The organism is Zestomonas insulae (assembly GCF_016901015.1).
GTDB lineage: Bacteria > Pseudomonadota > Gammaproteobacteria > Pseudomonadales > Pseudomonadaceae > Aquipseudomonas > Aquipseudomonas insulae.
The window spans coordinates 504,869-728,826 of the sequence record NZ_JAFEUP010000003.1; the positions used below are offsets into that span (position 1 = coordinate 504,869).

A 223,958-nucleotide genomic window follows, 5' to 3' on the forward strand; every position below is an offset into this window, starting at 1 on the left:
TGCACGGCGGCCTGGCTGACGGCGCGCCGCGCGGCGGCTGGCTGGCCTGGCACCGCCATGAGCTGCTGTTCGGCTTTGCCGGGGCGATCATTGCCGGCTTCCTGCTCACCGCGGTGCAGACCTGGACCGGCCGCCCCGGCCGCCCCGGCCTGTCCGGCACGCCGCTGGCGCTGTTGCTGCTGCTCTGGCTGCTGGCGCGAGTGGCCTGGTGGTGGGGCGGGGCGGGCCTGCTGCTGGTCAGCAGCCTGGCGTTCTTCGCCGGCGTGGCGCTGGTCATGGCGCGCACGCTGTGGGCGGTGCGGCAGACGCGCAACTACCCGATCGTCGGCGTGCTGCTGTTGCTGATGGCGGCGGACGGCCTGAGCCTGCTCGGCGTGCTGCAGCACAACGACGCCTGGCAACGGCAGGGCGTGCTGGCGGCGATCTGGCTGGTGGCGGCGATGATGGGCCTGATTGGCGGGCGGGTGATCCCGTTCTTCACCCAGCGCGGGCTGGGCCGCGAGCAGGCCGTGCAGCCCTGGGCCTGGCTGGATTGGGCGGTGCTGCTGGGCAGCGTGCTGCTCGCCGTGCTGCACGCCAGCGGCCTGGCGCTGCAGCCGCGGGCGTGGCTGGGCGCGTTGCTGCTGGCCCTCGCGGCGGCGCACGGCGTGCGCCTGTGGCGCTGGTTCGATGCGCAGCTGCTGCGCATGCCGCTGCTGTGGTCGCTGCACCTCGCTTATGCCTGGCTGCTGGTCGCCTGCCTGGGCCTGGCGCTCTGGCACCTGGGGCTGTTCGCCGGCTTCAGTCAGGCGCTGCACGCGCTGACTGTCGGCAGCATGGGCGGGCTGATCCTGGCCATGCTGGCGCGCGTCTCGCTCGGCCACACCGGACGCCCGCTGGAGTTGCCGCGCGGCTTCGCGCTGGCCTTCGCGCTGCTCAACCTGGGCGCGCTGGCGCGGGTGTTCGGCGTATCGCTGGCCTACCTGCCGGCGCTGTGGCTGGCTGCCGCCGCCTGGACCCTGGCGTTCGCCGCCTACCTGTACTGGTACGCGCCGATGCTGCTGCGCGGGCGGATCGACGGTCGGCCGGGTTAGCGGCGCGGCGGAAACTCGGCGAGTAGCTCGGCAACGCCCTGGTCGAAGCGCTCCTGGGTCAGCTGCGGATCGTGCAGCTGACGGTTGATCTGCGCCTGGAACAACACCCGTCCGTCGCGGCTGTCGAGGATGCGCAGGGCCAGGCGCGCGTTGTCCTCCTGGGTCATCTCGATCTGGCTCCAGGCCGAGCCCTCGGAGGTGATCAGCGGGCGCTGGGCGACGTTGGTCTGGCTCTCCAGGCCGAGCGCGTAGATCACCTTGAGGTCGGCGATACCATCGCTGAACTGGTAACCCTTGGCTTCCAGGGCGCGCCGCACGGCATGGTCGAAGCGTTCTTCGAGGTCCTGGCGATGGCCGGCGACGCGCACCGGCTCGATGCTGAAACTGGCATAGCTGCGCGCGCTGGCGGTCGGCGACAGTTCGACCTGCGGGCCGTCGGGGCTGGCGCAGGCGGCCAGCAGGAGCACACTGGGGAGTAGCAGGGCGTGGCGCATCGACGCCTCCATGCGGGGGTTTTCCCCAGCCTAGTCGCTGCCCGCCGGCGCCGCGCCCAACCAGAGATGGGCGAACGGCGCGAACAAAATCGATTTTGGCCGGTCTTTGCAGAGCAGGGTCTGTTGACGCGTGGGTGCGGCCGCGGCCACGCGTCAACGGATCCTGAGCAGGAGGCAACGGTAAATGATCTTCGCGCGAATCATTCTGGCGATTCAGGTGGTGGTGCTCGGTGGGCTGGGGTTGGCCTACTGGCTGCAACCCTACGAAATGGCCAACCTCAACGGCATGTTGCTGATGGAGAGCATCTCGGTGATCAACACCCGGGTGTTCTACGGCGGCTTTCAGGTCGGCCTGGCGCTGTACCTGGCGTGGAGCATGGGCGACCGCGTGCGGGCGCGCGGCGGGCTGATGCTGCTGGTGCTGCTGCAGTCGATGCTGGCTCTGGCGCGCATCTCGGCGCTGTGGCTGGACGGCGGCGAGTTCCAGTTCGCCGACCTGTCGTCGCTGCTGCTCAAGGTGTTCACCGCCTTGCTCGCCGCGCTGGCGCTGTGGCGCCTGGACCGCCAGGCCAAGGCCGAGGTGCTGGAGGCGGCCGAGTGGGACGAGTTCCACGGTGCCCACGAGGTGCCGCAAGCGCAGCGCCGGCGCAGCCTCGACACCTCGCTCGACGAACCGCCGCAGGCGCCGCCCGCGGCCTGATCGAGGCAAGCGCCGGAACAACCACTCACCGTCACTCCCGCGTAGGCGGGAGCCCAGGTGCCGCTGGCTTTCTGGATTCCCGCCTGCGCGGGAATGACGACTATTTCAGACCGTTCCTAGAACGAGGCAATCAGCCGGCCGAGCAGCGCCATGGCCTGCTCGCTCTGTGCCGTCCACGGGTGGCCGTAATTGAGGCGCGCGCAGTTCTCGAAGCGCCGCGTCGCGGAGAAGATCGGCCCTGGCGCCAGGCTGATGCCCTGTGCCAGGGCCAGGCGGAACAGCCGCAGCGAATCCACCGTGGCAGGGAATTCGAACCACAGGAAATAGCCGCCGGCCGGGTGGGTGACCCGCGTGCTCGATGGAAAGTGCCGCGCCGCCGAGGCGAGCATCGAACCCTGCTGCGCCTCCAGGGCATGCCGCAACTTGCGCAGGTGGCGGTCGTAGCCGCCGTGCTGCAGGTAGTCGGCGAGCGCCGCCTGGGCCGGCACCGAGGGCGAGATGGTGGTCATCAGCTTGAGTCGCTGGATCGCCTCGGCGTAGCGCCCGCCGGCCACCCAACCGACCCGGTAGCCCGGCGCCAGGCACTTGGAGAACGAGCCGCAGTGCATCACCAGGCCGTCGTCGTCGAAGCTCTTCACCGGCTTCGGCGGCTGGGTGCCGAAGTACAGCTCGGCGTACACGTCGTCCTCGATCAGCGGCACCTGATGCTGCTTGAGCAAGCGGTACAGCGCCTGCTTCTTCGCCTCGCTCATGCTCGCGCCGAGCGGGTTCTGCAGGCTGCTCATGAACCAGCAGGCTTTGATCGGCAGCTCGGCGAGGCGGCTGGCGAGCACCTCCAGGTCGATGCCGTCGCGCGGGTGCACGGGGATTTCCACCGCTTTGAGCTTGAGCCGCTCGAGCACCTGCAAGGTGGCGTAGAACGCCGGCGCCTCGATGGCCACCAGGTCGCCCGGCGCGGTGACGCACTGCAGGCAGAGGTTCAGCGCTTCCAGCGCGCCGTTGCTGATCACCAGCTCCTCCATCGGCAGCTGCACGCCGCTGATCATGTAGCGCAAGGCGATCTGCCGACGCAGGTTGGGGTTACCGGCGGTCATGTCGGTGATCACCGCCTGCGGCGACATATCGCGCACGCTCTGCGCCATGCTGCGCGCCAGGCGCGGCAGGGGGAACAGCGCCGGGCTGGGGAAGGCCGAGCCGAACGGCACGGTGTCCGGGTCCTTGAGCGAGTCGAGCACCGAGAACACCAGTTCGCTGACGTCCACCTCGGTGGTCTGCGCCTGGCTGCGCGCGGTCTCCGGCTCGTGCAGCGGGCGCTGCGCGTGCTCGCGGACGAAGTAGCCGGAGCGCGCGCGGGCGACGATCAGGCCGCGGTCCTCGAGCAGGTAGTAGGCCTGGAACACGGTCGACGGACTGACCCGGTAGGTGCGGCTGGCGTGCCGCACCGAGGGCACCTTCTCGCCGGGGGCGAGCACGCCGCTGCGGATCAGCCCGGCGATCTCATCGGCGAATTTCTCGTAGCGCTTCATCTTGTCCTGGCTCAGCGGCGCGGGCGCGGGAAGCTGATACTCTACGGGGCGTTCGACCTGCACGGCCATCCTCAGCGATTACGCGGAGCGACGAAGGTGCTGGTGGCGGCGACCCGGCTGCTCGGCGCGTCGACATCCAGCACCTCGAAGCGCAGCGGCGTCGAGGTCGCCGCGGCACGCTCGGCGGTCAGCGCCACGCTGACCGGGAAATCGACGATCTCCTCCGGCTGCAGGGTCAGTTCCTGACGGCCGTGCAGCGCGAAGTCGGCGGCGTCGGCCAGCTGCACCCGGTAGCGGCGCGGCTGCTGGGTCTTGTTGATCAGCTTGAGGCTGTAGACGTTCTCGATCTGGCCGACGCTGTTCTCGCGGAACAGGCCGCGGTCGCGCGTGACGTCCAGCGACAGCGTTGGCCGCGCCTGCAGCGCCCAGCCGAACGCGGCGATCATCAGCAGCAGCGCGGCACCGTAGCCGACCAGGCTCGGCCGCCAGTAGCGCGTGCGCCCGCCGGCCAGTTCGCGCTCCGAGCTGTAGCGCACCAGGCCGCGGGCGTAGCCCATCTTGTCCATCACGCTGTCGCAGGCGTCGATGCATGCGCCGCAGCTGATGCAGTCGAGCTGCAGGCCGTCACGGATGTCGATGCCGGTCGGGCAGACCTGTACGCACATGGTGCAGTCGATGCAGTCGCCGAGACCGGCGGCCTGCGGATCGACGTCCTTCTTGCGCGCGCCACGGTTCTCGCCGCGTGCCGCGTCGTAGGAGACGATCAGCGTGTCCTTGTCGAACATCACGCTCTGGAAGCGCGAGTAGGGGCACATGTGCAGGCAGACTTTCTCGCGCAGCCAGCCGGCGTTGACGTAGGTGGCGGCGGCGAAGAAGAACAGCCAGAACGCGCTGCTGCCATCCAGCTCGAGGTGCAGCAGGTCGCTGGTCAGCGCGCGGATCGGCGTGAAGTAGCCGACGAAGGCCAGCGCGGTGAGCAGGCTGACGCCCAGCCACAGGCCGTGCTTCGCGCTGCGCCGGGCCAACTTGGTCAGCGACCAGGGCGCCGCGTCGAGCTTGATGCGCTGGCCGCGGTCACCCTCGGTGACCTTCTCGGCCCACATGAACACCCAGGTCCATACGCTCTGCGGGCAGGTGTAGCCGCACCACACGCGGCCGGCGAACACGGTGATGGCGAACAGGCCGAAGGCGCAGATGATCAGCAGCGCCGAAAGCAGGGTGAAATCCTGCGGCCAGAAGGTCGTGCCGAACACATGGAACTTGCGCGCGCCGAGGTCCCAGAGCACCGCCTGGCGACCGTTCCAGTTCAGCCAGGCGGTGCCGAAGAACAACAGGAACAGCGCGCCGGCGCCGTAGCGCCGCAGGTTGCGGTACAACCCGGTGAAGCTGCGCGTGTGAATCGCCCCGCCGGCCTGTGCCGGGGTCAGGCGCAGCGGCCGGCTGGGGTCGATGGTTTCCACGATCCGCGCGGGAATGCGTTCGCTCATGACACTTGCCTCATCAAACTTTCTAGGAATGCGGCAAATGTTCCTCGCGTCGCTGCGTGCGTAACAGATTCAGGTTGTCGAATAAAAAGCGGATCAGATGGGTTGCATCTAGCCCATCTGATCCGCTTTTTGTCGGCCGATCTGAGTCTGTTATGGGGGCAGCCCGGCACGCCATAGTCGCCGCACTGGAGCCCGCAGGGGCGGGTGGCTGACGAGGTGGTGGGGATGTATCAGTACGACGACTATGACCGGGCTTTGGTGCACGAGCGGGTCGCACAGTTTCGCGATCAGGTCGAGCGGCGCCTCAGCGGCGCGCTGAGCGAGGAGGAGTTCCTGCCGCTGCGCCTGCAGAACGGCCTGTACCTGCAGAAGCACGCCTACATGCTGCGCGTGGCGATTCCCTACGGCACCCTGGCGGCCAGCCAGCTGCGCGTGCTGGCGCGCATCGCCCGCGAGTTCGACCGCGGCTACGGGCACTTCACCACCCGGCAGAACATCCAGTTCAACTGGATCGAGCTGCAGCGCGCGCCGGACATCCTCGCGCTGCTCGCCGAGGTCGACATGCATGCGATCCAGACCTCCGGCAACTGCGTGCGCAACATCACCACCGAGGCGTTCGCCGGGGTCGCCGCCGACGAGCTGCTCGACCCGCGTCCGCTGGCCGAGATACTCCGCCAGTGGTCGACGATCAACCCGGAGTTCCTCTACCTGCCGCGCAAGTTCAAGATCGCCCTGTGCGCCGCCAGCGAGGACCGTGCCGCGGTGGCGGTGCACGACATCGGCCTGCAGCTGTACCGCGACGAACGCGGCGAGTTGCTGCTGCGCGTGCTGGTCGGCGGTGGCCTGGGGCGCACGCCGATCATCGGCCAGGTACTGCGCGAGGGCCTGCCCTGGCAGCACCTGCTGTCTTACGTCGAGGCCATCCTGCGCGTATACAACCGGCATGGCCGGCGCGACAACAAGTACAAGGCGCGCATCAAGATTCTGGTCAAGGCGCTCGGCACCGAGGCGTTCGGCCGCGAAGTCGAGGCCGAGTGGCAGCATCTGAAAGACGGCCCGGCCGAGCTGACCGCGGCGGAGTACGCGCGGGTCGCCGCGGCCTTCAGCGCGCCGACCTACCAGCAACTGGACGCCACCGACCTCGACTTCGGCGCGGCGCTGGCCCGCGAGCCGGCGTTCGCCCGCTGGGCGGCGCGCAACCTGCAGGCGCACAAGGTGCCGGGCTATGCCGCGGTGGTGCTGTCGACCAAGCCGGGGCTCAGCGCACCGCCCGGCGATGTCACCGCGGCGCAGATGGACCTGGTCGCCGACCTTGCCGAGCGCTACGGCTTCGGCGAAATCCGCATCGCCCACGAGCAGAACCTGGTGCTCCCCGATGTGCGCAAGGCCGACCTGTTCGCGCTCTGGCGGGAAGCCGAGGCGGCCGGACTGGCAACGCCGAACATCGGCCTGCTCAGCGACATCATCGCCTGCCCGGGCGGCGACTACTGCGCGCTGGCCAACGCCAAGTCGATTCCCATTGCCCAGGCGATCCAGGCGCGCTTCGAGGACCTCGACTACCTGCACGACCTCGGCGAGCTGAGCCTGAACATCTCCGGCTGCATGAACGCCTGCGGCCACCACCACATCGGCAACATCGGCATCCTCGGCGTCGATAAAAACGGCAGCGAGTGGTATCAGATCACCATCGGCGGCAGCCAGGGCCACGACGCGGCGCTGGGCAAGGTGATCGGCCCGGCGTTCGCCGCCGAGCAGGTGCCGGGGGTGATCGAGCGTCTGGTGGCGACCTTCGTCAGCCACCGCTCCGGCGACGAGCGCTTCCTCGACACGGTGCAGCGCATCGGCTTGGAGCCGTTCAAGCAGCGCGTCTACCACGCGGCGGAGGCGACGGCATGAACAACCTGATCAAGCTGGTCGACGGCACGCCGCAGATCGTCAGCGATGACCCCTGGACGCTACTGCGCGAGGGCGAGGCGACGCCGGCTGGCGCATTGATCCTTCCGCTGCCGCTGTGGCGGCAGAGCTGCGCCGAGCAGGGCGGGCCGCACGCGGTGTGGCTGGGGCCGGACGACGAGCCGGAGCAGCTGCAACCCTGGCTGGCCAGCCTGCCGCTGATCGCCCTGGACTTCCCCAGCTTCCGCGACGGTCGCGCCTACAGCCAGGCCTACCTGCTGCGCAGCCGCCTCGGCTGGCGCGGCGAGCTGCGCGCGGTCGGCGACGTGCTGCGCGACCAGCTCAGCCACATGCGCCAGTGCGGCTTCGATGCCTTCGCGGTGCGCGCGGACAAGCCGCTCGACGACGCGCTCAAGGGCCTGGCCGGCCTCAGCGTGCAGTACGGCCGTTCGGTGCTCGAGCCGCGCCCGCTGTTCCGGCGGCGCGGCTGAGGAACTTTTGCAAAAAGCCACTCACGTCACTCCCGCGCAGGCGGGAGCCTAGGTGCTGCGGGCCTCTGGATTCCCGCCTGCGCGGGAATGACGGTCGTTCAGAGCACCTAAAGCACCGCTTCGAACATAGCGTTCTTTGCGCGGTGCAAAACGGTCTTAAAAGCGACTGGCGCGCGGGCGAGGCTTTGCTAGCTTCAAGGGGGTAGGTGAAGACGCAGACTGATGCGCAACAGGATAGCGAGGAGACGCGGGGCACGTTCCCAGGGTACACGGCCGCTCGATTCAGGCCCCAATAGCCGTGTGAAGCAGCCGAGCAAGTGCTCGGACTGTCAGACGCCCGAGACCTCGTAAGCCGGAGACCAGCACCGGCCACCTACTCTTGTTACTCCACCCTAAAGCCCGCCTCGCGCGGGCTTCTTAATGCCCGCGAGAAACCCGCCGCGCACCGGCATGTGGCCGCCCGCTGCGCGCCAGCTAGGCTGTGCAAGGTCGGCCCACGCGGTGGCGCGCGGTCGGCATGGCTCTCAACCCAGCGAGGTGTGCTTCATGAGGAAGATGATGGTGGGCGTTGCCCTGGGCCTGGCCACCGGCGCGGCGCAGGCGGGGATTCCGTTGCTCAACTACGACTGCCCGATGAACCTCTCGGTGCATGCCGACGAGGGCGGGCCGGTGTACATCAACGGCAAGGAGGCCAAGTTGAAGAAGTTCAACGACAACGCCTACGAGGCGCGCGGCCAGGGGGTGATCATCTCGATCACCATCACCCCGGATGGCGGCACGGACGTGTCCTACACCGGCAAGGGCGGGGCCAACGGCGTCTGCCAGCCGGCCGAGAGCGAGTGAGCGGCGCCGGCGCTCAGCGCCGGGTCAGCAGCACCCCAGCTTCCATGTGGTGGGTGTAGGGGAACTGGTCGAACAGCGCGCAGCGGCTGACCTGGTGGGTGTCGTGCAGTTGGGCGATGTTCTGCGCCAGGGTCTCCGGGTTGCAGGAGATGTACAGGATGCGCTCGAAGCGCCGGGTCAGCTCGCAGGTGTCCGGGTCCATGCCGGCGCGCGGCGGGTCGACGAACACGCTGCCGAATTCATAGCTTTTCAGGTCGATGCCGGCCAGGCGGCGGAACGGCCGCACCTCGTTGAGCGCTTCGGTGAGTTCCTCGGCGGACAGGCGCACCAGGCGCACGTTGTCGACGCCGTTGTCGTCGAGGTTGGCCAACGCGGCGTTCACCGAGGTCTTGCTGATCTCGGTGGCCAGCACCTGGCGCACTCGGGTGGCCAACGGCAGGGTGAAGTTGCCGTTGCCGCAGTACAACTCGAGCAGGTCGTCGTCGCGTTCGCCGAGGGCGTCGTAGGCCCAGTTGAGCATCTTCGCGCAGACCACCCCGTTGGGCTGGGTGAACGCGCCTTCCGGCTGGCGGTAGCGGAAGCTGCGCCCGGCGACCACCAGTTCCTCGCTGACGTAATCCCGGCCGATGACGATGCGCTTGCCGCGCGAACGCCCGACCAGGCTGACCCCCAGCTCGGCGGCGGCCTTGGTGGCGGCGGCCTGCCAGGCATCGTCCAGCGGCCGGTGGTAGCACAGGGTGATCAGCGCATCGCCGGCCAGGGTGGTGAGGAACTCGACCTGGAACAGCTTGAAGCCCAGCGCCGGGTCGGCCCAGGCCGCCTTGAGGCGCGGCATCAGCTCGTTGATGCGTTGGCTGGCGATGGGGAAGTCGTCGAGCAGGATCGGCGTGTGCTTGTCGCCCTGTTCGAACATCGCGTAATGCCGCGTCTCGCCTTCGCGCCACAGACGGAACTCGGCGCGCAGCCGGTAGTGCTCGCGCGGCGAGTCGAACAGCTCGGGTTCCGGGGCGTTGAACGGCGCCAGCAGCTCGCGCAGGCGGGCGGCCTTGGCGGCCAGCTGGGCGTCGTAGGTGGCGGGGTCGAAGTGCGGACGGCTCATGCGGAAACTCGTGTCGAAGCGCGGCGGGCGCGCATTGTAACGCCAAGGGAGCGGCGTTGCGCCGCTCCCCGCCAGCCGGGTCAGGCGTTGAACCAGCCGAGCTTGATGACGAAAAGCACCGAGAGGATCACCAGCGCCGAGTTCAGCTCGCGGAAGCGTCCGGAGAGCAGCTTGCAGGCGGTCCAGGTGATGAAGCCGAAGGCGATGCCGTTGGCGATCGAGAAGGTCAGCGGCATGGCCAGCGCGGTGACCACCACCGGGGCGGCGACGGTCAGGTCGTCCCAGTCGATCTCGGCCAGGCCGGAAGTCATCAGCACGGCGACGAAGAACAGCGCCGGCGCGGTGGCGAAGGCCGGCACGTTGCCGGCCAGCGGGGCGAAGAACAGCGCCAGCAGGAACAGCAGGGCGACCACCACGGCGGTCAGCCCGGTGCGCCCGCCGGCGCTGACGCCGGCCGCCGATTCGATGTAGCTGGTGGTGGTCGAGGTGCCGAGCAGCGAACCGAACATCGCCGCGGTGGAGTCGGCGATCAGCGCGCGGCCCATCTTCGGCATGTGGCCGTCCTTGCCCATCAAGCCGGCGCGCTTGGCGACGCCGATCAGGGTGCCGGAGTTGTCGAACAGGTCGACGAACAGGAAGGCGAAGATCACGCTGGTCAGGCCGATGTCCAGCGCGCCCTTGATGTCCAGCTGCAGGAAGGTCGGCGCCAGCGACGGCGGCATCGACACGATGCCACCGAACTGGGTGACGCCCAGGGCGATGGCGGCGAAGGTGATCAGCAGGATGCCGATCATCACCGCGCCGGTCACCCGCCGGGCTTCCAGGGCGACGATGACGATGAAGCCGAGGATCGCGAGGATTGGCTCTGGCTTGGCCAGGTCACCCATGCCGACCAGAGTCGCCGGGTTGGCGACGACGATGCCGGCTTCCTTCAGCGCGATCAGCGCGAGGAACAGGCCGATGCCTGCGGCGATCGCCGAGCGTAGCGACAGCGGGATGCTGTTGATGATCCATTCGCGGATGCGGAAGATCGAGATCAGGAAGAACATGCACGCCGAGAGGAACACTGCACCGAGCGCCACCTGCCAGGTGTGGCCCATGTGCAGCACCACGGTGTAGGTGAAGAAGGCGTTGAGGCCCATGCCGGGGGCGAGGGCGATCGGGTAGTTAGCGATCAGGCCCATGATCACCGAGCCGATGGCCGCGGCCAGGCAGGTGGCGACGAACACCGCGCCCTTGTCCATGCCGGTTTCGCCGAGGATCGCCGGGTTGACGAAGATGATGTAGGCCATGGTCAGGAAGGTGGTGACCCCGGCGAGAATCTCCGTGCGAACGTTGGTGTTATGGGCTTGCAGTTGGAATAGTCTTTCCAGCATGACGGGCTCCGCGGCGTGGGTGTCAGACAGAAGCTAAGCACAGCGCGGTGCCGCTGCCTGCCGGCAAAGGGCGCGCATCATACCAGCCGCCTGGAAATCGGTGAATTTTGTTGGCGACATGGTCAGGAATCGACCCTGCGCCGTTTGCCTGCCTAGAAGAAGGAAACTGCCATGACTGCACGCGCCCTGATCGCCGTCGCCGACGGTTCGCAGGACCTGGAAACTATCACCCTGCTCGACGTGCTGCGCCGCGCCGGCGTCGAAGTGGTGCTGGCCAGCATCGAGAACCGGCGCATGGTCACCCTGGCCCTCGGCACGCGGCTGACCGCCGACGCCATGCTGATCGACGTGCTGGCCCAGGATTTCGACCTGATCGCGCTGCCCGGCGGCATGCCCGGCGCGCAGCGCCTCGGCGAGCACGGCCCGCTGTCCGAACGGGTGGTGCGCCAGGCCAAGGCCGGCAAGCTGTTCGCGGCGATCTGCGCCGCCCCGGCGTTCGCCCTGCAGCCCTACGGTGTGCTGCGCCAGCGGCGCATGACTTGCTACCCGGCGGCCAGCGAAAAGCTGTCCGGCTGCACGTACGTCGACCAGTCGGTAGTGGTCGACGGCAACTGCATCACCGCACAGGGCCCGGCCAGCGCCCTGGAGTTTGCGTTGACCCTGGCCGAGCAGCTGGTGGGCAAGGCCAAGCGCAAAGAGGTGGAGCAGGCGATGTTGGTCAAATAAACGCTGGGCTGAGCCTGTAGGAGCGAACTCATTCGCGATTGGGGCAGCGCGGAGTCGCCTGCATCGCGAATGGATTCGCTCCGACAGGGCTTGTTAGCCCCGTAGGGTGGACAATAAATCCACCATAAACCTTTCTTGTAAGTCGCGCAGAGGCTGGTGGACGACGCTTCGCGGTCGTCCACCCTAGGTACTCCGTCCTACGGATGCGGCTCGTGCATCCGATCGCGCTTGGCCAGGCTCGGGAACAGCTTGATCCACACCCCGGTGACCAGCAGCGTGCCGACCCCGCCGATCACCACCGCCGGCACCGTGCCGAACCAGTGCGCGGTCAGCCCCGATTCGAACTCGCCGAGCTGATTCGAGGCGCCGATGAACAGGCCGTTCACCGCGCTGACCCGGCCGCGCATCTCGTCCGGGGTCTGCAGCTGCACGAAGGCGCCGCGGATCACCATGCTGATCATGTCGGCCGCGCCGAGCACGGCGAGCACCGCCAGTGAGAACCAGAACGAGGTGGACAGGCCGAAGGCGATGGTCGCTACGCCGAAGATGCCCACCGAGGCGAACATGATGCGTCCGACCTGGCGTTCGATCGGGAAGCGCGCCAGCCAGAACGACATCAGCAGCGCGCCCACCGCCGGCGCCGAGCGCAGCAGGCCGAGGCCCATCGGTCCGGTGAGCAGGATGTCCTTGGCGAACACCGGCAGCAGCGCGGTGGCGCCGCCGAGCAGCACGGCGAACAGGTCGAGCGAGATGGCGCCGAGCACGTCCGGGCGGCTGCGGATGAAGCGGATGCCGGCGAGCAGCGATTCCATCGACGCGCGCTCCTGGCGCAGTGGCTGCTGACGCGCCGGCAGGCCGAGCACCAGCGCGCAGGCCAGCACGTAGAGCACTGCGGTCGGCGCGTACACCCACAGGCTGCCGAAGGCGTACAGGAAACCGCCGAGCGCCGGGGCGACGATGGTCGCCATCTGCATCGCCGACGCCGAGGCGGCCACCGCGGCGGGGAACAGCGCGGTCGGCACCAGGCTCGGCAATAGCGCCTGGGTCGCCGGCATCTCGAAGGCGCGTGCGGCGCCGAGCAGGAAGGCGAGGACGAAGATCGCCTCGCGGGTGATCTCGCCGCTGCTGCTGCCGAGCACCAGGGCGATGGCGATCAGCGCCTGGGCGGCCTGGCACAGCGCGGTGACCTTGCGCCGGTCGAAGCGGTCGGCGACGTGGCCGGTGTGCAGCATGAACAGCACACGCGGAACGAACTCGACCAGGCCGACCAGGCCGAGGTCGAGCACGCTGCCGGTGAGTTCGTAGATGTGCCAGCCGATGGCCACGGTGAGCATCTGGAAGCCGCTGGCGGTGCACACGCGGGCCAGCCAGAAAGCGAGGAACGGGCGTTGGTGGCGGAGCAGGAGCTTTTCGTGAGTGGACATGCGCGGACCTGGGTACTTAGCAGGCTAATAGTCTGCCAGCCGTATCCGCGCGATGTAACCGGATGTTTCGCTGATCGCCCGGTTTTTTCTGACCGATAGGACAAGAAAAACTTGTCCTGCCGTTCTGTCTGGATAAAATTGACCTGAAAGTCAGTTTAATCCCTCGACTATCCTTATTTCTGCCCCTTCAGCCTGAGGGGTAGGCGTGTCTCATTTTTCCAACATAACGGGACAGGGTCGCTTGCCAGCCATCCGCCGCCGCAGCGCGCGAGGTCACGGCGGCAGGCCCACTGTCCTGAGGATTCGCCATGTCCAACCGTGAATTCTCCCGGCGTCGCTTCCTGCAAGGCAGCGTGATCGCCGGTATCGGGGTGTCCTTTGCCCCGCTCGGCAGCCGCGCGCTCGCCGCGCTGTTCGAGGCGCAGGTGACCACTACGCCACTGCCCTGGTACACCGCCGCCGGTCAGGCGCGCGGACGCATCGACGGGGTGGCCAAGGCCTGCGGGGCGAAGGTCTTCGCCCGCGACATCCGCGCCAAGGACATGCCCGGCTGGCCGCAGCAGCAGGCCCATGCGCTGCTGCTCAAGGCGACCCGCGCCGACCACCTGTACCTCGGCCTCGACCTTTCGGTGCTCGGCGCCGAGCTGCAGCCGGATCGCCTGGTCACCGCCGCCGACCTGGTCAAGGACGGCATTGCCTGGCCGGAGTCGCATGGTCCCGATCCGTTCCTCCCGGAAGGCCAGGTGCCGATGTTCATCGGCCATCCGGTGGCGCTGCTGATCTGGAACGATTTCGAGCGCTATCGTCAGGCCAAGATCATCCTCAAGCGCGACCAGAAGGCGATCCGCTACGGCGCGCAGGCCGAGCTGTACCAGCGCGACCCGTACGGCAGCTTCCGCTTCGTGCGGGTCGGCGGCGCCACGCCGTTCGACGACGACACCTTCTCCAGCCTCAAGGACAGCATGCTGTTTCCGCTGATCCGCGGGCGCAAACCGGTGTGGGGGCAGGGCAAGATCAGCGGCGACCTCACCGAGCAGGGGCTGTTCTACGCCGAGCGCATGCAGCAGCAGTTGGCCGCGCCGCCGGACGACTGGCTGGTGTTCGATCAGCGCTACACCACCCAGTCGATCGAGCCGGCCGCCCTCGAGGCGGACAACGGCAACGGCTGGTACGACCCGCAGACCCGCACCCTGCACTTCGTGGTTGCCACCCAGTGCCCGTTCGAGGTGGCCGAGCAGACCGCGCACATGCTCGCGCCGTCCAGCTTCGGCGTGGCCAAGCTGAACATGCACCCCGGCTACACCGTCGGCTACGGCTCGAAGGACAACAACATCTTCGTGTTCTACGCCGCGCTCGCCGCGATGTACGGCAACGGCATCCCGGTGCGCCTGGCCAATGACCGCTACGAGCAGTTCCAGAGCGGCATCAAGCGCCACCCGTTCGACATGCACTACCAGCTGGCGGTGAACAAGCAGGACCACAGCTTCCAGATCTTCCGCGCGCACATGGACGTCGACGGCGGCGGGCGCATCAACTACAGCCCGTCGGTGGCGGCGGTCGGCGCCACCGCGGCGCAGTCGATCTACTACCTGCCGCAGAGCGACCTGGCGGCCACCGCCTACCATTCGCGCGGCGTCGAGGCCGGCTCGATGCGCGGCTACGGCACCCTGCAGACCATGGCGGCGACCGAGATGATGGTCGATGAAGTGGCCGCGCAGCTGGGCGTCGATGCCATCGCACTGCGCCAGAAGAACGTCTTCAAGTCGGGCATGAAGAACACTCAGGGGGCGATCCCGGCCGGTGCGCTGCGCGTCGACGAGATTCTCGCCAAGGCCGCCGAGCACGAGCTGTGGAAGGACCGCGAGGCGCGCAAGCAGCGTTTCGAACAGGAGCATCCGGACTTCTACTACGGCGTCGGCTTCGCCATCTGCCAGAAGGACTTCGGCACCGGTTCGGAAGCGCCGATGGCCAGCCTGGAGTTCAGCGCCGACGGCCAGGTCAGGCTGCGCCACATCGCCATCGACATGGGCACCGGCATGGCCACCTCGCAGGCGCTACTGGCCGCCGACTACCTCGGTCAGCCAGCGCACGAGATCCGCACCGGCGAGACCGACTGGCCGGAGCTTGCGCTGACCACCAGCGGCAACCCCTACATCATCAGCCAGGCCGAGCAGGACGCCGCGCTGCAGAACCCGCGCTGGGTCGGCAAGCTCGCCTCGCCGTCCTCGGCGACCAACTCCGCTTATTACTCCGGGCATGCCACCCGCGAGGCCGCGCGCCTGCTGTTCAACCACGGCCTGTGGCCGGCGGCGCTGCAAATCTGGGGGCAGGGCATCCAGGGCGGCCTGGCCAATCCCTATGTGGTGCGTCGCGAAGACGCCCACTGGGTGGAAGGCAAGCTGAGCGCCGGCGGCCTGCCGCCGATTCCATTCGCCCTGCTGGCGCACAAGGCACATGAGCTGGGCCTGGTCACCGGCGTCAGCGTGCACGGCTTCAACCGCTGGAGTTGGGCCGAGGCCGAGTTCGACATCAACGGCGAGCGCGAGCGCGTGCCGCTGGATGCGGTGGCGGTGAAGTACGGTGATGGCGCCGACATGGCCAAGCAAAAGCGCATGACGCAGCACGGCTTCCACCTGCTCGACCGGGTCAGCGTGCACTACCCGGACACCCAGCTGAACAACGCCATGGTCACCTACTACAGCCCGGTGGCGACCCTGGTCGAGGTCAAGGTCAACAAGGGCAGCGGCGAGGCGCAGGTGCTCAACCACCACTCCTGGCTGGAGTGCGGCCGGGTGATCGTCCCCGAGCTGGTGCTCGGCCAGCTGGAAGGCGGCATCGCCATGGGCATCGGCCACGCCCTGCTGGAGGAGATGCCGAAGTACGAAGGCGGTCCCGGCGAGGGCAGCTGGAACTTCAACCGCTACGTGCTGCCGCGTGCCAAGGACTGCGCGGTGTGGCAACAGACGGCGGAAATCCTCCCGCCGCTGTCGCCCAGCGACCCGGCCAAGGGTATCGCCGAAGTGGTGATGATCCCGGTGGTCGGCGCCATCGTGAACGCCGTGGCGCACGCCACCGGCAAGCGCCTGCGTGACCTTCCCCTGACTCCCGCCCGCATCAAGGAGGCCCTCCATGGCTAAGCGCGCACTGAGCCTGACCATCAACGGCCAGGCCGTCGGCCCCATCGAGGTGGCGGACGACCTGATGATGATCGACTTTCTTCACGAGTACCTGAACCTCACCGGCTCGCGCCTCGGCTGCGGCCAGGGCATCTGCCATGCCTGCGTGGCGATCCTCGACAAGCCCGACGGCAGCAGCGAGGAGATCCGCACCTGCATCACCGGCGCGCATTACTTCGCCGGGCAGAAGGTGCGCACCATCGAGGGCCTGGCCAAGCGCGACAGCAACGGCGAGGTCAGCGAGCTGAACCCGATCCAGCAGAAGTTTGTCGACAAGTTCGCCTTCCAGTGCAGCTACTGCACGCCGGGCTACGTCAACGCCGCCACCGTGCTGGTGGAGAAACTGCAGCGCCAGCCGATCAAACGCAGCGAGCTGGAGGCGGAGATCGAGGGCGCGCTGGGTCATCACATCTGCCGCTGCACCGGCTATGTGCGCTACTACAGCGCCGCGCGCGATGTGGTCGAGTCGCTTGGCCTGGTCAAGGAGGGTTGAGCATGCGCGCACTCCTACTCGCCAGCCTGCTGCTGCCGCTGGTGGCCCAGGCCGCGGACGACGCGTTGCTCAAACGCGGCAAGTACCTGGCGCAGGCCGCCGACTGCGTGGCCTGCCACAGCCTCGAGGGCGGCGCCGAGTTCGCCGGCGGTCTGCCGCTGGAATCGCCGTTCGGCACCATCTATGGCACCAACATCACCCCGGACAAGACCCACGGCATAGGCAACTACACCGCCGACGACTTCTACCGCGCGGTGACCCAGGGCGAGCGCGCCGACGGCAGCAAGCTGTACCCGGCGATGCCCTACACCTCCTACCACCTGCTCAAGCGCGAAGACTCCGACGCCATCTACGCCTACCTGATGAGCCGGCCGCCGATCGCCAAGCCGAGTCCGCAGACCGACCTGGCCTTCCCGTTCAACCTGCGCTTCGGCCTGGCGTTCTGGAACCTGCTGTACAAGAACCGCGTGCAGCTGCAGCCGGCCGACGGCAAGAGCGAACAGTGGCAGCGCGGCCAGTACCTGGTGGAAGTGCTCGGCCACTGCGGCGAGTGCCACACCCCGCGCAACGCGCTCGGCGCCCTGCAGCAGGAGCAGCGCCTGCGGGGCGGGGTGATCGCCGGCTACCTGGCGCCCAGCCTGCTCGCCGACGACCTCGCCGCGCGCGGCTGGAGCGCCGAGGACCTGACCACCTTCCTCAAGCACGGCATCAGCGCCCAGGGCTCGGTGTTCAACGAGATGTACCCGGTGCTGCACCACAGCAGCCAGTACCTGCCGCTCGACGACCATAAAGCGATGGCCACCTACCTGCTCGGCGACCAGCCGCCGCCGGCCAAGCGCATCGCGGCGCGTCCGCTCGACCAGCTCAGCGCCAGCGCCCAGCAGGGTCGCCAGGACTACCTGAACGTCTGCGCCGGCTGTCACGGCGCGGAGGGGGAGGGCATCGCCCATGTCGCGGTGGCGATGAACGGCAACACCATCGTGCGCCTCGATGACCCGCGCAACCTGCTGCGGGTGATCGACGACGGCATCAAGGAGCAGCAGTTCACCGGCTTCGAACGCATGCAGCCGATGCCCGGCTTCCACGACAAGCTGAGCGCCGAGCAGATGCGCAACCTGCTCAACTACCTGCGCCAGACCTGGGGCGGGCTGCCCGACGATCTGCCTGCCGAGACGGTCGCCGCGCTGCGTGGCGAGGCCGGGCACTGAGCCCGGCGGGAGAGCGTCCATGCAACATCTTGATCTGATGGTGATCCGCCGCGCGCTGGACTGGTCGCGCGCCGGCCAGCGCCTGTGGCTGTGCACCGTGCTGACCACCTACGGCTCGGCGCCGCGCGCGCCGGGTGCGTTGCTGGCGGCCAATGAGCGCGGCGAGTGGATTGGCTCGCTGTCCGGCGGCTGCGTCGAGGACGACTTCCTCGAGCGCCTCGCCGAGGGCGCCTTCGTCGAGCCAGTGGCACTGGTGCGCTACGGCGACGGCAGTGACCCGCGCTCGCGCATCCAGCTGCCCTGCGGCGGCGTGCTCGAGGTGCTGGTGGAGAACCTCGCCGCCAGCTGCGACAGCCAGGCCTACCTGCGCGAACTGGACAGCGCGCTCAGCGGCCAGCGCCGCCTGGTCCGTGAGATCGAGCTGCCCGAAGGCAGCCGGCGCCTGTACGACGACCGCGCGCACGGCCCGCGGGTCGAGCGCGAGGCGCGCCAGGTACGGATTCGCGTCGGCGCCGCGCAGCGCCTGCTGCTCGCCGGCTACTCCAGCGTCGCCCAGGTGTGCGCGGAGTTCGCCCAGGCGCTGGGCTTCGAGGTGCTGCTCTGCGACCCGAGCGAGGAAGTGCTGGCCGGCGTCGAGCTGCCCGGGGTGGAAATTCGCCGCGAGCTGCCCTCGGAAGTGATCCGCCAGGGCGGCTGCCACGCCGACACCGCGGTGGTGGCGCTGACCCACGACCCGCGCATCGACGACCTGGCGATGCTCGAGGCGGTGCGCACCGAGGCGTTCTACATCGGCGTGATGGGCTCGCGGCTGACCAGCGGCAAGCGCCGCGAGCGGCTGCACCGGGTCGGTGGGCTGAGCGAGGCGGAGATCTCCCGCATCCACGCGCCGATCGGCCTCAACCTGGGCAGCAAGACCCCGGCGGAAATCGCCCTGGCGGTGCTCGCCGACATCCTCCGCGTGCGCAACGGTGTGGCGCGTGACGCGGTGTAGCGCGGTGCTTGGCCAACCGCAGGGCTGGATCCCCGCCTGCGCGGGGACGACGGGGGAGGCGCCGCGTTATCTCCCGTCACTCCCGCGCAGGCGGGAGCCCAGTGCACCGGCCACGCAGCGCAGAGGCGAGTGCGGCGATGAGTGAGGCGAGCAACCCTAGCCCGGCTCGCCTGCAATCGGCCGACTACGACCTTCCCACGAACCGAGCAGACGTACGAGGCCACCGATGCCTGAGGTGATCGCGCTGCTCCTCGCCGCCGGCAGCGCCAGCCGCTTCGGCAGCGACAAGCGTCGCGCCCGTCTGACGGATGGCTGCACGCTGCTGGCTGCCAGCCTGACCAGCGCGCGGCGGGTGTTTGCCGAGGTGTACGTGCTGCTGCGTCCGGAGGACGACGCGCTGGCGCTCGGCCTGCCCGCCGATTGCCCGTTGCTGCGCTGCCCCGACGCCGCGCTGGGTCTCGGCCACAGCCTGGCCGCCGGGGTGCAGGCGCTGGCCGCGCAGCCGGCGGAGGCGATCGCCGTGCTGCTCGGCGACATGCCGTGGCTCGCCGAGGCCAGCCTGCGCCAGTTGTGCGCCGCCGCCCACCCGGAGCGCATCGTGTTCCCCCTGTACCAGGGCCAGCGCGGCCATCCGGTGCTGTTCGGTCGGGCGTTCTGGCCGGCACTGCAGCAACTGCGCGGCGATCAAGGCGCCCGCGCGCTGCTCCAGGCGCACTCCGAGGCCTGCCACGGCGTGGCGCTCGACGACCCCGGCGTGCTGCGCGATGTCGACACCCCGGCCGACCTGGCCTGAGCCGCGCGGCGCTGTGGCACACCGTCGCGTGACAATCGGCCACAGCGGCAATCAACCACAGCGGCAGGCACCGGCCGACGCGCTACGCTTGCCCTATCTATTGATCCACGTCAAAACCGCCGCTTGGTTTTGCGTGCAGGCCGGCTTGGCCTGACCCCCGCAACCGAACTCCGCCGTAGAACAATTCCCCCGGCACGCCACTCCAAACCCTGGAGTGCCTGGCCTGTGCGCGTGCGCGCCAGGTCAGCGTTCAACCTGATCGAGGAGCTTCCATGTTCGGCCTAGATGCCCTGGACCTGGCGCGAATACAGTTCGCCTTCACCATCTCCTTCCACATCGTGTTCCCGGCCATCACCATCGGCCTGGCCAGCTACCTGGCCGTGCTCGAAGGCCTGTGGCTGAAGACCGAGCGCGAGGTGTACCGCGACCTCTACCACTTCTGGTCGAAGATCTTCGCCGTCAACTTCGGCATGGGCGTGGTCTCCGGGCTGGTCATGGCCTACCAGTTTGGCACCAACTGGAGCGCCTTCTCCGACTTCGCCGGCTCGGTCACCGGGCCGCTGCTGACCTACGAGGTGCTCACCGCATTCTTCCTCGAGGCCGGCTTCCTCGGCGTCATGCTGTTCGGCTGGAACCGCGTCGGCCCCGGCCTGCACTTCTTCGCCACGCTGATGGTGGCGATCGGCACGCTGATCTCGACCTTCTGGATTCTCGCCTCGAACAGCTGGATGCAGACGCCGCAAGGCTTCGAGATCATCGACGGGCGGGTGATCCCGGTGGACTGGTTCGCGGTGATCTTCAACCCGTCGTTCCCCTACCGGCTGATGCACATGGCCACCGCGGCGTTCCTCTCCACCGCCTTCTTCGTCGGCGCCTCGGCGGCCTGGCACCTGCTGCGTGGCCGCGACAACCCGGCGATCCGCCAGATGCTCTCGATGGCCATGTGGATGGCCCTGCTGGTCGCACCGATCCAGGCGGTGATCGGCGACTTCCACGGCCTCAACACCCTCAAGCACCAGCCGGCGAAAATCGCCGCCATCGAAGGCCACTGGGATAACAGCAGCGGCGAGCCGACCCCGCTGATCCTGTTCGGCTGGCCGGACATGCAGCGCGAGGAAACCCGTTTCAAGGTCGAGGTGCCGTACCTCGGCAGCCTGATCCTCACCCACAGCCTGGATAAGCAGGTGCCGGCGCTCAAGGAGTTCGCCAAGGAAGACCGGCCGAACTCGACCATCGTGTTCTGGAGCTTCCGCATCATGGTCGGCATGGGCCTGCTGATGATCCTCGCCGGGGTGTGGAGCCTGTGGCTGCGCTGGCGCGACCGGCTGTTCCAGTCGCGGCCGTTCCTGCATTTCGTCTTGTGGATGGGACCGTCCGGGTTGATCGCGGTGCTCGCCGGCTGGTTCACCACCGAGGTCGGCCGCCAGCCGTGGGTGGTCTACGGCCTGATGCGCACCGCCGACGCCTCCTCCGGGCACAGCCTGGGGCAGATGACCCTGACCCTGGTGCTGTTCGTGCTGGTGTACTTCTCGGTGTTCGGCGCCGGCTTCAGCTACCTGATGCGCCTGGTGCGCAAGGGGCCGATCACCGACGAGGGCAAGGAACAGGGCATTGGCGGCCCCGGCCAGACCCGTACCCCGGCGCGGCCGATGTCGGCGGCGGACGAGGGGATGGATGACGACGACAGCCACAACGCACCGGCCGTGAGGAACTGACCATGGGCATCGACCTTTCCCTGATCTGGGCAATCATCATCGTGTTCGGCGTGATGATGTATGTGGTGATGGATGGCTTCGACCTCGGCATCGGCATCCTCTTCCCGTTCGTCAAGGACGACGGCGAGCGCGACATCATGATGAACACCGTGGCGCCGGTGTGGGACGGCAACGAGACCTGGCTGGTGCTCGGCGGCGCCGGGCTGTTCGCCGCCTTCCCGCTGGCCTATTCGGTGGTGCTCAGCGCGCTGTACCTGCCGCTGATCTTCATGCTCATCGGCCTGGTGTTCCGCGGCGTGGCCTTCGAGTTCCGCTTCAAGGCGCGCGAACACAAGCGGCATATCTGGGACAAGGCGTTCATCGGCGGTTCGCTGGCGGCGACCTTCTTCCAGGGCGTGGCGCTCGGCGCGTTCATCGAGGGCATTCCGGTCGAGGGCCGGCGCTTCGTCGGCGATTCGCTCGGCTGGCTGGCGCCGTTCCCGCTGTTCAGCGGCCTCGGCCTGGTTGCCGCCTACGCGCTGCTCGGCTGCACCTGGCTGATCATGAAGACCGAAGGCCGCCTGCAGGAGCAGATGCACGACCTGGCGCGGCCACTGGCGCTGGTGCTGCTGGCGGTGATCGGCATCGTCAGCATCTGGACGCCGCTGTCGCACGCGGAAATCGCCGCGCGCTGGTTCAGCCTGCCCAACCTGTTCTGGTTCCTGCCGGTGCCGCTGCTGGTGCTGGTGACCTTCTACCACCTGCTGCGTTCGGTGGCGCGTTACGACAACATCAAGCCGTTCGTGCTCACCCTGATCCTCATCTTCCTCGGCTACAGCGGCCTGGGCATCAGCCTGTGGCCGAACATCGTGCCCGGCTCGCTGACCATCTGGCAGGCCGCCGCCCCGCCGCAGAGCCAGGGCTTCGCTCTGGTCGGCGCGCTGTTCATCATCCCGTTCATCCTGGTGTACACCGCGTGGAGCTACTACGTGTTCCGCGGCAAGGTCACCCCCGAGCATGGCTACCACTAGGAGGCGGGCGATGACCGTGGATAAACCGGCGAAGAAGCCGCTCTGGCAGCGCCTCGGCTGGCTGCTGCTGATCTGGGCCGGCAGCGTGCTGGCCCTCGGGGTGGTGAGCTACGGCTTGCGCCTGTTCATGAACGCGGCGGGGCTGAGCACGCCGTAATTCGGGCAATCGCCCTTACTTGCGTGCGCGCAGCACCACGAACTTGGGATTCGCCGCGACCTGCTCGACGCCGCGGAACAGGCGTTTGAGCTTGGCGTGATAGCCGAGGTGGCGGTTGCCGACGATCCACAGCTCGCCGCCGGTGACCAGCGCCGCGCGGGCCTGCTGGAACATGCGCCAGGCGAGGAAGTCGCCGACCACCTGCTGCTGGTGGAACGGCGGGTTGCACAGCACCACCTCCAGCGAGTCCGGCGCCTGCCCGGCCAGGCCGTCGCCGGCGCGGATCTCCACCGGGCGGGCGCCGAGCGCCGCCTGCCAGTTCTCCTGCGCGGACTGCACGGCCATGAACGACTCGTCGACCAGGCTCAGCTGCGCCTCCGGGTTGGCCAGCGCGCAGGCGATGCCGAGCACCCCATTGCCGCAGCCGAGGTCGGCCACCCGCGCGCGGCCGAGGTTGCGCGGCAGGTGCGGGAGGAAGGCGCGGGTGCCGATGTCCAGGCCGTCGCGGCAGAACACGTTGGCGTGGTTGAGCAGCTCTAGCGCCGGCTGGTCGAGGCGGTAGCGAGTCGGGTAGGGCGAGTGCGGCGCGGCCTTGTCTGCTGGCGTGGCGAACAGCAGGCGGGCCTTCTTCACCGCCAGCGAGGCCTGCACCGAGCCGATGTACTGCTCGAGCAGGTCGCCGGCGGCGCGTGGCAGGTGCTTGATCATCGCCGCGGCGATCACCTGCGCACCGGGCGCCAGCTGGCCATGCAGGCGGATCAACTGCTCCTCGAGCAGCGCCAGGGTCTTCGGCACGCGGATCAGCACCCGGTCGAACGGCCCCTGCGGCGTGGCGCTGGCCGGCACGAAGGTCACACTGTCCGCCGCCAGGCCGTTGCCGGCGAGGTTCTTCTGCAGGGCCAGGGCGCCCAGGAAGGAGTCGCCGCTGCTGGTCACCTGGGCGTATGGCGCCAGCGCGCAGGCCAGCGCGCCGAAGCCGTCGTTGAGCACCAGCACCCGCGCACCCGCGGCGAGGCCCTGCGCATGCAGGTGCTCGAGCAGGTACTCGTCGGCGGCGTCGAAGGCTTGCAGCGGCTCGTTGGGCTGTTCCGGCTGGCGGACGAGGTCGAGCTGGGCGAAGGGGCTGATGAACAGTGGCATGTCGATTCGGGCGTGGTGGCAGTGCGTTGGCCGGCATTGTCGGCGCAACCGGCGCAAAAGTCTCGGCTGCGACGAATAGCCCCGCAGCTCGCGGGTGTTTCTCGCCGGCCGATTGCGGGACACTGAGAACCTGCGTCAACACGAGTCCGCACCATGTCCGCCAGCGAAGAGAAGTTCACCCGTCAGCGCGTCTATGACATCCAGACGCTGACCCCCAACCTGTTCACCTTCCGCGCCAGCCGCGACCCCGGCTTCCGCTTCCGCGCCGGGCAGTTCGCTCGCCTGGGGGTGACCAAGGCCGACGGCAGCGTGGTGTGGCGCGCCTACTCGATGGTCTCCTCGCCGTTCGACGAGCACCTGGAGTTCTTCTCTATCGTCGTTCCGGGTGGCGAATTCACCAGCGAACTGAGCCGCCTGCGCGAGGGCGACACGCTGTTGATCGACAAGCAGGCGTTCGGCTTCCTGACCCTCGACCGCTTCCCCGACGGCCGCGACCTGTGGCTGCTCGGTACCGGCACCGGGCTCGCGCCGTTCCTGTCGATCCTTCAGGACTTCGAAGCCTGGGAGCGCTTCGAACGCATCAAGCTGGTCTACAGCGTGCGCGAGTCGGTCGAGCTGGCCTACCAGGAGCTGATCGCCGGGCTGACCCAGCGCGACTACCTGGCCGAGTACGCGCACAAGCTGCAGTACATCCCGGTGGTGACCCGCGAAGACCACCCCGGCGCGCTGCGCCAGCGCATCACCACGCTGATCGAGAGCGGCGAGCTGGAACGCGCCGCCGGCTTGGCGCTCGATCCTGAGCACTCGCGGATCATGCTGTGCGGCAACCCGCAGATGATCGAAGACACCCGCGCGGTGCTGAAGACCCGCGGCATGCGCCTGGCGCTGACCCGCAAGCCCGGGCAGATCGGCGTGGAGAACTACTGGTAGTGAACAACGCCTGGTAGGCCGCGGGTACACGATTGGAAAAGATTCGCGGCTTAAGTCGCGCGGCGATCTGGCCTAGGATGGCCGTCCGTTTTTTCCACCCGGATTCCGATGGACAGTCATAGTTGCCAGCCACCCGCGCCCCGCTCGCGGGTGGCGTTCCCCCTCCCTGGCGCCGCCGCGTGGCGCCTGCTCGTTACCTCCCTGCGCACCTCTGCTGGCTCGTGCCGCCGCTTCGGCGAGCACCGTGCGGCGCCGCGTGCCCGCGCTGAGCGGAGGACCGCCTGATGCTCTTCGAATGGCTGGCCGATCCCACGGCCTGGTTGGGCTTGCTGACCCTGATCGTCCTCGAACTGGTGCTTGGTATCGACAACCTGGTGTTCATCGCCATCCTCGCCGACAAACTGCCGCCGCATCAGCGCGACCGTGCGCGGCAGATCGGCCTGGGCCTGGCGTTGCTCATGCGCCTCGGCTTGCTGGCCAGCATCTCCTGGCTGGTGACGCTCACCGCGCCGCTGTTCGAGGTGGCCGGCAAAAGCTTCTCCGGGCGTGACCTGATCATGCTGTTCGGCGGCCTGTTCCTGCTGTTCAAGGCCACCATGGAACTGCACGAACGCCTCGAGGGGCGGGTGCACAAGAGCGGTGGCAGCCGGGCCTATGCGCTGTTCTGGCCGGTGGTGGCGCAGATCGTGGTGCTCGACGCGGTGTTCTCGCTCGACGCGGTGATCACCGCGGTCGGCATGGTCGAGCACCTGGAAGTGATGATGATCGCGGTGATCGTCTCGATCGGCCTGATGATCGTCGCCAGCAAGCCGCTGACCGCCTTCGTCAACGCCCATCCGACCGTGATCATGCTGTGTCTGGGCTTCCTGATGATGATCGGCTTCAGCCTCACCGCCGAGGGCCTGGGCTTCCACATTCCCAAGGGCTACCTGTACGCGGCGATCGGTTTCTCGATCCTCATCGAACTGGCCAACCAGGCGGTGCGCTGGAAGCGCAAGCGCCAGCTGCAGGATGGCCGCGGGGTGCGTGAACGTACCGCGCATGCGGTGCTGCGCCTGCTCGGCGGCAAGCTCGAGGCCGACGAGGTGGGCGAGGAGATCGCCGACCTGATCGGCAGCGCGGAGGGCGGCGACGGCCTGTTCGACCGTCGTGAGCGGGTAATGATCAGCGGCGTGCTGCACCTCGCCGAGCAGCCGATCACCGCGGTGATGACCCCGCGCACCGCGGTCGACCACCTCGACCTTGACGGCAGCCGCGCGCAGGTCCACCAGGCGCTGCTCGCCTCGCCCTACTCGCGGCTGCTGGTGATCCGCGCCGGCCAGGTCGACGAACCGCTGGGCTACGTGCACAAGAAGGAGCTGCTCAAACAGCTGCTCGACGGCCAGCCCGCGGCGATCGAACCGCTGCTGCGCGCGCCGCTCAACCTGCCGGACAGCTGTTCGGTGCTCAACGCCCTGGAGCAGATGCGCCAGGCCTCGACCCACGTGGCCTTCGTGGTCAACGAGTTCGGCGGCTTCGAGGGCATGCTGACGCTGACCGACATCCTCGAGGCGATCGCCGGTGAGTTACCGGACGCCAACGAGGTGGACGGCCTGGATATCGAGACGGTGGCCGGCGGCTATCGGGTCAGCGGTGCGCTGAACCTCACCCTGCTGCGCCAGCGCCTGGGCTTCCGGGCGCCGCCGACCGACGACTATCAGACCCTCGCCGGGCTGGTGATGAGCCTGCTCGACCGCCTGCCGCTGATCGGCGATCGCCTGGAACATGCCGGCTGGCGGCTGACCGTGGTGGAGGTCAAGGAACGTCGAGTGGCGCGACTGCTGCTGCAGCCGCTGGGCGCGGCGGATTAACGCAAAACGGCGCCCGTGGGCGCCGTTTTTCTGCGTCAAGATAGCTCAGGGTAGGCGATTCTGCTGCTGGTTCTTGAGCAGGTCGCGGATCTCGGTGAGCAGCGTCTCTTCCGGGGTCGGGGTCGGCGGCAGGGTCGGCTCCGCGGCTTCTTCGCGCTTGAGTTTGTTGATCGCCTTGACGCCGAGGAAGATCGCGAAGGCGACGATGATGAAGTCCAGGCAGGTCTGGATGAATTTGCCGTAGGCCAGCACTACCGCGGGCACATCGCCCTCGGCGGCCTTGAGCGTGACGGCGAGGTCGGAAAAGTCGACGCCGCCGATCAGCAGGCCGATCGGCGGCATGATGACGTCGCCGACGAACGACGAGACGATCTTGCCGAACGCCGCGCCGATGATGATCCCCACCGCCATGTCGACGACGTTGCCTTTGACCGCGAAGGCCTTGAACTCGCTAAGCACACTCATGGATTCACTCCCTGTTTTTCACTGAACTGCAGGCAGTGTAATCCAGCTGCGGCGCGGCTGCGGCGCGAATCCCCGGCAGCCAGCGGCGGCGAGTGTGAGTTTCGTCGGTACAGGCGTGCCGGCTGCCCTGGCTGGTCTAGCCTAAGGGAACACTTCCCCGCTGGAGGATCGACCGATGCCGCTCGAACACCATCCCCTGACCCGCGAATTCCCCCAATACCAAGGCCAGCTGCGTTCGCTGATGCAGAGCGACGCGCACTTTTCCCGCCTGGCCCAGGAATACCAGGCCATCGACCAGCAGGTGTATGACGTCGAGGATGGCCGCCAACCTCTGGACGATCTGGCCCTGCAAGGGCTCAAGCTGCAACGCGTGGCGTTGAAGGATCAGATCGCCAGGCTGCTGCAGCAGGCCGGTGGATAGGCGCGCTTGACCAGGGTCAAGAAGCGGCGGCGCGCCGCCCGGTAGTCTGGCCATACCTGAAACCTTTCCGGAGCCGCACCGTCATGGCCCACAAGCTTCGCACTTTCGACCGCCTCGACAACTTCACGGACAAGGCGCAGAGCCGCCGCAACGAGCGCATGGCGCGCCTGATGAACCAGTTGGTGGCCGTGGACAGCCATATCTTCCGCATCGAGAGTGGTATCGAGCGCCCGGAAAGTCTCAGCCTGTCGGCGCTGAAGCTGCATCGCAGCGGCCTGCTGGAGGGCATCCGCCGCATGCGGGACTGCTGAGAAGGGTGGGAAGAGCCGGCTGCCAGGCACACCGGCTCGTAGTTGGCTGCTAGGACACCCAGAAGCTGTCGCTGTTGAGGTCGGGTGCGCCCTTCACGATGGCAATCTGGATCGCCTTGCCGGCACCCGAACCGTCGGCATCGTAGTAAAGCTTCTGGCCTGTGGTGTCGTAGACGAGATAGTCGTTGGCGTCCTGGGCGACGGCCTTAGGACCTGACACCAGGTGGCCGGCGGGGTTGGTAATGCCTGCCAGCGAGGTGAATACAGTGCTGTCGAAGACCAGTTGGTCTCCCTCGCCGACGCGGAAATCCATGATGGTATCGAAGCCGCCGGTCGCCAGGTTGTCGAACACGAAGCGATCGGCGCCGAGGCCGCCAGTGAGCTTGTCGGCGCCTTCCCCGCCGATCAGCACATCGTTGCCACTGCCCGTCACCAGCGTGTCGCGACCGCCCCCGGCATCGATCACATTGTCTCCATCGCCGGCTTTGATGGTGTCGTTGCCGCTTCCCGTGAGAAGGATGAAATCATCGCCGGCGCCGGTGGTAATGCGGTTGTTGCCGCCCTCATCGAAGACAAAGTTGTGCCCAGTCAGGTCCACGATGGTGTCATTGCCCGCGCCGCCGTCCAGATAGTCGTCGCCGTCGCCGCCATTCAGCTGGTCATTGCCGGCGTCGCCGTACAGTTCGTCGTCACCGCCATTGCCAAACAGCTTGTCGTTACCCACGCCGCCGTCGAGCACGTCGTTCAGGGCGCCACCCGTCATCGTGTCGTTGCCGGCGAAGCCATGCCAGGCGCGGCTGTTGTCGGCGACGTTGAAGACGTCGTTCTTGCTGAACAGATCCTGGCGATCGAACAATTCGCTGAGGGTGGTAACGGGTTGGTTCTGCAGCGAGGCCTGAGAGATGGAGCCGTAGATGCTGACCTTGTTGCCGGTCAGGTCGGCGTAAGAGAGCTGGGTGTATTTGCCCGAGGCTCCCGACAGCGGGAAGCTGCCGATCATATCGCTGATGAGGCCGTTGTACTCGCTGTGAATCGATTTCAGGCTGCCGCTGCCGTTCGACTTGATGCTTCCCTGGAGGATGAATCGTTCGGAGCCGCTCTCGTTCCACATTGCCAGCGAGTTGATGGTTCCGGATGTGATCCCGCCCCGAGAGATGGACCAGGACATCTTGCCCGACATGTCCCAGTTGTAGCTGTCGCCGTCGTACTGGATGCGGCTGATCGAGCCTGCACTGCCGGTAAAGCCGGAGCCCTGAGCGGTGATGGTACCGCGGGGAGCATACATGTAGGTGGAGTAGGAGTTCGGCGTGACGTTGAACGGGTTGTCATAGCCGGAGAAGACCTTGTCCGCGGCCGCCCCGAAGGAGTAGTCGAACTGGTTCATGTGGTTCTGCAGCGCCGATTCCATGCCGACAGCGTTTGTGCTCAGACTGGTGTTCAGCAGGTTGGCGAGATTTCCGGTAGTCGTGACCGTGGCCATATTGAGTCGTCCTTGTCGTTCTGGTTATGGGGGCAGCGGCTGGCCCGATGATATTGCTTGCCCAGGCAAATTTCATCCCCCGTTGTCGTGATCGTTGGCTGGGCGGGGACGTTTTTGTCGGGGCGAGTTCAACTATGATGCCGGCTCCTAATCTCGAGGAGTTTTCCGCACATGGCCAAAGCCAAACGCATCTACGGCTGCACGGAATGCGGCGCGACCTTTCCCAAATGGGCCGGACAATGCGCTGACTGCGGGGCCTGGAACACCCTGGTGGAAACCCTCGATCCCGGCACCAGCGTGTCCGAAGCGCGCGGCGGCTGGGCCGGCGAGCAGGCGCAGATCAAGACCCTCGCCGAAGTCAGCGTCGAGGAAATGCCGCGCTTCTCCACCGCCTCGGCGGAACTCGACCGCGTGCTCGGCGGCGGTCTGGTCGACGGCTCGGTGGTGCTGATCGGCGGTGACCCCGGCATCGGCAAGTCGACCATCCTCCTGCAGACCCTGTGCAGCATCGCCCAGCGCTTCCCGGCGCTGTACGTCACCGGCGAGGAATCGCAGCAGCAGGTCGCCATGCGCGCCCGCCGCCTGGGCCTGCCGGAAGACAAGCTCAAGGTGATGACCGAGACCAGCATCGAGGCGATCATCGCCGCGGCGCGCCGCGAGCAGCCCAAGGTCATGGTCATCGACTCGATCCAGACCATCTTCACCGAGCAACTGCAGTCCGCCCCCGGCGGCGTCGCCCAGGTGCGCGAGAGCGCCGCCTTGCTGGTGCGCTATGCCAAGCAGAGCGGCACGGCGATCTTCCTGGTCGGCCACGTCACCAAGGAAGGCGCGCTGGCCGGGCCGCGCGTGCTCGAGCACATGGTCGACACCGTGCTGTATTTCGAGGGCGAATCCGATGGCCGTCTACGTCTGCTGCGCGCGGTGAAGAACCGCTTCGGCGCGGTCAACGAACTCGGCGTGTTCGCCATGACCGACAAGGGCCTCAAGGAAGTCTCCAACCCCTCGGCGATCTTCCTCACCCGCGCCCAGGCTGAAGTGCCCGGTAGCGTGGTGATGGCCACCTGGGAAGGCACCCGGCCGATGCTGGTCGAGGTGCAGGCGCTGGTCGACACCAGCCACCTGGCCAACCCGCGCCGCGTCACCCTTGGTCTCGATCAGAACCGTCTGGCCATGCTGCTCGCCGTGCTGCACCGGCATGGCGGCATTCCGACCCACGACCAGGACGTGTTCCTCAACGTGGTCGGCGGGGTCAAGGTGCTGGAAACCGCCTCCGACCTGGCGTTGATGGCCGCGGTGATGGCCAGCCTGCGTAACCGCCCGTTGCCGCACGATCTGCTGGTGTTCGGGGAGGTCGGTCTGTCCGGCGAGGTGCGCCCGGTGCCCAGTGGTCAGGAACGCCTCAAGGAAGCGGCCAAGCACGGCTTCAAGCGCGCCATCGTGCCCAAGGGCAATGCGCCGAAGGAGGCGCCGGCCGGTCTGCAGGTGGTGGCGGTAACGCGCCTGGAGGAGGCGCTCGACGCCTTGTTCGAGTAGCGGCGGGGCGGCTGCGTCTAGCGCAGCCGTCGAGGTGAACTCAGTGCTCTTCGCCGAGCGCGGCGAGGTCGCGCTCGAGCAGGCCTTCGTCGCCGAGGTTGAGTTCGACCAGGCGGCGCAGGTGACTGATCGAGTCGAGGTCGATGTGCAGGATTTCGAAGCCGAGCAGTTGGTCCTGGACGCGGGTCAGGTGCACTTCGGTGTTCACTTGCACGTCGCTGGCCAGCTGAATGGTGGCGTTGAACGGCTGTTCGGCGTCGCCGTCCCAGCCCGCCGGGCGCTCGACCAGCAGGCCCTTGAGCGACAGATCATGCAGGGTGACCGGCCAGCGCCGTTCACCTTGGCGCAGCTCGGTGGTGGCGTCGAACGCGACGCGGTGGAAACGGCGCCGCTCCTGGTGGGACTGGGTCATGGTCGAGCTCCTGATTGCGTGTTCCCACTATAGCTGAGCTACAGCCAGCGCCGTACCCGGCGGCGATAGCGTTGATAGCTGTCACCGAACAGGTGCTCGAGCACCGTCTCCTCATGCACGATCACCCCGCGATCCACGGTCAGGATCAGCAGCGGCAGGATGATCCACGCCCACCAGCTGCCAAGCAGCAGACCGATGCCGCAGTAGATCAGATTGAAGCCGAGGTAGATCGGGTTGCGCGAATAGCGGAACGGTCCGCTCTGCAGCAGGCGCTTGGGTTTACGGTACGGGTTGATGGTGGTCTTGTGCTGCGCCAGGGCCAGCGCCGACCAGGCGGCGAGCAGGATGCCGAGGTCGATCAGGCCCCAGCCGAGGTAGCGTGTCCACTGGTTCTCCGCGATGGGCAGTGGCACCAGTCTGGCCAGTAGCCAGGTCAGGGCGACGAAAATCAGGTAGATCAGGGGCGGGGCGAGAATGATGCGGCCGCGGCGTGTGGACATGCTGCCTCCTGGCGGAAAACACACTGGCAGTGTAGCGCCATCGCCGCTCGCGGTTTGACAGCTGGGGAAGTGTCGCCAAAGCTGCTAGAGCAGTTTTTCAGTCATTTCCCGCGGAGCGCAAAAATGGATAAGCGACTGCTGAGTAAAGGTTTGATGATCGGTGCACTGAGTTTGGCCAGCGTGGCCGCTCAAGCCGCACAGGCCGGTGGTGGGGGTTGTGGTTGGGGCAACATGCTGTTCGAAGGCCAAAGTGGCCTGTTCCCGCACCTGATTGCCACTACCACCAACGGGACTTCGGGTAACGCCACCTTCGGTCTCACATCCGGCACCAACGGCTGCGATTCGAGCGTCAAGCTGGGCTACGGCGGACGTTCGCTGCTGGCCATGAATGGCATGCTCGACTCGATTGCCGAGGACATGGCGCAAGGCCGCGGCGAGGCGCTGGACGCCTATGCAACGCTGCTCGGCGTGGAGAAGGGCGACCGCGAGCATTTCGCCAAGGTCACCCAGCAGAACTTCAGCACCATCTTCAGCAAACCGGACGTGACCAGCGAGCAAGTGCTGACCGCGACCCTCGACGTGATGAGTCGCGACGCGCAGCTGGCCCGCTACGCCAAGCAGCCGGCCTAAACGTTCCACGGCTGTGACCCCAAGCCGGGCTCTGCCCGGCTTTTTCATGGGCGGGCGCTGCAGACTGGCGGGGCAGACGGTTGAGCACTTATGCCGTTATCCAAATACCTCGCGAGCCCTCTAGACCAACGTCTGATAGCCGTTTGCGCTGGACGGGCTAAGCTTACGCGGCAGCCTGTCTGTCCATCTGTTTGGAGTAACTCCATGAATAATAACAACAGCCTCATGCGGCACGTTCCGTGGGTGGTGCTGGCGATTGTCGGTGCCTGCGCGCTCGGGGTCGTGGCGCTACGTCGTGGCGAAGCCATCAACGCCTTATGGATCGTGGTCGCCGCGGTGGCCATCTACCTGGTCGCGTACCGTTACTACGCGCTGTTCATCGCCACCAAGGTGATGCAGCTCGACCCGAATCGCGCCACGCCGGCGGTGTTGAACAACGACGGCCTGGATTACGTACCGACCAACAAGCACGTGCTGTTCGGTCACCACTTCGCCGCGATCGCCGGTGCCGGTCCGCTGGTGGGCCCGGTGCTCGCCGCGCAGATGGGCTACCTGCCGGGCACGCTGTGGATCATTGCCGGCGTGGTGCTGGCCGGTGCGGTGCAGGATTTCATGGTCCTGTTCATGTCCACCCGCCGCAATGGCCGCTCGCTGGGCGAGATGGTCCGCGAGGAAATGGGCCAGATCCCCGGCACCATCGCCTTGTTCGGCTGCTTCCTGATCATGATCATCATCCTCGCGGTGCTCTCGCTGATCGTGGTCAAGGCGCTGGCGGAGAGTCCGTGGGGGATGTTCACCGTGATGGCGACCATCCCGATCGCGGTGATCATGGGCGTGTACATGCGCTACATCCGTCCCGGGCGCATCGGTGAAATTTCCATCGTCGGTGTGGTGCTGCTGCTCGGTTCGATCTGGCTGGGTGGGGTGATCGCCGCCGATCCGGTCTGGGGGCCGCGCTTCACCTTCACCGGCGTGCAGATCACCTGGATGCTGGTCGGCTACGGCTTCGTCGCCGCCGTGCTGCCGGTGTGGCTGATCCTCGCGCCGCGCGACTACCTGTCGACCTTCCTGAAGATCGGCACCATCGTGGCCCTGGCGATCGGCATCCTGATCGTCAGTCCGGACCTGAAGATGCCGGCGCTGACCCAGTTCGTCGACGGCACCGGACCGGTGTGGAAGGGCACGCTGTTCCCGTTCCTGTTCATCACCATCGCCTGCGGCGCGGTGTCCGGCTTCCATGCGCTGATCTCCTCGGGGACCACGCCGAAGCTGCTGGCCAACGAAGGCCACGCGCGCTACATCGGCTACGGCGGCATGCTGATGGAATCCTTCGTCGCCATCATGGCGATGGTCGCCGCTTCGGTGATCGAGCCGGGCATCTACTTCGCGATGAACAGCCCGCCCGCGGTGGTCGGCGCGGATGTCGCCAGCGTGGCGGCGACCGTCAGCAGCTGGGGCTTCACCATCACCCCGGAACTGCTCGAGGCCACCGCGCGGGATATCGGTGAGCACACCATCCTGGCCCGGGCTGGCGGTGCGCCGACCCTCGCCGTGGGCATCGCGCACATCCTCCACCAGGTGCTGCCGGGTGAGAACACCATGGCGTTCTGGTACCACTTCGCGATCCTCTTCGAGGCGCTGTTCATCCTCACTGCGGTCGACGCCGGTACCCGTGCCGGGCGCTTCATGCTGCAGGACCTGCTCGGCAGCTTCGTGCCGGCGTTGAGCAACACCGAATCGTGGGGCGCCAACGTGGTGGCTACCGCGGGCTGTGTGGCGATGTGGGGCTGGCTGCTGTACCAGGGGGTGATCGATCCGCTCGGCGGCATCAACACCCTGTGGCCGCTGTTCGGCATCTCCAACCAGATGCTCGCCGGTATCGCGCTGATGCTCGGCTGCGTGGTGCTGATCAAGATGAAACGCCAGCAGTACGTCTGGGTGACCCTGATCCCGGCGCTGTGGCTGCTGATCTGCACCACCACGGCGGGGCTGATCAAGCTGTTCGACCCGAATCCGGCGGTCGGCTTCATCGCCCTCGGCAAGAAATACAGCGATGCCCTGGCCGCCGGCCAGGTTCTGGCACCGGCCAAGGACATCGGCCAGATGCAGCACGTGATCTTCAACGCCTACACCAACGCGACGTTGACCGTGCTGTTCCTGCTGGTGGTGCTGAGTATCCTGCTGTTCGCCATCAAGGTCGGCATCAAGGCGCTGTCCAAGGAAGAGCGGACCGACCGCGAAGCGCCGTTCCAGCCGATTCCGGAAGCGTAATGGCTGCGGCACCCGCCAGCTGGCGGGTGCCAAGGCTCCATGAGGTGACCTGATGTTCAATGATCTGAGTCGGCTGGGTAAGTACCTCGGCCAAGCGGCGCGGTTGATGGTCGGCATGCCGGATTACGACAACTACGTCGAGCACATGCGCACCAATCATCCGGACCAACCATGCATGAGCTACGAGGAGTTCTTCCGCGAGCGCCAGGAAGCGCGTTACGGTGGCGGCGGCAAGGGTCGTCCGATCCGCTGCTGTTGAGTGCGCACCGCATCCAGCGCCACGCTTAGTCGTGGCGCTGTTCATTTCGGCCCCTGCCTTTTCCGCGGCGTAACCGCCCGGCGAACTACTGTTCAGGATCTTCCATGCCCCATCTACCGATTCCCGTCACCGTGCTCAGCGGCTTCCTCGGCGCTGGCAAGACCACCCTGCTGCGCTATCTGCTCGAGGCCGAGCACGGCCTGCGCATCGCCGTGATCGAAAACGAGTTCGCCGAATCCGGCATCGACAGCCAGTTGCTCGGCGAACAGCCGGTGGAGGTGGTGACCCTGGCCAATGGCTGCGTGTGCTGCAGCATCCACGGCGACCTCGAGCGCGCCCTGCTGATCCTCCTTGAGCGTCTGGATAACGGCGAGATCGCCTTCGACCGGCTGGTTATCGAGTGCACCGGGCTGGCCGATCCGGCGCCGGTGGCGCAGACCTTCTTCGTCGACGAGGAGCTGCGCGAGCGCTACATCCTCGACGGGGTGATCACCCTGGTCGATGCGGCGCACGCCGACATCCACCTGCAGCAGGCGATCGCCCAGGCGCAAGTCGGTTTCGCCGACCGGCTGCTGGTGAGCAAGCGCGACCTGGTCGACGCTGCGCAGTTCGACGCGCTGTGCGAGCGGCTGACGCGGATCAATCGGCGCGCGCCGATCCGCGTGGTCGAGCATGGGTGCATCGATCTCAGCGAGCTGCTCGATGTGCGCGGCTTCAACCTGAATGCCGACCTTGCGCTGAGCCCGCGCCCGCTGACGCCGGCCAACCCGGCCGCCGACCGCATCAGCAGCCTGGTGCTGCGCAGCGAGCAGCCGCTGGATATCGATCGTCTCAGCGAGTTCATGAATCAGTTGCTGGAGCAGCACGGTCGCGCGCTGTTGCGTTACAAGGGCGTGCTGAGTATTGCCGGCGAGCCGCGCCGCCTGGTGTTCCAGGGCGTGCTCAAGCTGTATGGCTTCGACTGGGATCGCGAGTGGGGCGTCGACGAGCCGCACGAGAGTGTCGTCGTGTTCATCGGCGACGAGCTGCCGGAGGAGGAGATCCGCGCCGGTTTCGCCGCCGCGGCGGCGCAATAAAAAAAGGGAGGCTTGCGCCTCCCTTTTCGTTGTTGCTGGCCGTCGGCGTCAGTCGAACACGCCGAAGGTCATGTAGCTCCACCAGGAACGATCGCCGTCATTGTTGCCTTCGGCTTCGTGTTCCTCTTCCTCGACGGCTTCCTGGTTTTCCGGCAGCAGCTCTTCCGGAATCGCTTCCTGCGCGTCTTCGTACTGTTTGATCACGTCCTGGCTGGCGCGGGTCTCGCCCGGTGGCATCGGCGCTTCGCTTTCAATCAGGCCCAGGGTGGCCTTGCTCAGCCAGGAGCGGTTGTCGGCTTCGTCTTCCTGCGGGACGAACTGGCCGTCGACCAGGCTCGGGTGCTCCGGGTAGTTGAGCTTGAGGGTTTCCAGGCTGCTCGCGGCCAGGTCGTCGAGGTGCAGACGCTGGTAGGCCTCGGTCATGATCGCCAGACCGTCGCCGACGGCCGGGGTTTCCTGGAAGTTCTCCACCACGTAGCGACCGCGATTGGCGGCGGCAACATAGGCCTGACGCTTCAGGTAGTAGTGGCCGACGTGCACTTCGTAGGCGGCCAGCAGGTTGCGCAGGTAGATCATGCGCTGCTTGGCGTCCGGCGAGTAACGGCTGTTCGGATAGCGGGTGGTCAGCTGGGCGAACTCGTTGAACGAGTCGCGCGCGGCGCCCGGGTCACGCTTGGTCATGTCCAGCGGCAGGAAGCGCGCCAGCAGGCCGCGGTCCTGGTCGAACGACGCCAGACCCTTGAGGTAGTAGGCGTAGTCGACGTTGGGGTGCTGCGGGTGCAGGCGGATGAAACGTTCGGCGGCGGATTTGGCGGCCTCCGGCTCGACGTTCTTGTAGTAGGCGTAGATCAGTTCGAGCTGCGCCTGCTCGGCATAGCGGCCGAACGGATAGCGCGACTCCAGTGCCTTCAGCTTGTTCACCGCGCTGGTGTAGCTCTTGTTGTCCAGGTCGGCTTGCGCCTGCTGGTACAACTCGGCCTCGCTGAGGTTCTCGTCGACCACATCCTTGGACGAACACGCGACGTTGAGAGCGAGGATGGCGATCAGCAGCAGGTGTTTCACTTGCATATCGGCTTGCGTCCCTGTGACGGCCGGCTGTCTTGGCCTGGACCGTCCTGTTATGATGAGGCCCCGGTGAGGCCGGGACAAAAAGACGCCGTATTTAACCACAAGCGCGCCGCCGAAACCAAAGGCCGCGCCCCCGCCGTAGCCGCGCATGTCCAGCATCGAAAAACAGCTCATCCAACTCAGTGCCGAAGTGCCGTCCGATCTCGGCGGGCAACGGCTCGACCAGGTCGCCGCGCAACTGTTCGGCGAATATTCCCGCTCGCGTTTATCCACCTGGATCAAGGATGGCCGTCTGAAAGTCGACGGCGCTGTGCTGCGCCCGCGTGACATCGTCCATGGCGGCAGCCAGCTGGTGCTCGACGCCGAGCAGGAAGCGCAGGGCGAATGGATCGCGCAGGACATTGAGCTGAACATCGTCTACGAGGACGAGCACATCCTGGTGCTGGACAAGCCGGCCGGGCTGGTCGTCCATCCCGCCGCCGGGCATCAGGACGGCACGCTGCTCAACGCACTGCTGCACCATGTGCCGGACCTGATCAATGTGCCGCGTGCCGGCATCGTGCATCGTCTGGACAAGGACACCACCGGCCTGATGGTGGTGGCCAAGACCCTGCAGGCGCAGACCAAGCTGGTTGAGCAGCTGCAGGCACGTACCGTCAGCCGCATCTATGAAGCCATCGTCATCGGCGTGATCACCTCCGGCGGCACCATCGATGCGCCGATCGGCCGCCACGGCACGCAACGCCAGCGCATGGCCGTCACCGATGGCGGCAAGCCGGCGGTCAGTCATTACCGGGTGCTCGAACGCTTCCGCTCGCACACCCATACGCGGGTCAAACTGGAGACCGGGCGCACCCACCAGATTCGCGTGCACATGACCCATGTCGGTTTCCCGCTGGTCGGCGACCCGCTCTACGCGGGGCGTTTCCGTATTCCGCCAGCGGCCAGCCAGACCCTCGTGCAGGAGCTCAAGGGTTTCCCGCGGCAGGCCCTGCACGCGCGTTTCCTCGAGTTGGCGCACCCGGCCACCGGCCAGCGCATGAAGTGGGAGTCGCCGCTGCCGGACGACTTTGTCTGGCTGCTGACCCTGCTGCGTCAGGATCGCGACTCCTTCGTCGGTTGAGCGGCATGCACGACTGGCTGATTCCCGACTGGCCGGCGCCGGCCCGAGTGCGCGCCTGCGTGACCACGCGCTGCGGCGGGGTCAGCGTGGCGCCCTTCGACAGTTTCAACCTCGGTGATCACGTTGGCGACGCGCCGGCGGCGGTGGCCGCCAATCGCCAGCAGCTCACCGCAGCCCTGGGCTGTCAGCCGGCCTGGCTGAGCCAAGTGCACGGCGTCAATGTGGTGGCGGCCGATCCGGCGCGCGTCAGCGAAGCCGATGCCAGTTGGAGCGCAACCCCTGGCGTGGCCTGTGCGGTGATGACCGCCGATTGCCTGCCGGCGCTGTTCTGCGACCGCGCCGGCAGCAAAGTCGCCGCCGCCCACGCCGGCTGGCGCGGGCTGGCCGCCGGCGTGCTGGAAGCGACCCTCGATGCCCTGGCGTTGCCGGCGGAAGAGGTGTTGGTCTGGCTCGGCCCGGCGATCGGCGCGCAGGCTTTCGAGGTCGGCGCGGAGGTGCGCGAGACCTTCGTCGCGCAACATCCTGCCGCTCAGGATGCCTTCGTTCCCAGTGCCAATCCCGGCAAGTTCGTCGCCGATATCTACCAGTTAGCCCGCTTACGTCTGGCCGCTCGCGGCGTCACCGCGGTGTACGGCGGCGGCTTCTGCACGGTCAGCGACGCGCGGTTTTTCTCCTACCGGCGTGCCGCCCGCACCGGTCGCTTCGCCAGCCTGGTCTGGCTGCAAGACTGAGCGTCTGCCGCCCGCTGCCGGTGCGGCGCAACCGCTGATCCACGCCGCGACGCTTGAATCGCGAAAATCTGTCCTCATCTAGTCTTCATCTCGCGGGCTTCCGTCGTAGGGGCATTCATCTCCCCGGCCCGTTTCAACAGGAAGGACAGATCAATGCGAATAGACCGTTTAACCAGCAAGCTGCAGTTGGCCCTTTCCGATGCGCAATCCATCGCCGTCGGCCTCGATCATCCGGCCATCGAGCCGCTGCACCTCATGCAGGCGCTGATCGAGCAGCAGGGCGGTTCGATCAAGCCGCTGCTGATGCAGGTCGGCTTCGATATCCCGGCCCTGCGGCAGGCGCTCAACAAAGAGCTCGACCAACTGCCCAAGCTGCAGAATCCCACCGGCGACATGAACCTGTCGCAGGACCTCGCGCGCCTACTCAATCAGGCCGATCGGCTGGCCCAGCAGAAGGGTGACCAGTTCATCTCCAGCGAGCTGGTGCTGCTCGCCGCGCTGGACGACAGCACCCGGCTGGGCAAGGTGCTGCTGGCCCAGGGCGTGTCGAAGAAGGCTTTGGAAAACGCGGTGACCAACCTGCGCGGCGGCGATGCGGTGAACGACCCGAATGCCGAGGAGTCGCGCCAGGCGCTGGACAAGTACACCGTCGACCTGACCAAGCGTGCCGAAGACGGCAAGCTCGATCCGGTGATCGGTCGTGACGACGAGATCCGTCGGACCATCCAGGTCCTGCAGCGGCGCACCAAGAACAACCCGGTGCTGATCGGTGAGCCCGGTGTCGGCAAGACCGCCATCGTCGAGGGCCTGGCCCAGCGCATCATCAATGGCGAAGTGCCCGATGGCCTCAAGGACAAGCGCCTGCTGTCCCTGGACATGGGCGCGCTGATCGCCGGTGCCAAGTTCCGCGGCGAGTTCGAGGAGCGCCTCAAGGCGGTGCTCAACGAGCTGGGCAAGCAGGAAGGCCGGGTCATCCTGTTTATCGACGAGCTGCACACCATGGTCGGCGCCGGCAAGGCCGAGGGCTCGATGGACGCCGGCAACATGCTCAAGCCGGCCCTGGCGCGCGGCGAGCTGCACTGCGTCGGCGCTACCACGCTGGACGAGTACCGCCAGTACATCGAGAAGGACGCCGCGCTGGAGCGGCGCTTCCAGAAGGTACTGGTCGACGAGCCGAGCGAGGAGGACACCATCGCCATCCTCCGCGGGCTCAAGGAACGCTATGAGGTGCACCACGGGGTGAGCATCAGCGATGGCGCGATCATCGCCGCGGCCAAGCTCAGCCACCGTTACATCACCGACCGCCAGTTGCCGGACAAGGCGATCGACCTGATCGATGAGGCGGCCAGCCGCATCCGCATGGAGATCGATTCCAAGCCGGAGGCCCTGGATCGCCTGGATCGTCGCTTGATCCAGCTGAAGATCGAGCGCGAGGCGCTGAAGAAGGAAGACGACGAGGCGACCAAGAAGCGTCTCGCCAAGCTGGAGGAGGACATCGGCAAGCTCGAACGCGAGTACGCCGACCTCGAGGAAATCTGGAAGTCGGAGAAGGCCGAAGTGCAGGGCTCCGCGCAGATCCAGCAGAAGATCGAGCAGGCCAAGGCCGATCTCGAAGCAGCACGCCGCAAGTCTGACCTGCAGCGCATGGCCGAGTTGCAGTACGGGGTGATTCCCGACCTGGAGCGCAGCCTGCAGATGGTCGATCAGCACGGCAAGCCGGAAAACCAGCTGCTGCGCAGCAAGGTTACCGAGGAAGAGATTGCCGAAGTGGTCTCCAAGTGGACCGGCATTCCGGTGGCGAAGATGCTCGAGGGCGAGCGCGAGAAGCTGCTGAAGATGGAAGGTCTGCTGCATCAGCGGGTGATCGGTCAGCACGAGGCGGTGGTGGCGGTCGCCAACGCGGTGCGCCGCTCGCGCGCCGGGCTGTCCGACCCGAACCGGCCGAGCGGCTCGTTCCTGTTCCTCGGTCCGACCGGGGTCGGCAAGACCGAGCTGTGCAAGGCGCTCGCCGAGTTCCTTTTCGATACCGAAGAGGCGTTGGTGCGCATCGACATGTCGGAGTTCATGGAGAAGCACTCGGTTGCTCGCCTGATCGGCGCGCCGCCGGGCTACGTCGGCTACGAGGAGGGCGGTTACCTGACCGAGGCGGTGCGTCGCAAACCCTACTCGGTGGTGCTGCTGGATGAGGTCGAGAAGGCCCACCCGGATGTGTTCAACATCCTCCTGCAGGTCCTCGAGGATGGCCGCCTGACCGACAGTCACGGGCGCACCGTGGATTTCCGCAACACCGTGGTGGTGATGACCTCCAACCTCGGTTCGGCGCAGATCCAGGAGCTGGTCGGTGATCCTGATGCGCAGCGCGCAGCGGTGATGGATGCGGTGAGCAGCCACTTCCGTCCGGAGTTCATCAACCGCATCGACGAGGTGGTGGTGTTCGAGCCGCTGGGCAAGGAGCAGATCGCTGGCATCGCCAAGATTCAGCTGGGCCGTCTGCGCAAGCGCCTGGCCGAGCGCGAACTGAGTCTGGAGTTGTCCGACGAGGCCTTGGACAAGCTGATCGCTGTCGGTTATGACCCGGTGTACGGTGCACGGCCACTGAAGCGGGCCATCCAGCGCTGGATCGAGAACCCGCTGGCGCAGCAGATCCTCGCCGGCCAGTTCGTGCCCGGCGCCAGCATCGCCGCCAAGGTGGAAGGCGAGGACATCGTCTTCGTCTGACCCTGCAATAAAAAAGCCCCGCCATGGCGGGGCTTTTTTGTGGGCGCCTGGCTCAGAGATGGCGGAGCAGGTTGTCCAGATGTGCTGCCTGGTCTTCGGCCAGGTCAATGATGTGAAAGCCGGCCCAGCAATGCCCGTCATCGGCGCCCGGGCGGCTCCACAGGCAGTCGGCGCCGAGCTTCACTTCTTCGAGGCCGTCCAGTGGAGGGGCGGGAACCAGGCGGCATTCGATGACGCTGTCGACGTCGACCGGCGTGTCGCTGAATAGCATGAAACCATCGATGGACAGGTCCACCACACGGCCCAGGCGCTGGCCGCTGTTGAGGTCGAAGACTTCCAGCTGCAGCTCGGTGTTTTGACGGCTGTGCTGACGACGATCGTCCATTGGCGCTCCTTAGTTCGGCTGGTTCGTGCGACCGGTGAAGCGCTGCAGCACGCGATATATCGCGGTGAGCGCACGGTCCACCAGCGGTGCGTTGCGTTCCGGCGGAACCACGCGCGCCAGACCCTGCTCCATCTCGCTGGCCAGCAGGGTTAGCGGCTTGATCGCCACCCGCTGGCCGGTGTGGTCGACGAACATGTAGTTGTGCGTAGTCGGGCTGAACCACGACAGCTTGAGGCGACGCACCTGGTCGCCGACGATGAAGTCGAACCAAGTGCCGAACTCGAGGTGGGCCAGTTCGCGGGCGATGATCTGCGCGCGCGATGACAAGCCGGAGGCCGGTGCGGTGTTGAGCAGTTGCGCATCCTCGCCGAGCATCGCGCCGAGCGGGCTGGCCGGCAGCTTGGCTTCCAGGCGCGCGGCGACCTCCGGCTGCTTGGCCTGCACCGCGTGCTGGCAGGCCACCAGGTCCTGTAGCAGGCGGCGGATGCCGTCTTCGCGATAGCCGCCGAGTAGTTCCAGGCCGCCGCGCAGGTTCTCCAGCAGTTCGACGCGCAGCTGCTGCAGCTGCTCGCGGTCCTCGGCGCTCAGCGGCGTACCGCTCCAGGCCAGGCGCTCGGCCGACTCGCCGGCGCGCTGCCATTCCACACTGCGCTGGCCATGACGCAGCTGGATGAATACCAGCACGTCGGTCCAGGTCAGCTCGAGGAAATTGCGGATGATCGCCGGAACCTCGCGATTCTGCAGGCTGCGGGCGATCACATCCATCGCCTGCTGCCGCGCGTCGAGCAACTTGTCGCGACCCTTGGCAGCTTCCACGGCGCGGCGCTCGCGCAGCTCTACTTTCTGCCGCAGGGTGGCGACGAACTCGGTGAATTCATCGTGGAGCGTGTCGAACAGCGACAGCTCGCCGCTGTAACCTTGAATCACCCGCTCGATCACCCAGTGCATCTTCGCCAGCAAGCCGCGGGTGTCGCCCTCGCTGCCGTACAGCACTCCGGCCTGGGCCATGGTGTTGAGTAGCCGGCGCGCCGGGTGGTGATGCTGGGTGAACAGCTCCTTGTCCTGCAGCGCCACTTTCAGATACGGGGTGTGCAGGTGGGAGAGGGCGGTCTTGCAGATGTCCGGCAGGTTTTCATCGTCGAGGATGAAGTCGAACAGCATGCCGACCAAGTCGATGACGTCGGCTTCCTGCTCCGACAGCTTTTGCTGGCCGGGCAGGCTGCTGTGGGTTTCCAGTTGTTCTTGCAGGTCGGCCTTGAGCTCTTCGACCGGTTGCGGGTGCTGCAGGCGCTGCGCCAGTTCCTTGGCCGACTTTTCCTGCAGGCGATTCAGCGCTTCGAGCAGATCACCGGCGCTGTAGGTGCGCGTCGCCCCGCGCGGGGCGAAACTGGCGATACTGCGGGTCGGCCCGAGCATGGCATCGTCGCCCTCGCGGTGCCGGTACTCGCTGAGCAGTGCCGCGAGCCCGCTGAACAGCACATTGGGATCGCTAGAGGGTGGGGCACTGAGGTCGGGTGGCCCGACGGGGCCGGTGGCTGCTCCGCCGGTCGACGGCGTGGGTGCCGCCGCAGGTTGTTGTCCCTGGCTGCCGGCAATGGGAGTCCCGCTTGCTGACGTAGCCGAGCCTGGCATGGTCGGTGCGGCACCGGAGCTTGCAGGGTGGCTGCTCGCTGACTCCTGCGGCGCGGCTTGCGTCGGTGCCTCCGTGGCCGGTTTGGCGCTCTCTTGCCGGCGTTGCACGCTGTACTTGAGGTTCGGCAGCACGCCGGCGTCGATCAGGCGCTTGTTCATCGCCTCGTACATGCTGTCGAGGCTCTGCATCACGTGGCGATCGAACAGCATATAAAGGATGGTCTTGATGCGCAGCGGGAACGGGCTGGGGGCGAGAGCGTCACGGAACGCCTGGGCGATTGCCTGCGGGCCGAAGGGATTGCTGTCCTCGCCAAGCTTGTGCCCGTTGTTGAGGACCGCCAGGCGCTGCTCCAGGGCAAACAGCTGCTGCGCGCAGCGCGATTTGACCCGACTGACCATATTGGTCACCTGCAGGCTTTCCTCGTAATCCTCGTTCTGCATGAGCGTCAGCTCGTCGACGCTCACCTCGTCCGGCTGCTCCGCATCCTTGAGCTTGCCTTCGAGGAAATCGTTGAAGTTCTGCGCGATCTGCTGGTGGTAGCTGCGCTCGATGCGCGGGCGCTGGCGGCGGATTTCCCGCATGTTGTCGAAGAACAGCGTTTGGACCTGGTTGTTTTCGGCCTTCTCCGCACACTCGAACAGCGTGTCGTCGACTTGGCCAAATACCCCGGTCAGGTGCTCCGCCAGGCGATTCATCGCCAGCTTCCGGCAGTTCTGCACCAGCTCACCAAAACGCGGCTGGATCACCCGGCTAGCGACGGTCGCTGCGGGCTTTGCCTTGGGTGGCGGGTTGTCCTGATTGTTATTCATGGACGGTCCTGAGCGACAGCCGAACTGGCCGGCACATTCCATTGTGAACGGATAAGGGAAACATATAGCAGCGCATCGCGTGCCTGCAAATCATTGTCCTAAAAGCGCTTTAGAGGGTTGACAGCGGCGCCGCGAAACGTAAAATGGCGCGCCTCTGAAGCGCGAATCCGGTTTAACCGGTCAGCTAAAGAGATGGAAATGCCCAGTTCCGCGATAGCTCAGTCGGTAGAGCAAATGACTGTTAATCATTGGGTCCCTGGTTCGAGTCCAGGTCGCGGAGCCAATTTCCTTACGGGGTATAGCGCAGTCCGGTAGCGCGCTTGCTTTGGGAGCAAGATGTCGGGAGTTCGAATCCCCCTACCCCGACCATTTTTGGGTCGTTAGCTCAGTTGGTAGAGCAGTTGGCTTTTAACCAATTGGTCGTAGGTTCGAATCCTACACGACCCACCATATTCTCTCCTGTTGTATCTGATCCCCTCCAGGCGCAAGCCTCGAGGGGATTTTTGTTTGTCTGCGATTTTTAGTTTGGCGCTGAAGCTGCTAGTGCAGCTTCAGGCGCGGTTCGGTGCTGCGGCCAATGCGGTCGCTGAGCATCAGCAGGGCAGTGCGGAACGTGCCGTACAGCGCCATCTGATGCATGCGGTACAGGGAAATGTAGAACATCCGCGCCAGCCAACCCTCCAGTTTCACGCTGCCCATCAGGTTGCCCATCAGGTTGCCGACCGCACTGAAGCGCGACAGTGAGATCAGCGAGCCGTAGTCGCGGTACTGATAGTGCGGCAGCGCCTGGCCGGCGAGCCGTTGGCGAAAGCTTTTCACCAGAAGTGAGGCTTGCTGATGCGCTGCTTGTGCGCGCGGCGGTACGTTGCGTGTTGGATCGTCCGTCTGCGGGCACGCGGCGCAGTCGCCAAAAGCGAAGATGTCGTCATCGCGGCTGGTTTGCAGGGTCGGGCGCACCACCAGTTGGTCGAGGCGGTTGGTCTCCAGCCCGTCCAACTCACGGAGGAATGCGGGCGCGCGGATGCCGGCGGCCCAGACCTTGAGGCTGGCGGGGATGATCTGCCCGTCGCGCGACCGCAGGTGCTCTGCAGTCACCTCGCTGACCGCCGTATTGGTCAGCACGGTCACGCCGAGCTGTTCCAGGCTGCGGTGTACCGGTTGGCTGATGCGCTCCGGCAGCGCCGGTACCACCCGCGGCCCGGCCTCGATCAGGGTGATGCGCATGTTCTCCGGGCGAATGCGGTCCAGGCCGTACGCCGCCAACTCGCGCGCTGCATGATGAAGTTCGGCGGCCAGTTCGACGCCGGTGGCGCCGGCGCCGACGATGGCGACGTTGATCCGCTCTTCATCGCTCTGCCCGGCATGGGCGCGCAGGTAATGGTTGAGCAACTGACGGTGAAAGCGTTCTGCCTGCTCGCGGGTGTCGAGGAACAGGCAATGCTCCGCGGCGCCGGTGGTGCCGAAGTCGTTGGTGGTGCTGCCGACGGCGATGACCAGGCTGTCGTAGGTGACGTCCCGTTCGGGCACCAGCGTGGCGCCGTTCTCGTCGAGCGTGGCGGCCAGGTGCACGCACTTGCGCTGGCGGTCCAGGCCGGCCATGCGCCCGAGTTGGAACTCGAAGTGATTCCACTTGGCCTGGGCGACATAGTTGAGCTCGTCTTCCGACGAGTTCAGCGAGCCGGCGGCGACTTCGTGGAGTAACGGTTTCCAGATATGGGTGAGGTTGGCGTCGATCAGCAGCACGCTGGCCAGGCCGCGCTTGCCCAGGGTTTTACCCAGGCGGGTGGCAAGCTCCAAGCCGCCGGCGCCGCCGCCGACAATCACAATACGATGGGACATGGGAACGTCTCACAAGGCTTTTAGGGATTCTGGAGGGCGCCGAATAGGCGAGCGCGAGGCAGCTCATAGCACTAGACGGCTGAGGAGGCGGCTGAGGAGGCCGAGACCGATGACGGAGGCGAGGATGATCGCGAGCAGGAACCAGGGACGAAACGGTTTGCGTTCGACCTGGTGTTGCGGCGCACTCAGGTAGTGGTCGACACGTGCTTGGTCGTCGGGACTGAGTCGGCTGGCCATAGGGACCTCGCTGGGATTTTGTTCATTCTAGTCGGCGCCTTCGCCGCGACTCAATGCAAAGCTGGGATTCGACGGCCGGATCCGGGCGGTTACAGCCCCATTCCCAGATCGAACAGCACACTGCGGCCGAGGTTGTCGCGCAGAAAGTCCGGAGCGCCGCTGTGGGCGAACAGCACACGGGCGAAGGTCGGCCCGACAAGCGAAAGCGAGCGCCAACCCTGGCGCAGGTACTCACTCGGCGGGGGAAAGCTGCTGTTGAAATCCGGCACGGCGCGCTTAAGGTTGACGTAGGCGAGCATGTCCAGTTCGCCCAGTTCGATGCCGCGCTCCTGATAGTTGTGCGACTTCTTGCGCAGGGTTGGGGCCAGCAGATTCTGCAGTTCGGTGGCGGAAATGCGTTTGGGGCGGGGTTCGCGGCGGACCAGCTGGCTCAGCGAGAACGCTTGGCGGCGCCGCTGCAGTTCGGCGCGCCACTCCTCGTTGAGGCGCCGGCCGGCGTCGAGGACGAAGAACACTTCGATATTGGCATCGCGAAACAGAACGTCCGGGGGCTCCTGGCCGGTGCTGAAATCGTCGTTGCTGTAGTCGATGTTCAGGGCCTGCAGCAGGCGCTGGCACACCCAGCGTTCGCGTTCCCATTTGCGGGCATTGGACAGCAACAGGTTGGCTTGTTCGGCCTGGTAGGTCAGCAGGCGCAGGTAGTCGGACTCTTCCATCCGTTCAGCTTAGACCGGGGCGGCCGGTCGGCCAGTGCTCGGCTCGGTGTAGACTGGCGGCGTTTGTCAGGGAGTTGCGTGATGATTGCGATCCGCCCCATTCGCCCCGAAGACCACTCAGCGCTGCTGGCATTGTGGCGCCGCACCGCAGGTATCCAGCTGCGTCCAGAGGATGACTATGACCCCTTCTGTGCCTACTTGCAGCGCAATCCCGGGCTGAGCCTGCTGTGCGAACGAGCGGATGAGCTGCTCGGTGCTGTTCTGGTCGGCCATGATGGGCGGCGCGGTTATTTGCATCATCTGGTTGTCGACCAGCCGTTTCACGGGCAGGGCCTGGCCAGGCGCCTGCTCCACCAGGCACTGGCGCAGTTGGCCGAGTTGGGTATCCATAAAAGTCACGTGTTCGTGCTGGGCAACGCGGAGGAGGCGCTGGGGTTCTGGCGGGCGCAGGCGGGCTGGTCGGCACGCCACGATATCCAGGTTTTTTCCAGCACCGGGTCGCCCGAATGATTGCTGCGAGCCTGCTGTCGCCGACGAGCATGGTCGTGGGTTGGTGCCTGTATGTGCCGGTCGTGCTGTGGGCAGTCTGGAGGGCGCCCTGGTTGGAGCTGTTCAGCGACCGGCGCCGACAACACCTGTTGTTTGGCACTATGCTCGCGCTGTTCGTGCTCTGGCTGGTTCGTCGCGACTTTATGTCGGGGCTGTCTTACCACTTCATCGGTATGACCGCGGTCACCCTGTTGCTCGATTGGCCGCTCGCAGTGTTGGCTGGCGCGGTCGCGCAGTACGGGTTGCTGCTATTGGGGCGCCAGGACCTTGCGGCGCTAGGACTAAATGGTGTGCTGCTGGTGCTGTTGCCGGTGCTGATCGCCGAGGTGTGCGCCCTGCAGGTCGAGCGTCGCCAGCCGCGCAATCTCTTCGTGTACATCTTCGGTTGCGGCTTTTTTCCGGCGGCGCTGACCGCGCTGTGCTGCCTGCTGCTCGCGCTCGGCGTGCTGTGGCTCGACGGGCGTTTCCCCATGCCGCCGTGGCTCGACGAATTTGCCGGCTACTTGTGGCTGATCATGTTTCCCGAGGCCTTCATCAACGGCATGCTGATCAGCGCGCTGGTGGTGTTTCAGCCGGAATGGCTGGAGACCTTCAACCGCACGCGCTATCTGCAGGCGCCCTGGAAGGACGACGAGCCGCGTCGCTGAGTCAGTGCGTGTGTGGCGGCAGATCGTCGGAAAACAGGTCGTCTTCCTGCGGGTTGCCGGGAATCGCATGCTCTTCGGCGGCCCAAGCGCCGAGGTCGATTAGCTTGCAGCGTTCGGAGCAGAACGGTCGACTCGGGCTTTGCGGGCCCCATTCGACGGGGGCGCCGCAGGTGGGGCATTCAACGAGGGTGGGCTGGCTCATGTCTGTCCTCCGCGCAGAGTCAGGTAGAAACGGTGCAGGCGCGAGACTTCGCTGTGCAGCCAATCAAGGTCACGATCGTTGACCAGTATGTCATGGGCATGCCGGAGACGCTCCTCGCGGCTGGCCTGCACCTTGAGGATCGCTTCGACCTGCTCGGCGGACGTGCTGTCGCGCAGGATGGTGCGCTGCACCTGCAGCGCCTCTGGGGCGTCGACCACCAGAATGCGCTGCGCTAGGCGATGCTGGCCGGACTCCACCAGCAGCGGCGACACGAGGATGGCGTAAGGCGATTCGGCGCGGGCCAGATTGTCGCTGATTTCCCGGCCGATCAGTGGATGCAGCAGCGCTTCCAGCCAGCGCCGCTCACTTTCGTTCTGGAAGATTCGCTTGCGCAGTTCGGCGCGGTTCAAATTGCCGTCGGCGAGCAGCACATCATCACCAAAGTGCTCGGCAATTTGCGTCAACGCAGGACGCCCCGGTTCGACGACCCAGCGCGCGGCGTGATCGGCATCCACGGCATGTACGCCGAGGTCGATAAAACATTGGGCGACAGCGCTTTTGCCGCTACCGATACCGCCGGTAAGGCCGAGAATCCAGGGTTTGCTCATCGAAAACCAGCGATCTGCAGGTAGGTCGCGGTTATTTGATCACCCCAGAGCAGCGCAATCCAGCCGGCAATGGCCAGATATGGGCCGAAGGGAATCGGCGTGCTGGTCTCGGCATTGCGCAGGCGCAACAGGATCAGCCCCAGCACCGCGCCGACCAGACTCGAGAGCAGGATTGTCAGTGGCAGCACTTGCCAGCCGCCCCAGGCGCCGAGCATGGCCAGCAGCTTGAAGTCCCCATACCCCATGCCCTCCTTGCCGGTGAGCAGCTTGAACAACCAGTACACCGACCACAGGCTGAGATAGCCCGCAACCGCCCCCCAGAGCGCATCACTGAGGCTGGCGAACAGGCCGAAGTTGTTGAGGATCAACCCCAGCCAGAGTAACGGCAGCACCAGGGCATCGGGCAGCAACTGGTGGTCGGCGTCGATCAGGCTCATCGCCAGCAGGCCCCAGGTCAGCAGCAGCACTGCGCCGGCCTGCCAAGTGAAGCCGAAATGCCAGGCCACGTAGGCGGAAAGTAGCCCGCAAGTCAGCTCCACCAGCGGATAGCGCAGGCTGATATGCGTCTTGCAGGCCGAGCACTTGCCGCGTAGCGCCAGGTAACTCAGTAGCGGGATGTTCTCCCAGGGGCGAATTTCGTGGCCGCAATTTGGGCAGCGGGAGTTGGGTAACACGAGGTTGAAAACTTCAGTACTTTGCTCAGGTGGTAGTTCTAGTACTTCCGTGGCCTGAACTTTCCAAGCCCGGAACATCATCTTGGGGAGGCGATGCACCAGCACATTTAGAAAGCTGCCCACCAATAGGCCGAGGATTAATGCGCATGCAACAAAGGCCAGCACGTCGCTGGCCAAAAGCTCGACCACCTGCATGATTAAATCACGGAGCCAAGCTGGAAGATTGGTAGATACATTGCGATTACGAGGCCGCCAACCAATACGCCGAGCACAGCCATGATTAACGGTTCCATCAGGGCGGTTAATCCGTCCACCATGTTATCTACTTCGTCCTCGTAAAATGTCGCTACCTTGCCCAGCATTTCATCGAGGGCGCCAGACTCTTCGCCAATTGCTGTCATTTGTATGGCCATTGATGGGAAAACGTCGGTGGTACGCATAGAGAAGTTGAGTTGCATGCCCGTTGAAACGTCACTTTTTACCTTATTGGTGGCTGTGCGGAATACTACGTTGCCAGTTGCGCCGGCCACTGAATCCAATGCATCGACGAGAGGCACGCCGGCAGCGAATGTAGTCGATAGGGTTCGGGCGAAGCGAGCTATTGCTGACTTGTAGAGGATGTCTCCAACAATAGGGAGTTTCAGCAGTGTGCGATCTACCCAGTTTCTGAATTTCTCTGAGCGTTTAAGTGCTTCTTTTAAGAAGTAGGCTGCACCAATAAGTGCAATGAGTACGAGAAACCACCACTCTTGAAGAAACTCGGAGAAGCCAACGACCATGAGGGTGAATGCGGGTAAGTCTGCGCCAAATCCTGCGAATACCTCTTTGAATTGCGGGACTACTTTGATCAGCAGAATGGCAGAAACAATCATTGCTACCGCAATTACTGCCAGTGGATAGTTCATTGCTTTTTTGATCTTTGCTTTTAGAGCTTCGGTTTTTTCTTTGTATGTGGCGACTCGATCTAGCAGGGCTTCTAGGGAGCCCGATTGCTCGCCCGCGTCCACAAGGTTGCAATACAAATCGTCGAAGTACTCCGGCTTTTTGCGTAGTGAGGTTGCGAAGCTGTTGCCTGCTGCTACCTCTTGTTTTAGCTCATCGACCAGCTTGCGCATGGCTGGGTTATCAAAACCTTCGCCGATAATGTCGAAGCTTTGCAGCAGCGGTACGCCCGCCTTCATCATTGTCGCCATCTGTCGAGTAAACAGCGCGATATCCATGGGTTTGATTTTTTTGCCGAAGCTGATCAGCGAAACAGACTTTTTGCGCACCTTGGTCGGGTTAATACCCTGCTTACGTAGTTGCGCTTTGACCAAGGCAGGGTTCTGGCCGCTAAGCTCACCTTTGATGCGAACGCCTTTCCTGTCAGTCCCTTCCCAGGCAAAAACACTGTTCTTTAATGCCTTCTCAGCCATTTTTTCGCCCTAGCGGTAGCGCCTGTTTTGCGGTCTAGACAGGCTGGTTTTTGGTTTTTATCGTGAATTCGGTCAGTGCATCAGTTGGCTGCGCCGTTCGTTGCGGTAGGCTGAAGCGCGTACAATCTCCTGCCTGTTAAACCGCTTAGTCTTTGGTGACGCGGTTGACCTCTTCCAGGCTGGTGATGCCATGCATGGCTTTCAGTAGGCCAGAAGCGCGCAAGTCATTGAAGCCATCCTTGCGCATCTGGACCGCAATATCGATGGAGTTCCCTTCCTCCATGATAATGCGCTGCAGTGCTGGAGTGTTTTTAACTACTTCATAAATACCGACGCGTCCCTTGTAGCCCCCCTTGCAGCTCTCGCATCCGACGGGGCCATAGAGCTTGAAGGTGCCGAGCTTGTCTTCCGGAAAACCTTCATGAATAAGAGCCTCGGTCGGGACCTGCACTTCCTTTTTGCAATGGCTGCAGAGCTTTCGCGCTAGACGTTGGGCAATGATCAGGTTGACCGAGGTCGCGATGTTGAAGGCCGGTACACCCATGTTGCGGAGGCGGGTAAGGGTTTCCGCAGCGCTGTTGGTGTGCAGGGTCGACATCACCATGTGTCCTGTTTGCGCAGCCTTGATGGCAATTTCCGCAGTTTCCAGGTCGCGAATCTCGCCGACCATGATGATGTCCGGATCCTGGCGGAGGAATGCGCGCAGGGCCTGAGAGAAGTCCATGCCTTGCTTCGGATTAACGTTGACCTGGTTGATGCCCTCGAGGTTGATCTCCACTGGGTCTTCGGCCGTGGAGATATTTACGTCGATGGTGTTGAGGATGTTCAGGCCAGTGTAGAGCGATACGGTCTTGCCAGAGCCGGTCGGGCCGGTAACCAGAATCATGCCTTGAGGTTGCTTCAGGGCGGTCATGTACAGATCTTTCTGGCTTTCCTCGTATCCTAGGGCGTCAATCCCCATCTGTGCGCTGGTTGGGTCGAGAATCCGCATAACGATCTTTTCGCCCCACAGGGTGGGGAGGGTGTTGACGCGGAAGTCGATGGCCTTGGTCTTGGAGACCTTCATCTTGATCCGGCCGTCCTGTGGTTTGCGTCGCTCGGAAATGTCCAGCGCGGCCATTACTTTCAGACGTGCAGAGATACGTGGCGCTAGTTGAATGGGAGGGCGGGCTGCTTCGTGCAAGATGCCGTCGGTGCGGAAGCGCACCCGATAGACTTTCTCGTATGGCTCGAAATGCAGGTCCGACGATCCGCCTCTGATGGCGTCGAGCAGCATCTTGTTAACGAATCGCACCACTGGCGCGTCGTCAGCTTCCTGGCCTGTCACGACATCCTTGCTGTCGTCATCGACCGACTCAATATCCAGCCCGTCGAGATCGACATCGGCAAGGTCTTCCAGGCCGCTATTGGCGGAATCGAAGAATTTTTCGATAGCCTCGCCCAGTCTGTCGTCCTCCACCAGAATGGCTTCGGTAGTCAGGCCCGTGCTGAATTGGATGTCCGTTACTGCCTGGTGATTGCTGGGATCGGACACGGCGACAAACAGCTTGTTGCCACGTTTCCAAAGAGGCAGCGCACGATGCTGCCGGATCAGCTTCTCGCTGACGATATCCTTCGGTTGGCTTTCTTTGTCGATGCTAGTGAGATCGACGAAAGCAATGCCAAACTGCTCGGCTGCTAGCTCTGCCAGTGCCCGGCTCTTCACCAGTTTGTTCTGCACCAGATAAGTCACCAGCGGCAGCTTGTTTCGTTGAGCTTGCTGTTGCGCTTGCAGGGCGCTTTTTTCGTCGAGTAGTTCGGCGAAGACAATCTGTCGGGCGAGGCCGGAAAGGTTGACGGTATCGTTCATGTTGTCTTTACGGGCAGAAGGGTTAGCGCCGTTTATAGCGTATAGGCGCGACAAAGCCCAATGCTCGCGCAGGTGGTGACCAAAAATGTCAGTTGCTGACCTTTGTTTGGCGGAGGCAGGTGGCCCTTGTGCGCCAAAATCTCTGAATATGAGGGTTTTGCTGCTTGGCACAGAATCTGCGTAGGCTGGAATAGGTCTTCGACCTTAACCACAATAGGAGTTGTTCTTATGAAATCCATCAAGAAACAAAAAGGTTTTACCTTGATCGAGCTGATGATCGTGGTTGCAATCATCGGAATTCTTGCTGCTATCGCTATTCCGCAGTTTAACGAGTATCGTGCAAAATCGAATGATACCGTATCGCAGGCTGACGCTAAGAATATTGTTACTGTTATGGCTGCGGCTCAGCTCTAACTTTTAAAAATTTGGGTTACGGAGATATAAAATGAAGAAAATTATTTCTAGCTTGATTGTGGTTGGGAGCCTGTTTGCAACTTCGGCTTTTGCAGTTGAGTTTTCGTCTGGTGAAAAGGCCACTCAGGCTACGTGCGAGCTTCTTGGTCAGGATGTGGTTTTGAATCTGTCCAAAAATGTCTATGGCGGTTATGGTTGCTATAAAGCAAACAATGTTATCAAAGTGGCCACCTGTCATTCCGCTGGTAGTCGCAAGCAGGAAACTATCCAGTGTGCACAAACTGGGACAAATCCGGACAATACTCCGATTTATAACAACTCCGGCTGCCAGGGGACTACTCCTACCGATACCTTCGTGTCTACCCAGTACGGAAAGGCTTTCGTTGCAACCACTTCTGGTGGTGGGGTTGGCGCTTCTAACTTGACAGCTTATTGTGAAAGTGCGGCCGTGCTTAATAGCTTTGTCGCTCAATAATATTTGTAGCTTGCATTGTTGTAAAGAAAACGCCCTTTGAAGGGCGTTTTCGCTGCTTTGCTATAAAGTCCTCCCCCCCCCTTTGAGATGGTCTCGAGTCCAAGCATATGATTTCCAGAGCTCAAGGGTTTACATTGATTGAACTAATGTTGGTGGTTGCTGTGATTGGTGTCCTCGTGGGGGTGGCTATACCTCAGTTCAATGAGTATCGAGCTAAGGCGAATGATGCTAGCGCGCAGTCGGATGCGCGTAATGCTATTGGTGCGTTTAGAATAGATAAATCTTACTGATGGTTTGATTTTATGTTTTTGAATTTTCTTCGTGCAGAGATTGTTCTTGGTGTCGTTCTGTCTTGGAGGGCTTATTACGCGCGTTTAATTATTTTCTCGCTTTCTTTTCTTTTGATTTCTGCGCTGTTAAGTGCTCAGTTTAGTGGGCGTCAGCCCGCTACAGTCGCTTTGGATATCGGTTTGTCAGTTGTGCGCCTGCTGCTTCCTATTATAACGGTGTTGTTGGTGCAGGAGCTGGTTTCTAAGGAGTTCGATCGGCGTTACTATCTGGGGTCTTTGTCGTACCCCTGCCCTCGGCAGGTGTTTATTTTGGGGCGTTATATTTCTATTGCGATATTGATTTTTGGTTTGTTGTTGTTGTTGGCCGTGGGGTTGGGGGGGGTGGTTTGGTGGGGTGAGATGGATTATGTTCAAGGCACTCCGGTGGATTTGGGGCGTGGGTATGCGATTGTTCTTGGTTTCATATATGTTGATTTTCTAGTTGGTGCTGCTGTGGCTAGTTTTTTGGCAATAGTGGCCTCGACCTCTAGTTTTGTCCTGATTGGGACTTTAGGCTTTATGCTTATCGCTCGATCATTCTCCTCCATAGTTGAGTTGCTAGTGCGAGATGCTGGCGTGGTTAGTGCGCCGGAGGCCTATCGCGCTGGCGTTGGTTTGTTAGGTTACTTTTTGCCTGATTTGGGAGCCTTAGACGTTCGATCAATTGCTCTTTACGGGAAGATGGAAGCTCTGCCCGCGGATTGGCCATTATTGTTATCTTCTTCGCTGATTTATGTATTCTCGCTGTTGGCGTTGTCTGTCTGGATGCTGCAGCGTAAGCGGTTCTCATAAATATGCGTCGAGCCAGATACGTCTCCTTGCTCGTGGCGCTGCTGGGTGGCGCAATGTTCATAGGCGCGGCCTATTGGCGCGCACAAGAATCTGTTCGAATTGGATCGCAGCAGTTTGAGGGCCGAGTAGTGATTAGCGCGCCTGTTCTGGTTGCCCTCTATGGTGGCGATCGTTTTCTGGCTGCTAATCTCGAAGTCATTCGTCTTGCTGCTACAGGTATGGATGACGGGCATGTCGATGCCGGTTATCTGATTCGCGCGCAAGGGGTGGCCGCTGAGCTCAATGCTTGTCATGAAGACAACTACTTCCTAGCAAATGGCCTTCTCGCATGGGGGGGGGCGGTTCGTGAGGGCAATAAAATATTGCGCCACGCTATGGCTTGCCGTTTCTGGGACGGTGTTCCTCCATTCTTCTATGGGGTTAATAAGTCGTTCTTCGGTCGAGACTCCGAGGCGGCGGCTCGTGCATTTGATCTGGCTGCCGAACGTTGGCCGGAAAACGCTGCTGCGATGCGTAAGCTTGCAATTATGACGCGTACACAAAGCTTCGCCGACGAACGCCTGGCGCTGCAGTATCTAGAGCGGCAGCGTGACAACAGTCGCGATTCCAAGCTGCGCGAATTGTTGGCCAAGCGGGTCGTGCGTCTTCAGGGGTTAGTGGCGCTGCGCGCGGCCCAGCGCCGATACGAACAGGCTCACGGTGCGTTGACTGATTTGCAGCAGCTGCTGACTTCCCACGAGTTGCCGGCACTGCCGGAAGACCCGCTCCGTCTCGGCTACGAGCTGCAAGGCGGGCGCATTCAACTGAAAAATTTAAAGATTGTCGGTGTGGAGGATCAGCCTTGAGTGCTGCGTTAGAGTTCAAGGGTGTGAGTCAGACCTTCCAGGCAAAAGGAAAAAAGGTCGTGGCGCTGCGCGGCATTAGCTTCAGTTTGGTGGAGGGTGAAGTTTTCGGTTTCGTCGGCCCCAATGGCGCCGGCAAGTCCACCACCATCAAGGTGATGCTCGACATCATCAATGACTACCAGGGCGAGGTGACGCTGTACGGCGTCGATGCTCATCGAGCGGAGGCGCGCCGGCATCTCGCGTATGTGCCGGAGGCGCCAGCGCTGTACGAACAGTTCACGCCGCTGGAAATCCTGCGCATGGGGCTGTCCATGCATGGCATCAAGCGCAAGGATGCCGATGCCTGGTGCATGCAGTGGCTCGAACGCTTCTCTGTGGGGATGAACGCCAAGCGGCGTATCCGCGAGCTGTCCAAGGGTAACGTGCAGCGTGTGGCGCTGGCGCATGCCATGGTGGTGCAGCCAAAGTTGCTGGTGCTGGATGAGCCGCTGTCCGGGCTGGATCCGGTTGGGCGCAAGGATGTGGTGGATATCCTCACCGAATACAAGCAGCAGGGCGGGGCGATCTTTTTTACTTCCCACGTGTTGCACGACGTTGAGCGAATTGCCGACCGTTTTGGCTTCATTAACAAGGGCGAATTGCTCACTGTGCGTTCTCCGCGCGAGTTGGTGGCGGAACGCGCGGATCAGATGATCGTGCGTTACAACGCCGAGCAGCCCATTGTCGCTGACGCCAAAGCGCTGCGAGTCGGCGAGTACGAATGCGAAGTGGCGCAGGAAGCGCTGCCGGCCTTTATCGCGCAGCTCAACCAGCTTGGCGGGCATCTGCTGACCATCAAGCCGGCGGTATCCTTGGAAACCGTGTTCTTCAAGATTCTCGAAGAGTCCGCTGCTCAGCCGGCTTGAGCGAGCGTCCTGCCATTGGATGCTGGTGTTGCAATAGTGGGCGCGGACGCCTCTGCCGAATAGCGTTCTGCGCTCCCGGGATTACAGCGCCAGGCGCATCGACAAATCCACCGCCTTCACATCCTTGGTCAGGCCGCCAATCGAGATGTAGTCCACCCCGGTTTCGGCGATGGTGCGCAGGGTGCCTTCGTTGATTCCGCCAGACGCCTCCAGCTTGGCGCGGCCGGCGCTGATCTGCACGGCGCTGCGCATGTCTTCCAGGCTCAGCTCGTCGAGCATGATGATATCTGCGCCCGCATCCAGGGCTTCCTTCAGTTCAGTCAGGCTTTCCACTTCGATCTCCACCGGCTTGCCGGGGGCGATCTTGTGCGCGGCAGAAATTGCGTCGGCGATGCCGCCGCAGGCGGCGATGTGGTTTTCCTTGATCAGGAAGGCGTCGTAGAGTCCGATGCGGTGGTTGTGGCAGCCGCCGCAGGTCACTGCGTACTTCTGGGCCAGGCGCAGGCCGGGCAGGGTCTTGCGGGTGTCGAGCAGTTTGACCTGGGTGTCGCTGACCAGGTCGGCGTAGTAGCGGCACTTGGTCGCGACGGCGGAGAGCGTCTGCAGGAAGTTCAGCGCACTGCGCTCGCCGCTCAGCAGGGCGCGCGCCGGACCTTCAAGGGTGAACAGTACCTGGTTGGGCTGCACGCGCTCGCCATCGACGACCTGCCAGTGCACCGCAACGCGCGGATCGAGCTGGCGGAACACCGCATCTACCCAGGCGGTGCCGCAGACCACCGCGGCATCGCGGGTGATGATGCTGGCGTGGGCCAGGCGTTCCGCCGGAATCAGCTGCGCGGTGATATCGCCGCTGCCAATGTCCTCAGCCAGCGCGCGACGCACGTTCGCTTCGATCTCGGCGCTCAGGTCGGCAAGGGTGAGGTTGGGCATGGCGGACTCCGTGAGAGGTCAGGTCTGACCGAAAGGCTGGCTGTGCGAAAGGGCATGACACATCAAGGATGGCCCCAGGCGGCCGATAGTGAAAAGGACGGCCCGAGGCGCGGCGATTATAAAGTGCAGCCGACGGCTGGTGGCAGCCTGATCGCCCGCTGCCATGGTATTTCTGTGGTCGGAACCGGGTTGCACCTGTCGGCCGAAGGCTTTTCATCTGTGAAGAGCGTCATGTCTGGAAGAAATGCTTGCCTGAACGAGGCGAATTGCTCTTTATAATGGCTTTACATTTTCGAATATTGACGCCAGACATTTGACGTTAAGGATAACGCTCCGCTGATTGTTATGCAGGCTGCGCCACTGAAGCGCGCTGCGGGAGACTCGCAATGACCGACGCGAAAGTGGTTCACCTCAACAAGGTAGCCCCTGAGCACTCGCCGAACTCGCCGGTAGGAAGACTGCCCGTGGCGTTGATTCATGTGCGCGACAAAGCTGCGCAGCAGCTCAAACAGGCATTGCAAGCCCTGTTCGACAATGCGGACGACACGTTGTTCGAGATGGCGGATCGTGCCACCAGCAACGCCGAGCAGAACACCTTCTTCGAAGCGATGCGCGACCTGCGCCTGAAGCGCAAGAATATCGAGCGCAGCTTCCTGCAAAAGCTGTTCGAGACCTTCTCCGCGCTCAATCAGTACGAGATCGGCAAGTCCGCCCAGCTGGACACGGTGTCCTTCGAGACCCTGGCGCTGATTCAGAACGACGAGCTGGAGCAGCGCGTCGCCGTCGATTCGATGGTGGCCAAGGCCCTCAGCCACGATGCGCAACCGCTGGCGCACCTGACCACGCGCCTGAACGCGATCATCACCAAGAAGCTTGACGAGAAAACCACTCCGCTCGGCCCGGAAGCCTTGTGTGGGGCGTTCCTCGACGCCTGCAGCAGCCTCGGCGTGGAGATCAAGGTCAAGCTGATCATTCTCAAGCTGTTTGAAAAGTACGTGCTCAGCGGCCTTGGCCCAATGTACGACGAAGCCAACCAGCTGCTGGTCGCCGCCGGCGTACTGCCGGAGCTGAAGTCGACGCCGATGCGCCGGCGCACCGCTCAGCAGCCGGGCGTTAGCCGCGCAGCGCAGGGCGAGGCGCCGGTGATGGGCGCGGCGCCGTATGCCGACGATGAGGTGCGGGAAGTCTTCGGTGCGCTGCAGGAGCTGCTGTCGCAGGTGCGTGGCGTGGCGGTGCCGCGCCGCGAATTGCCAGCCGATGCGCTGCCGATTTCCAGCCACGACCTGACCCGTCTGCTGTCGCACCTGCAGCAGCGCATGCCGATGCAGGCGGCGGACGACATCGACCTGCGCCGCCAGCTCGAGCAGCTGCTCAGCCGCGCCAGCGCCAAGAGCGGCAAGACCCGCGTGGTGGGTGAGGTCGATGAAGACGTCATCAACCTGGTGTCGATGCTGTTCGAGTTCATCCTCGATGACCGCACGCTGCCGGATTCGCTGAAGGCGCTGATCGGCCGCATGCAGATTCCCATGCTCAAGGTCGCGGTGCTGGACAAGACTTTCTTCAGTCGCGGCAGCCATCCAGCGCGGCGCCTGCTCAACGAGATCGCTTCGGCGGCCTTGGGCTGGGGCGAGCAGGATGATGCGCAGCGCGACAGCCTGTACCAGAAGATCGAGCAAGTGGTGCAGCGTCTGCTCAACGACTTCGTCGACGATCCGGCGATCTTCTCCGAACTGCTCGCCGAGTTCCTCGCCTTCGTCGGTGACGAGCGGCGGCGCAGCGAGCTGCTCGAGCAGCGCACCCGCGATGCCGAGGAGGGCAGCGCCAAGGCCGAACTGGCTCGCCGCCAGGTGGAGCAGGCACTGAACGAGCGACTGCTCGGCAAGACCCTGCCGGAAGTGGTGGTGCGCCTGCTGCAGGAGGCGTGGAGCAAGGTGCTGATGCTGACCTGCCTCAAGCACGGGGTGGAGTCGAGCGAGTGGCAGATGGCGCTGGCGACCATGGATGACCTGGTCTGGAGCGTCGAGCCGCATGAAGGTGTCGAGGCGCGCCAGCAACTGCTGGAACTGGTGCCGGGCCTGCTCAAGGCCTTGCGCGACGGCTTGACCAGCGCGGCGTTCGACCCGTTCGCCACCGGTGATTTCTTCAGTCAGCTCGAGGCCCTGCACGTGCAGGGGCTGCAGCGATTCAAGCGCAGCCTGGTCGAAGCCGAGGTGGAGCAGCCGGTAGAAGCGCTGGCAGAGGGTGAAGTTGCCGAGGGCATGGCGGAGATGCCGTTGCTGGTGCTCCCGGAGCCCGAGCCCAAGGTGGAGGCGGCAGTGATGGTTGCCGTGGTCGAGGAGATCATCCTCTCCGCACCCGGCGAGACCCAGCCGAGCGAGCCGGAAGCGGTCCTGCCGGACGACGATGAAGCACTGCTGCAGGTGGACAACCTGCGCGTCGGCAGCTGGGTCGAATTCCAGGAAGACGAAGAGCACAAGCTGCGCTGCAAGCTGGCGGCGGTGATCAAGCCCACCGGCAAGTACGTGTTCGTCAATCGCACCGGCATGAAAGTGCTGGAGAAGACCCGCATGGGCCTGGCGGTCGAGTTCCGTCGCGGGGCGATTCGCCTGCTCGACGATGCGCTGCTGTTCGATCGGGCGCTGGAGTCGGTGATCGGTAACCTGCGGCGTCTGAAGAACGCCTGAGTCGTCTCATGTGTCGCACAACGCCCGGCTTGTCCGGGCGTTGTCGTTTCTGGGCGTGGCGTGCGGCCGGACCATGTGGGTGAAGGCTTGGCCCTGCCGCCCCGGTGCTCTAGAGTGGAAGCCCCAACAGGAGTTTCCCCATGCAGCTGGATCCCCGCACCGGATGGTGCCAGGGCATTCGCCATTGTCCATCGGTCAACTTCAACGAGCGCCCGCAGGGCGAAGTAGTGTCGCTGCTGGTCATCCACAACATCAGCCTGCCGCCGGCGCAGTTCGGCACGGGCAAGGTCCAGGCGTTCTTCCAGAATCGCCTCGATGCCGAGGAGCACCCGTACTTCGCCAGCATCGCGGCGATGCGCGTGTCGGCGCATTTCTTCATCGAGCGTGATGGCGCGGTCACCCAGTTTGTCTCCTGCCTGGATCGTGCCTGGCATGCCGGGGTCTCGCAGTTCGATGGGCGCGAAGGCTGCAACGATTTTTCCCTGGGCATCGAGTTGGAGGGCACCGATGATCTGCCGTTCACCGATGCGCAGTACCTGGCCCTGAGCGCGCTGACTCGCCAGTTGCGGGCGGCCTTTCCGGCGATCAGCCCGGCGCGGATTTGTGGGCACAGCGACGTCGCGCCGGGACGCAAGACCGATCCGGGAGCCTGTTTCGATTGGCCGCGCTATCGCGGGGCATTACACGAGCAAGGGAGTGGCACATGAGTTTCCTGGTTTTGTTGCTGGTGCTGTGGGTGGAGAAGTTCTCCAGCTGGCGCCGGCATATCCAGCACGACGGCCCGTGGTTGCGTCTGCTCGCGCGCGTCGAGCACAGCGGCACTGGCGCGTGGGCGGCATTGGTGGTGCTGGTGTTGCTACCGGTGGCGCTGCTCGGCCTGCTGCTGGTGGTGCTTCAGCCGCTGGCGCACGGGTGGCTGGCCCTGCCGGTGCACTTGCTGGTGTTGATCTACAGCCTCGGCCGCACCGATGTGCTGGCTGCGCTCGGGCCGTTTCGCGACGCCTGGCGGCGCGGTGACAGCCAGGCGGGCTATCACGTTGCCGAGCGCGACCTGCAGCTGGCCGAAGTCGACGAAGAGCGCACGCTGCTGCAGCGTGTGCAGGCCTACTTGCTGTGGCAGGGCTATCAGAGCTTCTTTGCGGTGATCTTCTGGTATGCGCTGCTCGGTCCGCTGGCGGCCCTGGCCTATCGTCTGCTCGCGCTGAGTGGCGAGCAGGCGCAGCAGCCGGCCCTGCGCGAGCAGGCTCTGCAGCTGCGCCATGCCCTGGACTGGCTGCCGGTGCGTGTGCTGGCGGCGAGCTTCGCCCTGGTCGGCAACTTCATGGCGGTGACTCGTGTGGTGCTGCACGAGTTGTTGAACTGGGACATCCCGGCCGCGCAGCTGGTCGACAAGGCCGGGCATGCCGCGGATGACCTGGCCGAGCCGGCTCCCGGCGAAGCCGGTGTCGCCAGTCTGGACACCCTCTGGCAACTGCTGCTGCGCGCGGCCGTGCTGTGGTACGCGGCCTTTGCGCTGTGGGCGCTGTTCTTCTAACTAGCGCGGCCACAGCCAGGCGGCGCCGCGTACCCCGCTGGAGTCGCCAAATCGGGCGGGCAACAGACGGGTGTTGAGACGGTCGGCGAACAGGTAGCCGGGCAGCAGCTCGGGCACCCGCCGGTAGAGGCGGGCGATGTTCGACAGGCCGCCGCCGAGCACCACTGCGTGCGGATCGAGCAGGTTGATCACCGAGGCCAACGCCCGTGCCAGTTGATCGCAATAGCGCTCCAGCGCCGCATTGGCTGCTGCATGGCCTTGCATGGCGGCTTCGGCCAACGCCCGGGCGTCCAGGCCGAGCGCGCTGCGCGCCGCCCAGGCCGGACCGCAGAGAAAGGTTTCCAGGCAATCGTCGAGTCCGCAGTAGCAGCGCCGCGTCGCGCCATCGGCGGCCGAGCGCCAGGGCAGCGGATTGTGCCCCCACTCGCCGGACACCGCGTTCGGGCCGCGTAGCGGGCGACCGCCGATCACGATGCCGGCGCCCACGCCGGTGCCGAGAATCACCCCGAAGACGATCTCTGCGCCGGCTGCTGCTCCGTCGGTGGCTTCGGACAGGGCGAAGCAGTCGGCGTCGTTGGCCAGGCGCACGGGGCGCTGCAGACGCTGTTCGAGGTCGCCTTGCAGGTCCCGGCCCACCAGGCATTGCGAGTTGGCGCGGGCCACACGACCGCCGTCGGCGGCGAGGATGCCGGGAATGCCGACGCCGAGACTGCCGCGCCGGCCCAGTTCGTGTTCGGCGTCCAGCACCAGGCCAACGATGCTCGCCAGAGTCGCGGCGTAGTCATCCTGGGGTGTCGGCAGGCGCCGGCGTAGACGCTCGCGACCGTCTTCGAGGGCGATGATCTCGATCTTGGTGCCGCCCAGGTCGACGCCGAGGTGCAGGGGTGCGGGCATATTTAACCTTAAGTTACACAGGGTCCGGCCGATATCGGGTATACAGGAGCCTTGCGCCGATTCGTGCATTTGTGACCTTGGTCACGCCAGTTCGTCCACTGAAACCAGCCAGTCGACGACGCACCGAACGGCCACGCAGAGTGGTGCGGGCCTGCCTTCGTACCGTAATGGCCGCTCTGCCGCTGGGCCATAACAATAATGCAACGCGAACAGGAGACATCTTGTGAAGACCGTGCTGTATCCGGCCATCGCCCTGATGAATCGTCTTAGTTTTGGTATGAAATTCAGCCTGATCAGCGTGCTGTTTTTCCTGCCGATGCTGGTTACCAACTTCTATCTGGTTCGCGACTCTTACGACGAGTTCGTCGCAACTCGCGCCGAGCTGGAAAGTATCGGCCTGCTCGGTGACAGCCTCAAGCTGCGCCGTGGCCTGGAAGATCTCGGTGACCTGCTGCAGATCAACGCGCTGATCGGCCAGTCCGGCAAGGCCGGCGACCTCGAGGCGCGCATCAAGCAGCGCCTGCAGGAGGCCATCACCCTGCTCGAAGGGCTGGAGCCGGTGGTGACCGATGCCGAGCAGGTCGAAGCCTTCAAGACCCAGCATGATGCGTTGCTCGCCTCGCTCCGCGCAGTCGAGGCGGAAAGCTCGCTGCAGAGCAAGATGGCGATGGTCGAGAAAGTGGTCGCCCACGCTCAGGTGTTCATGCAGCTGATCGTCGGTCAGGCCGGCTTCCCGCAGGACAGCGAGGCCGAGGTGCGCCAGCTGTCCGACCTGGTGACCACGGTAACCACGCGGGTGACTTCGGCACTCAGTGTTGGCCGTTCGGTCGGTGCCTCGGCGCTGGGTCAGGGTTTCCTCAACTCGTCGTCCAGCGGCAAGCTCGATGACTTGCTGATCACCTTGGAAAAGCTCAGTGCCGAGTACGGCCAAAGCCTGCAGAACGCGATGTCCGGTAGCCCGGCTGCAGGCACTGCCCTGCAGGCAGCGGCCGACGCCAGCCGTGCGACCCTCAAGGACAGCGCGGCGATGATCGAGGAGAAGGTCGTGGTGGCCGACACTCTCGACCTGCCGTGGCCTGACTACTACAGCCAGGTCAGTGCCTCGATGGACAAGACCTATCAGTTCAACGACGCGGTGCTGACCTTCCTGCAGCAGCAGCTGGAATCGCGCCTGCAGCAGAAACAGGTGCAGATGGTTGCCCTGGTGGTCGCCCTGGCGGTGGTGTTCCTGCTGATCTTCTACCTCTACGGCGCGTTCTACGTGTCGACCCGCTCGACCCTCAAGGCGCTCGGCGAGGTGATGGACAAGGTTGCTGCCGGCGACATGACCGTCAGCTTCCACACCCAGAGCCGCGACGAGCTGGGCGAGCTGGGCGACGTGTTCAACGGCACCGTGGCGAAGATCCGCAACCTGATCGAGCGTGTCGGCCGCACCGTGGTCGAGGTCGAGCACCAGGCCGGTCGGGTCGAGGTGGTCTCCGGCGAGAGCAACCAGGCGGTGGCCGGGCAGCGCAGCCAGATCGAGCAAGTCGCCACGGCGATGAACGAAATGTCGGCCACCGCCCAGGAAGTCGCGCGCAGCGCGGCGGCGGCAGTGGGTAGTGCGCAGAGCGTCAACCAGGAGACGGTCAGCGGCCGCGCCCTGGTGGAGTCGCAGGTCGGCGCGATTCAGCGCCTGGCCGACGAGATCGACCAGTCGGTGGCGGTGATCAACCAGCTGGCCAGCGACAGCGCCTCGATCAGCCAGGTGCTCGACGTGATCAAGGGCATCGCTGAGCAGACCAACCTACTGGCACTCAACGCCGCGATCGAAGCGGCGCGTGCCGGCGAGCAGGGGCGCGGCTTCGCGGTGGTGGCGGACGAGGTGCGCAACCTCGCCAAGCGCACCCAGCAGTCCACCGAGGAAATCGAGAAGATGATCGCCAAGCTGCAAGGCGGCGTCGGCGCGGCGGTGAAGACCATGAACGTCAGCCACCAGATGGCCGATGGCACGGTCAACGAGTCGGGCAAGGTGCAGCAGGCGCTGGAGAACATCCTCGGCGCGGTCAGCCAGATCGTCGATCAGAACCAGCAGATCGCCGCGGCGGCCGAGCAGCAAACCGCGGTGGCCCATGACATCGACCAGAACATCGTCGAGATCAATCGCGCTGGTGAGCGCACCGCCGAGGGCGCCAATCAGACCGAGCAATCCAGCCGCGAGCTGAGCGGCCAGGTGGCGCAGCTCAAGCAGCTGATCAGCGCGTTCCGCGTCTGATCCATGCTGATAGTGACAAGGCCCGCCAATTGGCGGGCCTTGTCGTTTGTGGGCCGGCGCCAGCTACCAGCCGAACAGCGTGCGGGCGTTGGCGGTGCTGGCGGCGGCCAGCTGCTCCGGGCTGATCTGCATCAGCTCGGCCAGCGCGGCGCAGATGCTCGGCAGGTACTCGGGGCTGTTGCGCTGTTGTGGGTACATGGCTGGCGCCATGTCCGGCGCGTCGGTTTCCAGCACCACGCCATCGAGCGGCAGGCCGGCCACCACCTTGTGCAGGCGCTGGGCCTGCGGCCAGGTGGCGGCGCCGCCCAGGCCGAGCTTGAAGCCGAGCTTGAGGTATTCCTTGGCCTCCTCGGCGCTTCCGGCGAAGGCGTGGATCACTCCCGCGCGTGGCAGGCGAAAACGCTTCAGCGTGGCGATGGTCGGCGCATGGGCGCGGCGTACATGCAGCAGCACGGGCAGGTTGAACTCGGCCGCCAGAGCCAGCTGTGCCTCGAACAGCGCCTGCTGCCGCGTGCGGTCGAGGTCGGCGAGGTAGTAGTCGAGTCCGAATTCGCCGATTGCGCAGAGCTTGGGGTGCCCGGCCAGGCGCTGCAGCCAGTCGCGCAGCGCGCCGAGGTGCGCGGGCTGGTGCTGCTCGAGGTACACCGGGTGCAGGCCGAACGCCGCATACAGGCCGGCGTGCTGCTCGGTCAGCTGCCACAGGCGCTGCCAGTTGTCCTCGAACACGCCGAGCACCACCAGCCGTTCGACGCCCAGCGCGTGGCAGCGCGCCAGCAGCGCGTCGCGATCGGCGTCGAAGTCGGGGAAATCCAGGTGGGTGTGGGTGTCGATCAGCTGCATGACCGGGGCCGCGAGGGATGGAGGCTCAGCATAGCCCCGAGCGCCGCGCGGCCCAACCCTCTCCCGGCGGGAGAGGGCGGCGAGGGTCTTAGTGGTGCTCGCGGGTGGCGCGGAATTTCACGTCCGGCCAGCGCTCTTCCATCAGGCTCAGGTTGACCCGAGTCGGCGCCAGGTAGGTGAGGTGACCACCGCCGTCCACGGCGAGGTTCTCGTAGGCCTTGTCCTTGAACTCCTTGAGCTTCTTCTCGTCGGCGCATTCGATCCAGCGTGCCGACCAGACGTTGATCGCCTCGTAGGCGCACTCGACCTTGTATTCCTCCTTGAGGCGGCTGGCGACCACATCGAACTGCAGCACACCGACCGCGCCGAGGATGATGTCGTTGTTGCGCTCGGGGAAGAACACCTGGGTGGCGCCTTCCTCGGCCAGTTCCTGCAGGCCCTGGCGCAGCTGCTTGGACTTCAGCGGGTCCTTCAGGCGCACGCGGCGGAACAACTCCGGGGCGAAGTGCGGGATGCCAGTGAAACCAAGGTTCTCACCTTCGGTGAAGGTGTCGCCGATCTGGATGGTGCCGTGGTTGTGCAGGCCGATGATGTCGCCGGCGAAGGCCTCTTCCAGCTGCTCGCGCTCGCTGGAGAAGAAGGTCAGCGCATCGGCGATGCGCACGTCCTTGCCGAGACGCGCGTGGCGCATCTTCATGCCCTTCTCGTACTTGCCCGAGCAGATGCGCATGAAGGCGATGCGGTCGCGGTGTTTCGGGTCCATGTTCGCCTGGATCTTGAACACGAAGCCTGAGAACTTCTCCTCGACCGGCTCAACCACGCGCTCGTGGGCGGCGCGCGCCAGTGGTTGCGGCGCCCAGTCGACCACCGCGTCGAGCACGTGGTCGACGCCGAAGTTGCCCAGCGCGGTGCCGAAGAATACCGGGGTCAGCTGGCCGGCGAGGAACTCGTCGCGATTGAACTCATGGCAGGCGCCCTGCACCAGTTCCAGCTGCTCGATGAAGCGCTCGTACTCGTCGCCGAGGTGCGCGCGGGCTTCGTCGGAGTCGAGGTGCTGGATGATCTTCACCTCGGTGCGCTCGTGGCCGTGGCCTGGGGTGTAGACGATGATGTAGTCGTCTGCCAGGTGGTAGACACCCTTGAAGTCGCGGTAGCAGCCGATCGGCCAGGTGATCGGCGCGGCCTTGATCTTCAGCACCGCCTCGATTTCGTCGAGCAGTTCGATCGGGTCGCGGATGTCGCGGTCGAGCTTGTTGATGAAGCTGACGATCGGCGTGTCACGCAGCCGGCAGACGTCCATCAAGGCGATGGTGCGCGGCTCCACGCCCTTACCGCCGTCGAGCACCATCAGCGCCGAGTCCACCGCGGTCAGGGTGCGGTAGGTGTCTTCGGAGAAGTCTTCGTGGCCGGGGGTGTCGAGCAGGTTGATCATGTGCTCGCGGTAGGGGAACTGCATCACCGAGGTGGTGATGGAGATGCCGCGCTGCTTCTCCATTTCCATCCAGTCGGACGTGGCATGGCGGTCGGACTTGCGCGACTTCACCGTGCCGGCAACGGCGATCGCCTTACCCATCAGCAGGAGCTTCTCGGTAATCGTGGTCTTACCGGCGTCGGGGTGGGAAATGATCGCGAATGTGCGGCGTTTGCCGACTTCGATGGCCTGGGTGGTCATGGATGCGTGCCTGGCTGGATACGGTGACGGGCCGCAATGGCCCGAAAAGCGCGGGATTATAGCCGGATTCGTTGAGCCGATCAGGCCGGCAGTCCGAGCAGGGCGGGCGAGGGGCGCGAGCGGCCTGTTCCGGCCGGTGTGGAGAGGGGGCGGCGAACCCCGTGCAAAGCCCCGTTTTGTGCAGCATTCCGGACGTTTTGTTAAGGATAAAAAACGTTCAACCAGGCAGGCGACAGCAGGCTACAAAACAGCGGCAATTTTTGATTGATCTCATGGCTATGTGGTCCTAAAGTTCGCGCCCGAACGTCCATGCTGGCAACGATCCATCCGGCTCAAGTACTGACGACGAGAGGTTATCCCCGCTGGGGGTGATCCTCGGCGACATGCCTTGGGAAGTAGGCGAACCAAAGTGGGGAAACTGATCAGGCGTTCGCGGTTCCAACTGTCATGGAACCACTCCACCTTCCTAGAAAATGTTCAGCCATCTGGAGTCCCGCGCATGTCGATCAAGGTCGAAGATTATTTCGCACCCGCCACCTTTCAGCGCATGAAGGCGCTTGCCGATCAGCAGCAAACCCCGTTCGTGGTCATCGATAAACAGACCATTTCCGATGCCTACGACCAGTTGGGCACCTGCTTTCCGTTCGCCAAGATCTACTACGCGGTGAAGGCCAACCCGGCCATCGAGATCACCGAGCTGCTGCGCGACAAGGGGGCGAACTTCGACATCGCCTCGATCTACGAGCTGGACAAAGTGATGAGCGCCGGCGTCGGCCCGGATCGCATCAGCTACGGCAACACCATCAAGAAAGCCCGCGACATTCGTTACTTCTACGAGAAGGGCGTGCGCCTGTTCGCCACCGACTCGGAAGCCGACCTGCGCAACATCGCCAAGGCGGCGCCGGGCGCGAAGATCTACGTGCGCATCCTCACCGAAGGCTCGACCTCGGCCGACTGGCCGCTGTCGCGCAAGTTCGGCTGCAACCCGGACATGGCCTTGGACCTGCTGATCCTCGCCAAGCAGCTGGGCCTGGTGCCGTACGGCATCTCCTTCCACGTCGGCTCGCAGCAGCGCGACATCGACGTGTGGGACGCCGCGATCGCCAAGGTCAAGGTGATCTTCGAGCGCCTCAAGGAAGAAGACGGTATCACCCTGCAGATGATCAACATGGGCGGCGGCTTCCCGGCCAACTACATCCAGCGCACCAACGACCTGGAGACCTACGCCGAGGAAATCACCCGCTTCCTCAAGGAAGACTTCGGCGATGACCTGCCGGAAATCATCCTCGAGCCGGGCCGCTCGCTGATCGCCAACGCCGGCATCCTGGTCAGCGAAGTGGTGCTGGTCGCACGCAAGTCGCGCACCGCGGTGGAGCGCTGGGTATACACCGACGTGGGCAAGTTCTCCGGCCTGATCGAAACCATGGACGAAGCCATCAAGTTCCCCATCTGGACCGAGAAGAAGGGCGAGATGGAAGAAGTGGTGATCGCCGGCCCGACCTGCGACAGCGCCGACATCATGTACGAGAACTACAAGTACGGCCTGCCGCTCAACCTGGCCGCTGAAGACCGCCTGTACTGGTTGTCCACCGGTGCCTACACCACCAGCTACAGCGCGGTAGAGTTCAACGGCTTCCCGCCGCTGAAGGCGTTCTACATCTAAGCCCTACTGCGATAAGAAAGCCCCGCCGATGCGGGGCTTTTTTTTGCCCGGGATTTCGTACGCCAGTTCCATATACGAATTATTTACAAATGTGAACGCGTAGCATTGTGGATATAAATGCAAGTCATTATCATCCGCACCCGATTAGTCATCCCACTTGCCCCTCGGGCAAATCACAACTCTGCACGGGATGGCACTTCCAGGGGATAAGGATCGATGACCATTCGCAGCAGGAAACACCAGAAGACCAGCCAGCTCGCCGCGCTGATCGCCGCCGCCGTGCCGACAGTGGGCTTGGCCGCGCAGGGCGACAGCGCCAAGGACGAAGTCAGCCTGACGCCCACCAGCGTCAACTCGGTCGCCGACGTGCCGTACAAGGCGACCCGCAGCGCCAACAGCAAGCTGACCGAGCCGCTGCTGGATACGCCGAAGACCATCCAGGTGATCAAGAAGGAAGTGCTCCGCGAACAGGGCGCGACCAGCCTGATGGAAGCCCTGCGTAACACCCCCGGGATCACCATGCAACTCGGCGAGAACGGCAACACCTCGGCCGGCGACACCTTCATGATGCGTGGCTTCTCCACCCAGACCTCGACCTTCGTCGACGGCATCCGCGACCTCGGCGCGGTCAGCCGCGACGTGTTCAACCTGGAGCAGGTCGAAGTGGTCAAGGGCGCCGCCGGCTCGGACATCGGCCGCGGCGCGTCGGCCGGCTACATCAACCTGATCTCCAAGCTGCCGACCCTCGAAAGCCAGGTCTACGGCACCCTGGGTTACGGCACCGCGGACAAGAGCAACCTCACCGCCGACATCAACCAGCAGATGAGCGACACCTCGGCGTTCCGCCTCAACCTGATGCGCCGCGATGGCGATGTCGATGATCGCGACTACGTCGACAACAGCAGCTACGGGGTAGCCCCGTCCCTGGCCTTCGGCCTGGATACCGCCACCCGCCTGTACGTCTATTCCCAGCACGTGCGCCAGGACAACACCCCGGACGGCGGCATTCCGACCATCGGCTGGCACGGCTACTTCAACGCCAACGCCAACATCAACGCCGGTGCCAAGGTCGATCGCGAGAACTACTACGGCTCGCCGCACGACCAGGAGAAAATCGATGGCGACATGCTCAGCGTGAAGCTCGAGCACGACCTCAACGACGTCACCACGCTGCGCAACATTTCCCGCTGGGGGCAGAGCAGCAACGACCGGATTCTCACCGGGGTCAACGCCATCAGTGCGCCGAACGGCAACCCGGCGAACTGGACGGTGGCGCGTACCCGCCAGCTGGTCGATCAGGAAAACGACATCCTCGCCAACCAGACCAGCCTGACCACCCAGTTCGACACCTTCGGCCTGCAGAACGACCTGTCGACCGGTCTCGAATTCATGCGCGAGAAGCAGCGCAACGAGAGCGCCGCCACCGCCGCCCAGGTGATCAACGGCGTGGCCTTCCCGGCGGTGGCGCTGCCGCCGGCCAATCTGTACAACCCCAATGCCCATGACGTGCTTGGCGATCCGTACAAGACCGGCGCCTTCACCGACGGCGAGACCAAGACCGCCGCGGTGTATGCCTTCGACACGCTGCACCTGAACGAGCAATGGCTGCTCAACGCCGGCCTGCGCTACGAGCACTACAAGACCGAAACCGACAGCGCCGCGCTGGTCGGCACCAGCCCCAACTTCACTCTGGTGCCGTCCAGCGCGGACGCCTCCGACGAACTATTGAGCTGGAACAGCGGCATCGTCTTCAAGCCGCTGGAGAACGGCAGCATCTACCTGTCCTACGCCAACTCCAAGACGCCGCCGGGCAACGGCAGCTTCGCCCTGTCGAGCAGCGAAAGCTCGGCGGACAACCCGGCGTTCGACCCGCAGGAAACCGAGCACGTCGAACTGGGCACCAAGTGGGATGTGCTCGACGAGCAGCTCAGTCTGACCGCCGCGGTGTACCGCACCGACAACGAGAACCAGGTGTCCTACGACTCGTTCACCGGCACCTACTTCCAGGAAGGCAAGACCCGTGTCGAAGGTGTCGAGCTGGGGTTGGTCGGGCAGATCACCAGTTTCTGGCAGGTCACCGCGGGCATCTCGAAGATGAACACCAAGCAGATGGACCAGGCCAGCATCAACAACTCAGGGGTGGTCTCGGAAACCAGCGGCGTGCGCTGGTCGCCGGACCTCACCGCGACGCTGTGGACCTCGTACACCTGGGGCGACCTGACGGTTGGCGGCGGCACCCGTTACATCGGCGAGCAGGACCGCTTCGTCACCGCTGGCAGCGATGCCGGGCAGAGCATGCCGTCGATTCCTTCCTACTGGGTGGCCGATGCGATGGCCGCGTACCGGGTCAGCGAGAACGTGAACCTGCGTCTGAACATCTATAACCTGTTCGACGAGGAGTACATCGAAACGCTGAACAACGGCGGCTCGCGCATGCGTCTGGGGGCGCCGCGCTCGGCGCTGTTCACCACCGAACTGTCGTTCTAAGCCGGTCTCAGTGGCTGACGAAGCCTGCGCTGATGCGCGGGCTTCCGGCCGTGTGAAGGAGTCGCCATGCTGCTGCATATTCCCCAGGTACTGAGCAAGCCGGAGGTCGCGCAGCTGCGCGCGCAACTGGCGAGCGCCGCCTGGGTCGACGGGGCGCACAGCGCCGGCGCGCAGGCGGCGCAGCGCAAGCGCAACCAGCAACTGTCCACCGATTCGGCGACCTGGGCCGAGTTGTCGCAGCGGGTCGTCGCGGCGCTGCGCCGCCATCCGCTGTTTGTCTCCGCGGTGCTGCCGCGGCATATCCTGCCGCCGCTGTTCAACTGCTACAGCGGCGGCGACCAGTACGGCGATCACGTCGACAGTGCGCTGCAGCGCGACGCCGGCAACGGCGAGCAATACCGCACCGATGTCTCGACCACCCTGTTCCTTTCCGAGCCCGAGGAGTACCAGGGCGGCGAACTGATCCTCGAGGACACCTACGGCGAGCACGAGATCAAACTGGCTGCGGGCGACGCCATCGTCTACCCGGCGACCAGTCTGCACCGGGTCGAGCCGGTCACCGCGGGCACGCGCCTCGCTTCGTTCCTGTGGAGCCAGAGCCGGGTGCGCGATGCCTGGCAGCGCAAGATGCTCTTCGACCTGGACATGACCATCCTCAAGCTGCGCCAACAATTGGGCGACAGCGAGGAAGTGCTGAGCCTGACCAGCACCTATCACAACCTGCTGCGGCAATGGGCGGAATGATGCGGCCCGCGCTGACCCAGATTCCCGCCGACCTGCTCTGCGCCGGCGACTACGAGCGTTATGCGCTCGAACGCCTGGACTGCAACGCGCTGGCTTACCTGCAGGGTGGCGCGGGCGACGAGCTGACCTGCGCCGCCAACCTGCGCGTGTGGCAGGAGCTGGCGATCGTGCCGCGCATGCTGCGCGACCTGCGCGGCGGGCATACCCGTTGCCAGCTGCTTGGTGACGAGTTGCAGCATCCGATCCTGCTCGCCCCGGTTGCCTACCAGCGGCTGTTCCATGCCGATGGCGAGACGGCCAGTGCGCTGGCCGCCGGCACCTTGGGCGGTGCCGCGGTGCTCAGCAGCTTCGCCTCCTGCACCCTGGAGGCCGTTGCCGTCGCGGCGCCGGGGCCGCTGTGGTTCCAGCTGTACTGGCAGGGCGACAGTGAGCGCACCCTGGCGCTGGTCCGCCGCGCCGAGCAGGCCGGTTACCGGGCCCTGGTGCTCACCGTCGACGCGCCGGTCGCCGGGCTGCGCAACCGCGAACAGCGCGCCGGCTTCCAGCTGCCGCCGGGTATCGCGGCGGTGAACATCGACGCGCCGCCGCCCCTGCCGGCGCTGGGCGCCGACGCCAGTCCGGTGTTCGACGGGCTGCTCGCCGTGGCGCCGGGCTGGGCCGAAGTGCAATGGCTGGCGCAGCGCACCCGGCTGCCGCTGCTGCTCAAGGGCATCCTGCACCCGGACGATGCGCGGCGCGGGCTGCAGGCCGGCGCCGCGGGGCTGATCGTCTCCAACCACGGCGGCCGCGTGCTCGATTCGCAGTGGCCGGCGGCCAAGGCGCTGCCGGGGATTCGCGCGGCAGTCGGCGCCGAGGTGCCGCTGCTGGTCGACGGCGGTATCCGCCGTGGCACCGACGTGCTCAAGGCCCTGGCCCTCGGCGCCTCAGCGGTGCTGATCGGCCGGCCGTACATCCATGCCCTGGCCACCGCCGGCGCGCTGGGAGTGGCGCACCTGCTCAGGCTACTGCGCGAGGAGCTGGAGATGGGCATGGCGCTGAGCGGCTGCCGCACCCTGGCGGACATCCAGCCCGAACTACTGCGCCGGGTCGATGACTGGCCGTGAACGGCGGCGGGGCGCCGCATAGTAAAGGGTGTGTAAACGCCTGCTGCCCGCCACCCTGCGCGAATATTTCTCAAATAGAATTGTCTCTCGTCTAATCGCCCGACTGGCGGCCACCGTCCTGCCGACGCCGCCCTGCACCGCAAGAGTGATGCTTCGTGTTCAAGAAAATCCTGTTCCAACTGCACTGGTTCTTCGGCATCACCGCCGGCCTGGTGCTCGCCCTGATGGGCGTGACCGGCGCGCTGTATGCCTTCGAAGGCGAGATCACGCGCGCGCTCAACCCCGAGGTGCTGCGCGTGCAGGTGCGCGACAGCGGCGCGCTGCCGCCGGCGCAACTGGTGCCCAAGCTCGAGGCGGCGACCGGCAAGCGGGTCAACGGCCTGTGGGTCGACAGCCGCGACGACAGCGCCGCGCGGGTGTACTTCACCCCGCCGCCGGGCGAGCGGCGCGGGCCGATGCGCTACTTCGATCCGTACACCGGCGAGCTGCTCGGCCAGCCGCACGGTGAAGGCTTCTTCAACCTGATGCTGCAGCTGCACCGCTTCCTCGCCATGGGCGAGACCGGCAAGCAGATCACCGCGGCCAGCACCCTGGCGCTGGTGTTCTTCTGCCTGTCCGGGCTGTACCTGCGCTGGCCGCGCAAGGCGCTGAACTGGCGGGCCTGGCTGACCCTGGACTGGGCCAAGCGGGGGCGCAGCTTCAATTGGGACCTGCACGCCGTGGCGGGCACCTGGGCGCTGCTGTTCTACCTGTGCGCCGCGTTGACCGGCTTGTTCTGGTCCTACGACTGGTACCGCGAAGGCCTCAACAAACTGCTCGCCGACGCCCCGGCCGGCCAGGAACGCGGCAAGCCCGGCCAGCGCGGCGGCGAGCGGCGCGGCGGGCGCGGCATGCCGGCACCGTCCGGGCCGCCGCCGGTGGTCGACTACAGCGCCGTGTGGCAGAGCATCCAGAGCGCCGCCGGCCCGCGCATGACCGCCTACAACCTGCGCCTGCCGCCGGTGGCCGGGCAGCCGGCGACGGTGTTCTACCTGCTCGACGACGCCGATCACGCCCGCGCGCTCAACCAGATCGAACTCGACCCAGCCAGCGGCAAGGTCACCCGTCACGAACGTTACGCCGACAAGAGCTTCAAGGCGCAGCTGCTGGCCAGCGTCTATGCGCTGCACGTCGGCGAATACTTCGGCCTGCCCGGGCGCATCCTGATGGCGCTGGCCAGCGCGGCGATGCCGCTGTTCTTCATCACCGGCTGGCTGCTCTACCTCGACCGGCGCCGCAAGAAGCGCGCGGTGCAGGCGGCGCGTGGCGCGCTGGGCGACAGCGCCGGCGGTGACGGCTGGCTGATCGGTTTCGCCAGCCAGAGCGGTTTCGCCGAGCAACTGGCCTGGCAGACCGCCGGGCAGCTGCAGGCGGCCGGCCTGCCGGTGCGCGTCGCACCGCTCGCCAAGCTCGATGAGCAGAGCCTGCGCCAGGCGCGCAAGGCGCTGTTCGTGGTCAGCACCTTCGGCGATGGCGAGGCGCCGGACAGCGCGCGCGGCTTCGAGCGCAAGCTGCTCGGCCACCACCTGGCCCTCGACCAGCTCAGCTATGCGGTGCTGGCGCTCGGCGACCGCCAGTACGAACAGTTCTGCGGCTTCGCCCGGCGCCTGCGCAGCTGGCTCGACGGCCAGGGCGCGCACAGCCTGTTCGCGCCGATCGAGGTGGATGGCAGCGACGTGCTGGCCCTCGATCGCTGGCAGCAGCAGCTCGGCGAGCTGACCGGCGCGCAGCCGCTCGCCGTTCAGGAGGCGGTGTTCGGCCGCTGGACCCTGGAGCGCCGTGAGTGGCTCAACCCAGGCAGCCAGGGCGGGCCGACCTTCCTCGTCGCGCTGCGCCCCGAGCAACTCAGCAGCTGGGTGGCCGGCGACATCCTCGAAGTACTGCCGCGCCACAGCGAAGCGCGCGTGCGCGAGTGGCTGGCGGCGCATGGCCTGGACGGCTCCGAGTGGGTCAACGTCGGGCCGCTGGCGCAGCCGCTGCACGAGGCGCTGGCCAGCCGGCAGTTGCCCGACAGCGCCGCGCACCTGGTCGGCCTGCATGCCCAGGCGCTGCTCGAGGCGCTGGTGCCGCTGACCGCGCGCGATTACTCGATCGCCTCGTTGCCGAGCGACGGCGCGCTGGAGCTGATCATTCGCCAGGAACGCCACGCCGATGGGCGCGTCGGCCTCGGTTCCGGCTGGCTCACCGAGCAGGTGCCGGTGGGCGGCTCGCTGGTCGCCCGGCTGCGCCGCAACAGCAGCTTCCACGCTCCGGAGGACGACCGTCCGGTGATCCTGATCGGCAACGGCACCGGCATCGCCGGCCTGCGCGCGCTGCTCAAGGCGCGCATCGTTGCCGGCCACGCGCGCAACTGGCTGCTGTTCGGCGAGCGTAACCTTGAACACGACTTCTACTGCCGCGCCGAGCTCGAGCAGGCACTGGCCAGCGGTGAGCTGCAGCGCCTGGACGTGGCGTTCTCCCGCGATCAGGCCGAGAAAGTCTATGTGCAGGACCGCCTGCGCCTGTCCGCCGAGGAGCTGCGGCGCTGGCTGGCCGACGGCGCGGCGTTGTACGTCTGCGGCAGCCTGGAGGGCATGGCCGGCGGCGTCGACGCGGTGCTGCGCGAGCTGCTCGGCGACGCCGCGGTGCAACAACTGATCGAAGAGGGCCGCTACCGGCGCGACGTCTACTGAGCGCTGGCGTCCCCCACACCGTGCATCCCTGCTCCTAGGGACCGTTCGCCCCGCCTCGTGCGGGGCGTTTTTTATCCGGAGCGCAGCTGCCGCCGGCTGGCGGAATTCCGCCATAATCTGCCCATGAACAGACGCATCCTCCTCAATTGCGACATGGGCGAAAGCTTCGGCGCCTGGCGCATGGGCGACGACGCCCACGCCATGCCGCTGATCGATCAGGCCAACCTGGCCTGCGGCTTCCACGCCGGCGACCCACTGACCATCCAGCGCACCGTCGCCCTGGCGGTGCAGCACGGGGTGAGCATCGGCGCCCACCCGTCCTATCCCGATCTCGCCGGCTTCGGCCGCCGCCACCTGGCCTGCGCGCCCGAGGAAGTCGAGGCACTGGTGCTCTACCAGCTCGGCGCGCTGGACGGTTTCTGCCGCGCCGCCGGCAGCCAACTCGACTACGTCAAGCCGCACGGCGCGCTGTACAACGACCTGGTGCGCGACGACGAGCTGCTCAACGCCGTGCTGCGCGCCTGCGCGCGCTACCGGCCGGGACTGCCGCTGATGGTCCTGGCGCTGGCCGACAACAGCCGCGAACGGCGTCTCGCCGAGGCACTCGGCGTGCCGCTGCGCTTCGAGGCCTTCGCCGACCGTGCCTACCTCGCCGATGGTCAGCTGGCGCCGCGCCGCCTGGCCGGGGCGGTGCACCACGAGGCGCCGCGCATCCTCGAACAGGCGCTGGCGATTGCCCGCGGCGAGCCATTCGCCGACCTCGACGGCCAGCCGCTGTGCCTGGTCGCCGACAGCCTCTGCGTGCACGGCGACAACCCGGAGTCGCTGGCGGTGCTGCGCCGTCTGCGCGCGATGCTGGACGCGGCGTGATCGAACTGCAGCCGGCCGGCGCCGAGGCGCTGCTGCTGGTGCTCGCCGAGCGACCCGATGCGCAGCTGCCGGCGCGCCTCGCCCAGTTGGCCGAGACGCTGCGCCAGCAACTGGGCAGCGAGTTGCGCGATCTGGTGCCGGGCTGGAACAGCCTGCTGCTGCACTACGACCTGCTGCGCACCGACCACCAGCAACTCAGTTCCCGTCTGCGACCCTTGCTCGACGCCTGGCAGCGCGAGGCGAGCCGGCCCGCGACGGGTCGCCTACATCAGATCCCGGTGTGCTACGACGGCGCCGACCTCGCCGAGGTGGCGCGCGCCTGCGGCCTCAGCATCGACGCGGTGATCGCTCTGCACAGCGCCGTCGAGTACCGCGTCGGGGCGATCGGCTTCGCCCCGGGTTTCGCCTACCTCGGCGAGCTGGATGCGCGCCTGGCGCTGCCGCGCCGCGCCACCCCGCGGACCCGCGTGCCGGCCGGCAGCCTGGCGATCGCCGAGCGGCAGACAGCGATCTACCCGCAGGCCTCGCCGGGTGGCTGGCACCTGATCGGCCGCTGCCCGTGGCGGCTGTTCGACGCCCAGGCGACACCGCCCTGTCCGCTGGCGCTGGGCGACCGGGTGCGCTTCGTCGCCATCGACGCCGCCGCCTTCCAGGCCGAGTCGCGATGACCCTGCTGCGGGTGCTCAAGCCCGGTCCACTCAGCCTGCTGCAGGATGGCGGCCGTCACGGCTGGCAGCACCTCGGCGTGTCGCCCAGCGGCCCGCTGGATACCCACGCCGCGGCCTGGGCCAACCGCCTGCTCGGCAATCGCTGGGACGCACCGCTGCTGGAGATCGCCCTCGGCGGCGTGGTGCTGGAGTGCGACGGCGATGGCTGGCTGGCGCTGTGTGGCGCCGACCTGCCGCTGCAGCTGGATGGCACACCACGGCGCGGCTGGTCACGCTTTCGGGTGCGTGCCGGGCAGCGCCTCGAGCTGGGTTATGCGCGCAGCGGCCAGCGTGCCTACCTGGCCGCCTCCGGCGGCTTTCGTGGCGCGGCGGTGCTCGGCAGCGTGGCTTGCCAGGTACGCGAAGGCCTCGGCGGTCTGCACGGCGACGGCCGGCCGCTGGCCGCCGGCGATCGGCTGAGCTTCATCGCGGCCGAGCTGCCGGGGCCGGCCAGCGTGCCCTGGCGGTTCGTGCCCGACTACCGCACTGCGCCGACGCTGCGCGTGCTGCCGGCGCCCGGACTGCCGGCGGCGCTGCTGCAACGCTTCGTCGCCCAGCCCTGGCACCTCAGCGCGCAAGCCGATCGCATGGGCGCGCGGCTGCAGGGCGCAGCGTTGCATCTGCCAGCGGTCGAGTGGTCGCAGGGCATGGCCAACGGCGCGATCCAGCTGCCGCCGGACGGCCAGCCGATCATCCTGCAGGCCGACCGGCAGACCATGGGCGGTTACCCGCTGCTCGGCTGGCTGCACCCACTGGACGCCGGGCGCCTGGCGCAGATTCCCGCGCATGGCGAGCTGCGCTTCGTCACGGCCGAGCTGGCGGGCGCGCAGGCCGAACTGCGCCGCTTCTACCAATTCTTCGGCCGCTGAGCGCCGCCGTTCGCAGAGCCTGTTTACGCTCTTCTGAATTAGAGCCAGGCAAGGCAAAAGTGGCCGAAAAAGCGCAGTTTACGCAGCGTAAATGAGCATTTTGAGGCCACTTTTAACGCGGTCTGGCCGCGAGTCAGGAGAGGGTAAACAGGCGCTCAGCCGTTGATTTGCTCGGCGTGATGACAGGCCACCTCGTGCGCGTCGAGGCGGCGCAGTTCCGGCAGTTCGACGCGGCAGCGCTCACTGGCGTGCGGGCAGCGGGTGTGGAAGGCGCAGCCCGGTGGGGGCGCGAGCGGGTCGGGCAGGTCGCCGCCGAGCGTCGCGCGTGGTCGCTGCGGGTCGCGCTGCAGGCTCGGCGTGGCGGCCAGCAGCGCCTGGGTGTAGGGGTGCAGCGGGCGGGCGAACAACGCTGCGCTGGCGGCACGCTCGACCACCCGGCCGAGGTACATCACCAGCACTTCGTCGGCGAGCAGGCGCACCACCGCGAGGTTGTGCGAGATGAACACATAGGCGGTGGCGTACTCGGCCTGCAGGTCCATGAACAGGTTGAGCACCTGCGCCTGGATCGACACGTCGAGCGCCGAGGTCGGTTCGTCGGCGACCAGCACCTTGGGCTGCAGCATCATCGCCCGGGCGATGGCGATGCGCTGGCGCTGGCCGCCGGAGAACATGTGCGGGTAGCGCTGCGCGTACTCGCCGCGCAGGCCCACGCGGGCGAGCATGGCCTGCACCTGCTCGTCGCGTTCGGTGCGCGATAGAGCGGTGTAGTTGCGCAGCGGCTCGGCCAGTTGCGCGGCGATCTTCTGCCGCGGATTCAGCGAGGCGTAGGGGCTCTGGAACACCATCTGCACGTCGCGGCGCAGCTGGCGGCGCTGCGCGCGGTCGGCGCCGAGCACGTCCTGGCCGGCGATCTGCAGCGTGCCGGCGTCCGGCGTCTCGATCATGGTCAGGGCGCGCGCCAGGGTCGACTTGCCGCAGCCGGACTCGCCGACCACCGCCAGGGTCTGCCCGGCGTGCAGCTCGAACGACACGCCGTTCAGCGCGCGGACCAGCGCGGCGGGGCGCAGCAGGCCGCGCGACACCGGGTAGTGGCGGACCAGCTGGTGAGCGCTGAGGACGATGCTCATCGCGCCTCCTGATGCAGCGGAAAGAAGCAGCGCACCGCGCCGAGGCGGCTCGCGGTCAGCGCGGGGCGCTGCTGGCAGTGCGGCTGCACATAGGGGCAGCGCGGCGCCAGCAGGCAGCCGGCGGGGCGGTCGAAGCACCCCGGCACCACGCCCGGCAGGCTGTGCAGGCGGGTCTGCCCGGGCTGCGGGATGGCCGCCAGCAGCGCCTCGCTGTAGGGGTGCGCGGGGGCGTCGAACAGCGCCGGCAGGCGGCCTTGTTCGACCACCTGACCGGCGTACATCACCGCCACGCTGTGCGCGGTTTCGGCGACCACGGCGAGGTCGTGGCTGATCAGCAGCAGGGCCATGTCGCGCTCGCGCTGCAGGTCGAGCAGCAGGGCGAGGATCTGCGCCTGGATGGTCACATCCAGTGCGGTGGTCGGTTCGTCGGCGATCAGCAGGCGCGGCTCGCCGGCGATCGCCATGGCAATCGCCACGCGCTGCGCCATGCCGCCGGACAGCTGGTGCGGGTAGGCGTCGAGGCGTCGTGCGGCGGCAGGAATCTCCACCCGCTCAAGCAGCTCGATGGCCCGGCGCCGCGCGGCCTGGCCCTTGAGGCCGAGGTGCTGGCGCAGTACTTCCTCGATCTGGAAGCCGACCCGGTAGCTGGGGTTCAGCGCGCTGAGCGGGTCCTGGAAGACCATGGCGATGTCTTTGCCGATCACCCGGCGCCGCGCGCGGCCCTTGAGGGTCAGCAGGTCGTGGTCGGCGAAGCGCAGGGCGTCGGCCGTGACCCGCCCGGGCGCATCGACCAGGCCCATCAGCGCGAGCATGCTCATCGACTTGCCGGAGCCAGACTCGCCGACCAGCGCCAGCACCTCGCCGGCCTCCAGGCGCAGGTCGAGGCCGTCGACCACCGGCACGGCGTCGGCAGCGCCGAAGCGCACGCTGAGGTTGCGAATCTCCAGCAGGCTCATTGCACGTCCTTCAGCTTCGGATCGAGCGCATCGCGCAGGCCGTCGCCCATCAGGTTGATGGCCAGCACGGTGAGCAGGATGGTCAGCCCGGGCAGGGTCACCACCCACCAGGCGCGCTCGATGTAGTCACGTGCCGAGGCGAGCATGCTGCCCCATTCGGGCGTCGGCGGCTGCACGCCGAGGCCGAGGAAGCCCAGTGCCGCGGCGTCGAGAATCGCCGCCGAGAAACTCAGGCTGGCCTGCACGATCAGCGGCGCCAGGCAGTTGGGCAGCACGCTGACGAACATCAGGCGCAGCGGTCCGGAGCCGGCCAGCCGCGCGGCGGTCACGTAGTCGCGCTCGACCTCGCCGAGCACTGCGGCGCGAGTCAGGCGCACGTAGGCGGGCAGCGAGACGATGGCGATGGCGATCACTGTGTTGAGCAACCCCGGGCCGAGGATGGCGACGATCGCCACGGCGAGCAGCAGCGCCGGCAGGGCCAGCATCACGTCCATCGCGCGCATGATCGGCGGGCCCAGGCGCCGTGGCGAGAAGCCGGCGAGCAGGCCGAGCAGCACGCCGGGCAGCAGGGCGAGGACCACCGAGGCCAGGCCGATCAGCAGCGACAGGCGCGCGCCGTGGATCAGTCGCGAGAGCAGGTCGCGACCCAGTTCGTCAGTGCCGAGCAGGAAGCGCCACTGGCCACCTTCCAGCCACACCGGCGGGGTGAGCAGGGCGTCGCGGAACTGCTGGCTGGGGTCGTGCGGCGCCAGCCAGGGGGCGAGCAGCGCGCAGGCGACGACCAGCAGCAGGAAGGCCAGGCCGCCGAGTGCGCCCTTGTTGCGCACAAAGGCCTGCCAGAATTCGCGCAGCGGCGAGGGGTAGGCGAGGGCGGCGCTGGTCATGGCCGGGCTCTTGTCGGAGCGGATTTATCCGCGATTGCCGGCAGCGCGGAATGGCCTTTGCCGCGAATGAATTCGCTCCTACAGGCGACGAGTCGGTGTCGGGGCATGAGGGCTTTTGTAGGCGCAGATTTATCCGCGATCAGCGGCAGCGCACAGTGGCGCGCCTCGCGAGTGAATGAAAGGTCTGAGGTGTTCATCGCGCATGCCTGATGCGTGGATTGGCCAGCCCGTAGAGCAGGTCGACGGTGAAGTTCACCAGGATCACCAGGGTGGCGATCAGCAGGATGCCGTTCTGCACCACGGGGTAGTCGCGGGCGCTGATCGACTCGATCAGCCATTTACCGATGCCCGGCCAGGAGAAGATCGTCTCGGTCAGCACCGCGCCGGAGAGCAGCGCGCCGATCTGCAGGCCGAACACGGTGAGCACCGGGATCAGCGCGTTGCGCAGGCCATGCACGAACACCACGCGCGCCGACGACAGGCCCTTGGCGCGCGCGGTGCGGATGTAGTCCTCGCGCAATACCTCGAGCATCGCCGAGCGGGTCATCCGCGCGATCACCGCCAGTGGGATGGTGCCGAGCACAATGGTCGGCAGGATCAGGTGGCGCAGCGCGTCGAGGAACGCGCCCTCGTCGGGGCTGAGCAGCGCGTCGATGAGCATGAAGCCGGTGCGCGGCTCGATGTCGTAGAGCAGGTCGATGCGCCCGGACACCGGGGTCCAGCCGAGCCCGACGGAGATGAGGATCTGCAGCATCAGGCCCCACCAGAAGATCGGCATCGAATAGCCGGTCAGCGCCAGGCCCATCACCCCGTGGTCGAACCACGAGCCGCGTTTCAGCGCGGCGATCACCCCGGCCAGCACGCCGAGTACGCCGGCGAACAGCAGCGCGGCAAGGGCCAGTTCGAGGGTGTTGGGGAACAGCGTGGCGAACTCGCGCCACACGCTCTCGCCGGAACGGAACGAGGTACCGAGATCGCCGTGGGCGAGCTGACCGAGGTAGCTCAGGTATTGCTCGTACAGCGGCCGGTCGAGGCCGAGGCGGTGCATGGCTTCGGCGTGCGCCTGCGGGTCGAGGCGCCGCTCGCCCATCATCACCTCGACCGGGTCGCCGGGGATCAGGCGGATCAGCGCGAAGGTCAGCAGGGTGACGCCGAAGAAGGTCGGAATCAGCAGGCCCAGGCGGCGGGCGAGGAAAGCCAGCATGGCGTCAGTGACTCCCGGTCATTCGAGCGTCACTCGCGCGAAGTTGTTCGAGCCCAGCGGGCTGAGCACGAAGCCCTGCACGCCCTGGCGCAGCGCGGCGAACTGCCTGGGGTGGGCCAGCGGAATCCACGGCGCCTGGTCGTGGAAGATCGCCAACGCCTGGCGGTACAGCGCGGCGCGCTCCTGCTGGTCGCGGCTCTGCCGGGCCTGGCGGATCAGTGCGTCGAACTGCGGGTCGCACCAGCCGGCCTGGTTCTCGCCGGAGGCCGCGGCGGCACAGGACAGGTTGGGGGTGAGGAAGTTGTCCGGGTCGCCGTTGTCGCCGGCCCAGCCCATGAAGATCAGGTCGTGTTCGCCCTGCTTGGCGCGCTTGATCAGCTCGCCCCATTCGTAGACGCGGATCTCGGCGTCGAGGCCGATGGCTTTCAGGTCGGCCTGCAGCATCTGCGCGCCGATCCCCGGATTGGGGTTGGTCGGCCCGCCGCCGGGACGGGTCCAGATGCTCAGCTTGGTGCCGGCGGCTACGCCAGCGTCCTTGAGCAACTGGCGGGCGCGCGCGGGATCGTGCGGCCAGGGCTTGAGTGCCGGGTCATGGCCCCACAGGGTCGGCGGGTAGGGCGCCACCGCCGGGCTGGCACCGCCGTCGCCGAACTGCGCGCGGACGTAGGCGTCCTTGTCGAAGGCCAGGTTCAGCGCCTGGCGCACGCGCACGTCGTCGAGCGGCGGGTGGCGGGTGTTGAGGCCGATGTAGGCGACCAGCAGCGAGTCGAGCTCGAGCACCTGCAGCTGCGGCTCGTCGCGCAGCGCCGGGATGTCGGTCGGTCGCGGGTAGACGGCGATCTTGCAGTCGCCAGCCTTGAGCTTCTGCACGCGCACGTTGGGATCGGGGGTGATGGCGAAGATCAGCCGCTTGAGCGCCGGCGCGCCGGCCCAGTAGGTGGGGTTGCCGGCGAAGCGGACCTGCGCGTCCTTGGCGTAGCGCTGGAACACGAACGGGCCGGTGCCCACCGGGTGGCTGTTGAGCCGCCCGGGGGTGCCGGCCGCCAGCAGCTGCGCGGCGTATTCGGCGGAATAGATCGAGGCGAAGCCCATCGCCAGGTCGGCGAGGAACGGCGCCTCGGGGTGCTTGAGGACGAAGCGCACCTGGTGTGCGTCGAGCTTCTCGACCCGCTCGATCAGCGCCGCCATGCCCATCGCCTCGGCGTAGGGGAAGCCACGCGGCGACAGTTTGTGCCAGGGGTGGTTGCTGTCCAGCTGGCGCTGGAAGCTCCACAGCACGTCGTCGGCGTCGAACGCGCGACTCGGGGTGAACTCCGCAGTGCGGTGGAACTGCACGCCCTGGCGCAGGGTGAAGGTGTAGCTCAGGCCGTCGTCGCTGACCGTCCAACCCTCGGCCAGCGCAGGAACCAGCCGCGTGGTCCCCGGGGCGAACTGCACCAGGCGCTCGTAGACCGTCTCCGACGAGGCGTCGGCGGTGGTGGCGGCAGTGTACTGGACGATGTCGAAACCTTCCGGACTGGCTTCGGTGCACACCACCAGGCTGTCCTTGGCGGCGAGCACCTGGCTGCTCAACAGCAGCGCGGGGAGCAGGGCGAGGATGCGGCGCGGTCGTCGCGGCATGCGGTTCCATCCGGGCGGAGAAGGGATGTGGTCATGCTAGGCGGCGGCGGGGTGGTTGGGCAATGCGGATGTGGGGCGTTGCCGCAGCTCCGACCCCTCTCCCGCTGGGAGAGGGGTGGCGTGTGGTGGGGTTGTGCGCGCGAATCAGGGCAGCTGCACCTCGATCACCCCGTCGGCGCTGATGGTCACCTCGCTGGTGCCGGCCTCGATCTCCTGCGGCGCGCTCTTGGCCATCGACATGGCCATCGGCGCGGCGTCCATGCGCTGCATCGGCATCGGGCGGAAGCCGCCGCTGTTGAGGTTCAGGCTGACCAGCTTGTAGCCCTTGCCGCCGAGCGCGTCGGTGGCCAGCTGGGCGCGTTCCTTGAAGGCGGCGACGGCATCCTTCAGCAGCGCGTCTTCGTTCTTCTTGCGGCTCGGCTTGGAGATGGCGAAGTCCATGCCTCCCATCTTCAGCTCGCCGAGCAACTCGGCGGTGAGCTTGGACAGGGTGGCGAAGTCCTGGCTTTCCAGGCGCAGCTCGGCGCGTTCGCGCCAGCCGGTAATCTTCTGGCCATCCTTGTCGTACACCGGGTAGCTGTTGCGGCTGCCCGACTGCACGGTGACGCCCTGCACCTTGCGCGCCTTGGCGATGGCGGCGTTGAGCGCCTCGCTGGTGTCGGCGGCGAGCTTGGCCGGATCGCTGTTCTGGCCCTCGCTGTAGAGGGTGACGTGCATCAGGTCGTGGGCGACGTCCTGGCTGACCTCGGCGCGCAGGGCTATCTGGTTGTAGCGCGGCTCATCGGCGGCCTGCAGTGGCAGGCTGGCGAAGGTGGCGGCGCACAGGGCCAGGGCGGCGGTCAGGCGGGTGAGAGTGGGCATAACGAACTCCTGTATGTAGGACTACCCGAGCTTAGACGTAGCGATCGGACCGTTCGGGTTAAGGGCTGTTCCGCGACAGCGCGCGCGGTTCGATGCAGGATGTTTCAGTGCTGTCGCGCTGCGGCGCTTTGCCGCACGCCGGCGGCCCCGTGGGACGCTTGGTTATACTCGGCCGTCGACCCGGAGACCCTATGCTCGAACCCGCGCAAATGCTGTCCGCCAGCCACCAGAACCTCTGGCGCCTGACCCTGATCCGCATCCTGGTGCTCGCCGCCCAAGGCGGCTCCGTCGGCTTCGCCTACCTCTCCGGGCTGCTGCCGCTGCCCTGGCTGCCGCTGGTGATCACCCTCGGCGTGTCGGCGGTGCTGTGCCTGCTCACCGCCCTGCGTCTGCGCGGGCCGTGGCCGGTCACCGAGCTGGAGTACGCCGCGCAACTCGGCTGCGACCTGATCATCCACAGCGTGCTGCTGTACTTCACCGGCGGTTCGACCAACCCCTTCGTTTCCTACTACCTGGTGCCGCTGACCATCGCCGCGGCGACCCTGCCGTGGCTGTATTCGGTGGTGCTGTCCGGCCTGGCGCTGGCCGGCTACACCTTGCTGCTGGAGTTCTACCACCCGCTGGAAATGGTCCTCATCGAGCGCGAGAAGCTGCTGATCTACGGCATGTGGCTGAGCTTCGCGCTGGCTGCCGCGCTGATCACCTTCTTCGCCGCGAAGATGGCCGAGGAGCTGCGCCGTCAGGAACAGGCGCGCGCGCAGCGCCGCGAGGAAGACCTGCGCGACCAGCAGCTGCTCGCCGTGGCCACCCAGGCCGCCGGCGCCGCCCACGAGCTGGGCACGCCGCTGGCGACCATGAGCGTGCTGATCAAGGAACTGCGCCGCGAGCACCGCGACCCGCTGCTGCAGGAAGACCTCGGCGTGCTGCAGGAACAGGTGCAGCTGTGCAAGGACAGCCTGCAGCACCTGGTGCGCGCCGCCGAGGCCGATCGCCGTCAGGCGGTGGTCGAGCAAAGCGCGGTGGCCTGGCTGGAAAGCACGCTGAACCGCTGGCACCTGATGCGTCCGGAGGCCACCTACCGCTACCAGTGCCTCGGCGCCGGTGCGGTGCCGCGTCTGTTGCCGCCGGCCGACCTGACCCAGGCGCTGCTCAACCTGCTCAACAACGCCGCCGACGCCTGCCCGGACAAGCTCGACATCCGCCTCGACTGGGACAGCGCCGAGTTGGTGCTGAGCATCCGCGACCACGGCGCCGGCGTGCCGCTGGCGATCGCCGAGCAGATCGGCAAGCCGTTCATCACCACCAAGGGCGGCAAGGGCTTCGGCCTCGGCCTGTTCCTCAGCCAGGCCAGCGTGACGCGCGCCGGCGGTTCGGTGAAACTCTATAACCACGAAGCGGGCGGCACGCTCACCGAGCTGCGCCTGCCCCGCTTGCCTTGAGGAAACGTGCATGAGTGACGAAAGCAATCTGCCGGAAGGCGAAGAGCAGCCGCACCTGCTGCTGGTCGACGACGACGCCACCTTCACCCGCGTCATGGCCCGCGCCATGACCAGCCGTGGCCTGCGCGTCAGCGTCGCGCATTCCGCCGAGGAAGGCTTCAGCGTGGCCGAGCAGGACGTGCCGGACTACGCGGTGCTCGACCTGAAGATGGAAGGCGACTCCGGCCTGGTGCTGCTGCCCAAGCTGCTGGCGCTGGACCCGGAGATGCGTGTGGTGATCCTCACCGGCTACTCGAGCATCGCCACCGCAGTCGAGGCGATCAAGCGTGGCGCGGCCAACTACCTCTGCAAGCCGGCCGACGCCGACGACGTGCTCACCGCGCTGGTCTCCGAGCACGCCGACCTCGACAGCCTGGTGCCGGAAAACCCCATGTCGGTCGACCGCCTGCAGTGGGAACACATCCAGCGCGTGCTCGCCGAACACGACGGCAACATCTCCGCCACCGCCCGCGCCCTGGGCATGCACCGGCGCACCCTGCAACGCAAACTGCAGAAGCGTCCGGTGCGGCGCTGAGCAATCGTTGCCTTCTGCTCGGCAGGGACTAAGCAGGGCGAGCACGCGGAGCCTGGCCTACGCCGGGCCAACCCCCTCTCCCCTCGGGAGAGGGCCGGGGTGAGGGACTGATCGCCGCGCAACGCCAGTCCGTTTACCCGCGCCGCCCGCGTCGCCAGAAAACTACCAGTAAGCCACCCGCCGTGCGGCCTTCCGCCGGCGCGCGCGCTGCGGGTATGCTCCGGCAACCCCCGGGCCGTGGCTGCTGCGTCGCGCGGTGCCGGCGTGGTCTGGCCCCTTCCTTTTCCAGCCGAGTCCGAAAACGATGAAGAGCAATGCCGAATACTCCGCGGCCAACGATGCCTTGCAGGGTCAGTTCTTTTCCCGGGTCTGGCGGCTGACCACGCTGTACTGGCGCAGCGAAGAGAAGGGCATGGCCTGGCTGTTGCTGCTGGTGGTGATCGCCCTGTCGCTGGTCGGCGTGGCCATCTCGGTGGCGGTCAACAGCTGGTACCGCGAGTTCTACAACGCCCTGCAGAACAAGGACCTGCCGGCCTTCACCCACCTGATCCTGTACTTCTGCGGCATCGCCGCGGTGGCCATCCTGGTTGCGGTGTACCGCCTGTACCTGACCCAGATGCTGACCATCCGCTGGCGCCGCTGGCTGACCGAACAGCACTTCGCCGCCTGGCTGGCGCACAAGAACTACTACCGCCTTGAGCAGCGTGGCCACACCGACAACCCCGACCAGCGCCTCGCCGAGGACCTCAACAGCTTTACTGACAGCACCCTGAACCTCAGCCTCGGACTGATCCGCAACGTGGTCAGCCTGGTGTCGTTCTCGGTGATCCTCTGGGGCGTGTCCGGCAGCATCGAGGTGTTCGGCATCGAGATTCCCGGCTACATGTTCTGGGCCGCGCTGCTCTACGCCATGGTCGGCAGCTGGCTGGTGCACCTGGTGGCGCGCCGCCTGATCGGCCTGAACAACCGCCAGCAACGCTACGAGGCCGACCTGCGCTTCGGCTTGGTGCGGGTCCGCGAGCACGCCGAGAGCATCGCCCTGTCGAATGGCGAGGCCAATGAACAGCAGCGCCTGATGGGCCGCTTCCACAACGTATGGAGCAACTTCTGGGAGCTGATGAAGGTGCAGAAACGCCTGACCTTCTTCAGCGCCGGCTATTCGCAGATCGCCATCATCTTCCCGCTGGTGGTCGCCGCGCCGCGCTACTTCTCCGGCAAGATCCAGCTCGGCGATCTGATGCAGATCAACTCGGCGTTCGGCAACGTCCAGGAAAGCATGAGCTGGTTCATTGACGCCTACGCCAGCCTGGCCGCCTGGCGCGCCACCTGCGACCGTCTGCTGAGCTTCCGCCAGGCGCTCGCCGACGGCGAGGCGCAGGCCGAGCACCCGGCGATCCAGCGTGACAGCGGCGAGGCGCTGCGCCTCGACGCCCTGACCCTCGGCCTGGCCGACGGCCGCAGCCTGCTCGAGCCGACTTCGCTGCGCATCGCTCCCGGCGAGCACGTGCTGCTCAGCGGCGCCTCGGGCAGCGGCAAGAGCACCCTGCTGCGCGCGCTGAGCGGCCTGTGGCCGTTCGGCAGCGGGCACCTGAGCCTGCCGGAGGACAGCCTGTTCCTGCCGCAGAAACCCTACCTGCCGATCGGCACGCTGCGCGCCGCGCTGAGCTACCCGCACGACGCCGAGCGCTACCGCGCCGCCGAGGTCGAGCAGGCGTTGCGCGATTGCCGCCTGGAGCACCTGATCGAACGCCTCGACGAGGCCGATCACTGGGAACGCGTGCTGTCGCCGGGCGAGATGCAGCGCCTGGCCATCGCCCGCGCACTGCTCGCCGCGCCGCGTTGGCTGTTCCTCGACGAGGCCACCTCGGCGCTCGACGAGGCCGACGAGAACGCGCTCTACCAGCTGCTGCAGGAGCGCCTGCCGGGCGCCAGTCTGATCAGCATCGGCCACCGCAGCAGCCTCAAGCGCTTCCACAGCCGCCAACTGCGCCTGGAACAGCGTCACCTGGTCGAAGCGCCGGCGACTTTGCCGGCCTAAGGGCGGATGTTGTCGTACGACTGCCTGAGCTATCATGGCTGCCTCTCTGGCAGCCATTGATCCGCCCATGTCGACCGTGCCGCTCCGCAAGCGTCCCCGCAGCCTCGCCCATGAACTCGTCAGCACGCTTACCGAGCGTATCCGCGCGGGCGCCATCCGCCCCGGCGACAAGCTACCTACCGAGTCGGCGATCATGGCCGAGTACGGTGTCAGCCGCACCGTGGTGCGCGAGGCGATCTCTCGCCTGCAGGCGGCGGGGCTGGCGGAGACCCGCCACGGCATCGGCACCTTCGTGCTCGACCGGCCCACCGACGGGCCGTTCCGCATCGACCCGGCGACCATCGTCACCCTGCGCGACGTGCTCGCCCTGCTCGAGTTGCGCATCAGCCTGGAGGTCGAGTCCGCTGGCCTTGCCGCGCAGCGCCGCAGCCCAGAGCAGCTGCAGCAAATGCGCGAGGTGCTCGACGCGCTGCACCGCAGCGAGGTGCACGGTGGCGACGCGGTGGTCTCGGACTTCCAGTTCCACCTGCGCATCGCCGAGGCGACCGGCAACAACTACTTCACCGACATCATGAATCACCTCGGCACCAGCATTATTCCGCGCACCCGGGTGAACAGCGCACGCATCGCCCACGACGACCAGCGCCACTACCTCGAGCGGGTCAATCAGGAGCACGAGGACATCTATTCGGCGATCGCCCACAGTGACGCCGAGGCCGCGCGGGCCGCCATGCGCCTGCACCTGACCCACAGCCGCGAGCGCCTGCGCCGCGCCCACGAAGCCGCCGAAGCCGGCGACAACTAATACGACGAACGGATGAGGTCAGACGACTTGTCGTGATTTATTTGTAGTTGTACGATGACTGACAACACGACGCCACAAGCCGACTGTGCAACACCTCATTCAGAAATCGTTATGCAGGGTGATCCAACAATGAATCCACAAGAACTGAAGTCCACCCTCTCGTCCGGGCTGTTGTCGTTCCCCGTGACCGACTTCGATGCGCAGGGCAATTTCCGCGCAGACACCTACGCCCGTCGCCTGGACTGGCTGGCGCCTTACGGCGCCAGCGCACTCTTCGCCGCTGGCGGCACCGGCGAGATCTTCTCGCTGGAGCCGAAGGAATTCTCCGAAATCATCAAAGTGGCGGTGGACACCTGCCGCGGCCAGGTGCCGATCCTCGCCGGCGCCGGCGGCTCGACCCGCCAGGCCATCGCCTACGCCCAGGAAGCCGAGCGCCTCGGCGCCGCCGGTATCCTGCTGATGCCGCACTACCTCACCGAAACCTGCCAGGAAGGCCTGATCGCCCACATCGAGCAGGTCTGCCGCTCGGTCGACAGCGGAGTGGTGGTGTACAACCGCAACGTCTGCCGCCTGACCGCTGACAGCCTGGAGATCCTCGCCGAGCGCTGCCCGAACCTGATCGGCTTCAAGGATGGCGTCGGCGAGATCGAGCCGATGGTGCAGATTCGTCGCCGTCTAGGTGACCGCCTGACCTACCTCGGTGGCCTGCCGACCGCGGAAGTCTATGCAGCCGCCTACAAGGCCCTCGGCGTGCCGGTGTACAGCTCGGCGGTGTTCAACTTCATCCCGCGCACCGCGATCGAGTTCTACAACGCGATCGCCCGTGACGACCACGAAACTGTCGGCCGGCTGATCGACGACTTCTTCCTGCCCTACCTCGAGCTGCGCAACCGCCGCGGCGGCTACGCAGTGAGCATCGTCAAGGCCGGCGCCCGCCTGGCCGGTTACGACGCGGGTCCGGTGCGCGCGCCATTGGTCGACCTGACCGAGGCGGAAGTGGAAGAGCTGGACGTGCTGATCAAGAAACTCGGCCCGCAGTAAGCCGCGGAGAGCAGAGCCATGACCCAGAAATACGACAACTACATCGGCGGCGGGTGGTTCGCCGCCGATGCCTACGCGGCCAACCTGAACCCCTCGGACCTCGCCGAGGTGATCGGTGACTACGCGCAGGCCGACGCTGGCCAGCTCGACGCGGCGGTGCAGGCCGCCGAGCAGGCCTTCCCGGCCTGGTCGCTGAGCAACGTGCAGGTGCGTGCCGACGCGCTGGACAAGGTCGGCAGCGAGATTCTCGCCCGCCGCGCCGAACTCGGCGCGCTGCTGGCTCGCGAGGAGGGCAAGACGCTGCCCGAGGCGATCGGCGAGGTGGCGCGCGCCGGCAACATCTTCAAGTTCTTCGCCGGCGAATGCCTGCGCCTGTCCGGCGACCTGCTGCCCTCGGTGCGCCCGGGAGTCGGCGTCGAAGTGACCCGCGAGCCGCTCGGCGTGGTCGGCCTGATCACCCCGTGGAACTTCCCGATCGCCATTCCGGCCTGGAAGATCGCCCCGGCGCTGGCCTACGGCAACTGCGTGGTGTTCAAGCCGGCCGACCTTGTGCCGGGCTGTGCCTGGGCGCTGGCCGAGATCATCTCGCGCGCCGGTTTCCCGGCCGGGGTGTTCAACCTGGTGATGGGCCGCGGCAGTCTGATCGGCGAGGCGCTGGTGAAGCACCCAGGCATCGCCGCGGTGAGCTTCACCGGCTCGGTCGGCGTCGGCCGGCGCATCGCCGAGCAGTGCGTGACGCGTGGCGCCAAGGTGCAGCTGGAAATGGGCGGCAAGAACCCGCAGGTGATCCTCGACGACGCCGACCTCAACAGCGCGGTCGAGCTGTCGGTGCAGAGCGCCTTCTACTCGACCGGCCAACGCTGCACGGCGTCGAGCCGGCTGATCGTCACCGAGGGCATCTATCCGCGCTTCATCGAGGCGATGGCCGAGCGCATGCGCACGATCCGCGTCGGCCATGCGCTGGCCGAGGGTATCGACATTGGTCCAGTGGTCTCCGCCACACAGCTCGAGCAGGATCTGGCCTACGTCGGCATCGGCGTGGGCGAGGGCGCGCGGCTGGTCTGCGGCGGCGAGCGGCTGCAGCGCGACACCGATGGCTATTTCATGGCCCCGGCGCTGTTCGCCGACAGCGAGGCGCAGATGCGCATCAACCGCGAGGAAATCTTCGGCCCGGTGGCCAGCGTGATCCGCGTGAAGGATTACGACGAGGCGCTGGCCTTGGCCAACGACACCGAGTTCGGCCTGTCGGCGGGCATCGCCACCACCTCGCTGAAGCACGCCAATCACTTCAAGCGCCACGCCCAGGCCGGCATGGTGATGATCAACCTGCCGACCGCCGGGGTGGATTACCACGTGCCGTTCGGCGGCCGTAAAGGCTCGTCCTACGGCCCCCGTGAACAGGGCCGTTATGCCCAGGAGTTCTACACCACGGTGAAGACCAGCTACATCGCGTCGTAATCGACGCCAGGCCGCCACCGTCCGTCTGCCTGACGACGGTGGCCGGCACCAAATCTCATAACCCGCGACAAAAATAATTAGTGGGAGTGACTCGTCATGCAAGAGACGCAAACCTCGCGTGTGCGCTATCTGATCCTGTTCATGCTGTTCCTGGTGACCACGATCAACTACGCGGACCGCGCCACCATCTCGATCGCCGGATCCAGCATGCAGAAGGATCTCGGTTTCGACGCCGTGACCCTCGGCTACATCTTCTCGGCCTTCGGCTGGGCCTACGTGATCGGCCAGATCCCCGGTGGCTGGCTGCTCGACCGCTTCGGCTCCAAGCGCGTGTACGCCGCCGGCATCTTCATCTGGTCGCTGTTCACCCTGATGCAGGGCTTCGTCGGCGTGATGCCGGTGGCCTGGGCAGTGGTGACGCTGTTCGTCATGCGCTTCCTGGTCGGCTTCGCCGAGGCGCCGTCGTTCCCCGGCAACGCACGCATCGTCGCCGCCTGGTTCCCCACGGCCGAACGCGGCACCGCCTCGGCGGTGTTCAATTCGGCGCAGTACTTCGCCACCGCGCTGTTCGCCCCGCTGATGGGCTGGATCGTCCACGCCTTCGGCTGGGAGCATGTGTTCATCGTCATGGGCGTGCTCGGCATCATCTTCTCCGGCGTGTGGATGAAGACCATCTACAACCCGAAGGATCACCCGCGCATCAGCCGTAGCGAGTACGAACACATCGCCAGAAACGGCGGCCTGGTCGATATGGACCAGAAGAAGGCCGGCGGCGGACCGAAGTGGACGTACATCAAGCAGCTGCTGACCAACCGCATGCTGCTCGGCGTGTACCTCGGCCAGTACTGCATCAACGGCATCACCTACTTCTTCCTCACCTGGTTCCCGGTGTACCTGGTGCAGGAGCGCGGCATGACCATCCTCAAGGCCGGTTTCGTCGCCTCGATGCCGGCGCTGTGCGGCTTCATCGGCGGGGTGCTCGGCGGGCTGATCTCCGACTGGCTGCTGCGCCGCGGTCACTCGCTGACCTTCGCCCGCAAGCTGCCAATCGTCCTCGGTCTGCTGATGTCCACCAGCATGGTGTTCTGCAACTACGTGTCGGCGGAATGGATGGTGATCGGCTTCATGAGCCTGGCGTTCTTCGGCAAGGGCATCGGCGCACTGGGCTGGGCTGTGGTGGCGGACACCTCGCCGAAGCAGATCGCCGGCCTCTCCGGCGGCCTGTTCAACACCTTCGGCAACATCGCCTCGATCACCACGCCGATCGTCATCGGCTACATCATCAGCGCCACCGGCTCGTTCAAGTGGGCGCTGGTATACGTCGGCGCCAACGCCCTGGTCGCGGTGTTCAGCTACCTGGTGATCGTCGGCAAGATCCAGCGCGTCGAGCTGCGCGACGACGAACCCGGCGTGCCGGTAAAAAAGCCGCTGCCGCAGGGCTCGGCTGATCCCGTCGTCTCCGTCTGACCGCCATACCGGAAAAGGGCCTGAATCATGCAGTTGATCCAACACCAGGACTCGCCGCGCCACATCCGCCTGCACCCGGACGACAACGTCGCGGTGGTGGTCAATGAGCAGGGTGTGGCGGCCGGCGGACGTTTCGCCGATGGGCTGATTGCCCGCGAGGGCGTGCCGCAGAGCCACAAGATCGCGCTGTTCGACATCCCCGCCGGCCACGCGGTGCTGCGCTACGGCACGGTGATCGGCCATGCGCTGGCGGACATCCCGGCCGGCAGCTGGGTACGCGAGGAACTGCTGAGCATCCCCGCCGCCCCGGCACTCGACGACCTGCCGATGGCCACCGCGGTGCCGCCCACCGCGGCGCCGCTGGAGGGCTACAGCTTCGAGGGCTTCCGCAACCCGGACGGCACGGTCGGCACGCGCAACATTCTCGGCGTGACCACCACCGTGCAGTGTGTCACCGGGGTGCTCAACCACTGCGTGGAGCGGGCGCGCAAGGAGTTGCTGCCGCAGTACCCGCACGTCGACGACGTGGTGGCACTGACCCACAGCTACGGCTGCGGGGTGGCGATCAACGCGCCGGACGCGGTGATTCCGATCCGCACCCTGCACAACATCAGCCGCAACCCCAACCTCGGTGGCCAGGCGCTGGTCATCAGCCTCGGTTGCGAGAAGCTGCAGGCCAGCCAGCTGATGCCCGGCGACCAGCTGACGGCCGGGCTGGACGAGGATGAGTGGCTGTTCCGCCTGCAGGATTCGAGTAGCGGCTTCAGCGGCATGGTCGAGCAGATCCTCGGCCTGATCGAGGCGCGCCTGCAGGTCCTCGACCAGCGCCGCCGCGAGACCTGCCCGGCCGCCGAGCTGGTGGTCGGCATGCAGTGCGGCGGCAGCGATGCGTTCTCCGGGATCACCGCCAACCCGGCGCTCGGCGTGGCCGCCGATCTGCTGGTACGTGCCGGGGCCACGGTGATGTTCTCGGAGAACACCGAAGTGCGCGACGGTATCCACCTGCTCACCCCGCGCGCGGCGACCCCGGCGGTGGCCGAGGCGCTGGTGCGCGAGATGGACTGGTACGACCGCTACCTGGAGCGCGGCATGGCCGACCGCAGCGCCAACACCACGCCCGGCAACAAGAAGGGCGGCCTCAACAACATCGTCGAGAAGGCCATGGGCTCGATCGCCAAGTCCGGCAGCAGCGCCATCGCCGGCGTGGTGCCACCGGGCGAGCGGGTCAAGGGCCGCGGCTTGCAGTACTGCGCGACGCCGGCCAGCGACTTCGTCTGCGGCACCCTGCAACTGGCCGCCGGGATGAACCTGCACATCTTCACCACCGGCCGCGGCACGCCCTACGGCCTGGCCATGGTGCCGGTGATCAAGGTGGCGACGCGCACCCAGCTGGCCGAGCGCTGGCCGGACCTGATCGACGTCGACGCCGGGCGAGTCACCTCCGGGCGGGTCAGCCTCGACGAGCTAGGCTGGGAGATCTTCCAGCTCTACCTCGACGTCGCCAGCGGCCGCCGGCAGACCTGCGCGGAACACCTGCGCCTGCACAACGACTTGACGCTGTTCAACCCGGCGCCGATCACCTGACCACACCTTGTCACCCGCGCGCCGCCCCGGCGCCCGGGTGACCTTTTTCTTTCCGCCCGTCCGTCTTCGCGGCCCGCCAGCGCCGTGAGGGCGGCCTGCACCCGCGATTTCACCGACTGGAGACAACAATGCAAAACTCCGCACAGCGTGCTTCCCTCGCTGCGACGTTCCTCGCCCCGCTGGCCCTGCAGGCCGGCGCTGCCGGCTTCGTCGAGGACAGCAAGGCCAGCCTCGGCCTGCGCAACTTCTACATCAATGCCGACAACCGCGAAGGCAGCGCCGCGCCAAGCCGGCAGGAGGAGTGGGGCCAGGGCTTTATGCTCAATTACGCCTCGGGCTTCACCCCGGGCACCGTCGGCGTCGGCGTCGATGCGCTGGGCCTGCTCGGCGTGCGCCTGGACAGCGGTAAGGGCACCCATTTCGAGTCGACCAGCCAGCAGGGCGGCACGGTGTTTCCCTCGGACAGCGATGGCCGCGCGGTGGATGAGTTCAGCAGCCTCGGCCTGACCGCCAAGGCGCGCCTGTCCAACACCGAGCTGCGCTACGGCACTCTGCAGCCCAAGCTGCCGGTGGTGATCGCCAACGACGGCCGGCTGCTGCCTACCACCTACGAAGGCGGGCAGATCAACTCCACCGACCTCAAGGACTTCACCCTGGTGGCCGGCCGCCTGGAGCATTCCAAGGGCCGCAACTCCACCGACCAGCGCAGCCTGACCATCGCCGGCGCCAACGGCAGCAGCGCCAGTGCGCGCGACAGCAACCAGTTCTACTACGCCGGCGGCGACTACAAGGCCAGCAAGGACCTGACCCTGCAGTACTACTTCGGCAACCTCGAGGACTTCTACCAGCAGCACTTTGTCGGCGTGCTGCACAACTGGGCGATCGGCCCGGGCGTGCTGAAGAGCGACCTGCGCGCCTTCGACAGCCGTTCCGACGGCAAAAACGGCAGCGCCGCCGGACGCGCCGACGGTTACCTGGCGAGCGGTTACTATGGCAACGGGGTGACCAAGGGTGAGGTCGACAACCGCGTGCTCAGCGGTCTGTTCACCTACGTGCTCGGCGGGCACAGCGTCGGCGCCGGCTACCAGGCGATCAACGGCGACAGCGATTTTCCGTTTTTCAACCGCGGCGACGGTGAGGGCTCGTCGTCCTACCTGAGCACCGACGTGCAGATCGGCAAGTTCCAGCGTGCCGGCGAACGCACCTGGCAGCTGCGCTATGCCTACGATTTCGCCGCCGCCGGGCTGCCCGGACTGACCTTCAGTAGCGTGTACCTGCACGGCGATGGGATCGACACCAACCAGGGCGGCAAGGGCGAGTGGGAGCGCGACTTCACCCTGTCCTACGTGGTGCAGGGCGGCAGCTTCAAGGGGCTGGGCTTCTCCTGGCGCAATGCCGCGCTGCGCAGCGAGCTGCCGGTGTCCGGCGCCGGCAGCCCGACCCAGCGCGATCAGGACGAAAACCGCCTGATCGTCAGCTACAGCCTGCCGCTGTTCTGAGCCGCGTGCGGGTCTCAAGTGGCGTCGAGACCCGCCCGCCAGAGCGTCGCGCTGGTATCATTAGCCGCCTAATCAAACTGCCGGGGCGCGCATGCTGGCTCTCTTTCTGCAAACCCTGACCGTCACCATCCCGGTGTTCTCGATGCTGTTCCTCGGCGTGCTGCTGCGTCGCCTCGGGCAGATCGACGAGTCGTTCATCAATACCGCCTCGGCGCTGGTGTTCAACGTCAGCATGCCGGTGATGCTGTTCCTCGCCATCCTGCACGCCGACCTGTCCACCGCGCTGCAGCCGGCGCTGATCGGCTACTTCGTGCTGGCCACGGTGCTGGGTTTTCTGCTCGCCTGGGGCTGGGCGGTGTGGCGGGTGCCGGTGGAGGAGCGCGGGGTGTTCGTGCAGGGCTCGTTCCGCGGCAACAACGGCATCATCGGCCTGGCGCTGGCGACCAGCCTGTATGGCCATTACGGGCTGTCGCTGGGTGGGGTGCTCGGCGGGGTGGTGATCCTCAGCTACAACACCCTGTCGGTGATCGTCCTCGAGTACTACAACCCGCAGGGCAAGGCCGATCCCTTGAGCCTGCTCAAGAGCATCCTGCGCAATCCGCTGATCATCGGTGTGCTGGCGGCGATCCCGTTCGCCTACTGGCGCATCGGCCTGCCGGCGTGGCTGCTCACCTCGGGCGAGTACCTGGCCAAACTGACCCTGCCGCTGGCGCTGATCTGCATCGGCGGCACCCTGTCGCTGGCCTCGCTGCGCGCCAGCAGCGGCCTGGCGCTCGGCGCCAGCCTGATGAAGATGGTCTGGCTGCCGCTCCTCGCCACCGCTGGCGCTTTTGCCTGCGGCTTCCGCGGCGCCGAACTGGGCATCCTGTTCCTGTACTTCGCCAGCCCGACCGCCGCGGCCAGTTATGTGATGGCCCGCGCGGCCGGCGGCAACCATGAACTGGCGGCGGCGATCATCGTGATCACCACGCTGATGGCGGTGGTGACCACCAACCTCGGGCTGTTCGTGTTGCAGTGGGGGCACTGGATCTGAGGCGCCCCGCTGCTGGTCAGGCGGAGTGCTGGTCGATCACTTCCTGGGCGGCGCGGAACGCCTCACCGGCCGCCGGGATGCCGGCGTAGACAGCGCAATGCAGCAGCGCCTCACGGATTTCCTCGACCGTGCAGCCGTTGTTCAGCGCACCACGCACGTGGCCTTTCAGCTCCTGCGGGCATTTCAGTGCAGTCAGCGTGGCCAGGGTGATCAGGCTGCGGGTCTTGCGATCCAGCCCGCCGCGGGTCCATACGCCGCCCCAGCCATGTTCGTTGATGAAGTCCTGCAGCGGCTGGGTGAAGTCGGTGGCGTTGTTCCGGGCACGGTCGACGAAGGCGTCGCCCATCACCGCGCGGCGTACCTGTTCGCCGCTGTTGTTGTCTGCGCTCATGGCGTTTCTCCGGGTCGTGGTTACTTGAGGCTGTCGATGCGCACCGGCGCCACGCCGGCTCTGAGCATGCCGAGCTGTTCGGCGGCCTGGCGCGAGACGTCGATGATCCGCCCGCGCGCATAGGGGCCGCGATCGTTGATGCGCACGATCACGCTCTTGTCGTTGTTGAGGTTGGTGACCCGCACCTGGGTGCCGAACGGCAGGCTGCGGTGCGCGGCGGTCAGCGCATGCTGGTCGAAGCGTTCACCGCTGGCGGTCTTCTTGCCATGGTGGGCGCGGCCGTAATAGGAGGCCTTGCCGGTCTCGCTGTAGCCGCCGAGTTCGCCGCTGTCGCGGAACGTCGAGCAGCCGGCAAGCAGGACGGCGAGGCAGAGCAGGGGCAGGGCTCGAAGCATGCAGAATCCTCGTCGGGTGGCTGTCGCCCGGCCTTCCTGGGCCGGGCGTTGGCCGGGCCGACGCGGCGGTCGGCGCTTCGCGGCTTACCCTTCGAGCTTCTTCTTCAGCAGCTCGTTCACCTGGCCGGGGTTGGCCTTGCCCTTCGAGGCCTTCATCGCCTGGCCGACGAAGAAGCCGAACATCTTGCCGCGCTTGGCTTCGTCGCTGGCGCGGTACTGTTCGACCTGCTCGGCGTTGGCCGCCAGCACTTCGTCGAGCATGGCTTCGATGGCGCCGGAGTCGGTGACCTGCTTGAGGCCCTTCTTCTCGATCACCTCGTCGGCGCTGGCGCCTTCACCGGCCGCCAGGGCCTCGAAGACCATCTTGGCGATCTTGCCGCTGATGGTGTTGTCCTTGATGCGCAGGATCATCCCGCCGAGCTGAGCGGCCGACACTGGCGACTGCTCGATGTCCAGGTTGTCCTTGTTGAGCAGGCTGGACAGCTCGCCCATCACCCAGTTGGCGGCCAGCTTGGCGTCGCCGCACACGGCGTTGACTGCCTCGAAGTAGTCGGCCAGTTCGCGGCTGGCGGCCAGCACGCTGGCGTCGTAGGCGGACAGGCTGAACTCGCGCTCGAAGCGCTCGCGCTTCTGCACCGGCAGTTCCGGCAGACCGGCGCGCAGCTGGTCGAGGAAGCTCTGCTCGATGACCACCGGCAGCAGGTCGGGGCAGGGGAAGTAGCGGTAGTCGTTGGCTTCTTCCTTGCTGCGCATCGAGCGCGTCTCGTCCTTGTTCGGGTCGTACAGGCGGGTTTCCTGCACCACCTTGCCGCCGTCCTCGATCAGGTCGATCTGCCGCTGGATCTCGTGGTTGATGGCCTTCTCGATGAAGCGGAACGAGTTGACGTTCTTGATCTCGGCGCGGGTGCCGAACTCGGCCTGGCCTTTCGGCCGTACCGAGACGTTGCAGTCGCAGCGCAGCGAGCCTTCGGCCATGTTGCCGTCGCAGATGCCCAGGTAGCGCACCAGGGCGTGGATCGACTTGACGTAGGCGACCGCTTCCTTGGCCGAGCGGATGTCCGGCTCGGAGACGATCTCCAGCAGCGGCGTGCCGGCACGGTTCAGGTCGATGCCGCTCATGCCATGGAAATCTTCGTGCAGGCTCTTGCCGGCGTCCTCTTCGAGGTGCGCGCGGGTGATGCCGATGCGCTTGACCGTGCCGTCCTCGAGGGTGATGTCGAGGTGGCCCTTGCCGACGATGGGGTGGTCCATCTGGCTAGTCTGGTAGCCCTTGGGCAGGTCCGGGTAGAAGTAGTTCTTGCGCGCGAACACGTTGCGCTCGGCGATCTCGGCATCGATCGCCAGGCCGAACTGGCAGGCCATGCGCACCGCCTCGGCGTTGAGCACCGGCAGCACGCCGGGCATGCCGAGGTCGACCAGGCTCGCCTGGGTGTTCGGCTCAGCGCCGAAGGTGGTGGCGCTGGCGGAGAAAATCTTCGATTGGGTGCTGAGCTGGGCGTGGATTTCCAGCCCGATCACGGTTTCCCATTGCATGTCGCTAATCCTCAAAAACCTTCCGGAGCGCGGGTGTGCCAGTCGCTGACCTGCTGGTACTGGTGCGCGACGTTGAGCAGGCGGCCTTCCTGGAAGTACGGCGCCAGCAGCTGCACGCCGACCGGCAGGCCATCGACGAAGCCGGCCGGCATCGACAGACCCGGAATGCCGGCGAGGTTGGCGGTGATGGTGTAGATGTCTTCCAGGTAGGCGGACACCGGATCGTTGTTCTTCGCGCCGAGTTTCCAGGCCGGGTTCGGCGTGGTCGGGCCGAGGATCACGTCGACCTCGTGGAAGGCGGCGACGAAGTCGTTCTTGATCAGCCGACGGATCTTCTGCGCCTTCAGGTAGTAGGCGTCGTAGTAGCCGGCGGACAGCGCGTAGGTGCCGACCATGATGCGCCGCTTGACCTCTTCGCCGAAGCCTTCGGCGCGTGAGCGCTTGTACAGGTCCATCAGGTCCTTGGGGTTCTCGCAGCGGTAGCCGAAGCGCACGCCGTCAAAGCGCGACAGGTTGGAGCTGGCCTCGGCCGGGGCGATCACGTAGTAGGCCGGGATGGCGTGCTGCATGTTCGGCAGGCTGATGTCCTTGACCGTGGCGCCGAGCTTCTTCAGCTCCTCGACCACCGCCAGCACCGCGTCGGCGATGCGGCTGTCGAGGCCGGCGCCGAAGTATTCCTTGGGCAGGCCGATGCGCAGGCCGGCCAGCGGCTGGTTCAGCGCCGCCAGGTAGTCGTCCACCGGCTGGTCGACGCTGGTCGAGTCCTTGGCATCGAAGCCGGCCATGCCGGCCAGCAGCAGCGCGCAGTCCTCGGCGGTGCGGGCCAGCGGGCCGCCCTGGTCGAGGCTGGAGGCGTAGGCGATCATGCCCCAGCGCGAGACGCGGCCGTAGGTCGGCTTGATCCCGGTGAGGTTGGTCAGCGCCGCCGGCTGGCGGATCGAGCCGCCGGTGTCGGTGCCGGTCGCCGCCGGCAGCAGGCGCGCGGCGACCGCAGCGGCTGAACCACCGGAGGAGCCGCCCGGCACGCGCGTGACGTCCCAGGGGTTCTTCACCGGGCCGTAGTGGCTCGACTCGTTGGCCGAGCCCATGGCGAATTCGTCCATGTTCAGCTTGCCGAGGGTCACGCTGCCGGCGGCGGCGAGCTTCTCGACCACGGTGGCGTTGTAGGGCGCCTTGAAGCCGTCGAGGATCTTCGAGGCGCAGCTGGTCAGCACGCCTTCGGTGCAGAACAGGTCCTTGTGGCCGATCGGCGCGCCGAGCAACGCGCCCGTCTCGCCAGCGGCGCGGCGGGCGTCGGCGGCCTTGGCCTGGGCGAGGGCCAGGTCCTCGGTGACGGTGATGAAGCTGTTCAGCTGCGGATCGAGCTGCTGGATGCGCGCCAGCAGCGCCTGGCTCAGCTCGACGGCGGAAAACTGTTTGGCGGCCAGCGCGCGGCTGATCTCGGCCAGGGTCAGATGATGCATGGGAACCCTTTCCTTTATTCGATGACTTTCGGCACGAGGTACAGACCGTTTTCCACGGCCGGGGCGATGGCCTGGTAGGCGTCGCGGCGGTTGCTCTCGGTGACCGCGTCGGCGCGCAGGCGCTGGGTGGTTTCCAGCGGGTGGGCCAGCGGCTCGATGCCGTCGGTGTTCACGGCCTGCATCTGGTCGATCAGGCCGAGGATGTTGTTGAGGGTCTCGGTAGTACGGGGAAGATCGGCCTCGTTCAGGCCCAGGCGGGCCAGATGGGCGATTTTCTCCACTTCGGTGCGTTCAAGCGCCATTGGAGTCTCCGGTGGAAGCGAGCGGCAGGCCGCGCGATGCTGCGGACGGGAACGGAACCCCGTGGGGGCGGTCATAGGCCGCGATTGTGTGCCGTAAGGCGCGGAAAAGCCGGCAATTTAGCACAGCGCGCGGGTTGCCCAAAAGGCCCGTGGTTGTTAGAGTTTGCCGCACTTTTTTCCCTGCGTATCGTCATCCACGCATTCCCTCTAGGGTTACTCCATGTTCAAAAAGCTGCGTGGCATGTTTTCCAGTGATCTTTCCATCGACCTGGGCACTGCCAATACCCTGATTTACGTGCGCGAGCGCGGCATCGTTCTCAACGAGCCGTCGGTCGTCGCCATCCGTACCCACGGCAACCAGAAGAGCGTCGTCGCCGTCGGTACCGAAGCCAAGCGCATGCTCGGTCGTACCCCGGGCAATATCGCCGCCATCCGTCCGATGAAGGACGGAGTGATCGCCGACTTCAGCGTCTGCGAGAAGATGCTGCAGTACTTCATCAACAAGGTGCACGAGAACAGTTTCCTGCAGCCGTCGCCGCGCGTGCTGATCTGCGTGCCGTGCAAGTCGACCCAGGTCGAGCGTCGTGCCATCCGTGAATCGGCGCTCGGCGCCGGTGCCCGCGAAGTGTTCCTGATCGAAGAACCGATGGCCGCGGCCATCGGTGCCGGCCTGCCGGTGGAAGAAGCGCGTGGCTCGATGGTCGTCGACATCGGTGGTGGTACCACCGAAATCGCCCTGATCTCGCTGAATGGCGTGGTCTATGCCGAATCCGTCCGCGTCGGCGGCGACCGCTTCGACGAAGCCATCGTCACCTACGTGCGCCGCAACTACGGCAGCCTGATCGGCGAATCCACCGCCGAGCGCATCAAGCAGGAAATCGGCACCGCCTACCCGGGTGGCGAAATCCGCGAAGTCGACGTGCGCGGTCGTAACCTCGCTGAAGGCGTACCGCGCAGCTTCACCCTGAACTCCAACGAAGTGCTCGAAGCGCTGCAGGAATCCCTGGCAACCATCGTCCAGGCGGTGAAAAGCGCCCTCGAGCAGTCGCCGCCGGAGTTGGCCTCGGACATCGCCGAGCGCGGCCTGGTGCTGACCGGTGGTGGCGCGCTGCTGCGCGACCTGGACAAGCTGCTGGCCCAGGAAACCGGCCTGCCGGTAATCGTCGCCGAAGACCCGCTGACCTGTGTGGCACGCGGCGGCGGCAAGGCCCTGGAGATGATGGATCGTCACACCATGGACCTGCTGTCCTCGGAGTGATCCCCGCATCGTCTGCCCGGAGCCGGAAGCCTTGTCTTCCGGCTTCCTGTTTCTGGCGGGCGGACGGGAGGCGCCGGACCAGTCCACGCGCCAGCCGCCCCCGGCCACTGCGCTGCAGCTCATGAACAGGCTCTGAGGAATCTGCCATCAAACCGCTATTTGCCAAGGGACCTTCGCTCGGTGTGCGCCTGCTGGTGCTGGCGGTGCTGTCGACCGTATTGATGGTGGTCGACGCGCGCCTCGACGTGCTCAAGCCGGTGCGCAGCCAGATGGGCCTGGTGCTCACCCCCTTCTACTGGGTTGCCGACCTGCCGGTGCGCCTGTGGGGCGGGGTCACCGAACAGTTCAACAGCCGCAGCGAACTGCTCGCCGAGAACGAGAAGCTCAAGGCTGAGTCGCTGCTGATGCAGCGCCGCCTGCAGAAGCTGGCCGCGCTGACCGAACAGAACGTGCGCCTGCGCGAGCTGCTCAACTCGGCGGCGCTGGTCGATGAGAAGGTGCTGGTCGGCGAGCTCATTGGCGTCGACCCGAACCCCTTCACCCACCGCATCATCGTCGACAAGGGCAGCAAGGACGGGGTGTTCCTCGGCCAGCCGGTGCTCGACGCGCGCGGCCTGATGGGCCAGGTGGTCGAAGTCATGCCCTACAGTTCGCGGGTGCTGCTGCTCACCGACACCACCCACAGCATCCCGGTGCAGGTCAACCGCAACGGCCTGCGCGCCATCGCCAGCGGCACCGGAAACCCCGAGCGCCTGGAACTGCGCCACGTCGCCGACACCGCCGACATCAAGGAAGGCGATCTGCTGGTCAGCTCCGGCCTCGGCCAGCGCTTCCCGGCCGGCTACCCGGTGGCCACGGTGAAAGAGGTGATCCACGACTCCGGTCAGCCGTTCGCCATCGTCCGTGCCGTGCCGACTGCCGCGCTGAACCGCAGCCGCTACATGCTGCTGGTGTTCTCCGACCCGCGTACCCCCGAGGAGCGTGCCAGCGACTCCGCGCAGGCCCAGGAGCGCGCCGACCAGCAGGGTGAGCCGGCTCCCGCGCCGGCCGGCACAGCGTTCCCGGCCGGTGCGGCTGCCCCCGCCACGCCGGCCCCTGGCGCGCCAGCGGCTACGCCTGCACCTGCGGCGGCGCCGTCCGCCGCACCGGCTGTACCGGCTGCACCGGCGCGCGCCGCACCAGCTGCCACGCCCGCTGCCAATGGAAGGACCGGCCAATGACCACAAAACGCTCGCGCAATGGCTGGCTGATCTGGGTCAGCCTGTTGCTGGCGCTGCTGCTCAGCGTCGCGCCGCTACCGACCTTCATGGAAACCGGGCGGCCGCTGTGGATGGCGCTGTTTCTCACCTTCTGGGTGCTGTATCTACCGCACCGTGTCGGCATGACCACTGCCTGGCTGTTCGGCCTGGCCGAGGACGTGCTGTACGGCACCTTGTTCGGGCAGAACGCGCTGATCCTGACCCTGATCATCTTCCTCGTCCTCAGCCTGCACCAGCGCCTGCGCATGTTCCCCATGTGGCAGCAAAGCCTGGTGCTGCTGGTGGTCTACGGCATCGCCCAGCTGGTGCAGCTGTGGCTCAACGCGCTGACCGGCAACCGCCCGCCGACCCTCACCTTCGTCCTGCCGGCGCTGGTCAGTGCGCTACTCTGGCCTTGGGTCGCGGCGATTCTGCGCGGTCTGCAACAGCGCCTGAACGTCCTTTGAGCCGGGCGCGCCTGCGCGCCGGCTGATCCGACAGGGAGAAGTCTCATGGCCACGCTCTACCTGGCCTCGGGGTCGCCGCGCCGGCGCGAATTGCTGGCGCAGATCGGCGTCCCGTTCCGCCCCCTCAGCCTCGACATCGACGAGCGCGCGCTGCCCGCCGAGGCGCCGCACGCCTACGTCGAGCGCCTGGCGCTGGCCAAGGCCGCGGCCGGCTGGGCGCAGCTCGGCGACGCCGATGCAGTGGTGCTCGGCGCCGACACCGCGGTGGTGCTCGACGGGCGGATTCTCGGCAAACCGCTCGACCGTGCCGATGCCCTGGCGACCCTGGCCGCGTTGTCCGGCCGCGAGCACGAGGTGCTCACCGCCGTGGCGCTGGTCGGCGCGCAACACCGTGCGGCCCGCGTGGTGGGCAGTCGGGTGATCTTCCGCGCGCTGAGCAGCGCCGAAATCGCCGCCTACTGGGACACCGGCGAGCCGGCCGACAAGGCGGGCAGCTATGGTATTCAGGGACTGGCCGCGATCTTCGTCAGCGCTCTAAACGGCAGTTATTCGGCAGTCGTCGGGCTGCCGCTGTGCGAAACTGCAGAGCTACTGGCCGCTTTTGGCATTCCATGCTGGCAGAAAGAGATTCCGCATGAGTGAAGAGATTCTGATCAACATCACGCCGATGGAGTCGCGCGTGGCGGTGGTGGAGAACGGCGTGCTGCAAGAGGTGCATGTCGAGCGCACCCAGCGGCGCGGCATCGTCGGCAATATCTATAAAGGCAAGGTGGTGCGCGTGCTGCCGGGCATGCAGGCGGCGTTCGTCGATATCGGCCTGGAGCGCGCGGCATTCATCCATGCGTCGGAAATTTCCAGTCGTGAAGGCAATGCGGTGGAGTCGATCAGCGCCCTGGTTCACGAAGGCCAGGGCCTGGTGGTGCAGGTGACCAAGGACCCGATCGGCAGCAAGGGCGCGCGGCTGACCACCCAGCTGTCGATCCCCTCGCGCTACCTGGTGTACATGCCGCGCAGCAGCCACGTCGGCATCTCCCTGCGCATCGAGGACGAGGCGGAGCGCGAGCGCCTCAAACAGGTGGTCGCCGATTGCGTGGCCGCCGAAGGCATCCAGGGCTCCGGTGGCGGCTTCATCCTGCGCACCGCCGCCGATGGCGCTGGCGCCGAGGAAATCCTCGCCGACATCCGCTACCTGCGCCGCCTGTGGGAGCAGATCGCCACGCAGATGAAGAGTGCGCCAACCTCCTCGGTGATCTACGAAGACCTCAGCCTGGCGCTGCGCGCCTTGCGCGACCTGGTCTCGCCGCGCACCGAGAAGCTGCGCATCGACTCGCGGGAAACCTTCCAGAAGGTCAGCCAGTTCGTCAGCGAGCTGATGCCGGAAGTCGCCGATCGCCTCGAGCACTACCCCGGCGAGCGGCCGATCTTCGACCTCTACGGCGTCGAAGACGAGGTGCAGCGCGCCCTCGAACGCAAGGTGCCGCTGAAATCCGGCGGCTACCTGGTGATCGACCCGGCCGAGGCGATGACCACCATCGACGTCAACACCGGGGCCTTCGTCGGCCATCGCACCCTGGAAGAGACGATCTTCAAGACCAACCTCGAGGCGGCCACCGCGATTGCCCGCCAGCTGCGCCTGCGCAACCTCGGCGGGATCATCATCATCGACTTCATCGACATGGAGGACGAGGAGCACCAGCGCCAGGTCCTGCGCACCCTCGAGAAGCAGCTCGAGCGCGACCATGCGAAGACCAACATCATCGGCATCACCGAGCTTGGCCTGGTGCAGATGACCCGCAAGCGCACCCGCGAGAGCCTCGAGCAGATCCTCTGCGAGCCGTGCCCGAGCTGCCAGGGGCGCGGCAAGCTGAAGACCGCGGAGACCATCTGCTACGAGATCTTCCGGGAAATCCTTCGCGAGGCGCGCGCCTACCAGGCGGAGAGCTACCGGGTGCTGGCCAACCAGAAGGTGGTCGACCGGCTGCTCGACGAGGAGTCGGGCAACGTTGCCGACCTGGAAGCCTTCATCGGTCGCACCATCAAGTTCCAGGTGGAAAGCATGTATTCCCAGGAGCAGTACGATGTGGTGCTGCTCTGACATGCCGGGACTGAACTGAACATGGCCCGCGGCGGCGCTGGGCTGGTCGCGCTACTGCGCTGGGCGGGGGCGCTGCTCGCCTTGCTGCTGGTGCTCGCCGCGCTGTACGTCAGCCTCGGCCGCGAGCTGATGCACTGGGTCGCCGACTACCGCGCCGAGGTCGAGAGCAAGGCGCGCGAGGCGACCGGCCTGCCGCTGCGCATCGGCAGCCTGGAGGGCAGCTGGCACGGCTTCGCGCCGGTGATCTACGTGCACGACGTCGAGCTCGGCGAGGGCGACGGCCTAGTGCGCCTGGAGCGCGTGCAGGTGGTGCCCGACGTGCTGGCCAGCCTGCTCGAACGCCAGCCGCGGCTGGCCTCGCTGAGCCTGCAGGGCCTGCATCTGGGTCTGAAGCAGAACGCCGACGGCGGCTGGAGCCTCGAAGGCCTGCCGCGTCGCGACGGCCCGTTCGACCTCAACCAGACCCTCGCCCAGCTGAAACGCATCGCGCGCATCAGCCTGCTCGACAGCCAGTTCACCGTCGAGGCGTTGAACGCCGCGCCGATCAGCTTCAGCTACCTCAACCTGAGCTTGCGCAGCGGCTCGCGCCAGCGCCTGGATGGCCGTCTGGTGCTGCCCGACGGGCAGCCACTGGCGTTCAACCTCAGGGCCAAGCTGGACCGCCGCGACTGGCGCGCCTCCAGCGCCGAGCTGTACCTCAGCCTGCCGCAGAGCGACTGGGCGCGCTGGCTGCCGGCCAGCCTGACCAAGGACTGGCACCTGCGCCAGCTGCAGGCGGGTGGCGAGGTCTGGCTGAACGCCGCCGGCGGTCAGCTGCAGCGTGGAGTGGCGCGCCTGCATGCGCCGCAGCTGGCGGCCGGCTACGCCGAGCGCAAGCCGGCGCAGGCGCAGAACCTGTCGCTCGACGCCTACTACGAACGCGGTCGCGACGGTCAGAAGATCCTTCTCGACTCGCTGGCCATGAGCCTCGGCGAAACCCGTTGGGGCGAAGTGCAGATCGCCATCGAAGAGCATCCCGTCGAGCCGGACGGCCCGCGCTGGCAGGTGCGCGCCGATCGGCTCGACCTCGCACCGCTGCTGCCGCTGGTTGCGGCGCTGGCGCCGTTACCCGAGCAGGCGGCCGACTACCTGGCCGGGCTCAAGCCGCACGGCACCCTGCGCAATCTGCTGCTGGACTACCGGCCGCAGGCCGAAGCAGCGGCGCGAGTGCAGCTGGCGGCCAACCTGGATCGCCTCGGCATCAGCCCCTACCGCGACATTCCCGGGGTGGAAAATGTCAGTGGCAGCGTCAGCGGCAGCCTGGCGCAGGGCGAGCTGCGCATCCTCAGCGACGATTTCAGCCTGCACCTGCACCACCAGTTCCCCAAACCCTGGCACTACCGCACGGCAGCGGGGCGCCTGACCTGGCGCTACGACGAGCAGGCCCTCACGCTGGCCTTGCCGTACCTGCAGGTCAGCGACGACAGCGGGCGGATGGCCGCCGACATGCTGCTGCGGCTGATGCGCGATCCGGCCGCCGAGGACTACCTGGACCTGCGCGTCGGCCTGCGCGATGGCGATGCGCGGGTCACCGAGCAGTACCTGCCGACCCTGGTGCCGACCTTCAGTCCGGAACTGGCCAACTGGCTGAAGACCGCGATTCGCGCCGGCAAGGTCGACGAGGGCTTCTTCCAGTTCCAGGGGTCGGTGGTCAAGGATTCCGAGCCGGCGGCGCACAGCATCAGCCTGTTCTTCAAGACCCACGACGCGCTGCTGGCCTTCCAGCCTGGCTGGCCGGAACTGCGCGAGGCGCGCGGCGACGTGTTCGTCGAGGACAGCGGGGTGCGCGTGGCGCTCGCCGAGGGCCGCCTGCTCGACAGCCGGGTGCATGATGCGCAGGCGCTGGTGCCGCATGTCGAGCCGGGGCAGACGCCGCGCCTGCAGGTCGACGGCGCGGTGGACAGCAGCGTCGTCGATGCCCTGCACATCCTCCAGGAGGCGCCGCTCGGCACTGCCGAGGTGTTTGCCGGCTGGTCGGGCAGCGGTGCGGTGGCCGGCCGGCTGCGTCTGGACATTCCCTTGCACAAGGGCGACAAGCCGAACGTCTCGGTGGATTTCACCGTCGATGGCGCGCGTCTGAAGCTGACCAATCCGGCGCTGGAGCTCAGCGACGTCAAAGGCGCCTTCAACTACGACACCAACAAGGGCCTGAGCGCCGCGGACATTCGGGCCCAGGCTTTCGGCCGGCCGCTGCGCGGTAAGGCGCTGGCCAGTGGCAGCGCCGGGCGGCCGCGCAGCCGCATCGAGGCGAACGGCCAGGTGGCCTTGCAGAGCCTCACCGACTGGCTGGCGCTGAAGCGCAACCTGCCGCTGTCCGGCAGCCTGCCGTACAACCTGGCGCTAACCCTGGATGGCGCCAACAGCGACCTGGCCATCGATTCCAACCTCAAGGGCCTGGCCATCGATTTGCCGGCGCCGTTCGGCAAGGCTGCGGTGGACGAACGCGCGACCCGCTGGCAGATGACCCTGCAGGGCCCGGAACGGCGCTACGCCCTGGATTATGCCGGGCTGGCCAAGCTGGCCATGGCCGTGCCCAGCGGCCAGCCAAACAACGCGCGGGGCGAATTGTTGCTCGGTGCCGGCCAACCGAGCATTCCCAGCGTGCCAGGCCTGCTGGTCAGCGGCCGGATCGCCGAGCTGAACGCCGATGCCTGGCTCGACACGGTCAAGCGCTACGCCGCCGGCGACAAGAACACCGCCAAGCAATTCCTGCGCAGCGCGCAATTGCGCATCGACCGTTTCCACGGCTTCGGCGCCGATCTCGCCGACCTGTCGCTGCGCCTGGCGCGCGGCAATGCCAGCTGGGCGGTCGACCTCGAGCAGGCTCAGGTCAAGGGCCGCGCGGTGCTGCCGGACAGTTCGGTGGCGCCGATCGTGGTCAACCTCGAGCAGTTGCGCCTACCGGCGCCCGACCCGCAGGCGGTGGAAAACCCCGACGCGCCGGACCCGCTGGCCAAGGTCGACCCGCGACAGATTCCGCCGCTCGACGTGCACATCGGCCAGTTGTATCGCGGTGAGCGCCTGTTCGGCGCGTTTGCCCTGACCGCGCGACCGACCCCGCAGGGCGTCGCCTTCCAGAACCTCAACCTCGACCTCAAAGGCCTGCAGGTCAGCGGCAACGCCTGGTGGGAGGGCGCCCCGGGGCAGACCCGCACCCGCTATGTCGGGCGCCTGCAGGGCAAGAACCTCGCCGACGTGCTCAAAGCCTGGGACTTCGCCCCCAACGTCACCAGCGAACGCTTCCGCCTCGACGCCGACGGCCAGTGGCCCGGCTCGCCGGCCTGGGTAGCGCTCAAGCGCTTCTCCGGCACCCTCGACGCCAGCCTGCGCACCGGCCAATTCGTCGAGGTCGAGGGCGGCGCACAGGCCCTGCGGGTGTTCGGCCTGCTCAACTTCAACTCGATCAGCCGGCGTCTGCGCCTGGACTTCTCCGACCTGCTCGGCAAGGGCCTCAGCTATGACCGGGTCAAGGGCCTGCTGGTGGGCACCAACGGCGTGTACGTGACTCGCGAGCCGATCAAACTGGAAGGGCCGTCGAGCAATCTGGAGCTGAACGGCACCCTCGACATGGCCAACGACCGCATGGATGCGCGCCTGCTGGTGACCCTGCCGCTGACCAACAACCTGCCGATCGCCGCGCTGATCGTCGGCGCGCCGGCGGTTGGCGGTGCGCTGTTCGTGGTCGACAAGCTGCTCGGCGACAAGGTCTCGCGCTTCGCCAGTGTGCAGTACAACGTGCGCGGGCCGTGGAAGTCGCCGCAGATCACCCTGGCCAAGCCGTTCGAGAAGTCGCCCTAGGGCCAGTGCATTTGCCCCGGCCACGCGCGGCGCGCTGGGGTAGCATGGCCACACCACCCGCGCGGAGTGATGCATGTCGCTTGCAGTCATACAGATGGTCAGCCAGGACGATGTGGCCGCCAACCTCGCCGCCGCTCGTCGCCTGCTCGAGCAGGCGGCGGCCGGCGGTGCGCGCCTCGCCGTGCTGCCGGAGAACTTCGCCGCCATGGGCCGCCGCGACCTCGCCGCGCTGGGGCGCGCCGAAGCCGCCGGCAGCGGGCCGATCCTGCCGTGGTTGAAACAGGCGGCGCGCGACCTCAGGTTATGGATCGTGGCCGGCACCCTGCCGCTGCCGCCCGACGACCAGCCGCAGGCCAAGGCGCATGCCTGCTCGCTGCTGATCGACGAGCACGGCGAACGCGTGGCGCGCTACGACAAGCTGCACCTGTTCGATGTCGACGTGGCCGACCAGCGCGGCCGCTACCGCGAGTCGGACGACTATGCGTTCGGTGCCCAGGTGGTGGTGGCCGACACGCCGGTCGGTCGCCTGGGCCTCAGCGTCTGCTACGACCTGCGCTTCCCCGAGCTGTACAGCGCGTTGCGCGAGGCCGGGGCCGAACTGATCAGCGCACCGTCGGCGTTCACCGCGGTGACCGGCGCGGCGCACTGGCAGGTGCTGGTGCGTGCGCGGGCGATCGAGACCCAGTGCTACCTGCTCGCGGCGGGGCAGGGCGGCAGTCATCCGGGGCCGCGCGAAACATTCGGCCACTCGGCGATCGTCGACCCCTGGGGTCGCGTGCTCGCGGAGCAGGCCCAGGGCGAGGCGGTGCTGCTCGCCGCGCGTGATGCCGCCGAGCAGGCGGCGATCCGCCAACGCATGCCGGTCGCCCGGCATCGACGATTCTTTCCAGCCGCCGAGATGCGGCTGCCAGGCGTGGAGTAGTTATGAGCGATCTGTTGTTATCCGTCAGCGAACAGTTGCTGGCGCCCGGTGATCTGAGTATCGAGTCGCTGCCGGCACTGCTCGGCGAACTGGCCGGCCCGGGCATCGACGCCGCCGACCTGTACTTCCAGCGGCACATGTCCGAGACCTGGGTGCTGGAAGACGGCATCGTCAAGGAAGGCAGCTTCCACCTCGACCAGGGGGTCGGCGTGCGCGCCCAGTCCGGCGAGAAGACCGGCTTCGCCTACAGCAATGCAATCAACGCCGAGGCGCTGACCCAGGCCGCGCACGCCGCGCGCTCGATTGCCCGCGCCGGCCAGCAGGGGCGCGTGCAGACCTTCAGCGCCGCGTCGGTGGCGCCGCTGTATATCGCCGACAACCCGCTTGAAGTGCTCAGCCGCAGCGAGAAGGTCGAGTTGCTCAAGCGCGTCGACGCCGCGACCCGCGCTCTCGATTCGCGCATCAAACAGGTCACCGTCAGCCTTGCCGGCGGCTGGGAGCACATCCTCGTGGCCGCCAGCGATGGTGGCCTGGCTGCCGACGTGCGCCCGCTGGTGCGCTTCAACGTCAGCGTCATCGTCGAGCAGAACGGCCGCCGCGAGCGCGGTGGCCAGGGCGGCGGCGGGCGCACCGACTACCGCTATTTCCTCAGCGACGACCGCGCCATGGGCTATGCCCGCGAGGCACTGCGCCAGGCGCTGGTCAACCTCGAGGCGATTCCTGCGCCGGCCGGCACCTTGCCGGTGGTGATGGGCGCCGGCTGGTCCGGCGTGCTGCTGCACGAGGCGGTCGGCCACGGCCTGGAAGGCGACTTCAACCGCAAGGGCAGCTCGGCCTACAGCGGGCGCATCGGCGAGCAGGTGGCGTCGAGTCTGTGCACCATCGTCGACGACGGCACCCTGGCCGATCGACGCGGTTCGCTGAGCGTCGACGACGAAGGCACGCCGACTCAATGCACCACACTGATCGAGAAGGGCGTGCTTAAGGGCTACATGCAGGACAAGCTCAACGCCCGCCTGATGGGCGTGGCGCGCACCGGCAACGGTCGGCGCGAGTCCTACGCGCACCTGCCGATGCCGCGCATGACCAACACCTACATGCTCGCCGGCGAGAGCGACCCGGAAGAAATCATCCGCTCGGTGAAGCGCGGCCTGTACTGCGCCAACCTCGGCGGCGGCCAGGTCGACATCACCAGCGGCAAGTTCGTGTTCTCCACCAGCGAGGCCTACCTGATCGAGGACGGCAAGATCACCGCGCCGGTCAAGGGCGCGACGCTGATCGGCAATGGTCCGGAGGCGATGAGCCGGGTGTCGATGGTCGGCAACGACCTGGCGCTGGACAGCGGCGTCGGTACCTGTGGCAAGGACGGGCAGTCGGTGCCGGTCGGCGTCGGACAGCCGACGCTGAAGATTGATGCGATTACCGTGGGCGGGACCGGCGCCTGATGGCGCCGGCGGGCGCGCCGCGAGTGTCGGCGCCCGCTGCGCGGAGACTCAGCGCAGGCCGCGCTGAGATTCGTCCAGTTCGCGGATGTATTTGAAGATTTTGCGCGCGGCGCTTGGCGGTTTGTTCCGCGCCGCCTCGTGCTGGGCATGACGGATCAGGCCGCGCAGGTGCTGGCGGTCGGTCTCCGGATAGTCGACGACGAACTGCTCGAGGGCTTCGTCGCCGCCGGCCACCAGGCGGTCGCGCCAGCGTTCGAGGGCATGGAAGCGCTCGTTGTATTCGCGGGTGGAGCTATCGAGCTGGTCGACCAGGGCGAGAATCGCCTCGATGTCCTGCTCGCGCATGAGCTTGCCGATGAACTGGATGTGCCGCTTGCGTGCGGCGTGCGCCGTGTGTTTCGGCGCCTCGGCCAGGGCGCGTTGCAGCGCCTCGGTGAGCGGCAGCTTGGCGATCAGATCGGGCTTGAGCGTGGTCAGGCGCTCGCCGAGCTCCTGCAGGGCATGCAGCTCGCGCTTGACCTGGGTTTTGCTCTTTTCGCCGTAAAAGGCGTCGTCGGAATAGTCAGACATGGGACGGGTCCGTAGGAAAACGTCGCCATGATAACCAGTCCAGGGCCGACGGTCTTGGCTGAAACGAACAGGCAACAGTGGAGTGCAGTATGAGTGCAATCGAAGGGGTCGGCCCGCAGGTGCTGCCGCAGCTGCAGGAACAGGTCGAACAGATCATCGCCGAGGCCCGCCGCCAGGGCGCCAGCGCCTGTGAGGTGTCGGTCTCGGTGGACCAGGGACTGACCACTAGCGTGCGCGAAGGCGAAGTGGAAACCGTCGAGTTCAACCGCGACCAGGGCTTCGGCATCACCCTTTACCTCGGTCAGCGCAAGGGTTCGGCGAGCACCTCGGCGACCGGTGCGGCGGCAATCCGCGAAACCGTCGGCGCCGCGCTGGCAATCGCCAAGCACACCTCCGAGGACGAATGCGCCGGCCTCGCCGACTCCGCGCTGATGGCCCGCGAGCTGCCTGATCTGGACCTCTGGCATCCGTGGGACATCGCCCCGGAGCACGCCATCGAACTGGCCCTGGAGTGCGAAGCGGCGGCTTTCGCCGCTGACACGCGGATCACCAAGGCCGACGGCACCTCGCTGAACACTTACCAGGGCTGCCGCGTCTACGGCAACAGCCACGGCTTTATCGGCGGCTACGCCAGCACCCGGCACAGCCTCAGCTGCGTGATGATCGGCGGCAGCGACGCGCAGATGCAGCGCGACTACTGGTACGACGTCAACCGCATCGGCGAGCGCCTCAGCGATCCGCGGCAGATCGGTCGCCTGGCCGCCGAGCGCACGGTGCGCCGCCTCGGCGCGCGCCCGGTGCCGACCTGCGAGGTGCCGGTGCTGTTCAGCGCCGAGCTGGCCGGTGGGCTGTTCAGTCACCTGCTCGCGGCGATCTCCGGCGGCAACCTGTACCGCAAGTCGTCGTTCCTCGAGGGCAGCCTCGGCCAGACGCTGTTCCCCACCTGGCTGTCGATCGACGAGCGACCGCATATCCCGCGCGCGCTGGCCAGCGCCAGCTTCGACAGCGACGGCCTGGCGACCTATGCCAAGCACTTCGTCGAGCAGGGTGTGCTGACCTCCTACCTGCTCGGCACTTACTCTGGGCGCAAGCTGAACATGCCCAGCACGGCCAACGCCGGAGGCGTGCACAACCTGTTCATCACCCATGGCGACGAGGACCAGGCGGCGCTGCTCAAGCGCATGGGCCGCGGTCTGCTGGTCACCGAGCTGATGGGCCAGGGGCTGAACCTGGTCACCGGCGATTACTCGCGCGGCGCGGCGGGTTTTTGGGTGGAGAACGGCGAGATTCAGTTCCCGGTGCAGGAAGTCACCATCGCCGGCAACCTGCGCGACATGTTCCAGCAGATCGTCGCGGTCGGCAGCGACCTCGAGCAGCGCGGCAACATCCAGGTCGGTTCGGTGCTAATCGAGCGGATGATGGTCGCCGGCAGCTAACGCCGTGGCATAGAAAAAGGGCGGTCCAGCCAGGCTGGACCGCCCTTTTTTCTCGGCGGTTTTACTCGCCTTCGTCGAAGCGGTTGTTGATCAACTCGATCAGCGCGTTGAGCGCCTCGTCTTCCTGCTCGCCTTCGGTGTGCAGGTGAATGCCGGTGCCCTTGCCGGCGGCGAGCATCATCACCGCCATGATGCTCTTGCCGTCGACGCAGCTTTCCGGGCTGCGGCCGACGCGGACCTGGCAGGGAAAGCGCCCGGCGACGCCGACGAACTTGGCGGCAGCGCGGGCGTGCAGACCGAGCTTGTTGATGATGGTGATTTCACAGGCGGGCATCGCGTTGGAATCCTTAACTGAGGTCGCGGTGGCGGACCTGGACATTCTTTAGTTGTTCTTTGAGCACCTGGCCGAGACGTTCGGCGATGTACACCGAGCGGTGGTGGCCACCGGTGCAGCCGATCGCGATGGTCACGTAGGCGCGATTGCTGGCGGCGAAGCGCGGCAGCCATTTGGACAGGTAGGCGAGGATGTCCTGGTACATCTCTTCCACATCCGGCTGGGCGGCGAGGTAGTCGCAGACCGGCTGATCCAACCCGGAATGGTCGCGCAATTCGGGCTTCCAGTACGGATTGGGCAGGCAGCGTACATCGAACACCAGATCGGCATCCACCGGCATTCCACGTTTGAAACCGAAGGATTCGACCAGGAAGGCGGTGCCCGGTTCAGGCTTGTTCAGCAGGCGCAGCTTGAGGGTGTCGCGCAGCTGATAGAGGTTGAGGTGGGTGGTGTCGATCTTCAGGTCGGCGAGGTCGGCGATCGGCCCGAGCAGCACGCGCTCGTCCTCGATCGCTTCGGCCAGCGGCCGGTTCTCGTTGGTCAGCGGATGGCGCCGGCGGGTTTCCGAGAAGCGCTTGAGCAGCGCGTCGCTGTCGGCGTCGAGGTACAGCACGTCGCAGTTGATGTGCCGTGCGCGGACTTCGTCGAGCAATTCGGGGAAACGCTGCAGCTGGCTGGGCAGGTTGCGCGCATCGATCGAGACCGCGACCAGCGGCTCGAGCAGTTCAGTGTGCAGCAACGCGCGCTCGGCGAGCTCGGGCAGCAGCAGCGCCGGCAGGTTGTCGATGCAGTAGAAGCCGTTGTCCTCCAGGACATCGAGGGCGGTGCTCTTGCCGGAGCCGGAGCGGCCGCTGACGATGATCAGGCGCATCGGAGGACTCCTCAGGACGCGTTCTGGACGTCCACCACGACTTGATAGAGGCTGGCGCTGTCGGCCGCATGGCGCAGGCGATCGCGCACGTCGGCGCGGTCGAGCATGCTGGCGATCTGGCGCAGCAGTTCGAGGTGCTCGTCGGTCGCCGCTTCCGGGACCAGCAGGACGAACAACAGGTCTACCGGAGCGCCGTCGATGGCGTCGAAGTCCACCGCCGCATCCAGGCGCAGCAGCGCGCTGATCGGCGCGGTGCAGCCGGGCAGGCGGCAGTGGGGGATGGCAATGCCATTGCCGAAACCGGTGGATCCGAGCTTCTCGCGGGCAACGAGGCTTTCGAAGATATCCTGGTTGTCGAGACCGGGCAGGTCACGGGCGACCAGATTGGCGATTTGTTCGAGTACGCGCTTTTTGCTGCCGCCCGGCACGTTCACCAGGGAACGGCCGGGAGCCAGGATATTTTCGAGTCGGATCATGGGGTGGGGAGTATCAGCGAGCCGTCGCGCCTTGCAGGCGACCTAGCTGCTTTTCCTTGTGTTTGATGAGTTGACGGTCGAGCTTGTCGGTAAGGAGATCAATGGCCGCATACATGTCTTCATGTTCGGCGTTGGCCACTACTTCGCCGCCGGCGATATGCAGGGTGGCTTCGATCTTCTGTTTGAGTTTCTCGACCTCCATGATGACTTGCACATTGGTGATCTTGTCGAAGTGGCGCTCTAGTCGTCCGAGTTTTTCGGCGACGTAGTCGCGAAGGGCGTCGGTCACATCCAGTTGATGTCCACTGATGTTGACTTGCATACCGCGTTCTCCTTATTGCCGTGTGTAAAGACAGGCTAACGGGCCTGTCGCCGGAACACTTTGGCTTGGATCAATGGTTACCGTCACATCAGCCGCTTGCGTTCGCTGGAAGGCGCTATTCCGAGGGATTCACGGTATTTGGCGACTGTGCGGCGGGCCACTTGGATGCCCTGTGCTTCCAGTAAACCAGCGATCTTGCTGTCGCTCAACGGCTTTTTCGCATTTTCCGCGGCGACCAGTTTTTTGATGATTGCGCGGATCGCCGTGGACGAGCACTCGCCACCCTCGGAGGTGCTGACGTGGCTGGAGAAGAAGTATTTCAGCTCGTAAATGCCGCGTGGGGTGTGCATGAATTTCTGCGTGGTCACCCGCGAGATGGTCGACTCGTGCATTCCTACGGCCTCGGCGATGTCGTGCAGGACCAGCGGCTTCATGGCTTCGTCGCCGTAGTCGAGGAAGCCGCGCTGGTGCTCGACGATCTGGCTGGCGACCTTCATCAGTGTTTCGTTGCGGCTCTGCAGGCTCTTGATGAACCAGCGCGCTTCCTGCAGTTGATTGCGCATGAAGGTGTTGTCGGCGCTGCTGTCGGCGCGGCGTACGAAGCCGGCGTAGTGCGGGTTGACGCGCAGACGCGGCATGGCTTCCTGGTTGAGTTCCACCAGCCAGCGATCGTTGTGCTTGCGCACGATCACGTCGGGCACCACGTACTCCGGTTCGCTCGATTCGATCTGTGAACCGGGGCGCGGATTGAGGCTCTGGATCAGTTCGATGACCTGGCGCAGCTCGTCTTCCTTGAGGCGCATGCGGCGCAGCAGCTGGCTGTAGTCACGGCTGCCGAGCAAGTCGAGGAAGTCGGTGGCCAGGCGCTTGGCCTCGGCCAGCCAGGGAGTCTTGGCCGGCAGCTGGCGCAGCTGCAGCAGCAGGCACTCGCTGAGGTCGCGCGCCGCGATGCCGGCCGGTTCGAACTGCTGGATGCGATGCAGCACCGCCTCGATTTCGTCGAGTTCGATATCCAGTTCCGGGTCGAAGGCTTCGAGCACTTCGTCGAGGGTCTCTTCCAGGTAGCCCTGGTTGTTGATGCAGTCGATCAGGGTGACTGCGATCAGGCGGTCCTTGTCGGACATCGGCGCCAGGTTGAGCTGCCACAGAAGATGGCTCTGCAGGCTCTCGCCGGCCGAGGTGCGGGTGGTGAAGTCCCACTCATCATCGTCGTTGCTCGGCAGACTGCTGGCGCTGGTCTGGTAGATGTCTTCCCAGGCGGTGTCGACAGGCAGCTCGCTGGGAATGCGCTCGTTCCACTCGCCTTCCTCGAGGCTTTCGACGTTGCTCGCGGTTTCCTGGTAGGTGGCCTCGCTGAAGCTCTCGCTGGTTTCCGTGTTGGGCGCCTGGCTGTCGGCGCCATCGGCCATCGGATCGGAGTTGTCGAAGTCCTCACCGTCCTCTTGGCGTTCGAGCATCGGATTGGATTCCAGGGCCTCCTGGATTTCCTGTTGCAGGTCCAGGGTGGAGAGCTGGAGGAGTCGAATGGCCTGTTGCAACTGCGGTGTCATCGTCAGTTGCTGGCCCATCTTGAGGACTAGCGATGGTTTCATGGCTGAGGGCAGAAGACCTTGTTCGCCGGCGCCAGGGCGCCATTCACGTCAGGGAGCGCGCGGGGCGCCTTGTTAAGCAAATTATATGCCTGACCTTGAAAGATTTTTCCAGCGGGCGCAAGCCTTTGTTGCGAAAACGCCGCGCGTTACAGGCGGAACTCGTGTCCCAGGTAGACTTCCTTGACCAACTGGTTGGCGAGGATGGTCTCGGCATCGCCTTCGGCAATCAGTTGTCCGTCGTTGACAATGTAGGCGGTCTCGCAGATGTCCAGCGTCTCGCGCACGTTGTGGTCGGTGATCAGCACCCCGATGCCCTTGGCCTTGAGGTGGTGGATGATCTGTTTGATGTCGCCGACGGAGATCGGGTCGACCCCGGCGAAGGGTTCGTCGAGCAGGATGAACTTCGGTGCGGTGGCCAGTGCGCGGGCGATTTCCACGCGGCGTCGCTCGCCACCGGAGAGGCTCATGCCGAGGTTGTCGCGGATGTGGCTGATGTGGAATTCCTGCAGCAGGCTTTCCAGTTCCTTGCGCCGTCCGGCGCGATCCAGCTCCTGGCGGGTCTCGAGGATCGCCATGATGTTGTCGGCCACCGACAGCTTGCGGAAGATCGAGGCTTCCTGTGGCAGGTAGCCAATCCCCGCGCGGGCACGGCCGTGCATCGGCTGGTGGGTGACGTCCTGCTGGTCGATCAGCACGCGACCCTGATCGGCGCGCACCAGGCCGACGATCATGTAGAAGCAGGTGGTCTTGCCGGCACCGTTGGGGCCGAGCAGGCCGACGATCTGGCCGCTGTCGATGGAGATGCTGACGTCACGCACGACCTGGCGGGACTTGTAGCTTTTCGCCAGGTGCTGGGCTTTGAGGGTCGCCATTATTGCGGGACCTGCTCGGCAGCGGGTTTGTTCTTCGGCTGGATCACCATGTCGATCCGCGGGCGCGGCACGGTGACGTTGTTGCCCGTGGCGCGGCCGGCGTTGACGATCTGGCGCTGGGTGTCATAGACGATCTTCTCGCCTTCGAAGGTGTTGCCTTCCTGAATCACCTTGGCTTGGTCGATCAGCACGATGCGGTCTTTGGCGGCGAAGTACTGGATGGTCAGGCCGTAGGCCTTGACGATTTCCTTGTCCACCGCGGGCTTCTGCTCGTAGTAGGCCGGCTTGCCGACCGAGGTGAATACGTCGATGTCGCCGCTGGCGGTCTGGGTGATGGTCACGGTGTCGCCGGTGATCTTCATGCTGCCCTGGGTGATGACCACGTCGCCGCGGTACACCGCAACGCCCTGTTTGTCATCGAGCTCGGCACTGTCGGCCTGGACGCGGATCGGTTGTTCACGGTCGGTCGGCAGTGCCCAGGTGGCGGAGCAGGCAAGTGCCGCGCTCAGGCCGACGAACAGCGGGAGGGCACTGAAGGAAAAGTGTTTAGCGAACCTCATGCTGGCCTCTTACGTTGGACAGCAGGAGCATCCGGCTGTCTTTCAAATACGCTTTCATTCCGTTGGCGGTGGTCACCCCGTTGGCGGCCTCGATTCTAACGGCTTGCTCGGTCTGCGCATATTCCTCGTCTGGGAAGACGGTCATACGGCTGGAAGTAATAACGGTCGGACGGTTCTTGGCGTCGGTGCGGGCGATGCGTACGGCGTCAATCAGTTCGACCTGTTTGCCGTCGGCCGACACCTCGGCGCGCTCGCTGCGCACCTTCCACGGCAGGTCGGTGCCGCGGTAGAGCTGCAGGTCCGGCTTGCTCACTTGGGTGATCTCGCTGGCCTTGAGGTGCTCGACCTTGTCGCTGGTCATCTCGTAGTGCAGCTTGCCGTCGGCCTGGAATTGCACGCTGTGCGCGTTCAGGGCGTAGAAGTCTACGGCGTTGGCGCTCTCGGCGACCGGAGCCTTTTCGGCTTCCGGGCTGATGTTCCAGTAACCCAGGGCAGCCAGCAGCACGGCGCCGGTGATGAACGACAAGGTCAGCAGGATCTTGCGCAGCATGGGCGTGAGCCTCTCAGAGGTAGGCGGCTTGGGCGGCGTCGAGCGTGCCCTGGGCGCGCAGGATCAACTCGCAGAACTCGCGCGCGGCGCCTTCACCGCCGCGAGCTGTGGTCACTCCGTGGGCATGCTCGCGGACGAACGGGTCGGCGCTGGCCACCGCCATGCCCAGGCCGACGCGGCGAATTGCCGGCAGATCGGGCAGGTCGTCCCCCAGGTAGGCCACCGCGGAGCGCTCAAGGTTCAACTCGGCGAGCAATTCATCGAGCGCTTCAAGCTTGTCTTCGCGGCCCTGGAACAGGTGCTGGATGCCAAGGTTCTTGGCGCGGCGCTCGACCACCGGTGAAGTGCGCCCGGTGATTATCGCCGTGCGCACGCCGGACTGGATGAGCATCTTGATGCCGTGGCCGTCGAGGGTGTTGAAGGTCTTGAACTCGCTGCCATCGGGCAGGAAATACAGCTTGCCGTCGGTGAGCACGCCATCGACGTCGAATACCGCGAGCTTTACCGCTTGGGCGCGTTGCAGCAGGGCTTGGTTCATCACATCACTCCGGCGCGCAGCAGGTCGTGCATGTTGAGGGCGCCGACCGGCTGGTCCGCGGCGTCGACTACCACCAGTGCGTTGATCTTGTGGTCTTCCATGATCTTCAGTGCCTCGGCAGCGAGCATTTCTGCGCGGGCGGTGCGGCCGTGCGGGGTCATCACCTCGTCGATGATGGCGTTGCGCACGTCGATGCCCTTGTCCAGGGTGCGGCGCAGGTCGCCGTCGGTGAAGATCCCGGCCAGCTTGCCGTCGTTCTCGACGATGACAGTCATGCCCAGACCCTTGCGGGTCATTTCCAGCAGCGCATCACGCAGCGTGGTGCCGCGGCGCACCAGTGGCAGGCTGTCGCCGGCGTGCATGACGTTCTCGACCTTGAGCAGCAGGCGGCGGCCTAGGGCTCCACCTGGATGGGAGAAGGCGAAGTCTTCGGCAGTGAAGCCGCGCGCCTCGAGCAGGGCGATGGCCAGCGCGTCGCCGAGCACCAGTGCGGCGGTGGTCGAGGAGGTCGGCGCCAGGTTCAGCGGGCAGGCTTCCTGGGTCACGCCGGCGTCCAGGTTGGCGGCCGCGGCCTTGGCCAGCGGCGAGTCGGGGTTGCCGGTCATGCTGATCAGGGTGATGCCGAGGCGCTTGATCAACGGCAGCAGGGTGATGATTTCCGCGGTCGAGCCGGAGTTGGACAGGGCCAGGACCACGTCATCACGGGTGATCATGCCCATGTCGCCATGACTGGCTTCGGCGGGGTGAACGAAGAACGAGGTGGTTCCAGTGCTCGCCAGGGTGGCGGCGATCTTCTTGCCGATGTGGCCGGACTTACCCATGCCGACCACCACCACACGCCCCTTGCAGGCCAGGATCAGCTCGCAGGCGCGGACGAAGGCGTCACTGATGCGGGGCAGAAGGCTCTCTACCGCCTCGATTTCCAGGCGCAGCGTGCGTTGTGCGGACTGGATGAGTTCACTGGCTTGAGTCATGGTTACAACGTGCCCGGCGGGTGAAAAGGCGGGGATTATACCGACAAAGGCGGTCGTGCTCACCTGCGCGCGTCGCTGATGCCGCGAAGGCCGGTGCTTGGGCGCTTGTAGGCACAATGCTATAGTGCGCCGCCTGTTCGGACTGTGTGGATGTCGTGGTGCCCTACGGGATTACGCAGGCGTCTGTATGGGAAGGCTGTATCGCAAGGAGTCCAGATGAGCGCCGATAATGCCTATGCCGTCGAATTGAAGGGAGTGTCCTTCTATCGTGGCTCGCGCAGCATCTTCAAGAACGTCGATATTCGCATCCCGCGCGGCAAGGTCACCGGCATCATGGGGCCGTCCGGCTGCGGGAAAACCACCCTGTTACGTCTGATTGGCGCCCAGCTGCGGCCGGCCCAGGGCGAAATTTGGGTCAACGGTCAGAACCTGCCCAGCCTGTCGCGCGGTGAGTTGTTCGACATGCGCAAGCAGATGGGCGTGCTGTTCCAGAGCGGCGCGCTGTTCACCGATCTCGACGTGTTCGAGAACGTGGCCTTCCCGCTGCGGGTACACACCCAGCTGCCCGAGGAAATGATCCGTGACATCGTGCTGCTGAAGCTCGAAGCCGTGGGGCTGCGCGGTGCCATCGATCTGATGCCGGACGAGCTGTCCGGTGGCATGAAGCGCCGCGTGGCACTGGCCCGCGCAATCGCGCTGGATCCGCAGATTCTCATGTACGACGAACCGTTCGTCGGTCAGGATCCGATCGCCATGGGCGTGCTGGTGCGCCTGATCCGCCTGCTCAACGACGCCCTCGGCATCACCAGTATCGTGGTCTCCCACGACCTGGTGGAGACCGCCAGCATCGCCGACTACCTCTATGTGGTGGGCGATTCGCAGGTGCTCGGCCAGGGCACGCCGGACGAGCTGATGAATTCCGATAATCCGCGTATCCGCCAGTTCATGAAGGGCGCAGCGGACGGCCCGGTGCCGTTCCATTACCCGGCGCCGGATTACCGCGACGATCTTTTGGGGGCGCGCTGATGCGCAAGAAATCCATACTCGAGCGGATTCGTCTGCTCGGTCGGGCCGGCATCGACGTGGTGGCGTCGCTCGGCAAGTCGACCATCTTCCTGCTGCGCGCGCTGTTCGGCGGCGGCAACACCGGCAACGCCATGCAACTGCTGATCAAGCAGCTCTATGCGGTGGGCGTGCTGTCGCTGGTGATCATCGTGGTGTCCGGCATCTTCATCGGCATGGTCCTCGCGCTGCAGGGCTTCAACATCCTCAAGAGCTACGGCTCTGAGCAGGCGGTCGGGCAAATGGTCGCCCTGACCCTGCTGCGCGAGCTGGGGCCGGTGGTGAGTGCGCTGCTGTTCGCCGGTCGTGCTGGCTCGGCGCTGACGGCCGAGATCGGCAACATGAAGTCGACCGAGCAGCTGTCCAGCCTGTCGATGATCGGCGTCGACCCGCTCAAGTACATCATTGCCCCGCGCCTGTGGGCCGGTTTCATCTCCTTGCCGCTGCTGACCCTGATCTTCTGCGTGGTCGGCATCTGGGGTGGGGCGATGGTCGCCATCGACTGGCTGGGCGTCTATGCCGGCTCGTACTGGGGCAACATGCAGAACAGCGTGTCGTTCGCCGATGACGTGCTCAATGGCGTGATCAAGAGTGTGGTCTTCGCCCTCGTCGTCACCTGGATCGCCGTGTTCCAGGGCTACGACTGTGACCCCACCTCCGAGGGGATCAGTCGCGCCACCACCAAAACCGTGGTCTATGCCTCGCTGGCCGTGCTGGGCCTGGACTTCATCCTGACTGCCTTGATGTTTGGAGACTACTGATGCAAATCCGCACCCTGGAAATCGGTGTCGGCCTGTTCCTGCTGGCCGGATTGCTGGCCCTGCTGCTGCTGGCCCTGCGCGTCAGCGGGCTGACGGTGGATGCCACTAAGGACACGTACAAGCTGTACGCCAATTTCGACAATATCGCCGGTTTGACGGTCAGAGCTAAAGTGACCATGGCCGGTGTGACCATCGGCAAGGTCACCGCCATCGATCTCGACCGCGACAGCTACACCGGGCGGGTGACCATGGAGCTCGATCGCAGCGTGAACACCCTGCCGGTCGATTCCACGGCGTCGATCCTGACCGCCGGCCTGCTCGGCGAGAAGTACATCGGCCTCAGCGTCGGCGGTGATGACGCGGTTCTGAAAGATGGTGGCACCATCCACGACACGCAGTCGGCGCTGGTGCTGGAAGACTTGATCGGGAAGTTCCTGATCAACTCGGTGAACAAAGAAGCCAAGTGAGGATCCGTTCATGATGATTGCCCTGCGCCGTGGCCTGTGTGCTCTGCTGGCTGCACTTCCCCTGATCGCCCTGGCTGCCGCGACGCCGCAGCAGGTCGTGCAGAAGACCACCGACGAACTGCTCGCCGACCTCAAGGCCAATAAAGAGCACTACCGCACCAGCCCAAACGATTTCTACGAGTCGCTCAACGGCATCATTGGTCCGGTGGTGGATGCCGAAGGCATCTCCAAGAGCATCATGACCGTCAAGTATTCGCGCGGCGCCACGCCGGAGCAGATGACGCGCTTCCAGGAAAACTTCAAGCGCAGCCTGATCCAGTTCTACGGCAATGCCCTGCTCGAGTACGACAACCAGAACATTCGCGTGCTGCCGAGCAACGCCAAGCAGTCCGACCCGCAGCGGGCCAGCGTCAACATGGAAGTGACCGGTCGCAGCGGTGAGATCTACCCGGTGACCTACACCATGGTGCAGATCGGCGATCAGTGGATGCTGCGCAACGTGACGATCAACGGCATCAACATCGGCAAGCTGTTCCGCGATCAGTTCGCCGACGCCATGCAGAAGAACGGCAACGATCTCGACAAGACCATCAACGGCTGGGCCCAGGTGGTCGCCAACGCCAAGAACACCGATGCCGGACAGAAGGCTGCCGGGCATGAGTGAAGCGAGCATCCGCGCGGCGTCTGACGCGCAGTTGCAGCTGGCCGGCGTGCTCGACTACAGCACCGGTCCGGCGCTGCGCGTCGAGGGCGGGCGGCTGATCCGCGCGGCGCAGGCCAGCGAGCTGGTGCTCGATTGCGCGGCGGTCGAGCACTCCAGCAGCGTCGGGTTGTCGCTGCTGCTGGCGTTCATGCGCGATGCGCGGCAGGCCGGCAAATCTCTGAGCATCCGTGCGCTGCCGGACGACATGCAGAAGATCGCCCAGGTCTCCGGGCTGACCGAGCTGTTACCGCTGCAGGCCTGAGCGCCACCGCGCGACCGCTCACGCCCTCCGTCAGCCGCCCCGCGCATGGGGTTCGCAGGCGGAGGGCTTTTTTGTATCATTGCCGACCCGCGCGCCTGGGCAGCTTGCCCGTGCGACGCGGATCACGTACGCGCTGATTGAGGTTCAACATGCAGGCCGTAGAAGTTAAAAACCTCCTCGAGGCCAAGCTCGCGGATACTCGCGTTGAAGTGGAAGGCGAGGGCTGCAATTTTCAGCTGAACCTGATCAGCGACGAGCTGGCCGGTCTGAGTCCGGTCAAGCGCCAGCAGCAGGTCTATGCCCACCTGAACCCCTGGATCGCCGACGGCAGCATTCACGCCGTGACCATGAAATTCTTCAGCCGCGCGGCCTGGGCCGAGCGCACCTGAGCCTGCGGGCGACGAGACTCCTATGGACAAATTGATCATTACCGGCGGCGTGCGCCTGAACGGCGAAATCCGCATTTCCGGCGCGAAGAACTCGGCGCTGCCGATCCTCGCCGCCACCCTGCTGGCCGACGAGCCGGTCACCGTGTGCAACCTGCCGCACCTGCACGACATCACCACCATGATCGAGCTGTTCGGCCGCATGGGCGTCGAGCCGGTGATCGACGAGAAGCTCAGCGTCGAAGTCGACGCCAGCACCATCAAGACCCTGGTCGCGCCCTATGAGCTGGTGAAGACCATGCGCGCCTCGATCCTGGTGCTCGGGCCGATGGTTGCCCACTTCGGCGAGGCCGAAGTGGCCCTGCCGGGCGGTTGCGCGATCGGTTCGCGGCCGGTCGACCTGCACATCCGCGGCCTCGAAGCCATGGGCGCGCAGATCGAAGTGGAAGGCGGCTACATCAAGGCCAAGGCGCCGGAAGGCGGTCTGCGCGGCGCGCACTTCTTCTTCGACACGGTCAGCGTGACTGGTACCGAGAACATCATGATGGCCGCGACCCTGGCCAAGGGCCGCAGCGTGCTGGAAAACGCCGCGCGCGAGCCGGAAGTGGTCGACCTGGCCAACTGCCTGATCGCCATGGGCGCGAAGATCGAAGGCGCCGGCACCGACACCATCACCATCGATGGCGTCGAGCGTCTGCACGGCGCGCGCCACAGTGTGATGCCCGACCGTATCGAAACCGGCACCTACTTGGTCGCCGCGGCGGCCACCGGCGGCCGCGTCAAGCTCAAGGACACCGATCCGACCATCCTCGAGGCGGTCCTGGCCAAGCTGCAGGAAGCCGGCGCCGAGATCACCAGTGGTGAAGACTGGATCGAGCTGGACATGCACGGCAAGCGGCCGAAAGCCGTCAACCTGCGCACCGCACCGTACCCGGCGTTCCCCACCGACATGCAGGCGCAGTTCATCGCCCTCAACGCGGTCGCCGAAGGCACCGGCACGGTGATCGAGACCGTGTTCGAGAACCGCTTCATGCATGTCTACGAGATGACCCGCATGGGCGCGCAGATCCAGGTCGAAGGCAACACCGCCATCGTCGGCGGCGTGCCGCTGCTCAAGGGCGCTCCGGTGATGGCCACCGACCTGCGGGCTTCGGCCAGCCTGGTCATCGCTGCGCTGGTGGCCGACGGCGATACCCTGATCGACCGCATCTACCACATCGACCGTGGCTACGAGTGCATCGAGGAAAAACTGCAGTTGCTCGGCGCGAAAATTCGCCGCGTTCCGGCCTGATCGGACGACCGTCGCATGCTCACCATCGCGCTATCCAAGGGCCGCATTCTTGACGACACCCTGCCGCTGCTGGCCGAGGCCGGCATCGTGCCGACCGAGAATCCGGACAAGAGCCGCAAGCTGATTATCCCCACCACCCAGGAGGATGTGCGCCTGCTGATCGTCCGCGCCACTGACGTGCCGACCTATGTCGAGCACGGCGCCGCCGACCTCGGCGTGGCCGGCAAGGATGTGCTGATGGAGTACGGCGGTCAGGGGCTGTACGAGCCGCTCGACCTGCGCATCGCCAACTGCAAGCTGATGACCGCCGGCAAGGTCGGCGTGCCGGAGCCGAAAGGCCGCCTGCGCATCGCCACCAAGTTCGTCAACGTGGCCAAGCAGTTCTATGCCGAGCAGGGCCGCCAGGTCGACATCATCAAGCTGTACGGTTCGATGGAGCTGGCGCCGCTGGTCGGCTTGGCCGACAAGATCATCGACGTGGTCGACACCGGCAACACCCTGCGCGCCAATGGCCTGGAGCCCCAGGACATGATCGCCAGCATCAGCTCGCGGCTGATCGTCAACAAGGCTTCGATGAAGATGCAGCACGCGCGCATCCAGGCGCTGATCGAAGCGCTGCGCCAGGCCGTCGATTCCCGACATCCGCACTGACCGTTTCCGCGACTGCATGTCGCGGCCGCCTATCCGTGTCATAGCCAATATTCTCAGGTGCCCGCACGGTGGGCTTGCTACTCTAGCGGCGCCTGAGAATTGCCATCCAACGAGGCTTTCGCTATGACCGCTGCTACCGCTATCCGCCGACTCAATGCCGCCGATCCGGACTTCGCGCGTCATCTGGACCATCTGCTGAGCTGGGAAAGCGTGTCCGACGACGCGGTCAATCAGCGCGTGCTGGAGATCATCCAGGCCGTGCGTACGCGCGGCGACGCGGCTCTGGTCGAGTTCACCCAGCGCTTCGACGGCCTCGAAGTGGCGGCCATGGCCGACCTGATCCTGCCGCGCGAGCGCCTCGAGCTGGCCCTGACGCGGATCACCGCGGAGCAGCGCGCCGCGCTGGAAACCGCCGCCGAGCGGGTGCGCCGCTACCACGAAAAACAGAAGCAGGACTCCTGGTCCTACACCGAAGCCGACGGCACCGTGCTCGGCCAGCAGGTCACTCCGCTGGACCGCGCCGGCCTCTACGTGCCAGGTGGCAAGGCCTCCTATCCCTCCTCGGTGCTGATGAACGCGATTCCGGCCAAGGTCGCCGGTGTGCCGGAAGTGGTGATGGTGGTGCCGACGCCGCGTGGCGAGATCAACGAGATCGTGCTCGCCGCCGCGGCGATCGCCGGCGTCGATCGGGTGTTCACCATCGGTGGCGCCCAGGCCGTGGCCGCGCTGGCCTACGGCACCGAGAGCGTGCCGCCGGTGGACAAGATCGTCGGTCCGGGCAACATCTATGTGGCCACCGCCAAGCGCCACGTGTTCGGCAAGGTCGGTATCGACATGATCGCCGGCCCCTCGGAAATCCTCGTGGTCTGCGACGGCCAGACCGATCCGGACTGGATCGCCATGGACCTGTTCTCCCAGGCTGAGCACGACGAGGACGCCCAGGCGATCCTGGTCAGCCCGGACGCGGCGTTCCTCGACCGCGTCGCGGCGAGCATCGAAAAACTCTTGCCGACCCTCGAGCGCGAAGCCATCGCGCGCGTCTCCATGTCGACCCGCGGCGCGTTGATCCAGGTCGCCGACATGGCCCAGGCCATCGAAGTAGCCAACCGCATTGCCCCGGAGCACCTCGAGTTGTCGGTGGAGAACCCGCAGCAGTGGCTGCCGCAGATCCGCCACGCCGGGGCGATCTTCATGGGTCGCTACACCGCCGAGGCGCTGGGCGACTACTGTGCGGGGCCGAACCACGTGCTGCCGACTTCCGGCACCGCTCGCTACTCGTCGCCGCTCGGCGTGTACGACTTCCAGAAACGCTCGTCGATCATCCACTGCTCGGCGGACGGCGCCTCGGAACTCGGCAAGGTCGCCAGCGTGCTGGCCCGTGGCGAGTCGCTGACCGCCCACGCGCGCAGCGCCGAGTACCGTATCAAGAACTGAACCGGCGGCCGCTGCGGCCTGGGCCTCCCGTCGCGAGACCCGCGCCGCGGTGCCGTATGACCGTCATGCATTCGAGGAGAGAAGGGCACGATGAGCAAATTCTGGAGCCCCTTCGTCAAAGACCTGGTGCCCTACGTACCGGGCGAGCAGCCGAAACTGGCCAAGCTGGTCAAGCTGAACACCAACGAGAACCCCTACGGTCCGTCGCCCAAGGCGCTGGCTGCCATGCAGGCCGAGCTGGGCGATAACCTGCGCCTTTACCCGGACCCCAACGGCGAGCGCCTCAAGCAGGCCGTGGCCGACTACTACGGCGTGCAGGCCAACCAGGTGTTCGTCGGCAACGGCTCCGACGAAGTGCTGGCGCACGCGTTCCACGGCTTGTTCCAGCACGGCAAGCCGCTGCTGTTCCCCGACGTCACCTACAGCTTCTACCCGGTCTATTGCGGGCTGTACGGTATCGACTTCGAGGCGCTGCCGCTGGATGAGCAGTTCCAGATCCGCGTCGAGGACTATGCACGGCCGAATGGCGGCATCATCTTCCCCAACCCCAATGCGCCGACCGGCTGCCTGCTGGCCCTCGAGGCGATCGAGCGGCTGCTGCGCGCCAACCCGGACACCGTGGTGCTGGTCGACGAGGCCTACATCGACTTCGGTGGCGAATCGGCGATCAGCCTGGTCAACCAGTACCCCAACCTGCTGGTCGCGCAGACGCTGTCCAAGTCGCGTTCGCTGGCCGGCCTGCGCGTCGGCCTGGCAGTCGGCCACCCGGAGCTGATCGAGGCGCTGGAGCGGATCAAGAACAGCTTCAACTCCTACCCGCTGGACCGCATGGCGATTGCCGGCGCGGCGGCGGCGTTCGAGGATCGCGCCTATTTCGAGCAGACCTGCGCGCAGGTGATCGCCAGCCGCACTGCGGTGGTCGACGGTTTGGAGGCGCTGGGCTTCGAGGTGCTGCCGTCGGCGGCCAACTTCGTCTTCGCCCGTCACCCGGACAGGGACGCGGCGACCATCGCCGCCGGGCTGCGCGAGCAGGGGGTGATCGTGCGCCACTTCAAGCAGGCACGCATCGCCCAGTTCCTGCGCATCACCATCGGTGCGCCGGAGCAGAACCAGGCCCTGCTGGACGCCTTGCAAGGGTTGTAAGGCGCCGACAAAAAAGCCGGGAGTGATCCCGGCTTTTTGCTGTCTGGACGGTGGCGCGGCTCAGTTGGCCGCTTCGTTGCCGTTGCTCGGCGGCGCGCGCAGGCCGACTTCGGCGGTGAGCCTCAGCGTCTTGCCGTTACGCATCACCTCGATGATGGTCTTCTCGCCCGGCTTGGTGCGCGCCACCTGGTTCATCGAGCGGCGCCCGTCGGTGGCCGCTTCGCCATCGATGCTGAGGATCAGGTCGCCGGGCTGCAGGCCGGCCTTCTGCGCCGGGCCGTCGCGGTAGATGCCGGCGACGACGATGCCCGGTTTGCCTTCCAGGCCGAAGGATTCGGCCAGCTCCGGGGTCAGCGGCTGTACTTCGATGCCCAGCCAGCCACGAATCACCGAGCCGTGCTCGATGATCGCCTGCATGACTTCCAGGGCCAGCTTGGTCGGGATGGCGAAGCCGATGCCCTGCGAACCGCTGGATTTCGAGAGGATCGCGGTGTTGATGCCGATCAGGTTGCCGTAGGCGTCGACCAGCGCGCCGCCGGAGTTGCCCGGGTTGATCGCCGCGTCGGTCTGGATGAAGTCTTCGTAGGTGTTCAGGCCCAGCTGGTTGCGCCCGGTGGCGCTGATGATGCCCATGGTCACGGTCTGGCCGACCCCGAACGGGTTGCCGATGGCCAGCGACACATCGCCGATGTTGACCGTGTCGGAGTGGCCGAGGGTGATCGCCGGCAGGTCCTTGAGGTCGATCTTCAGCACCGCGAGGTCGGTCTCCGGGTCGCTGCCGATGATCCGCGCCAGGGTTTCCCGGCCGTCCTTGAGCGCCACGACGATCTGGTCGGCGCCGGCGGTGACGTGGTTGTTGGTCAGCAGGTAGCCTTCGGGACTCATGATCACCGCCGAGCCGAGGCTCGACTCCATGCGCCGTTGCTTGGGCAGGTTGTCGCCGAAGAAGCGGCGGAACTGCGGGTCTTCGAACAGCGGGTGCAGCGGCCGGTTGACGTACTTGGTGGTGTACAGGTTGACCACCGCCGGCGCGGCGCTGCTCACCGCCTTGGCGTAGGACACCGGGCCTTGCTGGGGCAGGCCGAGGCGCGACGCCTGGCGCATGTGCACGTCCTGGCGTGGCAGGCCGACCCACTGCGGGTAGTGCTGGATAATCAGGAGCGCGAGCAGAATTCCGACCAGCAGCGGCCAGCCGAGGAAACGCAATGCCTTGAGCATCGATCAATCTCTGAGGGTTGCGGGGGCACTTGGCGGCCCTTAAGGTGGCGCCATTATAGAGGCCCGCCCGTGAATAAATCATGAGTCGGCCGGTGTCGAGAGAGGAATTCCATGGCCATCGCCCTGAGCACCCTGGTGGAAGAAGCCGACCGCTATCTGGACGCGGCGCGCATCAATGACTACTGCCCGAACGGCCTGCAGGTCGAGGGCCGGCCGCAGGTGCGGCGCATCGTCAGCGGCGTGACCGCCAGTCAGGCGCTGCTCGATGCGGCGGTGGAGGCCGATGCCGACGTGGTGCTAGTCCACCACGGCTATTTCTGGAAGGGCGAGAACCCGTGCATCACCGGCATGAAGCAACGCCGGCTGAAGACCTTGCTGGCCCACGACATCAGCCTCCTGGCCTACCACCTGCCGTTGGACGTGCACCCCGAGGTGGGTAACAACGTGCAGCTGGCGCGACAGCTGGACATCGAGGTCGAAGGCCCGCTCGAGCCGGGCAATCCGCGCACTGTGGGCCTGGTCGGCTCGCTCGCCGAGCCGCTGAGCCCGCGCGATTTCGCTCGGCGCGTGCAAGGCGTGCTGGGTCGTGAGCCGCTGCTGGTCGAAGGGCCGGGCATGATCCAGCGCATTGGCTGGTGCACCGGCGGCGGTCAGGGCTACATCGACACGGCGATCGCCGCCGGCGTCGACCTGTACCTGACAGGCGAGGCCTCGGAGCAGACCTTCCACAGCGCGCGCGAGAACGGCGTCAGTTTCATCGCCGCCGGCCACCACGCCACCGAGCGTTACGGCGTGCAGGCGCTCGGCGAATACCTGGCGCGGCGCTTCGCCCTCGAGCACCTGTTCATCGACTGCCCGAACCCGGTCTAGTGGCGCAAAACTCCGGCATATAACTAGATCGTTTAGGTCTAAGTCGCCGCCTGAATAGAATAGGGCGCTGTGCTAAAGTGCGCGCCTCGTCCACGGCCCGTAGGCCGTCCCGCAAGCTTTTCCAAGAGAAAGCCGTGTAGCCATGCTCGATAAAATGACGCACCTGAAACAGTTGGAGGCGGAAAGCATCCACATCATCCGCGAGGTCGCCGCGGAGTTCGACAACCCAGTGATGCTGTACTCCATCGGCAAGGATTCGGCCGTCATGCTGCATCTGGCCCGCAAGGCCTTCTTCCCGGGCAAGCTGCCGTTCCCGGTGATGCACGTCGATACGCGCTGGAAGTTCCAGGAGATGTACAGCTTCCGCGACAAGATGGTCGCCGAAATGGGTCTGGACCTGATCACCCACATCAATCCGGATGGCGTGGCGCAGAACATCAACCCGTTCACCCACGGCAGCGCCAAGCACACCGACATCATGAAGACCGAGGGCCTCAAGCAGGCGCTCGACAAGTACGGCTTCGACGCCGCGTTCGGCGGTGCCCGTCGCGATGAAGAGAAGTCGCGCGCCAAGGAGCGCGTCTACTCGTTCCGCGACAGCAAGCACCGCTGGGACCCGAAGAACCAGCGTCCCGAGCTGTGGAACGTGTACAACGGCAAGGTCAAGAAGGGCGAGTCGATTCGCGTCTTTCCGCTGTCCAACTGGACCGAGCTGGACATCTGGCAATACATCTATCTGGAACAGATCCCGATCGTGCCACTGTACTTCGCTGCCGAGCGCGACGTCATCGAGAAGAACGGCACGCTGATCATGATCGACGACGAGCGCATTCTCGAGCACCTGTCGGATGATGAAAAAGCCCGTATCCAGAAGAAGATGGTGCGTTTCCGTACCCTCGGCTGCTACCCGCTGACCGGCGCGGTGGAGTCCACGGCGACCACGCTGACCGACATCATCCAGGAAATGCTCCTGACCCGAACTTCCGAGCGCCAGGGCCGCGTGATCGATCACGACGGCGCCGGTTCGATGGAAGAGAAAAAACGTCAGGGCTATTTCTAAGGATTCCGCACCATGAGTCATCAATCCGATCTGATCAGCCAGGACATCGTTGCGTACCTGGCCCAGCACGAACGCAAAGAACTGCTGCGCTTCCTCACCTGTGGCAACGTCGACGACGGCAAGAGCACCCTGATCGGGCGCCTGCTGCACGACACTAAGATGATCTACGAAGACCACCTGGAAGCCATCACCAAGGACTCCAAAAAGGTCGGCACCACCGGTGAGGAAGTCGACCTGGCACTGCTGGTCGACGGTCTGCAGGCCGAGCGCGAGCAGGGCATCACCATCGACGTGGCGTACCGCTATTTCAGCACCGCCAAGCGCAAGTTCATCATCGCCGACACCCCTGGCCATGAGCAGTACACTCGCAACATGGCGACCGGCGCCTCCACCTGCGACCTGGCGATCATCCTGATCGACGCGCGCTACGGTGTGCAGACGCAGACCAAGCGGCACAGCTTTATTGCGTCCCTGCTGGGCATCAAACACATCGTCGTCGCCATCAACAAGATGGACCTGAAGGGCTTCGATCAGGGCGTGTTCGAGCAGATCAAGGCCGACTACCTGAAGTTCGCCGAGGGCATCTCGCTCAAGCCGACCTCGCTGTTCTTCGTGCCGATGTCGGCGCTCAAGGGTGACAACGTGGTGAACAAGAGCGAGCAGTCGCCCTGGTACACCGGCCAGTCGCTGATGGAAATCCTCGAGACCGTGGAAGTCGCCGGCGACCGCAACTTCGCCGACCTGCGTTTCCCGGTGCAGTACGTAAACCGTCCGAACCTGAACTTCCGCGGCTTCGCCGGCACCCTGGCCAGCGGCATTGTGCGCAAGGGCGACGAAGTCATCGCTCTGCCGTCGGGCAAGGGCAGCAAGGTCAAGTCCATCGTCACCTACGAAGGTGAGCTGGAGCAGGCCGGTCCGGGCCAGGCGATCACCCTGACCCTGGAAGACGAGATCGACGTGTCGCGTGGCGACATGCTGGTGCATGCCGACAACCGTCCGCAAGTGGTCGACAGTTTCGACGCCATGCTGGTGTGGATGGCCGAAGAGCCGATGCTGCCGGGCAAGAAATACGACATCAAGCGTGCCACCAGCTACGTGCCGGGCTCGATCGCCAGCATCGCCCACCGGGTCGATGTGAACACCCTGGAAGAGGGTGCGGCGAGCAGCCTGCAGCTCAACGAAATCGGCAAGGTCAAGGTTGCCCTCGACGCGCCGATCGCCCTCGATGGCTACGCGCAGAACCGCACCACCGGCGCTTTCATCGTCATCGACCGGCTGACCAACGGCACCGTCGGTGCCGGCATGATCATCGCCGATGCCGTCGGCGCTGGCGGTAGCAGTCATCACGGCAAGCTCGCCCATGTGTCCACCGAGGAGCGTGCCACGCGCTTCGGCCAGCAACCGGCCACCGTGCTGTTCAGCGGCCTGTCCGGCGCCGGCAAGAGCACCCTGGCCTATGCGGTGGAGCGCAAGCTGTTCGACATGGGCCGGGCGGTCTATGTGCTGGACGGTCAGAACCTGCGCCACGACCTCAACAAGGGCCTGCCGCAGGATCGCGCCGGGCGTACCGAGAACTGGCGGCGTGCCGCGCATGTCGCGCGTCAGTTCAACGAGGCCGGCCTGCTGACCCTCGCCGCCTTCGTCGCTCCGGACGCTGAAGGGCGCGAGCAGGCCAAGGCGCTGATCGGTGCCGAGCGCCTGATCACCGTGTACGTGCAAGCGTCGCCGCAGGCCTGTCGCGAGCGTGATCCGCAGGGCCTGTACGCCGCCGGGCAGGACAACATCCCTGGTGAGTCCTTCCCCTACGACGTGCCGCTGAATGCCGACCTGGTAATCGACACCCAGTCGCTGTCGGTCGAGGATGGCGTCAAGCAGGTGATTGGCCTGCTCAAGGCCCGCGGCGCGCTGTAAGGCGTGCCGAGACCGCCCGGCCTTGCGCCGGGCCGTCGCTCAGGTGCCGGGAACGGCCAATAAAAAGCCCCGCCGAAGCGGGGCTTTTTATTGCCTGGCGAATTACTTCTTCAGGCCAAAGGTCTCGTCGAGCATGCCCGGGGCGTTGGGTACCTTCGGCGCGTAGTCCTTGGGCGCCTCGCTGCTCTTCGGCGGGGTCAGACGTTCGCGCGGCGTGGGCTGTTCGTCGGCGTGCAGGGCGGCCAGCAGGCGCTGGCGGGTGATTTCGTCGAGGGCCAGGCGGTTGGCGCCGTCGGACAAGTGCTCCTGCACCTCGGTGTAGCTCTGGGTGAGCTTCTTCACCAGGCTGGCGGTGGTATTGAAATGGGTCACCACTTCGCGTTGATAGGTGTCGAAGCGTTCCTGCATCTCATCCAGCTGGCGCTGGGTGCGATTGGGGGCCGCGCTGGGCAGTAGGCGGGCCACCACGAAGCCGATGGCGATGCCAGCGAGCAGGGTGAGGGTCGGCAGCAACCAGGCTGTGAGCGTCTGTTCCACGAGTCCTTCCTCTGTAAACGGCTTTGCTTTACGTTAACGGCTCGAACCTGCGCTGTATACCGCGACGCAAGCCGTGTAGTGCTTAACCAAGACGTGTCGACCCACCCCGGGGTCACGGAGTTCCTGTTTGCTCATGCGTGAAACTTCCCTGTTGCTCGATGGCCCGGTCGGCCAGCTCGAAGCTCTGCATCTCGACCTGCCCGACGCGCGCGGCGTGGCGCTGATCTGCCACCCTAATCCGGTGCAGGGCGGCACCATGCTCAATAAGGTGGTGTCGACCCTGCAACGCACCGCGCGCGACGCCGGGCTGGCGACGCTGCGCTTCAACTACCGCGGCGTCGGCGCCAGCGCCGGCAGCCATGACATGCAGAGCGGCGAGGTCGATGACGCCGAGGCAGTGGCGCACTGGCTGCTCGCGCGTTACCCGGGCCTGCCGCTGACCCTGGCCGGCTTCTCCTATGGCGGCTTCGTCGCCGCGGCGCTCGGCGGCCGGCTGGAAGCGCAGGGCCAGACGCTGCGCAGCCTGTTCATGGTCGCGCCGGCGGTGATGCGTCTGCGCGACGAGGATCATCTGCCGCAGCGCTGTCCGCTCACGGTGATCCAGCCGGAGCAGGACGAAGTGCTCGATCCGCAGCTGGTGTATGTCTGGTCGGCGGCGCTCGAGCGTCCCCATGAGCTGCTGAAAGTGGCAGAATGCGGCCACTTCTTCCACGGCAAGCTGACCGATCTCAAAGATCTGGTGCTGCCGCGTCTCTGATCCCGACTGCAGTCCGACAAGCGATAAGCCCATGAGCACTCGAATTCTCACCGGTATCACCACCACCGGCACTCCGCACCTCGGCAATTATGCCGGTGCCATCCGCCCGGCGATCATCGCCAGCCGCGACCCACAGGCCGACTCCTTCTATTTCCTCGCCGACTACCACGCGCTGATCAAGTGCGACGACCCGCAGCGCATCCAGCGCTCGCGCCTGGAGATCGCCGCCACCTGGCTGGCCTGCGGTCTGGACGTGAACAAGGCGACCTTCTACCGGCAGTCGGACATCCCCGAGATTCCCGAGCTGACCTGGCTGCTCACCTGCGTGTCGGCCAAGGGGCTGCTCAATCGTGCGCATGCCTACAAGGCTTCGGTGGACAAGAACGTCGAGACCGGCGAAGACCCGGATGCCGGCGTGACCATGGGCCTGTACAGCTACCCGGTGCTGATGGCGGCGGACATCCTGATGTTCAACGCGCACAAGGTGCCGGTCGGCCGCGACCAGATTCAGCACGTCGAGATGGCCCGCGACATCGGTCAGCGCTTCAACCACTTGTTTGGCGCCGGCAAGGAGCTGTTCACCCTGCCCGAGGCGGTGATCGAGGAAGACGTGGCGACCCTGCCAGGCCTCGACGGGCGCAAGATGTCGAAGAGCTACGACAACACCATTCCGCTATTCGGCAGCGCCAAGCAGCTGAAGGACGCCATCGCGCGCATCGTCACCGACTCGCGCCTGCCCGGCGAGGCGAAGGACCCGGACAACGCGCACCTGTTTACCCTCTATCAGGCCTTTGCCAATCCGACGCAACTCGCCGAGTTCCGCGCCGAGTTGCTCGCCGGTCTGGGCTGGGGCGAGGCCAAGCAGCGCCTGTTCCAGCTTCTGGATGGCGAGCTGGGCGAGGCGCGCGAGCGCTATCACGCGCTGATCGAGCGTCCGGCCGATCTCGAGGACATCCTCCTGGCCGGTGCCGCCAAAGCACGCAAGACCGCCACGCCGTTCCTCGGCGAGCTGCGCGAGGCGGTCGGCCTGCGCTCGTTCCGCGAGCAGGTGCAGGTGGCCGGCAGCGCGAAGAAGAAGGCGGCGAAAAGCGCGCGCATCGTCAGCTTTCGCGACGAGGACGGCAGCTTCCGTTTCCGCCTGCTGGACGCGGCGGGCGAGCAGCTGCTGCTGTCCAAGGCGTTCGCCGACGGCAAGAGCGCCGGGCAGGTGAGCAAGCGTCTGCAGTCCGGCGAGGCACTGGATGTGCGCGAGCAGGACAGTGGCTTTGCCCTGTGGCTGGACGGTGAGCTGGTTGGCGAAAGCCTCGGCTTCGCCAATGCCGCCGACCGCCAGGCGGCGATCGCCCGCCTGCACGAGGCATTGGCGCCGCAGGAATAACTGCCGCCGATTTGCCAACACACGGGGCCGTCGCTAAAGTGACCGCCCCGTTTTGTTACCGAACTACCCGCCATGACCCCTCTTGAGCGCTATCAGGCCGATCTGAAGCGGCCGGACTTCTTCCACGACGCCGCGCAGGAAAATGCCGTGCGCCACCTGCAGCGCCTGTACGACGATCTGGTCGCCAGCGAGCAGGGCAAGGCGGGGCTGTTCGGCAAGCTGTTCGCCAAGAAGCCGCAGGGGCCGGTCAAGGGCCTGTACTTCTGGGGTGGCGTGGGGCGCGGCAAGACCTACCTGGTCGACACCTTCTTCGACGCGCTGCCGTTCAAGCGGAAGATGCGCACCCACTTCCACCGCTTCATGAAGCGCGTCCACGAGGAAATGAAAACCCTCAAGGGCGAGAAGAACCCGCTGACCATCATCGGCAAGCGCTTCGCCGACGAGGCGCGGGTGATCTGCTTCGACGAATTCTTCGTCTCCGACATCACCGACGCGATGATCCTCGCCACGCTGCTCGACGAGCTGTTCAAGAACGGCGTGAGCCTGGTGGCGACCTCCAACATCGTGCCGGACGGCCTGTACAAGGACGGCTTGCAGCGCGCGCGCTTCCTGCCGGCGATCGCCCTGGTCAAGCAGCACACCGACGTGGTCAACGTCGACAGCGGCGTCGATTACCGCCTGCGTGCCCTGGAGCAGGCCGAACTGTTCCACTGGCCGCTGGACGCCGAGGCGGAAGTCAGCCTGCGCAAGAGCTTCGCCAGCCTGCTGCCGGACTGCACGCATGCCATGGAAGACGAGCCGCTGATGATCGAGAACCGCGAGATTCGTGCGGTGCGGGTCTGCGAGGACGTTGCCTGGTTCGAGTTCCGCGAGCTGTGCGATGGCCCGCGTAGCCAGAACGACTACATCGAGCTGGGCAAGATCTTCCACGCGGTGATCCTTGCCAACGTCGAGCAGATGGGCAAAGCCAAGGACGACATGGCGCGGCGCTTCATCAACCTGGTCGACGAGTTCTACGACCGCAACGTCAAGCTGATCATCTCCGCCGAAGTCGAGCTGAAAGACCTCTACACCGGCGGGCGTCTGAGCTTCGAGTTCCAGCGCACCCTGAGCCGTCTGCTGGAGATGCAGTCGCACGAGTTCCTGTCGCGCCCGCACCGCCCGTAACTGCTGCTCCGGCAAACAAAAGGGCTGCCCATGGGCAGCCCTTTTTGCATTGCGCTTGCCGTCAGCGTTGCGCCACCGGCTGGGCCTGTTCGGCCAGCAACTGCTTGGCGTGGGCGACCTCCAGCGCCTCCATGGCGTTGATCGGCTGGATCGCAGTGGCGCGCTTGAGCTGCGCGACCACCTTGGCCTGTTCGTCGTCGCCGTACACATAGCCGAGCGCGTTGGCGTATTCGTAGTGGCCGATCGGCAGGTCGTCGGCGGCGCGGAAGGAGCGGACGAAGTACTGCTCCATCTGCTCGGCGCTGACCCCGTAGGTCATCCTGCCGACCAGCTTGCCGACCTTGCGGATCACCCCGGCCTCATAGCCGCCATACAGGGCGAGGGCGAACGGCTGGCGCGGCTGGCGGGCGAGCAGGGCGTCCAGCTCGGCGGGGATCTGGCTGGTGTAGCCGCGCTTGAGCACCACCGGCACTGGCAGCTCCTCGGCCAGCCGCGCCTTGGCGTAGGCGCGGCCGAACAGCGCCACGCTGTCGGCCTGCATCAGCTCGCCGGCCTTGTCGGTGTAGGCGATCACCTCTTCCAGCAGGCGGTGCTTCTCCGCCTGGTCGGGGGCGAGGAACATCGCGTAGAGGGTCTGGGCGAACATCGCCGGCACCTGGCCGCCGACGCCGAGGGCTAGGCCCTGGCGCTTGGCTGCGGCGAAATCGCCGCGGAACACCAGGCGCCAGACCTGCTGCAGCTGCTCGGCATAGCGCTGCGCTTCTTCCGGCTTGCCACTGAAGCCACGGTTGCCGGCCACGGTCTGTTCCAGCGCCTGCGGGTGCTCGGTGGCCATGCGCAGCACCCAGTCGGCGTCGGGGAAGGGGTAGTCGCCGAAGCCGCGGGTCAGGCGTGGCCAGGCTTCGCGCAGGCGCTCGCCGGAGTAGTCGTAGGCGCTCTGGTCGTAGGGGAAGGGTTTCCAGGTGTCATCCGCGGCAGCGCTGAGGCTGCAGACGGCAAGCAGGGCGAGCAGGTAGCGACGCATGGCGGGGGCCTTTGATCTTGTTGGTATGCCCTGATCTTAAGCCCCGGCCCAAAACGGCCAACCTATCCTAGGGATGGCGGGCTGCCGGCACTGCGCTCGCCATTGCGCTGGAACTGGCGGCGGTACTGGTTCGGCGACAGTTCGGTGTGTTGGCGGAACAGTCGGGCGAAGAAGCTCGCGTCGTCGTAGCCGACCTCGTAGCTGATGGTCTTGATGCTCTTGCGGGTGGCGCTGAGCAGACCCTTGGCGGTTTCGATGCGCAGCCGCTGCAGGTAGTGCAACGGCTTGTCGCCGGTCGCGCTGTGGAAGCGGCGCATGAAGTTGCGGATGCTCATGCCATGCTCGCGGGCGACGTCCTCGAAGCGGAACTTGTCGGCATAGTGCTCTTCCAGCCATTCCTGAATCTGCAGGATGGTCAGGTCCTGGTGCAGCTTCTGTCCGCCGAAGCCGATGCGTCCCGGGGTGTAGGTGCGGCGCACTTCGTAGAGGATGTCGCGGGCCACCGCCTGGGCCACGCTGGCGCCGCAGAAGCGTTCGATCAGGTGGATGTACAGGTCGCGTGCCGAGGTGCTGCCGCTGGCGCAATACAGGTTGTCGGCGTCGGACAGGTGCTTGTCGCGATTCAGCAGCACCTGCGGGAAGCGCTCGGCGAACTCGCGGTGGAAGCGCCAGTAGGTGGTCGCCTCCTTGCCATCGAGCAGGCCGGCCTGGGCCATCCAGAACACGCCCATGGCCTCGCCGCAGATGATGCTGCCGGCGGCATGTTGCGCGCGCAGCCAGTCGACGACCTGCGGGACGCGCCTGTGCAGTTGCTGAAAGTCGCTCCAGTACGGCGGCAGGATGATGATGTCGGCGGGCCCCAGGCCGCTGTCCACCGGCAGGACTACTTCGCTGAAGCTGCGCACCGGCTTGCCGTCCGGACTGACCAGCAGGATCTCGAAGGCCGAGGTGTCCTGGCTCGCGTTGCGCCCGTGGCGCCGTGCGGCCATGTGGAAGAAATCCATGGCTTGCATGGCTGTCGAGGCGAACACGCCTTCGACGGCGAGGATGCTGACGCGAATCAGGTTGGCGGTGGCGGGCAGGGGCATGGGGCAGTGTTCTTGTAGGTGGAAATGGTCAAGTGCTGGCGGGAGCGTCTTATTTTTTGGCGCTTGTGTCCAGTTCTAGACTGTAGGGTCAGCCGTACAGTCGGCCTCTACCCCTTCTGTCAGTGTCCAGGTGCCGTGATGATTCCAAGAACAATATTCAGCTCCGACCATGAACTGTTCCGCGACAGCGTGCGCAAGTTCCTCGAACAGGAAGCCGTGCCGTTCCATGCCCAGTGGGAGGAAGACGGCTACATCGACCGCCAGCTGTGGAACAAGGCCGGTGCCGCCGGCATGCTCTGCTCGCACCTGCCGGAGGCGTACGGCGGCATGGCGGCGGATTTCCTCTACAGCAGCGTGGTGATCGAGGAAATCAGCCGCCTCGGTCTGTCCGGCATCGGCTTCTCGCTGCACTCGGACATCGTCGCGCCGTACATCCTGCATTACGGCAGTGAGCAGCTGAAACAGAAGTACCTGCCGAAGATGGTCAGCGGCGAAATTGTCACCGCCATCGCCATGACCGAGCCGGGTGCCGGCTCCGACCTGCAGGGCGTGAAGACCACCGCAGTGCTGGATGGCGACGAGTACGTGATCAACGGCTCGAAGACCTTCATCACCAACGGTTACCTCGCCGACCTGGTGATCGTGGTCGCCAAGACCGATCCCAAGGCCGGCGCCAAGGGCACCAGCCTGTTCTTGGTCGAGGCAGGTACGCCGGGCTTCGACAAAGGCCAGCGCCTGAAAAAGGTTGGCATGAAAGCCCAGGATACTTCCGAGCTGTTCTTCCAGAACGTGCGCATTCCCAAGGAGAACCTGCTGGGGCAGGCCGGCATGGGCTTCGCCTACCTGATGCAGGAACTGCCCCAGGAACGCCTGACCGTGGCAATCGGCGGCCTGGCCTCGGCCGAAGCGGCGCTGCGCTGGACCCTGGATTACACCCGTGACCGCAAGGCGTTCGGCAAGGCGATCGCCGAGTTCCAGACCACCCGCCACAAGCTAGCGGAGCTGGCCACTCAGGTGCAGGTTGGTCGGGTGTTCGTCGATCGCTGCCTCGACCTGCACCTGCAGGGCAAGCTGGATGTGCCGACCGCGGCGATGCTCAAGTACTGGAGCACCGACCTGCAGTGCCAGGTGATCGACGAGTGCGTGCAGCTGCACGGCGGCTACGGCTACATGTGGGAGTACCCGATCGCCCGCGCTTGGGCCGACGCGCGCGTGCAGCGCATCTATGCCGGCACCAACGAGATCATGAAGGAAATCATCTCGCGCGCCCTGTGATCATCGGCGCGTCGAGTGCCTGGAGGGCAGGTGCTCGGCGCGCGCTGGGGCGGAGCGATCAGGGGGCCGGGTTCGGCTGCTCGCGGTGAATCGCCTCGATGCCGGCGCGGACTTCCTCGGACAACTGCAGGGAGTGGCTGCCCAGGTTGCTCTCCAACTGCTCCAGGCTGGTGGCACCGATGATGTTGCTGGTCACGAAGGGTTGCCCGGTGACATACGCCAGCGCCATCTGCGCCGGCTCCAGGCCGTGCTCGCGCGCCAGCGACACATAGCGCGAGCAGGCCGCCTGCGCCTGCGGGTTGGTATAGCGGGTGAAGCGGCTGAACAGCGTGATCCGCGCATTGGCCGGTCGCGCGCCATTCTCGTACTTGCCGGACAGCATGCCGAATGCCATGGGCGAGTAGGCGAGCAGCCCGCATTGCTCGCGCAGGGCGATTTCCGCGAGACCGACTTCGAAGCTGCGGTTGAGCAGGTTGTAGGGGTTCTGGATCGACACCATCCGTGGCAGGCCCAGCGATTCGGCCAATTGCAGGAACTTCAGCGTACCCCAGGGCGTTTCGTTGGATAGGCCGATGTGGCGGATCTTGCCGGCGCGCACCTGCTCGGCGAGCACTTCCAGTGTCTGCGCCAGGGGCGTGAAGGCTTCTTCGCGGTGGCGGTAGCCGAGCTGACCAAAGAAGTTGGTGCTGCGCTCCGGCCAGTGCAGCTGGTAGAGGTCGATCCACTCGGTTTGCAGGCGCTGCAGGCTGGCGTCGAGCGCGGCCACGATGTGCTGGCGATTGTGCTTCAGCTGGCCGTCGCGGATATGACTGATGCCGTTGCCGGGGCCGGCCACCTTGCTCGCAAGGATCCAGTCGTTGCGGTTGCCGTGGGCCTTGAAGTAGTTGCCGATGATCCGCTCGGTACTGCCGTAGGTTTCGGCACGTGGCGGCACCGGGTACATCTCGGCGGTATCGAGGAAGTTGATACCGGCCGCCTGCGCCCGGTCGATCTGCGCGAAGGCCTCGTCCTGTGTGTTTTGTTCGCCCCAGGTCATGCTGCCCAGGCAGAGTGCGCTAACCTTCAGGTCGCTGCGCCCGAGTTGACGGAAGTCCATGTGCGGCTCCTTTTCAAAAGGGGCCATCAAAGCAGGTTGAAATTTCTCGCGCAATCGGCATAATTCCGCAGCCGTTTTTCGACGGGGGATGCCTAGCCTGTCGAACCTGGCCCATACGCGCGTGAAGACCCGAGCCCCGATAGCGCACGTAGAGGCCGCTTTTGGCTTGTAAAAGCCAGCACCTTTCAGTAAGATCCGCCGTCTTATTTTCAGGGCGGCCCCTGAGGCTATAAAGAATGAAAACTTTTACTGCTAAACCGGAAACCGTTAAGCGCGACTGGTACGTCGTCGATGCCGCTGGTCAGACTCTGGGTCGTCTGGCTACCGAGATCGCTTCCCGTCTGCGTGGCAAGCACAAGCCTGAGTACACTCCGCACGTTGACACTGGCGACTACATCGTCGTGATCAATGCCGAGCAAGTGCGTGTGACTGGTGCCAAAACCACCGACAAGATGTACTACTCCCACTCCGGCTTCCCGGGCGGTATCAAGGAGATCAACTTCGAGAAGCTGATCGCCAAGGCGCCTGAGCGTGTGATCGAGACCGCGGTCAAAGGCATGCTGCCGAAGAACCCGCTGGGTCGCGACATGTACCGCAAGCTGAAGGTGTACAAGGGTGCCGTTCACCCGCACACCGCTCAGCAGCCCCAAGAACTGAAGATTTGACGGAATAGTACATTATGTCGGCGACTCAAAATTACGGCACTGGCCGTCGCAAGACCGCAACCGCTCGCGTCTTCCTGCGTCCGGGCACTGGTAACATCTCGATCAACAACCGCACCCTGGATACCTTCTTCGGTCGCGAAACCGCTCGCATGGTCGTGCGTCAGCCGCTCGAGCTGACCGAGACTGTTGCCAAGTTCGACATCTACGTCACTGTGAGTGGCGGCGGTGTGAGCGGCCAGGCTGGCGCGATCCGTCACGGCATCACTCGTGCCCTGATGGACTACGACGAAGGCCTGCGCAGCGCCCTGCGTAAAGCTGGCTTCGTTACTCGCGATGCTCGCGAAGTTGAACGTAAGAAAGTCGGTCTGCGCAAAGCGCGTAAGCGTCCGCAATACTCGAAACGTTAATTCGCTTCGGTATTCAAAAAAGCCCGATTTCATTTTTGAAATCGGGCTTTTTTTATTCGTGTTAGTTTGTGTTGCGACAACTTGCCGCACCCGCGGATGCCGCGCCTGACAAGGCTTTCACCGTTTTTGTATCCATTAGTTGCCTTGTCAGAAATGGGGCTTTTCTTTACCATTTGCCAAATTTTTTTGCGGCTCGATTTTTACTTAGTAGATGCCTGAATAACAGGCCACAAAGCTGATGGGAGACGACTGAATGAGCAATGACGGCGTGAATGCAGGCCGGCGTCGCTTCCTGGTGGCGGCCACTTCCGTAGTGGGTGCTGCAGGAGCGGTGGGTGCCGCGGTCCCGTTCGTGGGGTCATGGTTCCCGAGCGCTAAGGCCAAAGCCGCAGGTGCTGCGGTGAAAGTGAATATCAGCAAGGTGGAAGCTGGTCAGCAGATGATTGCTGAGTGGCGCGGCCAGCCGGTATTTATCGTGCGCCGTACCGAGGAGATCCTGGGTAACCTCGGCAAGATCCATGACCGTATGGCAGATCCGGAGTCTCAGGCTTCGGTGCAGCCGGCCTACGTGGACAAGGTGAACCGCTCGATCAAGCCGGAGATTCTGGTGCTGGTCGGTATCTGCACGCACTTGGGCTGCTCGCCTTCGTTCCGTCCGGAAGTGGCGCCGGCAGATCTGGGTCCGGAGTGGGTCGGTGGCTACTTCTGCCCGTGCCACGGCTCCCGTTACGACCTCGCGGGTCGCGTCTACAAGGCTCAGCCTGCGCCCTTGAACCTGCAGGTGCCGCCGCACTCGTACGAGTCGGATGACGTCATCGTCATTGGCGTGGATCAGGAGAAGGCATAATGAGCAAATTCATGGAATGGGTCGATGCGCGTTTCCCCGCGACCAAGATGTGGGAAGACCATCTCTCCAAGTACTACGCCCCGAAGAACTTCAACTTCTTCTACTTTTTCGGCTCGCTGGCGCTGCTGGTGCTGGTCAACCAGATCCTCACCGGTGTCTGGCTGACCATGAGCTTCACCCCGTCCGCCGAGGAGGCCTTCGCCTCCGTCGAATACATCATGCGTGATGTCGAGTACGGCTGGATCATCCGCTACCTGCACTCCACTGGCGCTTCGGCGTTCTTCATCGTGGTCTACCTGCACATGTTCCGTGGCCTGCTCTACGGTTCGTACCAGAAGCCGCGTGAGCTGGTGTGGATCTTCGGCATGCTGATCTACCTGTGCCTGATGGCCGAAGCCTTCATGGGCTACCTGCTGCCGTGGGGTCAGATGTCCTACTGGGGTGCCCAGGTGATCATCTCGCTGTTCGGTGCCATTCCGGTGATCGGCGATGACCTCACCCAGTGGATCCGTGGTGACTACCTGATTTCCGGCATCACCCTCAACCGCTTCTTCGCCCTGCACGTCATCGCCCTGCCGATCGTCCTGCTCGGCCTGGTCGTGCTGCACATCCTGGCGCTGCACGAAGTCGGCTCGAACAACCCGGACGGCGTCGACATCAAGAAGAAGAAGGACGAGAACGGTGTGCCGCTGGATGGCATCGCGTTCCACCCGTACTACACCGTCAAGGACATCGTCGGCGTGGTGGTCTTCCTGTTCGTGTTCTGCGCCATCGTGTTCTTCTTCCCGGAAATGGGTGGCTATTTCCTCGAGAAGCCGAACTTCGAACAGGCCAACCCGTTCAAGACGCCTGAGCACATTGCCCCGGTGTGGTACTTCACCCCGTTCTACGCGATCCTTCGCGCGGTTCCGGACAAGCTGCTCGGCGTTATCGCCATGGGCGCCGCTATTGCCGTGCTGTTCGTCCTGCCGTGGCTGGACCGCAGCCCGGTCAAGTCGATGCGCTACAAAGGCTGGCTGAGCAAGATCTGGCTGCTGGTGTTCTGCGTCTCCTTCGTCATTCTCGGCGTGCTCGGCGTGCTGGCGCCGACTCCGGAGCGCACCCTGCTGTCGCAGGTCTGCACCGTTCTGTATTTCGCCTACTTCATCCTGATGCCGTTCTACACCAGGATGGAGAAGACCAAACCGGTTCCGGAAAGGGTGACTGGCTGATGAAAAAGCTATTTGCTGCAATGATTTTCACCGTCCTGCCCGCTATCTCCTTCGCGGCCGGCGGTCATGACGTGCACCTGGATCAGGTCGACATCGACCTGACCGACAAGGCCGCCCTGCAAGATGGCGCGCGGACCTTCGCCAACTACTGCATGGGTTGCCACGGTGCCAAGTTCCAGCGCTACGAGCGTGTGGGCAAGGACTTGGGCATTCCGGAAGAGCTGATGATGGAGAACCTGGTGCTCACCGGCGCCAAGATCGGTGACCACATGCAGTCCGGCATGCAGCCGCAGCAGGCCAAAGTCTGGTTCGGCGCTGCGCCGCCTGACCTGACCCTGGTGGCTCGTGTGCGTGGCACCGACTGGCTGTACAGCTACCTGCGTGCGTTCTACGAAGATCCGGCACGTCCGTGGGGGGTGAACAACAAGGTGTTCCCCAACGTCGGCATGCCCAACGTGCTGGTCGGCCTGCAGGGCCGCCAGGTCGTAGGCTGCAAGCAGGTGCAGGTGGTCGAGGACGGCAAGAAGCAGTTCGATCCGCTGACCGGTACGCCGATCACCCACGAGGCCTGCGACCAACTGACCGTGCTGCCGAAAACCGGCACGCTCAGCGAGGCGGAGTTCGACGAGAAGGTCAAGAACCTGGTGACCTTCCTCGCTTACTCGTCCAACCCGGTGAAGCTTGAAAGCCAGCGCGTCGGCACCTACGTGCTGCTGTACCTGGCGTTCTTCTTCGTCTTCGCCTACCTGCTCAAGCGCGAGTACTGGAAGGACGTGCACTAACCTGCCGCTGTTCCGCTACCGACGCGCGCGCCCAATTGGGCGCGCGCGTGTTTTTGCTTCTGATAACTGCAATTTGCGAGGAAGATCGCCATGGCCGTGACCAATCGGTTGGCCTGCTACTCAGACCCCGTCGATCACTATTCGCATCGTGTTCGTATTGTCCTCGCCGAAAAGGGCGTGGGTGCCGAGATCATTTACGTCGCCGCGGGCCAGTGTCCGCCCAAGCTGGTCGAAGTAAATCCCTATGCCAGCTTGCCGACCCTGGTTGACCGCGACCTCGCGTTGTACGAGTCGACCGTGGTCATGGAGTACCTCGACGAGCGCTATCCACACCCGCCACTGATGCCGGTGTACCCGGTGGCGCGCGCCAACAGCCGGCTGCTGATCCATCGCATCCAGCGCGACTGGTGCCGTCTGGTGGATCTGGTGCTGGACCCACGCAGCAAGGAGCCGGCGCGCGTTCAGGCCCGCAAGGAGTTGCGCGAAAGTCTGACTGGCGTCTCGCCGCTGTTCGCCGACAAGCCGTTCTTCCTCAGTGAGGAAATGAGCCTGGTGGACTGCTGCCTATTGCCGATCCTCTGGCGTTTGCCGATGCTTGGCATCGAACTGCCGCGGCAGGCCAAGCCGCTGCTTGATTACATGGATCGCCTGTTTGCCCGCGAGGGTTTCCAGGCCAGCCTTTCCGCTGCCGAGCGCGATCTGCGCTAACGCTGAAGGAGAACCGAATGACCTCCAGCCGCCCATACCTGATCCGTGCGCTGTACGAGTGGATCGTCGACAACAACTGCACCCCGCACATGCTGGTGAACGCCGAGTATGCCCAGGTGCAGGTGCCCGCCGGTTTCGCCAAGGACGGGCAGATCGTTCTGAACGTCTCGCCCAGTGCGGTGCGCCACCTGCACATGGACAACGAGGCGGTCAGCTTCGAAGGGCGTTTCGGCGGCGTCGCGCACCAGTTGTACATCCCTGCGCCGGCCGTGCTGGCCATCTATGCGCGGGAGAACGGCCAGGGCATGGTGTTCGACTTGGAACCGCCGGTGTTCGACGAGGAAGGTGAGGGCCCGGATGACGATGGTGGGCCGTCCGGCGGCGAACCGCCGCGGCCGAGCGGCAGGCCCAGTCTGAAAGTGGTCAAGTAGGCACAAAAAAGGCGATCCGATGGATCGCCTTTTTCATTGGGGCGTCACGCGTCAGTTGGTGTACTGGAACAGCTTGACGATCTTCTGCACCCCGGAAACGCCCTGGACGACGCCGGTCGCGCTGGCGGCTTCCTTCTGGTTGACCAGTCCGAGCAGGTAGACGATGCCGTTCTCGGTCACCACCTTGATGCGCGTGCTCGGTACGGAGGCGTCGGCGAGCATCTGGGTCTTGATCTTGGTGGTCATCAGCGCGTCATTGCTGCGCGCCAGTGCGGACGTCGGCTGCAGCACCTGCAGTTCGTTGTGCACCTTCTTCACGCCCTGCACGCTGCGGGCGGCCTGCTCGGCCTTTTCCTTCAGCTCGGCACGCGGCGTCTGGCCGGCCAGCAGCACCACGCCGTTGTAGCTGGTCACGCCGATGTGCGAAGTCGGACTGGTCAGGTCGGCGTGCGCGCGCTCGATGGCGGTACTGACGTCCGGGCCGAGGAACTGGTCGTCGATCTTGTTGCCGATGCTGCGGTTGCCACATCCACCGAGGACCAGGCTGAAGGCCAGGGCGGCGAGGATTGGTAGGCTGCGGGTCATTCTTCACTCCCAAACAGTTGGCTATCGATGAGGTCGCACAGGCAGTGGATCACCAGCAGGTGCACTTCCTGGATGCGTGCGGTGACTTTGGCCGGGACGCGGATCTCCACGTCTTCCGGCAGCAGCAGGGAGGCCATGCCGCCACCGTCGCGGCCGGTGAGGGCAACGATGGTCATCTCGCGGTCGTGGGCAGCCTGGATGGCCTGGATCACGTTGGCCGAGTTGCCGCTGGTGGAAATCGCCAGCAGCACATCGCCTGGCTGACCGAGGGCGCGGATCTGCTTGGAGAACACTTCGTTGTAGCTGTAATCGTTGGCGATCGAGGTGATGGTCGAGCTGTCGGTGGTCAGGGCGATGGCCGGCAGGCTAGGGCGCTCACGCTCAAAGCGGTTGAGCAGCTCCGAGGAGAAGTGCTGTGCATCGCCTGCCGAGCCGCCATTGCCGCAGGAAAGGATCTTGCCCTCGTTGAGCAGGGCGTTGACCATCGCCAGGCTGCCTTGCTCGATGAAGGGGGCCAGGACGTCCATGGCTTGCTGCTTGGTGTCGATGCTGGCTTGGAAGTGCTTGCGAATTCTGGATTGCATGTCCATCGAGGTGACCTTCAGTGTGTCGGCTGCCGAGCTGGGTTGGCGGCGGGTCGGTACATGATTGGCGGCAAATGGCGCCCGTTCTGGTCGCGCCCGGCGCGGATGATGCCGGAGTCTCCTGCGTCAGCGAGATTGCCATTTTCTATCGAAGCGCCGCTATTTTGAACAGATTCAGGTGTCGAACGCATTCTTGATCCAGTCCGGGGGCGCGCTCGAAGCGCTTTTCTGGCCCAGGGCTATGACATCGAAGCGGCACGGATGTTTGCTCCAGTGGCTTTCCTGCTGCAGAAAATGCTCCGCGGCACAGGCAATGCGCTGGCGCTTGCGTGCGTCGACGCTCTCCAGTGCGCCGCCCCAGGCGGCGTGCTTGCGATAGCGCACTTCGACGAATACCAGGGTGTCGCCGTCGAGCATCACCAGGTCGAGCTCGCCGCGGCGACACGACCAGTTCTGTGCGAGCAGCTGCAGGCCCTGATCTTCGAGGTAGGCGCGCGCCTGGCTTTCGGCCAGGCGGCCGCGCTGTTGTGCGCTTTCGGTCAATTGATGCTGTCGGGCAGGCGTTGGACCTGGCCGTCACGGAACTCCGCCCAGGGCAGCTGGCGCTGCACGCGCTGGTTGGGCGTGAGGCTGAGGTTGCCGGTCAGGCCGTCGACCTCGCTGTCAGGCAGTGCTTTCAGCTGGCTGAGGCGCGGCGCCAGGCGGTAGGCGTCGACGCCCATCGCATACAGGCGGCCGAGGCTGCCACCGGCCTGAGGCCACTGGGCAGTGATCTGCTGTTGCAGCGGTTCGCTGGCACCCAGCAACCACGGCGTTTCGCAGAAGCGGATGCCCTCCAGGTCCTGATTCTGCGCCTGGCTGCTCGCGCCGCTGTACAGGTGCGAGGTGGCGTAGACCGGCACATCGCCGGCGTACTGGAAGGCCAGGGTCGGCTTGATCTGTTGGGCCTGCTGCGGGGTGGCGGCGAGGAAAATGAAGTCGATGTCCTGGCGGCGCGCCGGCTGGGCGGCGACCGAGGTGCCCAGGGTGCTCTGCAGGCGCTTGGCGCGGGCCTCGCTCTGGCGCAGCTGGAACAGGTCGGCGATCTGCTGGGCCAGTTCCACCGGCTGATCGACATGTTCGGCGGCAATCAGCGAGCCACCGGCGGCCTGCCAGCTCTGGCTGAATGCGGCAAGCACGCGGTCACCCCATTCGCCGCGCGGCACCAGGGCCACGGCACGGCGCATGCCATCGGCCCAGGCGCGCCGGGCCACCTCGCGCGCTTCGTCCTCGGCGGCGAGGCCGAACTGGAACAGCTGGGGAGGGCCTTCGCGGCCGGCGTCGCTGTAGTTCAGTGCCAGGGTGGTCAACGGCAGTTGCTCGCGGTCGCTGAGCTGCTTGACCAGTGGCTTCTCCAGTGGGCCGACTACCAGTTGCACGCCGGCGGCCTGCGCCTGGCGGTAGAAGTCGTCCAGCGAGCTCAGGCGCGAGCTGTCATACAGTTCGATGGCGGGCGGATTCTGGCCGGCCTGCTGCGCTTGGTAGTGGGCGGCCAGAAAACCGTCGCGCAGGGCGCGGGCCACTGGAGCTAGCTGGCCTTGTTGCGGCAGCAGCAGGGCGATCTTGCCCAATGGCTGGCTGCTCAGCTCCTTGAGCTGGCGCAGCGGCTGGGGCAGCGAGGCGGCGGCGGGGTGTTGTGGGTGCTGTTGACGCCAGGCATCGATCGCCGCCTGTTGCTGTTCCACGGTGCCGGCGCCGTTGATCGCGCTGGCCAGGCCCAGCCAGCCATCCAGATCGCTGCCGCCGGTGGCCTGCAACTGCTCGCGCGGCAGGCTGGAAACCAGCGCCCAGATCGCTTCGTGGTTGGCGGCCGCGGCGTCGCCGCTCAGTAGCGGGGCGATGAACACGCGGTCGCGGGCGGCGGCGAGCTTCTGCCCATCGGCCTGCAAGGCTTGGGCGCGGACCAATTGGGTACGCACCTGCTGCTCCACGGGCAGTTCGCCGAGGCGCTGCAGGCTGGGATGGCTGAGGGCTTTCAGCGCGGCCTTCGGATTGTTGCGGGCCAGGGCCAGCTCCGCCGCCAGGGTGCTGGCGAAGATCTGCTGCGCCGGCTTCAAGCTTTCCACTGGCACCTGCTCGAGAATGCGCGCGGCGCGGCCCTGATCATTCTGGCCCAGCGCCAGGTCGGCGGCCGACAGGCGCAGCAGCGCGGCTTGTTCCGGCTCGCTGCTGTCTGCCTGCTGGAGCAGCTGGTCGATGCTGGCCTGCGGCGTGCGCGGCAGCTCGCCCAGGCTGGAGGATGGCGAGCTGCTGCAGGCTGCCAGAATGCCGATGAGGCAGAGGATAGAGAGCTGGCGCAGGCAAGCGATCATGGAGGCCTTCCCGTTACTGATTTCCAAAGAGGGCGGATTGTACCCAAGCCCCGCCGGGGGTGCGATCGTGAAGCGTGAATCCGGGCGCAGAACCGTGAAGGGGTGATGAAAGGGCTACAATGCGCGCTTCATGCGATCCAGAGGTGTGTGCTGTGACTGTTTCCGATGCCCCGAGCGCTGCGTTCGGGACGCTGTATGTGGTGGCCACGCCGATTGGCAATCTCGACGACATCGGCGCGCGTGCGCTCAAGGTGCTGCGCGAGGTCGCGCTCATCGCGGCCGAAGACACCCGCCATTCGGTGCGCCTGCTCCAGCATTTCGGCATCGAGACGCCGCTAGCGGCCTGTCACGAGCACAACGAGCGTGCCGAGGGTGGGCGATTTCTGAGCAGGCTGCAGGCCGGTGACGACATCGCGCTGATTTCCGATGCCGGCACGCCGCTGATCTCCGATCCGGGCTATCACCTGGTGCGTCAGGCGCGGGCGGCGGGCGTCAATGTGGTGCCGGTGCCGGGGCCCTGTGCGCTGATCGCGGCGCTGTCGGCGGCGGGTTTGCCGTCCGACCGGTTCATCTTCGAAGGTTTCTTGCCGGCCAAGGCGGCGGCGCGGCGTGCGCGTCTCGAGTTGGTCAAGGAAGAGCCGCGCACCTTAATCTTCTACGAGGCACCACACCGCATCCTCGAGTGCCTCGAAGACCTTGCCCTGGTGTTCGGTGGTGAGCGTCAGGCGGTGCTGGCCCGCGAGCTGACCAAGACCTTCGAGACCCTGAAAGGCGCGCCGCTGGCCGAATTGCAGACCTGGGTGGCGGCCGACAGCAATCAGCAGCGCGGCGAGTGCGTGGTGCTGGTAGCGGGCTGGGAGGCCCCAGTCGGCGAGGAGGCGGTCAGTGCCGAAGCCTTGCGCGTGCTCGATCTGCTACTCGCGGAGGTGCCGCTCAAGCGCGCGGCGGCACTGGCGGCGGAGATCACCGGAGTGCGCAAGAATTTGCTCTATCAGGCGGCTCTGGAGCGGCAAAAGTCCGAGTGACCCTTGTTCTGCGGCGGGCCTGTCGCTACCCTTGTCGGCGGAGAGTCGATCGGACAGTCGCTGTTCCCCGCTTGGGGAAGGGAGGAAAGTCCGGGCTCCATAGGGCAGAGTGCCAGGTAACGCCTGGGAGGCGCGAGCCTACGGAAAGTGCCACAGAAAATAACCGCCTAAGCGTTTCGGCGCCGGTAAGGGTGAAAAGGTGCGGTAAGAGCGCACCGCACGGCTGGCAACAGTCCGTGGCTAGGTAAACCCCACTCGGAGCAAGACCAAATAGGGTTCCATTGGCGTGGCCCGCGCTGGAACCGGGTAGGTTGCTAGAGGCGTCCAGTGATGGCCGTCGTAGAGGAATGACTGTCCTCGACAGAACCCGGCTTACAGATCGACTCTCCTTCTTACTTCCCTCGCGCTTCCTGCGCCTCGGTAATACCGAAAAAATCTTACTCTTAAGAAGTTACTTTAAGTTCGAGAATTAACTCTCGGAGTACTCAGGCATTTGCCCTCCGATATGTTGGCTGCCGTTCGTCAATTCCTTTCGAAAGTTCGCTAAATCTCCGTCCCATAAGGATTTTTCCGCTTTGGCGTGCCTTGACGCTGGGCTTCGCGCATTTCTATAGTGTGCATAAGTGGCATGAAGTGGCATGAAGTGGGTTACTGGGCCAGGGAAAGCAAACGAAAAGTGGGGAAATGCAGCCGTGTTTCGCGGAGCTAACGCCATATCACTCGACGCAAAAGGTCGACTCGCGATGCCTAGCAGGTATCGGGACGAGATCGTCTCGCGTTCGGCTGGCCAGCTCATCGTCACTATTGATGCCGTCGACCCCTGCCTGTGTGTGTACCCCCTGCCTGAGTGGGAGCTGATCGAGGCCAAGCTGCGCGAACTGCCCTCCCTGCGTGAAGAAACCCGCCGCCTGCAACGTCTGCTGATTGGTAATGCCGTCGACCTGGAGCTCGATGGCAGTGGTCGTTTCCTGGTGCCGCCGCGTCTGCGCGAGTACGCCAAGCTGGACAAGCGCGCCATGCTGGTCGGCCAGCTGAACAAGTTTCAACTGTGGGATGAGGATGCCTGGAACGCGCTTTCTGAGGCGGATCTGGCTGCCATTAAAGAGCCCGGCGGTCTGCCGGATGAACTGCGTGATTTGATTCTGTGACCACGACCAGCCGTTTCCGCCATGTCACCGTCCTGCTCGAGGAGGCCGTCGAGGCCCTCGCCGTGCGCGCCGACGGCTGCTATTTGGACGGCACCTTCGGCCGTGGCGGGCACAGCCGGCTGATCCTGGAGAAGCTCGGGCCGGGTGGTCGGCTGGTCGGGTTCGACAAGGACCCACTGGCGATTGCCTCGGGACAGGAGCTGGCGGCCGAAGACGGCCGCTTTGTCGTTGTGCAGCGCAGCTTTGCGGAACTTGGCGAGCAAGTCGCTGTCGCCGGGCTGACCGGCAAGGTCGCCGGCGTGCTGCTCGACCTCGGCGTGTCGTCGCCGCAGTTGGATGACGCCGAGCGCGGCTTCAGCTTCCTTAATGACGGCCCGCTCGACATGCGCATGAACCCGGATCGTGGCGTCAGCGCCGCCGACTGGCTGGCCAGTGCCGCTGAGGACGAGATCGCCCGAGTCTTCAAGGAATACGGCGAAGAGCGTTTCGCCAAGCGCATGGCGCGTGCCGTGGTGCAACGCCGAGCCGAGCGGCCGTTCGAGCGCACCGCCGACCTGGCCGAAGTGCTCAAGGAAGCCAATCCGGCCTGGGAAAAGAACAAACACCCGGCGACCCGGGCTTTCCAGGGGCTGCGTATCCATATCAACAGCGAGCTGGCTGATCTGGAGCGAGGTCTGGATGCGGCGTTGGAAGCGCTCGAAGTGGGTGGGCGATTGGTGGTGATCAGCTTCCACTCGCTGGAAGATCGCATCGTCAAACTGTTCATGCGCAAACATGCCAAGGGCGAGGCGGACAAGCTGCCGCGCAACCTACCGGTGGCGATCAAGCCGTTCGAGCCGCGCATCAAGCTGCTTGGCAAGCCGCAGTACGCGTCCGATGAGGAAGTCAAAGCCAACCCACGGTCGCGCAGTGCGGTCATGCGGGTTGCGGAGAAGCTGCGTTGAGCCGGGTGTTCGCCAAGCCGTTGCCGGCCGGCAGCACCCTGCTGCTGATCCTGTTCGTCGCCGTATTGCTCTCCGCCATCGGTGTGTCTTACTGCGCGCACTGGAATCGTCAGCTGCTCAATGCCCTGTACGGCGAACTCAGTGTGCGCGACAAGGCGCAGGCCGAATGGGGCCGGCTGATTCTCGAGCAGAGCACCTGGACCGCCCATAGCCGCATTGAGGGCCTGGCCATCGGGCAGCTCAAGATGCGCATTCCCGAGCCGGGCGAAGTGCGGATGGTGGCGCCATGATGGGCCTCGAAGGGGCACGTTACCCCTGGCGCTTCCGTCTGGTGCTGGCGCTGCTCGCCGCCATGGTGGGTGCCATCGCCTGGCGAATTCTCGACCTGCAAGTCATCGATCGGGCGTTCCTGCAGGAGCAGGGCGATGCGCGCAGCGTGCGCCACGTGCCGATTCCGGCGCACCGTGGGCTGATCAGCGATCGCAATGGCGAGCCGCTGGCGGTCAGCACCCCGGTGACCACCCTGTGGGCGAATGGTAAGGAACTGCAGGCGGCGCGCAGCCGTTGGCCGGAGCTCGCAGCCGCTCTGGGGCAAGATGTGCGGGTGTTCAGCCAGCGCCTAGAACAAAGCGCCAATCGTGAATTCATGTACCTAGTGCGCGGCCTTACCCCGGAGCGCGGCCAGGCGGTGCTCGACCTCAAGATGCCTGGCGTGTACGGCATCGAAGAATTCCGGCGTTTCTACCCAGCTGGCGAGGTCGCCGCGCAACTGGTGGGCTTCACCGACGTCGACGACCGTGGTCGCGAAGGTGTGGAGCTGTCCTTCGACAACTGGCTGGCCGGCGTGCAGGGCAAGCGTCAGGTGCTCAAGGACCGCCGTGGACGTCTGATCAAGGACGTGCAGGTGATGGAAAACGCCAAGCCGGGCAAGGCCCTGGCGCTGTCCATCGACCTGCGCCTGCAGTACCTGGCCAACCGCGAGCTGCGTAATGCGCTGGTCGAGAACGGCGCGAAGGCCGGCAGCCTGGTGATCATGGACGTGAAGACCGGCGAGATCCTCGCCATGGTCAACCAGCCCAGCTACAACCCGAACAACCGCCGCAACATGCAGCCGGCGATGATGCGCAACCGCGCGATGATCGACGTGTTCGAGCCGGGCTCGACGGTCAAGCCGCTGTCGATGAGTGCCGCGCTGCAGAGCGGGCGCTGGAAGCCCAGCGACATCGTCGAGGTCTACCCGGGCAGCCTGCAGATCGGCAAGTACACCATCAAGGACGTGTCCAAGACCGAAGGTCCGGCTCTCGACCTGACCGGCATCCTGATCAACTCGAGTAACGTCGGGATGAGCAAGGTCGCCTTCGATATCGGCGGCGAAGCCATCTACAACCTCATGCAGCAGGTCGGCCTGGGGCAGGATACCGGTCTCGGCTTCCCCGGCGAACGCGTCGGCAACCTGCCCAACCACCGCGAATGGCGCAAGGCCGAGACTGCCACGCTGTCCTATGGATACGGCCTGTCGGTTACCGCGCTGCAGTTGGTGCATGCCTATTCGGCACTGGCTAATAATGGGCGACTGGTCCCGCTGAGCCTGGTGCGCGTTGATCGCGAGCCGGTGGCCACGCAGGTGGTGCCGGAAGCGGTCGCGAAAACCATGCAAGGCATGCTGCAGCAGGTGGTGGAAGCCCCGCGCGGCGTGTTCCGCGCCCAGGTGCCGGGCTACCACGTCGCCGGCAAGAGCGGTACCGCGCGCAAGGCCACCGTCGGCAGCAAGGGCTACACGGCCAACGCCTACCGCTCCCTGTTCGCCGGTTTCGGACCGATGAGCAACCCGCGCTTCGCCGTCGTCGTGGTCATCGACGAGCCGAGCAAGGCCGGCTATTTCGGTGGTCTGGTCTCGGCGCCGGTGTTCAGCAAGGTGATGTCCGGCACGCTGCGCCTGATGAACATCCAGCCGGACAACCTGCCCGCCGAACAACCGCAACAGACTGTCGCCACCAGCGCCGGCAACGGAGGACGCCTCTGATGCCCATGCCCCTGAATCAACTCCTGCCGCAAGCGGAAAGCGCCGTACTGATCCGCGAACTCAGCCTGGACAGCCGCAAGGTGCGTCCGGGCGATCTGTTCCTCGCCGTGCCCGGTGGGCAACAGGACGGCCGTGCGCACATCGCCGACGCCATCGCCCGCGGCGCGGCGGCGGTTGCCTACGAGGCCGAAGGTGCGCCGGCGATCGCTGCCGAGGGCGCCGTGCTGGTGCCGCTGAAAGGCCTGGCCAAGCAGCTGTCGGCGATTGCCGGGCGCTTCTATGGCGAGCCGAGCCGCGGCGTGCACCTGGTCGGCGTCACCGGAACCAACGGCAAGACCAGTGTCAGCCAGCTGATCGCCCAGGCGCTGGACAGCTTCGGTGAGCCGTGCGGCATCATCGGCACGCTCGGCAGCGGCTTCCACGATGCGCTCGAACAGGGCCGCCACACCACGCCCGACCCGATTGGCGTGCAGGCCACCCTGGCGCAGCTGAAACAGGCCGGCGCTCGCGCAGTGGCCATGGAAGTGTCGTCGCACGGCCTCGACCAGGGCCGCGTCGCAGCGCTCGACTTCGACGTGGCAGTGTTCACCAACCTGTCGCGTGACCACCTCGACTACCACGGTTCGATGGAAGCCTACGGCGCGGCCAAGGCCCAGCTATTCGCCTGGCCGAGCCTGCGCTGCCGGGTGATCAACCTCGATGATGCCTTCGGTCGCCAGCTGGCTAGCGCCGAACACGCCTCGCGGCTGATCGGCTACAGCCTGGAAGACAGTTCCGCCTACCTGTATTGCCGCGATGTGCAGTTCGACGACGACGGCGTGCGCGCCCGCCTGATCACCCCGCGTGGCGAAGGCAGCCTGCGCAGCCCACTGCTCGGTCGCTTCAACCTGAGCAACCTGCTCGGCGTGATCGGTGCGCTGCTCGGCCTGGACTACCCGTTGGACGAAATTCTTAAGGCCCTGCCGACTCTGCAGGGCCCGGCCGGGCGCATGCAGCGCCTCGGTGGTGGCCAGCAGCCGCTGGTGGTGGTCGACTACGCGCACACCCCGGATGCCCTGGATAAGGTGCTCACCGCGTTGCGTCCGCATGCGCGTGGTCGGCTGCTGTGCCTGTTCGGCTGCGGCGGCGATCGCGACCGCGGCAAGCGCCCGCTGATGGCCGAAGTGGTGGAGCGTCTGGCTGATGGCGTGCTGGTCACCGATGACAACCCGCGCAGCGAAGCGCCTGAGCAGATTTTTACCGACATCCGTGCCGGTTTCGCCGCGCCGGAACGTGTCGAATTCGTCGCCGGGCGTGGCCAGGCGATTGCCCAGCTGGTCGCCACGGCGACCCGCGACGACGTGCTCGTGCTGGCCGGCAAGGGGCACGAGGATTACCAGGAAATCAACGGCGAGCGTCATGACTTCTCCGATCTGGAAGAAGCCGCCAAGGCGCTGGTCGCGTGGGAGGTGGCGCATGCTTAAGTCGCTGCTGCTGAGTGAAATCAGTGCGCCACTGGAGGGCTGCCTGCACGGCGCCGACGTGGCGTTCAATGCGGTGAGCACCGACAGCCGCAGCATTCAGCCGGGCCAGCTGTTCGTCGCGCTGACCGGTCCACGCTTCGATGGCCACGCCTACTTGCAGGAAGTCGCCGCGAAAGGTGCAGTGGCGGCGCTGGTCGAGCGGCCGATCACCGATGCTCCGCTGCCGCAGTTGCAGGTGCGTGACACCCGCCTGGCGCTCGGCCAGTTGGGGGCACTCAATCGCCAGGCCTATCAGGGCCCGCTCGCCGCAGTGACCGGTTCGAGCGGCAAGACTTCGGTCAAGGAAATGCTTGCCAGCATTCTGCGCGCCGGCCTGCAGGGCGAGGTGCTGGCCACCCGCGGCAACCTGAACAACGACCTCGGCGTACCGCTGACCCTGCTCGAACTCGGTCCAAAGCACGTCGGCGCAGTGATCGAGCTGGGCGCCAACCACATTGGCGAAATCGCCTACACCGTCGCGCTGACCCAGCCGCAGGTGGCGATCATCAACAACGCCGGCACCGCGCATGTGGGCGAGTTCGGCGGTCCGGAGAAGATCGTCGAGGCCAAGGGCGAGATTCTCGACGGCCTGGCCAGCCACGGCGTGGCGGTACTCAACCTCGACGATAAGGCCTTCGCTACCTGGCAGGCGCGGGCGGCCGGCCGCCGTGTACTGAGCTTCGCTCTGCAGCGCGGCAGCGCAGATTTCCATGCCACCGACCTGGCGCGCGACGCGCGCGGCTGCCAGGCCTTCACCCTGCACAGTCCGGCCGGTCAGGCGCGCATCCAGCTCAACCTGCTCGGCGCCCACAACGTCGCCAACGCGCTGGCCGCCGCGGCCGCCGCGCATGCGCTGCACGTGCCGCTGGTCGGCATCGTCGAGGGCCTGGAGGCCGTGCAGCCGGTCAAAGGCCGCGCCGTTGCGCAGCTGGCGACGAACGGTGTGCGGGTGATCGACGACAGCTACAACGCCAACCCGACTTCGGTCTGCGCGGCCATTGATATACTCGCCGGGTTTTCCGGGCGCACTGTCCTGGTGCTGGGCGATATCGGTGAGCTGGGCGAATGGGCCGAACAGGGCCATCGCGATGTCGGCGACTATGCCGTCGGTAAGGTTTCCACGCTGTACGCCGTGGGTCCGCTGATGAAGCACGCGGTTCAAGCCTTCGGTGCTGAAGGCCGCCATTTCCCCGATCAAGCCAGCCTGATCGACGCGCTTCGCCACGAGCGGGGCGACACCACCATTCTGATCAAGGGTTCGCGCAGCGCGGCGATGGACAAAGTCGTCGCGGCGCTGTGCGGCACCACCGAGGAGAGTCATTAAATGCTGCTGCTGCTGGCGGAGTACCTGCAACAGTTCTACAAGGGCTTCGCGGTCTTTCAATACCTGACCTTGCGCGGGATTCTCGGCGTGCTGACCGCCCTGGTGCTGTCGCTGTGGCTGGGCCCGTGGATGATCCGCACCCTGCAGATCCGCCAGATCGGCCAGGCGGTGCGCAACGACGGTCCGCAGTCGCACCTGTCGAAGAAGGGCACGCCGACCATGGGCGGGGCGCTGATTCTCTCCGCCATCGCCGTCAGCACCCTGCTGTGGGCCGACCTGTCGAACCGCTACGTGTGGGTGGTGCTGGCCGTGACCCTGCTGTTCGGCGGCATCGGCTGGGTCGATGACTACCGCAAGGTGATCGAGAAGAACTCGCGCGGCTTGCCCAGCCGCTGGAAGTATTTCTGGCAGTCGGTGTTCGGCCTGGCCGCGGCGATCTTCCTCTTCGTCACCGCGCAGACCCCGGTGGAAACCACCCTGATCGTGCCGATGCTCAAAGACGTGAGCATTCCGCTGGGCGTCGGCTTCGTGGTGCTGACCTACTTCGTCATCGTCGGCACCAGCAACGCAGTCAACCTCACCGACGGCCTCGACGGCCTGGCCATCCTGCCGACCGTGCTGGTCGGCGGCGCGCTGGGCATCTTTTGCTACCTGTCGGGCAACGTGAAGTTCGCCGAATACCTGCTGATCCCCTATGTGCCGGGCGCCGGCGAGCTGATTGTGTTCTGCGGCGCGCTGATCGGCGCCGGGCTGGGCTTCCTGTGGTTCAACACCTACCCGGCACAAGTGTTCATGGGTGACGTCGGCGCGCTGGCGCTCGGCGCCGCGCTCGGCACCATCGCGGTGATCGTCCGCCAGGAGATCGTGCTGTTCATCATGGGCGGCGTGTTCGTCATGGAAACCCTGTCGGTGGTGATCCAGGTCGCCTCCTTCAAGCTCACGGGCAAGCGCGTATTCCGCATGGCACCGATTCACCACCATTTCGAACTGAAAGGCTGGCCGGAGCCGCGCGTGATCGTGCGGTTCTGGATCATCACCGTGGTACTGGTGCTGGTCGGCCTGGCCACCCTGAAACTGAGGTAAGCAGAGTGTCGTTGATCGCTTCCGACCAGTTCCGCATCGTTGTCGGCCTCGGCAAGAGCGGCATGTCCCTGGTGCGCTTCCTGGCGCGTCAGGGCGTGCGCTTCGCCGTGGCCGATACCCGTGCGAACCCGCCGGAACTGGCCACCCTGCAGCGCGACTACCCGCAGGTGGAAGTGCGCTGCGGCGAGCTGGACGTCGACTTCCTCAGCCGCGCCAACGAGCTGTACGTGAGTCCCGGTCTGGCCGTCTCGACGCCGGCCCTGCAGGAAGCGGCGGCACGCGGCACCAAGCTGTCCGGCGACATCGACCTGTTCGCCCGTCATGCCAAGGCGCCGATCGTCGCGATCACCGGCTCCAACGCCAAGAGCACCGTCACTACCCTGGTCGGCGAGATGGCCGTAGCGGCCGGTAAACGCGTCGCCGTCGGCGGCAACCTGGGCACCCCGGCGCTCGACCTGCTGAGCGATGACGTCGAGTTGTACGTCATCGAGCTGTCCAGCTTCCAGTTGGAAACCACCGACCAGCTGCAGGCCGAGGTGGCCACCTGCCTGAACGTCAGCGAAGACCACATGGACCGCTACAGCGGCCTGCCAGCCTATCACCTCGCCAAGCACCGGATCTTCCGTGGTGTGCGTCAGGTGGTGGTGAATCGCGACGATGCGCTGTCCCGTCCGCTGGTCAGCGACGAGGTACCGGTCTGGTCCTTCGGTCTCGGCAAGCCCGATTTCAAGCGCTTCGGTCTCCTCGAAGAAGACGGCGTGAAGTACCTGGCCTTCCAGTTCGACAAGCTGCTGCCGGTCAGCGAGTTGAAGATCCGTGGCGCCCACAACCAGTCCAACGCCCTGGCGGCGCTGGCTCTCGGGCATGCCGTCGGCCTGCCGATGCCGGCGATGCTGCAGGCGCTGCGCGAGTTCGGCGGCCTCGACCACCGCTGCCAGTGGGTCGGCGAGCGCAAGGGCGTGAACTACTACAACGACTCCAAGGCCACCAATGTTGGCGCCGCCCTGGCGGCGATCGACGGCCTGGGCGCCGACATTGACGGCAAGCTGGTGCTGATCGCCGGTGGCGACGGCAAGGGCGCCGATTTCTCCGCGCTGCGCGCGCCGGTGGCGAAGTTCTGCCGCGCGGTGGTGCTGCTCGGTCGCGATGCCGAGCTGATCGCCGCGGCACTCGGCGCCGCAGTGCCGCTGGTCCGCGTGCAGAGCCTCGATGAGGCTGTGGCGCGCTGCGCCGAGCTGGCCGAGTCGGCCGATGCGGTGCTGCTGTCGCCGGCCTGCGCCAGCCTCGACATGTTCAAGAATTTCGAAGAACGCGGACGCCTGTTCGCCCAAGCGGTGGAGGCGCTGCACTGATGCTGCCGACCTTGCCTGGGCTGTTCCGTCCGTACCCGTCGCCGCTGTTCAGCCGGTGCGGCATCGACCTCGACTTCCCGCTGCTCGCCGGCTGCCTGGCGCTGCTCGGCCTGGGCCTGGTGATGATCACCTCGGCCTCCTCGGAAGTCGCCGCGGTGCAGTCCGGCAATCCGCTGTACCACATGATCCGCCACCTGATTTACGTGGCCATCGGCCTGGGTGCCTGTGGCCTGACCCTGATGATCCCGCTAAGTTTCTGGCAGAACATGGGCGGCAAGCTGCTGCTCGCCGCCTTCGGTCTGCTGGTGCTGGTGCTGGTGCCGGGCATCGGTCGCGAGGTCAACGGTTCGATGCGCTGGATCGGCTTCGGCATGTTCAACGTGCAGCCCTCCGAGCTGGCCAAGGTGTTCGCGGTGATCTTCCTCGCCGGCTACCTGGTACGCCGCCAGGAAGAGGTGCGCGAGAGCTGGATGGGCTTCTTCAAGCCGTTCATCGTGCTACTGCCGATGGCCGGCCTGCTGCTGATGGAGCCGGACTTCGGCGCCACCGTGGTGATGATGGGCGCCGCCGCGGCGATGCTGTTCCTCGGCGGCGTCGGCCTGTTCCGCTTCGGCCTGATGGTCGCCCTGGCAGTCGGCGCCGTGGTCCTGCTGGTCAAGGCGCAGCCGTACCGGATGGCGCGTCTGACCACCTTCACCGATCCGTGGGCCGACCAGTTCGGTTCCGGCTATCAGCTGACCCAGGCGCTGATCGCCTTCGGTCGCGGCGAGTGGTTCGGCGTCGGCCTCGGCAACAGCATCCAGAAGCAGTTCTACCTGCCGGAAGCGCACACCGACTTCGTCTTCTCGGTGCTCGCCGAGGAGCTCGGCCTGATCGGTTCGCTGGCCACCGTGGCGCTGTTCGTGTTCGTCACCGTGCGCTCGCTGTACATCGGCCTGTGGGCCGAGAAGGCAGGGCAGTTCTTCTCCGCCTATGTCGCCTACGGCCTGGCCTTCCTGTGGATCGGCCAGTTCCTGATCAACATTGGGGTGAACGTCGGCCTGCTGCCGACCAAGGGCCTGACCCTGCCGTTCCTCAGTTATGGCGGCAGCTCGCTGGTGATCTGCTGCGTCTGCCTGGGCCTGCTGCTGCGCATCGAGTGGGAGCGTCGCACCCTGCTCGGCAGCGAAGAAATCGAGTTCAGCGAAGAGGATTTCGCCGAAGACCATCCGCCGTTACGGGAGCTGAGTCGATGACCGCGAATATCCTGATCATGGCCGGCGGCACCGGGGGCCACGTGTTCCCCGCGCTGGCCTGCGCCCGCGAATTCCAGGCGCGTGGCTACCGCGTGCACTGGCTGGGCACGCCGCGTGGCATCGAGAACGAACTGGTGCCGGCCGCTGGCCTGCCGCTGCACCTGATCCAGGTCAGCGGCCTGCGTGGCAAGGGCAAGCTGGCTTTGCTCAAGGCGCCGTTCCAACTGGTCAAGGCGCTGCTGCAGGCGCGTCAGGTGGTCAAGCAGCTGCAGCCGCTGTGCGTGCTGGGCATGGGTGGCTACGTTACCGGCCCGGGCGGCCTGGCCGCCAAGCTGGCCGGCGTGCCGCTGATCATCCACGAGCAGAACGCCGTGGCCGGTACCGCCAACCGTAGCCTGGCGCTGTTCGCCAAACGCATCTGCGAAGCCTTCCCGAATACCTTCGGACGCGGCAACGAGCGCCGTCGCCTGACCGGCAACCCGGTGCGCGAAGAACTGTTCCTTGAGACCCCGCGCGAGCCGCTGGCCAACCGTCGGCCGCGCCTGCTGGTGCTGGGCGGTAGCCTCGGCGCCGAGCCGCTGAACAAGCTGCTGCCGGCGGCGCTGGCGCAAGTCGCCGCCGACCTGCGTCCGGAAGTGGTGCACCAGGCCGGCAAACAGCACGACGCGCTGACCGCCGAGCGCTACGGCGACGCCGGGGTCAAAGCCCACGTGGTGCCGTTCATCCAGGACATGGCCGGCGCTTACGCCTGGGCCGATCTGGTGGTGTGCCGTGCCGGCGCGCTGACCATCAGTGAACTGGCCGCCGCCGGGCTGGCCTCGTTCCTGGTGCCGCTGCCGCATGCGATCGACGACCACCAGACCCGCAATGCCAAATTCCTGGCCGAGGAGGGCGCCGCCCTCCTGCTGCCGCAAGCGACCACCGATGCCGACGATCTGGCCGCGTACCTGACAGAGGTTCTGATGCAACCCGAACGATTGATTCAGATGGGCCGCCACGCGCGCCGTCTGGCCAAGCCCGACGCCACCCGAACGGTGGTCGATATCTGCCTGGAGGTGGCCCGTGGTTGAGAACCAGAAAGCCATGCACCAGCCGGAAATGCGCCGTATCCGCCGCATTCACTTTGTTGGCATCGGCGGCGCCGGGATGTGCGGTATCGCCGAAGTGCTGCTGAACCTCGGCTACGAAGTCTCCGGTTCCGACCTCAAGGGTTCGGCGGTGACCGAGCGGCTGAAGAGCTTCGGCGCGGAAATCTTCGTCGGCCACCATGCCGAGAACGCTCGGCATGCCGACGTGCTGGTGGTCTCCAGCGCAATCAACACCGCCAACCCGGAAGTCGCCACCGCCCTAGAGCGGCGCATTCCGGTGGTGCCGCGCGCCGAGATGCTCGCCGAGCTGATGCGCTACCGCCACGGGATCGCGGTCGCCGGTACCCACGGCAAGACCACCACCACCAGCCTGCTCGCCTCGGTGTTCGCCGCCGGCGGCCTGGACCCGACCTTCGTGATCGGTGGGCGCCTGAATGCCGCGGGCACCAATGCGCAACTCGGCACCAGTCGCTACCTGATCGCCGAAGCCGACGAGAGCGACGCCAGCTTCCTGCACCTGCAGCCGATGGTGGCAGTGGTCACCAACATCGACATGGACCACATGGCGACCTACGAGGGCGACTTCAACAAGCTGAAGAAGACCTTCGTCGAGTTCCTCCACAACCTGCCGTTCTACGGCCTGGCGGTGGTCTGCGTGGACGACCCGGTGGTGCGCGAAATTCTTCCGCAGGTGGCGCGCCCGTTCACCACCTACGGCTTCGCCGAAGACGCCGACGTGCGTGCGATCAATGTGCGCCAACAAGGCATGCAGACTTTCTTCACCGTGCTGCGCAGCGGTCGCGAGCCGCTCGAGGTGTCGGTCAACATGCCCGGCAACCACAACGTGCTCAACGCCCTGGCGACCATCGCCATCGCCACCGATGAGGGCATCAGCGACGAGGCGATCGTCCAGGGCCTGTCCGGCTTCCAGGGTGTCGGTCGACGCTTCCAGGTGTACGGCGAGCTGCCGGTGGATGGCGGCCAGGTGATGCTGGTCGACGACTATGGCCACCACCCGCGCGAAGTCGCCGCGGTGATCAAGGCCGTGCGCGGTGGTTGGCCGGAGCGCCGTCTGGTGATGGTCTACCAGCCGCACCGCTACAGCCGCACCCGCGACCTGTACGACGACTTCGTCCAGGTGCTCGGCGACGCCAACGTGCTGCTGCTGCTCGAGGTCTATCCGGCCGGCGAAGAGCCGGTGCCGGGCGCCGACAGCCGCCACCTGTGCCACAGCATCCGCCAGCGCGGCCAGCTCGATCCGATCTACGTCGAGCGCGGTGCCGACCTGGCGCCGCTGCTCAAGCCCCTGCTGCGCGCCGGCGACATCCTGCTCTGCCAGGGCGCGGGTGATATCGGCGGGGTCGCCCCGCAATTGCTGCAAAGCCCGTTGTTTACCGGTGCGGTGCCCGCCGCCGGCGCGAGGAAATCCAAATGAGTGCCCTGAAGTCGACCCTCGATCCCCAAGCCTTTGGCCGTGTCGCCGTGCTGTTCGGTGGCAAGAGCGCCGAGCGTGAGGTTTCCCTGAAGTCCGGCAATGCCGTGCTGGAAGCCTTGCTGAGCGCCGGCGTGAACGCGTTCGGCATCGACGTTGGTGATGATTTCCTGCAACGCCTGGCGGCGGAAAAGATTGATCGCGCCTTCATCGTCCTGCACGGTCGCGGCGGTGAAGACGGCGCCATGCAGGGCCTGCTCGAGTGCGCCGGGATTCCCTATACCGGCAGCGGCATCCTCGCTTCGGCACTGGCCATGGACAAACTGCGCACCAAGCAGGTGTGGCAGAGCCTCGGTCTGTCGACGCCGCGCCACGCGGTGCTGACCAGTGCCGACGATTGCCATGCCGCTGCTGCGGAACTGGGCTTCCCGTTGATCGTCAAACCAGCCCATGAAGGTTCCAGCATCGGTATGGCCAAGGTGAGCAGCGTCGACGAATTGATCGTCGCCTGGCAGGCCGCCGGCCAATACGACTCGCAGGTGCTGGTCGAGCAGTGGATTCACGGTCCGGAGTTCACCATCGCCATGCTGCGCGGCGAGGTGCTGCCGCCGATTCGCCTGGGTACGCCGCACATTTTCTACGACTACGACGCCAAGTACCTGGCCAATGACACCCAGTACCAGATCCCCTGCGGTCTCGACGCGGCCAAGGAAGACGAGCTGAAAAGCCTGACCCGCCGCGCCTGCGAAGCCGTGGGCGTGCAGGGCTGGGCGCGGGCCGACGTGATGCAGGACGCCGAGGGCCGCTTCTGGCTACTCGAGGTCAACACCGTGCCGGGCATGACCGATCACAGCCTGGTGCCGATGGCCGCGCGTGCCGCTGGCCTGGATTTCCAACAACTGGTGCTGGCGATTCTCGCCGACAGCATCGAGAACCGAGGTTAAGCCATGTACGGCGCCACGCTCCGCCAGCAGCAGCCCGCACCGCTTCGCGCCCCGTCGCGCAAAGTGGCGCCGCGTGGTGCCAGCCGGATGGTGGCCAAGGAGCCGCTGGCTTCGCGCATGCCCAAGCCGAACTTCGGTTTCCTCAAGCAGCTGCTGTGGCTGATGGTGCTGGCCGCGCTGGCCGCTGGCAGCTACGAAGGCGCGCAGCGGCTGATGCCGTACGCCGACCGGCCGATCAGCAAGATCAGCGTCACCGGCGAGCTCAGCTACATCAGCCAGGCGGCGGTGCAGCAGCGCCTGGCGCCGTACCTCGCTGGCGCGAAGTTCTTCAGCGTCGACCTCGCCGGGATGCGCGCCGAGCTGGAAAGCATGCCGTGGATCGCCCATGCCGAAGTGCGCCGGGTGTGGCCGGATCAGGTGTCGATTCGCCTCGAAGAACAGCTGCCGGTAGCCCGCTGGGGCGACGAGGCGCTGCTCAACAACCAGGGCCAGGCGTTCACCCCGCGTGAGCTGGCCAACTACGAAAACCTGCCGCAGCTGGTCGGTCCGCAGCGTGCGCAGGAGCAGGTGATGCAGCAGTACCAGATGCTCAGCCAGATGCTCCGCCCGCTCGGTTTCACCATCGCGCGCCTGGAGCTGCGCGATCGCGGCAGCTGGTTCCTGAATGCCAACGTGGGGACCACCGGACAGAGCATCGAGCTGATCATCGGCCGTGACCATCTGGTGGAGAAGATGCGCCGTTTCATCGCCGTCTTCGACAAGACCTTGAAAGAACAGATCGCGAACATCGCGCGCATCGACCTGCGCTACTCCAACGGCCTGGCCGTGGCGTGGCGTGAGCCGGCAGCGCCGACGGCGGCCAATGCCGTCGCCGTCAAGTGAGTCAGGAGAAGCAACAGACTATGGCAAACGTGCAGAGCGGCAAGATGATCGTCGGCCTCGACATCGGTACCTCCAAGGTGGTGGCGCTGGTGGGCGAGGTGGCGGCTGACGGTCAGTTGGAAATCGTCGGTATCGGCACGCATCCCTCGCGCGGCCTGAAGAAGGGCGTGGTGGTCAATATCGAGTCGACCGTGCAGTCGATCCAGCGCGCCGTCGAGGAAGCGCAGATGATGGCTGGCTGCCGCATCCACTCGGCATTCGTCGGCGTGGCCGGCAACCACATTCGCAGCCTCAACTCGCATGGCATCGTCGCCATCCGCGACCGCGAAGTCAGCCCGGCGGACATCGAGCGCGTGCTCGACGCCGCGCAGGCAGTGGCGATTCCAGCCGACCAGCGCGTGCTGCACACCTTGGCGCAGGACTACGTGATCGACAACCAGGAAGGTGTGCGCGAGCCGCTGGGCATGTCCGGCGTGCGCCTGGAAGCCAAAGTTCATGTGGTGACCTGTGCGGTCAACGCTTCGCAGAACATCGAGAAGTGCGTGCGCCGCTGCGGCCTGGAAGTCGACGACATCATCCTCGAGCAGCTGGCCTCGGCCTATTCGGTGCTCACCGAAGACGAGAAGGAGCTGGGCGTGTGCCTGGTCGACATCGGCGGCGGCACCACCGACATGGCGATCTTCACCGAAGGGGCGATCCGTCACACCGCGGTGATCCCGATCGCCGGCGATCAGGTCACCAACGACATCGCCATGGCGCTGCGCACGCCGACCCAGTATGCCGAGGAAATCAAGATTCGTTATGCTTGCGCCCTGGCCAAACTGGCCGGCGCTGGCGAGACCATCAAAGTCCCCAGCGTGGGTGAGCGTCCGCCGCGCGAGTTGTCCCGCCAGGCCCTGGCGGAGGTCGTCGAGCCGCGCTACGACGAACTGTTCACCCTGATTCAGGCCGAGTTGCGCCGCAGCGGTTACGAAGACTTGATCCCGGCCGGGATCGTCCTCACCGGCGGCACCGCGAAAATGGAAGGCGCGGTGGAACTGGCCGAAGAGATCTTTCACATGCCGGTACGCCTGGGCGTGCCGCACAGCGTCAAAGGAATGGCCGATGTCGTCCGCAATCCCATCTATTCCACAGGCGTAGGCCTGTTGCTGTACGGCCTGCAGAAGCAGACCGACGGCCCCGGTGTGTCCGCCGCTGGTGGGTATTCCGACGAAACCAAGACACCCGTACTGGAGCGGCTGAAACGCTGGGTCCAGGGCAATTTCTGATGTTCCACCGCAGTAGGCGTTACAACTAGAAAGCAAAGGAGAGGGGAAAATGTTCGAGCTCGTAGACAATGTCCCGCAAAGTGCAGTAATCAAAGTCATCGGCGTGGGTGGCGGCGGCGGTAACGCGGTCAACCACATGATCAAGAACAACATCGAAGGCGTCGAGTTCATCTGCGCCAACACCGATGCCCAGGCGTTGAAGAACGTCGGCGCACGCACCGTGCTGCAACTCGGCACCGGCGTGACCAAGGGCCTGGGTGCCGGGACCAACCCGGAAATCGGCCGTCAGGCCGCGATGGAAGACCGTGAGCGTATCTGCGAAGTGCTGCAGGGCGCCGACATGGTGTTCATTACCACCGGCATGGGTGGCGGTACCGGTACCGGTGCAGCGCCGATCATCGCCGAAGTGGCCAAGGACATGGGCATCCTCACCGTTGCGGTGGTGACCCGTCCGTTCCCGTTCGAAGGCCGCAAACGCATGCAGGTTGCCGAAGAAGGCATCCGCGCGCTGGCTGACAGCGTCGACTCGCTGATCACCATCCCCAACGAGAAGCTGCTGACCATCCTCGGCAAGGACGCCAGCCTGCTGTCCGCCTTCGCCAAGGCCGACGACGTGCTGGCCGGCGCAGTGCGCGGTATCTCCGACATCATGCAGCGTCCGGGCCTGATGAACGTCGACTTCGCCGACGTGAAGACCGTGATGGGTGAAATGGGCATGGCGATGATGGGCACTGGCTGCGCCAGCGGTCCGAACCGTGCACGTGAGGCCACCGAAGCCGCAATCCGCAACCCGCTGCTGGAAGACGTCAACCTGCAGGGCGCGCGTGGCATCCTGGTCAACATCACCGCCGGCCTTGACCTGTCCCTCGGCGAGTACGCTGCAGTGGGCGAGATCATCGAAGCCTTCGCCTCCGAGCACGCTACCGTCAAGGTCGGTGCAGTGATCGATGCCGATATGCGCGATGAGCTGCACGTCACCGTAGTGGCCACGGGCCTGGGTGCGAAGATCGAGAAGCCGGTGAAAGTCGTCGACAACACCGTGCAGCCTGCCGCGATCAGCGCGCCGGTCGCCGCTCGTCCGGAGCAGCCGTCGGTCAACTACAAGGACTACGACCGTCCGACCGTGCAGCGTCAGAGCCACGCCGGTGCTTCCGCCGCCGCCAAACTGAATACCCAGGATGATCTCGATTACCTGGATATTCCGGCTTTCCTGCGGCGCCAAGCCGATTGATTGGCTTTATCAGGAGTATTAAGGTGATTGGCGTTTTTCAGCAAAGGCCGGTTCTGCTATCATCGCCGGCCATTGTTGAAAACAATTCGCAACTAGTGCTATAGCGGCCAAAGCCCATGATCAGACAACGCACCCTGAAGAACATCATCCGCGCGACGGGTGTCGGCTTGCATTCCGGGGAGAAGGTTTACCTCACCCTGAAGCCGGCGCCGGTAGATACCGGCATCGTATTCCGTCGTACCGACCTCGATCCTGTCGTGGAAATTCGCGCCCGGGCCGAAAACGTCGGGGAAACCACCATGTCGACCACCCTGGTCAATGGTGATGTCAAGGTGGACACCGTGGAGCACCTGCTTTCGGCCATGGCTGGCCTGGGCATCGATAACGCCTACGTCGAGCTCTCCGCGTCCGAAGTGCCGATCATGGATGGCAGCGCTGGTCCCTTTGTATTCCTGATTCAGTCCGCCGGCCTGCAAGAGCAGGAGTCGGCCAAGAAATTCATCCGCATCATCCGTGAAGTGACGGTCGAGGAGGGCGACAAGCGCGCCACTTTCGTGCCGTTCGACGGTTTCAAGGTGAGTTTCGAGATCGATTTCGATCACCCGGTGTTCCGCAACCGCACGCAGAGTGCGTCGGTGGACTTCTCCAGTACCTCCTTCGTCAAGGAAGTCAGCCGTGCTCGCACGTTCGGCTTCATGAGCGACATCGAGGCGCTGCGCTCGCAGAACCTCGCGCTCGGTGGCAGCGTGGAGAACGCCATCGTGGTCGACGAGACCAGTGTGCTCAACGAAGACGGCCTGCGTTACGAGGACGAGTTCGTCAAACACAAGATTCTCGACGCGATCGGCGACCTGTACCTGCTGGGTAACAGCCTGATTGGCGAGTTCCGCGGTTTCAAATCCGGGCATGCGCTGAACAATCGCCTGCTGCGGGCTTTGATCGCGCAAAAAGATGCGTGGGAAGTGGTGACCTTCGACGACGTGAAGAGCGCGCCGATTTCCTACATGCGTCCGGTTGCTGCTGGTTAACGCAATCTCTCCCTTTGCTTCAATATTGAAAGGCCACCTTCGGGTGGCCTTTTTTTATCCGTCGCCGGTCAGGAATCGCTGGGCTTGCGGTGGCTGGCGAGGCGCTCGAGTGCCGCGCGCAGGCGCGGGTCGCTGATGTGCTCGGCGCTCTCGCGGATGCTGTCGGCCGCCGTGTCCGACAGGCTCACCGTGCGCCCCTGGCGAGCGCTGGGCCCTTGTGGTGGCTGGACCTTGAAAAGAATCCGGTTCAGTTCGGCGAATTCGCGGAAGGTTTGCAGCTGGCGAAGCAGGCGGCGCTGCTGATAGCGCAGGCGCGTCGCCCAGTGGCCGTCGGTAATGATCAGCAGCAGGCCGCCGTCACGCCACGAGGCGACTTTGCAGTGCTCGCGAGCGGCCGGCTGCAGCTGACTGTCGACCAGGCGCTGCAGGTGGTCCAGGCGTTCGGCCTGATTCAGCAGGCCTTGCAGCGGTTTGGCTTCGCGTAGCAGGGCGGCGGGCGAGCGGGCTGGCAGCGGGCGGAAAGTCATGGCGAGGGCCTGCAATAGATAAGCGGCGATGGTAGCAGAACGGCGGGGCACGAACCCGGGCACGCGGCGCGGTGGCATGCTGCGTGCGCTTACCTGATTGTGCTGGTGAATGTGCGCTCGGCCAGTGAGTACGCTGGTGCCGGCAGGCACACGGCGCTACTTTCCTCGCCAACGATTCCGGGTAGAATGCCCGCTTCGCAAGCAGCCGTGACGCTGCGCGGGCGACTCTCGAGGCCGCCCTCCATCCATAGTGTGGAAGACCCTGCCGATATGTTTGCGCCTTTGTTGAAGAAACTCTTTGGAAGCAAGAACGAGCGTGAAGTCAAACGCATGCTCAAGGCCGTACAAGCCGTAAATGCACTCGAAGAGCAGATGGTGGCCCTGTCCGACGAGCAGTTACGGGCCAAGACAGAGGAGTTCAAGGCGCGCCTGGCCAAGGGGGAAACCCTCGATCAGATCCTGTCCGAAGCCTTTGCCGTGGCGCGTGAAGCCGGCAAGCGGGTGATGGGCATGCGTCACTTCGACGTGCAGCTGATCGGCGGCATGACCCTCCACGAAGGCAAGATCGCCGAGATGCGCACCGGTGAGGGCAAGACCCTCGTGGGTACCCTGGCGGTCTACCTTAACGCGCTGTCCGGCAAGGGTGTGCACGTAGTCACGGTCAACGACTACCTGGCCCGCCGCGACGCCAACTGGATGCGTCCGCTGTACGAGTTCCTCGGCCTCAGCGTTGGCATCGTCAGCCCGTTCATGCCGCCGGAAGAGAAGCGCGCGGCCTACGCGGCCGACATCACCTACGGCACCAACAACGAATTCGGCTTCGACTACCTGCGTGACAACATGGCTTTCGCCCTGGACGAGAAGTTCCAGCGCGAGCTGAATTTCGCCGTGGTCGACGAAGTGGACTCGATCCTCATCGACGAAGCGCGCACCCCGCTGATCATTTCCGGCCAGGCCGAGGACAGCTCCAAGCTGTACATCGAAATGAACCGCCTGATCCCGCGCCTGACTCAGCACATCGAGGAAGTCGAAGGGCAGGTTACCCAGCCCGGCCACTACAGCGTCGATGAGAAGACCCGCCAGGTCGAGCTGAACGAAGCCGGCCACCAGTTCATCGAAGAGCTGCTGACCCAGAATGGCCTGCTCGCCGAAGGCGAGAGCCTCTACTCGGCGCACAACCTCGGTCTGCTCACCCATGTCTACTCGGCACTCCGCGCGCACAAGCTGTTCCACCGCGACGTCGAGTACATCGTGCAGAACAACCAGGTGGTGCTGATCGACGAGCACACCGGGCGCACCATGGCCGGCCGTCGTCTGTCCGAGGGCCTGCACCAGGCCATCGAGGCGAAGGAAGGCGTAGCGATCCAGGCCGAGAGCCAGACCCTGGCCTCGACGACCTTCCAGAACTACTTCCGCCTGTACAACAAGCTGGCCGGCATGACCGGTACCGCCGACACCGAGGCCTTCGAGTTCCGCCAGATCTACGGTCTCGACGTGGTGGTGATCCCTACCCACCGCCCGGTGGCGCGTAAGGACTTCAACGACCTGGTGTACCTGACCCAGGAAGAGAAGTACCAGGCGATCATCGCCGACATCAAGGAATGCCAGGCCACCGGCCGGCCGATCCTGGTCGGTACCGCGTCGATCGAAACCTCCGAGTACGTCGACCAGCTGCTGATCAAGGCGGGCATCGAGCACAAGGTGCTGAACGCCAAGTTCCACGAGAAGGAAGCCGAGATCATTGCCCAGGCCGGTCGGCCGGGCGCGGTGACCATCGCCACCAACATGGCCGGTCGCGGTACCGACATCCTCCTCGGCGGTAACTGGGAAGCCGAAGTGGCGGCCCTGGAGAACCCGACTGACGAGCAGATCGCGCAGATCAAGGCTGACTGGCAGAAGCGTCACCAGCAGGTGATCGAGGCGGGCGGCTTGCACGTGATCGCCTCCGAGCGCCACGAATCGCGGCGTATCGACAACCAGCTGCGTGGCCGTTCCGGTCGTCAGGGCGACCCGGGTTCGAGCCGCTTCTACCTGTCGCTGGAAGACAGCCTGATGCGCATCTTCGCCTCCGATCGGGTGAAGAACTTCATGAAGGCGCTGGGCATGCAGGCCGGCGAGGCGATCGAACACCGCATGGTGACCAACGCCATCGAGAAGGCGCAGCGCAAGGTCGAGGGGCGCAACTTCGACATCCGCAAGCAGCTGCTCGAATACGACGACGTGAACAACGAACAGCGCAAGGTGATCTATCACATGCGCAACAGCCTGCTGGCTGCGGACAACATCGGCGACACCATCGCCGAGTTCCGCGAGGAAGTGCTGGACGCCACCTTCCACGCGCACATCCCGCCGCAATCGCTGCCCGAGCAGTGGGACGTCGCCGGTCTGGAAGCCACGCTGTTCAGCGACTTCGGTATCAAACTGCCGATCCAGCAGTGGCTCGACGAGGACGACCATCTGTACGAAGAGCCGCTGCGTGCGCGCATCCTCGAGCAGCTGCTGGCCGCCTACAACGAGAAGGAAGATCTGGCCAGCGCCGAGGCGCTGCGCACCTTCGAGAAGCAGATTCTGCTGCGCGTGCTCGACGACCTGTGGAAAGACCACCTGTCTACCATGGACCACCTGCGTCACGGCATTCACCTGCGCGGCTATGCGCAGAAGAACCCCAAGCAGGAGTACAAGCGCGAGTCGTTCAACCTGTTCCAGGAGCTGCTCGATTCGGTCAAGCGCGACACCATCCGTGTGCTCTCGCACGTCCAGGTGCGCCGCGAAGATCCGGTCGAGGAAGAGGCGCGGCTGCGTCGCGAGGCCGAGGAAATGGCCAAGCGCATGCAGTTCCAGCACGCCGAAGTGTCGGCTCTCGATCAGCCGGAAGAACTTGCCGAAGAGGGTGACGTGGCCGTCGCCGCCGCGCCGGTGCGCGCCGAGCCGAAGATCGGCCGCAACGAGCCCTGCCCGTGCGGTTCCGGCAAGAAGTACAAGCACTGCCACGGGCAAGTCGGCTAAGCCGCACTCGCCTGTCATCGCGCCGCGACCGGCTCTGCCGCTCGCGGCGTTTTTGCCTTGATTCGGACCGTGCTCTACGGTCCACCACTCACACTGTCTAACAAGGAGCGCTCTCCATGGCTGTTGGTCTTGGTCCTCTGCCCACGCTGCACCCGGTCCCCGGCTTCGAACTCGGCATCGCCTCGGCGGGCATCAAACGCCCGGGTCGCAAGGATGTGGTGGTGATGCGCTGTGCCGAGGGCTCGACCGTGGCCGGCGTGACCACCACCAACGCCTTCTGCGCGGCGCCGGTGCTGGTCACCCGTGAGCGCGTGCAGGGCGCGGTGCGCTACCTGCTGACCAACACCGGCAACGCCAACGCCGGCACCGGCCCGGACGGCCTGGCCAATGCACGGCGCACCTGCGCAGCGCTGGCCGCGCTGACCGGCGTCGACGAGACTGCCGTGCTGCCATTCTCGACCGGGGTGATCGGCGAGCCGTTACCGGTGGAAAAGATCGAGGGTGCACTGTCCGTCGCTCTGGCCGACCTCAATGTCGACAACTGGGCCGCCGCGGCCGTCGGCATCATGACCACCGACACCCTGCCCAAGGGTGCCAGCCGCCAGTTCAGCCATGACGGCGTCACCGTCACCGTGACCGGCATCAGCAAGGGCGCCGGGATGATCCGGCCGAACATGGCGACCATGCTCGGCTACATCGCCACCGACGCGAAGGTCGCCCGTGGCGTGCTGCAGGACCTGGTGCGTGACGCGGCGAACAAGTCGTTCAACCGCATCACCATCGATGGTGACACCTCGACCAACGACTGCTGCATGCTGGTCGCCACCGGCCAGGCGCCGCTGGCGGAGATCACCCAGGCCAGCGGCGAGCTGTTCGCCAAGCTCAAGGAAGCGGTGTTCGCCGTGTGCATGGAAGTGGCTCAGGCCATCGTCCGTGACGGCGAGGGCGCGACCAAGTTCGTCACCGTGCAGGTCAACGGCGGTGCCACCCACCAGGAGTGCCTGGACGTCGGCTACGCGGTGGCGCATTCGCCGCTGATCAAGACCGCGCTGTTCGCCTCCGACCCGAACTGGGGGCGCATCCTTGCGGCGGTCGGCTACGCCGGCGTGGCCAATCTCGACGTGAGCAAGATCGACGTGTTTCTCGGTGACGTGTGCATCGCCAGCCAGGGCGCGCGTGCCGCCAGCTACACCGAGGCGCAGGGCGCGGCGGTGATGGCCCGGGAGGAGATCGGCATCCGCATCGAGCTGGGCCGTGGCGCCTGCAGCGAGACGATCTGGACCACCGACCTGTCCCACGAGTACGTGAAGATCAACGCCGAGTACCGCACCTGAGGCGCGCCGAGCGGCGCCGCCCGATGGGCGGCTAGGGCGATCGCCGCATTGCGATTGCCGGTCGCGCGGATAAAACTGAGGGGGCGCTGCGGCGCCCCCGATGCATTCTGGAGCAGGAGCCTGTTGATGAACCTGGAACTGGTGATTGGCGACAAGAACTATTCGTCCTGGTCGCTGCGCGGCGCGCTGGCCCTCGAGCTGGCCGGCGTGCCCTACCGCGAGCGCTTGGTGCGCCTCAACCGGGCGGACACGCGCACGCGCATCCTCGAGTATTCGCCGAGCGGCAAGGTGCCGCTGCTGATCACCGAGGAAGGGCTGATCTGGGAGTCGCTGGCGATCGGTGAGTACCTCGCCGAGCGCTTCCCCGAGGCGCACCTGTGGCCGCGCGGCGAGTACGCGCGGGCGGTGGCGCGTTCGATCTGCGCGGAGATGCACGCCGGTTTCGTCGCCCTGCGCACCCACCTGCCGATGGACCTCAAGCGCGATGCCGCGCTGGATCAGGTGCCCGACGAGGCGAAGATCGACATCCAGCGAGTCTGTGCGCTATGGGCCGAGTGCCGCTCGGCGTTCGGCCAGGACGGCCCGTTCCTGTTCGGCCATGTCAGCCTGGCCGATGCCTTCTACGCGCCGGTGGCCAGCCGCCTGCGCAGCTACCAGATCGACCTGCCGCCGGTAGCGGCCGCCTATGTCGACACCATCTACCAATGGCCGCCGTTCCAGCGCTGGTTGCAGGCGGCCCGCGAGGAAAGCGAAGCGTGAAACGAGTTCATGTAGCGGCGGCGGTGATCCGCGATAGCGCCGGGCGCATCCTGCTGGCCCGGCGTCCCCAGGACAAGCACCAGGGCGGCCTGTGGGAGTTTCCCGGCGGCAAGGTCGAGGACGGCGAAAGCGTGCTGGCCGCGCTGGCGCGCGAGTTGCACGAGGAGCTGGGCATCCGCGTCGAAGCGGCGCAGCCGCTGATTCAGGTGCAGCACGACTACCCGGACAAGCACGTGCTGCTGGATACCTGGGAGGTCACCGCGTTCGCCGGCGAAGCGCACGGCGCCGAGGGCCAGCCGCTGGCCTGGGTGACCCCGCGGCAGCTTGGCGACTACGAGTTCCCGGCCGCCAATCAGCCGATCGTGCAGGCCGCCCGCCTGCCGCGGCAATACCTGATCACCCCCGACGAGCTAGAGCCAGCCGCTCTGCTGCAAGGGCTGCAGCGCGCCCTGGCGAGCGGCTGCAAGCTGCTGCAGCTGCGTGCGCCGAATCTGTACAGCCCTGAGTATCGCGACCTGGCGGTGGATGCAATGGGCCTCTGTGCCGGCAAGGCGCAGCTGATGCTCAAGGGGCCGCTGGAATGGCTCGGCGATTTCCCGGCGGCGGGCTGGCACCTCACCGCCGAGCAGCTACGCAAGTACGCCGCCAATGGCCGGCCGTTCCCCCGTGAGCGCTGGCTGGCGGCGTCCTGCCACGGTGCGGAGGAGCTCGAGCTGGCGGCGCGCATGGGCGTGGACTTCGTCACCCTGTCACCGGTGCAGGGCACGCAGACCCACCCCGAGGCCACTCCGTTGGGCTGGGTGGCGGCGCGCGAGCTGATCGCCCAGGTCAACCTGCCGGTGTACCTGCTCGGTGGCGTCGGTCCCGAGGATGCCCAGCGCGCCGCCGAGAGCGGCGCACAGGGCGTGGCAGGGATTCGCGCGTTCTGGCCGGCGTAACGCAGGCCGAGGCGGGTCAGGGCTTCGGCGCGGCCTGCCAGAGCACTTCCTGGATGTGCAGGCGCTTGGCGATCAGCCGCGCCGCGACGAACAGCAGGTCGGACAACCGATTGATGTAGGCCAGCGTCACGCCGCTTAGCGGCTCCAGGGCATTGAGCTGCTGGCAGCGCCGCTCGGCGCTGCGCGCCTGGCTGCGGCACACGTGGGCTTGGGCGACCAGCAGCGAGCCGCCGGGCAGGATGAAGTTCTCCAGCGGGCCGACTTCCTCGTTCCAGCGGTCGATCGCCGCTTCCAGGCGCGCCACTTCGGCTTGGTCGAGGGCTTGATAGGCCGGCATCGCCAACTCGCCGCCGAGGTCGAACAGGCGGTGTTGGCAGGGCGCGAGCACTTCCAGCAGCTCGCTGAGTCCCAGCCACATGCCTTCCTGCTCGGCGAGCTGGGCGAGCAGCAGGCCGAGCTGGCTGTTCAGCGCGTCGACCTCGCCAATCGCCTCCACCCGCGGGTGATCTTTGGGTACGCGGCGTCCGTCGCCCAGGCCGGTTTCGCCGGCATCGCCGGTGCGCGTGTAAATCTTCGACAGTCGATAGCCCATGGCGCGCTACTCAGGATTCCGGGGTGCTGATGTTGAGTGGCAGGCGCAGGGTGAAGCAGGTGCCCTGGCCCAGCTGCGACTGCACTTCCATCTGCCCCTTGTGGTTGTTGGTGACGATGAAGTACGACACGGACAGGCCCAGGCCGGTACCCTGGCCGACTTCCTTGGTGGTGAAGAACGGCTCGAAGATGCGCTTGCGCACCGGTTCGGGCATGCCGCTGCCGTTGTCCTCGACCTGGATCTCCGCCCACGGTGGGCTCAGCCGGGTGCGCAGGGTGATGCGCCCGGGCACGTCGTCCTCGCGCAGGTGGATGGCCTGCGCGGCATTCTTCAGCAGGTTGAGCAGCACCTGCTCGAGTTCGTTGGCGGTGGCCGGCACCGCACCGAGCTGCGGGTCGAACTCGCGGACGATGGTCAGGCCCTTGAAGTCGAAGCCCTCGGTGAGGTCGAAGTCGTTACCGGCGATCTCCACCGCCTGGTCGATCAGCGCCGGCAGTTCGCAGGGCGCCAGTTGGCGGTCGCTGCGCCGGCTGAAGCTGAGCATGTGGGTGACGATCTTCGCCGCGCGTGAGCCGGCCTGCTGGATGCCGTCGAGCAGCTGCGGGACTTCGCGGCCGGCCAGGTAGCGGTTGACTCGCTCCAGGTCGATGCCGGTCAGCGCGGCCTGCTCGAGGTTCTTCTCCAGCTCCGGCGACAGGCGTCGGCGGATGTTCTGCACGTTGTGCAGGATCGCCCCGAGCGGGTTGTTGATCTCGTGCGCCATGCCGGCGGCCAGGCCGCCGACCGAGAGCATCTTTTCCGACTGCACCATCATTTCTTCCAGCGACAGGCGCTGGGTAATGTCGTCGATCCGGATCACCACGCCGCGCAGACTGCCGCCCATCAGCGGGTAGAAGGTCAGCGCGTAGTGGCGCGGCTCGCCGTCCTTGATCCAGGTGACGCGCTCGATCTTCTCCACGCGGTGCTGCTCGACCGTGCGCTTGAGCTGGGTCAGGTAGAACTTCAGCGAGGGGAAGGCGAGGAACACCGGCTGGTTCAGCGCGTCATCCAGCAGGGTGCCGGAAAGCGCGCTGGCCTCCTGGTTCCACTGGGTGACGTAGAGTTCGTGATCGAGGGCGATCAGCGCCGAGGGCATCGAGTCGATGATGCTGTTCAGGTAGTTCTGGAAGCCGGTGAGCTTCTTCTCGATCTTGCTGCGCACCTGCACTTCCAGCTCCAGCTTGCGGTTGGAGTGGCGGGTTTCCTCGGCGAGGTTGCGCGCCTGGTCGAAGGCGTCCTGGGCTTCGTCGCGGGCGCGCTTGAGCTGCTGCTCGCGCGCTTCCATGCGGGTCAGCATGGTGTTGAAGGCGTCGGCCAGGTTGCCGATCTCGTCGCGGTTGCCGCGGCTGGCGCGCAGCGAGTAGTTCTCCTCGCGGGTGACCTGGCGTGACAGCGCTTCGAGCTCGAAGATCGGCCGAGTCACCAGGCGGCGAATCTGCTGGGCGACCAGCAGCCAGAGCAGCACGCTGAGCACCAGGATCACCAGGCTGGCGGTCAGCGTGCCGGTGTAGAAGGCACTGGGCAGCTCGCTGGAGGCGATCAGCAGCAGGTGCCCGGAGGGCTGGCCGTCCTGCGGCAGCTCAATCAGTTGATTGGCGCGGAACTCGCCGATGCGCCAGCTGGCGATCTTCTCCAGGCGCTTGGGCAGGCGCATGTGCTCGCCCTGCTGCAGCTCGGCGATCAGCGCCCCGCGGCTGTCGTAGATGGCCGCCGCGCGCAGCGGCGAGTAACCGTCGAGGCGGTGCAGCAGCTCCTCGGCGGCGCCCGGCGAGCGCAGCGCGCTGTTGCTCAGTGCCGGCACGGCGATCAGCCGGCCGAGGGTCTGCAGCGCCTGCGGCGCCATGTTCTCCTGGGAGATCCAGTAGGCGGCACTGATGAAGCTGAGGTTGGCCACCAGCAGCACGGTGGCGAGCAGGACCAGCACGGCGGTCAGCAATTTCTGCCCGACCGGCAGGTTATCGAGACGCTGGCGCAGGGACATGGAGGGGCGATCGCGACTGAAGGGGAGTGCCGGCAGGGTAGCGCGCCGCTAGCGGGTGGGCAATCCGAGCTGGCGCAGATGGGCGAGCAGGCGCTGCTGCAGGGCATCGAGGCGCGGCACGGCCAGCCCCAGGCGTTGTGCTGCGGCGCAGGCGTAACCGATCAGGTAGCCGATCTCGGTGCGCCGGCCGTGGGCGACGTCCTGGTACATCGACGAATAGTTCGCCGCGGTGGCCTGGATCACTCGGTGCACCTCGGCGTGCAGTTCGTGGGCGGCGCTCGCCTGGTCGCAACGGACCAGCAGTTCGACCAGTTCGTCGCACAGCCGGTCGACTTCCTCGGCGTGTTCGGCGAGACCGCCGTTGCGGCAACAGTGCAGCACGGTGAGCGGGTTGATCGCGCAGTTCAACGCCAGCTTGCGACACAGACGGGCGAGGATGTCGTCGGTCCATTGCTGCGGGATGCCCGCGGCGTCCAGTTCGCCGAGCCAGCGCGGCGCGGCCGCGGCGTGCAGGTCGCCGAGCCAGGTGCTGCCCTGGCCGGCGAACACCACGCGGAAGTTGCCGTCGCGGAATGCGCCTTCGGTGCTCGTGGCGAGGATGCAGCGCGCACGTGGCACCCGCGCGGCCACCGCCTCCTGGCTGCCGAGGCCGTTTTGCAGGAGGATCAGCTCGGACTGCGCGCTCAGACGCGGGGCGATGCTGGCGATCGCTTCCTCGGCGTCGTAGGCCTTGCAGGCGAGCAGCAGGCGTTCGATCGGCGTGTCGGCGTCCGGGGTTTCCGCGGCGATCGGGTAGAGGCTGGTTTGCTCCGCCTCGACCAGGGTCAGGCCGCCTTGGTGGCGGTAGCTGGCCAGGCGGCTGCGGTCACGCAGGATCAGCCGCACCGGCTGGCCGCTGCGCGCCAGCCGCGCGGCCCACAGGCCGCCGAGGCTGCCGGCGCCGAGGACGTGCCAGCTCATGGTCGGGTCAGGCGCAGCGCCGCCACGCGGCCGCTGGCGTAGGCCTCTTCGAGCAGGTCGACGGCGCGCGCCATCAGGCTGGCGGGCTCGGTGGGCAGCGCCTGGGCATCCAGGCCGACCAGGCTGATCCCGGCTTGCAGGTTGATGAAGCCTTCGCTGGTCTTGAAGGCCTTGAGATTGAGGCCTTCGTGCAGGCGGCGGAAGCTGCTCGGCGAGCACTCCTGCAGGTCGTCGAGCAGGGTGATGAGGGCGAAGTGGTCGTCGTCGAGGCGTACCAGCACGTCCAGCGGGCGCACGAGTTGCTGCAGGCGCCGTGCGATGCCGTGCAGCAGCTCGCCGTGGAAGCTGCTGCCGTGCTGCTGGCGCAGTTGCGGGGCGTTCTGCAGGCCGATCAGCAGGTAGCACACCGCGCCGCCGCGCGACTCCACCTGGCGCAGGCTGTCGGCAAGCTTCTGCTGCAGGTAGCGCAGGTTGCCGAGCCCGGTGACCGGGTCGACCAGATTGCGCTCCTCGAGGTGGGCGACGTTCTCGGTCAGCAGGCGGTTCTCGTGCAGCAGGCGCTGCAGGGTGTTGCACAGCCGGTCGGCAGCGTACACGCGCGGCAGCAGCTGCTCGTTCATCACCGCCTTGCTGATGAAGTCGTCGACGCCGCGGTCGAAGGCCTCGCTCAAGGCATTCTCGCCCTCCTTGCCGGTGAGCAGGATCACATAGGTGTAATGGTCGGCCGTTTCATCGAGCTGGCGCACCCGCGCAGTCAGCTCCAGGCCGTCGATCTCCGGCATCAACCAGTCGGCCAGCAAGACGCTCGCCGGGCGCTGCTCCAGTTGGGCGAGTGCCTCGCTGGCACTGCTGGCGAAGCGCACGTCCTGATAGCCGGCCTGGCTGAGGGCACGGCCGATCATGGCGCTGGAGAACTTGGCATCGTCCACCACCAGAATACTGAGATGGGGGTTGGGCATTGGCAGACTCGCAGGGAAAAGGGGTGAAAATGCCGGAGGTCGGTGCACGTAAAGGCATTCTTGCGCTGCCTGAAGCGGCCGACGGTGATTGTGCGGCTATATAATGACCGCGCATTTTTATCGTCAAGTCTTGGCGTGTGCCAGCCGTGATGCCGGTCGCGCCGTCTATCTGGAGAATGACCATGCCTTCGTTCGACGTGGTGTCGGAACTGGACAAACACGAGCTTACCAACGCGACGGACAACGCCGTGAAGGAACTGGAGCGCCGCTTCGATCTGCGCGGTAAGTGCAGCTTCGAGATCAAGGAAAAGACCGTGACCCTCACCGCCGAAGCCGACTTCATGCTCGAGCAGATGCTCGACATTCTGCGGGCCAACCTGATCAAGCGCAAAATCGACAGCCAGTGCATGGAGATCAAGGACGCCTTCGCCTCCGGCAAGGTGGTCAAGCAGGAAGTCACCTTCCGCGAAGGCATCGACAAGGAGCTGGCGAAGAAGATCGTCGCGCTGGTCAAGGACGCCAAGCTCAAGGTGCAGGCCGCCATCCAGGGCGAGCAGGTGCGCATCACCGGCAAGAAGCGTGACGACCTGCAGGAGGCCATCGCCCTGCTGCGTGGCCAGGACCTGGGTATGCCGCTGCAGTACAACAACTTCCGCGATTGAGTCATTCGCGCCCGCCATTTCGGGAACCTTGGCGGTTGGCGGGCGTCGCACCTTCCGTGGTCCCGGTTTTTCTGGCCTGATTCGCGGCCACCCGGAGGCGTAGGAGGATGTTATGGATGTAAGTGCGGAAGTCGACCGTCTGGTCAAGGTTTCGGAAAGCTGGTGGCCGCTGCTGCTGGAGTACGGCGCGCGGGTCGGCCTGGCGCTGACCACCCTGGTGGTCGGCTGGTGGCTGATCAACAAAGTCACCTATCGCCTCGGCAAGCTGATTTTCCTGCGCAATGCCGATCAGGCGCTGCGCGATTTCATATCCACCCTGGCCAACGTGGTGCTCAAGGTGCTGCTTGGCGTCAGCGTGGCGTCGATGATCGGCATCGAGACCACCTCGTTCATCGCCGCCATCGGTGCCGCCGGCCTGGCCATCGGCCTGGCCCTGCAGGGCAGCCTGGCGAACTTCGCCGGCGGCGTGCTGATTCTGCTGTTCCGCCCGTTCCGCCTCGGCGACTGGATCGAAGCACAGGGCGTCAGCGGTACGGTCGACAGCATCCAGATTTTCCACACCGTGCTGCGCACCGGCGACAACAAGACGGTGATCGTGCCCAACGGCAACCTGTCCAACGGCATCATCACCAACTACAACCGCCAGGCCACGCGCAAGGTGGTGTTCGACATCGGGGTGAACTACGACGCCGACCTGCAGCGCGCCCGCGAGGTGCTGCTGCAACTCGCCGAGGACCCGCGCGTGCTGCGCGAGCCGGCCCCGGAGGCGGTGGTGGCGACCCTCGGCGAGAGCGCGATCACCATGTCGCTGCGCGTCTGGGTGAAGACCGCCGACTACTGGAGCCTGATGTTCATGCTCAACGAGAAGGCTCGCGATCGCCTCGCCGAGGCAGGGGTGGGGATTCCCTATCCGCAGCGCATGGTGCGGATGATCCAGGACGTGCCGCAGTAGGCGCGCTCGCAGTCACGAAAAAGCCGGCCCTGGGGCCGGCTTTTTCATGTCCGTTCGCTGGGCGCCGCGTCGGCGGGCGGCGCGTCGACCTGCGGCGCGGCGTGCGGCGGCTGACGGCGCCACTGCCAGAGGATCATCAGCAGGGTCGGCACGCCGAGCAGGGTGGTGATCAGGAAGAACTGCGCGTAGCCGAACTTCTCCACCATCACCCCCGAGTAGCCGCCGATCAGTCGTGGCAGCAGCAGCATGATCGAGCTGAGCAGGGCGTACTGGGTGGCGGAGAACTTCAGGTTGGTCAGGCTCGACAGGTAGGCGACGAACGCCGCGGTGGCCAGGCCGGCGCTGAAGTTGTCGGCGGAGATGGTCACCGTCAGCATCGGCAGGTGCGGGCCCATGTCGGTGAGGATCAGGAACAGGATGTTGGTCGCCGCCGAGGCCACGCCGCCGATGAACAGGATCGGCATGATGCCGAAGCGCACGATCAACACACCGCCGGCGCCGGCGCCGAGCAGGGTCATGACCAGGCCGAACAGCTTGCTGACGCTGGCGATCTGCTCCTTGGTGAAGCCCTGATCGATGTAGAAGACGTTGGCCATCACGCCCATCACCGTGTCGGACAGCCGGTAGGTGGCGATCAGACCGAGCAGCACCAGCGCTTGCCAGCGGTAGCGCAGGACGAAGTCGTTGACCGGGGTGAGCACCGGCGCCAGGCCGCGGCGGCCCATGGCCGACAGGCACAGCGAAGTGAGGATCAGGTAGAGCAGGGCACGCAGGAAGGCGCGGTCCTCGCGCAGCAGGTCGAGCAGCGTCGCGCCTTCGAAGAACAGGCTGTGCCAGTCGGTGTTGTACAGCTGGGTGAACAGCGCCGGCACCGAGACCAGCAGGACGATCAGCACCAGCACCGAGACCAGCTGGTGGGCCAGGCCGTAGCGCGCCGCGGCCAGCTGGGTGCGTAGCGCCACCGGCGGTTCGCGCATCCACAGGCTGGTGGCCAGCGCCGGCACCATCAGCAGGGCGAACACCAGGTAGGTGCCGCTCCAGGCGCTGGCGTTGTAGCTGTGCCCGGTGGCACCGAACCATTCTGCGAAGTACAGCGCACCGGCGGTGGCGAGCAGTGCGGCGACCCGGTAGCCGGCCATGTAGCTGGCGGCCAGCGCGGCCTGGCGGTCGTCTTCGGCGATTTCCAGGCGGTAGGCATCCACTGCGATGTCCTGGGTGGCCGAGGCGAAGGCGACGAGTACGGCGAGGGCGATCAGCCAGGACAGGTGCTGCTGCGGGTCGCACAACGCCATGCCGACCAGGCCGATGGCCACCAGCGCCTGGGACAGCACCAGCCAGGAGCGGCGCCGGCCGAGCGCGCCGAGCAGCGGCAGACGCCATTGGTCGAGCAGCGGTGACCACACCCATTTGAACGCGTAGGCCAGGCCGATCAGGCTGGCGAAGCCGATGGTTTCGCGGGCCACGCCGGCTTCGCGCAGCCACACCGAGAGCGTGGAGAACACCAGCATGTAGGGCAGGCCGGCGGCGAACCCCAGTAACAGCAAGGCCAGGGTGGCCGGGCTGGCATAGGCGGCGAGGGCGGCACGCCAGGATTTGTTGGGCATGGGGCGTGAATCCGCCTGGGGCTTGCGAGACAAAGGGCGCACTCTACCCGTTGTGCTCGGTTGGGCGCCAGCCGTGCCGACGCACGTCCACCCGTTCGTTATGGATGGTTACCCCTTCGGCGCGCAGGCGGGCGCGCTGCTCGGCGCCGGAGGCGCTGCCAGCCGGCAGACTGAGGCGTCCGCCGGCGGCGACCACCCGGTGCCAGGGCAGGCGAGTGTCGTCCGGCAATTGGCTCAGCGTACGCCCCACCCATCGCGCCGCGCGGCCGAGGCCGGCCAGCGCGGCCAGTTCGCCATAGCTGACCACCTTGCCGGGCGGCACCTGTTGCAAGGTCAGGTACAGCGCGGCGCGGCGGGCTTCGGCGGAGTTGTCGGGGAACACGCTGGACATGGCGGGCCTGAGCATCGATCGAGTGAGCGGAGGAGGCGTCAATTGGCAGTATGCCGTCGCCTCCAGCCTATCGACAGTGGCAGGCGCGGGCGGTTCGCCGTCGATTGGATTGAACTCACCGGAAATACACGGGTCAGTCCTTGCTCATACGCCGGGCTTGCGGATAATGCCCGGTTTCGTTGAGCCAGAGCCGTTTGCAAGCCTTATGTCTTCTATCAAATCGCCATCCCCCGTCCTCTCATTGATGCCCCGCACCCTGCTGTGCCTGGCGCTGTCCGGCGCCTCCGCACCGTTGCTGGCGGACACCGTCTGGTTGAAGAACGGTGATCGCCTGACCGGCACCATTCGCGTCTTCGATGGTGGCAAGCTGATGCTGGAGACCGACTACGGCGGCAACATCGCCCTCGACTGGAAGAAGGTCGCCACCCTGGAAAGCGACCAGCAGCTGCTGGTCAAGCAGGACGACATCACCGGCGAACGCGCCAAGGGCCTCAAGCCCGCTGAGCCGGGCAAGGTCACCCTGACCAACGGCGAAGCACCGAAGACCGTCGAACTGGCGAGCATCGAGCAGATCATGAAGCCCAAGCCGCTGGTCGAGGACTTCAGCTGGAAGGGCAACATCGACGTCGGCCTCGACTACAAGCGCGCCGAGAAGGACACCGACGACTACGACGTCGACCTCAAGACCAAGGCCCGTCACGGCCGCTGGCGGCACACCGCGGAAGCCGAGTACAACCGCGAGAAGCAGGACAGCGAAGTCACCACCGACAACTGGAGCACCGACTACGCGCTGGACCGCTTCCTCGACGAGCACTGGTTCTGGCAGGGCCGGGTCGGCTACCAGCGCGACAAGATCGAAGACCTCGAGCGCCAGCGCACCATCGGTACCGGTCCCGGCTACCAGTTCTGGGATGACGAGCTCGGCGCCTTCTCGCTGGCCGGTCTGGTCAACCGCACCGACTACGAATATTCCAACGGCGAGAAGGACAACTTCTATCAGCTGACCGTGAAGTGGGACTACAACCGCTACCTGGTCGGCAAAACCGTGGAACTGTTCACCAGCGGCGAGGTGGGCAAGCCGCTGGGCGGCGTCGCCGACTACTCGCTGGATGCCGAGGCGGGCCTGCGCTACAAGGTCACCGACTGGGCGTCGCTCAACGTCAAGGCGGAGAAGGACATCGTCAGCGGCGCCGAGGGCAACCTCGACGAGACCCGTTACAGCGTCGGCTTCGGCGTCGGCTGGTAAGCGATTTGACACAAAAAAGCCCCGCTTCGGCGGGGCTTTTTATTGGGCGGGGGTTAACGCTTACAGGCGCAGACCACCGTCCAGCTCGAGGACGCGACCGGTGAAGTAGTCGTTCTCGAGGATGTAGGCCACCGAGTGGGCGATTTCCTGCGGCTTGCCGAGGCGGCGCAGCGGGATGCCGGAGGTCATCTTGTCCAGCGCTTCCGGTTTCATCGCGGCGAGGATCTCGGTTTCGATGAAGCCTGGGGCGATGCAGCCGACGCGGATGCCGTAGCGCGCCAGTTCCTTGGCCCAGGTCACGGTGTCGGCAGCGACGCCGGCCTTGGCCGCGGAGTAGTTGGCCTGGCCCATGTTGCCGGCGCGCGAGATCGAGGAGATGTTGATGACCGCGCCTTCGTTCTTCAGCTCGATCATCTTCGCCGCCACTTCGCGGGTGCACAGGAACACGCCGGTCAGGTTGACGTCGATCACCGACTGCCACTGGGCCAGCGACATCTTGCTCAGCTCGCCGTCCTTGACCTTGATGGTCAGGCCGTCGCGGATGATCCCGGCGTTGTTCACCAGGCCGTTGATCGCGCCGAAGTCGTCAGCGATCTGGCCGACGGTGTGGACGACCTGCTCTTCGTTGGCAACGTTGCAGATGTAGGCGCGGGCTTCGACGCCGGCGGCCTTGCAGGCGGCCACGGCTTCGTCGAGACGTTCCTGGTTGAGGTCGACCAGGGCCAGCTTGGCGCCCTTGCCGGCCAGGTACTCGGCCATGGCGCGACCCAGACCCTGACCGCCGCCAGTGATAACGATGACTTTGTCTTGCAGTTGCATTGGTGTGCCCCTCGAAGTGGTGGTTGTAACCTCGCCGGCGCGGCAAAACTGGGGGTATGCTGGGCGCGTGTCCGTATCTGAACAGCTGTTCGCAATCTGCATGGCGCAGGTCGCAGGCGGGGGATCGAGCGAGGTGCAGCGTTTACGAGGTGTAAATGTGCAGCCGCCGTCGATGTCGCGCCCGCAGGTCCTTTGCGCAGCAGATCACGATCAGCGTCTGACGAATTCTCAACGAGGAGTCATTTAGTGAGCGTGAAAGCCGGCAAGCATGCCCGAGAATTGCTGCTCAAGGAATACCAGGGGGGGCTCTCCACCCACTCCAAGACCATGCCGGGGTTCCCCTTCGGCTCGGTGGTGCCGTACTGCCTGGATGCCCTGGGCAGGCCGCTGATCCTGATCAGCCGCATTGCGCAGCACACCCACAACCTGCAGAAAGACGCCAAATGCTCGCTGCTGGTCGGCGAGCGCGGCGCCGACGACGTGCAGGCCGCCGGTCGCCTGACCCTGCTGGCCGAGGCTCGTCAGCTGACCGAGGCCGGCGAGATTGACGCCGCCGCCGAGCGCTACTACCGCTACTTCCCGCAGGCCAGCAATTACCACCGTACCCACGACTTCGACTTCTGGTACCTCGAACCGGTGCGCGCGCGCTTCATCGGCGGCTTCGGCGCGATCCACTGGGTCGATGCACTGACCCTGGCCAACCCGTTCGCCGGCGAGCCCGAGCGCAGCATGATCGAGCACATGAACAGCGATCACGCCAACGCCATCGCCCACTACGTCGCCCTGAGCGGCCTGCCGGCCGAGCCGGCGGCGCAACTGGTCGGCATCGACAGCGAAGGCTTCCACCTGCGCATCGGCCAAACCGTGCACTGGCTGGCCTTCCCAACATCCTGTAACAACCAAGGCGCGGTGCGCCAGGCCTTGGTTCTGCTGGCGCGCGCCGAGGTGTGGCCGAGCGGGGCGCCGGTCGAGGCTTGAATTAGTCGCGGCGTGGCGCCATCTGGCAGACAAGGGCAGCCGTTCTGCCGTTAAGGACTCTTTCATGCGCGTGTTCTTGTTTCTGTTCCTGCTGTTTCCACTGGTCGAGCTGGCGGTGCTGATCCAGGTTGGCAGCGCCATCGGCGTGCTGCCGACGCTGCTGCTGATTGTCGCCTCGGCGGTGCTCGGCAGCGTGCTGCTGCGTGTTGCCGGACTGGCGACCGCCTGGCGCGCCCGCGAGCGACTGGCCCGCGGCGAACTGCCGGAGCAGGAAATGCTCGAAGGCTTGCTGATCGCGGTTGGCGGTGGCTTGCTGCTGCTGCCGGGCTTCATCAGCGACGTCATCGGTCTGCTGTGCCTGCTGCCGCCGGTGCGCCGCCTGCTGGTGGCCAAGCTGCGCCGGCGTGCCGAGGAGCAGGCGCTGCGCCAGCGCGCGTTCGCCGACGAGCTGCAGGCGCGCGCCAACTCGACTGCGCCGCGGCCCAGTGCGGCCCAGCCGAATGTGATCGAAGGCGAGTACGAGCGCCGCGATCGCTGACCGCGGACCGGTCCGCAGGCAGCGTGTCACGGGCGTTTGCCCGCTTCTGCCGCAAAGTTTTTTTCGCCCAGCCCTTGAAATCCCCTTGGCGGTCCCTATCTAGCAGTCACCGCAAGGTCTCTGTCGGTATCGACAGCCAGTCTTCTGCGGCCTGCCTGCGGGCCGCAACCGGCAACGCCGGAATTACTAACCGGCCGGTCCCTGCACCGGCGATGGAAAACCACTCAATTAGGAGAGATCGACAATGAAGCTTCGTCCTCTGCATGACCGCGTTGTCATTCGTCGCAGCGAAGAAGAAACCAAGACCGCTGGCGGCATCGTGCTGCCGGGTTCCGCTGCCGAGAAGCCGAACCGTGGCGAAATCGTCGCCGTCGGCACCGGTCGCGTGCTGGACAACGGTGAAGTGCGTGCGCTGGCCGTCAAAGTCGGTGACAAGGTCGTGTTCGGTCCCTACTCCGGCAGCAACACCGTCAAGGTCGACGGCGAAGACCTGCTGGTGATGAGCGAGAACGAAATCCTCGCCGTTATCGAAGGCTGATTTCCGCGAATCTCCGTTTAACCATAAAGAATTGAGGATCAATCAACATGGCTGCTAAAGAAGTTAAATTCGGCGACGCCGGTCGCAAGAAAATGCTCGCGGGCGTCAACGTTCTGGCCGATGCCGTCAAAGCCACCCTCGGCCCGAAAGGCCGCAACGTCATCCTGGACAAGAGCTTCGGTGCTCCGACCATCACCAAGGACGGCGTCTCGGTTGCCAAAGAAATCGAGCTGAAAGACAAGTTCGAGAATATGGGCGCCCAGCTGGTCAAAGACGTGGCTTCCAAGGCTAACGACGCTGCCGGTGACGGCACCACCACCGCTACCGTTCTGGCTCAAGCCATCGTCAACGAAGGCCTGAAAGCCGTCGCTGCCGGCATGAACCCGATGGACCTGAAGCGCGGCATCGACAAGGCCACCATCGCCATCGTCGCCCAGCTGAAAGAGCTGGCCAAGCCGTGCACCGACACCAAGGCGATCGCCCAGGTCGGCACCATCTCCGCCAACTCCGACGAATCCATCGGCGAAATCATTGCCGAAGCCATGGAAAAAGTCGGTAAAGAAGGCGTGATCACCGTTGAAGAAGGCTCGGGCCTGGAAAACGAACTGTCGGTCGTGGAAGGCATGCAGTTCGACCGCGGCTACCTGTCGCCGTACTTCATCAACAAGCCGGACACCATGGTTGCCGAGCTCGACGGCCCGCTGATCCTGCTGGTCGACAAGAAGATCTCCAACATCCGCGAAATGCTGCCGGTGCTGGAAGCTGTGGCCAAAGCCGGTCGTCCGCTGCTGATCGTCGCTGAAGACGTCGAAGGCGAAGCGCTGGCTACCCTGGTGGTCAACAACATGCGTGGCATCGTCAAAGTCGCCGCCGTCAAGGCGCCGGGCTTCGGTGATCGTCGCAAGGCCATGCTGCAGGACATTGCCATCCTGACCGGCGGTACCGTGATCTCCGAGGAAGTCGGTCTGTCCCTGGAAGGCGCTACCCTGGAGCACCTGGGCAACGCCAAGCGCGTGGTCCTGTCCAAGGAAAACACCACCATCATCGACGGTGCTGGCCAGCAGGTCGACATCGAAGCACGCGTCAAGCAGATCCGTGCCCAGGTCGAAGAAACCACTTCCGACTACGACCGTGAAAAACTGCAAGAGCGTCTGGCCAAGCTGGCTGGCGGTGTTGCCGTGATCAAGGTTGGCGCTGCCACCGAAGTCGAGATGAAAGAGAAGAAAGCCCGCGTTGAAGATGCCCTGCACGCTACCCGCGCAGCCGTCGAAGAAGGCGTGGTGCCTGGCGGTGGTGTGGCCCTGGTGCGCGCCCTGCTGGCTATCTCCGAGCTGAAAGGCGACAACGAAGACCAGAACGTCGGTATCACCCTGCTGCGTCGTGCGGTCGAAGCGCCGCTGCGCCAGATCGTCGCCAACTCTGGTGACGAGCCGAGCGTGGTGGTCGACAAGGTCAAGCAAGGCACTGGCAACTTCGGCTACAACGCCGCGACCGGCGTGTACGGCGACATGATCGAGATGGGTATTCTCGATCCGGCCAAAGTCACCCGCTCGGCCCTGCAAGCTGCCGCTTCCATCGGTGGTCTGATGATCACCACCGAAGCGATGGTTGCCGAAGCTCCGGACGACAAGGCCGCTCCGGCCATGCCGGACATGGGCGGCATGGGTGGCATGGGCGGCATGATGTAAGCCGACCGGCCCCTGGCTGTACCAAGAAGCCCCGCCTAGTGCGGGGCTTTTTTATGGGCGCGGTTTTTCGCCGGGGTCAGGCGGGTCGGCGTGCGACAGCGGCGATGGCCGGCACCTCCTCGCGCTGTGGCCGGTAGAGCAGCAGGCGGTAGCTGCCGAGGCAGATCAGCCAGTCGAACAGCGCGGTCCATAGGTTGTGCGAGAGGAAGTGCGCGCCCTGCAGCATGCGTGCGACAGAGAACAGGCTGCCGAGCGCCAGCGCGCCGAGCAGCGCCACCCTGGCGAGGCGCGGGCGGCGGTCGCGCAGCAGGAAGTACAGGGCGAAGAAGGTGAAGCCGGTGCTGGCATGCCCGCCTGGCCAGCAGCGCCCGGGGTGTTCGGTCACCGGGCGGGCGCTGAGCAGGCTGCTGTAGACCTCGGCGCCGCCGAAGTCGCGCAGGCTCCACGGGCACTGCACTGCGGTGAGTGCCTTGAGCGGGGTGACGATGGCGGTCGACAGCCCCATGGCCAGTACCAGGTAGCCGAGCGGCCGGCGCAGGTGCCGCCAGGGTCGATAGCAGCAGCTGAGCAGCCAGCCGCCGACCGCCAGCACGCCGAACAGGATCACCGCCTGCTTGGCGCGGTCGTGCAGGATGTCCTCGAGAAACGCGTCGTGCCGGCCAATGAAGCCCACTCCGGGGGTGTAGAACAGCTCGGCGAGGGCGAAGTCCAGCCGCGTCGGTTCGAAGCTCAGCAGCAGGACGATCAGCAGCAGTGGCGGGAACAGGTGCAGCCACGGGTTCAAGGGGCGGGACGGGTAGGGCATGACGGGCTCCGCGGGCGGTAAAGCGCGCAGTGTTGGCGCGGCGCGGTCGGCGTGGCGTCAATCGCAGGTGAAAAAACCGTCAAACGCCGCTCGTCCCCCAGCGCTTCGGGTTATCGTTTCAGGCATTGGGCGCTGGCCCGCGAGGAATATGGCGATGCGCATCCTGCTGGTGGAAGACAACCGCGACATCCTGGCCAACATGGCCGACTACCTGGGCATCAAGGGTTACACCGTCGATTGCGCGCAGGATGGCCTGTCCGGCCTGCACCTGGCCGCCACCCAGCACTACGACCTGATCGTGCTCGACATCATGCTTCCCGGGCTGGACGGCTACACGCTGTGCAAGCGCCTGCGCGAAGACGCGCGCAGCGACACGCCGGTGATCATGCTCACCGCCCGCGACCAACTGGACGACCGCCTGCAGGGCTTTCGCTCCGGCGCCGACGACTACCTGATCAAGCCCTTCGCGCTGTCCGAGCTGGCCGCGCGTATCGAGGCGGTGCTGCGTCGCAGCCAGGGCGGCGGGCGTCGTCAGCTGCAGGTCGCCGACCTGCTCTATGACCTCGACACCCTCGAGGTGTCGCGCGCCGCGCGGCCCCTCAAGCTCAACCCGGTCGGCCTCAAGCTGCTCGCCGTGCTGATGCAGAAGAGCCCCCACGTGCTGCGCCGCGAGGTCCTCGAGGAGGCGCTGTGGGGCGACGACTGTCCGGACAGCGACAGCCTGCGCAGCCACATCCACCAGTTGCGCCAGGTGATCGACAAGCCCTTCGACAAACCCTTGCTGCAGACCGTACACGGCGTCGGCTACCGGCTGGCGGAGTAGTCGGCATGGAGTTCAGGCTGTCGCTGTCGCGGCGCATTGTCATCGCCTTCGTACTGATGAGCTCCCTGGTGGCCGGGGCGTTCGCCTTGGGCATCGTCGAGACCGTGCACGTGGTCGAGGAGAAGCTGCTGTCCACCGAACTGGGCGGCGATCTCGATCGCCTGCTGCGCATGGAGACCATGGAGGACTGGAAGCTGCATCCCGAGCCCGGGCAGTTATTCTACTTCTCCGGCGGCCAGGACGACTTCGCCCTGCCACACGACCTCAAGCACCTCAAACCGGGCTTCCACGAGGTGTTTCGCGGCGAGCTGTCGTATCACGCCTTCGTGCGCCTCGTCGACGGCCGCCACTACGTGCTGCTGCAGGACCAGAGCGAGTTCGAGAACCGCGAGCGGGTGCTGTTCGTCGTGGTGTTCATCGGCTTCCTGCTCAGCATCGTGCTGGCGCTGGTGCTCGGCTGGCTGCTGGCGCGCAAGGTGATCGAGCCGGTAGTACGCCTGTCGCGGCAGGTGCGCCATCGCGACCAGCTGCTGCCGCTGGCGCCGCCGCTGGCCCCCGACTACGCCGCCGACGAGGTCGGCGAGCTGGCCGCCGCGTTCGACTCGACGCTCGGCCGCCTGCGCGATGCGCTGACCCGCGAGCAGCTGTTCACCAGCGACGTCAGCCACGAGTTGCGCACCCCGCTGATGGTGCTGGCCAGCTCCGCCGAGCTGCTCCTCGAGAACCCCGCCCTTGATGCCCGCGCGCGTGCCCAGGCGGCACGCATCGCGCGCGCCAGCGGCGAGATGCGCGAATTGGTGCAGACCTTCCTCGAGCTGGCGCGGGCGCAGAAGGGCAGCACCCTGGTGCAGGCCGACGTGGCGGTCGAGCAGGTCGCCGAGGAACTGATCGAACAATGGCGCGAGCCGATCGAGAGCAAGGGCCTGCGCCTCGAGTACCAGTGCCTGCAAGCGCCGCGCGGGGCATTCAACCCGACCCTGCTGCGCACGGTGATGGGCAATCTGCTGCGCAACGCCTGGCACTACACCGAACAGGGCCATGTCCGCCTGACTCTGCTGGAACACGGTTTCGTCATCGAGGACTCCGGGGTGGGGATTCCCGAGAGCGAGCGCGAGGCCATGTTCAAACCGTTCGTGCGCGGCGGCGAGCAGCGCGGCGATGGCCTCGGCCTTGGCCTGTCGCTGGTCCAGCGGGTCTGCGAGGCGCAGGGCTGGCAGGTGCAGCTGGCCGCGGTGGAGCCGAGCGGCTGCCGCTTCAAGGTGCTGCTCGCGCCTTGAGTGGCGGGCGCGGGCCGCGCCGATGGAATTTTCACACCCGGTTGACCGACTGTTTACGGCCCCTGGCATAGGCTGAGCGCTCACACTTGCCGGGCGCTGTCATGACCAATTCCATCGAACTCGAGTTCTCCGACAAATACGACGCGGCGCATGCCCGCGACTACCTGGCGAAACACCAGGCCGGCGTCTGGCGCCGCCTCTCGCACCGCCGCGACGAGCAGCTGGCGCGCCGCGCCCTGGCGCTGGTCGGCGAGCCCGGCCTGGTGCTCGACATGCCCTGCGGAGCAGGGCGCTTCTGGCCGCTGCTGGCCGAGAAGCGCAACCGCGCGATCATCGCCGCCGACTATTCCGAAGCCATGCTCCAGGTCGCCTGCGCCGCGCAACCGGCCGAGGTGGTGGAGCGGGTCACGCCGCTGCGCACTTCGGCCTTCGATATTGAACTTCCCGACAACGCGGTGGACTCAATCTTCTGCATGCGCCTGCTGCACCACGTGGGCGACGCCAGCCACCGTCTGCAACTGCTGCGCGAATGCGCGCGGGTGTCGCGCGACAGCCTGATCGTTTCGCTGTGGGTGGATGGCAATTTCAAATCCTGGAAGCGCGCGCGGCTCGAGCGGCGGCGCACGGTTCAGACCGGCCAGGGGTACTACCAGAATCGTTTCGTGCTGCCGGCGGACACGGTCGAGGCCGAGTTTCGCCAGGCGGGCTTCCGGGTGCAGACGCACCTCGACTTCCTGCCGCTGTACGCCATGTGGCGTGTCTATGTACTTCGCAAAGGGTGATTCCATGTTCCAGGCGTTGCTCCCGCACCGCACGCTCCCATTCGGCAGCTTCGGCTTCTGGTGGCAGCAGGACGGCCAGTGGGTTGAGGAACCGAACGCGCGGCGCGGCGGGGCCAGCGGGGTGAAACGCCTGGCGCTGGCCGGTTTCCCGCTGCTGTACGCCAAGCGCCAGGTCGGCCACACCTACCGCAGCCTGCGCTACCCGCTGGGTCGGCCGACCGTGCTGCGCGAGCAGGAGGCCTTGCAGGCGTTCGCGACGCTGGGCATCGGCGTGCCGCAGGTGGTGTTCTGCGCCGCCGAGCGCAGCGCCGACAGCCGCTGGCGGGCGCTGCTGGTCACCGAGGCGCTGGACGGTTTTCAAGATCTCGACCAGTGGTATGCCAGCGGTGGCGCCGCGCGATATGGCCAGGATGCCCATCTAGAGCTGTTGCAGGCTCTCGGCGGGCTGCTTGCGCGCTTGCACCTGGCCCGTTGGCAGCATGGCTGTTTGTACGCGAAGCATGTATTTGTACGCCTCGCCGCGCCGCACGCCGCCGGCCAGCCGCGGGTGCAACTGGCCTTGCTGGATCTGGAGAAGAGCCGCCGGCGCCTGAGCGCGCGGCGCGCCGCACGCCACGACTTGCGGCAATTGAGGCGCCACTCGTCGCTAGATGCGACGGATTGGCAGCAGTTGATCTACGGTTACCAAACGGCGTTTGGCAGCGCTATCAAAGGGTTGCAATCATGAAGCTAGAAATCGCTCGAGGTTTGTTTCTGGTGGGGGCACTAGGTGTCGCTTCCCTGGCAGCAGCCGCCTGGCATGAGCCGGGGCCACAGGTGCTGAGCACCGCTAGCCTGTCCAAGCACTGCCCCACGCCCGTGCAGAGCCGCAGTGTGCTGCCGGCCGGTCAGGTGGATGGCAATCTGCTGTTGTTGATGTTCGGTCTGTCCCAGGGGGTCGGATCGCAGAACTGACCCGTGACCCACGGATGGCAAAAGCCCCGCAGATGCGGGGCTTTTTCGTTCAGGGCTGCTCGCTGGCCAGTGCGGCCGGTGGCCTTTCGCTGACCGGCGCGCGGTCCGGGTGGGCGAGCAGCACGTACACGCAGGGCAGCACGAACAGGGTGAACAGCGTGCCGACCGACATCCCTGTGGCGATCACCAGGCCGATGTCGAAGCGACTCACCGCGCCGGCGCCGCTGGCGAGGATCAGCGGCACCATGCCGAAGACCATCGCCGCGGTGGTCATCAGCACCGGGCGCAGGCGGATCGCCGCGGCTTCCTCGATCGCCTCGCGCATGCTGCGGCCCTGGCGGCGCAGCTGGTTGGCGAACTCGACGATGAGGATGCCGTGCTTGCTGATCAGGCCGATCAGCGTCACCAGGCCGACCTGGGTGTAGATGTTCATGCTCGACCAGCCGAGGAACAGCGGAATCAGCGCGCCGCAGATCGACAGCGGCACGGTGACCAGGATCACCAGCGGGTCGCGGAAGCTCTCGAACTGCGCGGCGAGGACCAGGAAGATCACCGCCAGGGCCAGGGCGAAGGTCACGTACAGTGCATTGCCCTCGTTGACGAACTGCCGCGAGGCGCCGGCGTAGTCGAAGGTGTAGCCGCTCGGCGCTTCCTCGCTGGCGATCTGCTGCACGGTGGCCAGCGCGTCGCCTTGGCTGACCATCGGGAAGCCGGAGATGATCGCCGAGTTGAGCTGCTGGAACTGGTTGAGCTGGCGTGGTCGCGCCTGCTCGCGCACGGTGATCAGCGTCGACAACGGCAGCATCGCGCCGCTCTCGCTGCGCACGAAGTAGTTGTCCAGGCGGGTCGGGCTGTTGCGGTAGGCGCGCTCGACCTGGGCGATCACCTTGTAGCTGCGGCCGTCCACGGTGAAGCGGTTGATCTCGCCCTCGCCGAGCAGGGTCGCCAGGGTGGCGCCCAGCTCGTCCATCGACACGCCGATCTGGGCGGCCTTGTCGCGGTCGATGTCGACGACGATCTCCGGCTTGTCGAAGGCCAGGTCGAGGTCCAGTACGGCGAACTTGTTGGTCGCCTGGGCGCGTTGCTTGATGCGCTCGGCGACCTGCAGCAGCGAGGCGTAATCGCCGGAGCTGGTGACCACGAACTGGAATGGCAGGCCTTCGCCGGTGCCCGGCAGCGACGGCAGGCTGAAGACGAACACCTGCAGGCCGGGGATCTGATTGGCGCGCTGCTGGAAGGCGTGCATCAGTTCCTTCTGGCTGCGTTCGCGCTCACCCCAGGGCTTGAGCATCAAGCCACCGATGCCCGACTGCACACCGTTGAAACCGTTGATCTGGAACGCCGAGTCGTACTCGGGGAACTCGCTGAAGATCTGCTGGTACTGGTCGGTGTAGCGGTTCAGGTAGTCCAGGTTGGCGGTCTGCGGTGCGTTGGACATCATGAACAGGAAGCCCTGGTCCTCGTCCGGCGCCAGCTCGCGGTGGGTGAACATCAGCAGCACGGGGATCAGCGCCATGATGATCAGGGCGAACACGTAGACCACCGGGCGGGTGTCCAGGGTGCGGTGCAGGGCGCTGCGGTAGCGCTGCTTGAGGCGCTCGAACAGCAGGTCGAGGCGATGCGCCAGGCCGCTGGGGTTTTCTTCGTGGCGCAGCAGCTGCGCGCACATCATCGGCGAGAGGGTCAGGGCGACGATCCCGGAGATGATCACCGAGCCGGCCAGGGTGAAGGCGAACTCGCGGAACAGCGCGCCGGTGAGGCCCTGCAGGAAGCCGATCGGCGCGTACACCGCGGCCAGGGTGATGGTCATCGCGATCACCGGTGTGGCGATCTCGCGGGCGCCGAGCAGCGCCGCGTCGAACGGCTTCTTGCCTTCCTCGATGTGGCGGTGGATGTTCTCCACCACGACGATCGCGTCGTCCACCACCAGGCCGATGGCGAGGACCATGGCCAGCAGGGTCAGCAGGTTGATCGAGTAGCCCATCAGCTGCATGAAGAACAGCACGCCGATCATCGACAGCGGGATGGTCACCACCGGGATCAGCACCGAGCGGAACGCGCCGAGGAACAGGAACACCACGACGATGACGATCAGTACCGCTTCGGCGAGGGTCTTGATCACCTCGTTGATCGATTCCTGGATGAACAGCGTGCCGTCGTAGGCGATCGACATCTTCAGCGCCGGCGGCAGCTCGCGCTCCACCGAGGGCAGCTTGGCGCGCACTTCCTTGATCACGTCGAGCGGGTTGGAGGTCGGCGTGCCCTTGATGGCGATGTACACCGAGGGGATGCTGTTGAACGAGCTGACCGCGTCGTAGTTCTCCGCGCCCATTTCCACCCGCGCCACGTCGCCGATGCGCACGCGGCGGTCGCCCTCGGTCTTCAGCGGGATCGCGGCGAAGGCCTCGGGGCTCTTCAGGTCGGTGCTGGCGTTGACGCTGCTGACCACCAACTCGCCCTTCACCTCACCGGCGGCGGAGAGGAAGTTGTACTTCTGCACCGCTTCGCGCACGTCGCCGGCGGTGATGCCGTGGGCGGCCATGCGCACCGGGTCGAGCCACAGGCGCATGGCGAATTTCTGCGCACCCTCGACGGCCGCCTCGGCGATGCCCGGCAGGGTCGCCAGCTTGGGCTGCACCACGCGGGTCAGGTAGTCGGTGATCTGCTGGTAGTTCAGCTCGTCGCTGTAGAAGCTGATGTACATCAGCGCCGCGGCGTCGGCGGCCTGCTTCTCCAGCACCGGGTCCTCGGCCTCCTGCGGCAGCTGGCTCTTGACCTCGTTGGTCTTGGCCAGCAGCTCGGTGAACAGGCGGTCGGAGTTGGCGCCGATGCGCGCGTAGAGCGAGATCACCGAGAAGTTCTGCCGACTGACCGAGGTCATGTAGTCGACGCCCTCGGCGCTGGCCAGGCTCTGCTGCAGCGGCTGGGTGATGTAGCCCTGGATGGTCTCGGCGTTAGCCCCTGGGTAGGCGGTGGTCACCGTGATCAGGGCGTTTTCCATCTGCGGGTACTGGCGGATCACCAGGCTGTTGAAGGCCTGGATGCCGAGCAGCACGATGAGCAGGCTGACCACCGTCGCCAGCACCGGGCGACGGATGAACGGATCGGTAAAAGCCATGGGCGATTCCTTTTCCAGCGACCGCCTTAGCGGACGCTGGCCTGGCTGGTGGCGCGGGCGGCGGGTTCGGCGACGATGCTGACGTGCGCGCCGTTATCCAGCTTGAGCTGGCCGGTGGTGACCACCTGCTGGCCGGCGGTCAGGCCCTTGAGCACCACCACCTCGCCGTCGCGGCGCTCGCCGGTCTCGACGAACACACGCTGGACCACCAGGCGCGGCTGGCCCTGGTCGTCCTGCTTGGCGCTGCCGTCGTCGTTCTTCTCGGCCTCGACCACGTAGATCGAGTTGCCGTACAGCGAGAAGGTCACCGCGGTTTCCGGCACCACCACGCGCGCTTCGCTGTTGGGCAGCAGCACGTTGAGGTTGGCGAACATGCCCGGCAGCAGCTTCTCGCCCGGATTGGGCAGCGTGGCGCGGACCTGCACGTTGCGGGTGTTCTCGTCGACCTTCGGGTTGATCGCCGCGATTTCGCCGAGGAAGGATTCGCCGGGGAACGCCGCGACGCCGAGCTGCACGCGCTGGCCGACCTGCAGCTTGGGCACCGCCTGCTCGGGCAGAAAGAAGTCCAGGTACAGCAGCGACAGGTCCTGCAGGGTGGCGATGATGGTGCCCGAGGCGAGGTAGTCGCCGACGTCGACCTGGCGGATGCCGATGGTGCCGGCGAACGGCGCGAGGATGCGCTTCTTGCCGAGCAGCGCCTTGAGCTGCGCGACCCGCCCGCTGTTCTGCTGCAGCTGCGAGGCGAGGCGGTCGAAATCGCTCTTGGAAATCATCTGCCGGCTGATCAGGCTGCGGCCACGTTCGAACTCGACGCGGGCGAGGTTCAGCTCGGCTTCGGCGGACTCCAGCGAGGCCTGCTCGACCGCGGCGTCCATCTGGATCAGCGGCTGGTTGGCGGCGACGTGTTCGCCGGAGCGGAACAGCACATCACGCACCGTGCCGGTGACTTCGACGGTCAGATCGACACCCTGCGAGGCCTTCAGCGTGCCGATGCCCGGCAGGCGTTCCTGCCACTGGCGCTGTTCGGCAATCGCGGCCGAGACGCTGATCGGTGGCTGAGGCGCAGAAAATTGCTTGATCTGTTCGCGGATCGAGAAGGCTTTGTAGCCGGCCAGGAGCAGCACCACGACGAGCACAACCCCCAGCATGGCAAGCATGCGGCGGAGCAACATATTCCGTTTCCTTGGCGGGAAAATGGCCTGGGAATAGGCGAGGCATGCACCTTAGTCCCAGTTGTGGGGCAAGTCAAAACCACACTGTGGCAAGACATTGCGCTTATCCACAGCCTTTTGACCGCCCTATCACTGACGTTGATCGCCGCGGATTCCCTCACCTGACCGGAGGAAATCCGTCGGCCAGGCGGCGGTCAGGCGCTGAGGTGCAGGTGGTTGTCCCACAGGCCGGCGGGCAGCTGCAGCGGCTGGGCGACGATGGGCTGGCGGCGGCAATCGTAGAAGCGGCAGCGGCCCTGCCCGGAGGTGACCACGAAGCCGTCGGGCACTGCGCCGACTCCGGCGCAGTCCGGTAGCGGCGCGTCGAGGCGTACCGCGCCGCTGTCCAGGTCCCAGATGAAGAAGCGGTTGCCGCGCGGGGCGGTCAGAGCGACCAGGCGCAGCTCGTCGTGAATCGCCACGCTGGCGGTGTACTGGGCCATCGCCAGGCGCTGCGCATCGTCGAGCGGGAAGGCCTGGAACGGCTGGCCGGGGCGTTTGATGGCGAGCAGGTCGGCGCGCTCGTGGGCGTCGCCCATGTACTGCTGGCCGGCGACCACCGTGCCGTCGCGGGCGATCGCCAGGTGGCGCACGCTGTTCATCGGCTGCGCCAGGGTTTCCTTGGACAGCAGGCTGCCGTCGCGGCGCATCAGCACCAGGCTGGGCTCCATGGCGTCGAGGTTCATCTCGATGCGGCTTTCCGCCTCGGTGCGGATGCCGCCATTGGCCACCACCAGGGTTTCGCCGTCCGGCAGCCAGGCCACCTGGTGCGGCCCCAGGCCGTGGGTGGACAGCTCGCCGCTGTGCTGCAGGCTGCTGCCGTCGAAACGGTACTGGCCGAGCATGCCGCGACCGGGGTCGCGGGTATCGTTCTCGGTGGCGTACAGCCATTCGCCGTCGCGGTGCCACACGGCATGCCCGTAGAAGTGGCGGTCCGGCTGCGCGTGGACGGTCTGCAGCAGGCGCCCGTCGCGCAGGTCGATCAGGTAGCTCTCGGTACCCGGACGGCGGGCGACGAACAGCGCCAGCGGCTGCTCGGGGTGCTCGACGATGTCGTGGCAGCGCTGGGCGACGCGGGTGGCGAACACCGCCTGGCCGTCGAGGCGATAGCCGACCGCGTAGTGATGGCCGTCGCCATCGTCGCGGGCGGACAGCACCATCGGCGTGGCGCTGCGCCGGCTCAGCGTCCATCCGCCGAGGCTGAGCGCGCCGAGCAGCGCGCTGCCGAGGGCCAGTACATGGCGGCGTAGCATGTCAGTCACCGTCGTTGGCATTGAAGCCGAGTTGCACGCCGAGGGCCTTGGCCAGGTCGCTTTCCTGCAAGCGGTGCACGCGGTTCAGGCTGTCGTAGAAGTCGCCCACCTGCTGGCGCCCGGCTTCGCTGGCGAGCAGTTCGGAGAGCGGCGGCTTGATCGCGGCGAGCTTCTGCCGCGCTTCGGCATAGGCGGCGTCGATGCGCGTCGCCAGCTCCTTCTGCTCGGCGCCGAGCAGGCCGCGGATGCCGTGGTTGTCCACGCCGCTCCACAGCGCCTCGGCGCTGGCCAGGCCGGCGGCGATGTTGCTCAGCGAGGCTTCACTGCGCCAGGCCTCAGCCTGCAGCGGTTGCGGGATGCCCTTGCTGAGGCGGCCGAGCGGGGTGCCGAGCTTCTTCTTCAGGGTGTCGATGGCGGTGACCTGCACCCGCAGCAGCTCGGCGATCGCCTCGTGGGCGTCGGCGTAGCGCGGGTTGGGGAACTTGCTCAGCTGCTCGAGCATGCCGTCCTTGTTGTTCCAGCGTGCCAGGATGTCCTCGGCGAGGTGCTGCTGGCGTTCGCCGATGGCTTCCAGCAGCGGACAGTAGCGCAGCTTGGTGGCGCTGTCGGCGAGGTCGATCTGGCTGTCGAAGAGGATGTACTCGTAGGCGGTCAGGCCCTGCACCACCACGCTGGACTTCTCCAGGGCGCTGGCGTCGATCTGTGGCTGGCTCTTGACCAGCTGCTCGACCTGGCGCGCCACCAGGTTCTTCTTGTCCGGCCAGAACTGCACGCGCCAGGCCTGGTTGCCCTCGGCCAGCGGCCCGACCATCAGCGGCTGCAGCTCGGCCCAGGCCTTCTGCGCGGCGTAGAAGTCGGCGCGCGCCTGGGCCAGGTCGACCTTGCCGGAGCAGAACGCCAGGGCGCTCTGGGCCAGCTGGCGATCGGCTTCGACCCAGCGGCTGTAGGTCGGCAGGATCACCTGCTGGGCCAGCGCCGCGGAGGTCTGCGCCTGCTGGTCCTGCGGCGAGCAGGCGCCAAGGGCGAAGGCGGCGAGGCTGGTGAACAAGAGTTTCGGGCGAAACATGCGCGGCTCCTTAGAGGGAGTTCAGGAAAGCCAGTAGCGCGCGGCGCTGCTCGGCATCGAAGTGTAGAACCTGTTGCTTGGCCGGCTCCGCTTCGCCGCCGTGCCAGAGCACGGCTTCCAGCAGGTTGCGGGCGCGGCCGTCGTGGAGGAACTGGGTGTGGCCGCTGACCGTCTCGGTCAGGCCGATGCCCCACAGCGGCGGGGTGCGCCATTGGCTGCCGCTGGCCTGGAACTCGGCGCGGCCGTCGGCGAGGCCCGGGCCCATGTCGTGCAGCAGCAGGTCGCTGTAGGGGCGGATCTGTTGGTTGGCCAGCTCCGGCTCGGCGGCATCGGCGGCGGTGGTGAACTGCGGGGTGTGGCACTGCGCGCAGCCGGCCTGGTGGAACAGGCCCTTGCCGGCCAGTACTTCGGCGTCGTCGACGCCACGCCGGGCTGGCACGCCGAGGTTGCGGGTGTAGAACAGCACCAGGCGCAGGATGTTGTCGCTGACCTCCGGGCTGCCGCCGTTGACCGCCGCCCGGCAGTCGGCCTGCGCCGCCGTGCAGTCGTCGTGGGGCAGGGCGCTGGTGGTCAGGCCCATGTCGGCGGAGAAGGCGTGGCGATTCTGCTGGTCGAGGGTCGGCTGGCCGGCCTTCCAGCCGAAGCGGCCGAGCACGGTCTGCTGGCGTGTGTCGTCCCAGACCCGGTTGGCCTGGCCGGCGACGCCGGTACCGGCGCGGCGCTGCGCCTCGGCGCCGGCGAGGATCGCCGATTCGGGAATGGCTTCGAGCAGGCCGAGGCCGATCATCGGCGGCGCGACGCGGACCGACAGCTGCACCTGCGGGTGTAGTGCGCCGTAGCCGAGCTGGCTGAGCTGCAGGCTGGGCTGGCGCAGCTCGACTTCATGGCCGTCGGCGAAGCGCACACTCTGGGTCGCGTAGGCCACGCGGACCTTGCCCTCGGGGACCACGCCGGGATTGGCCATGTCCTGCAACTGCGTGCCGTACACCGGCTCGGGCACTACGCCGAGGCGTTCGATCAGCTGCGCCTGCTCGGCGCCGCCGTCAGCGGGAATCGACAGGCGCACCAGCATCGACACGGCATTGCTCGCATCGGCCTCCGGCGGATGGCCGCGACCGTCGCGCACGTGGCAGTTCTGGCAGGCATTGGTGTTGAACAGCGGCCCCAGGCCGTCCCGCGCGGTGGTGGTGGACGGCGCGATGACCCAGGGGTTGCGGAAGAAACTGTTGCCCACGCTGAAGTCCAGGCGGCGTTCGCCGGACAGGTTGGCGGAGGGCAGGGAGAAGGCGTTCTGGTCGCGCTGGCGGACGCTGGCGGTGCCGGCGGAGAGTGCCTCGTTGGCTTCGGCCCGGTCGAACCGCGGCGCCTGGTCGCACGCCGCCAGACTCAGGGTCAGCAGCAGCGGAAGGAGGCGGGGAAGGGCGGCGAACATCGGTGAAGGTCCAGGGCAAAGCAGGCGCGCAAGCTTACCAGTGCGATGTGAAAATCCTGCAGTTGGAAATGAAAAACGGATGCGGCGGGGTGCCGCATCCGTTCGTGTGGCGCTTGAGCGCAACTGCACCGCTCAAGGCCTCAGGCCACGTCGATCAGAACTGGTGATCGGCAGTGTCCGGCTTCAGGTCGGTGATGCCGATCGCGCCCGCAGCCTGTTCGATGGCACCGGTCTGCTTGACCAGCGCGGCGATGGCGTCGCGGATGATCTGCTGGCCGGCGCTGTTGTCGGCGGCGATCAACTGGTCGAAGTGCTGACCGTTGTTGGCGCTGTCGACCAGGGCTTGCAGCTTCTTCTCGGTGTCGGCGAGGTCGGCCTTGACGGTCTCGTCGACCGCCGGCGCGGCCTTGGCCACCAGCGAGGACAGGCTCGCGCCGTTCAGGGTGCTGCCGTCGACGCGCTTGTATTCGCCCAGGTAGATGTTGCGAATGCCTTTGCCGTCGTAGAAGTGCGAGTTGTGGGTGTTGTCGCTGAAGCAGTCGTGCTCGTCTTCGGTGGAGTTGGCTTCCAACGCGACCTTCATGCGCTCGCCGGCCAGTTCGCCGAGCGACAAGCTGCCCATGCCGAACAGCATCTTGCGCAGGCCGTCGGCAGCCGGTTCGGCTTCCAGCTTGGCGCGGTAGTTGTCGGCGACGCCCTGTTTCCACTGGCCGACCATCCACTCCAGGTCCTTGACCAGCAGGTCGGTGGCGGCTTTCAGGTAGGTGCGGCGGCGATCGGTATGACCGCCGGTGGCGCCGTCACCGAGCACGTAGTCGGTGTACGGACGCTCGCCGGCGCCCGGGCCGGTGCCGTGCAGGTCCTGGCCCCAGAGGAGGAATTCGATGGCATGGTAGCCGGTCGCGACGTTGGCTTCGGAGCCGCCCAGTTCGTTCAGTTCGGCGAGCTTCTCGCCGGTGATGTCCTTGACGTCGATCTTGTCTTCGCCGACCTGGATCTCGGTGTTGGCGATGATGTTGGCCTTGGCGGCCGGGTTGCCCTGGGCTTCGGCAGTGCCGTCGGCGACGTAGTCGATCAGGCCTTCGTCCAGCGGCCAGGCGTTGAGCTGACCTTCCCAGTCATCCACCACGGCGTTGCCGAAGCGGAACACTTCGGTCTGCATGTACGGCACGCGGGCGGCCAGCCAGGCTTCGCGGGCGGCCTTCAGGGTGGCGTCGCTGGGGTTGGCGAGCAGCGCGTCGACCGCAGCCTGCAGGGCCTTGCCGGTGGTCGCCGCATCGTTGAACACCGCGTAGCCGATGTCGGCGTAGTGGGCGACTACCGCCTTGGCCGCCGCCTCGTCGACTTTGCCGCTGGCCGCTGCCGGGGCGCTGGCGGCCGCAGGTGCAGCCGGCGCGGTGGCCTGCGTGGCCGGAGCTTTGTCATCGCCGCAGCCGGCGAGAGAAATGGCGATGGCCAGGAGGCTGGCGGAAGCCAGGGGCATACGAATCATGGCGAGTTCCTTTGCGGCGAATGATGGGTGGCGCACGCTGCGCATGTAAAACCGCACCATAATGCGAAAGATTTGCATTTTGTGCAAAGGGCAGATGGTGCTGGAGTCGGCTTGGGCTGTGCGTTACGCCCTTCCTTGATGGCATGCTGCAGTTAGAATGCCGCCATCCTCATCGCCGTCTTCAGGGAGAAACCTGCATGAGCTTGACCAGTGTGCTGTTGATCGTTGTCCTCGTCCTTGTCGCCGCCTACGCGGTATCGCTCTACAACGGTCTGGTCCGCCTCAAGCACGGGGTGAGCAAGGCGTGGGCGAACATCGACGTGCTGCTCAAGCAGCGCCATGAGGAATTACCCAAGCTGGTGGAAACCTGCAAACAGTACATGCAGCACGAGCGCACCACCCTCGAGCGGGTGATCGTCGCGCGCAACGCGGTGGCCAGCGCCCGCGAGCAGCAGGACATCGGCGCACTGGGCAAGGCGGAGGGCGGTCTGCGCGCCGGGCTCGGCCAGCTGTTCGCACTGGCCGAAAACTACCCGGAGCTGAAGGCCAACGAGAGCTTCCAGCATCTGCAGCAGCGCATCAGCGGCCTGGAGAACGGCATCGCCGATCGCCGCGAGCTGTACAACGAAGCGGTCAACCTGAACAACGTGCGCATCGAACAGTTCCCCGACGTGCTGGTCGCACGGCTCGGCGCCTTCAAGGCGGCGGAGCTGCTGCGTTTCAGCGAAGCGGAGAAGGCCGACGTCGACCTCAAAACCCTGTTCAGCTGAGTCATGGAGATGCAGGAACTGGCGGTCGCGCTGGCCTTCAGCGTGGGCGCGTGTGCCGGCGGTGGCTGGTGGAGCCTGCGGCGCTGGTCGCAGGCGCGCCACCTGCTGGACACTCCGACCTCGAAGATCCGCTCCGCGGCGCAGGGCTACGCCGAGTTCTACGGCGTGCTGGAAGAGTTGCCCGAGGCGCGCATCTGTGGCCCGTTGAGCGGCAAGCCGTGCCTGTGGTGGCGCTTCAAGATCGAGGAGTACCACAGCGACGGCAAGAAGAGCAGCTGGCGGGTGCTTGAGCGCGGGACCAGCGAGGCCTGGCTGCGCTTAGTCGACGCCACCGGCGAGTGCCTGATCAACCCGGCCGGCGCGGAAGTGCGGCCGATGATCCGCGAGGTGTGGAAGGGCAACCTGCGCCATCCGCGTGGTCCGGCGCAGGGCGGTCTGCTCGGCTGGCTGAGCAGCGGCAAGGAGTATCGCTACACCGAGGAGCGCCTGCAGGCCGGGCAGCCGCTGTATGCCATCGGTGATTTCCGCACCAGCGGCGGCGGGCGGCAGGGCCTCGATCTGGCGGCGGCGCAGGGCGAGGTGATCCGCGAGTGGAAGCGCAATTTCGCCGGCCTGCTGCAGCGCTTCGACAGCGACGGCAATGGCCAGCTCGACGAGCCGGAATGGAACCGCCTGCGGCTGGCGGCGCAGCTGGAAGCGGAGGACCGGCACCGCCAGCACAGCGTGCTGCCGGCGCAGAACCACCTGGGCAAGCCGGCGGAGGCGCAGCCGTTCATTCTGTCCAACGCCGGGGAAGACGAGCTGGCGCGGCGCTTCTACTGGCAGGCCGCTGGCGGCGCGCTGCTGTGCCTGGCCGGGGCGTTGGCCACCGCCTGGCTACTGGGCATCAAGCAGTTCTAGAGCAGCGGCCCCGGCATGCGGGGCCGCGATTACAGGGTGGCGGGGTTGGTGGCGTCACTGAGGCGCCGAGCTTGCTTGAGGAACAGGGTCAGTTCGCGGGCCGGCAGCGGCTTGCTGTACAGGTAGCCTTGCCCCTCGTGGCAACCCTCGGCAATGACATAGGCCTCCTGCTCGGCGGTTTCCACGCCTTCGGCGATCACCTGCATGTTCAGGCTCTTGCCGAGCTGGATGATGGCGCGAACGATGGTGGCGTCGTCGTCGTCGTCCATCAGGTCCTGGACGAAGCTCTTGTCGATCTTGATCTTGTCCAGCGGCAGGCTCTTCAGGTAGCTCAGCGACGAGTAGCCGGTACCGAAGTCGTCGATCGCGATCAGCGCGCCGGAGCGGCGCAGGCTGAGCAGGTGCTGGGCGGCGGTGCTGATGTCGTCCATCAGGCCGGTTTCGGTGACTTCCAGCTCCAGGCTGCGCGGCGGCAGGCGGTAGACCTGCAGCAGGTTATTGACCACCCGCGGCAGCTCGGCGTGGTGCAGCTGCACGGTGGACAGGTTGACCGCCATGCGCAGGTCGGTGAAGCCCTGGTCGTGCCATTCGCGCAGCTGGCGGCAGGCCTGGTCGAGAATCCATTCGCCGATCGGGATGATGGTGCCGTTCTGTTCCGCCAGCGGGATGAACAGGTCCGGGGCGACGAAACCGTGCTGCGGGTGTTGCCAGCGCAGCAGCGCCTCGACGCCGACCACGCGGTGGTCGCGGTAGTCGATCTGCGGTTGGTAGACCAGGTGGAACTGACCGTGCTCGAGGGCTTCGCGCAGGTCCTTCTCCAGCTCGCGGCGGCGGCGCATCTCGCTGTCGACGCTGGCGATGTAGAACTGGTAGCGGTTGCGCGAGCGGCTCTTGGCCAGGGTCATGGTCTGCTCGGCCTTCTGCAGCAACTTCTCGGTGCTGTCACCGTCTTCGGGGAACAGGGTGATGCCGATGGTTGCGCGCAGGTGCACGGCCTGCTGATCGAAGGTGAAGGCTTCTTCCAGGTTGTCGAGCACGCTCTGGGCCAGCTCGGCGGCTTCGTAGGGTTGTTCGATGTCGGCCTGGACCAGGGCGAACTGGTCGCCGCCGAGGCGCGCCAGGGCGCCGAGACGGCCGCTGTGGCTGCGCAGGCGGTCGGATAGGGCCAGCAGCAGCTGGTCGCCGGTCTGGTAGCTGAACTGCTCGTTGACGCCTTTGAAGTCGTCGAGGCCAACGCACAGCACCGCCACGCGGCGCTGCAGGCGACCGGCATCGGCGAGGATCTGGTCGAGTTGCTGCTGCAGTTGCTGACGATTCGGCAGGCCGGTGAGGAAATCGTACTGCGACATGCGCAGCAGGCTGTTTTCCGCCTCGCGACGCAGGTGGGTGTTGCGTTCGATCGAGGCCAGCAACTGGTTGGCGGTATTGATCCACAGGCCCAGTTCGTTGCGTTCGTGGCCGCGGAGCATCGGCAGCTTGTGCTCGCTGGGACGGTCCGGGTTGATGTTGGACAGGTGCTCGATGATCTTCGACAGCGGCCGGGTCAGCAGCCAGTGGTAGACCAGGTACAGCACCAGGCCCATGGCCAGGGCGCGCAGCACGCCGGAGATGAAGATGATCACCGAGCTGGTGACGAAGTCCTCGCCGTACGGCGCGGTGTCCAGGGTGATGCTGAGGTCGCCGTAGTACTCGCTGTACGGCGCACGGCCGACCAGCTGGGTGGTGAAGGTCTTTTCCTGGCCGAGAATCGGGTCGGTCAGCCAGCGCGTGGCATTCGCCGACAGCTCGCGGCTGCGCTCGGCGAGCATGGGTTCGTTGGGGTGGCCAATGGCGGCATGGCGCACCGCTTCGTTCTGGAACAGGCCCTCGATGACCTGCATGCCCATTTCCCGGTCGAGGCTGTAGACCGCCTGGGTCGAGGGGTCGCGGAACATGTCGAGGATGCGTTGGGCGTCGTTGGCGATGGCCTGACGGGTCTTGTAGGCATCGAACATGATCTGCCCGCAACTCAGCACAACGCCGACGATCAACGCCGACAGCAGCACTACGCGGAGCAACTTCAGTGACAAGCTGTGTTTGTGTTCCAGCTTCAAATGCCTATTCCTTGTTCGATGCCAACGGCGGGCAATCGCCTGTGAGTATTGGCAAACACCAGGTTGCAGTCAAAGGGCCATTAGCCTGGCAACGATATTCGTCGTCGCTGTGCACGGCGCGCAAACGCACGCTGGGCCTCTCGCACTGTGTCGGTGCGAATGCTGGCGACTTGAGTGCCGTTTGACGGATTTCCTGCTGGCACAAGAGTTGCGAAGGCCCCCTCTCAGACCTTGGGAGGGGATGGACATGAGCAGACTGTGGCTATTTGTGGTGGCGCTGGGCACCGCGCCGTGGGCCGAGGCGGCCAGTGACCAGGCGCTGAACACCGCCTGGGTGGTGCTGGCCAGCGCCCTGGTGTTCTTCATGCAGGCCGGCTTCGCGCTGCTGGAAAGCGGCATGTCGCGGGCCAAGAACGCCGTCAACGTGATGATGAAGAACTACATGGATGGCTGCGTCGGCAGCGTGGCGTTCTGGGTGGTCGGTTTCGGCCTGATGTTCGGCAGCAACCTGACCGGCTGGTTCGGCATGAGCCATTTCGCCCCGCATCAAGGTGCACCGTGGGACTTCACCTTCCTGCTGTTCCAGATGATGTTTGCCGCCACCGCGGCGACCATCGCCAGCGGCGCGATGGCCGAGCGCACCCGCTATGCCGGCTACCTGGTCGGTGCGGTGCTGATCAGCGGCTTCATCTACCCGGTGTTCGGCAGCTGGGCGTGGGGCGGCGCCTATGGCGGACAGGGCTGGCTGGCCAAGCAGGGCTTCGTCGATTTCGCCGGTTCCACCGTGGTCCACAGTGTCGGTGCCTGGTGCGCGCTGGCCGGCGTGCTGGTGCTCGGCCCGCGCATGGGTCGCTTCGGCGTCGACGGCAGCACGCGGGCGATTCCCGGCCACAACCTCAGCCTGGTCACCCTTGGCGGCTTCGTGCTGTGGCTCGGCTGGTTCGGCTTCAACGCCGGCAGCACCCTGGGCGTCACCGAGAATCTCGGCCTGATCGCCCTCAACACCCACCTGGCCGCCGTGTGCGGGGCGCTGGGGGCGGTGCTGGCGCTGCGCAGCAGCGCACGGCCGGTCCTGCTGACCAGCACCATCAACGGTTCGCTGGGCGGCCTGGTCGGCGTCACCGCCGGCTGCGCCAGCATGCTGCCGGGCTTCGCCATGCTCACCGGGCTGATCGCCGGGTGCCTGGTGGTGTTCGGCAGCCAGCTGCTCGAGCGCTTGCGCATCGACGACGTGGTCGGCGCCGTGCCGGTGCATGGCCTGTGTGGCGTGTGGGGCACCCTGGCGGCCGGGCTGTTCTTCACCGGCGACCTGTTCAATCCGGCGCGCGTCGGCGTGCAGGCGCTGGGCATCGGCGCGGCGTTCGCCTGGGCCTTCCCGATGGCGCTGATCATGTACTGGATCGTCGCCAAGACCATCGGCCTGCGCACCTCGACCCTCGATGAGCAGCGTGGCCTGGATTACGCGGAACACGCCGAGGAGGGCTACCCGGAGTTCAACCAGGCGCCGATCTTCGATCGCAACGAACTGGCACGGAGAAGCTGAGATGAGCCTGAGCGTTCGCCGTCGGGCGATCTACACCGGACTGATGGGGCATTTCGCCGAGGACGAGTTGCTGCCACTGCTCTCGCTGTGGGAAGCCAAGTACGCCGACAAGCCGTCCTTCGCCCTCAACGAGTTTCTCGCCGAAGTGGCCAGCCGCACCGGGCGCAAGTTCGAGCGCGCCAAGCTGTACCGCGAACTGGTCGGCGCGCTGACCGCCTCGCCGAACAAGCTGCTGCCCGATCCGGAGCCGCGTTTGCAGGCCTGGCGGCAGGGCGCCGGCAAGCGTGCCGAGGAGGTGTCCGGCCAGGATGTGCGGGCGCGGCAGACCTTCCTGATCCTCAGCGGCATGCTGTTCGACGAGCTGGAGCCGGCACTGGTGCCGAGCCTGCGCCGCTTCGCCGCCGGCAACCTCGGTGGCATGCAGCTGGAGACCGAGGCGCGCCTGCGGCTGCGTGGCTGGCTGGAGCAGGGTGGCGCGTCGGGGCTGGCCGCGCTGGGCCTGGAGGACCTGCGCCGGCTGCTCAACCTGCTGTACATCGGCCTGTGCGAGTACCTCGGGCCAATCGCCGCCGACCATACCCTGAGCCGCACGGTGCGCCGGGCCAGCGAGCTGGACCTGCCGTTTCCCCCGGAGCAATTGCTCTAGGCGGCGCAGAAAGGAAAAAACCCGGCGAGGCCGGGTTTTTTCTTCAACCGATCAGGGATTAGGCAGCGAGGTTTTTCGCCACGAAGTCCCAGTTGACCAGGTTCCAGAACGCCTCGACGTACTTCGGACGCAGGTTGCGGTAGTCGATGTAGTAGGCGTGTTCCCACACGTCGCAGGTCAGCAGCGGGGTGTCGCCGCTGGTCAGCGGGCAACCGGCGCCGATGGTGCTGGCCAGGGCCAGGGAGCCGTCAGCCTTCTTCACCAGCCAGCCCCAGCCGGAGCCGAAGGTGCCGATGGAAGTCTTGCTGAACTCTTCCTTGAACTTGTCGAACGAGCCGAAGGCCGCGTTGATCGCGTCAGCCAGGGCGCCAGTCGGTTGGCCGCCGCCGTTCGGGCTCAGGCAGTTCCAGTAGAAGGTGTGGTTCCAGATCTGCGCGGCGTTGTTGAAGATGCCGCCCGAGGACGTCTTGATGATCTCTTCCAGGCTCTTGCCTTCGAACTCGGTGCCCGGCACCAGGTTGTTCAGGTTCACCACGTAGGCGTTGTGGTGTTTGCCGTGGTGGTATTCCAGGGTCTCGGCGGACAGGTGCGGCTCGAGCGCGTTTTTCTCGTACGGCAGCGGCGGCAATTCAAAAGCCATGGTGTATCTCCTCAGGTCGGGGCTTGGGAGGACGGTCGTAAGGGCTTCGACCAACCTCCAGCGAGGCCGTTCACGGGCGGCCAGAATGCGGCGGTAGTTTTCTACTCGTTGCCGCGGGCCCCCGATCATAGCATCCGGCCTGCGTCCTAACCACGCAGCAACTGTGGGGAAAAGCCTGCGGCAGAGCGATGTGGCGGTGCCGTTCAGCTCAGCTTCATCAGCGCCGCGCCGGCGACGATGACCAGGCAGGCGAGCAGGCGCAGCGGCGGCACCGACTCCTTGAGCAGCGCCCAGCCGATTAGCAGGGCGAACACCACGCTGGTCTCGCGCAGCGCCGAGACCAGCGCCACCGGCGCTTGGGTCATGGCCCAGATCACCAGGCTGTAGGCGCTCATCGACATCAGGCCGCCGGCCAGGCCGCTGCGCCAGTGCACGCCGAGCCGGGCGAACACCTGCGGGCCGCGCTGCACGGCGAGCACAGCAGCCATGACCAGGCCATTCACCGCGAACAGCCACAGCGCGTAGCTCAGTGCGTCCTGATTGGCGCGTGCGCCGGCGGCGTCGGCCAGGGTGTAGCCGGCAATGAAGCTGGCGGTGAGCAGCGCATCGACCAGCAGCGGCCCGGCGATACGCCGGTTGTGGCCGCCGCGCACGGCCATCAGCCAGATGCCGGCGACCAGGGTGAGCAGGCCGAGCCACTGGCCGGCGGACAGCCGGTCGCCGAGCAGCAGGAGCGACAGCAGGGCGACGATCAGCGGCGAGCTGCCGCGCGAGATCGGGTAGACCTGGCCGAGGTCGCCATGCCGGTAGGCGCGGGCGAGGAAGTGGTTGTAGCCGATATGCAGCAGTGCCGAGAGCGCGATCCACGGCCAGGCGCTGGCGGCCGGCAGCGCCACCAGGGGCAGGGCGAGCAGCGCCAGCAGGCCAGCGCCGATCTGGATCAGCGAGGCAGTGAGGAAACGGTCGAGGCCGATCTTCAGCAGCGCGTTCCAGCCGGCATGCAGCACGGCGGCGGCCATCACGGCGAGAAACACGGCGGTGTTCAGGGTGCGTTCCTTGTCGGGCGGCGTCGCGGGCGGCGGCCCGACGACCAGCGGCCGAGCATAGCAACGCCGCGCGCCGGCGGTCGACCGCCGGCGCGGCTCAAAGCGGGCTGTGGCGGATCAGTTGCCAGGCCACGCTGAACATCATCAACGCCACGCCGAGGTCGAGCAGCCGCCAGGTGGCCGGCCGCGCCAGCACCGGAGCCAGCCAGGCGGCGCCGAGGGCGAGGGTGAAGAACCACACCAGTGAGGCGCTCGCCGCACCCAGGGCGTAGGCGCCGGGCACTGCCTGCTGGGCGCCGAGCGAGCCGATCAGCAGCACCGTGTCGACGTACACGTGCGGGTTGAGCAGGGTCACTGCCAGGGTGGTCAGCAGCACCGCGCGGCGCGAGCGCGGCCCGGCCTGCGCCGCCTCGGCCAGGGCCGCCGGTGACAGCGCGCGGCGCAGCGCCTTGGCGCCGTACCAGAGCAGGAACAGCACCCCGCCCCAGCGCGCCACGCCGAGCAACAGCGGGCTCTGCGCCAGCAGCGTGGCCAGGCCGAACACCCCGGCGGCGACCAGCACCGCGTCGCACAGCACACACAGCGCGGCGACCGGCAGGTGGTGCTCGCGGCGCAGGCTCTGGGCGAGGACGAAGGCGTTCTGCGCGCCGATGGCGATGATCAGGCCGGCGGCGATCAGCACGCCATTTAGATAGCTCTGCCACATGGCGGTCATTCCTGTGAGTGGGCGGCCAGCGCGCGCAGGGTCGACAGCGCGCGCTCGGCGTCGGCCTCGGCGACGAACAGGTGATCGTGGAAGTAGCCGGCGATCACGTTGCAGCTGATCCCTGCTTGCGCCAGGGCGCCGGCAAAGGCGGCGGTGAGACCGACCGCTTCGAGCGCCGAGTGCACCTCCAGGGTGATCCAGGCGGCGACGTAGCTGTATGCCAGGCCGAGGCGATCGGCCTCGGCCTGTTCGAGGATCGCCGTCAGTCCTTCGCGCTCGCGAAAGCTGCCCAGCGGCACGCTGCCTTGCAGGGCGGTCGGGTCGGGCAATGTGCAGAACACATAGCGGCCAGGGTTGAGCTGCGGCGCGAGGCTGCGCAGCAGCACGGCGAGCGAGGTTTCACCGGTCATCGGGGCGGTCCAGGTCGGGTCAGATGTGGCGAGTCTGGGCGTCGGAGCTGTATAAGGAAAACGAATTATCCGTATGGATCATTAGGAGAACTGATGTTCGACTACAAACTGCTCGCTGCCCTGGCGGCGGTGATCGAACAGGCCGGCTTCGAACGTGCCGCCCAGGTCCTCGGCCTGTCGCAATCGGCGGTGTCGCAGCGCATCAAGCTGCTCGAGGCGCGGGTCGGCCAGCCGGTGCTGATGCGCGTCACGCCACCAGCGCCCACCGAGATCGGCCGTCGCCTGCTCAACCATGTGCAGCAGGTGCGCCTGCTCGAGCGCGACCTGCAGGGCCAGGTGCCGGCGCTGGACGAAGGCGGCCTGCCGGAGCGCCTGCGCGTGGCGCTCAACGCCGACAGCCTGGCGACCTGGTGGGCCAAGGCGGTCGGCGAGTTCTGCGCCGAGCGCCAGGTGCTGCTCGACCTGGTGGTGGAAGACCAGGACGTCGGCCTCAAACGCATGCGCGCCGGCGAGGTGGCGGCCTGCGTGTGTGCCGGCGCCCAGCCGGTGGCTGGGGCGCGTTGCGTGGCGCTGGGCGCGATGCGCTACCGCGCGCTGGCCAGCCCGGCGTTCGTCGCCCGGCACTTCGTCGGCGGCGTGGACGCGGCCAGCCTGGCCCGCGCGCCGGCGATCGTGTTCGGACCGGATGACCAGCTGCAGCACCGCTTTCTCGCCGCCCAGGGCGGCGGGCCGAGCTTCATCTATCACCTTTGCCCGTCCTCGGAAGGCTTCGTGCGCCTGACTTCCGGCGGCCTCGGCTGGGGCCTGGTGCCGGAACTGCAGGTGCAGGGCGAGCTGTCCCGCGGTGAGCTGGTCGAGCTGCTGCCGGGGCGGGTGATCGACGTGCCGCTGTACTGGCACCACTGGCGCACCGGCGGCGAGCTGCTCGCGCAACTCACCGGGCACGTCACCGGGCGTGCCGGCCAGTGGCTGGTGCCGCTTACGTCAGGCTGATGCTGGTCGAGCCCGGCAGCTGCTCGACGCAGCGCGCGCCGAACAGCGTCGACGGGGTGAAGTAGCCGCCCGGCCCGGCGTAGTCGAGCAGGTGGCGCACCGCGAGCAGCACGCCGTGCACGGTTACGTCGTAGCCGTTGGCGGTCTGCACCCGTGCGTTGCGCACCTCCCCGGCGGCATTGCGCGCCTCGCCCCATACCCAGGTCGGCAGACGCGCGCGGGTCGTCTCATCGGGGCCGTGCACGCGCCGTTCGACCTGGGCCTTGAGCCAGGCCTGGACCTTGGCGTGACCGAACAGACCGCGCAGCGGATCGATCGCCCGCATGCCCAGCGCGGCGCCGGTCGGGGTCGGCAGGTAGACCTCGATGTTGGGAATCGCCGTGGAGTAGTAGGCGGTCGCCACGTCGCCCCAGGGAATGGTCACCGCGCCCTTGGCGCCGCGACCGAAGTCGATGGTGCGGCGTTTGAAGCCGAGCGGTACACGCTGCAGGCGGCCGTCGCGGCGCACCTGGCCGCCGAGCTGCAGGCCCTCGACGGTGGTCTTCGCGGTGCCCGGAGACAGCCCGCTGCCAGTGTCGAAGCCGAGCGCCAGGTGAGTGGCATCGGGCAGCGCGGCCTTCAGGCAGGCGGCCAGGCAGTCGGTGGGGATCACGTCGAAACCGACCCCCGGGCAGACCACCACCCCGGCGCTGCGCGCGTCGGCATCGCGGCTGTGGGCGTGCTCGAACACCGCGATCTCGCCGGTGATGTCGACGTAATGCGTGGCACTGGCCAGGCAGGCGGCGATCATCGCCGCGCTGGTCGCTGAGAACGGTCCGGCGCAGTGTGCCACCACCGCCACGTCCTCCAGTGCGCTGCGACTGGCACCCGCATCGGCGAGGTCGAAGATGCGCGCGTGCAGGCCGAGCTCCGCCGCCAGCGCCTCGACGGCGTCGGGGCTGCGTCCGGCGAGAATCGGCGTCAGGCCCTGGCGCTGCGCTTCGCGCGCCACCAGGCGGCCGGTGTAGCCGTTGGCACCGTAGATCATCCACTGGGTCTTGTTGGGCATGCGGGCATCCTGCTGGGCGAAGGGGCGTATTCAAACGCGTCGGCGTGGCTGGGGCGATCCCCGCACGCTGTTTCACTACCTTAGATCGGTGCCGCGCGCTGTGCGGCGGAACCTGGGGCCAGTGGCTTGGCTCGCCGCGTCACGGCGCGGTGTGCGGCACGCTGCTAGAGTCGCCGCACCAACATAACAACAATGGGAAGTGGCGCATGCGGATTCTGGTAACCGGGGCGAGTGGCTTCATCGGTGGGCGCTTCGCCCGTTTCGCTCTCGAGCAGGGCCTCAGCGTGCGCGTCAACGGCCGTCGCCCGGACGCGGTCGAACAGCTGGTGTCGCGTGGCGCCGAATTCGTCCAAGGCGATCTGTCCGATCCGGCACTGGTCCAGCGCCTCTGCCGGGGCGTCGAGGCGGTGGTGCATTGCGCCGGCGCGGTCGGCGTGTGGGGCAGCTACGAGCATTTCCACCAGGCCAACGTCACCGTCACCGAGAACATCATCGCCGCCTGCCTCGAACAGGGCGTGCGGCGCCTGGTGCACCTGTCGTCGCCGTCGATCTACTTCGATGGCCAGTCGCACGTCGGCATCAAGGAAGAGCAGGTGCCGCAGCGCTTCTCCGACCACTACGGGGCGACCAAGTACCTGGCCGAGCAGAAGGTCTTCGAGGCAAGCGCGGCGGGTCTCGAGGTGATCGCCATCCGCCCGCGCTTCGTCACCGGCGCCGGCGACACCAGCATCTTCCCGCGGCTGATCGGCATGCACCGTAAGGGGCGCCTGTCGATTATCGGCAACGGCCTCAACAAGGTCGATTTCACCAGCGTGCAGAACCTCAACGACGCGCTGTTCAGCAGCCTGCTGGCGGCCGGGCCGGCGCTCGGCAAGGCCTACAACATCAGCAACGGTACGCCGCTGCCGCTGTGGGACGTGGTCAACTACGTGCTGCGCCAGTTCGAACTGCCGCCGGTTACCCGCCATTTGCCGTTCCGCGTGGCGCACAGCCTGGCGGCGCTCAACGAAGGGGTGTGCAAGCTGCTGCCGGGGCGCCCCGAGCCGAGCCTGTTCCGCCTCGGCGTGGCGGTGATGGCGCGCGACTTTTCCCTCGATATCAGCCGTGCTCGCCAGTACCTCGACTACGACCCGCAGGTCAGCGTGTGGACCGCGCTCGACGAGTTCTGCGATTGGTGGAAAACCGCCCAGCGCAGCTGAGGGTTCAGCCGCGCAGCGGGCCGGCGTAGCGGGTGTACTTCTCGATCAGCTCGGCCTCGCTGAGCACCCGCGGCGCCAACTGCAGGCCGCTCAGCTGGCTGAGCCGCTCGCCGAGCGCGCGGGTCTCGTCGACCAGCGACTCGGCGCAGGCGCCGAGCATGCTCATGATCGCGCCGGGCTGGCTGAGGCGGATGTCCACGCCCTGTTCGTCGCGCAGGCGGCGACGCAGCACCTGCATGCAATCGAGTACAGCTTTGGTCAGTTCCATCGGTAACTCCCCCCAGCGAGAAATGAAGGCTTCGAGCGCCACCTTCCGTGCGCCGCTCGAAGCGCACCGAACCCCAAGCTCCCCCTCGGGTCGATGCGCGCCGCGGCTCGGCCGTGGCGCGTGGCCTCCTTGGCGAAGCGCCAGCTAGACGCTCCGACCAGTGAGTCAGCAAATGCCGTACCAGCTTCGCGCAACGAACTTTCGCGGCCTGGCGGCGGTCGATGCAGGCGGACTCGCCCCGTGGCGGTGCGAACCGCACTGCGCTGGCGCGGTCATGAACGTGCCGGAACGAACCGGTATACTGGCGCCATCTCGCGCTTTCCGCGCTTTTCCTGAAGGTCCTGTCATGCGTAACGATGCTTTTGATGAACTGGACAGCGTGCCCAGCCTGACCACTGACGCCAGGGATCACGACTTCGGTCGCCACGCCGCCCAGCGCGACTACGAGCCGGCCGCGGCGCGTCAGCCGGCCAAGCGTGCCGGCGGCACCGGTGTGCTGTGGGTGCTGATCGCCGCGCTAGTGATCGCCTTCGGCGGCCTGGGCTGGTGGAGCCATCAGCAGATCGAGCTGATGAGCCAGCAACTGGTCGCCACCCAGGAGAGCTTCGCGCGGATCAGCGAGGAAGCCGCCGGGCGCATCCAGGACATCTCCGGCAAGGTGGTCGCCACCGAGTCCAGCGTCACCACCGGCAGCGAGGCGCTGCGTCTGCAGGTCAAGCAGCTGGAGAACAAGCTGGTCGAGCTGAACAAGCAGGCGCAGGGTCTGAGCAGCCAGCAGGGCGGCTCCGGCAAGCGCTTCGAGCAACTCACCGATGAACTCAAGACGCAGCAGGAGGCGGTCGGCAAGCTCGACAGCAAGCTGCAGGCGCTGGCCGGCGAGCAGGCCGCGCTGAAGTCCGCGCAGGGCGAGCAAGGCAAATTGGGCGAGCAGCTCAAGGCGCTTGGCGCCGATGTCAGTGCGCTGAAGAAGCAGGGCAACCCGAGCGCGGCGATCGCCCGTCTGGAGCAGGACCTGCTGGTGCTGAAGAGCGAGCAGGAGAACCGCCCGGCCGCATCGCAGAGCAGCACCGCCGAGTTCGACGCGTTCCGCGCCCAGGTCACCCGCAACATCGGCGCGCTGCAGGCGCAGGTGCAGAACCTGCAGCAGCAGATCAGCGCTCGCCAGTGAGAGGCTGACGCCGCCGCGCCGGCCGTCGTCCTTGCCGCATGAAAAAGCCCCGCCGAAGCGGGGCTTTTTCTTGGCCGCGCGAATTACAGGCGCGGGTAGTCGATGTAGCCGACCGGGCCGGAACCGTAGAAGGTTTCCGGGTGCGGATCGTTCAGTGCGGCGTTCTGCGCGAAGCGCTCCGGCAGGTCGGGGTTGGCGATGTAGGGGATGCCGAAGGCCACCGCGTCCGCCTGGCCGTCGGCCAACAGTTGGTTGGCGGCGTCCTTGCTGAAGCGCTCGTTGACGATGTACACGCCACCGAACGCGGCTTTCAGCTTGGCGCCGAGGCTGTCGTCGGCGAGCTTCTCGCGGGAGCAGATGAACGCCACATTGCGGCGGCCCAGCTCGCGAGCCACATAGCCGAAGGTCGCGGCACGGTTCGAGTCGCCCATGTCATGCGAATCGGCACGCGGCGCCAGGTGCACGCCGACGCGGCCGGCGCCCCACACCCCAATCACTGCATCAGTGACTTCCAGCAGCAAGCGCGCGCGGTTCTCGATCGGGCCGCCGTACTGGTCGGTGCGCTGGTTGGTGCTGTCCTGCAGGAACTGGTCGAGCAGGTAGCCGTTCGCCGCGTGGATCTCCACGCCGTCGAAGCCGGCGGCCTTGGCGTTTTCCGCGCCGACGCGGTAGGCCTCGACGATGTCGGCCAGCTCTTCGGTCTCCAGGGCGCGCGGGGTGACGTAGTCCTTCAGCGGCCGTACCAGGCTGACGTGGCCCTTGGGCGCGATCGCGCTGGGCGCCACCGGCAGTTCACCGTCGAGGTACAGCGGGTCGGAGATACGCCCGACGTGCCACAGCTGCAGGACGATGCGCCCGCCGCCGGCATGCACGGCCTTGGTGATGTTGGTCCAGCCGCGCACCTGGGCGTCGGACCAGATGCCTGGGGTGTTCGGGTAGCCGACACCCATCGGCGTGACCGAGGTGGCCTCGCTGATGATCAGCCCGGCCGAGGCGCGCTGCGCGTAGTACTCGGCCATCAGCGCGTTGGGCACGCGGCCTTCGTCGGCGCGGCAGCGGGTCAGCGGGGCCATGATGATGCGGTTGGGCAGTTGCAGGTCACCGACGGTAATGGGATCGAACAGGGTAGTCATGGGCGAATCCTCCTGAGGGGGAAATGGGATCAGTCGAGGGCAGGTTCAAGGGCGCTGGCACGTTGGCCGAGGCCGAAGGTCAGCAGGGTGGCGAACAGTGCGAGTACGGCGAGCAGCGCGGCGGCCAGTGGTACCCGGGTGAGGCCCAGGCCGTGCTCGATGACCAGGCCACCGACCCAGGCGCCGAGCGCGTTGCCGGCGTTGAAGGCGCCGATGTTGAGGGTCGAGACCAGGTTCGGCGCACCGCCGCCGAGGCTGACCACGTTGATCTGCAGGGCCGGCACAGCGGCGAAGGCGGCGGTGGCCCAGAGGAACAGGGTGATTTCCGCGGCGATCAGCGACTGGCTGGTCCAGGCGAACACCGCCGAACTCACCGCGATGGCGGCGAACACGCTGAGCATGGTGGTGCGCAGGCGCCAGTCGGCCAGGCGGCCACCGATGTAGTTGCCGAAGGTCAGGCCGAGGCCGATCAGCAACAGGGTCCAGGTCACGCCGCTGGGCGACACGCCGGTGACCTCGCCGAGCAGCGGGGCGATGTAGGTGAACAGGGCGAACATCGAGGCGGAGAACAGCACGGTAGTCGACAGCGCCAGCCAGAACTGCGCGCCACGCAATGCGGCGAACTCGCGGCGCAGGTCGGCTTTCTCCTGCGGTTGGTTGCCCGGCAGCACACGCCACAGGCCGATCAGCGCGAGCACGCCGATCACCGTCACCGCCCAGAAGGTGGTGCGCCAGCCGGCGTGCTGGCCGAGCGCGGTGCCCAGCGGCACGCCGAGCACGTTGGCCAGGGTCAGCCCGGTGAACATCAGGGCGACTGCCTGGGCGCGGCGATTGGCCGGCACCAGGCTGGCGGCGACCACCGAGCCAATGCCGAAGAACGCGCCGTGGCACAGCGCGGTGACCACCCGGGCGAACATCAGCAGGCCGTAGTCAGCGGCCAGCGCGCAGAGCAGGTTGCCGGCAATGAAGAAGCCCATGAGGATCAGCAGGGCGCGTTTGCGCGCCAGGTTGGCGGTGGCCAGGGCCATGAACGGCGCGCCGATGGCCACGCCGAGGGCATAGCCGGTGACCAGCCAACCGGCGCCGGGGATCGACACGCCGAGGTCGGCGGCGACATCCGGGAGCAGGCCCATGATGACGAATTCCGTGGTGCCGATGGCAAACGCGGACAAAGCGAGGACGAGAAGCGAAACGGGCATGGCGCCGGCTCCTGAACAGGTGAATGGGGTGGCAGTTGCGGTGGCTTACAGTTCTTCGTGCAGCCGGCGAAGGAATTCGGCGATGGCGGCTTCGTCGCGTTTGAAGAAGTTCCACTGGCCGACCTTGCGGCTGGTCACCAGACCGGCGCGTTGCAGGGTGGCCAGGTGTGCCGACACGGTGGACTGCGACAGACCGCTGCGCTGGTCGAACTTGCCGGCGCAGACACCGATCTCGAACGGATGATCCTGTTCGACGAAATACTTCTCCGGCTCCTTCAGCCAGGTCAGCATGTCGCGGCGTACCGGGTGGGAGAGGGCTTTGAGCACTTCGTCGAGGTCGAGGTTCATGGCTGTTCCGCCGTATATCGTGTTGAGGCGAACTATATATCGTGACTTGGCGATACGTGATCGATTCGACCGATAGTGACTATCGACCGCGACAATGTTTGCCCGCACCATGGGCGCATGAACTATCTCGCGCACCTGCACCTCGGCGGCTCGCAGCCCGGCCAACTGCTTGGCAGCCTGTACGGCGACTTCGTCAAAGGCCCGCTGGCCGGGCGCTTTGCCGCCGACGTCGAAGCGGCCATCCAGCTGCACCGGCGCATCGACGCCTTCACCGACCAGCACCCGCTGGTCGCCGCGGCCAAGGCGCGCTTCCCGCGCGAGCGGCGGCGCCTGGCCGGCGCGGTGCTCGACGTGTTCTTCGACCACTGCCTGGCGCGCGACTGGTCGCTGTACGCCGACGAGCCGCTGCCGGCCTTCACCGCCAGGGTGTACCGCACCCTGGCCGGCACCGCCGAACTGCCCGGGCGCCTGGCGCTGATCGCGCCGCGCATGGCGGCGCAGGACTGGCTGGGCAGCTACCGCGAGTTCGCCGTGGTCGAGACGGTGATCGGCGGCATGGGCCGGCGCCTGTCGCGCCCGGAACTGCTGGCCGGC

General features: G+C 66.0%; 211 protein-coding genes, 3 tRNA genes, 1 other RNA gene and 1 pseudogene (2 of these 216 running past the window's edge). 134 read left to right on the forward strand and 82 right to left on the reverse strand.

The annotated features are described in order from the left end of the window. Window positions 1-1,073, forward strand: partial view of an NnrS family protein gene (locus JQX08_RS12175; RefSeq protein WP_205348643.1) — the 3' portion only. Its footprint begins 124 nt before the window's first position; only the last 1,073 of its 1,197 coding nucleotides appear in the window; its start codon lies off the left edge, out of view; it ends in the stop codon at window positions 1,071-1,073. Here JQX08_RS12175 and JQX08_RS12180 read toward each other — a convergent pair. Then, window positions 1,070-1,567, reverse strand: a complete 498-nt coding sequence (locus JQX08_RS12180; RefSeq protein WP_239482137.1) for a DUF4136 domain-containing protein — start codon at window positions 1,565-1,567, stop codon at window positions 1,070-1,072. The two genes, JQX08_RS12175 and JQX08_RS12180, sit on opposite strands and share 4 nt — an antisense overlap. Before the next feature lie 184 nt (window positions 1,568-1,751). Between JQX08_RS12180 and JQX08_RS12185 the strand changes: the two genes are divergently transcribed. Beyond that, on the forward strand, window positions 1,752-2,267 hold the full coding sequence (locus tag JQX08_RS12185) for a DUF4345 domain-containing protein (RefSeq protein WP_205348645.1): 516 nt from the start codon (window positions 1,752-1,754) through the stop codon (window positions 2,265-2,267). 116 nt (window positions 2,268-2,383) lie between these two features. On the opposite strand, the gene mapR is transcribed toward JQX08_RS12185, so the two are convergent. Together mapR and ccoG are read right to left on the reverse strand one after the other, a co-directional pair. Further along, complete coding sequence (gene mapR / locus JQX08_RS12190; RefSeq protein WP_205348931.1) at window positions 2,384-3,793, reverse strand: GntR family transcriptional regulator MpaR; 1,410 nt, start codon at window positions 3,791-3,793, stop codon at window positions 2,384-2,386. Window positions 3,794-3,864: 71 nt separating this feature from the next. Then, the gene (gene ccoG, locus JQX08_RS12195) at window positions 3,865-5,280 is read right to left on the reverse strand and encodes a cytochrome c oxidase accessory protein CcoG (RefSeq protein ID WP_205348646.1); all 1,416 of its coding nucleotides are present in this window, start codon (window positions 5,278-5,280) and stop codon (window positions 3,865-3,867) included. A gap of 225 nt (window positions 5,281-5,505) precedes the next feature. Here ccoG and JQX08_RS12200 point away from each other — a divergent pair, with 225 nt between their 5' ends. The 3 genes from JQX08_RS12200 to JQX08_RS12210 all read left to right on the forward strand — a co-directional run bounded on the left by JQX08_RS12200 (window position 5,506) and on the right by JQX08_RS12210 (window position 8,507). Then, window positions 5,506-7,176 carry a nitrite/sulfite reductase gene (locus tag JQX08_RS12200; RefSeq protein WP_205348647.1) on the forward strand — a complete coding sequence of 557 codons (1,671 nt, stop codon included), beginning with the start codon at window positions 5,506-5,508 and terminating at the stop codon, window positions 7,174-7,176. Continuing rightward, window positions 7,173-7,664: a DUF934 domain-containing protein gene (locus tag JQX08_RS12205; protein WP_205348648.1), complete on the forward strand. Its 492-nt coding sequence runs from the start codon at window positions 7,173-7,175 to the stop codon at window positions 7,662-7,664. Before JQX08_RS12200 ends, JQX08_RS12205 begins: the two co-directional genes overlap by 4 nt. Before the next feature lie 555 nt (window positions 7,665-8,219). Further along, window positions 8,220-8,507, forward strand: coding sequence for a hypothetical protein (locus tag JQX08_RS12210; protein ID WP_430472534.1), 288 nt, complete (start codon window positions 8,220-8,222; stop codon window positions 8,505-8,507). Between the two features lie 13 nt (window positions 8,508-8,520). Here JQX08_RS12210 and trmA read toward each other — a convergent pair whose 3' ends face one another. Continuing rightward, window positions 8,521-9,606: a tRNA (uridine(54)-C5)-methyltransferase TrmA gene (trmA, locus tag JQX08_RS12215; RefSeq protein ID WP_205348650.1), complete on the reverse strand. Its 1,086-nt coding sequence runs from the start codon at window positions 9,604-9,606 to the stop codon at window positions 8,521-8,523. Between the two features lie 80 nt (window positions 9,607-9,686). Next, window positions 9,687-10,982, reverse strand: coding sequence for an NCS2 family permease (locus JQX08_RS12220; protein WP_205348651.1), 1,296 nt, complete (start codon window positions 10,980-10,982; stop codon window positions 9,687-9,689). Window positions 10,983-11,153: 171 nt separating this feature from the next. Between JQX08_RS12220 and JQX08_RS12225 the strand changes: the two genes are divergently transcribed. After that, on the forward strand, window positions 11,154-11,708 hold the full coding sequence (locus tag JQX08_RS12225) for a DJ-1 family glyoxalase III (protein ID WP_205348652.1): 555 nt from the start codon (window positions 11,154-11,156) through the stop codon (window positions 11,706-11,708). A gap of 197 nt (window positions 11,709-11,905) precedes the next feature. On the opposite strand, the gene JQX08_RS12230 is transcribed toward JQX08_RS12225, so the two are convergent. Continuing rightward, complete coding sequence (locus JQX08_RS12230; protein ID WP_205348653.1) at window positions 11,906-13,132, reverse strand: MFS transporter; 1,227 nt, start codon at window positions 13,130-13,132, stop codon at window positions 11,906-11,908. A gap of 308 nt (window positions 13,133-13,440) precedes the next feature. On the opposite strand from JQX08_RS12230, the gene JQX08_RS12235 reads away from it, so the two are divergent. From JQX08_RS12235 to JQX08_RS12270, 8 genes are all read left to right on the forward strand, one after another. Then, complete coding sequence (locus JQX08_RS12235) at window positions 13,441-16,269, forward strand: xanthine dehydrogenase family protein molybdopterin-binding subunit (protein WP_205348654.1); 2,829 nt, start codon at window positions 13,441-13,443, stop codon at window positions 16,267-16,269. Continuing rightward, window positions 16,262-16,801 (forward strand): (2Fe-2S)-binding protein, encoded by a 540-nt coding sequence (locus JQX08_RS12240; RefSeq protein WP_205348655.1) that lies wholly within the window; start codon window positions 16,262-16,264, stop codon window positions 16,799-16,801. Before JQX08_RS12235 ends, JQX08_RS12240 begins: the two co-directional genes overlap by 8 nt. 2 nt (window positions 16,802-16,803) lie before the next feature. Beyond that, entirely contained in the window at window positions 16,804-18,009 is a 1,206-nt protein-coding gene (locus tag JQX08_RS12245) for a cytochrome c (protein WP_205348656.1), read from the forward strand. Window positions 18,010-18,028: 19 nt separating this feature from the next. After that, window positions 18,029-19,000: an XdhC family protein gene (locus JQX08_RS12250; RefSeq protein ID WP_205348657.1), complete on the forward strand. Its 972-nt coding sequence runs from the start codon at window positions 18,029-18,031 to the stop codon at window positions 18,998-19,000. A gap of 226 nt (window positions 19,001-19,226) precedes the next feature. Beyond that, window positions 19,227-19,793 (forward strand): nucleotidyltransferase family protein, encoded by a 567-nt coding sequence (locus tag JQX08_RS12255; protein WP_205348658.1) that lies wholly within the window; start codon window positions 19,227-19,229, stop codon window positions 19,791-19,793. 272 nt (window positions 19,794-20,065) lie between these two features. Continuing rightward, on the forward strand, window positions 20,066-21,508 hold the full coding sequence (locus tag JQX08_RS12260; protein WP_205348659.1) for a cytochrome ubiquinol oxidase subunit I: 1,443 nt from the start codon (window positions 20,066-20,068) through the stop codon (window positions 21,506-21,508). A 2-nt stretch (window positions 21,509-21,510) separates the two neighbouring features. Beyond that, the gene (gene cydB, locus JQX08_RS12265) at window positions 21,511-22,518 is read left to right on the forward strand and encodes a cytochrome d ubiquinol oxidase subunit II (protein WP_205348660.1); all 1,008 of its coding nucleotides are present in this window, start codon (window positions 21,511-21,513) and stop codon (window positions 22,516-22,518) included. Window positions 22,519-22,528: 10 nt separating this feature from the next. Beyond that, on the forward strand, window positions 22,529-22,675 hold the full coding sequence (locus JQX08_RS12270) for a DUF2474 domain-containing protein (RefSeq protein WP_205348661.1): 147 nt from the start codon (window positions 22,529-22,531) through the stop codon (window positions 22,673-22,675). A 15-nt stretch (window positions 22,676-22,690) separates the two neighbouring features. On the opposite strand, the gene JQX08_RS12275 is transcribed toward JQX08_RS12270, so the two are convergent. Beyond that, on the reverse strand, window positions 22,691-23,815 hold the full coding sequence (locus tag JQX08_RS12275; RefSeq protein ID WP_205348662.1) for a methyltransferase: 1,125 nt from the start codon (window positions 23,813-23,815) through the stop codon (window positions 22,691-22,693). A gap of 153 nt (window positions 23,816-23,968) precedes the next feature. Between JQX08_RS12275 and JQX08_RS12280 the strand changes: the two genes are divergently transcribed. Together JQX08_RS12280 and JQX08_RS12285 are read left to right on the forward strand one after the other, a co-directional pair. Further along, window positions 23,969-24,745: a ferredoxin--NADP reductase gene (locus JQX08_RS12280; RefSeq protein ID WP_205348663.1), complete on the forward strand. Its 777-nt coding sequence runs from the start codon at window positions 23,969-23,971 to the stop codon at window positions 24,743-24,745. Between the two features lie 284 nt (window positions 24,746-25,029). Beyond that, the gene (locus JQX08_RS12285; protein WP_205348664.1) at window positions 25,030-26,595 is read left to right on the forward strand and encodes a TerC family protein; all 1,566 of its coding nucleotides are present in this window, start codon (window positions 25,030-25,032) and stop codon (window positions 26,593-26,595) included. A 45-nt stretch (window positions 26,596-26,640) separates the two neighbouring features. Here the strand turns inward: JQX08_RS12285 and mscL are convergent, their stop codons facing one another. Then, complete coding sequence (gene mscL, locus JQX08_RS12290; protein WP_205348665.1) at window positions 26,641-27,060, reverse strand: large-conductance mechanosensitive channel protein MscL; 420 nt, start codon at window positions 27,058-27,060, stop codon at window positions 26,641-26,643. A 175-nt stretch (window positions 27,061-27,235) separates the two neighbouring features. On the opposite strand from mscL, the gene JQX08_RS12295 reads away from it, so the two are divergent. Next, on the forward strand, window positions 27,236-27,481 hold the full coding sequence (locus JQX08_RS12295; protein WP_205348666.1) for an HP1242/YdcH family protein: 246 nt from the start codon (window positions 27,236-27,238) through the stop codon (window positions 27,479-27,481). Window positions 27,482-27,564: 83 nt separating this feature from the next. Beyond that, complete coding sequence (locus JQX08_RS12300; RefSeq protein ID WP_205348667.1) at window positions 27,565-27,792, forward strand: hypothetical protein; 228 nt, start codon at window positions 27,565-27,567, stop codon at window positions 27,790-27,792. Between the two features lie 49 nt (window positions 27,793-27,841). Here the strand turns inward: JQX08_RS12300 and JQX08_RS12305 are convergent, their stop codons facing one another. Beyond that, on the reverse strand, window positions 27,842-29,272 hold the full coding sequence (locus tag JQX08_RS12305; protein ID WP_205348668.1) for a calcium-binding protein: 1,431 nt from the start codon (window positions 29,270-29,272) through the stop codon (window positions 27,842-27,844). Between the two features lie 171 nt (window positions 29,273-29,443). On the opposite strand from JQX08_RS12305, the gene radA reads away from it, so the two are divergent. Further along, entirely contained in the window at window positions 29,444-30,805 is a 1,362-nt protein-coding gene (radA, locus tag JQX08_RS12310) for a DNA repair protein RadA (RefSeq protein ID WP_205348669.1), read from the forward strand. Window positions 30,806-30,845: 40 nt separating this feature from the next. Here radA and JQX08_RS12315 read toward each other — a convergent pair whose 3' ends face one another. Beyond that, on the reverse strand, window positions 30,846-31,217 hold the full coding sequence (locus JQX08_RS12315; protein WP_205348670.1) for a PilZ domain-containing protein: 372 nt from the start codon (window positions 31,215-31,217) through the stop codon (window positions 30,846-30,848). 38 nt (window positions 31,218-31,255) lie between these two features. Further along, window positions 31,256-31,717, reverse strand: a complete 462-nt coding sequence (locus tag JQX08_RS12320; protein ID WP_205348671.1) for a methyltransferase family protein — start codon at window positions 31,715-31,717, stop codon at window positions 31,256-31,258. 123 nt (window positions 31,718-31,840) lie between these two features. Between JQX08_RS12320 and JQX08_RS12325 the strand changes: the two genes are divergently transcribed. From JQX08_RS12325 to yjiA, 4 genes are all read left to right on the forward strand, one after another. Beyond that, window positions 31,841-32,347, forward strand: coding sequence for a DUF3015 domain-containing protein (locus JQX08_RS12325; RefSeq protein WP_205348672.1), 507 nt, complete (start codon window positions 31,841-31,843; stop codon window positions 32,345-32,347). Window positions 32,348-32,551: 204 nt separating this feature from the next. After that, the gene (locus JQX08_RS12330) at window positions 32,552-34,618 is read left to right on the forward strand and encodes a carbon starvation CstA family protein (protein WP_205348673.1); all 2,067 of its coding nucleotides are present in this window, start codon (window positions 32,552-32,554) and stop codon (window positions 34,616-34,618) included. A 52-nt stretch (window positions 34,619-34,670) separates the two neighbouring features. After that, on the forward strand, window positions 34,671-34,877 hold the full coding sequence (locus JQX08_RS12335) for a YbdD/YjiX family protein (RefSeq protein WP_205348674.1): 207 nt from the start codon (window positions 34,671-34,673) through the stop codon (window positions 34,875-34,877). A 104-nt stretch (window positions 34,878-34,981) separates the two neighbouring features. Then, window positions 34,982-35,953: a GTPase gene (gene yjiA, locus JQX08_RS12340; RefSeq protein ID WP_205348675.1), complete on the forward strand. Its 972-nt coding sequence runs from the start codon at window positions 34,982-34,984 to the stop codon at window positions 35,951-35,953. Between the two features lie 48 nt (window positions 35,954-36,001). Here the strand turns inward: yjiA and JQX08_RS12345 are convergent, their stop codons facing one another. Further along, entirely contained in the window at window positions 36,002-37,021 is a 1,020-nt protein-coding gene (locus JQX08_RS12345) for an outer membrane protein assembly factor BamD (RefSeq protein ID WP_205348676.1), read from the reverse strand. Window positions 37,022-37,169: 148 nt separating this feature from the next. Between JQX08_RS12345 and rluD the strand changes: the two genes are divergently transcribed. The 3 genes from rluD (at window position 37,170) to clpB (ending at window position 41,593) form a co-directional block, all read left to right on the forward strand. Continuing rightward, window positions 37,170-38,144 (forward strand): 23S rRNA pseudouridine(1911/1915/1917) synthase RluD, encoded by a 975-nt coding sequence (rluD, locus tag JQX08_RS12350; protein WP_205348677.1) that lies wholly within the window; start codon window positions 37,170-37,172, stop codon window positions 38,142-38,144. Window positions 38,145-38,149: 5 nt separating this feature from the next. Next, entirely contained in the window at window positions 38,150-38,875 is a 726-nt protein-coding gene (pgeF, locus tag JQX08_RS12355) for a peptidoglycan editing factor PgeF (RefSeq protein WP_205348678.1), read from the forward strand. A 153-nt stretch (window positions 38,876-39,028) separates the two neighbouring features. Beyond that, window positions 39,029-41,593 (forward strand): ATP-dependent chaperone ClpB, encoded by a 2,565-nt coding sequence (gene clpB, locus JQX08_RS12360; RefSeq protein ID WP_205348679.1) that lies wholly within the window; start codon window positions 39,029-39,031, stop codon window positions 41,591-41,593. Between the two features lie 52 nt (window positions 41,594-41,645). Here the strand turns inward: clpB and JQX08_RS12365 are convergent, their stop codons facing one another. Both JQX08_RS12365 and JQX08_RS12370 read right to left on the reverse strand, forming a co-directional pair. Beyond that, the gene (locus tag JQX08_RS12365) at window positions 41,646-41,978 is read right to left on the reverse strand and encodes a PilZ domain-containing protein (RefSeq protein ID WP_205348680.1); all 333 of its coding nucleotides are present in this window, start codon (window positions 41,976-41,978) and stop codon (window positions 41,646-41,648) included. 9 nt (window positions 41,979-41,987) lie between these two features. Continuing rightward, complete coding sequence (locus JQX08_RS12370; protein WP_205348681.1) at window positions 41,988-44,420, reverse strand: DUF1631 domain-containing protein; 2,433 nt, start codon at window positions 44,418-44,420, stop codon at window positions 41,988-41,990. Window positions 44,421-44,627: 207 nt separating this feature from the next. Between JQX08_RS12370 and JQX08_RS12375 the strand changes: the two genes are divergently transcribed. The 3 genes from JQX08_RS12375 (at window position 44,628) to JQX08_RS12385 (ending at window position 44,870) form a co-directional block, all read left to right on the forward strand. Beyond that, window positions 44,628-44,703 (forward strand) — tRNA-Asn (locus JQX08_RS12375). Between the two features lie 9 nt (window positions 44,704-44,712). Beyond that, window positions 44,713-44,789, forward strand: a tRNA-Pro gene (locus JQX08_RS12380). Window positions 44,790-44,794: 5 nt separating this feature from the next. Beyond that, a tRNA-Lys gene (locus tag JQX08_RS12385) sits at window positions 44,795-44,870 on the forward strand. A 90-nt stretch (window positions 44,871-44,960) separates the two neighbouring features. On the opposite strand, the gene JQX08_RS12390 is transcribed toward JQX08_RS12385, so the two are convergent. The 3 genes from JQX08_RS12390 to JQX08_RS12400 form a co-directional block, all read right to left on the reverse strand. Further along, window positions 44,961-46,259 carry an NAD(P)/FAD-dependent oxidoreductase gene (locus tag JQX08_RS12390; protein WP_205348682.1) on the reverse strand — a complete coding sequence of 433 codons (1,299 nt, stop codon included), beginning with the start codon at window positions 46,257-46,259 and terminating at the stop codon, window positions 44,961-44,963. 63 nt (window positions 46,260-46,322) lie between these two features. Next, window positions 46,323-46,496 carry a DUF3094 family protein gene (locus JQX08_RS12395; RefSeq protein WP_205348683.1) on the reverse strand — a complete coding sequence of 58 codons (174 nt, stop codon included), beginning with the start codon at window positions 46,494-46,496 and terminating at the stop codon, window positions 46,323-46,325. A gap of 89 nt (window positions 46,497-46,585) precedes the next feature. After that, a complete protein-coding gene (locus JQX08_RS12400; RefSeq protein WP_205348684.1) occupies window positions 46,586-47,212 on the reverse strand; it encodes a DUF1780 domain-containing protein in 627 nt (208 codons plus the stop codon). Between the two features lie 81 nt (window positions 47,213-47,293). On the opposite strand from JQX08_RS12400, the gene JQX08_RS12405 reads away from it, so the two are divergent. Then, entirely contained in the window at window positions 47,294-47,722 is a 429-nt protein-coding gene (locus tag JQX08_RS12405; RefSeq protein WP_205348685.1) for a GNAT family N-acetyltransferase, read from the forward strand. Then, the gene (locus JQX08_RS12410; RefSeq protein ID WP_205348686.1) at window positions 47,719-48,408 is read left to right on the forward strand and encodes an energy-coupling factor ABC transporter permease; all 690 of its coding nucleotides are present in this window, start codon (window positions 47,719-47,721) and stop codon (window positions 48,406-48,408) included. The genes JQX08_RS12405 and JQX08_RS12410 overlap by 4 nt, the downstream gene beginning before the upstream one ends. Window position 48,409: 1 nt before the next feature. Here JQX08_RS12410 and yacG read toward each other — a convergent pair whose 3' ends face one another. The 5 genes from yacG to pilB form a co-directional block, all read right to left on the reverse strand. Then, a complete protein-coding gene (yacG, locus tag JQX08_RS12415) occupies window positions 48,410-48,610 on the reverse strand; it encodes a DNA gyrase inhibitor YacG (RefSeq protein WP_205348687.1) in 201 nt (66 codons plus the stop codon). Further along, entirely contained in the window at window positions 48,607-49,218 is a 612-nt protein-coding gene (coaE, locus tag JQX08_RS12420; protein ID WP_205348688.1) for a dephospho-CoA kinase, read from the reverse strand. The genes yacG and coaE overlap by 4 nt, the downstream gene beginning before the upstream one ends. Continuing rightward, complete coding sequence (locus JQX08_RS12425) at window positions 49,215-50,087, reverse strand: prepilin peptidase (RefSeq protein ID WP_205348689.1); 873 nt, start codon at window positions 50,085-50,087, stop codon at window positions 49,215-49,217. Before JQX08_RS12425 ends, coaE begins: the two co-directional genes overlap by 4 nt. A 2-nt stretch (window positions 50,088-50,089) precedes the next feature. Next, entirely contained in the window at window positions 50,090-51,307 is a 1,218-nt protein-coding gene (locus JQX08_RS12430) for a type II secretion system F family protein (protein WP_205348690.1), read from the reverse strand. 145 nt (window positions 51,308-51,452) lie between these two features. Then, window positions 51,453-53,156, reverse strand: coding sequence for a type IV-A pilus assembly ATPase PilB (gene pilB, locus JQX08_RS12435; RefSeq protein ID WP_205348691.1), 1,704 nt, complete (start codon window positions 53,154-53,156; stop codon window positions 51,453-51,455). A 228-nt stretch (window positions 53,157-53,384) separates the two neighbouring features. Between pilB and JQX08_RS22375 the strand changes: the two genes are divergently transcribed. The 6 genes from JQX08_RS22375 to JQX08_RS12465 all read left to right on the forward strand — a co-directional run bounded on the left by JQX08_RS22375 (window position 53,385) and on the right by JQX08_RS12465 (window position 56,916). Next, on the forward strand, window positions 53,385-53,570 hold the full coding sequence (locus tag JQX08_RS22375) for a type IV pilin protein (RefSeq protein ID WP_205348692.1): 186 nt from the start codon (window positions 53,385-53,387) through the stop codon (window positions 53,568-53,570). A 31-nt stretch (window positions 53,571-53,601) separates the two neighbouring features. Next, a complete protein-coding gene (locus JQX08_RS12445; protein ID WP_205348693.1) occupies window positions 53,602-54,045 on the forward strand; it encodes a hypothetical protein in 444 nt (147 codons plus the stop codon). A gap of 107 nt (window positions 54,046-54,152) precedes the next feature. Beyond that, a complete protein-coding gene (locus tag JQX08_RS12450; RefSeq protein WP_205348694.1) occupies window positions 54,153-54,335 on the forward strand; it encodes a type IV pilin protein in 183 nt (60 codons plus the stop codon). A 12-nt stretch (window positions 54,336-54,347) separates the two neighbouring features. Further along, window positions 54,348-55,166, forward strand: coding sequence for a hypothetical protein (locus JQX08_RS12455; RefSeq protein WP_239482138.1), 819 nt, complete (start codon window positions 54,348-54,350; stop codon window positions 55,164-55,166). A gap of 32 nt (window positions 55,167-55,198) precedes the next feature. Further along, window positions 55,199-56,011 (forward strand): hypothetical protein, encoded by an 813-nt coding sequence (locus JQX08_RS12460; RefSeq protein ID WP_346727597.1) that lies wholly within the window; start codon window positions 55,199-55,201, stop codon window positions 56,009-56,011. Window positions 56,012-56,034: 23 nt separating this feature from the next. Then, window positions 56,035-56,916 carry an ABC transporter ATP-binding protein gene (locus JQX08_RS12465; protein ID WP_346727594.1) on the forward strand — a complete coding sequence of 294 codons (882 nt, stop codon included), beginning with the start codon at window positions 56,035-56,037 and terminating at the stop codon, window positions 56,914-56,916. A gap of 81 nt (window positions 56,917-56,997) precedes the next feature. Here JQX08_RS12465 and nadC read toward each other — a convergent pair whose 3' ends face one another. Continuing rightward, complete coding sequence (gene nadC / locus JQX08_RS12470) at window positions 56,998-57,846, reverse strand: carboxylating nicotinate-nucleotide diphosphorylase (RefSeq protein ID WP_205348697.1); 849 nt, start codon at window positions 57,844-57,846, stop codon at window positions 56,998-57,000. A 386-nt stretch (window positions 57,847-58,232) separates the two neighbouring features. Between nadC and JQX08_RS12475 the strand changes: the two genes are divergently transcribed. From JQX08_RS12475 to ampE, 3 genes are all read left to right on the forward strand, one after another. After that, window positions 58,233-60,530 (forward strand): DUF1631 domain-containing protein, encoded by a 2,298-nt coding sequence (locus tag JQX08_RS12475; protein WP_205348698.1) that lies wholly within the window; start codon window positions 58,233-58,235, stop codon window positions 60,528-60,530. A 140-nt stretch (window positions 60,531-60,670) separates the two neighbouring features. Continuing rightward, window positions 60,671-61,237, forward strand: coding sequence for a 1,6-anhydro-N-acetylmuramyl-L-alanine amidase AmpD (gene ampD, locus JQX08_RS12480; RefSeq protein ID WP_205348699.1), 567 nt, complete (start codon window positions 60,671-60,673; stop codon window positions 61,235-61,237). Then, window positions 61,234-62,064: a regulatory signaling modulator protein AmpE gene (gene ampE, locus JQX08_RS12485; protein WP_205348700.1), complete on the forward strand. Its 831-nt coding sequence runs from the start codon at window positions 61,234-61,236 to the stop codon at window positions 62,062-62,064. Before ampD ends, ampE begins: the two co-directional genes overlap by 4 nt. On the opposite strand, the gene JQX08_RS12490 is transcribed toward ampE, so the two are convergent. Next, window positions 62,065-62,958, reverse strand: coding sequence for an ROK family protein (locus JQX08_RS12490; protein WP_205348701.1), 894 nt, complete (start codon window positions 62,956-62,958; stop codon window positions 62,065-62,067). Window positions 62,959-63,181: 223 nt separating this feature from the next. Between JQX08_RS12490 and JQX08_RS12495 the strand changes: the two genes are divergently transcribed. Continuing rightward, complete coding sequence (locus JQX08_RS12495; RefSeq protein WP_205348702.1) at window positions 63,182-65,212, forward strand: methyl-accepting chemotaxis protein; 2,031 nt, start codon at window positions 63,182-63,184, stop codon at window positions 65,210-65,212. Window positions 65,213-65,275: 63 nt separating this feature from the next. Here the strand turns inward: JQX08_RS12495 and JQX08_RS12500 are convergent, their stop codons facing one another. Continuing rightward, on the reverse strand, window positions 65,276-66,052 hold the full coding sequence (locus tag JQX08_RS12500) for a TatD family hydrolase (RefSeq protein WP_205348703.1): 777 nt from the start codon (window positions 66,050-66,052) through the stop codon (window positions 65,276-65,278). A gap of 88 nt (window positions 66,053-66,140) precedes the next feature. Further along, on the reverse strand, window positions 66,141-67,724 hold the full coding sequence (locus JQX08_RS12505; protein WP_205348704.1) for a peptide chain release factor 3: 1,584 nt from the start codon (window positions 67,722-67,724) through the stop codon (window positions 66,141-66,143). Window positions 67,725-68,223: 499 nt separating this feature from the next. Here JQX08_RS12505 and JQX08_RS12510 point away from each other — a divergent pair, with 499 nt between their 5' ends. The 8 genes from JQX08_RS12510 to JQX08_RS12545 all read left to right on the forward strand — a co-directional run bounded on the left by JQX08_RS12510 (window position 68,224) and on the right by JQX08_RS12545 (window position 78,878). Then, a complete protein-coding gene (locus tag JQX08_RS12510) occupies window positions 68,224-69,387 on the forward strand; it encodes a type III PLP-dependent enzyme (RefSeq protein WP_205348705.1) in 1,164 nt (387 codons plus the stop codon). Between the two features lie 216 nt (window positions 69,388-69,603). Then, window positions 69,604-71,874, forward strand: a complete 2,271-nt coding sequence (locus JQX08_RS12515) for a catecholate siderophore receptor Fiu (RefSeq protein WP_205348706.1) — start codon at window positions 69,604-69,606, stop codon at window positions 71,872-71,874. A gap of 66 nt (window positions 71,875-71,940) precedes the next feature. Beyond that, window positions 71,941-72,618, forward strand: coding sequence for a Fe2+-dependent dioxygenase (locus JQX08_RS12520; protein WP_205348707.1), 678 nt, complete (start codon window positions 71,941-71,943; stop codon window positions 72,616-72,618). Beyond that, the gene (locus JQX08_RS12525) at window positions 72,615-73,721 is read left to right on the forward strand and encodes an alpha-hydroxy acid oxidase (protein ID WP_239482140.1); all 1,107 of its coding nucleotides are present in this window, start codon (window positions 72,615-72,617) and stop codon (window positions 73,719-73,721) included. Before JQX08_RS12520 ends, JQX08_RS12525 begins: the two co-directional genes overlap by 4 nt. Before the next feature lie 155 nt (window positions 73,722-73,876). Then, window positions 73,877-76,432, forward strand: a complete 2,556-nt coding sequence (locus tag JQX08_RS12530) for a PepSY domain-containing protein (RefSeq protein ID WP_205348709.1) — start codon at window positions 73,877-73,879, stop codon at window positions 76,430-76,432. Window positions 76,433-76,555: 123 nt separating this feature from the next. Continuing rightward, a complete protein-coding gene (locus JQX08_RS12535) occupies window positions 76,556-77,302 on the forward strand; it encodes a 5-oxoprolinase subunit PxpA (RefSeq protein WP_205348710.1) in 747 nt (248 codons plus the stop codon). Continuing rightward, a complete protein-coding gene (gene pxpB / locus JQX08_RS12540; protein ID WP_205348711.1) occupies window positions 77,299-77,970 on the forward strand; it encodes a 5-oxoprolinase subunit PxpB in 672 nt (223 codons plus the stop codon). The genes JQX08_RS12535 and pxpB overlap by 4 nt, the downstream gene beginning before the upstream one ends. Continuing rightward, window positions 77,967-78,878 (forward strand): 5-oxoprolinase subunit C family protein, encoded by a 912-nt coding sequence (locus JQX08_RS12545; protein WP_205348712.1) that lies wholly within the window; start codon window positions 77,967-77,969, stop codon window positions 78,876-78,878. Before pxpB ends, JQX08_RS12545 begins: the two co-directional genes overlap by 4 nt. Before the next feature lie 155 nt (window positions 78,879-79,033). On the opposite strand, the gene JQX08_RS12550 is transcribed toward JQX08_RS12545, so the two are convergent. The 6 genes from JQX08_RS12550 to JQX08_RS12575 all read right to left on the reverse strand — a co-directional run bounded on the left by JQX08_RS12550 (window position 79,034) and on the right by JQX08_RS12575 (window position 85,530). After that, window positions 79,034-80,005, reverse strand: a complete 972-nt coding sequence (locus JQX08_RS12550; protein WP_205348713.1) for a dipeptide ABC transporter ATP-binding protein — start codon at window positions 80,003-80,005, stop codon at window positions 79,034-79,036. Then, window positions 80,002-80,961 (reverse strand): ABC transporter ATP-binding protein, encoded by a 960-nt coding sequence (locus tag JQX08_RS12555; protein WP_205348714.1) that lies wholly within the window; start codon window positions 80,959-80,961, stop codon window positions 80,002-80,004. Before JQX08_RS12555 ends, JQX08_RS12550 begins: the two co-directional genes overlap by 4 nt. Continuing rightward, on the reverse strand, window positions 80,958-81,845 hold the full coding sequence (locus JQX08_RS12560; RefSeq protein WP_205348716.1) for an ABC transporter permease subunit: 888 nt from the start codon (window positions 81,843-81,845) through the stop codon (window positions 80,958-80,960). The genes JQX08_RS12555 and JQX08_RS12560 overlap by 4 nt, the downstream gene beginning before the upstream one ends. Window positions 81,846-82,038: 193 nt before the next feature. Further along, entirely contained in the window at window positions 82,039-83,049 is a 1,011-nt protein-coding gene (locus tag JQX08_RS12565) for an ABC transporter permease subunit (RefSeq protein ID WP_205348717.1), read from the reverse strand. A gap of 18 nt (window positions 83,050-83,067) precedes the next feature. Further along, window positions 83,068-84,669: an ABC transporter substrate-binding protein gene (locus JQX08_RS12570; RefSeq protein WP_205348718.1), complete on the reverse strand. Its 1,602-nt coding sequence runs from the start codon at window positions 84,667-84,669 to the stop codon at window positions 83,068-83,070. Window positions 84,670-84,813: 144 nt separating this feature from the next. Then, window positions 84,814-85,530 carry an SIMPL domain-containing protein gene (locus JQX08_RS12575; RefSeq protein WP_205348720.1) on the reverse strand — a complete coding sequence of 239 codons (717 nt, stop codon included), beginning with the start codon at window positions 85,528-85,530 and terminating at the stop codon, window positions 84,814-84,816. Window positions 85,531-85,721: 191 nt separating this feature from the next. Between JQX08_RS12575 and JQX08_RS12580 the strand changes: the two genes are divergently transcribed. From JQX08_RS12580 to JQX08_RS12625, 10 genes are all read left to right on the forward strand, one after another. Beyond that, a complete protein-coding gene (locus JQX08_RS12580; protein ID WP_205348721.1) occupies window positions 85,722-86,969 on the forward strand; it encodes an ATP-binding protein in 1,248 nt (415 codons plus the stop codon). A 10-nt stretch (window positions 86,970-86,979) separates the two neighbouring features. Beyond that, window positions 86,980-87,543, forward strand: coding sequence for a response regulator transcription factor (locus JQX08_RS12585; protein ID WP_205348722.1), 564 nt, complete (start codon window positions 86,980-86,982; stop codon window positions 87,541-87,543). A gap of 304 nt (window positions 87,544-87,847) precedes the next feature. After that, a complete protein-coding gene (locus JQX08_RS12590; RefSeq protein ID WP_205348723.1) occupies window positions 87,848-89,581 on the forward strand; it encodes an ABC transporter ATP-binding protein/permease in 1,734 nt (577 codons plus the stop codon). Between the two features lie 67 nt (window positions 89,582-89,648). After that, on the forward strand, window positions 89,649-90,386 hold the full coding sequence (locus JQX08_RS12595) for a FadR/GntR family transcriptional regulator (protein WP_205348933.1): 738 nt from the start codon (window positions 89,649-89,651) through the stop codon (window positions 90,384-90,386). 129 nt (window positions 90,387-90,515) lie between these two features. Beyond that, the gene (gene kdgD / locus JQX08_RS12600; protein ID WP_205348724.1) at window positions 90,516-91,427 is read left to right on the forward strand and encodes a 5-dehydro-4-deoxyglucarate dehydratase; all 912 of its coding nucleotides are present in this window, start codon (window positions 90,516-90,518) and stop codon (window positions 91,425-91,427) included. A gap of 18 nt (window positions 91,428-91,445) precedes the next feature. Beyond that, window positions 91,446-92,885, forward strand: a complete 1,440-nt coding sequence (locus JQX08_RS12605; RefSeq protein WP_205348725.1) for an aldehyde dehydrogenase family protein — start codon at window positions 91,446-91,448, stop codon at window positions 92,883-92,885. Window positions 92,886-92,981: 96 nt separating this feature from the next. Continuing rightward, complete coding sequence (locus tag JQX08_RS12610) at window positions 92,982-94,352, forward strand: MFS transporter (protein ID WP_205348726.1); 1,371 nt, start codon at window positions 92,982-92,984, stop codon at window positions 94,350-94,352. A gap of 27 nt (window positions 94,353-94,379) precedes the next feature. Continuing rightward, window positions 94,380-95,936, forward strand: a complete 1,557-nt coding sequence (gene garD / locus JQX08_RS12615; protein ID WP_205348727.1) for a galactarate dehydratase — start codon at window positions 94,380-94,382, stop codon at window positions 95,934-95,936. 128 nt (window positions 95,937-96,064) lie between these two features. Beyond that, complete coding sequence (locus tag JQX08_RS12620) at window positions 96,065-97,435, forward strand: OprD family porin (RefSeq protein ID WP_430472525.1); 1,371 nt, start codon at window positions 96,065-96,067, stop codon at window positions 97,433-97,435. Between the two features lie 91 nt (window positions 97,436-97,526). Continuing rightward, on the forward strand, window positions 97,527-98,468 hold the full coding sequence (locus tag JQX08_RS12625; protein WP_205348728.1) for an AEC family transporter: 942 nt from the start codon (window positions 97,527-97,529) through the stop codon (window positions 98,466-98,468). Window positions 98,469-98,484: 16 nt separating this feature from the next. Here the strand turns inward: JQX08_RS12625 and JQX08_RS12630 are convergent, their stop codons facing one another. The 5 genes from JQX08_RS12630 to gatC form a co-directional block, all read right to left on the reverse strand. Then, complete coding sequence (locus tag JQX08_RS12630) at window positions 98,485-98,859, reverse strand: carboxymuconolactone decarboxylase family protein (protein ID WP_205348729.1); 375 nt, start codon at window positions 98,857-98,859, stop codon at window positions 98,485-98,487. Window positions 98,860-98,879: 20 nt separating this feature from the next. Beyond that, window positions 98,880-99,254, reverse strand: coding sequence for a septal ring lytic transglycosylase RlpA family protein (locus tag JQX08_RS12635; RefSeq protein ID WP_205348730.1), 375 nt, complete (start codon window positions 99,252-99,254; stop codon window positions 98,880-98,882). 84 nt (window positions 99,255-99,338) lie between these two features. Continuing rightward, on the reverse strand, window positions 99,339-100,787 hold the full coding sequence (gene gatB / locus JQX08_RS12640; RefSeq protein ID WP_205348731.1) for an Asp-tRNA(Asn)/Glu-tRNA(Gln) amidotransferase subunit GatB: 1,449 nt from the start codon (window positions 100,785-100,787) through the stop codon (window positions 99,339-99,341). 11 nt (window positions 100,788-100,798) lie between these two features. Continuing rightward, window positions 100,799-102,250, reverse strand: a complete 1,452-nt coding sequence (gatA, locus tag JQX08_RS12645) for an Asp-tRNA(Asn)/Glu-tRNA(Gln) amidotransferase subunit GatA (protein ID WP_205348732.1) — start codon at window positions 102,248-102,250, stop codon at window positions 100,799-100,801. 14 nt (window positions 102,251-102,264) lie between these two features. Continuing rightward, window positions 102,265-102,552 (reverse strand): Asp-tRNA(Asn)/Glu-tRNA(Gln) amidotransferase subunit GatC, encoded by a 288-nt coding sequence (gene gatC / locus JQX08_RS12650; RefSeq protein ID WP_205348733.1) that lies wholly within the window; start codon window positions 102,550-102,552, stop codon window positions 102,265-102,267. Window positions 102,553-102,772: 220 nt separating this feature from the next. Here gatC and mreB point away from each other — a divergent pair, with 220 nt between their 5' ends. The 8 genes from mreB to tldD all read left to right on the forward strand — a co-directional run bounded on the left by mreB (window position 102,773) and on the right by tldD (window position 113,814). Then, entirely contained in the window at window positions 102,773-103,810 is a 1,038-nt protein-coding gene (mreB, locus tag JQX08_RS12655; protein WP_187671330.1) for a rod shape-determining protein MreB, read from the forward strand. 146 nt (window positions 103,811-103,956) lie between these two features. Further along, window positions 103,957-105,030, forward strand: a complete 1,074-nt coding sequence (mreC, locus tag JQX08_RS12660) for a rod shape-determining protein MreC (RefSeq protein WP_205348935.1) — start codon at window positions 103,957-103,959, stop codon at window positions 105,028-105,030. Then, window positions 105,027-105,515, forward strand: a complete 489-nt coding sequence (gene mreD / locus JQX08_RS12665) for a rod shape-determining protein MreD (RefSeq protein ID WP_205348734.1) — start codon at window positions 105,027-105,029, stop codon at window positions 105,513-105,515. The genes mreC and mreD overlap by 4 nt, the downstream gene beginning before the upstream one ends. Before the next feature lie 45 nt (window positions 105,516-105,560). Continuing rightward, the gene (locus JQX08_RS12670; protein ID WP_205348735.1) at window positions 105,561-106,157 is read left to right on the forward strand and encodes a Maf family protein; all 597 of its coding nucleotides are present in this window, start codon (window positions 105,561-105,563) and stop codon (window positions 106,155-106,157) included. After that, entirely contained in the window at window positions 106,150-107,610 is a 1,461-nt protein-coding gene (rng, locus tag JQX08_RS12675; protein WP_205348736.1) for a ribonuclease G, read from the forward strand. The genes JQX08_RS12670 and rng overlap by 8 nt, the downstream gene beginning before the upstream one ends. Before the next feature lie 21 nt (window positions 107,611-107,631). Continuing rightward, window positions 107,632-111,447, forward strand: coding sequence for a YhdP family protein (locus JQX08_RS12680; protein ID WP_205348737.1), 3,816 nt, complete (start codon window positions 107,632-107,634; stop codon window positions 111,445-111,447). A gap of 73 nt (window positions 111,448-111,520) precedes the next feature. Beyond that, window positions 111,521-112,369: a carbon-nitrogen hydrolase family protein gene (locus tag JQX08_RS12685; RefSeq protein WP_205348738.1), complete on the forward strand. Its 849-nt coding sequence runs from the start codon at window positions 111,521-111,523 to the stop codon at window positions 112,367-112,369. Window positions 112,370-112,371: 2 nt separating this feature from the next. Next, window positions 112,372-113,814 (forward strand): metalloprotease TldD, encoded by a 1,443-nt coding sequence (gene tldD / locus JQX08_RS12690; protein WP_205348739.1) that lies wholly within the window; start codon window positions 112,372-112,374, stop codon window positions 113,812-113,814. 48 nt (window positions 113,815-113,862) lie between these two features. On the opposite strand, the gene yjgA is transcribed toward tldD, so the two are convergent. After that, on the reverse strand, window positions 113,863-114,384 hold the full coding sequence (yjgA, locus tag JQX08_RS12695) for a ribosome biogenesis factor YjgA (protein ID WP_205348740.1): 522 nt from the start codon (window positions 114,382-114,384) through the stop codon (window positions 113,863-113,865). A gap of 89 nt (window positions 114,385-114,473) precedes the next feature. Between yjgA and pmbA the strand changes: the two genes are divergently transcribed. After that, a complete protein-coding gene (gene pmbA / locus JQX08_RS12700) occupies window positions 114,474-115,820 on the forward strand; it encodes a metalloprotease PmbA (protein ID WP_205348741.1) in 1,347 nt (448 codons plus the stop codon). A 61-nt stretch (window positions 115,821-115,881) separates the two neighbouring features. Here pmbA and JQX08_RS12705 read toward each other — a convergent pair whose 3' ends face one another. The 10 genes from JQX08_RS12705 to JQX08_RS12750 form a co-directional block, all read right to left on the reverse strand. After that, window positions 115,882-116,154 carry an HPr family phosphocarrier protein gene (locus JQX08_RS12705; RefSeq protein ID WP_205348742.1) on the reverse strand — a complete coding sequence of 91 codons (273 nt, stop codon included), beginning with the start codon at window positions 116,152-116,154 and terminating at the stop codon, window positions 115,882-115,884. 13 nt (window positions 116,155-116,167) lie between these two features. Further along, the gene (gene rapZ, locus JQX08_RS12710; RefSeq protein ID WP_205348743.1) at window positions 116,168-117,025 is read right to left on the reverse strand and encodes an RNase adapter RapZ; all 858 of its coding nucleotides are present in this window, start codon (window positions 117,023-117,025) and stop codon (window positions 116,168-116,170) included. Between the two features lie 11 nt (window positions 117,026-117,036). After that, window positions 117,037-117,501, reverse strand: a complete 465-nt coding sequence (ptsN, locus tag JQX08_RS12715; protein ID WP_205348744.1) for a PTS IIA-like nitrogen regulatory protein PtsN — start codon at window positions 117,499-117,501, stop codon at window positions 117,037-117,039. Between the two features lie 13 nt (window positions 117,502-117,514). Continuing rightward, on the reverse strand, window positions 117,515-117,823 hold the full coding sequence (hpf, locus tag JQX08_RS12720) for a ribosome hibernation-promoting factor, HPF/YfiA family (RefSeq protein ID WP_205348745.1): 309 nt from the start codon (window positions 117,821-117,823) through the stop codon (window positions 117,515-117,517). A gap of 83 nt (window positions 117,824-117,906) precedes the next feature. Continuing rightward, complete coding sequence (locus JQX08_RS12725; RefSeq protein WP_205348746.1) at window positions 117,907-119,415, reverse strand: RNA polymerase factor sigma-54; 1,509 nt, start codon at window positions 119,413-119,415, stop codon at window positions 117,907-117,909. Between the two features lie 146 nt (window positions 119,416-119,561). Next, the gene (lptB, locus tag JQX08_RS12730) at window positions 119,562-120,287 is read right to left on the reverse strand and encodes an LPS export ABC transporter ATP-binding protein (RefSeq protein ID WP_205348747.1); all 726 of its coding nucleotides are present in this window, start codon (window positions 120,285-120,287) and stop codon (window positions 119,562-119,564) included. Then, window positions 120,287-120,847: a lipopolysaccharide transport periplasmic protein LptA gene (gene lptA / locus JQX08_RS12735; protein ID WP_205348748.1), complete on the reverse strand. Its 561-nt coding sequence runs from the start codon at window positions 120,845-120,847 to the stop codon at window positions 120,287-120,289. The genes lptB and lptA overlap by 1 nt, the downstream gene beginning before the upstream one ends. Beyond that, entirely contained in the window at window positions 120,834-121,397 is a 564-nt protein-coding gene (gene lptC, locus JQX08_RS12740; RefSeq protein WP_205348749.1) for an LPS export ABC transporter periplasmic protein LptC, read from the reverse strand. Before lptC ends, lptA begins: the two co-directional genes overlap by 14 nt. Before the next feature lie 13 nt (window positions 121,398-121,410). Beyond that, entirely contained in the window at window positions 121,411-121,935 is a 525-nt protein-coding gene (locus tag JQX08_RS12745; RefSeq protein ID WP_205348750.1) for a KdsC family phosphatase, read from the reverse strand. Beyond that, a complete protein-coding gene (locus JQX08_RS12750) occupies window positions 121,935-122,909 on the reverse strand; it encodes a KpsF/GutQ family sugar-phosphate isomerase (protein WP_205348751.1) in 975 nt (324 codons plus the stop codon). Before JQX08_RS12750 ends, JQX08_RS12745 begins: the two co-directional genes overlap by 1 nt. Before the next feature lie 216 nt (window positions 122,910-123,125). Here JQX08_RS12750 and JQX08_RS12755 point away from each other — a divergent pair, with 216 nt between their 5' ends. The 10 genes from JQX08_RS12755 (at window position 123,126) to hisC (ending at window position 131,069) form a co-directional block, all read left to right on the forward strand. Further along, the gene (locus tag JQX08_RS12755; RefSeq protein WP_205348752.1) at window positions 123,126-123,935 is read left to right on the forward strand and encodes an ATP-binding cassette domain-containing protein; all 810 of its coding nucleotides are present in this window, start codon (window positions 123,126-123,128) and stop codon (window positions 123,933-123,935) included. Beyond that, window positions 123,935-124,732: a lipid asymmetry maintenance ABC transporter permease subunit MlaE gene (gene mlaE, locus JQX08_RS12760; RefSeq protein ID WP_205348753.1), complete on the forward strand. Its 798-nt coding sequence runs from the start codon at window positions 123,935-123,937 to the stop codon at window positions 124,730-124,732. Before JQX08_RS12755 ends, mlaE begins: the two co-directional genes overlap by 1 nt. Continuing rightward, on the forward strand, window positions 124,732-125,199 hold the full coding sequence (gene mlaD, locus JQX08_RS12765) for an outer membrane lipid asymmetry maintenance protein MlaD (RefSeq protein ID WP_205348754.1): 468 nt from the start codon (window positions 124,732-124,734) through the stop codon (window positions 125,197-125,199). The genes mlaE and mlaD overlap by 1 nt, the downstream gene beginning before the upstream one ends. 10 nt (window positions 125,200-125,209) lie before the next feature. Further along, the gene (locus JQX08_RS12770; RefSeq protein WP_205348755.1) at window positions 125,210-125,863 is read left to right on the forward strand and encodes an MlaC/ttg2D family ABC transporter substrate-binding protein; all 654 of its coding nucleotides are present in this window, start codon (window positions 125,210-125,212) and stop codon (window positions 125,861-125,863) included. Continuing rightward, window positions 125,856-126,164, forward strand: coding sequence for an STAS domain-containing protein (locus JQX08_RS12775; RefSeq protein WP_205348756.1), 309 nt, complete (start codon window positions 125,856-125,858; stop codon window positions 126,162-126,164). Before JQX08_RS12770 ends, JQX08_RS12775 begins: the two co-directional genes overlap by 8 nt. A 149-nt stretch (window positions 126,165-126,313) precedes the next feature. Further along, window positions 126,314-126,553: a BolA family protein gene (locus JQX08_RS12780; protein ID WP_205348757.1), complete on the forward strand. Its 240-nt coding sequence runs from the start codon at window positions 126,314-126,316 to the stop codon at window positions 126,551-126,553. Window positions 126,554-126,575: 22 nt separating this feature from the next. After that, window positions 126,576-127,841, forward strand: coding sequence for a UDP-N-acetylglucosamine 1-carboxyvinyltransferase (gene murA / locus JQX08_RS12785; protein ID WP_205348758.1), 1,266 nt, complete (start codon window positions 126,576-126,578; stop codon window positions 127,839-127,841). Between the two features lie 15 nt (window positions 127,842-127,856). Next, window positions 127,857-128,492: an ATP phosphoribosyltransferase gene (gene hisG, locus JQX08_RS12790; protein WP_205348759.1), complete on the forward strand. Its 636-nt coding sequence runs from the start codon at window positions 127,857-127,859 to the stop codon at window positions 128,490-128,492. A gap of 123 nt (window positions 128,493-128,615) precedes the next feature. Next, a complete protein-coding gene (gene hisD, locus JQX08_RS12795) occupies window positions 128,616-129,926 on the forward strand; it encodes a histidinol dehydrogenase (RefSeq protein WP_205348760.1) in 1,311 nt (436 codons plus the stop codon). 90 nt (window positions 129,927-130,016) lie between these two features. Next, on the forward strand, window positions 130,017-131,069 hold the full coding sequence (gene hisC / locus JQX08_RS12800) for a histidinol-phosphate transaminase (RefSeq protein ID WP_205348761.1): 1,053 nt from the start codon (window positions 130,017-130,019) through the stop codon (window positions 131,067-131,069). A 60-nt stretch (window positions 131,070-131,129) separates the two neighbouring features. Here the strand turns inward: hisC and algW are convergent, their stop codons facing one another. Further along, window positions 131,130-132,287 (reverse strand): Do family serine endopeptidase AlgW, encoded by a 1,158-nt coding sequence (gene algW / locus JQX08_RS12805; RefSeq protein ID WP_205348762.1) that lies wholly within the window; start codon window positions 132,285-132,287, stop codon window positions 131,130-131,132. Between the two features lie 111 nt (window positions 132,288-132,398). Between algW and JQX08_RS12810 the strand changes: the two genes are divergently transcribed. The 3 genes from JQX08_RS12810 to cysN all read left to right on the forward strand — a co-directional run bounded on the left by JQX08_RS12810 (window position 132,399) and on the right by cysN (window position 136,128). Continuing rightward, entirely contained in the window at window positions 132,399-133,157 is a 759-nt protein-coding gene (locus tag JQX08_RS12810; RefSeq protein ID WP_205348763.1) for a Nif3-like dinuclear metal center hexameric protein, read from the forward strand. A 142-nt stretch (window positions 133,158-133,299) separates the two neighbouring features. Then, window positions 133,300-134,217: a sulfate adenylyltransferase subunit CysD gene (cysD, locus tag JQX08_RS12815; protein WP_205348764.1), complete on the forward strand. Its 918-nt coding sequence runs from the start codon at window positions 133,300-133,302 to the stop codon at window positions 134,215-134,217. Window positions 134,218-134,229: 12 nt separating this feature from the next. Continuing rightward, complete coding sequence (gene cysN / locus JQX08_RS12820) at window positions 134,230-136,128, forward strand: sulfate adenylyltransferase subunit CysN (protein ID WP_205348765.1); 1,899 nt, start codon at window positions 134,230-134,232, stop codon at window positions 136,126-136,128. A gap of 102 nt (window positions 136,129-136,230) precedes the next feature. Here the strand turns inward: cysN and JQX08_RS12825 are convergent, their stop codons facing one another. Continuing rightward, window positions 136,231-136,665: a ZapG family protein gene (locus JQX08_RS12825; protein ID WP_205348766.1), complete on the reverse strand. Its 435-nt coding sequence runs from the start codon at window positions 136,663-136,665 to the stop codon at window positions 136,231-136,233. A 133-nt stretch (window positions 136,666-136,798) separates the two neighbouring features. Here JQX08_RS12825 and JQX08_RS12830 point away from each other — a divergent pair, with 133 nt between their 5' ends. From JQX08_RS12830 to zapE, 3 genes are all read left to right on the forward strand, one after another. Continuing rightward, window positions 136,799-137,422, forward strand: a complete 624-nt coding sequence (locus JQX08_RS12830; protein WP_205348767.1) for an alpha/beta hydrolase — start codon at window positions 136,799-136,801, stop codon at window positions 137,420-137,422. Window positions 137,423-137,453: 31 nt separating this feature from the next. Continuing rightward, the gene (locus tag JQX08_RS12835) at window positions 137,454-138,800 is read left to right on the forward strand and encodes a tryptophan--tRNA ligase (RefSeq protein WP_205348768.1); all 1,347 of its coding nucleotides are present in this window, start codon (window positions 137,454-137,456) and stop codon (window positions 138,798-138,800) included. 72 nt (window positions 138,801-138,872) lie between these two features. Beyond that, complete coding sequence (zapE, locus tag JQX08_RS12840; protein ID WP_205348769.1) at window positions 138,873-139,967, forward strand: cell division protein ZapE; 1,095 nt, start codon at window positions 138,873-138,875, stop codon at window positions 139,965-139,967. A gap of 61 nt (window positions 139,968-140,028) precedes the next feature. Here zapE and JQX08_RS12845 read toward each other — a convergent pair whose 3' ends face one another. Next, on the reverse strand, window positions 140,029-140,991 hold the full coding sequence (locus JQX08_RS12845) for a hypothetical protein (RefSeq protein ID WP_205348770.1): 963 nt from the start codon (window positions 140,989-140,991) through the stop codon (window positions 140,029-140,031). Window positions 140,992-141,053: 62 nt separating this feature from the next. Beyond that, the gene (locus JQX08_RS12850; RefSeq protein WP_430472526.1) at window positions 141,054-142,079 is read right to left on the reverse strand and encodes a GlxA family transcriptional regulator; all 1,026 of its coding nucleotides are present in this window, start codon (window positions 142,077-142,079) and stop codon (window positions 141,054-141,056) included. A gap of 138 nt (window positions 142,080-142,217) precedes the next feature. Between JQX08_RS12850 and JQX08_RS12855 the strand changes: the two genes are divergently transcribed. Then, complete coding sequence (locus tag JQX08_RS12855) at window positions 142,218-143,354, forward strand: acyl-CoA dehydrogenase family protein (RefSeq protein ID WP_205348771.1); 1,137 nt, start codon at window positions 142,218-142,220, stop codon at window positions 143,352-143,354. Window positions 143,355-143,412: 58 nt separating this feature from the next. On the opposite strand, the gene JQX08_RS12860 is transcribed toward JQX08_RS12855, so the two are convergent. Beyond that, a complete protein-coding gene (locus JQX08_RS12860) occupies window positions 143,413-144,450 on the reverse strand; it encodes an NADP(H)-dependent aldo-keto reductase (protein WP_205348772.1) in 1,038 nt (345 codons plus the stop codon). A gap of 236 nt (window positions 144,451-144,686) precedes the next feature. On the opposite strand from JQX08_RS12860, the gene rplM reads away from it, so the two are divergent. The 7 genes from rplM to JQX08_RS12895 all read left to right on the forward strand — a co-directional run bounded on the left by rplM (window position 144,687) and on the right by JQX08_RS12895 (window position 149,501). Beyond that, window positions 144,687-145,115: a 50S ribosomal protein L13 gene (gene rplM / locus JQX08_RS12865; protein WP_016490991.1), complete on the forward strand. Its 429-nt coding sequence runs from the start codon at window positions 144,687-144,689 to the stop codon at window positions 145,113-145,115. Window positions 145,116-145,129: 14 nt separating this feature from the next. Next, window positions 145,130-145,522 carry a 30S ribosomal protein S9 gene (gene rpsI / locus JQX08_RS12870; protein WP_205348773.1) on the forward strand — a complete coding sequence of 131 codons (393 nt, stop codon included), beginning with the start codon at window positions 145,130-145,132 and terminating at the stop codon, window positions 145,520-145,522. 253 nt (window positions 145,523-145,775) lie between these two features. Next, complete coding sequence (gene petA, locus JQX08_RS12875; RefSeq protein ID WP_205348774.1) at window positions 145,776-146,369, forward strand: ubiquinol-cytochrome c reductase iron-sulfur subunit; 594 nt, start codon at window positions 145,776-145,778, stop codon at window positions 146,367-146,369. Continuing rightward, the gene (locus tag JQX08_RS12880; RefSeq protein ID WP_205348775.1) at window positions 146,369-147,580 is read left to right on the forward strand and encodes a cytochrome b; all 1,212 of its coding nucleotides are present in this window, start codon (window positions 146,369-146,371) and stop codon (window positions 147,578-147,580) included. Before petA ends, JQX08_RS12880 begins: the two co-directional genes overlap by 1 nt. Further along, on the forward strand, window positions 147,580-148,362 hold the full coding sequence (locus JQX08_RS12885; RefSeq protein WP_205348776.1) for a cytochrome c1: 783 nt from the start codon (window positions 147,580-147,582) through the stop codon (window positions 148,360-148,362). Before JQX08_RS12880 ends, JQX08_RS12885 begins: the two co-directional genes overlap by 1 nt. A 90-nt stretch (window positions 148,363-148,452) precedes the next feature. Then, a complete protein-coding gene (locus tag JQX08_RS12890) occupies window positions 148,453-149,070 on the forward strand; it encodes a glutathione S-transferase N-terminal domain-containing protein (RefSeq protein WP_205348777.1) in 618 nt (205 codons plus the stop codon). Between the two features lie 17 nt (window positions 149,071-149,087). Next, window positions 149,088-149,501 (forward strand): ClpXP protease specificity-enhancing factor, encoded by a 414-nt coding sequence (locus JQX08_RS12895; protein WP_205348778.1) that lies wholly within the window; start codon window positions 149,088-149,090, stop codon window positions 149,499-149,501. Window positions 149,502-149,552: 51 nt separating this feature from the next. Here JQX08_RS12895 and JQX08_RS12900 read toward each other — a convergent pair whose 3' ends face one another. The 4 genes from JQX08_RS12900 to JQX08_RS12915 form a co-directional block, all read right to left on the reverse strand. Further along, on the reverse strand, window positions 149,553-150,086 hold the full coding sequence (locus tag JQX08_RS12900) for a BON domain-containing protein (RefSeq protein WP_205348779.1): 534 nt from the start codon (window positions 150,084-150,086) through the stop codon (window positions 149,553-149,555). Then, window positions 150,083-150,676 carry a phosphoheptose isomerase gene (locus JQX08_RS12905; RefSeq protein ID WP_205348780.1) on the reverse strand — a complete coding sequence of 198 codons (594 nt, stop codon included), beginning with the start codon at window positions 150,674-150,676 and terminating at the stop codon, window positions 150,083-150,085. Before JQX08_RS12905 ends, JQX08_RS12900 begins: the two co-directional genes overlap by 4 nt. 168 nt (window positions 150,677-150,844) lie before the next feature. Continuing rightward, window positions 150,845-151,213, reverse strand: a complete 369-nt coding sequence (locus JQX08_RS12910; RefSeq protein WP_205348781.1) for a YraN family protein — start codon at window positions 151,211-151,213, stop codon at window positions 150,845-150,847. Then, window positions 151,210-153,021: a penicillin-binding protein activator gene (locus tag JQX08_RS12915; RefSeq protein ID WP_205348782.1), complete on the reverse strand. Its 1,812-nt coding sequence runs from the start codon at window positions 153,019-153,021 to the stop codon at window positions 151,210-151,212. The genes JQX08_RS12910 and JQX08_RS12915 overlap by 4 nt, the downstream gene beginning before the upstream one ends. A 119-nt stretch (window positions 153,022-153,140) precedes the next feature. Between JQX08_RS12915 and rsmI the strand changes: the two genes are divergently transcribed. The 18 genes from rsmI (at window position 153,141) to lpxC (ending at window position 172,530) form a co-directional block, all read left to right on the forward strand. After that, entirely contained in the window at window positions 153,141-154,046 is a 906-nt protein-coding gene (gene rsmI / locus JQX08_RS12920) for a 16S rRNA (cytidine(1402)-2'-O)-methyltransferase (RefSeq protein ID WP_205348783.1), read from the forward strand. 41 nt (window positions 154,047-154,087) lie between these two features. Next, window positions 154,088-154,437: RNase P RNA component class A (rnpB, locus tag JQX08_RS12925), an RNA gene on the forward strand. Between the two features lie 301 nt (window positions 154,438-154,738). Continuing rightward, the gene (mraZ, locus tag JQX08_RS12930; RefSeq protein WP_205348937.1) at window positions 154,739-155,194 is read left to right on the forward strand and encodes a division/cell wall cluster transcriptional repressor MraZ; all 456 of its coding nucleotides are present in this window, start codon (window positions 154,739-154,741) and stop codon (window positions 155,192-155,194) included. After that, complete coding sequence (gene rsmH, locus JQX08_RS12935) at window positions 155,191-156,138, forward strand: 16S rRNA (cytosine(1402)-N(4))-methyltransferase RsmH (RefSeq protein WP_205348784.1); 948 nt, start codon at window positions 155,191-155,193, stop codon at window positions 156,136-156,138. The genes mraZ and rsmH overlap by 4 nt, the downstream gene beginning before the upstream one ends. Further along, window positions 156,135-156,428, forward strand: coding sequence for a cell division protein FtsL (gene ftsL, locus JQX08_RS12940; protein WP_205348785.1), 294 nt, complete (start codon window positions 156,135-156,137; stop codon window positions 156,426-156,428). Before rsmH ends, ftsL begins: the two co-directional genes overlap by 4 nt. Beyond that, window positions 156,425-158,161, forward strand: coding sequence for a peptidoglycan D,D-transpeptidase FtsI family protein (locus tag JQX08_RS12945; RefSeq protein WP_430472527.1), 1,737 nt, complete (start codon window positions 156,425-156,427; stop codon window positions 158,159-158,161). Before ftsL ends, JQX08_RS12945 begins: the two co-directional genes overlap by 4 nt. Further along, complete coding sequence (locus tag JQX08_RS12950; protein ID WP_205348786.1) at window positions 158,161-159,624, forward strand: UDP-N-acetylmuramoyl-L-alanyl-D-glutamate--2,6-diaminopimelate ligase; 1,464 nt, start codon at window positions 158,161-158,163, stop codon at window positions 159,622-159,624. Before JQX08_RS12945 ends, JQX08_RS12950 begins: the two co-directional genes overlap by 1 nt. After that, window positions 159,617-160,987 carry a UDP-N-acetylmuramoyl-tripeptide--D-alanyl-D-alanine ligase gene (locus tag JQX08_RS12955; RefSeq protein WP_205348787.1) on the forward strand — a complete coding sequence of 457 codons (1,371 nt, stop codon included), beginning with the start codon at window positions 159,617-159,619 and terminating at the stop codon, window positions 160,985-160,987. Before JQX08_RS12950 ends, JQX08_RS12955 begins: the two co-directional genes overlap by 8 nt. Further along, entirely contained in the window at window positions 160,988-162,070 is a 1,083-nt protein-coding gene (gene mraY, locus JQX08_RS12960) for a phospho-N-acetylmuramoyl-pentapeptide-transferase (protein ID WP_205348788.1), read from the forward strand. 5 nt (window positions 162,071-162,075) lie between these two features. Continuing rightward, window positions 162,076-163,422 (forward strand): UDP-N-acetylmuramoyl-L-alanine--D-glutamate ligase, encoded by a 1,347-nt coding sequence (gene murD, locus JQX08_RS12965; protein WP_205348789.1) that lies wholly within the window; start codon window positions 162,076-162,078, stop codon window positions 163,420-163,422. Further along, on the forward strand, window positions 163,422-164,657 hold the full coding sequence (gene ftsW / locus JQX08_RS12970) for a putative lipid II flippase FtsW (protein WP_430472528.1): 1,236 nt from the start codon (window positions 163,422-163,424) through the stop codon (window positions 164,655-164,657). The genes murD and ftsW overlap by 1 nt, the downstream gene beginning before the upstream one ends. After that, a complete protein-coding gene (murG, locus tag JQX08_RS12975; protein WP_205348790.1) occupies window positions 164,654-165,727 on the forward strand; it encodes an undecaprenyldiphospho-muramoylpentapeptide beta-N-acetylglucosaminyltransferase in 1,074 nt (357 codons plus the stop codon). Before ftsW ends, murG begins: the two co-directional genes overlap by 4 nt. Continuing rightward, window positions 165,720-167,180: a UDP-N-acetylmuramate--L-alanine ligase gene (murC, locus tag JQX08_RS12980; protein ID WP_430472529.1), complete on the forward strand. Its 1,461-nt coding sequence runs from the start codon at window positions 165,720-165,722 to the stop codon at window positions 167,178-167,180. Before murG ends, murC begins: the two co-directional genes overlap by 8 nt. Then, complete coding sequence (locus JQX08_RS12985) at window positions 167,177-168,121, forward strand: D-alanine--D-alanine ligase (RefSeq protein WP_205348791.1); 945 nt, start codon at window positions 167,177-167,179, stop codon at window positions 168,119-168,121. Before murC ends, JQX08_RS12985 begins: the two co-directional genes overlap by 4 nt. Window positions 168,122-168,124: 3 nt before the next feature. Continuing rightward, window positions 168,125-169,003, forward strand: a complete 879-nt coding sequence (locus JQX08_RS12990) for a cell division protein FtsQ/DivIB (RefSeq protein ID WP_205348792.1) — start codon at window positions 168,125-168,127, stop codon at window positions 169,001-169,003. 20 nt (window positions 169,004-169,023) lie between these two features. Further along, window positions 169,024-170,271, forward strand: a complete 1,248-nt coding sequence (gene ftsA, locus JQX08_RS12995) for a cell division protein FtsA (RefSeq protein ID WP_205348793.1) — start codon at window positions 169,024-169,026, stop codon at window positions 170,269-170,271. Between the two features lie 49 nt (window positions 170,272-170,320). Next, entirely contained in the window at window positions 170,321-171,502 is a 1,182-nt protein-coding gene (gene ftsZ / locus JQX08_RS13000) for a cell division protein FtsZ (RefSeq protein WP_205348794.1), read from the forward strand. Between the two features lie 116 nt (window positions 171,503-171,618). Then, window positions 171,619-172,530 carry a UDP-3-O-acyl-N-acetylglucosamine deacetylase gene (gene lpxC / locus JQX08_RS13005; RefSeq protein ID WP_205348795.1) on the forward strand — a complete coding sequence of 304 codons (912 nt, stop codon included), beginning with the start codon at window positions 171,619-171,621 and terminating at the stop codon, window positions 172,528-172,530. 68 nt (window positions 172,531-172,598) lie between these two features. Here the strand turns inward: lpxC and JQX08_RS13010 are convergent, their stop codons facing one another. Next, on the reverse strand, window positions 172,599-173,057 hold the full coding sequence (locus JQX08_RS13010; RefSeq protein WP_205348796.1) for a DciA family protein: 459 nt from the start codon (window positions 173,055-173,057) through the stop codon (window positions 172,599-172,601). A 270-nt stretch (window positions 173,058-173,327) separates the two neighbouring features. Between JQX08_RS13010 and secA the strand changes: the two genes are divergently transcribed. The 4 genes from secA to JQX08_RS13030 all read left to right on the forward strand — a co-directional run bounded on the left by secA (window position 173,328) and on the right by JQX08_RS13030 (window position 179,094). Next, window positions 173,328-176,063: a preprotein translocase subunit SecA gene (gene secA / locus JQX08_RS13015; RefSeq protein WP_205348797.1), complete on the forward strand. Its 2,736-nt coding sequence runs from the start codon at window positions 173,328-173,330 to the stop codon at window positions 176,061-176,063. A 116-nt stretch (window positions 176,064-176,179) separates the two neighbouring features. Continuing rightward, window positions 176,180-177,397, forward strand: coding sequence for a bifunctional glutamate N-acetyltransferase/amino-acid acetyltransferase ArgJ (argJ, locus tag JQX08_RS13020; protein ID WP_205348798.1), 1,218 nt, complete (start codon window positions 176,180-176,182; stop codon window positions 177,395-177,397). Window positions 177,398-177,523: 126 nt separating this feature from the next. Further along, a complete protein-coding gene (locus tag JQX08_RS13025) occupies window positions 177,524-178,156 on the forward strand; it encodes a glutathione S-transferase family protein (RefSeq protein ID WP_205348799.1) in 633 nt (210 codons plus the stop codon). After that, window positions 178,153-179,094, forward strand: a complete 942-nt coding sequence (locus tag JQX08_RS13030; protein ID WP_205348800.1) for a Nudix family hydrolase — start codon at window positions 178,153-178,155, stop codon at window positions 179,092-179,094. Before JQX08_RS13025 ends, JQX08_RS13030 begins: the two co-directional genes overlap by 4 nt. Before the next feature lie 16 nt (window positions 179,095-179,110). On the opposite strand, the gene JQX08_RS13035 is transcribed toward JQX08_RS13030, so the two are convergent. The 4 genes and pseudogenes from JQX08_RS13035 to JQX08_RS13050 all read right to left on the reverse strand — a co-directional run. Further along, window positions 179,111-179,686, reverse strand: a complete 576-nt coding sequence (locus JQX08_RS13035) for a cob(I)yrinic acid a,c-diamide adenosyltransferase (RefSeq protein ID WP_205348801.1) — start codon at window positions 179,684-179,686, stop codon at window positions 179,111-179,113. Between the two features lie 10 nt (window positions 179,687-179,696). Further along, window positions 179,697-181,706 (reverse strand): ATP-binding protein, encoded by a 2,010-nt coding sequence (locus JQX08_RS13040; protein WP_205348802.1) that lies wholly within the window; start codon window positions 181,704-181,706, stop codon window positions 179,697-179,699. A gap of 48 nt (window positions 181,707-181,754) precedes the next feature. Further along, entirely contained in the window at window positions 181,755-182,666 is a 912-nt protein-coding gene (locus JQX08_RS13045) for a putative 2-dehydropantoate 2-reductase (protein ID WP_205348803.1), read from the reverse strand. Next, window positions 182,663-183,628, reverse strand: a pseudogene (locus JQX08_RS13050) (response regulator); the annotation flags it as partial. The pseudogene JQX08_RS13050 and the gene JQX08_RS13045, both read right to left, overlap by 4 nt. A gap of 179 nt (window positions 183,629-183,807) precedes the next feature. Between JQX08_RS13050 and JQX08_RS13055 the strand changes: the two are divergent. Together JQX08_RS13055 and JQX08_RS13060 are read left to right on the forward strand one after the other, a co-directional pair. Next, a complete protein-coding gene (locus JQX08_RS13055) occupies window positions 183,808-184,287 on the forward strand; it encodes a YajQ family cyclic di-GMP-binding protein (RefSeq protein WP_205348805.1) in 480 nt (159 codons plus the stop codon). A gap of 112 nt (window positions 184,288-184,399) precedes the next feature. Continuing rightward, window positions 184,400-185,239: a mechanosensitive ion channel family protein gene (locus tag JQX08_RS13060; protein WP_205348806.1), complete on the forward strand. Its 840-nt coding sequence runs from the start codon at window positions 184,400-184,402 to the stop codon at window positions 185,237-185,239. A 44-nt stretch (window positions 185,240-185,283) separates the two neighbouring features. On the opposite strand, the gene JQX08_RS13065 is transcribed toward JQX08_RS13060, so the two are convergent. After that, window positions 185,284-186,843, reverse strand: a complete 1,560-nt coding sequence (locus JQX08_RS13065; RefSeq protein WP_205348807.1) for an AmpG family muropeptide MFS transporter — start codon at window positions 186,841-186,843, stop codon at window positions 185,284-185,286. Between the two features lie 43 nt (window positions 186,844-186,886). Next, on the reverse strand, window positions 186,887-187,234 hold the full coding sequence (locus JQX08_RS13070; protein WP_430472530.1) for an MGMT family protein: 348 nt from the start codon (window positions 187,232-187,234) through the stop codon (window positions 186,887-186,889). A 241-nt stretch (window positions 187,235-187,475) separates the two neighbouring features. On the opposite strand from JQX08_RS13070, the gene JQX08_RS13075 reads away from it, so the two are divergent. Beyond that, on the forward strand, window positions 187,476-188,480 hold the full coding sequence (locus JQX08_RS13075) for a DUF481 domain-containing protein (RefSeq protein WP_205348809.1): 1,005 nt from the start codon (window positions 187,476-187,478) through the stop codon (window positions 188,478-188,480). Between the two features lie 60 nt (window positions 188,481-188,540). On the opposite strand, the gene JQX08_RS13080 is transcribed toward JQX08_RS13075, so the two are convergent. Next, window positions 188,541-189,299 carry an SDR family oxidoreductase gene (locus JQX08_RS13080; RefSeq protein ID WP_205348810.1) on the reverse strand — a complete coding sequence of 253 codons (759 nt, stop codon included), beginning with the start codon at window positions 189,297-189,299 and terminating at the stop codon, window positions 188,541-188,543. Window positions 189,300-189,545: 246 nt separating this feature from the next. Between JQX08_RS13080 and JQX08_RS13085 the strand changes: the two genes are divergently transcribed. From JQX08_RS13085 to groL, 4 genes are all read left to right on the forward strand, one after another. Beyond that, on the forward strand, window positions 189,546-190,277 hold the full coding sequence (locus JQX08_RS13085; protein WP_205348811.1) for a DUF2470 domain-containing protein: 732 nt from the start codon (window positions 189,546-189,548) through the stop codon (window positions 190,275-190,277). A 64-nt stretch (window positions 190,278-190,341) separates the two neighbouring features. Then, window positions 190,342-190,815, forward strand: a complete 474-nt coding sequence (locus tag JQX08_RS13090) for an FxsA family protein (RefSeq protein WP_205348812.1) — start codon at window positions 190,342-190,344, stop codon at window positions 190,813-190,815. Between the two features lie 244 nt (window positions 190,816-191,059). Next, entirely contained in the window at window positions 191,060-191,353 is a 294-nt protein-coding gene (locus JQX08_RS13095) for a co-chaperone GroES (protein WP_004881479.1), read from the forward strand. A 47-nt stretch (window positions 191,354-191,400) separates the two neighbouring features. Then, on the forward strand, window positions 191,401-193,041 hold the full coding sequence (gene groL / locus JQX08_RS13100; RefSeq protein WP_205348813.1) for a chaperonin GroEL: 1,641 nt from the start codon (window positions 191,401-191,403) through the stop codon (window positions 193,039-193,041). Window positions 193,042-193,117: 76 nt separating this feature from the next. On the opposite strand, the gene JQX08_RS13105 is transcribed toward groL, so the two are convergent. Beyond that, window positions 193,118-193,846 carry a phosphatase PAP2 family protein gene (locus tag JQX08_RS13105; protein ID WP_205348814.1) on the reverse strand — a complete coding sequence of 243 codons (729 nt, stop codon included), beginning with the start codon at window positions 193,844-193,846 and terminating at the stop codon, window positions 193,118-193,120. A gap of 154 nt (window positions 193,847-194,000) precedes the next feature. Here JQX08_RS13105 and JQX08_RS13110 point away from each other — a divergent pair, with 154 nt between their 5' ends. The 5 genes from JQX08_RS13110 to JQX08_RS13130 all read left to right on the forward strand — a co-directional run bounded on the left by JQX08_RS13110 (window position 194,001) and on the right by JQX08_RS13130 (window position 197,682). Next, window positions 194,001-194,669 carry a response regulator transcription factor gene (locus tag JQX08_RS13110; RefSeq protein WP_205348815.1) on the forward strand — a complete coding sequence of 223 codons (669 nt, stop codon included), beginning with the start codon at window positions 194,001-194,003 and terminating at the stop codon, window positions 194,667-194,669. Window positions 194,670-194,674: 5 nt separating this feature from the next. Then, window positions 194,675-195,946 (forward strand): sensor histidine kinase, encoded by a 1,272-nt coding sequence (locus JQX08_RS13115; protein ID WP_205348816.1) that lies wholly within the window; start codon window positions 194,675-194,677, stop codon window positions 195,944-195,946. Between the two features lie 101 nt (window positions 195,947-196,047). Beyond that, a complete protein-coding gene (locus JQX08_RS13120; RefSeq protein WP_205348817.1) occupies window positions 196,048-196,728 on the forward strand; it encodes a class I SAM-dependent methyltransferase in 681 nt (226 codons plus the stop codon). A 4-nt stretch (window positions 196,729-196,732) separates the two neighbouring features. After that, window positions 196,733-197,455 (forward strand): lipopolysaccharide kinase InaA family protein, encoded by a 723-nt coding sequence (locus JQX08_RS13125; RefSeq protein ID WP_239482143.1) that lies wholly within the window; start codon window positions 196,733-196,735, stop codon window positions 197,453-197,455. Beyond that, complete coding sequence (locus JQX08_RS13130) at window positions 197,452-197,682, forward strand: hypothetical protein (protein WP_205348819.1); 231 nt, start codon at window positions 197,452-197,454, stop codon at window positions 197,680-197,682. The genes JQX08_RS13125 and JQX08_RS13130 overlap by 4 nt, the downstream gene beginning before the upstream one ends. 49 nt (window positions 197,683-197,731) lie before the next feature. On the opposite strand, the gene JQX08_RS13135 is transcribed toward JQX08_RS13130, so the two are convergent. From JQX08_RS13135 to JQX08_RS13160, 6 genes are all read right to left on the reverse strand, one after another. After that, window positions 197,732-200,800 (reverse strand): multidrug efflux RND transporter permease subunit, encoded by a 3,069-nt coding sequence (locus tag JQX08_RS13135; protein WP_205348820.1) that lies wholly within the window; start codon window positions 200,798-200,800, stop codon window positions 197,732-197,734. Window positions 200,801-200,826: 26 nt separating this feature from the next. Then, window positions 200,827-201,972: an efflux RND transporter periplasmic adaptor subunit gene (locus tag JQX08_RS13140; RefSeq protein WP_205348821.1), complete on the reverse strand. Its 1,146-nt coding sequence runs from the start codon at window positions 201,970-201,972 to the stop codon at window positions 200,827-200,829. A gap of 194 nt (window positions 201,973-202,166) precedes the next feature. Continuing rightward, on the reverse strand, window positions 202,167-203,264 hold the full coding sequence (locus JQX08_RS13145; protein WP_205348822.1) for a DUF1513 domain-containing protein: 1,098 nt from the start codon (window positions 203,262-203,264) through the stop codon (window positions 202,167-202,169). 1 nt (window position 203,265) lies between these two features. Continuing rightward, window positions 203,266-204,330 (reverse strand): imelysin family protein, encoded by a 1,065-nt coding sequence (locus tag JQX08_RS13150; RefSeq protein WP_205348823.1) that lies wholly within the window; start codon window positions 204,328-204,330, stop codon window positions 203,266-203,268. 10 nt (window positions 204,331-204,340) lie between these two features. Next, on the reverse strand, window positions 204,341-205,762 hold the full coding sequence (locus JQX08_RS13155) for a di-heme oxidoreductase family protein (RefSeq protein WP_205348824.1): 1,422 nt from the start codon (window positions 205,760-205,762) through the stop codon (window positions 204,341-204,343). A 154-nt stretch (window positions 205,763-205,916) separates the two neighbouring features. Then, window positions 205,917-207,254, reverse strand: coding sequence for an imelysin family protein (locus JQX08_RS13160; RefSeq protein WP_205348825.1), 1,338 nt, complete (start codon window positions 207,252-207,254; stop codon window positions 205,917-205,919). A 197-nt stretch (window positions 207,255-207,451) separates the two neighbouring features. Here JQX08_RS13160 and JQX08_RS13165 point away from each other — a divergent pair, with 197 nt between their 5' ends. Both JQX08_RS13165 and JQX08_RS13170 read left to right on the forward strand, forming a co-directional pair. Further along, on the forward strand, window positions 207,452-208,024 hold the full coding sequence (locus JQX08_RS13165; RefSeq protein ID WP_205348826.1) for a LemA family protein: 573 nt from the start codon (window positions 207,452-207,454) through the stop codon (window positions 208,022-208,024). A gap of 9 nt (window positions 208,025-208,033) precedes the next feature. Beyond that, window positions 208,034-208,924 carry a GIDE domain-containing protein gene (locus JQX08_RS13170; protein ID WP_205348827.1) on the forward strand — a complete coding sequence of 297 codons (891 nt, stop codon included), beginning with the start codon at window positions 208,034-208,036 and terminating at the stop codon, window positions 208,922-208,924. Between the two features lie 29 nt (window positions 208,925-208,953). Here JQX08_RS13170 and JQX08_RS13175 read toward each other — a convergent pair whose 3' ends face one another. Further along, a complete protein-coding gene (locus JQX08_RS13175) occupies window positions 208,954-211,017 on the reverse strand; it encodes a putative bifunctional diguanylate cyclase/phosphodiesterase (protein WP_205348828.1) in 2,064 nt (687 codons plus the stop codon). 247 nt (window positions 211,018-211,264) lie between these two features. On the opposite strand from JQX08_RS13175, the gene JQX08_RS13180 reads away from it, so the two are divergent. Both JQX08_RS13180 and JQX08_RS13185 read left to right on the forward strand, forming a co-directional pair. Beyond that, window positions 211,265-212,560, forward strand: a complete 1,296-nt coding sequence (locus JQX08_RS13180) for an ammonium transporter (protein ID WP_205348829.1) — start codon at window positions 211,265-211,267, stop codon at window positions 212,558-212,560. A gap of 1 nt (window position 212,561) precedes the next feature. After that, a complete protein-coding gene (locus tag JQX08_RS13185; protein WP_205348830.1) occupies window positions 212,562-213,206 on the forward strand; it encodes a hypothetical protein in 645 nt (214 codons plus the stop codon). A 58-nt stretch (window positions 213,207-213,264) separates the two neighbouring features. Here the strand turns inward: JQX08_RS13185 and sodB are convergent, their stop codons facing one another. From sodB to JQX08_RS13205, 4 genes are all read right to left on the reverse strand, one after another. Further along, a complete protein-coding gene (sodB, locus tag JQX08_RS13190) occupies window positions 213,265-213,846 on the reverse strand; it encodes a superoxide dismutase [Fe] (protein ID WP_205348831.1) in 582 nt (193 codons plus the stop codon). A gap of 203 nt (window positions 213,847-214,049) precedes the next feature. Further along, window positions 214,050-214,892 carry an EamA family transporter gene (locus tag JQX08_RS13195; protein ID WP_205348941.1) on the reverse strand — a complete coding sequence of 281 codons (843 nt, stop codon included), beginning with the start codon at window positions 214,890-214,892 and terminating at the stop codon, window positions 214,050-214,052. A gap of 97 nt (window positions 214,893-214,989) precedes the next feature. Continuing rightward, window positions 214,990-215,598 (reverse strand): LysE/ArgO family amino acid transporter, encoded by a 609-nt coding sequence (locus JQX08_RS13200; protein WP_205348832.1) that lies wholly within the window; start codon window positions 215,596-215,598, stop codon window positions 214,990-214,992. Window positions 215,599-215,603: 5 nt separating this feature from the next. Then, window positions 215,604-216,008, reverse strand: coding sequence for an ACT domain-containing protein (locus tag JQX08_RS13205; protein WP_205348833.1), 405 nt, complete (start codon window positions 216,006-216,008; stop codon window positions 215,604-215,606). Between the two features lie 93 nt (window positions 216,009-216,101). Between JQX08_RS13205 and JQX08_RS13210 the strand changes: the two genes are divergently transcribed. Then, the gene (locus JQX08_RS13210) at window positions 216,102-217,001 is read left to right on the forward strand and encodes a LysR family transcriptional regulator ArgP (protein WP_205348834.1); all 900 of its coding nucleotides are present in this window, start codon (window positions 216,102-216,104) and stop codon (window positions 216,999-217,001) included. Here JQX08_RS13210 and JQX08_RS13215 read toward each other — a convergent pair. Further along, window positions 216,988-218,049 (reverse strand): saccharopine dehydrogenase family protein, encoded by a 1,062-nt coding sequence (locus JQX08_RS13215; protein WP_239482144.1) that lies wholly within the window; start codon window positions 218,047-218,049, stop codon window positions 216,988-216,990. The two genes, JQX08_RS13210 and JQX08_RS13215, sit on opposite strands and share 14 nt — an antisense overlap. Window positions 218,050-218,255: 206 nt before the next feature. Here JQX08_RS13215 and JQX08_RS13220 point away from each other — a divergent pair, with 206 nt between their 5' ends. Further along, the gene (locus JQX08_RS13220; protein WP_205348835.1) at window positions 218,256-219,248 is read left to right on the forward strand and encodes an NAD-dependent epimerase/dehydratase family protein; all 993 of its coding nucleotides are present in this window, start codon (window positions 218,256-218,258) and stop codon (window positions 219,246-219,248) included. 4 nt (window positions 219,249-219,252) lie between these two features. Here the strand turns inward: JQX08_RS13220 and JQX08_RS13225 are convergent, their stop codons facing one another. After that, a complete protein-coding gene (locus tag JQX08_RS13225) occupies window positions 219,253-219,516 on the reverse strand; it encodes a hypothetical protein (protein ID WP_205348836.1) in 264 nt (87 codons plus the stop codon). Window positions 219,517-219,862: 346 nt separating this feature from the next. Here JQX08_RS13225 and JQX08_RS13230 point away from each other — a divergent pair, with 346 nt between their 5' ends. Further along, window positions 219,863-220,684 (forward strand): ATPase, encoded by an 822-nt coding sequence (locus JQX08_RS13230; protein WP_205348837.1) that lies wholly within the window; start codon window positions 219,863-219,865, stop codon window positions 220,682-220,684. 83 nt (window positions 220,685-220,767) lie between these two features. On the opposite strand, the gene JQX08_RS13235 is transcribed toward JQX08_RS13230, so the two are convergent. The 3 genes from JQX08_RS13235 to JQX08_RS13245 are packed head-to-tail and all read right to left on the reverse strand — an operon-like array spanning window position 220,768 to window position 223,364. After that, entirely contained in the window at window positions 220,768-221,817 is a 1,050-nt protein-coding gene (locus JQX08_RS13235; RefSeq protein ID WP_205348838.1) for an alkene reductase, read from the reverse strand. A gap of 29 nt (window positions 221,818-221,846) precedes the next feature. Then, window positions 221,847-223,016 (reverse strand): MFS transporter, encoded by a 1,170-nt coding sequence (locus tag JQX08_RS13240; protein ID WP_205348839.1) that lies wholly within the window; start codon window positions 223,014-223,016, stop codon window positions 221,847-221,849. A gap of 45 nt (window positions 223,017-223,061) precedes the next feature. Beyond that, entirely contained in the window at window positions 223,062-223,364 is a 303-nt protein-coding gene (locus tag JQX08_RS13245; protein ID WP_205348840.1) for an ArsR/SmtB family transcription factor, read from the reverse strand. Window positions 223,365-223,481: 117 nt separating this feature from the next. Between JQX08_RS13245 and JQX08_RS13250 the strand changes: the two genes are divergently transcribed. Next, a protein-coding gene (locus tag JQX08_RS13250) for an acyl carrier protein phosphodiesterase (protein ID WP_205348841.1) crosses the window boundary here: on the forward strand, window positions 223,482-223,958 show its 5' portion. 105 nt of this gene lie beyond the right edge of the window; 477 of the gene's 582 nt are visible here — the first part of the coding sequence; its start codon is at window positions 223,482-223,484; its stop codon lies beyond the right edge, outside the window.

Coding starts and splice junctions, on each gene's coding strand:
- JQX08_RS12180 (WP_239482137.1), bottom strand. CDS start 1,567: ATGCGCCACGCCCTGCTACTCCCCAGTGTGCTCCTGCTGGCCGCCTGC.
- JQX08_RS12185 (WP_205348645.1), top strand. CDS start 1,752: ATGATCTTCGCGCGAATCATTCTGGCGATTCAGGTGGTGGTGCTCGGT.
- mapR (WP_205348931.1), bottom strand. CDS start 3,793: ATGAAGCGCTACGAGAAATTCGCCGATGAGATCGCCGGGCTGATCCGC.
- ccoG (WP_205348646.1), bottom strand. CDS start 5,280: ATGAGCGAACGCATTCCCGCGCGGATCGTGGAAACCATCGACCCCAGC.
- JQX08_RS12200 (WP_205348647.1), top strand. CDS start 5,506: ATGTATCAGTACGACGACTATGACCGGGCTTTGGTGCACGAGCGGGTC.
- JQX08_RS12205 (WP_205348648.1), top strand. CDS start 7,173: ATGAACAACCTGATCAAGCTGGTCGACGGCACGCCGCAGATCGTCAGC.
- JQX08_RS12210 (WP_430472534.1), top strand. CDS start 8,220: ATGATGGTGGGCGTTGCCCTGGGCCTGGCCACCGGCGCGGCGCAGGCG.
- trmA (WP_205348650.1), bottom strand. CDS start 9,606: ATGAGCCGTCCGCACTTCGACCCCGCCACCTACGACGCCCAGCTGGCC.
- JQX08_RS12220 (WP_205348651.1), bottom strand. CDS start 10,982: ATGCTGGAAAGACTATTCCAACTGCAAGCCCATAACACCAACGTTCGC.
- JQX08_RS12225 (WP_205348652.1), top strand. CDS start 11,154: ATGACTGCACGCGCCCTGATCGCCGTCGCCGACGGTTCGCAGGACCTG.
- JQX08_RS12230 (WP_205348653.1), bottom strand. CDS start 13,132: ATGTCCACTCACGAAAAGCTCCTGCTCCGCCACCAACGCCCGTTCCTC.
- JQX08_RS12235 (WP_205348654.1), top strand. CDS start 13,441: ATGTCCAACCGTGAATTCTCCCGGCGTCGCTTCCTGCAAGGCAGCGTG.
- JQX08_RS12240 (WP_205348655.1), top strand. CDS start 16,262: ATGGCTAAGCGCGCACTGAGCCTGACCATCAACGGCCAGGCCGTCGGC.
- JQX08_RS12245 (WP_205348656.1), top strand. CDS start 16,804: ATGCGCGCACTCCTACTCGCCAGCCTGCTGCTGCCGCTGGTGGCCCAG.
- JQX08_RS12250 (WP_205348657.1), top strand. CDS start 18,029: ATGCAACATCTTGATCTGATGGTGATCCGCCGCGCGCTGGACTGGTCG.
- JQX08_RS12255 (WP_205348658.1), top strand. CDS start 19,227: ATGCCTGAGGTGATCGCGCTGCTCCTCGCCGCCGGCAGCGCCAGCCGC.
- JQX08_RS12260 (WP_205348659.1), top strand. CDS start 20,066: ATGTTCGGCCTAGATGCCCTGGACCTGGCGCGAATACAGTTCGCCTTC.
- cydB (WP_205348660.1), top strand. CDS start 21,511: ATGGGCATCGACCTTTCCCTGATCTGGGCAATCATCATCGTGTTCGGC.
- JQX08_RS12270 (WP_205348661.1), top strand. CDS start 22,529: ATGACCGTGGATAAACCGGCGAAGAAGCCGCTCTGGCAGCGCCTCGGC.
- JQX08_RS12275 (WP_205348662.1), bottom strand. CDS start 23,815: ATGCCACTGTTCATCAGCCCCTTCGCCCAGCTCGACCTCGTCCGCCAG.
- JQX08_RS12280 (WP_205348663.1), top strand. CDS start 23,969: ATGTCCGCCAGCGAAGAGAAGTTCACCCGTCAGCGCGTCTATGACATC.
- JQX08_RS12285 (WP_205348664.1), top strand. CDS start 25,030: ATGCTCTTCGAATGGCTGGCCGATCCCACGGCCTGGTTGGGCTTGCTG.
- mscL (WP_205348665.1), bottom strand. CDS start 27,060: ATGAGTGTGCTTAGCGAGTTCAAGGCCTTCGCGGTCAAAGGCAACGTC.
- JQX08_RS12295 (WP_205348666.1), top strand. CDS start 27,236: ATGCCGCTCGAACACCATCCCCTGACCCGCGAATTCCCCCAATACCAA.
- JQX08_RS12300 (WP_205348667.1), top strand. CDS start 27,565: ATGGCCCACAAGCTTCGCACTTTCGACCGCCTCGACAACTTCACGGAC.
- JQX08_RS12305 (WP_205348668.1), bottom strand. CDS start 29,272: ATGGCCACGGTCACGACTACCGGAAATCTCGCCAACCTGCTGAACACC.
- radA (WP_205348669.1), top strand. CDS start 29,444: ATGGCCAAAGCCAAACGCATCTACGGCTGCACGGAATGCGGCGCGACC.
- JQX08_RS12315 (WP_205348670.1), bottom strand. CDS start 31,217: ATGACCCAGTCCCACCAGGAGCGGCGCCGTTTCCACCGCGTCGCGTTC.
- JQX08_RS12320 (WP_205348671.1), bottom strand. CDS start 31,717: ATGTCCACACGCCGCGGCCGCATCATTCTCGCCCCGCCCCTGATCTAC.
- JQX08_RS12325 (WP_205348672.1), top strand. CDS start 31,841: ATGGATAAGCGACTGCTGAGTAAAGGTTTGATGATCGGTGCACTGAGT.
- JQX08_RS12330 (WP_205348673.1), top strand. CDS start 32,552: ATGAATAATAACAACAGCCTCATGCGGCACGTTCCGTGGGTGGTGCTG.
- JQX08_RS12335 (WP_205348674.1), top strand. CDS start 34,671: ATGTTCAATGATCTGAGTCGGCTGGGTAAGTACCTCGGCCAAGCGGCG.
- yjiA (WP_205348675.1), top strand. CDS start 34,982: ATGCCCCATCTACCGATTCCCGTCACCGTGCTCAGCGGCTTCCTCGGC.
- JQX08_RS12345 (WP_205348676.1), bottom strand. CDS start 37,021: ATGCAAGTGAAACACCTGCTGCTGATCGCCATCCTCGCTCTCAACGTC.
- rluD (WP_205348677.1), top strand. CDS start 37,170: ATGTCCAGCATCGAAAAACAGCTCATCCAACTCAGTGCCGAAGTGCCG.
- pgeF (WP_205348678.1), top strand. CDS start 38,150: ATGCACGACTGGCTGATTCCCGACTGGCCGGCGCCGGCCCGAGTGCGC.
- clpB (WP_205348679.1), top strand. CDS start 39,029: ATGCGAATAGACCGTTTAACCAGCAAGCTGCAGTTGGCCCTTTCCGAT.
- JQX08_RS12365 (WP_205348680.1), bottom strand. CDS start 41,978: ATGGACGATCGTCGTCAGCACAGCCGTCAAAACACCGAGCTGCAGCTG.
- JQX08_RS12370 (WP_205348681.1), bottom strand. CDS start 44,420: ATGAATAACAATCAGGACAACCCGCCACCCAAGGCAAAGCCCGCAGCG.
- JQX08_RS12390 (WP_205348682.1), bottom strand. CDS start 46,259: ATGTCCCATCGTATTGTGATTGTCGGCGGCGGCGCCGGCGGCTTGGAG.
- JQX08_RS12395 (WP_205348683.1), bottom strand. CDS start 46,496: ATGGCCAGCCGACTCAGTCCCGACGACCAAGCACGTGTCGACCACTAC.
- JQX08_RS12400 (WP_205348684.1), bottom strand. CDS start 47,212: ATGGAAGAGTCCGACTACCTGCGCCTGCTGACCTACCAGGCCGAACAA.
- JQX08_RS12405 (WP_205348685.1), top strand. CDS start 47,294: ATGATTGCGATCCGCCCCATTCGCCCCGAAGACCACTCAGCGCTGCTG.
- JQX08_RS12410 (WP_205348686.1), top strand. CDS start 47,719: ATGATTGCTGCGAGCCTGCTGTCGCCGACGAGCATGGTCGTGGGTTGG.
- yacG (WP_205348687.1), bottom strand. CDS start 48,610: ATGAGCCAGCCCACCCTCGTTGAATGCCCCACCTGCGGCGCCCCCGTC.
- coaE (WP_205348688.1), bottom strand. CDS start 49,218: ATGAGCAAACCCTGGATTCTCGGCCTTACCGGCGGTATCGGTAGCGGC.
- JQX08_RS12425 (WP_205348689.1), bottom strand. CDS start 50,087: ATGCAGGTGGTCGAGCTTTTGGCCAGCGACGTGCTGGCCTTTGTTGCA.
- JQX08_RS12430 (WP_205348690.1), bottom strand. CDS start 51,307: ATGGCTGAGAAGGCATTAAAGAACAGTGTTTTTGCCTGGGAAGGGACT.
- pilB (WP_205348691.1), bottom strand. CDS start 53,156: ATGAACGATACCGTCAACCTTTCCGGCCTCGCCCGACAGATTGTCTTC.
- JQX08_RS22375 (WP_205348692.1), top strand. CDS start 53,385: ATGAAATCCATCAAGAAACAAAAAGGTTTTACCTTGATCGAGCTGATG.
- JQX08_RS12445 (WP_205348693.1), top strand. CDS start 53,602: ATGAAGAAAATTATTTCTAGCTTGATTGTGGTTGGGAGCCTGTTTGCA.
- JQX08_RS12450 (WP_205348694.1), top strand. CDS start 54,153: ATGATTTCCAGAGCTCAAGGGTTTACATTGATTGAACTAATGTTGGTG.
- JQX08_RS12455 (WP_239482138.1), top strand. CDS start 54,348: ATGTTTTTGAATTTTCTTCGTGCAGAGATTGTTCTTGGTGTCGTTCTG.
- nadC (WP_205348697.1), bottom strand. CDS start 57,846: ATGCCCAACCTCACCCTTGCCGACCTGAGCGCCGAGATCGAAGCGAAC.
- JQX08_RS12475 (WP_205348698.1), top strand. CDS start 58,233: ATGACCGACGCGAAAGTGGTTCACCTCAACAAGGTAGCCCCTGAGCAC.
- ampD (WP_205348699.1), top strand. CDS start 60,671: ATGCAGCTGGATCCCCGCACCGGATGGTGCCAGGGCATTCGCCATTGT.
- ampE (WP_205348700.1), top strand. CDS start 61,234: ATGAGTTTCCTGGTTTTGTTGCTGGTGCTGTGGGTGGAGAAGTTCTCC.
- JQX08_RS12490 (WP_205348701.1), bottom strand. CDS start 62,958: ATGCCCGCACCCCTGCACCTCGGCGTCGACCTGGGCGGCACCAAGATC.
- JQX08_RS12500 (WP_205348703.1), bottom strand. CDS start 66,052: ATGCAGCTGATCGACACCCACACCCACCTGGATTTCCCCGACTTCGAC.
- JQX08_RS12505 (WP_205348704.1), bottom strand. CDS start 67,724: ATGACCACCCAGGCCATCGAAGTCGGCAAACGCCGCACATTCGCGATC.
- JQX08_RS12510 (WP_205348705.1), top strand. CDS start 68,224: ATGTCGATCAAGGTCGAAGATTATTTCGCACCCGCCACCTTTCAGCGC.
- JQX08_RS12515 (WP_205348706.1), top strand. CDS start 69,604: ATGACCATTCGCAGCAGGAAACACCAGAAGACCAGCCAGCTCGCCGCG.
- JQX08_RS12520 (WP_205348707.1), top strand. CDS start 71,941: ATGCTGCTGCATATTCCCCAGGTACTGAGCAAGCCGGAGGTCGCGCAG.
- JQX08_RS12525 (WP_239482140.1), top strand. CDS start 72,615: ATGATGCGGCCCGCGCTGACCCAGATTCCCGCCGACCTGCTCTGCGCC.
- JQX08_RS12535 (WP_205348710.1), top strand. CDS start 76,556: ATGAACAGACGCATCCTCCTCAATTGCGACATGGGCGAAAGCTTCGGC.
- JQX08_RS12545 (WP_205348712.1), top strand. CDS start 77,967: ATGACCCTGCTGCGGGTGCTCAAGCCCGGTCCACTCAGCCTGCTGCAG.
- JQX08_RS12550 (WP_205348713.1), bottom strand. CDS start 80,005: ATGAGCATCGTCCTCAGCGCTCACCAGCTGGTCCGCCACTACCCGGTG.
- JQX08_RS12555 (WP_205348714.1), bottom strand. CDS start 80,961: ATGAGCCTGCTGGAGATTCGCAACCTCAGCGTGCGCTTCGGCGCTGCC.
- JQX08_RS12560 (WP_205348716.1), bottom strand. CDS start 81,845: ATGACCAGCGCCGCCCTCGCCTACCCCTCGCCGCTGCGCGAATTCTGG.
- JQX08_RS12565 (WP_205348717.1), bottom strand. CDS start 83,049: ATGCTGGCTTTCCTCGCCCGCCGCCTGGGCCTGCTGATTCCGACCTTC.
- JQX08_RS12570 (WP_205348718.1), bottom strand. CDS start 84,669: ATGCCGCGACGACCGCGCCGCATCCTCGCCCTGCTCCCCGCGCTGCTG.
- JQX08_RS12575 (WP_205348720.1), bottom strand. CDS start 85,530: ATGCCCACTCTCACCCGCCTGACCGCCGCCCTGGCCCTGTGCGCCGCC.
- JQX08_RS12580 (WP_205348721.1), top strand. CDS start 85,722: ATGCTCGAACCCGCGCAAATGCTGTCCGCCAGCCACCAGAACCTCTGG.
- JQX08_RS12585 (WP_205348722.1), top strand. CDS start 86,980: ATGAGTGACGAAAGCAATCTGCCGGAAGGCGAAGAGCAGCCGCACCTG.
- JQX08_RS12590 (WP_205348723.1), top strand. CDS start 87,848: ATGAAGAGCAATGCCGAATACTCCGCGGCCAACGATGCCTTGCAGGGT.
- JQX08_RS12595 (WP_205348933.1), top strand. CDS start 89,649: ATGTCGACCGTGCCGCTCCGCAAGCGTCCCCGCAGCCTCGCCCATGAA.
- kdgD (WP_205348724.1), top strand. CDS start 90,516: ATGAATCCACAAGAACTGAAGTCCACCCTCTCGTCCGGGCTGTTGTCG.
- JQX08_RS12605 (WP_205348725.1), top strand. CDS start 91,446: ATGACCCAGAAATACGACAACTACATCGGCGGCGGGTGGTTCGCCGCC.
- JQX08_RS12610 (WP_205348726.1), top strand. CDS start 92,982: ATGCAAGAGACGCAAACCTCGCGTGTGCGCTATCTGATCCTGTTCATG.
- garD (WP_205348727.1), top strand. CDS start 94,380: ATGCAGTTGATCCAACACCAGGACTCGCCGCGCCACATCCGCCTGCAC.
- JQX08_RS12620 (WP_430472525.1), top strand. CDS start 96,065: ATGCAAAACTCCGCACAGCGTGCTTCCCTCGCTGCGACGTTCCTCGCC.
- JQX08_RS12625 (WP_205348728.1), top strand. CDS start 97,527: ATGCTGGCTCTCTTTCTGCAAACCCTGACCGTCACCATCCCGGTGTTC.
- JQX08_RS12630 (WP_205348729.1), bottom strand. CDS start 98,859: ATGAGCGCAGACAACAACAGCGGCGAACAGGTACGCCGCGCGGTGATG.
- JQX08_RS12635 (WP_205348730.1), bottom strand. CDS start 99,254: ATGCTTCGAGCCCTGCCCCTGCTCTGCCTCGCCGTCCTGCTTGCCGGC.
- gatB (WP_205348731.1), bottom strand. CDS start 100,787: ATGCAATGGGAAACCGTGATCGGGCTGGAAATCCACGCCCAGCTCAGC.
- gatA (WP_205348732.1), bottom strand. CDS start 102,250: ATGCATCATCTGACCCTGGCCGAGATCAGCCGCGCGCTGGCCGCCAAA.
- gatC (WP_205348733.1), bottom strand. CDS start 102,552: ATGGCGCTTGAACGCACCGAAGTGGAGAAAATCGCCCATCTGGCCCGC.
- mreB (WP_187671330.1), top strand. CDS start 102,773: ATGTTCAAAAAGCTGCGTGGCATGTTTTCCAGTGATCTTTCCATCGAC.
- mreD (WP_205348734.1), top strand. CDS start 105,027: ATGACCACAAAACGCTCGCGCAATGGCTGGCTGATCTGGGTCAGCCTG.
- JQX08_RS12670 (WP_205348735.1), top strand. CDS start 105,561: ATGGCCACGCTCTACCTGGCCTCGGGGTCGCCGCGCCGGCGCGAATTG.
- rng (WP_205348736.1), top strand. CDS start 106,150: ATGAGTGAAGAGATTCTGATCAACATCACGCCGATGGAGTCGCGCGTG.
- JQX08_RS12680 (WP_205348737.1), top strand. CDS start 107,632: ATGGCCCGCGGCGGCGCTGGGCTGGTCGCGCTACTGCGCTGGGCGGGG.
- JQX08_RS12685 (WP_205348738.1), top strand. CDS start 111,521: ATGTCGCTTGCAGTCATACAGATGGTCAGCCAGGACGATGTGGCCGCC.
- tldD (WP_205348739.1), top strand. CDS start 112,372: ATGAGCGATCTGTTGTTATCCGTCAGCGAACAGTTGCTGGCGCCCGGT.
- yjgA (WP_205348740.1), bottom strand. CDS start 114,384: ATGTCTGACTATTCCGACGACGCCTTTTACGGCGAAAAGAGCAAAACC.
- pmbA (WP_205348741.1), top strand. CDS start 114,474: ATGAGTGCAATCGAAGGGGTCGGCCCGCAGGTGCTGCCGCAGCTGCAG.
- JQX08_RS12705 (WP_205348742.1), bottom strand. CDS start 116,154: ATGCCCGCCTGTGAAATCACCATCATCAACAAGCTCGGTCTGCACGCC.
- rapZ (WP_205348743.1), bottom strand. CDS start 117,025: ATGCGCCTGATCATCGTCAGCGGCCGCTCCGGCTCCGGCAAGAGCACC.
- ptsN (WP_205348744.1), bottom strand. CDS start 117,501: ATGATCCGACTCGAAAATATCCTGGCTCCCGGCCGTTCCCTGGTGAAC.
- hpf (WP_205348745.1), bottom strand. CDS start 117,823: ATGCAAGTCAACATCAGTGGACATCAACTGGATGTGACCGACGCCCTT.
- JQX08_RS12725 (WP_205348746.1), bottom strand. CDS start 119,415: ATGAAACCATCGCTAGTCCTCAAGATGGGCCAGCAACTGACGATGACA.
- lptB (WP_205348747.1), bottom strand. CDS start 120,287: ATGGCGACCCTCAAAGCCCAGCACCTGGCGAAAAGCTACAAGTCCCGC.
- lptA (WP_205348748.1), bottom strand. CDS start 120,847: ATGAGGTTCGCTAAACACTTTTCCTTCAGTGCCCTCCCGCTGTTCGTC.
- lptC (WP_205348749.1), bottom strand. CDS start 121,397: ATGCTGCGCAAGATCCTGCTGACCTTGTCGTTCATCACCGGCGCCGTG.
- JQX08_RS12745 (WP_205348750.1), bottom strand. CDS start 121,935: ATGAACCAAGCCCTGCTGCAACGCGCCCAAGCGGTAAAGCTCGCGGTA.
- JQX08_RS12750 (WP_205348751.1), bottom strand. CDS start 122,909: ATGACTCAAGCCAGTGAACTCATCCAGTCCGCACAACGCACGCTGCGC.
- JQX08_RS12755 (WP_205348752.1), top strand. CDS start 123,126: ATGAGCGCCGATAATGCCTATGCCGTCGAATTGAAGGGAGTGTCCTTC.
- mlaE (WP_205348753.1), top strand. CDS start 123,935: ATGCGCAAGAAATCCATACTCGAGCGGATTCGTCTGCTCGGTCGGGCC.
- mlaD (WP_205348754.1), top strand. CDS start 124,732: ATGCAAATCCGCACCCTGGAAATCGGTGTCGGCCTGTTCCTGCTGGCC.
- JQX08_RS12770 (WP_205348755.1), top strand. CDS start 125,210: ATGATGATTGCCCTGCGCCGTGGCCTGTGTGCTCTGCTGGCTGCACTT.
- JQX08_RS12775 (WP_205348756.1), top strand. CDS start 125,856: ATGAGTGAAGCGAGCATCCGCGCGGCGTCTGACGCGCAGTTGCAGCTG.
- JQX08_RS12780 (WP_205348757.1), top strand. CDS start 126,314: ATGCAGGCCGTAGAAGTTAAAAACCTCCTCGAGGCCAAGCTCGCGGAT.
- murA (WP_205348758.1), top strand. CDS start 126,576: ATGGACAAATTGATCATTACCGGCGGCGTGCGCCTGAACGGCGAAATC.
- hisG (WP_205348759.1), top strand. CDS start 127,857: ATGCTCACCATCGCGCTATCCAAGGGCCGCATTCTTGACGACACCCTG.
- hisD (WP_205348760.1), top strand. CDS start 128,616: ATGACCGCTGCTACCGCTATCCGCCGACTCAATGCCGCCGATCCGGAC.
- hisC (WP_205348761.1), top strand. CDS start 130,017: ATGAGCAAATTCTGGAGCCCCTTCGTCAAAGACCTGGTGCCCTACGTA.
- algW (WP_205348762.1), bottom strand. CDS start 132,287: ATGCTCAAGGCATTGCGTTTCCTCGGCTGGCCGCTGCTGGTCGGAATT.
- JQX08_RS12810 (WP_205348763.1), top strand. CDS start 132,399: ATGGCCATCGCCCTGAGCACCCTGGTGGAAGAAGCCGACCGCTATCTG.
- cysD (WP_205348764.1), top strand. CDS start 133,300: ATGCTCGATAAAATGACGCACCTGAAACAGTTGGAGGCGGAAAGCATC.
- cysN (WP_205348765.1), top strand. CDS start 134,230: ATGAGTCATCAATCCGATCTGATCAGCCAGGACATCGTTGCGTACCTG.
- JQX08_RS12830 (WP_205348767.1), top strand. CDS start 136,799: ATGCGTGAAACTTCCCTGTTGCTCGATGGCCCGGTCGGCCAGCTCGAA.
- JQX08_RS12835 (WP_205348768.1), top strand. CDS start 137,454: ATGAGCACTCGAATTCTCACCGGTATCACCACCACCGGCACTCCGCAC.
- zapE (WP_205348769.1), top strand. CDS start 138,873: ATGACCCCTCTTGAGCGCTATCAGGCCGATCTGAAGCGGCCGGACTTC.
- JQX08_RS12845 (WP_205348770.1), bottom strand. CDS start 140,991: ATGCGTCGCTACCTGCTCGCCCTGCTTGCCGTCTGCAGCCTCAGCGCT.
- JQX08_RS12850 (WP_430472526.1), bottom strand. CDS start 142,079: ATGCCCCTGCCCGCCACCGCCAACCTGATTCGCGTCAGCATCCTCGCC.
- JQX08_RS12855 (WP_205348771.1), top strand. CDS start 142,218: ATGATTCCAAGAACAATATTCAGCTCCGACCATGAACTGTTCCGCGAC.
- JQX08_RS12860 (WP_205348772.1), bottom strand. CDS start 144,450: ATGGACTTCCGTCAACTCGGGCGCAGCGACCTGAAGGTTAGCGCACTC.
- rplM (WP_016490991.1), top strand. CDS start 144,687: ATGAAAACTTTTACTGCTAAACCGGAAACCGTTAAGCGCGACTGGTAC.
- rpsI (WP_205348773.1), top strand. CDS start 145,130: ATGTCGGCGACTCAAAATTACGGCACTGGCCGTCGCAAGACCGCAACC.
- petA (WP_205348774.1), top strand. CDS start 145,776: ATGAGCAATGACGGCGTGAATGCAGGCCGGCGTCGCTTCCTGGTGGCG.
- JQX08_RS12880 (WP_205348775.1), top strand. CDS start 146,369: ATGAGCAAATTCATGGAATGGGTCGATGCGCGTTTCCCCGCGACCAAG.
- JQX08_RS12885 (WP_205348776.1), top strand. CDS start 147,580: ATGAAAAAGCTATTTGCTGCAATGATTTTCACCGTCCTGCCCGCTATC.
- JQX08_RS12890 (WP_205348777.1), top strand. CDS start 148,453: ATGGCCGTGACCAATCGGTTGGCCTGCTACTCAGACCCCGTCGATCAC.
- JQX08_RS12895 (WP_205348778.1), top strand. CDS start 149,088: ATGACCTCCAGCCGCCCATACCTGATCCGTGCGCTGTACGAGTGGATC.
- JQX08_RS12900 (WP_205348779.1), bottom strand. CDS start 150,086: ATGACCCGCAGCCTACCAATCCTCGCCGCCCTGGCCTTCAGCCTGGTC.
- JQX08_RS12905 (WP_205348780.1), bottom strand. CDS start 150,676: ATGGACATGCAATCCAGAATTCGCAAGCACTTCCAAGCCAGCATCGAC.
- JQX08_RS12915 (WP_205348782.1), bottom strand. CDS start 153,021: ATGATCGCTTGCCTGCGCCAGCTCTCTATCCTCTGCCTCATCGGCATT.
- rsmI (WP_205348783.1), top strand. CDS start 153,141: ATGCGCGCTTCATGCGATCCAGAGGTGTGTGCTGTGACTGTTTCCGAT.
- JQX08_RS12945 (WP_430472527.1), top strand. CDS start 156,425: ATGATGGGCCTCGAAGGGGCACGTTACCCCTGGCGCTTCCGTCTGGTG.
- JQX08_RS12950 (WP_205348786.1), top strand. CDS start 158,161: ATGCCCATGCCCCTGAATCAACTCCTGCCGCAAGCGGAAAGCGCCGTA.
- JQX08_RS12955 (WP_205348787.1), top strand. CDS start 159,617: ATGCTTAAGTCGCTGCTGCTGAGTGAAATCAGTGCGCCACTGGAGGGC.
- mraY (WP_205348788.1), top strand. CDS start 160,988: ATGCTGCTGCTGCTGGCGGAGTACCTGCAACAGTTCTACAAGGGCTTC.
- ftsW (WP_430472528.1), top strand. CDS start 163,422: ATGCTGCCGACCTTGCCTGGGCTGTTCCGTCCGTACCCGTCGCCGCTG.
- murG (WP_205348790.1), top strand. CDS start 164,654: ATGACCGCGAATATCCTGATCATGGCCGGCGGCACCGGGGGCCACGTG.
- JQX08_RS12985 (WP_205348791.1), top strand. CDS start 167,177: ATGAGTGCCCTGAAGTCGACCCTCGATCCCCAAGCCTTTGGCCGTGTC.
- JQX08_RS12990 (WP_205348792.1), top strand. CDS start 168,125: ATGTACGGCGCCACGCTCCGCCAGCAGCAGCCCGCACCGCTTCGCGCC.
- ftsA (WP_205348793.1), top strand. CDS start 169,024: ATGGCAAACGTGCAGAGCGGCAAGATGATCGTCGGCCTCGACATCGGT.
- ftsZ (WP_205348794.1), top strand. CDS start 170,321: ATGTTCGAGCTCGTAGACAATGTCCCGCAAAGTGCAGTAATCAAAGTC.
- lpxC (WP_205348795.1), top strand. CDS start 171,619: ATGATCAGACAACGCACCCTGAAGAACATCATCCGCGCGACGGGTGTC.
- JQX08_RS13010 (WP_205348796.1), bottom strand. CDS start 173,057: ATGACTTTCCGCCCGCTGCCAGCCCGCTCGCCCGCCGCCCTGCTACGC.
- secA (WP_205348797.1), top strand. CDS start 173,328: ATGTTTGCGCCTTTGTTGAAGAAACTCTTTGGAAGCAAGAACGAGCGT.
- argJ (WP_205348798.1), top strand. CDS start 176,180: ATGGCTGTTGGTCTTGGTCCTCTGCCCACGCTGCACCCGGTCCCCGGC.
- JQX08_RS13025 (WP_205348799.1), top strand. CDS start 177,524: ATGAACCTGGAACTGGTGATTGGCGACAAGAACTATTCGTCCTGGTCG.
- JQX08_RS13035 (WP_205348801.1), bottom strand. CDS start 179,686: ATGGGCTATCGACTGTCGAAGATTTACACGCGCACCGGCGATGCCGGC.
- JQX08_RS13040 (WP_205348802.1), bottom strand. CDS start 181,706: ATGTCCCTGCGCCAGCGTCTCGATAACCTGCCGGTCGGGCAGAAATTG.
- JQX08_RS13045 (WP_205348803.1), bottom strand. CDS start 182,666: ATGAGCTGGCACGTCCTCGGCGCCGGCAGCCTCGGCGGCCTGTGGGCC.
- JQX08_RS13055 (WP_205348805.1), top strand. CDS start 183,808: ATGCCTTCGTTCGACGTGGTGTCGGAACTGGACAAACACGAGCTTACC.
- JQX08_RS13060 (WP_205348806.1), top strand. CDS start 184,400: ATGGATGTAAGTGCGGAAGTCGACCGTCTGGTCAAGGTTTCGGAAAGC.
- JQX08_RS13065 (WP_205348807.1), bottom strand. CDS start 186,843: ATGCCCAACAAATCCTGGCGTGCCGCCCTCGCCGCCTATGCCAGCCCG.
- JQX08_RS13070 (WP_430472530.1), bottom strand. CDS start 187,234: ATGTCCAGCGTGTTCCCCGACAACTCCGCCGAAGCCCGCCGCGCCGCG.
- JQX08_RS13080 (WP_205348810.1), bottom strand. CDS start 189,299: ATGCAACTGCAAGACAAAGTCATCGTTATCACTGGCGGCGGTCAGGGT.
- JQX08_RS13090 (WP_205348812.1), top strand. CDS start 190,342: ATGCGCGTGTTCTTGTTTCTGTTCCTGCTGTTTCCACTGGTCGAGCTG.
- JQX08_RS13095 (WP_004881479.1), top strand. CDS start 191,060: ATGAAGCTTCGTCCTCTGCATGACCGCGTTGTCATTCGTCGCAGCGAA.
- groL (WP_205348813.1), top strand. CDS start 191,401: ATGGCTGCTAAAGAAGTTAAATTCGGCGACGCCGGTCGCAAGAAAATG.
- JQX08_RS13105 (WP_205348814.1), bottom strand. CDS start 193,846: ATGCCCTACCCGTCCCGCCCCTTGAACCCGTGGCTGCACCTGTTCCCG.
- JQX08_RS13110 (WP_205348815.1), top strand. CDS start 194,001: ATGCGCATCCTGCTGGTGGAAGACAACCGCGACATCCTGGCCAACATG.
- JQX08_RS13115 (WP_205348816.1), top strand. CDS start 194,675: ATGGAGTTCAGGCTGTCGCTGTCGCGGCGCATTGTCATCGCCTTCGTA.
- JQX08_RS13120 (WP_205348817.1), top strand. CDS start 196,048: ATGACCAATTCCATCGAACTCGAGTTCTCCGACAAATACGACGCGGCG.
- JQX08_RS13125 (WP_239482143.1), top strand. CDS start 196,733: ATGTTCCAGGCGTTGCTCCCGCACCGCACGCTCCCATTCGGCAGCTTC.
- JQX08_RS13130 (WP_205348819.1), top strand. CDS start 197,452: ATGAAGCTAGAAATCGCTCGAGGTTTGTTTCTGGTGGGGGCACTAGGT.
- JQX08_RS13135 (WP_205348820.1), bottom strand. CDS start 200,800: ATGGCTTTTACCGATCCGTTCATCCGTCGCCCGGTGCTGGCGACGGTG.
- JQX08_RS13140 (WP_205348821.1), bottom strand. CDS start 201,972: ATGTTGCTCCGCCGCATGCTTGCCATGCTGGGGGTTGTGCTCGTCGTG.
- JQX08_RS13145 (WP_205348822.1), bottom strand. CDS start 203,264: ATGCTACGCCGCCATGTACTGGCCCTCGGCAGCGCGCTGCTCGGCGCG.
- JQX08_RS13150 (WP_205348823.1), bottom strand. CDS start 204,330: ATGTTTCGCCCGAAACTCTTGTTCACCAGCCTCGCCGCCTTCGCCCTT.
- JQX08_RS13155 (WP_205348824.1), bottom strand. CDS start 205,762: ATGTTCGCCGCCCTTCCCCGCCTCCTTCCGCTGCTGCTGACCCTGAGT.
- JQX08_RS13160 (WP_205348825.1), bottom strand. CDS start 207,254: ATGATTCGTATGCCCCTGGCTTCCGCCAGCCTCCTGGCCATCGCCATT.
- JQX08_RS13165 (WP_205348826.1), top strand. CDS start 207,452: ATGAGCTTGACCAGTGTGCTGTTGATCGTTGTCCTCGTCCTTGTCGCC.
- JQX08_RS13170 (WP_205348827.1), top strand. CDS start 208,034: ATGCAGGAACTGGCGGTCGCGCTGGCCTTCAGCGTGGGCGCGTGTGCC.
- JQX08_RS13180 (WP_205348829.1), top strand. CDS start 211,265: ATGAGCAGACTGTGGCTATTTGTGGTGGCGCTGGGCACCGCGCCGTGG.
- JQX08_RS13185 (WP_205348830.1), top strand. CDS start 212,562: ATGAGCCTGAGCGTTCGCCGTCGGGCGATCTACACCGGACTGATGGGG.
- sodB (WP_205348831.1), bottom strand. CDS start 213,846: ATGGCTTTTGAATTGCCGCCGCTGCCGTACGAGAAAAACGCGCTCGAG.
- JQX08_RS13200 (WP_205348832.1), bottom strand. CDS start 215,598: ATGTGGCAGAGCTATCTAAATGGCGTGCTGATCGCCGCCGGCCTGATC.
- JQX08_RS13205 (WP_205348833.1), bottom strand. CDS start 216,008: ATGACCGGTGAAACCTCGCTCGCCGTGCTGCTGCGCAGCCTCGCGCCG.
- JQX08_RS13210 (WP_205348834.1), top strand. CDS start 216,102: ATGTTCGACTACAAACTGCTCGCTGCCCTGGCGGCGGTGATCGAACAG.
- JQX08_RS13215 (WP_239482144.1), bottom strand. CDS start 218,049: ATGCCCAACAAGACCCAGTGGATGATCTACGGTGCCAACGGCTACACC.
- JQX08_RS13220 (WP_205348835.1), top strand. CDS start 218,256: ATGCGGATTCTGGTAACCGGGGCGAGTGGCTTCATCGGTGGGCGCTTC.
- JQX08_RS13225 (WP_205348836.1), bottom strand. CDS start 219,516: ATGGAACTGACCAAAGCTGTACTCGATTGCATGCAGGTGCTGCGTCGC.
- JQX08_RS13230 (WP_205348837.1), top strand. CDS start 219,863: ATGCGTAACGATGCTTTTGATGAACTGGACAGCGTGCCCAGCCTGACC.
- JQX08_RS13235 (WP_205348838.1), bottom strand. CDS start 221,817: ATGACTACCCTGTTCGATCCCATTACCGTCGGTGACCTGCAACTGCCC.
- JQX08_RS13240 (WP_205348839.1), bottom strand. CDS start 223,016: ATGCCCGTTTCGCTTCTCGTCCTCGCTTTGTCCGCGTTTGCCATCGGC.
- JQX08_RS13245 (WP_205348840.1), bottom strand. CDS start 223,364: ATGAACCTCGACCTCGACGAAGTGCTCAAAGCCCTCTCCCACCCGGTA.